Source organism: Paenibacillus hodogayensis (assembly GCF_039536325.1).
Lineage (GTDB): Bacteria > Bacillota > Bacilli > Paenibacillales > NBRC-103111 > Paenibacillus_AB > Paenibacillus_AB hodogayensis.
Map to the genome: position 1 here is coordinate 1 of NZ_BAAAYO010000021.1, position 230,686 is coordinate 230,686.

Annotated in this window: 191 protein-coding genes and 3 pseudogenes; 158 read left to right on the forward strand and 36 right to left on the reverse strand. The window is 51.8% G+C overall.

The window, feature by feature from the left end:
* Positions 1 to 230: 230 nt before the first annotated feature.
* The 19 genes from ABD796_RS33155 to ABD796_RS33240 all read left to right on the forward strand — a co-directional run bounded on the left by ABD796_RS33155 (position 231) and on the right by ABD796_RS33240 (position 27,223).
* Complete coding sequence (locus tag ABD796_RS33155) at positions 231 to 827, forward strand: cupin domain-containing protein (RefSeq protein WP_344916625.1); 597 nt, start codon at positions 231 to 233, stop codon at positions 825 to 827.
* Positions 824 to 1,153 carry a helix-turn-helix domain-containing protein gene (locus tag ABD796_RS35760; protein ID WP_379116014.1) on the forward strand — a complete coding sequence of 110 codons (330 nt, stop codon included), beginning with the start codon at positions 824 to 826 and terminating at the stop codon, positions 1,151 to 1,153. Before ABD796_RS33155 ends, ABD796_RS35760 begins: the two co-directional genes overlap by 4 nt.
* Positions 1,154 to 1,367: 214 nt before the next feature.
* On the forward strand, positions 1,368 to 2,915 hold the full coding sequence (locus ABD796_RS33160; RefSeq protein WP_344916627.1) for an extracellular solute-binding protein: 1,548 nt from the start codon (positions 1,368 to 1,370) through the stop codon (positions 2,913 to 2,915).
* Between the two features lie 3 nt (positions 2,916 to 2,918).
* Positions 2,919 to 5,276 carry a helix-turn-helix domain-containing protein gene (locus ABD796_RS33165; protein WP_344916629.1) on the forward strand — a complete coding sequence of 786 codons (2,358 nt, stop codon included), beginning with the start codon at positions 2,919 to 2,921 and terminating at the stop codon, positions 5,274 to 5,276.
* A gap of 440 nt (positions 5,277 to 5,716) precedes the next feature.
* Positions 5,717 to 6,985, forward strand: a complete 1,269-nt coding sequence (locus ABD796_RS33170; RefSeq protein ID WP_344916630.1) for an ABC transporter substrate-binding protein — start codon at positions 5,717 to 5,719, stop codon at positions 6,983 to 6,985.
* A 33-nt stretch (positions 6,986 to 7,018) separates the two neighbouring features.
* Positions 7,019 to 11,512, forward strand: coding sequence for a CBM96 family carbohydrate-binding protein (locus tag ABD796_RS33175; RefSeq protein WP_344916631.1), 4,494 nt, complete (start codon positions 7,019 to 7,021; stop codon positions 11,510 to 11,512).
* Between the two features lie 496 nt (positions 11,513 to 12,008).
* A complete protein-coding gene (locus ABD796_RS33180; RefSeq protein WP_344916632.1) occupies positions 12,009 to 13,286 on the forward strand; it encodes an ABC transporter substrate-binding protein in 1,278 nt (425 codons plus the stop codon).
* A gap of 110 nt (positions 13,287 to 13,396) precedes the next feature.
* Positions 13,397 to 14,299, forward strand: a complete 903-nt coding sequence (locus ABD796_RS33185; protein ID WP_344916634.1) for a carbohydrate ABC transporter permease — start codon at positions 13,397 to 13,399, stop codon at positions 14,297 to 14,299.
* A gap of 15 nt (positions 14,300 to 14,314) precedes the next feature.
* The gene (locus ABD796_RS33190) at positions 14,315 to 15,139 is read left to right on the forward strand and encodes a carbohydrate ABC transporter permease (RefSeq protein WP_344916636.1); all 825 of its coding nucleotides are present in this window, start codon (positions 14,315 to 14,317) and stop codon (positions 15,137 to 15,139) included.
* Positions 15,140 to 15,256: 117 nt separating this feature from the next.
* Complete coding sequence (gene iolD / locus ABD796_RS33195; RefSeq protein ID WP_344916638.1) at positions 15,257 to 17,137, forward strand: 3D-(3,5/4)-trihydroxycyclohexane-1,2-dione acylhydrolase (decyclizing); 1,881 nt, start codon at positions 15,257 to 15,259, stop codon at positions 17,135 to 17,137.
* Positions 17,131 to 18,042 (forward strand): myo-inosose-2 dehydratase, encoded by a 912-nt coding sequence (iolE, locus tag ABD796_RS33200; RefSeq protein ID WP_379116130.1) that lies wholly within the window; start codon positions 17,131 to 17,133, stop codon positions 18,040 to 18,042. Before iolD ends, iolE begins: the two co-directional genes overlap by 7 nt.
* 6 nt (positions 18,043 to 18,048) lie before the next feature.
* Positions 18,049 to 19,059, forward strand: coding sequence for a 5-dehydro-2-deoxygluconokinase (gene iolC / locus ABD796_RS33205; RefSeq protein ID WP_344916643.1), 1,011 nt, complete (start codon positions 18,049 to 18,051; stop codon positions 19,057 to 19,059).
* Between the two features lie 105 nt (positions 19,060 to 19,164).
* Positions 19,165 to 20,610, forward strand: a complete 1,446-nt coding sequence (locus ABD796_RS33210) for a CoA-acylating methylmalonate-semialdehyde dehydrogenase (RefSeq protein WP_344916645.1) — start codon at positions 19,165 to 19,167, stop codon at positions 20,608 to 20,610.
* A gap of 43 nt (positions 20,611 to 20,653) precedes the next feature.
* Complete coding sequence (gene fba, locus ABD796_RS33215) at positions 20,654 to 21,535, forward strand: class II fructose-1,6-bisphosphate aldolase (protein ID WP_344916647.1); 882 nt, start codon at positions 20,654 to 20,656, stop codon at positions 21,533 to 21,535.
* Positions 21,532 to 22,575 (forward strand): inositol 2-dehydrogenase, encoded by a 1,044-nt coding sequence (gene iolG, locus ABD796_RS33220; protein WP_344916649.1) that lies wholly within the window; start codon positions 21,532 to 21,534, stop codon positions 22,573 to 22,575. The genes fba and iolG overlap by 4 nt, the downstream gene beginning before the upstream one ends.
* Positions 22,576 to 22,611: 36 nt before the next feature.
* Positions 22,612 to 23,421 (forward strand): 5-deoxy-glucuronate isomerase, encoded by an 810-nt coding sequence (iolB, locus tag ABD796_RS33225; protein ID WP_344916652.1) that lies wholly within the window; start codon positions 22,612 to 22,614, stop codon positions 23,419 to 23,421.
* 92 nt (positions 23,422 to 23,513) lie between these two features.
* A complete protein-coding gene (locus ABD796_RS33230) occupies positions 23,514 to 24,527 on the forward strand; it encodes a LacI family DNA-binding transcriptional regulator (RefSeq protein WP_344916654.1) in 1,014 nt (337 codons plus the stop codon).
* 165 nt (positions 24,528 to 24,692) lie between these two features.
* Positions 24,693 to 25,451: an exodeoxyribonuclease III gene (locus ABD796_RS33235; RefSeq protein ID WP_344916656.1), complete on the forward strand. Its 759-nt coding sequence runs from the start codon at positions 24,693 to 24,695 to the stop codon at positions 25,449 to 25,451.
* Positions 25,452 to 25,744: 293 nt separating this feature from the next.
* The gene (locus ABD796_RS33240) at positions 25,745 to 27,223 is read left to right on the forward strand and encodes an Lsa family ABC-F type ribosomal protection protein (protein WP_344916660.1); all 1,479 of its coding nucleotides are present in this window, start codon (positions 25,745 to 25,747) and stop codon (positions 27,221 to 27,223) included.
* An 88-nt stretch (positions 27,224 to 27,311) separates the two neighbouring features.
* Here the strand turns inward: ABD796_RS33240 and ABD796_RS33245 are convergent, their stop codons facing one another.
* On the reverse strand, positions 27,312 to 27,656 hold the full coding sequence (locus ABD796_RS33245) for a winged helix-turn-helix transcriptional regulator (RefSeq protein ID WP_344916662.1): 345 nt from the start codon (positions 27,654 to 27,656) through the stop codon (positions 27,312 to 27,314).
* A 145-nt stretch (positions 27,657 to 27,801) separates the two neighbouring features.
* Between ABD796_RS33245 and ABD796_RS33250 the strand changes: the two genes are divergently transcribed.
* The 17 genes from ABD796_RS33250 (at position 27,802) to ABD796_RS33330 (ending at position 47,561) form a co-directional block, all read left to right on the forward strand.
* Entirely contained in the window at positions 27,802 to 28,548 is a 747-nt protein-coding gene (locus tag ABD796_RS33250) for an NAD(P)-dependent oxidoreductase (RefSeq protein WP_344916664.1), read from the forward strand.
* Positions 28,548 to 29,003, forward strand: a complete 456-nt coding sequence (locus ABD796_RS33255) for a DUF2269 family protein (protein ID WP_344917526.1) — start codon at positions 28,548 to 28,550, stop codon at positions 29,001 to 29,003. The genes ABD796_RS33250 and ABD796_RS33255 overlap by 1 nt, the downstream gene beginning before the upstream one ends.
* A gap of 207 nt (positions 29,004 to 29,210) precedes the next feature.
* Complete coding sequence (locus ABD796_RS33260) at positions 29,211 to 29,579, forward strand: BlaI/MecI/CopY family transcriptional regulator (RefSeq protein ID WP_344916666.1); 369 nt, start codon at positions 29,211 to 29,213, stop codon at positions 29,577 to 29,579.
* 247 nt (positions 29,580 to 29,826) lie between these two features.
* Positions 29,827 to 30,261: a copper amine oxidase N-terminal domain-containing protein gene (locus ABD796_RS33265; RefSeq protein WP_344917528.1), complete on the forward strand. Its 435-nt coding sequence runs from the start codon at positions 29,827 to 29,829 to the stop codon at positions 30,259 to 30,261.
* Positions 30,262 to 30,452: 191 nt separating this feature from the next.
* Entirely contained in the window at positions 30,453 to 30,905 is a 453-nt protein-coding gene (locus ABD796_RS33270) for a MarR family winged helix-turn-helix transcriptional regulator (protein WP_344916668.1), read from the forward strand.
* 27 nt (positions 30,906 to 30,932) lie between these two features.
* Positions 30,933 to 31,394, forward strand: a complete 462-nt coding sequence (locus ABD796_RS33275) for a GNAT family N-acetyltransferase (protein ID WP_344916670.1) — start codon at positions 30,933 to 30,935, stop codon at positions 31,392 to 31,394.
* Positions 31,395 to 31,441: 47 nt separating this feature from the next.
* A complete protein-coding gene (locus tag ABD796_RS33280; protein ID WP_344916672.1) occupies positions 31,442 to 31,975 on the forward strand; it encodes a GNAT family N-acetyltransferase in 534 nt (177 codons plus the stop codon).
* 73 nt (positions 31,976 to 32,048) lie between these two features.
* Positions 32,049 to 32,519, forward strand: coding sequence for a MarR family winged helix-turn-helix transcriptional regulator (locus ABD796_RS33285; protein WP_344916674.1), 471 nt, complete (start codon positions 32,049 to 32,051; stop codon positions 32,517 to 32,519).
* A gap of 166 nt (positions 32,520 to 32,685) precedes the next feature.
* Positions 32,686 to 34,038 carry a serine hydrolase gene (locus ABD796_RS33290; protein ID WP_344916676.1) on the forward strand — a complete coding sequence of 451 codons (1,353 nt, stop codon included), beginning with the start codon at positions 32,686 to 32,688 and terminating at the stop codon, positions 34,036 to 34,038.
* 222 nt (positions 34,039 to 34,260) lie between these two features.
* Entirely contained in the window at positions 34,261 to 35,574 is a 1,314-nt protein-coding gene (locus ABD796_RS33295; RefSeq protein ID WP_344916678.1) for an ABC transporter substrate-binding protein, read from the forward strand.
* Positions 35,575 to 35,852: 278 nt separating this feature from the next.
* Positions 35,853 to 38,231: a glycosyl hydrolase family 28-related protein gene (locus tag ABD796_RS33300; RefSeq protein ID WP_344916680.1), complete on the forward strand. Its 2,379-nt coding sequence runs from the start codon at positions 35,853 to 35,855 to the stop codon at positions 38,229 to 38,231.
* Positions 38,232 to 38,690: 459 nt separating this feature from the next.
* Entirely contained in the window at positions 38,691 to 39,143 is a 453-nt protein-coding gene (locus tag ABD796_RS33305) for a VOC family protein (RefSeq protein ID WP_344916682.1), read from the forward strand.
* Between the two features lie 441 nt (positions 39,144 to 39,584).
* Positions 39,585 to 40,466: a helix-turn-helix domain-containing protein gene (locus ABD796_RS33310; protein WP_344916684.1), complete on the forward strand. Its 882-nt coding sequence runs from the start codon at positions 39,585 to 39,587 to the stop codon at positions 40,464 to 40,466.
* 18 nt (positions 40,467 to 40,484) lie between these two features.
* Complete coding sequence (locus ABD796_RS33315; protein ID WP_344916686.1) at positions 40,485 to 41,804, forward strand: ABC transporter substrate-binding protein; 1,320 nt, start codon at positions 40,485 to 40,487, stop codon at positions 41,802 to 41,804.
* Between the two features lie 37 nt (positions 41,805 to 41,841).
* Positions 41,842 to 44,553 (forward strand): family 78 glycoside hydrolase catalytic domain, encoded by a 2,712-nt coding sequence (locus ABD796_RS33320; RefSeq protein ID WP_344917530.1) that lies wholly within the window; start codon positions 41,842 to 41,844, stop codon positions 44,551 to 44,553.
* A 16-nt stretch (positions 44,554 to 44,569) separates the two neighbouring features.
* Positions 44,570 to 46,402 (forward strand): right-handed parallel beta-helix repeat-containing protein, encoded by a 1,833-nt coding sequence (locus ABD796_RS33325; RefSeq protein ID WP_344916688.1) that lies wholly within the window; start codon positions 44,570 to 44,572, stop codon positions 46,400 to 46,402.
* Positions 46,403 to 46,556: 154 nt separating this feature from the next.
* Complete coding sequence (locus ABD796_RS33330; protein WP_344916690.1) at positions 46,557 to 47,561, forward strand: Gfo/Idh/MocA family protein; 1,005 nt, start codon at positions 46,557 to 46,559, stop codon at positions 47,559 to 47,561.
* Between the two features lie 120 nt (positions 47,562 to 47,681).
* Here ABD796_RS33330 and ABD796_RS33335 read toward each other — a convergent pair whose 3' ends face one another.
* On the reverse strand, positions 47,682 to 48,578 hold the full coding sequence (locus tag ABD796_RS33335; RefSeq protein WP_344916692.1) for an AraC family transcriptional regulator: 897 nt from the start codon (positions 48,576 to 48,578) through the stop codon (positions 47,682 to 47,684).
* A 229-nt stretch (positions 48,579 to 48,807) separates the two neighbouring features.
* Between ABD796_RS33335 and ABD796_RS33340 the strand changes: the two genes are divergently transcribed.
* The 11 genes from ABD796_RS33340 to ABD796_RS33390 all read left to right on the forward strand — a co-directional run bounded on the left by ABD796_RS33340 (position 48,808) and on the right by ABD796_RS33390 (position 62,433).
* Complete coding sequence (locus ABD796_RS33340; RefSeq protein WP_344916694.1) at positions 48,808 to 49,620, forward strand: sugar phosphate isomerase/epimerase family protein; 813 nt, start codon at positions 48,808 to 48,810, stop codon at positions 49,618 to 49,620.
* Between the two features lie 27 nt (positions 49,621 to 49,647).
* Entirely contained in the window at positions 49,648 to 50,598 is a 951-nt protein-coding gene (locus ABD796_RS33345) for a sugar phosphate isomerase family (RefSeq protein ID WP_344916696.1), read from the forward strand.
* 47 nt (positions 50,599 to 50,645) lie between these two features.
* Positions 50,646 to 51,350 (forward strand): PIG-L deacetylase family protein, encoded by a 705-nt coding sequence (locus tag ABD796_RS33350; RefSeq protein WP_344916698.1) that lies wholly within the window; start codon positions 50,646 to 50,648, stop codon positions 51,348 to 51,350.
* 28 nt (positions 51,351 to 51,378) lie between these two features.
* Complete coding sequence (locus ABD796_RS33355; RefSeq protein ID WP_344916700.1) at positions 51,379 to 52,404, forward strand: Gfo/Idh/MocA family protein; 1,026 nt, start codon at positions 51,379 to 51,381, stop codon at positions 52,402 to 52,404.
* Positions 52,405 to 52,686: 282 nt separating this feature from the next.
* On the forward strand, positions 52,687 to 54,141 hold the full coding sequence (locus tag ABD796_RS33360) for a PTS mannitol transporter subunit IIBC (protein WP_344916702.1): 1,455 nt from the start codon (positions 52,687 to 52,689) through the stop codon (positions 54,139 to 54,141).
* 65 nt (positions 54,142 to 54,206) lie between these two features.
* On the forward strand, positions 54,207 to 56,255 hold the full coding sequence (locus ABD796_RS33365; protein ID WP_344916704.1) for a BglG family transcription antiterminator: 2,049 nt from the start codon (positions 54,207 to 54,209) through the stop codon (positions 56,253 to 56,255).
* Between the two features lie 136 nt (positions 56,256 to 56,391).
* Positions 56,392 to 56,826: a PTS mannitol transporter subunit IIA gene (locus tag ABD796_RS33370; RefSeq protein WP_344916706.1), complete on the forward strand. Its 435-nt coding sequence runs from the start codon at positions 56,392 to 56,394 to the stop codon at positions 56,824 to 56,826.
* On the forward strand, positions 56,826 to 57,983 hold the full coding sequence (locus tag ABD796_RS33375; protein WP_344917532.1) for a mannitol-1-phosphate 5-dehydrogenase: 1,158 nt from the start codon (positions 56,826 to 56,828) through the stop codon (positions 57,981 to 57,983). The genes ABD796_RS33370 and ABD796_RS33375 overlap by 1 nt, the downstream gene beginning before the upstream one ends.
* A 15-nt stretch (positions 57,984 to 57,998) precedes the next feature.
* Entirely contained in the window at positions 57,999 to 59,738 is a 1,740-nt protein-coding gene (ptsP, locus tag ABD796_RS33380; RefSeq protein WP_344916708.1) for a phosphoenolpyruvate--protein phosphotransferase, read from the forward strand.
* Positions 59,735 to 59,998 (forward strand): HPr family phosphocarrier protein, encoded by a 264-nt coding sequence (locus ABD796_RS33385; protein ID WP_344916710.1) that lies wholly within the window; start codon positions 59,735 to 59,737, stop codon positions 59,996 to 59,998. The genes ptsP and ABD796_RS33385 overlap by 4 nt, the downstream gene beginning before the upstream one ends.
* Before the next feature lie 248 nt (positions 59,999 to 60,246).
* Positions 60,247 to 62,433, forward strand: a complete 2,187-nt coding sequence (locus ABD796_RS33390) for a Sip1-related alpha-galactosidase (RefSeq protein ID WP_344916712.1) — start codon at positions 60,247 to 60,249, stop codon at positions 62,431 to 62,433.
* 18 nt (positions 62,434 to 62,451) lie between these two features.
* Here the strand turns inward: ABD796_RS33390 and ABD796_RS33395 are convergent, their stop codons facing one another.
* Positions 62,452 to 63,348 (reverse strand): AraC family transcriptional regulator, encoded by an 897-nt coding sequence (locus ABD796_RS33395; RefSeq protein WP_344916714.1) that lies wholly within the window; start codon positions 63,346 to 63,348, stop codon positions 62,452 to 62,454.
* 198 nt (positions 63,349 to 63,546) lie between these two features.
* Here ABD796_RS33395 and ABD796_RS33400 point away from each other — a divergent pair, with 198 nt between their 5' ends.
* The 6 genes from ABD796_RS33400 (at position 63,547) to ABD796_RS33425 (ending at position 69,234) form a co-directional block, all read left to right on the forward strand.
* On the forward strand, positions 63,547 to 64,878 hold the full coding sequence (locus tag ABD796_RS33400; protein ID WP_344916716.1) for an ABC transporter substrate-binding protein: 1,332 nt from the start codon (positions 63,547 to 63,549) through the stop codon (positions 64,876 to 64,878).
* 123 nt (positions 64,879 to 65,001) lie between these two features.
* Positions 65,002 to 66,078 (forward strand): sialidase family protein, encoded by a 1,077-nt coding sequence (locus ABD796_RS33405; RefSeq protein WP_344916718.1) that lies wholly within the window; start codon positions 65,002 to 65,004, stop codon positions 66,076 to 66,078.
* Between the two features lie 68 nt (positions 66,079 to 66,146).
* Positions 66,147 to 67,679 carry an exo-alpha-sialidase gene (locus ABD796_RS33410; protein WP_344916720.1) on the forward strand — a complete coding sequence of 511 codons (1,533 nt, stop codon included), beginning with the start codon at positions 66,147 to 66,149 and terminating at the stop codon, positions 67,677 to 67,679.
* Between the two features lie 26 nt (positions 67,680 to 67,705).
* Complete coding sequence (locus ABD796_RS33415; protein ID WP_344916722.1) at positions 67,706 to 68,869, forward strand: glycosyltransferase WbsX family protein; 1,164 nt, start codon at positions 67,706 to 67,708, stop codon at positions 68,867 to 68,869.
* A gap of 28 nt (positions 68,870 to 68,897) precedes the next feature.
* Positions 68,898 to 69,107, forward strand: a complete 210-nt coding sequence (locus ABD796_RS33420; protein ID WP_344916724.1) for a hypothetical protein — start codon at positions 68,898 to 68,900, stop codon at positions 69,105 to 69,107.
* A gap of 4 nt (positions 69,108 to 69,111) precedes the next feature.
* On the forward strand, positions 69,112 to 69,234 hold the full coding sequence (locus tag ABD796_RS33425) for a hypothetical protein (protein ID WP_344916726.1): 123 nt from the start codon (positions 69,112 to 69,114) through the stop codon (positions 69,232 to 69,234).
* Between the two features lie 117 nt (positions 69,235 to 69,351).
* Here the strand turns inward: ABD796_RS33425 and ABD796_RS33430 are convergent, their stop codons facing one another.
* Complete coding sequence (locus tag ABD796_RS33430; protein ID WP_344916728.1) at positions 69,352 to 70,146, reverse strand: DUF6492 family protein; 795 nt, start codon at positions 70,144 to 70,146, stop codon at positions 69,352 to 69,354.
* Positions 70,147 to 70,482: 336 nt separating this feature from the next.
* Here ABD796_RS33430 and ABD796_RS33435 point away from each other — a divergent pair, with 336 nt between their 5' ends.
* The gene (locus ABD796_RS33435) at positions 70,483 to 71,679 is read left to right on the forward strand and encodes an MFS transporter (RefSeq protein ID WP_344916730.1); all 1,197 of its coding nucleotides are present in this window, start codon (positions 70,483 to 70,485) and stop codon (positions 71,677 to 71,679) included.
* A gap of 104 nt (positions 71,680 to 71,783) precedes the next feature.
* On the opposite strand, the gene ABD796_RS33440 is transcribed toward ABD796_RS33435, so the two are convergent.
* From ABD796_RS33440 to ABD796_RS33450, 3 genes are read right to left on the reverse strand one after another with little or no spacing between them, the layout of a single operon-like run.
* Positions 71,784 to 72,887, reverse strand: a complete 1,104-nt coding sequence (locus ABD796_RS33440; protein ID WP_344916732.1) for a GerAB/ArcD/ProY family transporter — start codon at positions 72,885 to 72,887, stop codon at positions 71,784 to 71,786.
* Positions 72,884 to 74,086: a Ger(x)C family spore germination protein gene (locus tag ABD796_RS33445; protein WP_344916734.1), complete on the reverse strand. Its 1,203-nt coding sequence runs from the start codon at positions 74,084 to 74,086 to the stop codon at positions 72,884 to 72,886. The genes ABD796_RS33440 and ABD796_RS33445 overlap by 4 nt, the downstream gene beginning before the upstream one ends.
* Before the next feature lie 58 nt (positions 74,087 to 74,144).
* The gene (locus ABD796_RS33450) at positions 74,145 to 75,602 is read right to left on the reverse strand and encodes a spore germination protein (protein ID WP_344916736.1); all 1,458 of its coding nucleotides are present in this window, start codon (positions 75,600 to 75,602) and stop codon (positions 74,145 to 74,147) included.
* A gap of 200 nt (positions 75,603 to 75,802) precedes the next feature.
* On the opposite strand from ABD796_RS33450, the gene ABD796_RS33455 reads away from it, so the two are divergent.
* Complete coding sequence (locus ABD796_RS33455; RefSeq protein WP_344916738.1) at positions 75,803 to 76,675, forward strand: LysR family transcriptional regulator; 873 nt, start codon at positions 75,803 to 75,805, stop codon at positions 76,673 to 76,675.
* A gap of 117 nt (positions 76,676 to 76,792) precedes the next feature.
* On the opposite strand, the gene ABD796_RS33460 is transcribed toward ABD796_RS33455, so the two are convergent.
* The gene (locus ABD796_RS33460) at positions 76,793 to 77,452 is read right to left on the reverse strand and encodes a type 1 glutamine amidotransferase domain-containing protein (protein ID WP_344916740.1); all 660 of its coding nucleotides are present in this window, start codon (positions 77,450 to 77,452) and stop codon (positions 76,793 to 76,795) included.
* 184 nt (positions 77,453 to 77,636) lie between these two features.
* On the opposite strand from ABD796_RS33460, the gene ABD796_RS33465 reads away from it, so the two are divergent.
* From ABD796_RS33465 to ABD796_RS33490, 6 genes are all read left to right on the forward strand, one after another.
* Positions 77,637 to 78,569 (forward strand): MORN repeat-containing protein, encoded by a 933-nt coding sequence (locus ABD796_RS33465; protein ID WP_344916742.1) that lies wholly within the window; start codon positions 77,637 to 77,639, stop codon positions 78,567 to 78,569.
* Between the two features lie 2 nt (positions 78,570 to 78,571).
* The gene (locus ABD796_RS33470; protein ID WP_344916744.1) at positions 78,572 to 79,279 is read left to right on the forward strand and encodes a response regulator transcription factor; all 708 of its coding nucleotides are present in this window, start codon (positions 78,572 to 78,574) and stop codon (positions 79,277 to 79,279) included.
* Complete coding sequence (locus ABD796_RS33475) at positions 79,279 to 80,208, forward strand: sensor histidine kinase (RefSeq protein WP_344916746.1); 930 nt, start codon at positions 79,279 to 79,281, stop codon at positions 80,206 to 80,208. The genes ABD796_RS33470 and ABD796_RS33475 overlap by 1 nt, the downstream gene beginning before the upstream one ends.
* Before the next feature lie 119 nt (positions 80,209 to 80,327).
* Entirely contained in the window at positions 80,328 to 81,248 is a 921-nt protein-coding gene (locus ABD796_RS33480) for an ABC transporter ATP-binding protein (protein WP_344916748.1), read from the forward strand.
* Positions 81,241 to 81,999 carry an ABC transporter permease gene (locus ABD796_RS33485; protein WP_344916750.1) on the forward strand — a complete coding sequence of 253 codons (759 nt, stop codon included), beginning with the start codon at positions 81,241 to 81,243 and terminating at the stop codon, positions 81,997 to 81,999. The genes ABD796_RS33480 and ABD796_RS33485 overlap by 8 nt, the downstream gene beginning before the upstream one ends.
* Positions 82,000 to 82,271: 272 nt before the next feature.
* On the forward strand, positions 82,272 to 83,447 hold the full coding sequence (locus ABD796_RS33490; protein WP_344916752.1) for a DUF4272 domain-containing protein: 1,176 nt from the start codon (positions 82,272 to 82,274) through the stop codon (positions 83,445 to 83,447).
* Between the two features lie 273 nt (positions 83,448 to 83,720).
* Here the strand turns inward: ABD796_RS33490 and ABD796_RS33495 are convergent, their stop codons facing one another.
* Together ABD796_RS33495 and ABD796_RS33500 are read right to left on the reverse strand one after the other, a co-directional pair.
* Positions 83,721 to 84,110 (reverse strand): retropepsin-like aspartic protease, encoded by a 390-nt coding sequence (locus tag ABD796_RS33495; RefSeq protein WP_344916754.1) that lies wholly within the window; start codon positions 84,108 to 84,110, stop codon positions 83,721 to 83,723.
* The gene (locus ABD796_RS33500; protein ID WP_344916756.1) at positions 84,107 to 84,367 is read right to left on the reverse strand and encodes a hypothetical protein; all 261 of its coding nucleotides are present in this window, start codon (positions 84,365 to 84,367) and stop codon (positions 84,107 to 84,109) included. Before ABD796_RS33500 ends, ABD796_RS33495 begins: the two co-directional genes overlap by 4 nt.
* Positions 84,368 to 84,675: 308 nt before the next feature.
* Between ABD796_RS33500 and ABD796_RS33505 the strand changes: the two genes are divergently transcribed.
* The 9 genes from ABD796_RS33505 to pcp all read left to right on the forward strand — a co-directional run bounded on the left by ABD796_RS33505 (position 84,676) and on the right by pcp (position 94,016).
* A complete protein-coding gene (locus tag ABD796_RS33505; RefSeq protein WP_344916758.1) occupies positions 84,676 to 86,316 on the forward strand; it encodes a TQXA domain-containing protein in 1,641 nt (546 codons plus the stop codon).
* A gap of 256 nt (positions 86,317 to 86,572) precedes the next feature.
* Positions 86,573 to 87,748, forward strand: a complete 1,176-nt coding sequence (locus ABD796_RS33510) for an ABC transporter substrate-binding protein (protein WP_344916760.1) — start codon at positions 86,573 to 86,575, stop codon at positions 87,746 to 87,748.
* Positions 87,749 to 87,856: 108 nt separating this feature from the next.
* On the forward strand, positions 87,857 to 88,477 hold the full coding sequence (locus ABD796_RS33515; protein ID WP_344917534.1) for a helix-turn-helix transcriptional regulator: 621 nt from the start codon (positions 87,857 to 87,859) through the stop codon (positions 88,475 to 88,477).
* Positions 88,478 to 88,747: 270 nt separating this feature from the next.
* Entirely contained in the window at positions 88,748 to 89,863 is a 1,116-nt protein-coding gene (locus tag ABD796_RS33520) for a kanamycin nucleotidyltransferase C-terminal domain-containing protein (protein WP_344916762.1), read from the forward strand.
* 6 nt (positions 89,864 to 89,869) lie between these two features.
* Positions 89,870 to 90,406, forward strand: coding sequence for a hypothetical protein (locus tag ABD796_RS33525; protein ID WP_344916764.1), 537 nt, complete (start codon positions 89,870 to 89,872; stop codon positions 90,404 to 90,406).
* 339 nt (positions 90,407 to 90,745) lie between these two features.
* Positions 90,746 to 91,150 carry a C1q-like domain-containing protein gene (locus tag ABD796_RS33530; protein WP_344916766.1) on the forward strand — a complete coding sequence of 135 codons (405 nt, stop codon included), beginning with the start codon at positions 90,746 to 90,748 and terminating at the stop codon, positions 91,148 to 91,150.
* Between the two features lie 295 nt (positions 91,151 to 91,445).
* Positions 91,446 to 91,898 (forward strand): GNAT family N-acetyltransferase, encoded by a 453-nt coding sequence (locus ABD796_RS33535; RefSeq protein WP_344916768.1) that lies wholly within the window; start codon positions 91,446 to 91,448, stop codon positions 91,896 to 91,898.
* A 207-nt stretch (positions 91,899 to 92,105) separates the two neighbouring features.
* Positions 92,106 to 93,155, forward strand: a complete 1,050-nt coding sequence (locus ABD796_RS33540; RefSeq protein ID WP_344916770.1) for an LLM class flavin-dependent oxidoreductase — start codon at positions 92,106 to 92,108, stop codon at positions 93,153 to 93,155.
* 213 nt (positions 93,156 to 93,368) lie between these two features.
* A complete protein-coding gene (gene pcp, locus ABD796_RS33545) occupies positions 93,369 to 94,016 on the forward strand; it encodes a pyroglutamyl-peptidase I (protein ID WP_344916771.1) in 648 nt (215 codons plus the stop codon).
* Between the two features lie 458 nt (positions 94,017 to 94,474).
* Here pcp and ABD796_RS33550 read toward each other — a convergent pair whose 3' ends face one another.
* The 5 genes from ABD796_RS33550 to ABD796_RS33570 all read right to left on the reverse strand — a co-directional run bounded on the left by ABD796_RS33550 (position 94,475) and on the right by ABD796_RS33570 (position 99,223).
* Positions 94,475 to 95,218, reverse strand: a complete 744-nt coding sequence (locus ABD796_RS33550; protein WP_344916774.1) for a hypothetical protein — start codon at positions 95,216 to 95,218, stop codon at positions 94,475 to 94,477.
* Between the two features lie 134 nt (positions 95,219 to 95,352).
* Positions 95,353 to 95,943: a glycoside hydrolase family protein gene (locus ABD796_RS33555; protein WP_344916775.1), complete on the reverse strand. Its 591-nt coding sequence runs from the start codon at positions 95,941 to 95,943 to the stop codon at positions 95,353 to 95,355.
* A 19-nt stretch (positions 95,944 to 95,962) separates the two neighbouring features.
* Positions 95,963 to 97,324, reverse strand: a complete 1,362-nt coding sequence (locus tag ABD796_RS33560) for an ABC transporter substrate-binding protein (protein ID WP_344916777.1) — start codon at positions 97,322 to 97,324, stop codon at positions 95,963 to 95,965.
* An 84-nt stretch (positions 97,325 to 97,408) separates the two neighbouring features.
* A complete protein-coding gene (locus ABD796_RS33565; protein WP_344916779.1) occupies positions 97,409 to 98,275 on the reverse strand; it encodes a sugar phosphate isomerase/epimerase family protein in 867 nt (288 codons plus the stop codon).
* Between the two features lie 111 nt (positions 98,276 to 98,386).
* The gene (locus tag ABD796_RS33570; protein ID WP_344916781.1) at positions 98,387 to 99,223 is read right to left on the reverse strand and encodes a helix-turn-helix domain-containing protein; all 837 of its coding nucleotides are present in this window, start codon (positions 99,221 to 99,223) and stop codon (positions 98,387 to 98,389) included.
* Between the two features lie 188 nt (positions 99,224 to 99,411).
* Here ABD796_RS33570 and ABD796_RS33575 point away from each other — a divergent pair, with 188 nt between their 5' ends.
* The 20 genes and pseudogenes from ABD796_RS33575 (at position 99,412) to ABD796_RS33670 (ending at position 118,334) form a co-directional block, all read left to right on the forward strand.
* The gene (locus ABD796_RS33575) at positions 99,412 to 100,293 is read left to right on the forward strand and encodes an NAD-dependent epimerase/dehydratase family protein (protein ID WP_344916783.1); all 882 of its coding nucleotides are present in this window, start codon (positions 99,412 to 99,414) and stop codon (positions 100,291 to 100,293) included.
* Positions 100,294 to 100,592: 299 nt separating this feature from the next.
* Positions 100,593 to 101,165 (forward strand): TetR/AcrR family transcriptional regulator, encoded by a 573-nt coding sequence (locus ABD796_RS33580; protein ID WP_344916785.1) that lies wholly within the window; start codon positions 100,593 to 100,595, stop codon positions 101,163 to 101,165.
* 32 nt (positions 101,166 to 101,197) lie between these two features.
* Positions 101,198 to 101,812 carry a cysteine hydrolase family protein gene (locus tag ABD796_RS33585; protein WP_344916787.1) on the forward strand — a complete coding sequence of 205 codons (615 nt, stop codon included), beginning with the start codon at positions 101,198 to 101,200 and terminating at the stop codon, positions 101,810 to 101,812.
* 48 nt (positions 101,813 to 101,860) lie between these two features.
* Positions 101,861 to 102,820, forward strand: a complete 960-nt coding sequence (locus tag ABD796_RS33590; protein WP_344916789.1) for an aldo/keto reductase — start codon at positions 101,861 to 101,863, stop codon at positions 102,818 to 102,820.
* A gap of 76 nt (positions 102,821 to 102,896) precedes the next feature.
* Positions 102,897 to 103,328 (forward strand): organic hydroperoxide resistance protein, encoded by a 432-nt coding sequence (locus ABD796_RS33595; RefSeq protein WP_344916791.1) that lies wholly within the window; start codon positions 102,897 to 102,899, stop codon positions 103,326 to 103,328.
* A gap of 251 nt (positions 103,329 to 103,579) precedes the next feature.
* Positions 103,580 to 104,194 carry a cysteine hydrolase family protein gene (locus ABD796_RS33600; protein ID WP_344916793.1) on the forward strand — a complete coding sequence of 205 codons (615 nt, stop codon included), beginning with the start codon at positions 103,580 to 103,582 and terminating at the stop codon, positions 104,192 to 104,194.
* A 102-nt stretch (positions 104,195 to 104,296) separates the two neighbouring features.
* The gene (locus tag ABD796_RS33605) at positions 104,297 to 104,845 is read left to right on the forward strand and encodes a hypothetical protein (RefSeq protein WP_344916795.1); all 549 of its coding nucleotides are present in this window, start codon (positions 104,297 to 104,299) and stop codon (positions 104,843 to 104,845) included.
* A 100-nt stretch (positions 104,846 to 104,945) separates the two neighbouring features.
* Positions 104,946 to 105,482 carry a hypothetical protein gene (locus ABD796_RS33610; protein WP_344916797.1) on the forward strand — a complete coding sequence of 179 codons (537 nt, stop codon included), beginning with the start codon at positions 104,946 to 104,948 and terminating at the stop codon, positions 105,480 to 105,482.
* A gap of 844 nt (positions 105,483 to 106,326) precedes the next feature.
* Positions 106,327 to 107,862, forward strand: coding sequence for a spore germination protein (locus ABD796_RS33615; RefSeq protein ID WP_344916798.1), 1,536 nt, complete (start codon positions 106,327 to 106,329; stop codon positions 107,860 to 107,862).
* An 81-nt stretch (positions 107,863 to 107,943) separates the two neighbouring features.
* Complete coding sequence (locus ABD796_RS33620; protein WP_344916800.1) at positions 107,944 to 109,170, forward strand: Ger(x)C family spore germination protein; 1,227 nt, start codon at positions 107,944 to 107,946, stop codon at positions 109,168 to 109,170.
* On the forward strand, positions 109,163 to 110,260 hold the full coding sequence (locus tag ABD796_RS33625; protein WP_344916802.1) for a GerAB/ArcD/ProY family transporter: 1,098 nt from the start codon (positions 109,163 to 109,165) through the stop codon (positions 110,258 to 110,260). The genes ABD796_RS33620 and ABD796_RS33625 overlap by 8 nt, the downstream gene beginning before the upstream one ends.
* Positions 110,261 to 110,751: 491 nt before the next feature.
* A pseudogene (locus ABD796_RS33630) lies at positions 110,752 to 111,212 on the forward strand (IS4 family transposase); the annotation flags it as partial.
* Between the two features lie 305 nt (positions 111,213 to 111,517).
* On the forward strand, positions 111,518 to 112,381 hold the full coding sequence (locus tag ABD796_RS33635; protein ID WP_344916804.1) for an AraC family transcriptional regulator: 864 nt from the start codon (positions 111,518 to 111,520) through the stop codon (positions 112,379 to 112,381).
* Positions 112,382 to 112,402: 21 nt separating this feature from the next.
* Positions 112,403 to 112,933, forward strand: coding sequence for a GyrI-like domain-containing protein (locus tag ABD796_RS33640; protein ID WP_344917536.1), 531 nt, complete (start codon positions 112,403 to 112,405; stop codon positions 112,931 to 112,933).
* A gap of 339 nt (positions 112,934 to 113,272) precedes the next feature.
* Positions 113,273 to 113,755, forward strand: a complete 483-nt coding sequence (locus tag ABD796_RS33645) for a DUF2975 domain-containing protein (protein WP_344916805.1) — start codon at positions 113,273 to 113,275, stop codon at positions 113,753 to 113,755.
* Between the two features lie 10 nt (positions 113,756 to 113,765).
* Entirely contained in the window at positions 113,766 to 113,981 is a 216-nt protein-coding gene (locus ABD796_RS33650; protein ID WP_016114251.1) for a helix-turn-helix domain-containing protein, read from the forward strand.
* An 820-nt stretch (positions 113,982 to 114,801) separates the two neighbouring features.
* The gene (locus ABD796_RS33655) at positions 114,802 to 116,448 is read left to right on the forward strand and encodes a P-loop domain-containing protein (RefSeq protein WP_344916811.1); all 1,647 of its coding nucleotides are present in this window, start codon (positions 114,802 to 114,804) and stop codon (positions 116,446 to 116,448) included.
* 20 nt (positions 116,449 to 116,468) lie between these two features.
* Positions 116,469 to 116,582, forward strand: a pseudogene (locus ABD796_RS33660) (AraC family transcriptional regulator); the annotation flags it as partial.
* A 208-nt stretch (positions 116,583 to 116,790) separates the two neighbouring features.
* Positions 116,791 to 117,393 (forward strand): TetR/AcrR family transcriptional regulator, encoded by a 603-nt coding sequence (locus tag ABD796_RS33665; protein WP_344916813.1) that lies wholly within the window; start codon positions 116,791 to 116,793, stop codon positions 117,391 to 117,393.
* 56 nt (positions 117,394 to 117,449) lie between these two features.
* Positions 117,450 to 118,334, forward strand: coding sequence for a carboxymuconolactone decarboxylase family protein (locus ABD796_RS33670; protein ID WP_344916815.1), 885 nt, complete (start codon positions 117,450 to 117,452; stop codon positions 118,332 to 118,334).
* A gap of 318 nt (positions 118,335 to 118,652) precedes the next feature.
* Here ABD796_RS33670 and ABD796_RS33675 read toward each other — a convergent pair whose 3' ends face one another.
* Complete coding sequence (locus tag ABD796_RS33675; protein ID WP_344916817.1) at positions 118,653 to 119,528, reverse strand: LysR family transcriptional regulator; 876 nt, start codon at positions 119,526 to 119,528, stop codon at positions 118,653 to 118,655.
* Between the two features lie 117 nt (positions 119,529 to 119,645).
* On the opposite strand from ABD796_RS33675, the gene mdcA reads away from it, so the two are divergent.
* From mdcA to ABD796_RS33710, 7 genes are read left to right on the forward strand one after another with little or no spacing between them, the layout of a single operon-like run.
* On the forward strand, positions 119,646 to 121,298 hold the full coding sequence (gene mdcA, locus ABD796_RS33680; protein WP_344916819.1) for a malonate decarboxylase subunit alpha: 1,653 nt from the start codon (positions 119,646 to 119,648) through the stop codon (positions 121,296 to 121,298).
* 5 nt (positions 121,299 to 121,303) lie between these two features.
* A complete protein-coding gene (locus ABD796_RS33685) occupies positions 121,304 to 122,287 on the forward strand; it encodes a triphosphoribosyl-dephospho-CoA synthase (protein ID WP_344916821.1) in 984 nt (327 codons plus the stop codon).
* 15 nt (positions 122,288 to 122,302) lie between these two features.
* On the forward strand, positions 122,303 to 122,596 hold the full coding sequence (locus ABD796_RS33690) for a malonate decarboxylase subunit delta (RefSeq protein ID WP_344916823.1): 294 nt from the start codon (positions 122,303 to 122,305) through the stop codon (positions 122,594 to 122,596).
* Positions 122,593 to 124,299 (forward strand): biotin-independent malonate decarboxylase subunit beta, encoded by a 1,707-nt coding sequence (locus ABD796_RS33695; protein WP_344916826.1) that lies wholly within the window; start codon positions 122,593 to 122,595, stop codon positions 124,297 to 124,299. The genes ABD796_RS33690 and ABD796_RS33695 overlap by 4 nt, the downstream gene beginning before the upstream one ends.
* Positions 124,290 to 124,922, forward strand: coding sequence for a malonate decarboxylase holo-ACP synthase (locus ABD796_RS33700; protein ID WP_344916827.1), 633 nt, complete (start codon positions 124,290 to 124,292; stop codon positions 124,920 to 124,922). Before ABD796_RS33695 ends, ABD796_RS33700 begins: the two co-directional genes overlap by 10 nt.
* Positions 124,923 to 124,937: 15 nt before the next feature.
* On the forward strand, positions 124,938 to 125,861 hold the full coding sequence (locus ABD796_RS33705) for an ACP S-malonyltransferase (protein ID WP_344916829.1): 924 nt from the start codon (positions 124,938 to 124,940) through the stop codon (positions 125,859 to 125,861).
* Between the two features lie 47 nt (positions 125,862 to 125,908).
* Positions 125,909 to 126,748 (forward strand): GDSL-type esterase/lipase family protein, encoded by an 840-nt coding sequence (locus ABD796_RS33710; RefSeq protein WP_344916831.1) that lies wholly within the window; start codon positions 125,909 to 125,911, stop codon positions 126,746 to 126,748.
* A 79-nt stretch (positions 126,749 to 126,827) separates the two neighbouring features.
* On the opposite strand, the gene ABD796_RS33715 is transcribed toward ABD796_RS33710, so the two are convergent.
* Complete coding sequence (locus tag ABD796_RS33715) at positions 126,828 to 128,228, reverse strand: carboxylesterase/lipase family protein (RefSeq protein ID WP_344916833.1); 1,401 nt, start codon at positions 128,226 to 128,228, stop codon at positions 126,828 to 126,830.
* Between the two features lie 142 nt (positions 128,229 to 128,370).
* Here ABD796_RS33715 and ABD796_RS33720 point away from each other — a divergent pair, with 142 nt between their 5' ends.
* The 20 genes and pseudogenes from ABD796_RS33720 to ABD796_RS33805 all read left to right on the forward strand — a co-directional run bounded on the left by ABD796_RS33720 (position 128,371) and on the right by ABD796_RS33805 (position 151,005).
* On the forward strand, positions 128,371 to 129,450 hold the full coding sequence (locus ABD796_RS33720; RefSeq protein WP_344917538.1) for a GntR family transcriptional regulator: 1,080 nt from the start codon (positions 128,371 to 128,373) through the stop codon (positions 129,448 to 129,450).
* 112 nt (positions 129,451 to 129,562) lie between these two features.
* Positions 129,563 to 130,885, forward strand: coding sequence for an ABC transporter substrate-binding protein (locus ABD796_RS33725; protein WP_344916835.1), 1,323 nt, complete (start codon positions 129,563 to 129,565; stop codon positions 130,883 to 130,885).
* A gap of 181 nt (positions 130,886 to 131,066) precedes the next feature.
* The gene (locus tag ABD796_RS33730; protein WP_344916837.1) at positions 131,067 to 133,520 is read left to right on the forward strand and encodes a family 43 glycosylhydrolase; all 2,454 of its coding nucleotides are present in this window, start codon (positions 131,067 to 131,069) and stop codon (positions 133,518 to 133,520) included.
* Between the two features lie 109 nt (positions 133,521 to 133,629).
* On the forward strand, positions 133,630 to 135,654 hold the full coding sequence (locus ABD796_RS33735; protein ID WP_344916839.1) for an alpha-L-arabinofuranosidase C-terminal domain-containing protein: 2,025 nt from the start codon (positions 133,630 to 133,632) through the stop codon (positions 135,652 to 135,654).
* Positions 135,655 to 135,803: 149 nt separating this feature from the next.
* Positions 135,804 to 137,567, forward strand: coding sequence for a glycoside hydrolase family 2 protein (locus ABD796_RS33740; RefSeq protein WP_344916841.1), 1,764 nt, complete (start codon positions 135,804 to 135,806; stop codon positions 137,565 to 137,567).
* A gap of 20 nt (positions 137,568 to 137,587) precedes the next feature.
* Entirely contained in the window at positions 137,588 to 139,126 is a 1,539-nt protein-coding gene (locus ABD796_RS33745) for a sulfatase family protein (RefSeq protein WP_344916843.1), read from the forward strand.
* Between the two features lie 136 nt (positions 139,127 to 139,262).
* On the forward strand, positions 139,263 to 140,345 hold the full coding sequence (locus ABD796_RS33750) for a DUF4037 domain-containing protein (RefSeq protein ID WP_344916844.1): 1,083 nt from the start codon (positions 139,263 to 139,265) through the stop codon (positions 140,343 to 140,345).
* A 253-nt stretch (positions 140,346 to 140,598) separates the two neighbouring features.
* Positions 140,599 to 141,102, forward strand: coding sequence for an RNA polymerase sigma factor (locus ABD796_RS33755; RefSeq protein WP_344916846.1), 504 nt, complete (start codon positions 140,599 to 140,601; stop codon positions 141,100 to 141,102).
* Positions 141,095 to 142,132 (forward strand): hypothetical protein, encoded by a 1,038-nt coding sequence (locus ABD796_RS33760; protein WP_344916849.1) that lies wholly within the window; start codon positions 141,095 to 141,097, stop codon positions 142,130 to 142,132. The genes ABD796_RS33755 and ABD796_RS33760 overlap by 8 nt, the downstream gene beginning before the upstream one ends.
* A 357-nt stretch (positions 142,133 to 142,489) precedes the next feature.
* The gene (locus tag ABD796_RS35765; RefSeq protein ID WP_425566978.1) at positions 142,490 to 142,660 is read left to right on the forward strand and encodes an MFS transporter; all 171 of its coding nucleotides are present in this window, start codon (positions 142,490 to 142,492) and stop codon (positions 142,658 to 142,660) included.
* Positions 142,661 to 142,828: 168 nt separating this feature from the next.
* Positions 142,829 to 143,179, forward strand: a complete 351-nt coding sequence (locus ABD796_RS33765) for a metal-sensitive transcriptional regulator (RefSeq protein ID WP_344916852.1) — start codon at positions 142,829 to 142,831, stop codon at positions 143,177 to 143,179.
* 187 nt (positions 143,180 to 143,366) lie between these two features.
* Positions 143,367 to 144,083: pseudogene (locus ABD796_RS33770) on the forward strand (heavy-metal-associated domain-containing protein); the annotation flags it as partial.
* A gap of 476 nt (positions 144,084 to 144,559) precedes the next feature.
* Entirely contained in the window at positions 144,560 to 145,180 is a 621-nt protein-coding gene (locus tag ABD796_RS33775) for a nitrite reductase (RefSeq protein ID WP_344916854.1), read from the forward strand.
* Between the two features lie 15 nt (positions 145,181 to 145,195).
* Positions 145,196 to 145,450, forward strand: coding sequence for a glutaredoxin family protein (locus ABD796_RS33780; protein WP_344916856.1), 255 nt, complete (start codon positions 145,196 to 145,198; stop codon positions 145,448 to 145,450).
* A gap of 240 nt (positions 145,451 to 145,690) precedes the next feature.
* Positions 145,691 to 146,536 carry a helix-turn-helix domain-containing protein gene (locus ABD796_RS33785; protein ID WP_344916858.1) on the forward strand — a complete coding sequence of 282 codons (846 nt, stop codon included), beginning with the start codon at positions 145,691 to 145,693 and terminating at the stop codon, positions 146,534 to 146,536.
* 260 nt (positions 146,537 to 146,796) lie between these two features.
* Positions 146,797 to 147,951 (forward strand): Gfo/Idh/MocA family protein, encoded by a 1,155-nt coding sequence (locus tag ABD796_RS33790; protein WP_344916860.1) that lies wholly within the window; start codon positions 146,797 to 146,799, stop codon positions 147,949 to 147,951.
* A gap of 75 nt (positions 147,952 to 148,026) precedes the next feature.
* The gene (locus tag ABD796_RS33795; RefSeq protein ID WP_344916862.1) at positions 148,027 to 149,385 is read left to right on the forward strand and encodes an ABC transporter substrate-binding protein; all 1,359 of its coding nucleotides are present in this window, start codon (positions 148,027 to 148,029) and stop codon (positions 149,383 to 149,385) included.
* Positions 149,386 to 149,818: 433 nt separating this feature from the next.
* Positions 149,819 to 150,085, forward strand: a complete 267-nt coding sequence (locus tag ABD796_RS33800) for a CD3324 family protein (protein ID WP_344916864.1) — start codon at positions 149,819 to 149,821, stop codon at positions 150,083 to 150,085.
* Between the two features lie 189 nt (positions 150,086 to 150,274).
* Entirely contained in the window at positions 150,275 to 150,418 is a 144-nt protein-coding gene (locus ABD796_RS35770; RefSeq protein ID WP_379116070.1) for a Stf0 family sulfotransferase, read from the forward strand.
* A complete protein-coding gene (locus ABD796_RS33805) occupies positions 150,382 to 151,005 on the forward strand; it encodes a Stf0 family sulfotransferase (RefSeq protein WP_344916866.1) in 624 nt (207 codons plus the stop codon). The genes ABD796_RS35770 and ABD796_RS33805 overlap by 37 nt, the downstream gene beginning before the upstream one ends.
* Before the next feature lie 123 nt (positions 151,006 to 151,128).
* On the opposite strand, the gene ABD796_RS33810 is transcribed toward ABD796_RS33805, so the two are convergent.
* A complete protein-coding gene (locus tag ABD796_RS33810; protein ID WP_344916868.1) occupies positions 151,129 to 152,034 on the reverse strand; it encodes a helix-turn-helix domain-containing protein in 906 nt (301 codons plus the stop codon).
* Positions 152,035 to 152,187: 153 nt separating this feature from the next.
* On the opposite strand from ABD796_RS33810, the gene ABD796_RS33815 reads away from it, so the two are divergent.
* Both ABD796_RS33815 and ABD796_RS33820 read left to right on the forward strand, forming a co-directional pair.
* Complete coding sequence (locus tag ABD796_RS33815; RefSeq protein ID WP_344916870.1) at positions 152,188 to 152,544, forward strand: cupin domain-containing protein; 357 nt, start codon at positions 152,188 to 152,190, stop codon at positions 152,542 to 152,544.
* 21 nt (positions 152,545 to 152,565) lie between these two features.
* A complete protein-coding gene (locus ABD796_RS33820; RefSeq protein ID WP_344916872.1) occupies positions 152,566 to 153,843 on the forward strand; it encodes a neutral/alkaline non-lysosomal ceramidase N-terminal domain-containing protein in 1,278 nt (425 codons plus the stop codon).
* Positions 153,844 to 153,928: 85 nt separating this feature from the next.
* Here the strand turns inward: ABD796_RS33820 and ABD796_RS33825 are convergent, their stop codons facing one another.
* A complete protein-coding gene (locus tag ABD796_RS33825; protein ID WP_344916874.1) occupies positions 153,929 to 154,717 on the reverse strand; it encodes an IclR family transcriptional regulator in 789 nt (262 codons plus the stop codon).
* A 258-nt stretch (positions 154,718 to 154,975) separates the two neighbouring features.
* Here ABD796_RS33825 and ABD796_RS33830 point away from each other — a divergent pair, with 258 nt between their 5' ends.
* From ABD796_RS33830 to ABD796_RS33855, 6 genes are all read left to right on the forward strand, one after another.
* Positions 154,976 to 156,364, forward strand: coding sequence for an MFS transporter (locus ABD796_RS33830; protein WP_344916876.1), 1,389 nt, complete (start codon positions 154,976 to 154,978; stop codon positions 156,362 to 156,364).
* Positions 156,365 to 156,537: 173 nt separating this feature from the next.
* On the forward strand, positions 156,538 to 157,308 hold the full coding sequence (gene pxpB / locus ABD796_RS33835; RefSeq protein WP_344917540.1) for a 5-oxoprolinase subunit PxpB: 771 nt from the start codon (positions 156,538 to 156,540) through the stop codon (positions 157,306 to 157,308).
* On the forward strand, positions 157,305 to 158,312 hold the full coding sequence (locus ABD796_RS33840; RefSeq protein WP_344916878.1) for a 5-oxoprolinase subunit C family protein: 1,008 nt from the start codon (positions 157,305 to 157,307) through the stop codon (positions 158,310 to 158,312). Before pxpB ends, ABD796_RS33840 begins: the two co-directional genes overlap by 4 nt.
* Before the next feature lie 14 nt (positions 158,313 to 158,326).
* Positions 158,327 to 159,100, forward strand: coding sequence for a LamB/YcsF family protein (locus tag ABD796_RS33845; protein WP_344916880.1), 774 nt, complete (start codon positions 158,327 to 158,329; stop codon positions 159,098 to 159,100).
* 33 nt (positions 159,101 to 159,133) lie between these two features.
* Positions 159,134 to 160,852, forward strand: coding sequence for an FAD-binding protein (locus ABD796_RS33850; protein ID WP_344916882.1), 1,719 nt, complete (start codon positions 159,134 to 159,136; stop codon positions 160,850 to 160,852).
* 24 nt (positions 160,853 to 160,876) lie between these two features.
* Positions 160,877 to 161,194, forward strand: a complete 318-nt coding sequence (locus ABD796_RS33855) for a 2Fe-2S iron-sulfur cluster-binding protein (RefSeq protein WP_344916884.1) — start codon at positions 160,877 to 160,879, stop codon at positions 161,192 to 161,194.
* A 63-nt stretch (positions 161,195 to 161,257) separates the two neighbouring features.
* On the opposite strand, the gene ABD796_RS33860 is transcribed toward ABD796_RS33855, so the two are convergent.
* Positions 161,258 to 162,667 (reverse strand): right-handed parallel beta-helix repeat-containing protein, encoded by a 1,410-nt coding sequence (locus tag ABD796_RS33860; RefSeq protein WP_344916886.1) that lies wholly within the window; start codon positions 162,665 to 162,667, stop codon positions 161,258 to 161,260.
* Between the two features lie 587 nt (positions 162,668 to 163,254).
* Between ABD796_RS33860 and ABD796_RS33865 the strand changes: the two genes are divergently transcribed.
* Positions 163,255 to 164,397, forward strand: coding sequence for an acyltransferase domain-containing protein (locus ABD796_RS33865; RefSeq protein ID WP_344916888.1), 1,143 nt, complete (start codon positions 163,255 to 163,257; stop codon positions 164,395 to 164,397).
* Between the two features lie 73 nt (positions 164,398 to 164,470).
* Here the strand turns inward: ABD796_RS33865 and ABD796_RS33870 are convergent, their stop codons facing one another.
* Positions 164,471 to 165,349: a helix-turn-helix domain-containing protein gene (locus tag ABD796_RS33870; RefSeq protein WP_344916890.1), complete on the reverse strand. Its 879-nt coding sequence runs from the start codon at positions 165,347 to 165,349 to the stop codon at positions 164,471 to 164,473.
* A gap of 175 nt (positions 165,350 to 165,524) precedes the next feature.
* On the opposite strand from ABD796_RS33870, the gene ABD796_RS33875 reads away from it, so the two are divergent.
* Positions 165,525 to 166,868, forward strand: a complete 1,344-nt coding sequence (locus ABD796_RS33875) for an ABC transporter substrate-binding protein (protein ID WP_344916892.1) — start codon at positions 165,525 to 165,527, stop codon at positions 166,866 to 166,868.
* A 116-nt stretch (positions 166,869 to 166,984) separates the two neighbouring features.
* On the opposite strand, the gene ABD796_RS33880 is transcribed toward ABD796_RS33875, so the two are convergent.
* Positions 166,985 to 167,761 (reverse strand): helix-turn-helix domain-containing protein, encoded by a 777-nt coding sequence (locus ABD796_RS33880; protein WP_344916894.1) that lies wholly within the window; start codon positions 167,759 to 167,761, stop codon positions 166,985 to 166,987.
* 306 nt (positions 167,762 to 168,067) lie between these two features.
* On the opposite strand from ABD796_RS33880, the gene ABD796_RS33885 reads away from it, so the two are divergent.
* A complete protein-coding gene (locus ABD796_RS33885) occupies positions 168,068 to 169,150 on the forward strand; it encodes a Gfo/Idh/MocA family protein (RefSeq protein WP_344916896.1) in 1,083 nt (360 codons plus the stop codon).
* The gene (locus ABD796_RS33890) at positions 169,147 to 170,124 is read left to right on the forward strand and encodes a sugar phosphate isomerase/epimerase family protein (RefSeq protein ID WP_344916898.1); all 978 of its coding nucleotides are present in this window, start codon (positions 169,147 to 169,149) and stop codon (positions 170,122 to 170,124) included. Before ABD796_RS33885 ends, ABD796_RS33890 begins: the two co-directional genes overlap by 4 nt.
* A gap of 89 nt (positions 170,125 to 170,213) precedes the next feature.
* Here ABD796_RS33890 and ABD796_RS33895 read toward each other — a convergent pair whose 3' ends face one another.
* Positions 170,214 to 170,807: a CAP domain-containing protein gene (locus tag ABD796_RS33895; RefSeq protein WP_379116077.1), complete on the reverse strand. Its 594-nt coding sequence runs from the start codon at positions 170,805 to 170,807 to the stop codon at positions 170,214 to 170,216.
* A 396-nt stretch (positions 170,808 to 171,203) separates the two neighbouring features.
* On the opposite strand from ABD796_RS33895, the gene ABD796_RS33900 reads away from it, so the two are divergent.
* From ABD796_RS33900 to ABD796_RS33910, 3 genes are all read left to right on the forward strand, one after another.
* Positions 171,204 to 172,028, forward strand: a complete 825-nt coding sequence (locus tag ABD796_RS33900; protein WP_344916900.1) for a MerR family transcriptional regulator — start codon at positions 171,204 to 171,206, stop codon at positions 172,026 to 172,028.
* Positions 172,029 to 172,091: 63 nt separating this feature from the next.
* The gene (locus tag ABD796_RS33905; protein ID WP_344916902.1) at positions 172,092 to 173,114 is read left to right on the forward strand and encodes a serine hydrolase domain-containing protein; all 1,023 of its coding nucleotides are present in this window, start codon (positions 172,092 to 172,094) and stop codon (positions 173,112 to 173,114) included.
* 216 nt (positions 173,115 to 173,330) lie between these two features.
* Positions 173,331 to 174,776, forward strand: a complete 1,446-nt coding sequence (locus ABD796_RS33910) for an MFS transporter (RefSeq protein ID WP_344916904.1) — start codon at positions 173,331 to 173,333, stop codon at positions 174,774 to 174,776.
* On the opposite strand, the gene ABD796_RS33915 is transcribed toward ABD796_RS33910, so the two are convergent.
* Together ABD796_RS33915 and ABD796_RS33920 are read right to left on the reverse strand one after the other, a co-directional pair.
* Positions 174,679 to 175,359, reverse strand: a complete 681-nt coding sequence (locus ABD796_RS33915; protein WP_344916906.1) for a helix-turn-helix transcriptional regulator — start codon at positions 175,357 to 175,359, stop codon at positions 174,679 to 174,681. The two genes, ABD796_RS33910 and ABD796_RS33915, sit on opposite strands and share 98 nt — an antisense overlap.
* A gap of 168 nt (positions 175,360 to 175,527) precedes the next feature.
* The gene (locus ABD796_RS33920; RefSeq protein WP_344916908.1) at positions 175,528 to 175,797 is read right to left on the reverse strand and encodes a hypothetical protein; all 270 of its coding nucleotides are present in this window, start codon (positions 175,795 to 175,797) and stop codon (positions 175,528 to 175,530) included.
* 195 nt (positions 175,798 to 175,992) lie between these two features.
* Between ABD796_RS33920 and ABD796_RS33925 the strand changes: the two genes are divergently transcribed.
* Entirely contained in the window at positions 175,993 to 176,907 is a 915-nt protein-coding gene (locus ABD796_RS33925) for an alpha/beta fold hydrolase (RefSeq protein ID WP_344917544.1), read from the forward strand.
* A gap of 80 nt (positions 176,908 to 176,987) precedes the next feature.
* Positions 176,988 to 177,497 (forward strand): SRPBCC family protein, encoded by a 510-nt coding sequence (locus tag ABD796_RS33930; RefSeq protein ID WP_344916910.1) that lies wholly within the window; start codon positions 176,988 to 176,990, stop codon positions 177,495 to 177,497.
* A gap of 59 nt (positions 177,498 to 177,556) precedes the next feature.
* Here the strand turns inward: ABD796_RS33930 and ABD796_RS33935 are convergent, their stop codons facing one another.
* Both ABD796_RS33935 and ABD796_RS33940 read right to left on the reverse strand, forming a co-directional pair.
* Positions 177,557 to 178,423 (reverse strand): AraC family transcriptional regulator, encoded by an 867-nt coding sequence (locus ABD796_RS33935; protein ID WP_344916912.1) that lies wholly within the window; start codon positions 178,421 to 178,423, stop codon positions 177,557 to 177,559.
* A gap of 40 nt (positions 178,424 to 178,463) precedes the next feature.
* The gene (locus ABD796_RS33940; protein ID WP_344916914.1) at positions 178,464 to 179,660 is read right to left on the reverse strand and encodes an alpha/beta hydrolase family protein; all 1,197 of its coding nucleotides are present in this window, start codon (positions 179,658 to 179,660) and stop codon (positions 178,464 to 178,466) included.
* A 431-nt stretch (positions 179,661 to 180,091) separates the two neighbouring features.
* Between ABD796_RS33940 and ABD796_RS33945 the strand changes: the two genes are divergently transcribed.
* The 15 genes from ABD796_RS33945 (at position 180,092) to ABD796_RS34015 (ending at position 200,644) form a co-directional block, all read left to right on the forward strand.
* Positions 180,092 to 181,405, forward strand: coding sequence for an ABC transporter substrate-binding protein (locus ABD796_RS33945; protein WP_344916916.1), 1,314 nt, complete (start codon positions 180,092 to 180,094; stop codon positions 181,403 to 181,405).
* Between the two features lie 74 nt (positions 181,406 to 181,479).
* Positions 181,480 to 182,529 carry a sialidase family protein gene (locus ABD796_RS33950; protein ID WP_344916918.1) on the forward strand — a complete coding sequence of 350 codons (1,050 nt, stop codon included), beginning with the start codon at positions 181,480 to 181,482 and terminating at the stop codon, positions 182,527 to 182,529.
* Positions 182,530 to 182,560: 31 nt separating this feature from the next.
* A complete protein-coding gene (locus ABD796_RS33955; protein ID WP_344916920.1) occupies positions 182,561 to 184,375 on the forward strand; it encodes a glycosyl hydrolase family 28-related protein in 1,815 nt (604 codons plus the stop codon).
* Positions 184,376 to 184,566: 191 nt separating this feature from the next.
* Positions 184,567 to 185,118, forward strand: coding sequence for a hypothetical protein (locus ABD796_RS33960; protein WP_344916922.1), 552 nt, complete (start codon positions 184,567 to 184,569; stop codon positions 185,116 to 185,118).
* The gene (locus ABD796_RS33965; RefSeq protein WP_344916924.1) at positions 185,115 to 185,534 is read left to right on the forward strand and encodes an immunity 22 family protein; all 420 of its coding nucleotides are present in this window, start codon (positions 185,115 to 185,117) and stop codon (positions 185,532 to 185,534) included. The genes ABD796_RS33960 and ABD796_RS33965 overlap by 4 nt, the downstream gene beginning before the upstream one ends.
* A gap of 201 nt (positions 185,535 to 185,735) precedes the next feature.
* On the forward strand, positions 185,736 to 188,834 hold the full coding sequence (locus ABD796_RS33970; protein ID WP_379116140.1) for an efflux RND transporter permease subunit: 3,099 nt from the start codon (positions 185,736 to 185,738) through the stop codon (positions 188,832 to 188,834).
* 29 nt (positions 188,835 to 188,863) lie between these two features.
* Positions 188,864 to 190,117: an efflux RND transporter periplasmic adaptor subunit gene (locus tag ABD796_RS33975; RefSeq protein WP_344916927.1), complete on the forward strand. Its 1,254-nt coding sequence runs from the start codon at positions 188,864 to 188,866 to the stop codon at positions 190,115 to 190,117.
* A 22-nt stretch (positions 190,118 to 190,139) separates the two neighbouring features.
* Complete coding sequence (locus ABD796_RS33980; RefSeq protein ID WP_344916929.1) at positions 190,140 to 191,861, forward strand: hypothetical protein; 1,722 nt, start codon at positions 190,140 to 190,142, stop codon at positions 191,859 to 191,861.
* Positions 191,862 to 191,997: 136 nt separating this feature from the next.
* Positions 191,998 to 193,131, forward strand: a complete 1,134-nt coding sequence (locus ABD796_RS33985; RefSeq protein WP_344916931.1) for a sensor histidine kinase — start codon at positions 191,998 to 192,000, stop codon at positions 193,129 to 193,131.
* A complete protein-coding gene (locus tag ABD796_RS33990; protein WP_344916933.1) occupies positions 193,128 to 193,727 on the forward strand; it encodes a response regulator in 600 nt (199 codons plus the stop codon). Before ABD796_RS33985 ends, ABD796_RS33990 begins: the two co-directional genes overlap by 4 nt.
* 128 nt (positions 193,728 to 193,855) lie before the next feature.
* A complete protein-coding gene (locus tag ABD796_RS33995; protein WP_344916935.1) occupies positions 193,856 to 194,290 on the forward strand; it encodes an SRPBCC family protein in 435 nt (144 codons plus the stop codon).
* 390 nt (positions 194,291 to 194,680) lie between these two features.
* Positions 194,681 to 196,696 (forward strand): right-handed parallel beta-helix repeat-containing protein, encoded by a 2,016-nt coding sequence (locus ABD796_RS34000; RefSeq protein ID WP_344916939.1) that lies wholly within the window; start codon positions 194,681 to 194,683, stop codon positions 196,694 to 196,696.
* A gap of 45 nt (positions 196,697 to 196,741) precedes the next feature.
* Positions 196,742 to 197,737 carry a hydroxyacid dehydrogenase gene (locus ABD796_RS34005; RefSeq protein WP_344916941.1) on the forward strand — a complete coding sequence of 332 codons (996 nt, stop codon included), beginning with the start codon at positions 196,742 to 196,744 and terminating at the stop codon, positions 197,735 to 197,737.
* A gap of 34 nt (positions 197,738 to 197,771) precedes the next feature.
* Complete coding sequence (locus ABD796_RS34010) at positions 197,772 to 199,097, forward strand: ABC transporter substrate-binding protein (RefSeq protein WP_344916943.1); 1,326 nt, start codon at positions 197,772 to 197,774, stop codon at positions 199,095 to 199,097.
* A 152-nt stretch (positions 199,098 to 199,249) separates the two neighbouring features.
* Positions 199,250 to 200,644: an extracellular solute-binding protein gene (locus ABD796_RS34015; RefSeq protein WP_344916944.1), complete on the forward strand. Its 1,395-nt coding sequence runs from the start codon at positions 199,250 to 199,252 to the stop codon at positions 200,642 to 200,644.
* A gap of 208 nt (positions 200,645 to 200,852) precedes the next feature.
* Here ABD796_RS34015 and ABD796_RS34020 read toward each other — a convergent pair whose 3' ends face one another.
* Positions 200,853 to 202,241, reverse strand: a complete 1,389-nt coding sequence (locus tag ABD796_RS34020; protein ID WP_344916945.1) for a family 4 glycosyl hydrolase — start codon at positions 202,239 to 202,241, stop codon at positions 200,853 to 200,855.
* A 171-nt stretch (positions 202,242 to 202,412) separates the two neighbouring features.
* Between ABD796_RS34020 and ABD796_RS34025 the strand changes: the two genes are divergently transcribed.
* Complete coding sequence (locus ABD796_RS34025) at positions 202,413 to 203,246, forward strand: helix-turn-helix domain-containing protein (RefSeq protein WP_344916946.1); 834 nt, start codon at positions 202,413 to 202,415, stop codon at positions 203,244 to 203,246.
* Between the two features lie 143 nt (positions 203,247 to 203,389).
* Here ABD796_RS34025 and ant(6) read toward each other — a convergent pair whose 3' ends face one another.
* Positions 203,390 to 204,244, reverse strand: a complete 855-nt coding sequence (gene ant(6) / locus ABD796_RS34030) for an aminoglycoside 6-adenylyltransferase (RefSeq protein ID WP_344916948.1) — start codon at positions 204,242 to 204,244, stop codon at positions 203,390 to 203,392.
* A 351-nt stretch (positions 204,245 to 204,595) separates the two neighbouring features.
* On the opposite strand from ant(6), the gene ABD796_RS34035 reads away from it, so the two are divergent.
* The gene (locus ABD796_RS34035) at positions 204,596 to 204,997 is read left to right on the forward strand and encodes a hypothetical protein (RefSeq protein WP_344916950.1); all 402 of its coding nucleotides are present in this window, start codon (positions 204,596 to 204,598) and stop codon (positions 204,995 to 204,997) included.
* A 467-nt stretch (positions 204,998 to 205,464) separates the two neighbouring features.
* On the opposite strand, the gene ABD796_RS34040 is transcribed toward ABD796_RS34035, so the two are convergent.
* Together ABD796_RS34040 and ABD796_RS34045 are read right to left on the reverse strand one after the other, a co-directional pair.
* Positions 205,465 to 206,631, reverse strand: coding sequence for a response regulator (locus ABD796_RS34040; protein WP_344916952.1), 1,167 nt, complete (start codon positions 206,629 to 206,631; stop codon positions 205,465 to 205,467).
* A gap of 26 nt (positions 206,632 to 206,657) precedes the next feature.
* Positions 206,658 to 209,690, reverse strand: coding sequence for an ATP-binding protein (locus ABD796_RS34045; RefSeq protein WP_344916955.1), 3,033 nt, complete (start codon positions 209,688 to 209,690; stop codon positions 206,658 to 206,660).
* A gap of 271 nt (positions 209,691 to 209,961) precedes the next feature.
* Between ABD796_RS34045 and ABD796_RS34050 the strand changes: the two genes are divergently transcribed.
* Positions 209,962 to 214,935 (forward strand): RCC1 domain-containing protein, encoded by a 4,974-nt coding sequence (locus tag ABD796_RS34050; RefSeq protein WP_344916957.1) that lies wholly within the window; start codon positions 209,962 to 209,964, stop codon positions 214,933 to 214,935.
* A gap of 164 nt (positions 214,936 to 215,099) precedes the next feature.
* On the opposite strand, the gene ABD796_RS34055 is transcribed toward ABD796_RS34050, so the two are convergent.
* The 5 genes from ABD796_RS34055 to ABD796_RS34075 all read right to left on the reverse strand — a co-directional run bounded on the left by ABD796_RS34055 (position 215,100) and on the right by ABD796_RS34075 (position 220,676).
* Positions 215,100 to 216,374, reverse strand: a complete 1,275-nt coding sequence (locus ABD796_RS34055) for a nickel pincer cofactor-dependent isomerase, group 22 (protein ID WP_344916959.1) — start codon at positions 216,372 to 216,374, stop codon at positions 215,100 to 215,102.
* Between the two features lie 33 nt (positions 216,375 to 216,407).
* Positions 216,408 to 217,478, reverse strand: coding sequence for a Gfo/Idh/MocA family protein (locus ABD796_RS34060; RefSeq protein ID WP_344916961.1), 1,071 nt, complete (start codon positions 217,476 to 217,478; stop codon positions 216,408 to 216,410).
* A 47-nt stretch (positions 217,479 to 217,525) separates the two neighbouring features.
* Positions 217,526 to 218,365 carry a carbohydrate ABC transporter permease gene (locus ABD796_RS34065; protein ID WP_344916963.1) on the reverse strand — a complete coding sequence of 280 codons (840 nt, stop codon included), beginning with the start codon at positions 218,363 to 218,365 and terminating at the stop codon, positions 217,526 to 217,528.
* A 2-nt stretch (positions 218,366 to 218,367) separates the two neighbouring features.
* Positions 218,368 to 219,264 carry a carbohydrate ABC transporter permease gene (locus tag ABD796_RS34070; RefSeq protein ID WP_344916966.1) on the reverse strand — a complete coding sequence of 299 codons (897 nt, stop codon included), beginning with the start codon at positions 219,262 to 219,264 and terminating at the stop codon, positions 218,368 to 218,370.
* 83 nt (positions 219,265 to 219,347) lie between these two features.
* Positions 219,348 to 220,676, reverse strand: a complete 1,329-nt coding sequence (locus ABD796_RS34075; protein WP_344916968.1) for an ABC transporter substrate-binding protein — start codon at positions 220,674 to 220,676, stop codon at positions 219,348 to 219,350.
* 340 nt (positions 220,677 to 221,016) lie between these two features.
* Here ABD796_RS34075 and ABD796_RS34080 point away from each other — a divergent pair, with 340 nt between their 5' ends.
* The 6 genes from ABD796_RS34080 (at position 221,017) to ABD796_RS34105 (ending at position 230,177) form a co-directional block, all read left to right on the forward strand.
* The gene (locus ABD796_RS34080) at positions 221,017 to 221,793 is read left to right on the forward strand and encodes a response regulator transcription factor (RefSeq protein ID WP_344916970.1); all 777 of its coding nucleotides are present in this window, start codon (positions 221,017 to 221,019) and stop codon (positions 221,791 to 221,793) included.
* Between the two features lie 10 nt (positions 221,794 to 221,803).
* Positions 221,804 to 223,576, forward strand: a complete 1,773-nt coding sequence (locus ABD796_RS34085; RefSeq protein ID WP_344916972.1) for a sensor histidine kinase — start codon at positions 221,804 to 221,806, stop codon at positions 223,574 to 223,576.
* 262 nt (positions 223,577 to 223,838) lie between these two features.
* Positions 223,839 to 224,765, forward strand: a complete 927-nt coding sequence (locus tag ABD796_RS34090) for an ABC transporter ATP-binding protein (RefSeq protein WP_344916974.1) — start codon at positions 223,839 to 223,841, stop codon at positions 224,763 to 224,765.
* A complete protein-coding gene (locus ABD796_RS34095) occupies positions 224,749 to 225,717 on the forward strand; it encodes an ABC transporter permease (protein ID WP_344916976.1) in 969 nt (322 codons plus the stop codon). Before ABD796_RS34090 ends, ABD796_RS34095 begins: the two co-directional genes overlap by 17 nt.
* 352 nt (positions 225,718 to 226,069) lie before the next feature.
* Positions 226,070 to 229,120 carry a hybrid sensor histidine kinase/response regulator gene (locus ABD796_RS34100; protein ID WP_344916978.1) on the forward strand — a complete coding sequence of 1,017 codons (3,051 nt, stop codon included), beginning with the start codon at positions 226,070 to 226,072 and terminating at the stop codon, positions 229,118 to 229,120.
* On the forward strand, positions 229,098 to 230,177 hold the full coding sequence (locus ABD796_RS34105; protein WP_344916980.1) for a response regulator: 1,080 nt from the start codon (positions 229,098 to 229,100) through the stop codon (positions 230,175 to 230,177). The genes ABD796_RS34100 and ABD796_RS34105 overlap by 23 nt, the downstream gene beginning before the upstream one ends.
* The last annotated feature ends 509 nt before the right edge of the window (positions 230,178 to 230,686 follow it).

Here is a 230,686-nt window from a genome sequence, read left to right on the forward strand (position 1 = left end):
CTCATACGAGAAGTTTACCATCTTTTAGCATTAATTTATAGTTTGAAGACACGCTCTAGTTTATTTTTGGTTCAGACAGCCTTTGCAGGCATCTGCTAATCAAAGTTTTCTGAACAAGGGCGGGGTTTCTCCGCCCTTATTCGTGTTGGTTGTCATATTTTCCGGGCAGCGGCATACTGCCGATTATCGCTTTGGTATAATGGAAACATCCTACAGAAGAAGGTGATCGCATGCCGCAGCTGCCTGTTCACAAAGAGCCGTTCCAACGCATGGAGTCGTTCGAAGGAACGCGTTTTCCGTTTCGCTGCACGGATGTAACCAAAACGAGAGACGGCTATCTGGTGTTCCCTCACTGGCACCGGCATATCGAAATCATTCGCGTTCTGCAAGGACCTGTCCAGGTTACCCTTGCAAACAAAATGTTTACTGCATTTGAAAGCGATATCATCTATATCGGCAGCGGACAAGTACACGCTGTCCAGACGACAGCCGGCTCACCAGCCCATATTAGAGGTGTCGTTTTTGACCCGCTGCTTGTCACCAATTTGTCCGAAGGCTTCGACTCCGACTATCATTATTTGCTGTATTCGAATTGGCGGCATACGCCTGACAAATATTCCGACTCCCATCCGTTATGGGAAAAGCTGAACGCTCTGTTGATCAGTTGTCAGCAGGAATACGTCAACCAGGATATAGGCAGCGAGGTGATGATTCGGGCAGCTGTATATCAGATTGCCACGGCCTTGCTAAGAGATTTCCATCAGAACGGCAGGGGACTGCAGAGGGGGGAACTGGCAAAGGCTACCGCGCACATCTGGACGCATTGAAACCGGCTTTAGACTATATCGAGAGCCGCTTCGCCCATTCCATATCCCTTAAGGAGCTGTCCACTCTGTCTAATATCAGTCCGTTCTATTTCAGCCGCTACTTCAAAAAAGCTACCGGCGTAACCTTGACGGGCTACATCCATTCAACAAGAATAAACAAAGCGAAGCAAATGCTGATCAGCGAGCCGTTCACCATAACGGAAATCGCCGAAAAAACGGGCTTTTGCGATGTTCACTACTTTGGACGCGTTTTCAGAGCATGGACCGGAGTAGCCCCGACAACGTATAGAAACGAAATAGCCCGCCATGGAACCGAGCGGCAATAAAGAATCCCTCATCCATATCCCGATACTACTGTTCCGACTCAACCGACGCTATATAACCTCATGTGTAATATTGGTACAGTTTTACCCTGTCGTTGCCGCATTCTTACCTATCACTCGCTAAAAAAAGCGGAAAATAAAGGAATGTCCGTCTTTTTGTAGAAATCTTTTTGTTTAGCGGAAACGACGTTCAAAAATAGACTTTGTAGGGGAGGTTATGATGATCGAAAGAGCCGGCAAGTGGACCGCAGCGCTGTTGACGCTTCTGGCTGCGTTTGGTTTTGTACTGGGAGCATGCGGCGGCTTAGCTGACGAATCCGTCGCTCCGAAGCAGCTCAGCATTTCCATGTTCGACAGGGGACAAGTATCCAGCGATGAAGGAACGTACCGGAACAACCGCTGGGTGCAGTGGATTCGGGAGAAGTCCGGCATATACGTGACCTTCGTGCCGGTTCCGAGAGTCGGGCAGGACAGGCTGAATGTCTTGCTTGCAGCCGGCGAAGCTCCCGATCTGATCTGGGAATACGACCGAAGATACATCGGCATGTTGGCGTCACAGGGCGTCATTCAGCCGGTCGACGGACTGCTGGAGACATACAGTACCGTCTATCGAAACTACTTGAAGGAGCATCCCGAATTGATGCCCTACCTTTCGTTCAACGGGCAAATGTATGCGGTTGCAACGAGGCGGCCAGTAACTTCCGTCGCCAATCACGCCATATGGATCCGGCAAGACTGGCTGGACATCCTGGGACTGCAAACGCCGCGAACGCTTGACGATCTGCTGCATGTGGCCAAAGCGTTTCGGGATCGCGATCCGGACGGCAACGGCCAAGCGGACACGTTGGCATTCGCGGGCAATGAAAAAGCCGACATCATTTCCGCCTTATTCGGCACCCATCGGAACGAATGGTTTTTGGAGGACGGGAAGGTCAAGTACGGACCGACCACAGACCGATATATGGAGGCAATCCGGTTCGAAAAGCAGCTTCATGATGAAGATCTTATCGATAAGGAGGGCAAGGCGGGCCTGCAGGCGTGGGTGGACGGCAAAGCCGGAATATGTTTGTGCCAATGGAGCAGTCCGCTGCTGACGGATCTGATGAACAACGATGCAGACGCCAGACCCGTGCCGCTCGAGCCGGCAGAGACGAGATGGGGTACCTATGGTTTGTATCAGGAGGAGCCGCCGTATATATACGTCGCCTTCAATAAGAAGATGAAGGACCCCGAAACGGCGGTCAAGTACTTGGACTGGATGCTGGAAAAAGGATGGAGCGAGCTCGTGTACGGAACGGAAGGCGAGCATATGAAAACCGTGAACGGTATTCCGCAAATGATTAGCGCCGACAAATACAGGAAAGAGATGCTGTACGCCTACGAATACGCCGTGCTCCGACAGGAAAAAGGGTGGGAAAGCGCTTTGTCCGCCAAGGCTGCTCCCGATCCGTTGTCGCAGCGAGTGGCGCGCCTGCAGGAGGAAGCGCTGCAGGTCGCTTTGAAGCATCCATACCGACGGGATTTTCCGTACCCGCCCAATTTTGTAGAAATGAATGAAACGATTACGTCTATCGGACAGACGTTTGATACGATTAAAGCCAAAGCGGTACGGCTTGGCCCGAACTACTCCCCCGAATGGGCGATGCAGGAAATTAGAAAGGAATGGCGGCGCGCGGGCGGAGAACAAGCGGAAGCGCTTATCCAAGTTTGGTACGATAACAACAAGGCCGGCATGATGGTAATGGCTGAGCGGATAGGAGGATAAACCGTGAACGTTCTTCAGACCCGGCTGACGAAAAAATTGTTTCTCATCCTGCTCGCGCTTTTGCTTGTGGCCGTTTCGTTGACCGCTTTTCTTTCTTACCGGATCGTCACCGGCAGACTTCAGCATGAGATGGCGAACGCGAACATGGAGCTGCTGCGCCAGATCGACGAGAAGCTGAAGCTGGTTTTGAAGGATATCGACCGCAATATGATCCGGCTGTTGAAGAAGGAAGAGGTGCGCAAGTTTTTCGACATCGAAATGGGAGAGGGAGAGCGCAAAGCGAACCAGGCCGCGATCGATAATTTGCTGAACGATATGATTCAAAGAAGCGACGCTTTGTTTTCGGTCGACCTGTACTCGTATGTCAAGCAGCAGAAAAGGTCCGCCACCACCAATACAGATGAAACGGCAGCGGAAAATTACGAGTGGATCGGGCAATTTTACTCGGCGGACGGCTTTCAAAGCTGGCTTCCGACCCGCAAACTGATTTTGGACAATAAAAACTTCCCTTTGTACCAGGATGTGGTGACCTCGGTTCGCACGTATCCTCTGCTGCATTCTCCCGGGTATCGAAGAGGGGCTGCGGCGGTCAGCATCAAGCAAGAGGCGCTGTACAACCTCGTTCAGGATGCGGAGCGATATCCGGGGCCGGAGCTTTCTTTTGTCATCGACCGCACGGGGCAAGTGATTCTTCATCCGGATTTCAAAAAGGTGGGCCAACATGTTGGCGAAATTCCGTACATCGCCAAATTGCTGAAAAACGGCAAGGAAGGCTCTTTTGTCACAGACGTGGACACCGCCCGCAGCTCGGTTTTTTACTTCACAAGCGAATATACCGGCTGGAAGCTCATTCGGATCGTTCCGGTCATGGCGCTCAACAAGCCGCTTGTTCATACCCGAAACACGCTGCTGGCGGTATCGGTCCTGCTGTTTGCCGCCGCCGCGCTCGCTGCCGTTCTGGTAAGCCGCTGGACGTTCAAGCCGATCAACCGGTTTATTTTCAGCATGTCGCGGAAGCTGAGGTTCCATCCTTTGCATGGTAACGAAGGCCGATATTCCGATGAATTCGATCATCTGGAAACGATGATGCAGGATGTATTGATCGACAGCGAGCGGCTGGAGAAGCAGATCAAAGAAAGCAAGCCGTTGATGAGATGGCGTCTGCTGATGAAAATGTTGACGAACGATTCGGGTGGTTTCCGCAATATGAATTCCTATTTGGACTTGGTGGGCGTGCGACTGTATGACGGCTGCTTTGTCGTCATGAGCATTCAGTTCGACAACCGGCACGAGATCGCAAGCGCGCGCGACTTGCATTTATACGCTTATGCGCTGTGCAATATTGCCGAAGAGATCGTGAACGCGGAGCACAAAGGCGCCGCAATGGAATGGGAGGAAGGGCGCTGCGCCGTCATTGTCAGCTTTGAAGACAAAGACAACGAGGAGAGGCTTGCGGTTCGCGCCGTTGCCGTCGCGGATCAGATCAAGCATGGCGTGCACAAATCCTTGAAAAAAACGGTGACGATCGGCGTCGGCGGCATCGTGTACGCCATGCCGGACATCTCCCTCTCCTACAAGCAGTCGATGGAAGCGCTAAAGTACAGATTGATAATCGGCGGCAATATGGTCATCACGGCGGACGAAATCCTCGACTCGCGCAATGGCGAATACAACGGATTGTTCGCGATGATGGACAGCACAATCGATTCGTTGAAGCAGTCCGATGCGGCAAAACTCCAGTCGCAGGTCGCCCACTGGTTTGAGTCGCTGGCCCGCAGCAATGTGCCCCCGGACACGCTTAACCATTTAGTCGTTCAGCTTTTGATGAGGGCGGCCGTGATCGCGGATGAAATCGGCATGAAGCCGGAGGAATCGGACGCGGGGCCGACGATGGAAGAGGTGTTAAGCCGCTGCGAACGGCTGGAGCAAATCCGCGAGTTTACGGACGCAACGCTGTCCGAATATATCCGCCGGATCGCTGCGAGACGCAATAACCGGGATAAGAACGAAAAGATTGAGGAAATGGTCCAATTCATTCAACACAATTACAAGCTCAGCGATTTGTCCTTGCATTATTTATCGGACAAGTTTCAGATTAGCCTCTCGCATCTGAGCCGAATGTTCAAGGAATACACAGGGGACAATTTTATCGACTACTTGACGGAGCTGCGTGTCGCGAAAGCGAAGGAGCTGCTCACCGGCTCCGGCGGGAAAATACGCGATGTTGCCGAAAGGGTAGGGTATACGCACGATACGAGCTTTATCCGGATTTTCAAAAAATTCACCGGACTGACTCCCAGCGAATACCGGGAGCGCGAAGGGGGAAAGCCCAATTCCCCGGCGCTGGCGCAAAAAAAGTAAAAGATGTTGAGTCTCTATCGGCATGCTCCGGCCGATGGGGGCTTTTTTTGCGTGACGGCGACCGGTTTCGGCCTGATTTTAAGCGGAATTTCCGATTAAGCAAGAGAGGAAAGCGAAAGCAAAAAGTGTATGTTTCCCGTCCTGCGGCGCCCGTGCTACTTTAATGCAGGACTGCGCAAGCGCCATTGCGCAGGAGAAGGACGCTTGCGGGGAGGTGAACGTCAATAAGCAGGAGGCGCTCCGTTCATGGTCCGTTGGTGGCGGTGGACGGATGAGTATGGCGAATGGAGAATAGCGGTGTATGGAGAAACGGCCGCATTCCAAACTATCTGAAAGGGGTTACAAACCGGGGTGAACGTGACATGAAGAAGGTTGTCGTCTTTTCCTTGAATCTGGTCTTAAGCGTATCCTTATTGGGTTGTGCGGCAACGGGGGGAGGAATGAAATCCGATGGGAAATCCGAATCGAAGCCCGAGGCGGCGAAGGCGCCGGTTACGTTAACGCTTTACTTGCACGGGGCTGCGTTAACGGACAATGAATTTCAACGTTTTTTCGCCGAACCGGTCAAAAAGAAGTTCCCTCATATTACGCTCGAATTTCTAAAGGATAAGGCAAACGGAGGAACCGATCCGAATGAGTTGATTACCGCGGGAACGTATCCGGATATGTTGTACGGAAGCAATACGGCCGTGTTCGCGCATAAAGACTTGAAGTGGATTGCGGATCTGTCCCCCTATGTGAAGAAGGAGAAGGTCGAGCTGTCGCGGGTCCATCCTGCCATCGTGGAGACGTTGGGGATGTATGCCGATCGTGAAGGGGAAATGATCGGACTTCCGTTCGTGACCAACTATGCGGCATTGTTTTACAACAAAGACATTTTTGACAAATTCGGAGTCGGTTATCCGAAAGATCTGATGACGTGGGATCAAATTATGGGACTTGCGCGGCTATTGACCCGTACGGATGCGGGAACCCCGTACATCGGACTCGATTTCACGGAGCCGGACAGGCCTGGCGGACAGCTATCTCTTCCGTTGGTCGAGCCCAAAACCGGAAACAGCGTCATTACCTCTGATGGCTGGAAAAAAATATTCGGCCTGCTGAAACAAAATTACGACATTCCGGGCTACATCGGTCCGAACAACAAGTGGACGTACGGGCTGAACGCGTTTCTAAAAGATCGGAATTTGGCGATGCTGCCCAATTGGGCGGACGGGGTCATCGGCCCTGCAGAGGAGTTTATGCTAAAGGGACAGCCTTTGAATTACGATATTGCCGCTCTCCCCAATTTCGAGGACGCGCTCGGTACGGGAAGAGAGGTCGATATGCATCTGCTGATGCTGTGCAACCAGAGCAAGCATAAGGATGAAGCTTTTCAGGTCATGAGCTATATGATGTCCGAGGAAATTCAGACGATCGTCGCCAAGGCGGGGCGGTTTCCCGTATTGAACTTACCGGAACTGGAGAAGGGGTTCGGCGCCGATCTCGGCAGCCTCAAGGGCAAAAACACGGCGGGGATTTTCAAAGCGAAGCCTAGAAACATGCATGACAATCCGAACCAATTCGACCGGTCCATCGTGAAGCCCAGATTGAATGATGCGGCGAAAGCGGTTGCTCTCGGTCAGAAGGACATCAATACGGCGCTTCGGGACGCGCAGGAGCTAGCCGACAAGCAGATGGCCGATGCACGGAAAGCCAAAGGCAATTAGGGAGTCGACCACAAGAACGAAGGAGTGACGGTATTGGTCTTTAAGGGAACGTTGAATAAAATAAGTCTGGCGCTCGCCTTTCTCATGCTCGCTTCGCTGCCGTATCCTTGGATCGCCGCCATGGAGCCCGCCGTCCGGCAGGTGCGCGCGGAAGGCGCGCCTGTCGGGCAAGCGACGTATGCCCCGGCCGTTCAGCTTGCTCCGGTTGAAGATACGTATGTCCAAGGCGGGGCGCAGGCGGCCAACAATTTTGGAGCGAGTACCACCCTCGCCGTCAAAACAAGCAGCGCGGGACTGACGCGGCAAGCGCTGATGAAGTTCGATTTGAGCTCGTTTGCCGGTCCGCTCGGCTCGGCCAAATTGAAAGTGTACGGCGCAGTCACGGACGGAGAGGGCTCGGAGGTCGACGTTCAGGTTTACGGCCTGGAGCAGGACGGCTGGAGCGAAGGAACGCTTACCTGGAATACGCGGCCGCAGCCGCAGCATTATTTGGCTTCCGCGCATATGAACAAAACGATGAAATGGCACGAATACGACGTGACTTCGTTCGTGAAGCGTCAGCAAGAGCTGGACCAAACGGCAAGCTTCCTGTTCCTGGAGGAAGCGAATCCCGGCTTGCTCGTCCAGTTGAACAGCAAGGAAAACGCGGCGAACAAGCCTTATCTGGAGCTGTCTGCCGCACGGGTACAGGAAGCCTCGCCGGTCTGGCCGTCAAGCAGCGGCTTGCGGGCTCTAAGAGCAAGCGCGAACAGCGCGCAGCTTAGTTGGACCGCCGCGACGGATGCAGCAGGCGTTTCCGGTTATCGCGTGTATCGCAACGGTACCGTAATCGGCTCGGTGTATGGCCAACAGCAGACGTTCACGGTGAACGGTCTTGCGCCGGGCACACGTCATACGTTCAAGGTAGAAGCCGGGAACGCAGCCGGTCATTGGAGCACGGACGGTCCGTATGTTACGTATGAGGCGAACCAATACGGGCTGGAAGGAGAGGGGGAGTCGTATGTCTCGGCGAACTTTACTCCCAGTATTCAAACGGGAGCCGCCTACAGCGGCGGAAAGTTTTTGTCCCTGTTCTCCGACGTCCCGTCGCCAAATGACGGATACTGGGTGCAGTATGCGGTTTACGCGCCCGTCGCCGGCGCTTACCGGCTCGACGTTGCCTCCTCGCCGATCAATGCGGCATGGGCATCGCCCTACGACCTGAAAATAAACGACGGTCCGTTCGCACCTGTCTCCCATGCAGTGGAATACGGAAAAATCACCGATACGGTGCGCCAGTTTCATCTGCAGAACGTCGTGCTGGAAGCGGGGTTGAATACGCTCTCGTTTCGCGTAAAGGAGCGGCGGACCCAGCCCGATACGAGGTACGCCTTTTTTCTCGACTCGTTCCAGTTGACCTTTGCCCACCATACGGAATATGAGGGAGAGACGGCGTTCTCGACCAATTTCGCTCCGGGCGTGCAGTCGGGGGCCGAATACAGCGGCGGCAGACAGCTAGCCCTGTTCACGGATGCGGCGCCTCCGGCAGGCGGATATGTAGCGGAATACCGCATAGAGGTATCGCAAAAGGGGCTGTATCAGCTCGATGTTGCCGCAACTCCGCATCAGGCGGCCTGGTCCTCTCCCTACGAGATTTCCGTCAACGGCGGCAGCTTCAAGAGGGTGACGGAAGCCGTACAATATGCCACCGTCAACAGCATGGTGTACAAGTATCATCTGGAGCCTCTGACGCTTCAGGCCGGCTCGAATTCGATCGTGTTCCGCGTCACGGAGCCTCGACAGCAGCCGGATGCGAAATATGCGTTCTTCCTGGATTGGTTTCGCGTCGCACCTATCGGCGCATCGGTCCGGTCTTTGACGGCCAGCGCGCCGATGAACGTCTTCCAGTACGGACAACCTGCGAGCTTCCAGGTGCGCTTGAGCAACCAGACGGGCTTGCCGGCCAAGCTTGCCTACAGCATTCGGGACTATTGGGATCAGGAGGTGTCTGCGCAGACGTTGACGCTTCCCGGTGAACAAGACACGGCGGACATATCGCTAAGCGAATTGCCGAAAGGACACTACCGGATCAAGGTGCAATTGGCGGGAGCGGAGGAGAGCCTGACGGAGCTGTTCTCCATCGTTACGTCGCTTGCGGATCGGCCGCAGGTGGACGATTCCCCGTTCGGGCTCGATGCGGCCATGGCCTGGATCGTGCCGAAGAGCAAGCTGGCGGAAGTCGCAACGGTTCTCAAGCTGACCGGAGCGACCTGGATTCGCGACCGGTTCCGCTGGAATGATGCCGTGAACCCGGAGCCCGGAACGTTCAATTTCGCGGCTGACGTCGCCAAGGATGCGATTAGCGCGCTTTCGGACGCCGATCTGCATATATCGGACGTGTACCACAGCGCTCCGAGCTGGACTCGGAACGCGGCCAATGCCAAGCTGCCGGACGACTTGATCGCCGCCTACCAAATGGCCAAACAATCGGCCGACTATTACGGCGATCAGGTCAAAACCTGGGAAGTGTGGAATGAGCCGGATATTACGTATTTCGCAAACCCGGACGAGACGGCGGATAAGTATGCCGCGTTTCTGAAGGCGGCTTCCATCGGATACCGAGATGCCGCTTCCGATCCCCATGTCGCAATAAGCGGATTCGCGTTGCTGCCGGGCGTGTTCGAGCAGGTGGCGATGGAGAATGAGCTGCTGCCCTATTTCGATATATACAATTTTCACCGGCACCAGCGCTACAAGGCCGGTGCGAGTTCGATGCCTTACCCGAGCGGCGTGGAGCTGCATCAGCAATTTCTCGATCAATACGGGGGCGGAGCGAAGCCGATGTGGGTGACCGAGGCGGGCATTTCCTTTGCCGCTGCGGCGCCTGTCGAGCTGACGCATAGACAGCAGGTCGTCCAAGCCCGCTATATGGTGACGTCTACGGTAACTTCGATTGCGCAAGGCACGGATAAGCATTTTGGATTTCTGGCGCTTCCTCTACAGGAGGGCGCTTATTATTGGGGTATGCTGAGCCGGACCTATACGCCTTATGCGGCTTATGCGGCGGAAGCGGTCATGACGGAGGCGCTGGGCCGGGGCGACTATATCGGTCCGCTGAAAGGACTGCCTTCAATCGTGACGGGACACGCTTTCCGTGACGGGTCGGATACGGTGGCGGTACTATGGTCTTCTTCGCCGGAGCAGGTTACCCTGCAGCTGAATGTTCCACAAGTGACATCTACGGATATTATGGGTAAGAAAACGACGATGACGGCCGCAGCAGGAGGGACGTATACCGTTGCAGCCAGTCTCGATCCGGTGTATATCCGCCTGCAAGGCGAACTGCCGCAAGCGCTCGTACAGCCAACCGATCGTCCGATCATCCAGCCGGCGCCGCGCCAGCCGTTGACGACTGCGGAACGGGTCGTTCTGGCACAGCTTTACCCGGCCGAGACAAGGGCGGACAGCAAGGAGAACGGCTACAGTCTGAAGTACGACCAGCCTAACAAGGTTCGGCTCGAAGTAAACAACCTGAATGCGCTGCCGATGCGAGGAACGATCGTCGGTTCCGCCGAGGGCGGTTGGCTGATCGAGGAGCCGGTGCGTTCCATCACCGTGCAGCCGTACTCGAAGACAATCGTCGAGTTCGACGTGGTGGCAGGCTCTGCGGTCGTTGCCAATATCGCGTCGCCTGTCTCCTTCCACGGGGAATTCGGAGGGGAACGGACGACCAAGTCTGTCGCCTATGTACGGACCGTGGCCGATGACCAGATCGGTCAGCTTCTTCCGGGTTCCGGGACACCGGCCCAGTGGCGCCTGGACTTGCCGAATGCGATCGCCGCGATCGGCGCCGGAACGGTCACCGCAGGTCAGGAACCCGGGTCCGTTCAGTTCAAGTATCAGTTCGGCCAAGGGGACAAGTGGGCCTATCCGTTCCTGCTGCTGCCTGAAGCCACGGATTACTCCGAATTCCCGGGCTTTGCCTTCCATCTGTACGCGGATCAGAAAATCAGCGGCACGACACTCCGGCTCTTCGTCAAGGAAAGGTCCGGAGCCCGGTTCATTACATCGGCGGGCTTCACCATCGAGCAGGGGTGGAACCAGATCAAAGTGCCGTTTGGGCTGTTCTCTCATTTTGACGGGGTCGACGCGAACGGCAAGCTCGATACGAACGAAATCGTTAGCGTCCAGATTGGAATCAATACGACGCTGAGCGACGTTCCGCCTTTTACGATCAAAAATTTCGGCGTGTACGGCCATTTCCCGCTTGATCGGACTCCGCCCGTCACGACGGCGACGGTATCGCCCGAAGAACCGGATGGAGAGAACGGGTGGTATTTGCAGCCGGTTACCGTTTCGCTGCATGCAGTCGACAACAAGCCGGGCCTCATATCGACGACGTACAGCCTCGATCAAGGCGCGACATGGACCGTCTATACGGACCCCATTGTCCTGGATCAAAGCGGAACGCATGAGCTGCGGTTCCGTTCGTCCGATGCGGCGGGCAACGTAGAGCCTGTTCAGACGCTGATCTTCAAGATCGTTTAGACCTCTTCATAGAGGCTTAATGATTCGCTTCAATTCCTGTTTCCTCTCTAGTGAGAAAAGGATCGCGGCCGCTGCGGCTTCGGTCCTTTTCCGTTCTTGAACGTGTGTGCGCAGGCAGGGGAACGGGGAAGGCGCTTACAAGGGGTATATAATTCACAGAAAATAAAGGATACTTTCATGACAAATGGGAAAACTCTTTGTAGCGCTATTCCCGGATGAATCTTCGGAAAATAAACTTCAGAAAACAATGCTTGACAACAAGAGGGCGAATAATTACTATGTAGTTAAGCGCTATATCCGCCAAGTATAGCGCTTAACTTAAGGCAGGTTAAGCGCTATACTTGAAAATTTGTATGTGCATCCCAATCAAGTTTTCCGGTCACTTCATTTGATTGAAAGCGATCCCATTTGATAGTTTCCAAATTTCCGGACGGATTCGGAATTTGGTTTCTATAATCAGTCAACGAACATTCATTTATTTGGAGGGGGCTATTCAATGAAAAGGAAATTAGCAGGGGTAGCAATCGCATCGGTGGTCTTATTGGCGGCTTGTTCCAACACCAATGATTCGGGAAACAATAGCCAGAATGCGGAAAACGGATCGAAGAAAAAGGTAGCGATTACTTACGGGATATGGGATAAAAACTACCAGCCGGCCGTTGAAAGCGTTATTAAGAAATTTAATGAAACACATCCAAATATTGAAGTGAACATCGAGCTCACGCCGTGGGATCAATATTGGGCCAAGCTGGAAACGGCTGCAGTAGGAGGCAGCCTGACGGATGTATTTTGGATGAATGGACCGAACGTTATCAAATACGCTTCCAACAAAATGATCAAGCCGCTCGACGATCAGATCGCCAAAAGCAAAGTCGATCTTGGAAACTTCCCGAAAGGTTTGAACGACCTTTATACCATTGGCGGCAAAACGTACGGAATTCCATTCGAGCTTTCGACGGTAGGATTATGGTACAACAAAGAGCTGTTCAAAGCGGCCAACGTGCCGTTCCCCGATGCATCTTGGGACTGGAACAAGGTTCGCGAAGCGGCCAAAAAGCTGACCGATCCGTCGAAGGGCGTATGGGGGATAGCGGCTCCTATGGCCAACCAGCAAGGCTTCTATAATACGATTTTGCAGAGCAAGGGCTACGTCATCTCCGAGGACAAGAAAACATCGGGTTACGACAAGCCGGAAGCGATCGAGGGCCTGAAATTTTGGACGGATCTGATCAAGGACGGCGTATCGCCGACAGCGGCCCAGATGCAGGAAACGCAGCCGGAGAAATTGTTCGAGTCCGGAAAAGTCGCGATGATCTATGACGGATCGTGGATCGTAGGCGAATTTGCCAAAGTCGATTACACCAAAGACAAGGCGGACGTGGCCGTTCTTCCGAAAGGAAAGGCCGACACGAGCGTCATTCACGGCGTGGCTAACGTGATCAATGCGGGGACTAAGCACCCGGATGAAGCCTGGGAATTCATGAATTTCTTGAGCTCCAAGGACGCTGCTCTTATATTCGCCAAATCCGGGGCGGTTATTCCGGCCTTTACCGGTACGCAAGACGATTGGGTAAAATCGGTGCCGAATTTCAACCTGCGCGCCTTTATCGACGTGATTCCGAAAGCGCAAGCGTATCCCGTTTCCAAAAGCACGGCCAAATGGCTGGATGCCGAAAACGAGTTTTTCACGAAAGCTTGGTATGGACAAATGACAATCGAAGAAGCGGCCAAGCAAGCCGCAACGAAAATGAACGGCATATTGGCCCAGGAATAAGCTTCGCGAGCATGGGCTCTATCCGCGGATAGAGCCCCTTTTAAGCTGGATGTCCCCCAGGGCTCGCAGTATCCCGCGCCGTTCGTTCGAGAAGAAGGAGGAAAGCGATAATGAATGTCAAACCGTATCGGAGCCGATACCAAAAAAGCGATGTGACTTGGGCCTTCTTGATGATAGCTCCGAACGTGCTGGGGCTTGCGTTTTTTTACATGTGGCCCATTATTCAGACCGTCTATTTCAGTTTTACGAAATGGGGCGATTTCGGGACGTATCGTTGGGCAGGCTTGACAAACTACAGCAGGATGCTGGACGATCCGACCGTATGGCAGGCGCTGCGGAATACGGCTCAGTATACGTTTATCTCGGTCCCGATCGCCACGGCGCTCTCCATCCTGATCGCGGTGCTTTTGAATCAAAAGATTCGGTTGGTTTCGTTATACCGCACCCTTTACTTTTTGCCGGTCGTCACGATGCCCGCGGCGATCGCTATGGTGTGGCGGTGGTTGTACAGCACGGATTACGGTCTGATCAACCAAACGTTGAAATTGTTTTCCTTTTCGGGCGTAGGCTGGCTAAGCAATCCGGATATTGCTCCCTTTTCGCTTATTCTTGTCGGCATTTGGAGCAGCGTCGGCTATAACATGATCATTTTTTTGGCGGGTTTGCAGGGTATTTCCAAATCTTACTACGAAGCTGCGGAAATTGACGGCGCCAATCGGCTAACCCAATTTTTCAGAATTACTCTTCCGGTTTTAACGCCAACCATCTTCTTTGCGACAATAATCTCGCTGATCAATGCTTTTCAGGTATTCGATCTGATCTGGATGATGATCGGCGAAAAAAATACATCGATTTCGTCCACGCAATCGCTCGTCTATTTGTTCTACAAACAGGCGTTCATTTTGAGCGATAAAGGATATGCCGCGGGAATCGCCGTGCTGCTGTTCATTATTATTTTAGCGGTAACGATAGTCCAGATGAGACTGCAAAAAAAATGGGTGCATTACGAATAGGAGGCGGTCCCGACAATGAGAGAACAGTCAAGATTTTCGAAAACTATCGTCCATCTTCTGCTTATCGCAGGGGCCCTGCTGATGCTGTTCCCCTTCTTGTGGATGATGATCACCTCTCTGAAGACGGTCGGAGAGTCCACGCAAGTGCCCATGGTCTTCTTTCCGAAGACGCCTCATTGGGTGAACTACTCGGAAGTGACGACATTGCTGCCTTTCGGCAAGCTTTATTTCAACACGGTCATCGTCACTTTGCTGAAAGTTGCAGGCCAGCTGCTGTTTTGCTCCTTGGCGGCCTATGCGTTTGCCCGCATCGAGTTTCCGTTCAAGAACACGATTTTCATCTTGTGCCTGTCCGTCTTGATGGTGCCGAGCCAAGTGTATATGCTTCCGCAGTTTTTGATCATGCGCGATTTTGGCTGGCTGAATTCCTTAAAGGCGCTTATCGTTCCCGGGCTGTTCAGCGCGTTCGGCATGTTTTTGCTGCGGCAATTTTTCATGTCGCTTCCGAAGGAGCTGGAAGAAGCCGCGAAGCTGGACGGCTGCAACCATTTTCAAATCTATTACCGGATTTTGCTTCCGTTGACGGGTCCCGGATTGGTTGCGGTAGCCATCTTTACATCCTTGGCCACGTGGAACGAGCTGATGTGGCCGATGATCGTAAACAGCAGTCCGGACAAAATGACGCTGTCGGTCGGCTTGTCTTCTTTGCAGGGCCAGTTCGGCACGAATTTTCCGGTGCTGATGGCAGGGTCTTTGTTGGCGCTATGGCCAATGGTCTTTTTATTCGTCTTTTTGCAAAAGTATTTTGTCGAAGGCATCTCGTTCACGGGGACCAAATAAGCTGGAGGTTCCGGTGCCGGGGGGCGTAATTTCGCCCGCATACACAATCATTTGTTTCATTGTTGCGGATTAAGCGCTTCACCCGCCAATGAACATTTTAAAGGGAGGGGACCCAAGATGAATACGATTCGGCTTACGATGTCTCAGGCGCTGCTGCGTTATTTGGATCGGCAATATATTTCGATAGACGGAATCGAGACGAAATTCGTTCAAGGCGTGATGGGAATATTCGGCCACGGCAATGTGACGGGGATCGGCGAAGCGCTTGAGCGAAGTCCGGGGGACTTGCTTTATATTCAGGGGAAAAACGAGCAGGGGATGGTTCACGCGGCGACCGCTTTCGCCAAACAATCCAACCGGCGGCAAATCTACGCGTGCACCTCGTCCATCGGGCCGGGAGCGCTCAACATGGTCACAGCGGCGGCGACGGCAACCGTTAACCGGATTCCCGTGCTGCTGCTCCCGGGGGATAACTTCGCTTCGCGGCAGCCCGATCCGGTTCTTCAGCAGCTGGAGGTCGTCTCGGATTACAATGTGTCGGCGACGGATGCGTTCAAAAGCGTCAGCAAATATTGGGATCGAATCGTCAGGCCGGAGCAGCTCATGTCCTCGCTCTCGCAGGCGATGCGGGTGCTGACCGATCCGGCGGAGACCGGGGCGGTTACACTGGCTCTGCCCCAGGACGTTCAGGCGGAAGCCTACGATTATCCGCTCGCCTTCTTCGAGAAGAAGGTGCATATAGTCGATCGCCGTCCGCCGTCCTTGCAAGCCGTCCAACGGGCTGCCAGTCTGATCAAGGGCAAAAAACGGCCGTTGCTGATCGCAGGCGGCGGGGTGCTTTATTCGGATGCGGCCAAGGAGCTTGCGGCGTTCGCCGAAGCTTGCGGCATTCCCGTGGCGGAAACCCAGGCAGGCAAAAGCTCCTTGCCATGGAATCACGCCTGGAACGTCGGGGCGATCGGGGTAACCGGCTCGCTTGCCGCCAACCGGCTGGCCAAGGAAGCGGACGTGATCATCGGCGTCGGCACCCGGTATTCCGATTTCACCACATCTTCGAAGTCTGCGTTCGCTCGGCCGGACGTGCAGTTTGTCAACATCAACGTCAGCGGCTTCGATTCGGTCAAAATGGACGGGGAAGCGATTGTGTCGGACGCCAAAGCGGGCTTGAACGCCTTGCTGGAAACGCTCGGCGCGGCGAATTACCGCAGCGGTTACGCATCCGGCGAGATCGCCGAATTGAAGGAGCAGTGGGATAAGGAAGTCGACCGCTTGTACGCAGCGGAGCATGAAGCCGGTTTTGCCCAAACGCGCGCTCTAGGCATCGTCAACGAGGCGATCGATCCGTCCGCCATCGTGACTTGCGCCGCAGGCAGCCTGCCCGGCGACCTGCATAGGCTGTGGAGAGCCGCCGAGCCCAAAACGTATCATATGGAATACGGGTTCTCCTGTATGGGCTATGAAATCGCCGGCGCATTCGGGGCGGCGCTTGCCGAGCCCGACCGCGACGTATATGCAATCGTGGGCGACGGCAGCTATTTGATGCTCCACTCCGAGCTTTTGACCAGCTTGCAGGAAGGCCGGAAAATCACGATTGTGCTGTTCGATAACCACGGCTTCCAATGTATCCATAATTTGCAGCGCGGTCACGGCAGCGACGGCTTCGGCAACGAGTTTCGCCACCGCGACGGCTCCACGGGCAGATTGACCGGCCCCTATATGAAAATCGATTTCGCCGCTCACGCCAGAAGCCTCGGCGCCCAAGCATACCGGGCCGAGACGGCGGAGCAGCTGAAGCAGGCGCTCGTGCAGGCGAAGCTGGAGACGGTCACGACGTTGATCGAGATTCCTGTCGTCCCCGGCACGAATACGGGCGGCTACGAATCCTGGTGGCAGGTAGGCGTTCCGGAAGTTTCGCAGAGCGGCAAAGTGGTAGCCGCCCATCAAGACATGCAATCCCGGATCATGTCGGTCAGAAGCCGAGGAGGAGCGCAATCGTGAACGGAATACCTTTTAAGCTGGGGATTCATCCCATCAACTGGGTCGGCGAAGATGTGAGGGAGCACGGCGCCGATACCCCTTACGAGCAAATCCTCGATGAGATTGCGGCATTGGGCCTGCATGGGACGGAAATGGGGCGCAAATTTCCGACAGACCGCGCCGTGCTCAAGGAGGAGTTGTCCAAGCGGGACATCGGACTGGTCTCGCAATGGAAATCGGTGTTGTTCTCCGACCCTGCCTACCGGGAGTCCGAGCTTGCGGCTTACCGGGAGCATGCCGCTTTTCTGAAAGATATGGGCTCGAAAGTCATATCGACTTGCGAGGTCGGGGGATCGCTCCATTTTGACCCGCGGCGTTCGCCGAATGAGAAGACGATTATTCCGCTGGACGAAGCAGGCTGGCAGAGCGTGGCGGAAGGCTTGAATGCGGCCGGGCAGATTGCCCAAGAATACGGGCTCAAGCTGGCTTACCATCATCATGGCGGCACGGTTATCGAATCCCGGCAAGAAATCGATCGGCTGATGGAGCTGACCGACAGCCGCTATGTGTTCTTGCTGTTCGATACCGGGCATGCCTACTACGGAGGAGCGGACCCGCTCGAGGTGCTCCGAACCCATTACAACCGGATCGCTTACGTCCATCTGAAGGACATTCGTCAGACGGTGCTCGACGAGGCGCGGGCGGACCGGTCCGATTTCGTCACGTGCATCCGTAAAGGCGTATTTACCGTCCCCGGCGACGGCGGGCTCGATTTTGCCCCAATATTCAAAGAGTTGCTGGAGCGGGGATACGACGGATGGGCGATGCTGGAAGGCGAGCAAGATCCCGCCCTGCATCCCGCCTATGCATACGCCAAACGCTCCTTGGCCTATATCGAATCGCTTATTCCACAAGAAAGCAGGTAGCAGCCAATGACTTATGTTACGTTTCCGGATAACAAAGAGTTGGATTTTGTCGCGATCGGCAGGCTTTGCATCGATCTGAATGCCAATGAAATCAACCGGCCGATGGAGCAGACAATGACGTTTACGAAATATGTCGGCGGCTCTCCGGCGAATATTACGATTGGGATGTCCCGATTCGGCCTGAAAACGGCGTTTATCGGTAAAATCGCCGACGATCAGATGGGACGATTTATTGCAGATTATTTGCAGCGCAACGGTATCGACACGAACAACGTGGTTACGGACCGCACGGGTGCGGTGACGGGACTCGCTTTCACCGAAATCAAAAGCCCGACGGACTGCAGCATTCTCATGTATCGGGACAATGTCGCCGATCTGAAGCTGTCGCCCGGGGAAGTGAGCGAAGCGCTTATCGCCAAAACGAAGGTGCTGCTCATCTCCGGCACGGCGCTGGCGCAAAGCCCTTCCCGCGAAGCGGTATTCCAGGCGCTGGAATATGCCAAGAAGCACGGCGCGGTCATCGTATTCGATCTGGATTACCGGCCTTATACGTGGGCGACGCCGGAAGAAGTCGCGGTCTATTACAACTTGGCCGCCGAAAAATGCGATATCATTCTCGGTACCCGCGAAGAGTTTGATATGATGGAACGTTTCGAAACGAATCCGGAGCATAGCGATCAAGTGACCGCGGCGAAATGGTTCGATTATTCGGCCCAAATCGTCATTATCAAGCACGGCAAGGAAGGCTCCATCGCTTATACGCGGGACGGAGCAAGCCATCGCGCCGACAGCTATCCCGCCAAAGTGGTCAAAACGTTCGGAGCCGGGGACTCGTATGCGGCCGGATTTTTGTACGGCGTTATGCAGGGCTGGACGCTCGAGCGTAGCATGGCGTTCGGCAGCGCCTCGGCCTGCATCGTCATCTCCAGCCATAGCTGCTCGGATGCGATGCCGACCTTCGAGCAGGTGAGCGACTATATCGAGCGCTGCGAACGCGGCGAGATCGTTCCGTCTTAACGTTTACAACATGTCTGAGCAGCAAGGCAGTCCTTTTCGGAATGAGACGGCTTCTCAAACATTCGTTCAACTAGAGACACCAACATTCGGGAGGAGAGAAACATCATGACACAAGTGTTGAAAAATTGGATCGGCGGCGAGTGGGTCGATGCCGCATCTGCGCAAACGGAAGCCGTCGTGAATCCGGCGAACGGGGATATATTGGCTTACGTCCCCCTGTCAACGAAGGAAGATGTGGACCGTGCCGTTCGGACCGCCAGCGCGGCGTTTCAAACGTGGAGAACGACGCCGGTTCCTCGCCGGGCGCGAATTTTATTTAAATACCAGCAGCTGCTTGTCGAGCATTGGGAAGAGCTTGCCGCGATCATTACCGAGGAGAACGGCAAAACCTACAGCGATGCTTACGGCGAAGTACAGCGCGGCATCGAATGCGTCGAATTCGCCGCCGGCGCGCCTTCGTTGATGATGGGCCGGCAGCTTCCGGATATTGCGACGAACATCGAATCCGGCATGTACCGGTATCCGATCGGCGTAATAGGAGGCATTACCCCGTTCAATTTTCCGATGATGGTCCCCTGCTGGATGTTTCCTCTCGCGATCGCTTGCGGCAATACGTTCGTGCTGAAGCCGTCGGAGCGCACTCCGCTGTTGGCCAACCGGCTGGCCGAGCTGTTCAAGCAAGCCGGATTGCCCGACGGCGTTCTGAATATCGTGCATGGCGCCCATGATGTCGTGAACGGCATTCTGGAGCATAAAGATATTCGGGCGGTTTCGTTCGTCGGTTCCCAGCCCGTCGCGGAGTACGTGTACAAAACCGGCTCGGCGAACGGCAAGCGGGTACAGGCGCTTGCAGGAGCGAAAAACCATTCGATCGTCATGCCCGACGCCAACCTGGACCTTGCCGTCAAGGAAATTATTAACGCGGCATTCGGTTCGGCAGGGGAGCGCTGCATGGCCTGCGCCGTCGTCGTGGCGGTAGGAAACGTGGCCGACGAGCTGGTAAGCCGGCTGACGGAAGCGGCCGACCGGATCGTGATCGGCAACGGTATGGAAGAAGGGGTGTTCCTCGGACCGGTTATCCGCGAGTCCCATAAAAAACGGACAATCCATTACATTGAAACCGGCGAAAAAGAAGGCGCGCTGCTCGTGCGTGACGGCCGCAAAGATTCCGCCTCCGAAGGCGCAGGCTATTTCGTCGGACCGACGATCTTCGACGGCGTCAAGGCCGGCATGACGATATGGAACGATGAAATTTTCGCGCCGGTATTGTCCATTGTGCGCGCGGAGACGCTGGAGGAGGCCATCTCGATCGCGAATCGTTCGGAGCTGGCAAACGGCGCCTGCTTGTTTACGACGAACGGCAGCTCCGTCCGGCAGTTCCGCGAAACGATCGACGCGGGGATGCTCGGCATTAATCTCGGCGTCCCGGCTCCGATGGCGTTCTTCCCGTTCTCGGGCTGGAAAAACTCGTTCTACGGCGATTTGCATGCAAACGGGACCGATGGCGTGGAGTTTTTCACCCGCAAGAAGATGGTTACCGCCCGCTGGTAAGCGAAGGGTCGAACAAAGCGCAAAAGGAGTTGAACGTCGACGTATGAAACTCGTTTCCATGAAGGACATGCTGCAGACAGCAGTGGACGGCCAATACGCCGTCGGCCAATTCAATCTCAATAACTTGGAATTTACGCAGGCCATTCTCCAGGCGGCGGAAGCAGAGCAGTCACCTGTCATTCTCGGCGTAAGCGAAGCCTATATCACTTATATGGGCGGGCTGCCGCTTATCGTCGGGATGGTGAAAGCCTTGATCGAGCACGACAACATTACGGTGCCGGTAGCTCTGCATCTGGATCACGGCTCGACCTACGAGGTGTGCATCCAGGCTTTGCACGCGGGTTTTACATCGGTCATGATCGATGCGTCGCACCATTCGCTGGAATGCAATATCGATCTTACCGGACGTGTCGCGCAGGCCGCCCATGCGCTGGGAGCCAGCGTCGAAGCGGAGCTTGGCCGCATAACCGGACGCGAGGACGATCTCGTGGTGGACGATGCCGAAGGCATGTATGCCGTAACGGAAGATTGCGTGAGGCTCGTCCGGGAGACGAACATCGATTGCTTGGCGCCGGCGCTCGGTTCCGTACATGGGCCGTACCGCGGCCAGCCGAAGCTCGGCTTCGAGCGAATGGGTGAAATTTCCCGGCTCACCGGATTGCCGCTCGTGCTCCATGGCGGAAGCGGTCTGCCCGACGAGGAAATCGTTCAGGCGATTGCGCAGGGTACGGGCAAAATCAACGTGAACACCGACAACCAGATGGCTTGCACGGCGGCTATCCGCCACTATTTGAACGATCATCCCGACGCCTATGATCCGCGGCATTACTTGATCCCGGCACGCGAAGCGATCAAAGCTTCCGTCAGGGCCAAAATTCGTTTGTTCGGCAGCTCGGGCCATGCAGCAGGAGGGGAACGATCATGAAAACCATAAGGATCGGGATTATAGGAGCCGGGCGAATCGGGAAAATTCATGCGGATAACTTGTTAAGATTGCCGCAAACCGAAATCGTCGCCATCAGCGATTTATTCGCGGGACCGGAGTTGGAAGCTTGGGCAGCGGCGCGAGGCATTCGCCATACGACTAAGCAAACGAACGAAATCATCGCCAATCCGGACATCGACGCCGTATTCATCTGCTCCTCGACGGATACGCATGTGCCGCTGATCATACAGGCCGCCCAGGCGGGCAAACATATTTTTTGCGAGAAGCCGGTCAGCATGGATATTGTCCAGACCGCAGAAGCGATCGAAGCGGTCCGGCAGGCGAGAGTCAAGCTGCAAATCGGCTTCAATCGCCGGTTCGACCATAATTTCAAACGGGTAAGGGAACTCGTGCAGAACGGGACGGTCGGCAGTCCGCATATCGTCAAAATTACGTCCAGGGACCCGAACCCGCCGCATCCCGATTACGTTAAGGTTTCCGGAGGTATCTTCATGGATATGATGATCCATGATTTCGATATGGCGCGTTTCGTGACGGGGAGCGAAGTGGAGGAAGTGTTCGCGCAGGGAGGCGTATTGATCGATCCCGTATTTGCCGACCATGGCGACGTAGACACGGCCATTGTGACGCTGCGGTTTAGCAACGGGGCGCTGGGCGTTATCGACAACAGCCGTAAAGCCGTTTACGGCTACGATCAGCGTGTCGAGGTGTTCGGTTCGAAGGGAAGCGTGGCGATCCATAACGATCACCCCAATACGGCCGAAATCAGCACGGCGGAAGGCATTATGCGCGACAAGCCGATGAACTTTTTTCTCGAGCGCTATAACGACGCTTATATCGAGGAAACGCAGCAGTTCATCGAATCCCTGCTCGAAGACAAGCCGCTGGCCGTCGAAGGGAACGACGGCTTGCAGGCGGAGAAAATCGCTCTGGCGGCAAAATTGTCAAGTCAACTGAACCGGCCGGTGAAGATCGGCGAAATTCCGGAACTGTATAATCAAACGTTGGAATTGGCATAGACACATTCCAGCTTGATCGGGAGGGAACGAACAACGATGTCTAATCTGATCGTAAAACCAACGGCTAGTCCGGACGGCACCGTCCTGACGATTACGCCGCAATCCGCAGGGTGGAGCTACGTGGGATTCCAAGTCATTCGGCTGTCCGAGGGCGACGTCTTCCGGCAGGCCACGGAAACGAATGAAGTGTGCCTGGTGCTGCTTAGCGGCGTTGCCGACATCGCTACCAAGCGGGAAACGTGGACCGGGATCGGCCAAAGAATGAGCGTGTTCGAGAAAATACCGCCGTATTCGGTCTACGTTCCCCATGACGATGAGTACGAGGTGCGCGCCAAGACGGCGCTCGAGCTGGCCGTGTGCAAAGCACCGGGCACAAGCGGCCGCTCGGCGCGCTTGATTGCTCCGGAGCAGGTTGGCGTCGAAATCCGCGGACAAGGTTCTACCGAACGTCAGATCCACAATATATTGCCGGAGCAGGAATCGGCGGACAGCTTGCTGGTCGTGGAAGTGTTTACGCCGGGCGGTCATTGGTCGAGCTACCCGCCGCACAAGCATGACCGCGATGCCCTGCCGGAAGAATCGCTGCTCGAAGAAACGTATTATTACCGCGTCCAGCCCGAGCAAGGCTATGCCATTCAGCGGGTGTATACGGATGACCGTTCGCTCGACGAAATGCTGGTCGTCAAAGATGGGGAAGCCGTTATGGTTCCAAAAGGCTATCATCCCGTTTCCGCTCCACCGGGGTACGAGGTGTATTATTTGAACGTGATGGCCGGTCCGGTCCGCACGTGGAAGTTTCATAACGATCCGGAACATGCGTGGATATTGTCCAAACCGGTCGTCTAATCATGGATGTCTTGCATCCTTCACCGTATCGCTTCATAATGGAAAGTATAAACCAGACCTGATTGATGCGGGAACAGTAAGCGAGGATTATGATGAAAACGACGATCTATGACGTGGCGAGGGAAGCGGGAGTCTCCATCGCTACCGTTTCGCAAGTCATTAATGGAAAAGGGAAAATCAGCGAAGAACGGCGTCAGGAAATCATGCAGATCATGGAACGGCTCAGCTACCAGCCCAGCGTGATCGCCTCCGCATTGACGGGGAAGAAAACGTACACGTTAGGATTGCTCATTCCCGACATCTCCAACCCTTTTTTTGCCGAGGTTGCCCGTTCGGTGGAAGATCAAGGCAATCAACACGGCTACAGCTTGATTATTTGCAGCACCGATAATAAAGACGAACGAGTCGAACGGTATTTGTCCCTGCTTCAGCAAAAAAGCGTCGACGGCATCATTATCGGGACAGGCGTCGAAAATAAGGAAATTTTAAATCCGCTCATGGAATCTTCCATTCCTACCATTCTGATCGCGCGGGATATGGCCGGCCTCGATCTGCAAACCGTACTCGTGGACGACTTTGCCGGAGGCACGATGGCGGCGCAGCATCTACTGGAGCTTGGTCATCAGGCATTGGCGGTTCTTGCGGAGGATCCGAAAGTGAGCAGCAGCCGCGAACGGATTCGCGGGTTTAAGGAGACGCTTGTCGGCAGCGGCATCGATCTGCCGGGACACTGGGTTCAAACCTGCAAAGATGACCTGGTTAAAGAAGGGAAGCTTAAAGCGAAGGCGCTGCTCCAACAGACGCAAAGGCCGACGGCCCTTTTCTGCTGCAACGATCTGCTTGCCATCGGCGCCCTGCAGGCGGCCAAAGAGCTTGGCGTGAAAGTGCCCAGAGACCTGTCCATCGTTGGCTTTGACAATACCATTCTGGCTACGGTGACGGACCCGCCGCTAACGTCCGTGTCACAGCCGACGGAGTCGATGGGGAAACTGGCGGTGGACCTGATCATCGAACAGTTGAAAACCAAAGTCGGCTCTACGCCCAGAAGGGTGCTATCTCCGGAACTTTGCATCAGAGGTTCATCCGCCAAGCCGCAGCAAGGATGAATTTTAGGCGGCATGCTGATTTTGGCGCCCGCTTGAGGAAACATGCCGGACATTAGCAGGCAAGAGACGTGCACTGGATTTCACGGTCGCTGCAAACGACCGGTCCAGTCACGTCTTTATGCATTTTTCGACGGTTTAAAACGAAACAGTTGGGAGAATAAGAGAATGAAGCTGGTATCATGGAACGTCAACGGGCTACGAGCCTGTGTGAACAAAGGATTTATGGACTATTTCAAGACGGTCGACGCGGATCTGTTCTGTATTCAGGAGACCAAGCTGCAGGAAGGCCAGATCGACCTTGAGCAATTTGACGGATATACGGCATATTGGAATTATGCGGAGAAGAAAGGCTACTCCGGGACGGCGGTGTTTTCCAAGCATCAGCCGCTTTCCGTCCGATACGGTCTGGAAGAGGACCGTGAACCGGAAGGCCGGGTCATCACGATGGAATTCGAAGGATTTTATCTCGTCAATGTATATACGCCGAATGCGAGACGCGATCTGTCCAGGCTCGACTACAGGCTGGAATGGGAGGACCGCTTCAAGAGCTACCTGCAAAATCTGGACGCCGTGAAGCCCGTCATCGTCTGCGGCGATTTGAACGTGGCCCACGAGGAAATCGACCTGAAAAATGCGAAGTCCAACCGCAATAATTCGGGCTTTACCCCGGAAGAACGGGGCAAGATGACGGAGCTGCTGGAGAGCGGATTCATCGACAGCTTCCGCCGCTTGTATCCGGAGAAGACCGACGCCTATACGTGGTGGTCGTTCATGCCCAAGGTGCGGGAGCGGAATATCGGATGGCGGATCGACTACTTCCTGATTTCTTCCCGACTGTCTGCCTCGCTGGTAGATTCGGAGATTGCGTGCGAGGTGACGGGCAGCGATCATTGCCCGGTCGTTCTCCGCATGAAAGAGCTGTAAGCCGCTGTTGAAATTCAAAATGAGATATGATAAAATACGCGTAATTGAATCGATTGGGGTGGAAAAGAATAATGTGATTTTTCTTGCTTATATAAAACAATAAAACAAAAATTGCGATTTGCTTTCGCATGTTTTATTTTTTATGGGCAAGAAAGTTACTTTATCTTTTTCACTCAAACCATATCCCCTCATCTGACTCCATTTCATGGGGTTAGGTTTGCCGTATGTATTTGAGCTACAAGAAAAGTAACTTTCTTGTAGCTTTTATATTTTTCCGGCAGGAGGGTAATTTAATGTCATTAATTAATGTAACAAACCTAACGTTTGCTTATGATGGAAGTTACGATAACATATTCGAGAATGCAAGCTTTCAAATCGATACCGATTGGAAATTGGGATTTACGGGAAGAAACGGCAGAGGCAAGACCACGTTCCTCAACTTGCTGCTCGGCAAATACGAGTACGCCGGGCATATTTCGGCGAATGTCGGTTTCGATTATTTCCCTTATCCTGTCCAAAACAAACAAAACCTTACCCTTGATGTGATCGAGGACATTTTTCCGGACTATCAGCATTGGCAATTGATGCGCGAGCTTTCCTTGCTGAAGGTTTCGGAGGACGTGTTGTACCGGCCTTTCGACTCCTTGTCCAACGGAGAGCAGACCAAAGTGCTGCTGGCCGCCTTGTTTCTGAAGGAGAACCGCTTTCTGCTGATCGACGAGCCGACCAATCACCTGGACATGCATGCCCGCAAGCTGGTGAGCGATTATCTCAAGACCAAAAAAGGATTCATTCTCGTGTCGCACGACAGAGCGTTTCTGGATAACTGCGTTGACCATATCCTGTCGATCAATAAAACCGGCCTCGAGATTCAAAAAGGCAATTTTTCCGATTGGTGGGAAAATAAACAGAGACAAGACAACTTCGAGCTGGCCGAGAACGATAAGCTTAAAAAAGACATTAAGCGCTTGTCGGAGGCTTCCAAACGAACCGGCAACTGGTCGCACGAGGTGGAAAAAACAAAAAACGGAACGAGAAATTCCGGCTCCAAGGTGGATAAAGGGTATATCGGCCACAAAGCGGCTAAAATGATGAAGCGCTCGAAATCGATGGAGCACAGGCAGCAGTCCGCTATGGAAGAAAAGTCGAAGCTGCTGAACAATATCGAAAGTTCCGAGAGTTTGAAAATTTCGCAGCTTGCTTTTCATAAAAGCCAGCTTGTCGAGTTGGATCATGTATCCATTTCTTACGGGGATAAGATGGTTTGCGGCGATATCAGCTTTACGATCGAGCAAGGGGATCGGATTGCGCTCTCTGGCAAAAACGGCTCCGGCAAATCCAGCATCATCAAGCTGATTTGCGGCGAAGATCTGAACTATACCGGTACGTTCCGCAAAGGGAGCCAGCTGAAAATATCCTACGTCTCGCAGGACACCTCCAGGCTTCAAGGCAATTTGTCCGACTATGCGGCCGATAACGGGATCGAAGAAAGCCTCTTTAAATCGATTCTTAGAAAGCTCGATTTCTCCAGAGTGCAATTTGAGAAGGATATATCCGCTTACAGCGGCGGCCAGAAAAAGAAGGTGCTGATTGCCAAAAGCCTGTGCGAAAAAGTGCATTTGCATATATGGGATGAACCGCTTAATTTTATCGACGTCATTTCCCGCATGCAGATCGAGGAGCTGCTGCTCGAATATTCGCCGACCATTCTTTTTGTGGAACACGACAGCGAGTTTTGCAACCAGATCGCTACGAAGATCGTGGAGCTGTAACAGGCTCTAGAGGAGACGGTAACTTGTAACCACTCCTGCGTTAAATACACGAAAAAGGCAGCCGGCCAGATCGATCGGCTGCCTTTGTTCACTTAAAGCCGGGGCTCTGCCCGTTATGATTTTCGCCCCACTGGCACATGGCTTCCAAAACCGGGACCAACGTTTTTCCATATTCGCTTAGCATGTATTCCACTTTAGGAGGGACCGAAGGATAAATCGTACGTGTCACCAGCCTGTCGTTCTCCAGCTCCCGAAGATGCTGCACCAGCATCTTCTGGGTTACCTCGGGAATCAGCTTCTCAAGCTCGCTGAACCTTTTGGCGGTGTCCAACAGATGCCATAAGATTAAAGGTTTCCATTTCCCGCCTACGACTTGAATCACCGTCTCGATAGGGCATTTTCTCTCTTCTCCGGCCTCCGCGCGGACAAACATGATATCCCTCCTTGTGCATGCTTACTTTCAAGTAAGTACCCTACATGAAAGTGGGTTCTTAACAAGATTTTAGAGCGATGCTATGCTTGAGTCAATCCAAGGATGAAAATTGCCGGAATCATTTTGAAGGAGGGAAAGGACGACGATGAGAATTATTGTTTTCGGAGCAACGGGAAATACGGGAAGAAGGGTGCTTGCGCAAGGGGTGCGGATGGGACACGAAATGACCGCATTTGTGCGAAACCCCGAGAAGGTTCATGAACAGCAGGGTGAGCCTATCGCACAGCAAGTGAAGGTGATCGTGCGGGATATCATGGACCCGGCAAGTGTCCGTGAGGCGCTCTCGCATCAAGACGCCGCTATTATTGCAGCCGGCCATGCGGGTCAGGGAGAAGAGTTCGTTCGGATCGTCGATAACCTTGTAAGCCAATGTGAAAATCAACCCAGTTTCTCTGGGCGGGTATGGGTAATGGGAGGCGCCGGCTTGCTGGATATCCCATATACCGATCTCATAGGCAACAATTTGCCCGGCTTTCCCCCGATGTATCAAAATCACAACCGGAATTTCGAGCGTTTGCGGCAGACTCAGCTCGATTGGTCCATGATGTGTCCGGGAACGATGGTTGATTCGATGGTGCATCCGGCGCCGGTTTCTCTGCATGTGACAACGGAAACTTTGCCCGTGTCGGTTCCGGAGACGATAAAGGGATTTTCCGAGGCCGACATAGCCGGTTACTTATTCAGCCGATTTCAAGAGCTGGATGTCGCTTATGAGGATGTGGCGAATTGTATGCTGAACCATATCGAGTTAGGAGGGCCATTTCATAAGAAAAGGGTCGGTCTCGCCTACCGAAGCGATATTCCCGGTGCACTGCAGAGGGAGAAGGAGTGATCGGTTTGTTTGGACTGCTGCTCGTTTTGCATATTTTGGCGTCGATTGCCGTAATCGGTCCCGCTTGCCTGGTGCCTGTCATCCGAAGAGCCGCCAGAACCTCAAGCCAACTGCGCTTTGCTTTCGATATAACGGCCAAGCTCGCCATTCTGCCTAAAATTGGCGGAGCCGTACTTGTTGTTACCGGGGGTTGGCTCATGATCATAACCGAGATGGGGCTATCCCAAATGTGGCTGAATTTATCCATTCTTTTGTCGCTGCTCATGATCGTCACGATCGGCGGATTGATCGAGCCGCGCATGAAAAAGATCATGAAGATCGTATATGAAAGTCAAGGCCAAGGGGAAATTCCTGACGAGTTCGCACGAGCGATAGGAAAGATCGCTCCGCTCGAGTTGGCGTCACAGCTGCTGATGATTGCCATAATTGTGCTGATGGTCGTTAAGCCTTTTTAGAGAAGTCATCAAGTATACAACCTGCCCGTCAGCTGTTGCATCTTTAACCTACATCGTGTAGAATGAAATTAAATCTACAATGTGTAGGTTAAAGATGCGGAAGCAATGCCTCATTTGCAGATGGAGAGACAAACGTTTGACAAATAAACCTACATAGTGTAGTTTTGTTTTGGGCTACTTCTTGTAGGTCCAAGAGAGGAGGACGCTATGACGAAAGGACATCGGATGTCTGAGGCGGAGAAACAAATTATGGACATCATTTGGGCAAGCGACCGTCCTGTTACGACGGCGGAGATTTTGACGAAACTTCCCGAACATAAGGCATGGAAACAAAACACGGTCATTACGTTTTTGGCTCGCTTGATGGAGAAAGGAATCGTTTCGGCAACCCGAATAGGCAAGGCGCATCATTATAAGCCTTGCGTCACGGAGCGGGAATATTTGCAGCTTGAAACCAAGCAATTCATCCAGGATGTTCATCGCGGTTCGGTACCCGGCTTGATCAGTGCGCTGTACGATGGCGGGCAATTGACGAAGGAAGACATCGAAAGCCTCAAGAAGCTGCTGGAAGAGTAGGAGGAACGGCGTTTCAGCGTCTCCGACACGACTATGCACACGTCCTGCTGTGAAGCTGTCCTGCGATGAGAAGATTAAAAGATACATACAGCAGGAGCTGATATGATTGTTCAAATCAAAATGGAAGTATGTTGTGCTGAGTTTGCTATGCGCTTTAACGATCGGAAATACGGCGTATGCCGACAGGGATTTCTTTTGGTCGGATTCGCCGCCTTTTCCAACATGCTCGAGTAAATCCGGCGTGAAAATGGGGATCGTGTCGGAGGACAAGAAAATCGAGTTGGAGCTCCCAGCGTGCGAGGAATATTTGAAATATCGCGTGCTGATCGTTGTAAACGGGCTATACTTGCAAATCGACCCCGTAAGCGGAGCGGAGCCCTTTCTCGAGAACGGACGAACGATGGTTCCGCTGCGGGCGTTGGCGGACGCCTTCGGCTTTGAAGTGGGCTGGGAACCAAACGAACAAAAAATTACTCTGACCAAAGAGGCAAAGAGTATCGTCTTGCAGATCGGAAAGCCGGAGATGCTCGTTGACGGCGAAAAGGTACAATTGGAGGAGGCCGTGCCTTTAATTAAGAAAGGAATGACCTTTTTGCCGGTAAGACAGCTTGCCGAATTGCTCGGCATTCAAGTCGAGTGGGACGGAGATATACGAATGGCGACGTTTACCAGTAAGAAATAGTTTTTTGTAATTTCGTATCCAATACACCCGTACACCCAACCACCCAATCTGAAGCAAATCGTCTTATTGCAGCGCTAGCGGCATAAGGCTTTTTGCTTTTTTGGTATTCGTTGCAAGAAGGAATCGGAAGTGTTATGCTGTAAATGCAATATTATTTTGTTGTAATTGCATCATTTGAAAGGGGGGTGAAGATGAAGGAGATTTTGCGTGAAATCGGAATGATAGCAAGAGCTTGCGATTCCATAAGCAATATAGAGTTCAAGGAACTGGATCTTACGAAGGGGCAGTACTTGTATCTTGTCCGGATATGCGAATTTCCGGGAATCATCCAAGAGAAGCTTGCAGAGATGATTAAAGTCGATCGTACGACGGCGGCGCGCGCCGTTAGCAAGCTCGACATGCAAGGCTTCATTGCCAAAGAAAATGATGCGAACAACAAAAAGATCAAAATGTTATATCCTACGGACAAGGGGAAAGAGGCTTATCTCTTTTTGAAAAGAGAAGCGGATTATTCCGATGAGGTGGCGCTGGCCGGTCTTTCCAATAAAGAAAAGGATACGCTCCTGAAGCTTCTTCATAAGGTTAGAACCAATATTGAAGGGGATTGGGAGCTTGTTAAACGAGGCGGCAAACGAAATTACTAACAAATGTTCGTATAAGGAGCGGCCGTAATGGGAGAATTAACGTTACAAACGGTAAAACCGAATCATAACGATTTGATTGCATTGCTATCCAAACTGGATCGGTATTTGTATTCTTTATACCCTGCCGAAGAAGTGTTCGTTATTGACTTGGATGAACCGAAGGCAAACGATGTTGTGTTCGTCATAGCCTATCTGGATAACACCGCTGTCGGCTGCGGGGCATATCGCCCTCTTGACGGACAGTCCTGCGAGCTGAAACGAATATTTGTCGACCCTGCTTATCGGAATAAAGGCATTGCGTCGCGCCTTTTATCCTTTTTGGAGCAAGAGGCCGCGAGGGCGGGATTTACGGCGGCCGTTCTCGAAACGGGGATCATGCAGCCGGAATCGATCGGGCTGTATAAGAAATTCGGATTTGTCGAAATCGAACGTTTCGGGGAGTACGCCGATAGTTTATCCAGTATTTGTATGGGAAAGAAACTGCCCTGATAACGATACAAGCCCGAAGAGGAAAAACCGGCATGGGAGAGATCACTATGGATTGCGGTCAAAGTTGTTCGTACGAAGGGATGCATATTCGCAGGCTCGGCCGCGAGGGGTTGGCCGAAGTTCATGACTTGATGGCAGATGTCGTATCGAGAATTCCCGACAAAGCGCTATTCTACGCAGACGACGACCAATATTTTCATGAGCTGCTCGAGCAGGACGGGGAAATGTACGGAGCATACGATAAAGAAAAGTTGGCCGCCTATTCGATCCTTGCACATCCCGGGCGGGGAGCCAATAATTTGGCACGCCAATTCGGAGTGCCAGACGAAGAGCTTTCCCGAGTCTGGGTACTGGATTCGACGATTGTGCACGAATCGGTCCGCGGCCGCGGACTGCAGCGCTATTTCAACGTTTTGCGCGAAAAACGGGCTGTAGCGTTAGGAGCGAAGTACCTTTATTCAACCGTCCATCCCGACAACGCTGCGAGCCGCCGTAACTTGGAGGCTGCCGGCTTTGTTCTCCAATTCACCGGCCCCCTGTACGGGGCACTGCCGAGGCATTGTTATGCCAAGAGGCTATAAGAACTTTTAAACGGGAGAAGGATCTGTTATAATAATAAAGCAACCTTAACAATGAAGGTGGATTACGTATCGGATGGAATCAATAGCGGACAACGACAAACGGTTTCAATATGTAAAGGAAATGAACGATGCCGAATTTGCGCTTAATAAGCTGCTTCTGCATGAATACAGGGCGTTGCTGGACGACGAGATGACGGCGAAGCAAACCTTGCTGCTGGACATCGTCCATAAGGAAGGACCAATTACCGTTCGGGAAATAGCCGAACGGATGCACGTCACGTCAAGCGCCATTAGCCAAATCGTCGGCAAGCTCGAGAAGAAAACGTACGTGAAGCGGGACATCAACGAACGCAACCGGCGAGAAATACTCGTTCGATTAGGCCCGCAAGGGGATGCTTATTTCGAGAAGCAAGATGAAATAGAGAAAGCGATCGTCGAACGGTTTTACGCCAAGTTGGAGCTGTCGGAAATCAAGCATATGAGGGATTTGATGTTCAAACTTAAAACGGTTGTCGAGGCCGAATTGGTACAAAGTCAGAGCTAATCCTGTGAATTCCGGGAGGCTCGATCCCTTGAGGTACAAGGGATTTTATCCATTCCAAGAATACCGTTCAAGGTCTGGCTTTGTACTGGGCCATACATACTATTTTTTTAAGTATTACGTTAGGTTCCTAAATAATTAATGTAAATTACGAATAGGGGGAAAGAGGATGAAAACAAAGCGCGAGCATTTGGAACGGCTGTTGAACGCCTTGCATGAGAAGGGCGAATTCAACGGAGCTTTGTTGGTGGCGGAAGGCGGAACCATTCTCGCCGAGGCTGCCTTCGGTACGGCGGATTGGGCCAGCGGGCGGAAGCTGACTGTTCAATCCGTCTTCGAGCTGGCTTCCGTTTCGAAGCCGTTTACGGCTGCGGCCATTATGATTTTGGCCGAGCAAGGGAAGCTGCATTACGATGACGGCATCGAACGGTGGTTGCCGGATTTTCCTTATACCGGCATCACGGTCCGCCATCTGCTCACGCATACGTCGGGGCTGCCGGATTATATGGAGCTGTTTCTGAACCATTGGGATTCGCGTCGGATCGCCTGCAACGAAGATGTGCTTCGTCTGCTCGAGACACACAAGCCGGAGCCTTATTTCCTGCCGAACGAGCAGTGGCAGTACAGCAATACCGGGTATGTGCTACTGGCCGTTATCGTGGAGCGGGCCAGCGGCCGGTCGTTTGCCGATTTTATGCGCGATTTTGTCTTTATTCCTCAAGGGATGGACGATTCCCGGGTGTACAACAGACGGTACCGTCCGGAAACGATAGCGGATTATGCGTTCGGTTATGTGTACGATGCGCGTACCGGCGAATACGCGCTTCCGGACGAAATGGCGGAAACGAGCTACGTGCATTATTTGGACGGCATTCAGGGCGACGGAACCGTCAATTCGAATGTGCGGGACTTGTACCGCTTCGACCAGGCTTTGTACGGAGAGGGCCTTGTCGGGCAGGAGAGCCTTCAAGAGGCGTTTGCCCCAGTCCGTCTCAACGACGGGGAAACGTTCGGTTATGGCTTCGGCTGGATTGTGGAGCAGCGGGAGGGCAAAGGCAAAATCGTCTGTCATGGCGGCAGTTGGCCGGGCTATTCCACCTCTTTGATCCGTTACGTCGATAGCGGTAAAACGCTCATTTATTTAAGTAACATGGAGCAAGACTACAATTTTGACCAACAAGTCATCGAAGCGGCGGAACGGATTTTGTTCGACGAGCCGTACGATATTCCGGCGCGTGGGCCGAGGAAACGGGCCGTCGAGATCGATCCCGGCGTGTACGCCAGCTATGCAGGCCGCTATCGCTTTGCGGACGGACCGGGCGCGGCCATTTCGGCGGAAGAGAACCGGCTCTATTTGCAAGTCGATGGGCAAGTGCGGCTGGAGCTGCTGCCTTCTTCCGAGAATACGTTTTTCCTCCGATCGCTGCCTGTCGAAGTTACGTTTATCGTTGAATCGGCCGGCCTGGCCGAAGCCTTCATTTTGAACCAGGATGGGGTCGAGCAGCAGGCGACGAGAGAATAGACGGGCATGGACGCCAACCTTACAAACCGAACGATCGCTTGGAACGGGGCTGTACCTCCACATTCGCCCAGTGTACGGTCTCGAATCATTGTGCAAAAAAAACGAACGGCATCATAAAAGTGATCACAAAAAAAACGATTAAATGCATAAAGCTTTCGGCCCCTTTGCAAGTTATGATGGTTATGAAAACGATTTCGTCACATAAGGAGTGGGGGATAGGCCATGAAAGCGAAACGCGGGTATACGTTCGGCTCTCTCTGCGCGGTCATGACGGTTTGCGCGCTCGCCGGCTGCGGCAGCCAGGGGGTAGAGACGAAGGAGGGCGCTCCGCAAACGAAAGCGGCTGTAGAGAAGCCGCCGGAGCCGGTCAAAATTACGATGTACAACCATTTCAACAACATTTCGGACGAGCGGCTGCAGCAGTTCATTATCGAGCCGCTCAAGCGGAAGCTGCCGTACGTGACGTTCGAGGTCGTCAAGCACGACAAAGGGACGACGATCGAGGAGCTGGTCGCCGCGAACAGCTTCACCGATTTGTATTACGGCAGCAATGTCGGGTTTCCCACCTACAAGAACCTGCAGCTGCAAAAAGACATGAACGATGTGATCAAGCAGCACGGCCTCGATTTGAGCCGCATGGATCAGGCTTATGTGGACGCGGTGAAATCGTTCGGCGAGAACGGCGAAGTGTACGGGGTGCCGTTTTCGGCCAATATGGGCGTCCTGGTGTACAACAAGTCGATATTCGACAAGTTCGCCGTTCCTTACCCGAAGGACGGAATGACCTGGGACGAGGTGATCGAGCTGGGGAAACGGCTCACCCGTTCGGACGGAGGGGTCCAATATATCGGCTTCGATCCGGGCCGGGTCGCCGATGTCGCTTCGGGCTTATCGCTGCCGTATGCCGACGCGAAGACGGCCAAAGCGTTGATCGACAACGACAGCTGGCGCAAAGTGTTCGGCATGTTCAAATCCGCCTACGAAATACCCGGCTACGTCAATGCGGGCAAATACGATTACGGCGCCAACGGCTTTTTCAAAGATAAAAACGTCGCCATGATGCCCGCTTGGGCTCTCCAGCTCGTGAACAGCAAGGCCGATCTCGCCAAAATGGATTGGGATATCGTCTCGCTGCCGAACTTCAAGGAAGATTTGGGCCGCGGACGCCAGGTCGATATTCATATGCTCGCCATCTCGAACGTCAGCAAAAACAGGGACGCCGCATTGGAGGTGCTTAAGATCATTACCTCCGACGAAGTGCAGCGGATGATGAGCGAATACGGAACGCCCAGCGTGCTGAAAAGCGACGACATCAAAAAAGGCTACGGCACCAAGCTGCCCGAATTTCAAGGGAAAAACGTGCAGGCGCTGTTCAAGACGAAGCCCGGTCTCCCGGCCATTACGAAATACGACGGCACCGTGGGCTTTTATGTGGAGGCGGCGAGAAAGGATCTCGCGACGGGCGGCAAAGACGTCAATACGCTCGTTCGGACGATTGAAGAACAGTCAAACCAGAAGCTGTCCACGCAAAAGTAACGCGAGGGTCGCAGCGGAAAATGAAGAGATGCGTCCGGGATTGAGCTGCCGGGCGCTTTTTTTTGTGTTGATACGCCCAGCGAATGTAAGGTTTGACTGCGGGCTCGTACAAAAATGCAAAAAGAGCGGTTTATCCTGCAAAGCAATCCATTGGCGTTGGAGCTATGATAAAGACAAGTTTGGAAGCGGTTACATATGACGGCAAAGCGGTCAGCGGTCCAGCTAGATTCGAGAAGCGGCAGCGGGTCGCCTAACCGGCAGCGGAGGAGGAAAAGGTGATGGAAAGCGGCGGGAATGGAACGGTCAAAGCGGCGGGCAGGCAGGAGGCGGGACAATCGGTCAAGACGGCGAGTTCGGATTCGGATGGAATAGCGGAGCAAAAGTGGACGCGGCGAAGGCTGCTCGCTTCAATCGGCGCGGCGGGGGCGGCTGCGGCCGTTTACGGGGCGACGAGCGGGATCGTCAACGCGGGCGACGGGCGAAGCGTATCGGAAGCCGTCTACGGGGGATGCGGCTGCTCCGGTCCGGCAGGTGCGGGCGGCCTTGTGAAAACGACGATCGCCGGGCTGCGCGCCAACGCGTCGCCGAGCGCCGACGTGCTGTACTACGTAACCGATCCCGGCCTGGAGGGACATTTTTATTACGACGCATCCGACACGGCCACGGCCGACAATACCGGCCTCGTGCTCGTTTCGGCCTCCGGCGCCCGGTTCAAGCGGATTGTTGAAAGCGACCGGTACAGCGTGAAATGGTTCGGAGCGAAGGGCGACGGAGCGACGGACGATATGGATAGCATCCAGGCGGCGATTGACGTGGTGTACGCGCTCGGCGGGGGGACCGTCTTTTTTCCGAAAGGCACGTACAGCGTGTCGCCCCTGCTCAGCACGCGCCGCATCGTGCCGAAATCGAACGTGCATCTGCTCGGGGAAGGGACGAACTCCGTCATCAAGGTAAAGGACGATGCCGGCGACTACTGGACGATTATCGGCAACTTCCAGACTTGGCCGAAGGTGTCCAACGTGTCGATCCGGGGCCTGCGCTTCGACCAGAATCCGTCGGGCAACACGACGTGCAGCATCGATCACAGACGGACGGACTATTACTGGACGCAGTTTTGCATCAGCTTGTTCGATTACGAGAACATCGAGGTATCCGATTGCACGTTCGACCCGATTTGCGGTTGGAATACGGTCGTACTGAACAATCCGCAATCGAAAAACGCCGTTGTCCGCAACTGCACGTTCAACTTCGTCCATGCCCGGGGATTCGACGGGTACGACAATTCCGCCGTTTACATGAACGGCAAATCCCACACCGTCACCAACTGCCGGTTTTACGCCGCTCCGGGGGAAAAGGCGGTCGGAGCGATCGAAACGCATACGGGGCAAAGCGTCGTTTCGAACAATATTAGCGATGGTTATGTGACCGGCGTCCATATTCAAGCGAGCGAAACAAGCGGCGAGCATGCCGATATGACCGTAACCGGCAATACGTTTACGAACGCCGCCCATGCGATTCAGTTTTGGCCGTACAAGGAGCATTCCCTGAAAAACGTGACGGTGGCGGGCAACACGATCAGCCTGGCCAACGCGCAAAAGCAAGGCACCATGATGGTCGGGATCGGGGCGTTTCCCGGTTCTTTACCGCCCGACTTTACGGGGATGTTCGAGAATATTACGATTACCGGCAATACGATTACGTGCGAGGAGGAATTCGTCAAACGGACGAATCTGCTCGAAGGATTTTGTTACGGTATCGGCTTCGTCCGCGATACAAGTGTTAACAACGTCATCATCAGCGACAATATCATTAAAAACGCGCCCGTCGCCGCCATCCATATCGGCAACACCAGCAAGGTCGGGACGATGTCCAACCTGCGCATTACCGGCAACCTGATCGTCAACGCTGGACATTATCCGGCGGCCAACGAAACGTATAAAGCGGCGATCTTGCTTCGATCGACCGTCGCGGGGGCGAAAATCGCCGGGAATACGATCCAGGAAACGTACGGTACGTCGCTCGGACTGTACTCGATCCGGCTTAATGCGGCGGACGGAACGTTTATTAACGTGGAGGTGACGGACAACCTGATCTCCTCGAAGCAGGGGGGACTATGGCTCGATCTGCACGCTTCCGTACGGACGGATGAGGCGAGCGCCCGATTGAAGTTTGCGAGCAGCGCCTTAGACGACCCATTGCTGGAGACCGGAACGACGTATCAGTCCGGAACGATTGTGCTGGCGGCCGGAACGGCGTTCACGCCCGGCGCCTCTCCGGCCGGCTACCGGATCTTGAGTGGAGGCACGTTCGGCGCACTAAGCGGGATTACCGCAACCGGCTCGGCCGGTTCGTACAAGGTAGTTGTTAACGACTCGGCCCTCTTGAAGGTCGGCCAGTGGATCAAGATCGCCGCTGGCGGCCAAGTTCGGCGCATCAACCGGATTGCCGGCAACGAGCTGCGCGTGAACGCGCCTTTGTCCGCGGCGGTTACCGCGCCGAGCGCCGTTACGTATTCTTCTCCGGTTTACGAACCGTTCGGCCGGCTGGGTCGCCTGCCTGCGCTCCCGGATACGTCGGGATTGACGGTCGGGGAACTGGAGGGCGAATTGAACAGCCTGAAGCAGAAGCTGCGCGACTATGGCCTGATTCAGCCTTGAGTGCTTGCCCAACCTTATCGTTCGATTGCCGCTTCGGGACCATCCGGTTCCGAAGCTTTTTTTGTAAAGGGTATGTTAAACTTTGTTGTTGATATTTGATGTGCGATTTGGGAAGTACGCTGTAAAATCCCTTACTGGAGAGGTTAAACGTCAACGTTACCGTTGTAAGTCCTTTAGAAAGCAAGGAATATGAGAATACAGCATCCAATAAGAAAAATATGTTGGTGAAATCATGCTGTTTTCTGTGACCGACACGGGAGTTTAGTTTAATGATCAAAAATAATAAGCAGGAGATAATATCGTAACTCCGAATTGTTAAAGTATAAAAATATTAGGAGTTTAGAAAGAGGGTATCTACGTAATTTAACTGTGACAAGATGTTATTCTTTTGGAATTAATATTATTGTAAATATGAAGATGATCAGGTAACAAATTCGTACACATAAAGGAGATAAAACTATGGCAAAAAACAAATTACTAAGAATGGACAATGTTGGCATCGTTGTAGAATCCCTTGATGACGCAATCTCTTTCTTCGAGGAAATTGGCTTGAAGCTCGAAGGGCGAGCTACTGTCGAAGGTGAATGGGCTGGTCGCGTAACGGGGCTGGGTTCACAGTGTGTAGAGATTGCTATGATGGTTACCCCAGATGGCCACAGCCGACTTGAACTTTCGCGATTTCTCACCCCACCTACTATATCCGATCACCGAACTGCTCCTGTAAATGCCCTCGGTTATCTACGCGTCATGTTCACCGTTGAAGACATTGACGAAATGGTATCCAGACTCACTAAGTATGGTGCTCAGCTCGTTGGCGAAGTGGTTCAGTACGAGGACTCGTATCGGCTCTGCTACATTCGTGGAAAAGAAGGACTTCTAATCGGTTTGGCGGAACAACTCGGTAAAAAATAAGACCCTCGGTCCCGGAAACAAGGAGCGAGGAAGTAATTGCCGGGACACATCCGCACCGACTAACCGCATCGTGGCCGGCAGCAAGCTGCCTTAACTCGGTGGGACTTCGTGATGCATGAACTTTAACGGAAATCAATGCAAAACCCAATTAATGGGACTCAACTAAACGGGTACGATAGCTCAATAAGCCGCCTCTTCAACGAGGCGGTTTTCTTATCGTAAAGATCAACATCAGGATTTAACATAGCCTTGTAAAAAAATGAACGATCATCCACATGTGTCGGATGTCAAAAACATATCCACCTAAACCCATGGCGGAATTGACCATCCTGATGACGGAATGAGCAATGAAACTGATCGATCCGGCCATGTATAATAGAGCTGGAAATAGAATATATCCGATGTCTTGGGGGTGAGAACGAAAAGCAGATGGAGAAGCATTTGAAAAGCAGCAAATTCATGGGGCAAGAGTTTCCTTTCTGGATGAAGCGGGTCGTTCAAAATCGAAACGCGACGCCAATCGAACATAGCCACGAGTTTGTGGAGCTCGTATATGTCGTGAGAGGAGAAGCGCAGCATTGCTTCGAGGGCGAGCGATATGCCATTCGCGCCGGAGATGTATTCATCATCAATCCCGGAGAAGTGCATGCGTACGACTACGAGCAAGAGCAGCAGATCGAAATCATTAACTGCATCTTTATGCCTTCGCTCATCCAGGAAGGATTGCTGCGCGAGCTCGGCATATCGAGATCCATGGACTTTTTCTATGTGCAGCCTTTTCTCGATAAAGAAGAGCGCTTCCATCATCGGCTTAATCTGAGCGGTCCGTACGCGGCGACGTTGCTGGTCATTCTGGAAAGCATGATGGCCGAATTTGACCATCGGAATCCGGGCTTCGATGCGATCATTCGATTAAAGATGATCGAGCTGCAAATTTTTTTATCGCGTAATTATAATCTGCACCAAACGAAAAGACAGAACGTTTATTACGGCGAGCGGGAAGTGACGGCGAGGCGAATACGCGGCTATCTGGAAAGGAATTACGGGGAGAAAATCACGTTGACGTCTTTGGTAGACGTGTTCAACATCAGTGAGCGAAAGCTTAACCGGCTCATGAAGGAGCAAATGGGCATGAGTGTGATCGAGCTGCTCCATCAGATTCGGATCGAGAAGGCGAAGCATCTGCTTGAGGACCAAGAGGAGAAAGTTATTAATGTGGCATCCATGGTCGGATACGAGGACCCGGCTTTTTTTAGCCGCTTGTTCCGTCGTATTGTCGGATGCCCGCCAGGGACGTACAGAAAGACTACTGAAAAATATTGAAGGGGGCGCTTGCCGGATATGAAATTGTTACTCCGTAAAACAATCGCAATGATGGTAATGGTCGGGAGTGTGACCGCTTGCAGTCAAGCCGGAACGCAGAGCGAAGGCAGTCAACAGGAAGACAAACGATCTGACGTTGCGAAAGAACCGGTCGAAATTGTCTTTTATTCGACGAACAATGATTCCGTAGAAGGTTTTGACCAAAGGCTGGGAACTTCTTTACGCAAAAAATTTCCGAATTATACGATCAAGTACATCCAATCGACGAAGGGCAACTCGATGGAGGAGCTTCTGGCGTCGGGGACGCGATTCGACATTTTCTACCAGACGATCGGCAATTATGAAGGGCAGGTTTTCCCGAATCGGATCGAATACGACATGTCGGACTTGATCGCGAAGCATAAGGTGGATCTAAATCGTTTTGAGCCAACCGTCATGGATGCGCTGAAGCAAACGTCCAACGGCAAAATGTATGCGCTTCCGGTCATAACGAACAACTTGCTTTTATATTACAACAAGGATTTGTTCGATAAGTTCGGCGTTCCGTATCCGAAGGACGGGATGACGTGGGAGCAGACAAGCGAGCTGTCGAAGAAACTGTCTCGCACCGACGGGGGGACGCAGTATTTCGGGTTTACGCATTCGCCGCTTCATACGATCCGGATGAACCAGCTCTCCATTCCGAATGCCGACTTGAAGACCAATACGCCAACGATTAATCAGGACAGCCGCTGGAGCAAATTTTTCCAAACGTTATTTCTTGATCCGGTACAGGAGCCAGGGTATGCGCAATATTTGCAGACGACCGGCAAAATTCCGGGCAGCAACGAGTTCGTCAAGTCGAAAAATGTGGCGATGTATGTGTACATTCAAGGGTTGATGGGGGCATGGGGAGATCAGGTGAACTATGACGTCGTGTCGCTCCCGGTGTTCAGCGACCGGCCCGGAATCGGATCGCAATCGTACCCGAGCTATTACGGCATCACGAAAATGGCGAAGGATAAAGATGCGGCCATGGAAGTGTTGAAATATATCGTATCCGACGATTACCAGACCGAGTTGGTGCTGAGAGGCGATATGACCGTTCTGACCGACGAACGCGTACGGAAGCAGCTGGGACAAGGCACGCCATACAAAGATAAGAACTGGCAAGCGGCATACTATAACAAATTTGCGCCCTTCCTTCCGAAAGCCACTTATGATGCCGAGGTGGTTACCATTTACGGGAATATGGGCATTCAACTGCAAACAGGCAAGACCGACATCAATACAGGCTTGAGACAAGCGGCTGAGCAGGCACAGAAGAAGATTGCAGAGATTGCCCAGATGAACAAATAGATAGAGAGACTATTCAAGGGGACAGGGAGTGGAGTGGATGCTGCAAGTAATCGATCTTCGCGTAAATGGCGCTGCCGAGCCGATGTCTGCGAATCCGGGCGACGTGGTGTTCAGCTGGCGATTAACGGGTGAAGGGCGCGCGAATGAATGGACGGCTTTCCAGGTTCAGTTATTCGACAAACAATCATCGGTGCGTGAAGGAGCTGGGGCGGTTTGGGATAGTGGCAAGGTCGAACTTCAAGAGACCTATGCAACCTATTCGGGACCAGCCTTGGAAAGTGCGTCTCTATACTGGTGGCGTGTCAGGGTATGGGAAAAGGAACAAGTGACGGAAAGTGTGCCGGCCCGATTCGGCACCGGCTTGCTAACGCACGAATGGCGGGCTGAATGGATTTGGAGCCATACGGAGGTCAGTTGCAATGACTTCGCCTATTTCCGCAAAGAACTCGACATCCATGGGGCAATTGGCTCGGCCAGATTATTTGTTTCCGCTCATAATGTAGCCAATCTTTATCTCAATGGGAAAAAAATCGGCGGGTATGTCACCCCCGCTCCGACGAACCCGTGGAGACGCAAGTATTACACCGCCTACGATGTGACTCCATTATTGGCGGCAGGCCCAAACTGTATCGCTGTCGTGGCGCACTATTTGGGCGGCAGCGGGCAAAATTACGTGAATGGGCTGCCGGGATTCCGGCTGCAATTGCATGTCGTCTATCGAGATGGAACGACGGAATGCTTCAAAACCGATACGACATGGGAAACGATTCGCGATGTTCCGCATCGGATTGGCACGCCCTACCAGCAAAACAGGCGAATATCCGCGATCGAAGACGTCGATGCCGGGAAGCTGGATCATGGCTGGATGCAGGTGGGTTTCGCGTCAGGCCAGTACGAGAGGGCGGTGTTGGCGGATTCAAGAATCAGAGGCTGGACGATGGTTGGTCAACAATTACCGGAAGGGGAAATCGAGGAACTGATCGTACCCGTCGAACTGTGTTGTGAAACAGTGTCTGGCGAAGCGGATAAACCGGACTCGGAGCAGCGAACGGTTCGCCAAGTGTTCGATGCCGGCAAAATCGTTTCCGGTTGGCCGCGATTGCGTCTTGCGGGAACAGCCGGAGCGACCGTACAGCTTCGGTATGCCGAACAGTTGGACGAGCAAGGCTTCGTTAAGCATCAGGTTTGCAATGAGAAGTCCGACCATTATTACGACCTCTACACAGCTGGGGGAGAAGAACCTCAAGTATGGCAGCCGGATTTGTCTTACAAAGCATTTCGTTTTGTGGAGGTGACGCATCAGACGGACCGGCTTGTTCCAGGCGCCGATCTGTGGATCGCATCTGCGCATACGGCGATGACCGAGCGTGGTTCGTTCCGCTGCTCGAACGAGCTGCTGAACGAGATGGCAGATGCGTGTATTCAAACGCTAAAGAACAATACGCTAGGTCAAGCGACCGATTGCCCCCATCGCGAGCAGGCGCAATATTTAGCGGATGTCGATCTGCAAGCCGAGGCGCTTTTGTACAACTTTGATGCGCGGTCTATTTTGACAAAGACGCTTGATGATTTTACGGACGGACAATTAGAAGATGGGTCGTTCCCATACGTGTATCCGACCAACTTCGATAACCCTGCATTCAACAAGCAAATACCCGAATGGGATTTGCACTATTGTACGCTTTTTCATAAAACATACTATTACTATGGGGATAATCGAATAATTGCTGCTTGTTTTGAGACCGCCAAACGGATGGTCCATCATTATTGGGCTCGATTGGATGAGAAAACGGGACTTGTGCCGGCCGATCGCCCTTGGCACATCAGCGACTGGCCGTATTCAACGGTCCAAAAGACAGCGCCGTTTTTAACCGTTCAGAACATCAAGCTCGTTCAAGCGACAGAGGCGTTGGCGGACATGGCCGCTGTGCTTGGGAAGCAGACAGAAGCACAGTCGTTCGAGCGGATGGCCGGAAAGCTGCGCGTTTCCATCGTGGAGTCTTTATTCGACCGGGAGACCGGCTTGTTCCGCGACGGATTCCAATCTCCTAACTATCATCAAGGGGTAAATGGTTTGGCCATACATGCAGAGCTCGTTCCGGAGGAGGCGGTGAGCAGGGCGCTTACGGCGATAGCCGAGATGAAATGGGAGAGCCGGACCGTGTTGTCACTGCCGCTTCTTCGGGCGTTGTTCGAAGGAGGAAAGCAGGAGAAGGCTTACCAGTTGATCGCCAGCCCGGATTATCCCGGCTGGGGCTATATGATCCGCAGCGGCGCAAAAACGATGTGGGAAGGCTGGGACGACATCAATTCCCATTGTCATGCCTGGAACAGCTATCCGCTGCGGCTGCTGCAGGAATATGTGGCCGGAATCCGGCAGCGTTCGCCAGGTTTTCGCGATGTGGAACTGCGTCCTTATATGCCGGATGATCTTACATTTGCGGAGGCAACCGTTACAACCGTATACGGGGAGCTGTTTATTCGCTGGGAGCGCCAGGGCCCTGATAAGGCACAACTGCGTGTCCATATTTCGATTCCGATTGGCATGTCCGGCAGGCTAATCATCGAGCCGGGCTTAAGCGCCCAAGTCTCGCGAATTGAACAATCGGGCGAAACGATATGGATGTGCGGGCATTCATACGAGGGCATTGAAGGCGTAACGTCCTGCGCATGGAATGGCGGCACGGTCGAGATCGGTTTGAAAGCGGGACATTACGACTTTGCATTCTTACCTTCACCATACGAATAATAGGGAGCTGAAGCTTGTGAAGAAAGAGTCGCTTGACACAGTTAAGGATGAACAGGTTCACGCAACCGGACACAGCCGGTTGACCAGGAGGAAGCTGCTGTCATACTTGGCTGCCGGGGGAGCCGCGACCCTTGCGGGGACAACCTTACTGAATCAGAATGTGGGCTTTGCCGAATGGAGGGGGACGGTCACCGAAAGCGTGTACGGACCCGGATCCATACCGCCTATCGGCAGCTTCATTGTCGATGTGACAGCCGCTCCTTACCATGCTTCCGGCGATGGCGCGACTGACGACACTTCGGCGATTCAAGCCGCTGCGACAGCCGCTGAGAACGGGATACTCGTCATACCGAAACCCGCAGTGAGCTACTTGATTTCGAGTACGATTGAACTGCCATCGAACATCATCGTGATCGGTATCGGCCATGCGACCATATGCTTGAAAGCGAACTCGAACTGCACGATGGTTCAACTCAACGGCAAGCAAAATGTGACCCTTACAGGGTTGACGTTAGACGGGAATCGGGAAAATCAATCGAGCGACAATAGCAATCCATTCGATATGGCCGAAAGCCACCATGCCATTAAAGTGATCAACTCCCGAAACGTGACGATTCGGGGGTGCAAGCTGACAAGCGCAAGCGGGGACGGAGCTGCGGTAGCCGGACAGTTTTATGTAGTAGGCGAGGCCAATCTAAACCGGCAAATTACGATTGTCGACAATGAAGTTCTAAATAACGGACGTAACGGGATTTCGATTATTCACGCCGACGGTGTGTGGATCAAAAATAATGACATTCACGGCCATCATGCATGGGTATCGACATTAGGGGCCGGGATCGATATAGAGCCGAATCGGGGCATCAATCCGGGCGAGCAATGGATCGTAAGAAACGTTGCCGTGGAAAACAACATCCTTCATGATAACAACGTAGGTGGGCAGATCATCGGGTGGGCCAATTCCGCCACTACGATCGTGGAGCACATTGCGTTCCGGCGCAACAGCATTTATCGCAATAATCACCGGACGGCAGCTGCCTCTTCCAAAGGACTGTACGTCAAGGAAATCAATAATTCCGCCGGCGGCAAGTACTCCGATATTGTAATAGCGGAAAACGATGTATACGAGAACGGGTTTGTCGACGGCAATCCCGTATCCAATACGATCGGCATTCATCTCGATAAATGCAATGTGCCCCTGTTTGTCCGGGATAATCGAATTAGCGGTTCGGGAATGGGAATCCAGCTCCACACCACTTCCAATGCAACGGTGCAAAAGAACCATATTTACAAGTTTGGAAATGCTCAGGGCGGAAGCGGAATTACGTTGTACGCAACCGAATCGTCTTACTTGCTGGACAATCGAATCCATTCCCCTACGGCGCTAAACAATTTTTCCAGAGGGATTTCCATAACGGCGTTAACGGTACAGCAAGTGTCCCGCAACCTGATCGTGACGGGCAATATCATTGGCGATTCGTCCAACACGATCAACGCGTCGATCGGGATGACCAGCAATAATGCAGGGTGGCCCGTTTTCTCCGGTTTCGTGCTTGATCGAAACGTCCTGTCGGGTTACGTGAGTCTTCCTGTCAAATGCACGAACTGCTCGCTCCCGGCCATATCGAGTTTTATCGGAAAACAGGTGTTGAACGGGATTCAGTCCCACTATATTGTGGCAAATGACCAGTTTGTTCCTTATTATGCGGAGTCTTCCCTCTATGGCCCTTCGTCGGAGAGACCCGTAACAGGCCGGTACGTTTCGATGTCGTGGTTTGACAGTACGCTCGGCAAACCGATCTGGTGGAACGGCAGTGCTTGGATCGATGCCGCTGGCACTTTGGTTTGATAGGCAAATGCAAAATTTCCGAGAGATTTTCTAAAGCTTTCGATTGCCGGGCTGTATATGATAGGGAGAGCGGACCGGGCAGGCTGGGACGCAAATACCGCAAACGGACAACATGATGCGAAGTCTAGCGATGGGGGAAAGAAAGGTGGAGCGGATGAACGAAAGAAAGATTCGATTTGCGGTTGTCGGCTGCGGGGGCATATCGTTCAGCCATTTTATCGGCATCGAGCGGGCCCTGGAGGCGGAGCTGGCGGCTGTCTGCGACGCAGACGGGAAGCGAGCGGAGGAGTACGGAGCAAAATACGGGGTGACGGCCTACACCGATTACGAAAGGCTGCTCGCCGACCCGGACATCGACGTCGTCTGCCTGTGTACGCCGAGCGGGCTGCACGCGGAGCAAACGATCCGGGCCGCCGAGGCGGGCAAGCATGTCGTAAGCGAAAAACCGCTGGCGATCCGGCTGGAGGACGCTGACCGGATGATTGAAGCCTGCGATATGTTCGGCGTCAAGCTGGCGACGATCTTCCCGCGGCGCATGTCGCCGTCGACGCGTTTCGTGAAGCAGCTATTGGCGGACGGCCGTCTCGGCAAGCTTAGCCTGTGCTCGGGCTATGTCAAATTTTACCGAGACCAAGCGTACTACGACAGCGCCGGCTGGCGCGGGACCTGGGCGGTAGACGGAGGCGGGGCGATGATGAATCAGGGCATCCATACGGTCGATTTGCTCCAGTGGTTTGCCGGTCCCGTACGGTCGCTGCACGGCTATGCCGTGAATGTGCTGCGCGATATCGAGGTGGAGGATACAGCGGTCGTTTCGATGCAGTTCCAGTCCGGCGCGCTCGGATCCATCGAAGCGACGACGACGGCCTATCGGCAGCCGGACCACCGCATCGTGCTGCATGGCGATAAAGGAACGGTCGAGCTGACCGGGGATGCGATCACCGCGCTGGACCTCGTCGGGGATACGCTCGCTATTCCCGAATTCGAGCCGTTTGCCGTCGTGCCGGACGGACACGCCGCGCAGCTTCGCGATATGGCGCTCGCCGTACTGCATGACCGCCAGCCTGCCGTGACCGGAAGGGACGGCAAGCATTCGCTTGAAATCATTTTGGGCACGTACGAATCGCAGCGGAGCCATCGCGAAATTTTGTTTGGGTAAGAACGAGTGTTCTGGAGGAGCTGTCGTCCATTAGCAAGCCTCCGCCTTTCACCGGTTCCGGTGGAGGCGGAGGCTTTTTGCCATGCGCGCGATCGGGCGGCGTTGGCGGCAAAGCGTTTTTTATTTGGTGACGCGCGTGTAGCCGCCGGAAAGCGTTTTCGCATATTCCGAAGGAGTCATGTCGATCGTCTTTTTGAAGTGACGGGAGAAGTAGTGGACGCTGCTGTAGCCGAGCAGCTCCGAAATTTCGGTCAAGTTGTAGACGTCCTCGCGGATCAATTGCTTGGCCCGGTCGATTTTCAGCCGGTTCATATATTCGATTACCCCGCAGCCGACGCGTTTCTTGAACATGATACTGAGCTGCGTCCTTCCGATGGCGAAATGATCGCACAAGTCGTCGAGCGTCAAGTTGTCCCCCAGATGCTCGTTCATGTAGCTGATCACCGGGTCGGCGGTTTCGCTTTCCCGGTTCATCCGGGGTATGGGAGGGGTGGACGTTTTATCGGTATCGTGCCCGGAGCGGATCAGGTGGATCAGCAGCGTCTCCAGGTGCGCCTTGAACAGCTGCTCGCTGCCGAATGGCGCGCCCTCCCGCGGGTACAAGATGCGGCCGCTGTTGATCGGGCTCGGTCCGAAGGCGTTCCAGCCCTCCTCCATCAGCAGGGCGAGCACTGTTTTTTCTTTCTCGCGCAATCGAAACAGCTTGTTGCTCAGGAAAAACGCCATCGGCTCCGACTCGCATTCGAAGGTGACGATGAAGATGTTCGGCGATATTTTCCCGTTGCTCTTGGGACTGTGAAATTCGTTCGGCTCATGGAACAGCAGGTCGCCCTGCTTGAGGTTGAAATGACCGTAGTCGGTGTCGATCTCGATCTCGCCTTTGTCCACGTAGAGGATTTCCCAGAAATCGTGTTTCTCGCCCGCATACTTGTACGTTTTGGACAGCTCGAAATAATAGCACGAGATTAGCTTGCGAATGTGGATGTCTTCGCGGATTTCATAACGCGGGAATCGCATGGTCGGGAATCCCCTCTCTGTTCGAAAACTTATTTGTTCATTTCAACGCAAAGGGAGAAATTCCTTTCTCTCGACGTCCCGTAATCACGTTAAGGCGGAAAATGCAAATTTTTCGAACGATTTTGCAAATGGGGATGCAAAAAAGACGTGTCATCGTCTAAAGATCGGCCGCCCGTTCCACGTTATGATTACGTTGCTTGCAGTTACTCGAAGAAACGGAGGCGTAACGATGGAGATCGGCGTCGTCAATCTATTGAAAAATAACGGCCATTGCTTCGAGCATGTCAGCAGCTTCGGCTTGAACGTTTGCCAGCTGATCGGCTGGAACCCGGAGCTGTGCACGCAGGCAATCGCGGACAATGTCCTTCGCGAAACGCAAAATCACGGTGTCCGCCTGAGCGCCATGTGGGGCTGGGTAGCCGGACCCGGCCAATGGAATTTCACAGAAGGACCGCTAACGCTCGGTCTCGTGCCGGAGGCATACCGCGAGGAACGGGTGGAGACTTTGAAACGCTGGGCGGATTTTGCCAAACAAGTGAAGGCTCCCGCGCTTGTGACGCATTGCGGGTTCATTCCGGAAAATATGACCGATCCGAACTATTCGGGTGTCGTGGACGCGATCCGCGAAGTCGCGCAATATTGCGAAGCACTCGGACTCGGCTTCTGGTTCGAGACCGGGCAGGAAACGCCAGTTGTGCTGCTGCGGACGATCGAACGCGTCGGCACGTCCAATCTGGGCATCAATCTCGACCCGGCCAATCTGATCCTGTACGGGAAAGGCAATCCGATCGATGCGCTGGACGTCATCGGCCCTTACGTCCGCAACGTGCATGTGAAGGATGGGCTGTACCCGACGAACGGCGAGCTGCTCGGCAAAGAGACGCTGGTCGGCACCGGCAAGGTGAATTTCCCCGCCTTTCTGGCCAGGCTGCGCGAAATCGGCTATGAGGGCGAGCTGATTATCGAGCGGGAAATCGCCGGCGAGGAGCAGGCGCGGGATATTCGCATGACGATCGACAATTTGAAGCGCTGGTTGGCTTGACCGGCCGGTTGAAGGAGGAGGGGCAGAATGAATCTGCTTACGACGCTTGAAGGCTCGCTGATGGAACGCTTTTTTCCGGCCGGCTGGGATTTGGCGAAAATCGATCGCTGCGCGGGTTTGCCGCCGCAGGAAGCGCTGAAGCGCGAGCCGCATTGGCACGAAAGTTTCCAGTCGGTGTCGTGTACGAGCTTGGAGCAGTTCGACACGTTCATGGGGCATGAAATCGCCCTGCTGATCAAGAACACGCGGGAGCGGGGCGAGAAGCTGGCGCTTATTTTGCCGGTAGGGCCGATGGGGATGTACAAATGGACGGTCTTCTTCCTGAAAGCCTGGAACGTCGACGCCTCCCATGTGTACGGGTTCAATATGGACGAATGGAGCGATGCCGAAGGCAACACGCTGCCGGCCTCGAATCCCGGGGCGTTTCAATACGCGATGGAGCACAGCTTCTACGACTTGCTCGGCGAGCTGACCGTCCCCGAATCGCAGCGCAACTTTGCGACCAAGGCGAATTTGCCGTCCTATGCCGACAAAATTGCCCGGCTGAAAAGCGAAGGGGCCAAGCTTGCCGTCGTGTACGGCATCGGCCGCGTGTTCCATATCGCTTTCTGGGAGCCGCATTTTGCCGGCGAGTACGATAGCGAAGCGCAGTGGAGTGCTGCCACGCACCGGATCGGGGCCAGATTGCACCCGCTTACGATCGAGCAGAACGCGATCACGAGCTTCAAGAGCCGGACGACGCTTGTGCCGTGCTACGCCAACACCGTCGGTCCCGGACTGTTCCTGCAAGCCGACTATGCGATCGGCGGGGCGGACGGAGCGCTCGGCCGCGGCATGATGTGGCAAGGGATGTCGCTGCTCGTAACGCTGAAGTATGGTCCCGACCCGTGGGTGCCGTCGAGCTTCATGCCGACCCTTCCCGGGAAGCTGTTTTTCCTGAACGAGCTGGCCGGACCGCTCGAGCCCGAACTGAACTGAAGCATGCGGAATACGAGCGGCACATTGCGAAGAGAGGGAGAATACGCATGAATATTTTAGCGGTGGGCGCCCATCCCGACGATATCGAAATATCCTGCGCGGGAACGCTGTCCAAGCTGAAGCAAGCCGGCCATCATATCGTGCTGTGCCACGCCTGCAAAGGCGATAAGGGGCATTATACGATACCGCCCGAGGAGCTGACGGACATTCGCCGCAACGAGGCGCAGGCGGCCGGGGCGGTCATCGGCTGCGAGGTCGTATCGCTCGGCTTCGGCGACGGGGAGATCATCGCGGAAAACCAGGAGAACCGGATGGCGTTTATCGACCTCGTCCGTTACGCCAAGCCGGACATTGTTATTACGCATGCGCCGAACGACTATATGCCGGATCATATCGCGGTCAGTCAGCTCGTGTTTCATGCGACGTTTTTCGCTACGCTGCCGTGGTTCAAGACGAGCAACCCGGCTGCCGATCGGGTGCCCGCTCTTTACTACATGGACAATTTGTCCGGTCTCGGCTTCGAGCCGACGTTTTACGTCGACGTAACCGACCACTTGGAGACGAAGCTGGACATGCTGAGCAAGCATCAAAGCCAGCTTGTCTGGCTGAAGGAGCACGACGGCGTCGATATCGTCGACTTTGTCCGAACGCTCGGCAAGACGCGAGGCATTCAAGCCGGCTGCGCAATAGCGGAAGGGTTCGTTCAGCATCTCGTCTGGACGAGGCCGAACGCGATCCGTTTCCCGGTTTAGACGAGAACCGATACGAGGAGAGAACAGTATGCTGAAGGTAGGCTTGGTCGGGCTCGGCTTTATGGGCCGAACGCATCTGACGAATTACAAACGGCTGGAGGCGGAAGGGTTCCCGCTCCGCTTGACCGCCATTTGCGATACGGACAAGAACAAGTTTCAGGGCGTTTTCGTCGAAGGCAATATCCCGGTTGCGGGCGAAGGGCCGGACTTGTCCGGGTACCGCCACTATACCGACTTCGAGCAGATGCTGGCGGAGGAGGAGCTCGATTTCATCGATATCGCGATGCCGACTTACCTGCACGCGGACATGACGGTCAAGGCGTTCGAAAAAGGGCTTCACGTCCTGTGCGAGAAGCCGATGGCGCTCGGTACCGAGGAAGCCCGCCGTATGGTGGAGGCGCAGCAGCGGAGCGGCAAGAAGCTGATGATTGCCCATGTGCTGCGGTTTTGGCCCGAATACGAATATTTGCGGGACACGGTTGCCAGCGGCCGCTACGGCAACGTCTTGTCCGCTCATTTTTTTCGCGGCGGCCATCCGCCGAAATGGACGCATAACGACTGGATGGTGCGCAAGGAAACGAGCGGCGGCGGGTTATTCGACCTGCATATCCACGATATCGACATGATCAACTGGCTGTTCGGCAAGCCGGATGCGGTGTCGGCGTTCGCGCGGGACGTGCTGCCGGGAAGCTCGTTCGACATCATTTCCGCGAATTACGTGTATCCGGACCGGAAAATCGTCAGCTCGCAATGCGATCGGTCGCTGACCGGGGAGTTCGGCTTCGAGATGGCGTTCCGGGTCAATTTCGAAGGAGGCAACCTCGTGTACGAGAAACGCGTGCTGCGCGACAATCCGCGGGACGGCAAAGGCTTCTCCCCGCAGCTTCCCGAAGATTCCGGCTATTATCGAGAAATCAAATATTGCGCCGAAGCGATCCTGCATGACCGGCCGATTGAGCGGGTCACTCCGCTGGAGGCGCTGACGACGCTGGCGATTGCCGAAGCGGAGGGGCGGTCGGCCGAAGCGGGCGGAACGCTCGTGGACATCGCTTAAGCGAGCGATGGAGTTTCGCTTTAGTAGATAAGTCGCTGCCCAGTGTGGACAAGAATGCACCCTTTAGAACGGATATCGGAAACCTCTTATGGTTCATCCGATAAGTTCTATGGGGTGCTTTTTAATTTCGTTTGAAGGAAGCGCTACCAACCGTTATTGGAGTAGGAGAAAAAAATGTTGTCAACAATATTGATGACGAAAAGCGATTTTGAGTCGATTGATGGTGAAAGCGTTATTGCCTTACGATAGAAACATGAAACGATACAAAGGAGGTCATTCTAAATGAATACAGCTGCTACACAGAAACCAACTTCTGCGGCCGGAGTGAAGGTTAACGTACAACGCTTCGGACGTTTTTTAAGCGGCATGGTCATGCCCAATATCGGCGCTTTTATCGCCTGGGGGCTCATTACGGCCCTGTTTATCCCGACCGGCTGGATTCCGAATGAGCAGCTGGCTAAGCTCGTCGATCCGATTATTACGTACCTGCTTCCGGTGCTGATCGGCTATACGGGCGGGACGATGATTCACGGCACCCGCGGAGGCGTTATCGCGGCGGTCATGACAATGGGCGTCATCGTCGGAACGGATATCCCGATGTTCCTTGGCGCCATGATCGTGGGTCCGTTTGCGGCATGGGTGCTGAAGAAATTCGACAAGCTGGTGGAAGGCAAGGTTAAATCAGGTTTTGAAATGCTTGTCAATAATTTCTCCTCGGGGATAATAGGCGGCCTTCTGGCAGTCGTCGCCTATACCGTGGTCGGTCCCGCGGTTCAAGTCGTCAGCAAGGCGCTTGCAGCAGGCGTGCAGGTGTTCGTGAATGCCGGGCTGCTGCCGCTTGCGAACATCCTTATCGAGCCTGGAAAAATTTTGTTCCTGAACAATGCAATCAATCACGGGGTACTCAGTCCGATTGCGCTGGATCAGGCGTCCAAGACAGGAAAATCGATTCTGTTCATGCTGGAATCGAACCCGGGCCCCGGACTCGGCGTACTGCTCGCTTACTGGCTCGTCGGCCGCGGCTCGGCGAAGCTGTCCGCTCCTGGCGCAGCTATTATTCACTTCTTCGGCGGAATTCATGAAATTTATTTCCCCTATATTCTGATGAATCCGCGCCTCATTCTCGCCGTGATCGCGGGCGGCGTGACGGGGACGTTCACTTTTTCCCTGTTCCAGGCCGGATTGGTGGCATCCCCCTCGCCGGGCAGCATCTTCGCTTATATGGCGATGGCGCCTAAGGGCGGAATGCTATCGATCTTTACCGGAGTCATTTCCGCCACGATCGCGTCCTTCCTCGTTGCAGCGCTGCTGCTGAAGACGAGCAAGCAGGCCGAGGAGACCGGAGATCTGGAGGCGGCCGCAGTCCGGATGAAGCAGATGAAGGAAGCGCCGATGCAAGTCCCTGCCGCTAGTGCAGTGGAAGCGATGAGTGCGTTGGCGGTACATCCAGTCCAAACCGCTTCCCGGGTAGAGAAGATCGTCTTCTCCTGCGATGCCGGGATGGGTTCGAGTGCGATGGGCGCTTCGATTTTGCGGAAGAAAATGAAAGAAGCCGGCGTCGGCGTCACCGTAGTCAATACTGCGATCAGCGAGATTCCCGGTGATGCCGATATCGTCATCACGCATAAATCGCTGACCGACCGGGCGCGCGCTCAGGCTCCTCAAGCCGAGCATATCTCGATCGATAATTTCATGAAGAGCCCGGAATATGACGCCTTGGTAAAGCGCTTGAGCTGACTTATCCGCGATGACGCTGGCGCACTGCCGCGTCATCTCCATTTTGGTTATAAGGAGTAAAGTGCATGAGCCTGACCCACAGGCAGCGTCAAATTCTGGAGTTGCTGCTCGGTCGCCCGGAGGAAGATGTCACGGCAGGTCAAATAGCGGAAGAAATCAGCGTCAGCACGCGAACGGTCCACCGGGAGCTGACGGAGCTGGAGACGACTCTGTCAGGATCGGGGCTGACGCTTCAGAAGAAATCGGGCAAGGGCATTCATCTGGAAGGCCCGGCAGATCGGCTGGAAGCGTTCCGATTCATGCTCCGGGGAATTACGGCAGTCGAATATTCCGCAGAGGAGCGGAGGGTACTCATCCTCTGCATGCTGCTGGAGAAGGAGGAGCCGATCAAGCTGTTCGCCTTGGGGCATGAGCTTCAGGTAACGATTCCGACCATCACGCACGATCTGGACGATCTGGAGCCGGCTGTGCGCCGTTCCGATCTGATTCTGGTCCGACGCCGCGGCTACGGCGTAGGTCTGAACGGCAGCGAAGCCAATAAGCGAAAGCTGATCTCCGCACTTGCCCGCGAAGGGCTGGACGAATCAGAATTATTTGGCAAATCGGATGGGGTACGGTCGCTTGTAACGGCGAAGCTGCTGGAACTGAGCGGCAAAGCGTATTTCCACGAAGTGGAGGACGTCCTCTGGCAGGCAGAGGAAGCCGGGCTGAAGGAGCTGTCCGACAAGGCTTACACCGACCTGCTCCTGGATATCTCGATCGCTGTGGCTCGTTTCCTGCTGGGTCGGCGAATTGAATTACGCGCGGTCAATGGCGGCGCCGTCCGGCAGAGCGAGCTGTTAACCGGCATCGCTGTCCAGCTATCCCGGCGGCTTCCATGGGAACTGCCGGCGGCGGAGCTGGCGCATATCGCCGGTCTGCTGGAAGCGGGCGCAGGAGCCGATCCGAATCAGCTGCTGCCGCTCGAGGAACTGGAGTATATGGACATTGCGTGGCGGCTGATCCGGCAGATGGAAGCACGGTGCGGCAGCGGCTTTACCGAGGATCGCTCTCTGCGGGACGGACTGCTGGCGCATCTCGAGTCGGCGTTGAAGCGGCTGCAAAGCGGCTTGACTATCCGCAATCCGCTGCTGGCGCAAATTCGCAAAGATTACGACACGCTGTTTGAAGACGTACGTCTCGCCGTTAATGAAACGATCACGGATCTAGCGATACCGGACGAAGAGATCGGCTTTCTCGTCATGCATTTCGGAGCTTCGATGGAACGGCAAAAGCAGTTCCGCCGCAACGTGCGGGCGATTCTCGTCTGTACTAGCGGGATCGGCACGTCCAAGATGCTGGCGGTCCGCTTGACCAAAGAGCTGCCTCAAATCGACATCGTCGGGAACGCCTCTTGGTTCGAAGCTTCCCGGATTCCGCCAACGGAATATGATCTCATCATCTCCACGGTGGAACTGCCCCTGAGCGTGGACAAATATATCAAGCTGAGCCCGCTACTGACCAAGGAAGAGGCCGAACGACTGAGGCTGTTTATCCAGAATGTCACGCTCGGTCAGGAGGAGACGGAGTCTGAAGGACAAGAGCCGCCGGAAGAGCCTGCTGCTGCGAGCCGATTGCACCGAATCCGGCTGTATGTGAACGAAATCGTCTCCATCCTCGATCACTTCGCCGTATACCGGCTGGACGAGCGTTTTGACCATTTGGAGGACGCGCTCCATGCTTTCTGCCGCTGTATAGCGCCTACGGGAACGATCGAAGCGGCGGAGCCCATCGTGCGTCTGCTGCAGGAGCGGGAGCGGCAGAGCAGCCAAATTATCCCGGATACGGACTTGGCGCTCTTTCATATTCGTAGCGGAGAGGTGCGTCGCCCCTCGATCACGTTGTTCCGGCTGTCCGTTGATTTGCCGCTCGACCGTTCTGCGCCATCCGGCGTCCGGCAGGTGCTGCTGATGCTGGGTCCGAAGCAGCTGTCGAAGGAGAGCCTAGAGGTGCTTAGCGAGATCAGCTCCTTCCTCCTGCTGCCCGAGATGATCCGGCTTTTGCGCGAAGGCAGCCAGGAGCAGATTAAGCAATTTTTGTCCCAAGAGCTGGCTGCGTTCCTGGAAGACCGGTAGCCTGCAGCCGCACGTTGTCAAGGATTTGCGTATTTCAGAATAGGTATTTCAATAAAGCCCTTTCCGCATGGTTTAAGCTGGGGCGCAATCTTGCGGAAGAGTAACATACAAATCGGAAAATAGGGAGAGGAACCATATGAGTATCCTATCTGCGAATAAAGTGAAGCTGCATGCACAACCGAAGGATAAATTCGAAGCGATCCGGCTGGCCGGCCAATTGCTTGTCGACGCGGGCCATGCAGCGCCCGGCTACATCGATAAAATGATCGAGCGCGAGCAAACGTTGTCCACTTACATGGGCAACGGTCTGGCGATTCCGCACGGGACGCAGGACTCCAAGCCGTTGATCGTCTCCACTGGTCTGTCTGTCGTACAAATTCCGGGCGGCGTCGACTTCGGAGATGACGAGAAAGCGCAGATTGTGATCGGGATTGCAGCGGCGGGCAGTGAGCATCTGGACATACTGACCCAGGTGGCGATGTTCTTCTCCGAGGACGAAAACATCGATCGGATCATGGGCGCTTCCACACCCGAAGAGCTGGTGGATATTCTCCAAGGAGGAATGGAATGATGAGATCGCTGCACTTCGGCGCAGGGAATATCGGGCGCGGTTTCATCGGGCTGATATTGTCGCAGGCGGGCTACGAGGTCTGTTTTTCCGACGTAAACAGCGATTTGGTTCGCCTGCTGCAGGAGAAGCGGGCCTACACGGTACGGTTGGCGAATGCGGAGCAGCAGACGTTCCGGGTGGAGCATGTGACGGCGATCCACGGCAATCAGCTGGAGGCCGTTGCCGAGGCGGTGGCGCAGGCGGATATCGTGACGACGGCTGTCGGTGTGGGCGTTCTCAAGCATATCGCCGAAGGGATCGCCCGGGGGCTGGAGCTTCGTCTGGAACGCGGCGGCGCTCCGCTGCAGCTGATTGCCTGCGAGAATGCGATCGGCGGCAGCACGCAGCTGAAGGAGCGGGTGTTCGCTCATCTGAGCGGGGAGACGCTGGAGCGGGTAAACCGGATGGCGGTCTTTCCCGATGCCGCCGTCGACCGGATCGTACCGATCCAGCACAACGAGGATCCGCTGGAGGTTCGGGTGGAGCCGTTCTACGAATGGGTCGTAGACGAATCGCAACTGTTTCCCGGCTTCCGCCGTATCGAGGGAATCCACTATGTCGACCGACTCGAGCCTTATATCGAACGGAAGCTGTTCACCGTCAATACGGGACATTGCGCGGCCGCTTATTTCGGCTACCTCCGTGGCATAGCCACGATTCAGGAAACGTTGGCGGATGCGGAGTTGCGTCGTCGGGTGCGTGGCGTCATGGAGGAGACCGGCGCGTTGCTCATCGACAAATACGGCTTCGATGCCGCGGAGCATGCCCGGTATATCGATAAGATTTTGGAACGTTTCGTGAATCCGTACCTCACGGACGAAGTGGCCCGCGTGGGCCGTTCGCCGATCCGCAAGCTGTCGGCGGACGATCGGCTCGTCCGTCCCGCGCTGCAAGCGTTCGAACGGGGCCTTCCGGTAGAAGGACTCGTTTGGGCGATGGCGGCTGCGCTGCATTTTGACCATGCATCCGATCCTGAGGCGGCGAACATCCAGGCGGATTTGGCGAATCTGGGACTTAGCCGGACCATTGCCAACTATACGTCGATCGAGCCCTCGCATCCGCTGCACGAGGCAATCCGGCAAGCTTACGAGGCGATTACGGCCGCCGCTTCATCTTGAGAAGGAGGGATTCCTATGGCTAGCATGGCAGCCTGGCAGTTAGCCGGCATTGGCGCTTCGCCCGGCATTGCGATCGCCAAAGCGTGTCGCTTGCAAGAAGAACATTACGTGCCCGCTCCTGATAAGGCGGCAGACGCTTCGATCGAATCCGCACGCTTCCGGCAAGCGGTAGAGGAAGCGCGGACCGAACTCGAGCGGATTCGGCGGCAAACCGAGGAGCGGATGGGCGCGGCGAAGGCTGAAATATTCGAAGCGCATCTACTGCTGCTGGACGATCCGGATCTAATAGATGCCGTTATCGATAAAATCGAACAGGAAGGTGTGACGGCGTCCTTCGCGCTTTACGAGGTATCCCATTTTTTCATCGAGGCGTTGAACGCAATGGACGACGAGCTCCTGAGGGAGCGGGCGTCCGACGTCCGCGATGTGGCCGGCCGCATCATGAGCCGTTTGCGTGGAGTCTCCTATGCCGCCGTGTCCGCGATTACCGAGCCCTGTGTGCTGATTGCCCGCGACTTAACGCCGTCGGATACCGCTCAACTGCAACCGGGTATCGTACTCGGCTTCGTCACAGAGGTCGGCAGCCGTACCTCCCATTCGGCAATCATGGCGCGCTCGCTGGAGTTGCCGGCCATCGTCGGCGTCGGCGAAGCGCTGGCGAACGTGAATACAGGCTCGTGGATCGTTATGGATGCTTCCGAAGGCGTCGTCCTCGTCGATCCGTCGGAGGCGGAGCTTGCCTTGTATCAGGCGCGCAAGGCGGCCTACGAGCAGCGCCGGGCCGAGCTGCGCCGGCTGATCGACCAGCCGACTTATTCGCGCGACGGCCACCGCGTGGAACTGGCTGCGAATATCGGCAGCGTTGAGGATCTGCAGAAGGTACTTGAGAATGGTGCCGAAGGCGTCGGTCTGTTTCGCACCGAGTTTCTGTACATGGGACGCAACACGCTCCCGAGTGAAGAGGAGCAGTTCCGCGTGTATAAACATGTGCTGGAGCGGATGAACGACAAGCCTGTCGTCATACGTACGCTCGACATCGGCGGAGACAAAGAATTGCCGTACATGAAGCTGCCGTCCGAAAGCAATCCGTTTCTCGGCCTGCGGGCCGTACGGCTCTGCCTCAGCCAGCCGGAATTGTTCCGCACTCAGCTGCGGGCGCTGCTGCGGGCGAGCGTGTTCGGTCAGTTGAAGATCATGTTCCCGATGATCGCGGTAGTCGAAGAGCTGCGGGAAGCGAAGCGTCTGCTCGAAGAAGAGAAGGCGAAGCTCGCGGGGGAACAGATCGCCGTGTCGGATCGGATCGAGATCGGCATCATGATCGAGGTGCCCGCCGCCGCGCTCGCGGCCGACGAGCTGGCGAAGGAAGCGGACTTTTTCAGCATCGGTACCAATGATCTTATCCAATATACGATGGCGGCCGACCGGATGAACGAAAACGTGTCCTACTTGTACCAGCCGTGTCACCCGTCGATTCTTCGGCTCGTACGCATGGTCATTCAGGCTGCGGAACGGGAAGGCAGATGGGTCGGCATGTGCGGCGAGATGGCTGGCGACGAGACGGCGATTCCGCTGCTGCTCGGTCTGGGCCTGCATGAATTCAGCATGAGCGCGGGCTCGATCTTGCCGGCGCGGGCACTGATCCAGCGGCTGTCGCGCCGCGAATGGATCGACTTTGCGGATCAAGCACTGTCTCTCGGCAGCCATCAACGCATTCGGGAGTTCGTACAACAGAAGACAGGGAGCGAAGAGACATGATAACAGAAACCTATACGGTATCCAATCCGTCTGGCTTTCACGCGCGTCCGACCAAGGTGTTCGTACAGACGGCGAGCGCCTTCCCGGCGAAAATTCAAGTGAGCAAGGGCGGCAAGAAAGTGAACGGGAAAAGCTCGCTCAGCATGCTGACCCTCGGCATACAGAAAAATGACGAAGTGACGCTGGAGATAGACGGCGAGCAGGAGGAGCAGGCGCTTCAGGCGCTCGGCGAGCTGCTGACGAAGATTTTTGAGGAGTAAGCATGGATTTTTCAGGTTATAGCTTAGAAAAGATCGCTTCTCTCATCCGGCTCTCTTGGCCGGGAGATTGGCGATCTTTTCTTATGTTCTGACAGGTGGCGGCGAGCAGCAAAATAGTTCAATCGGAACGAAACATCGTACTATTGTACGTTTCCCTCATAGCGGATAAGGTTAAGTTGTCGACGATTCACACCGCAATTGCGTGAAACTAATAAGATTTTTTGAGGCAAAAGGGAGACTACACCGACATGTTCGTTTTCGATCAAGAAACATCGTCCATCCGGTTCGACGGCGATCCGTCCATCGTATTGCGCAGTATCCGCATCCGTGCGGAATTGGCAGGCGAAGGCGAAATCGAGCTTTTGCCGATCCGCACGGATCCGCACCACACGGAAGACGGGAACGGGAGAGGAGCATTGTCTTCCGAATTCCGGATCCGCTACGGGGATAAGCACGGCACGCTTTTCGCTTCGCTGCTTCTGGAACGGCGGGGGAAGTTCCTGTCGGTGCGCGTGAAAGCCGAAATCCCCAACGCTACGGCGTATCATGCCCAGCGGACTTTTGCCGCAGACGGAGCGATTCGAATCGGAATCGGTCGGCTCGACGGGCTGCAGGGCGTGCTGGCATCGTCCAGACACAAGGAATGGTGGACGCGTCCGCATTTCGATCCGGATTTGCGCCGTCTGCCGCCCCGGACCCAGTCGCTTTTGTGGAAAACGGACAGCGGGTACGGCTATATGCTTCCCCTTTGCGACGAACGGTTTCGGACCGATCTGAGCGGGTCGGAGGATGGGTTGGCCGTGCTCGTTTCTCCCGGAGAAACCGGGCACGAACGCATCGATACGGTCGCTTTCGTTTTAGGCGCGGACACCGACCCGTATCGGCTCGCGGAGGAGAGCGCCGTTGAAGGATTCGCTTCGCGGGGGGCCGGCGGAAGCGCCAGGGAGGGCAAAGCTTACCCGGCCTTATTGGACTATGCAGGCTGGTGCAGCTGGGACGCCTTCTATGCGGACGTGGATGAGCAAGGACTTCTAGACAAGGCCGATGAGCTGAACCGGCTGGGACTTCCCGTCCGCTGGTTCATGATCGACGACGGCTGGTCAGACGTCCGGGAGCGGAAGCTTTACGGCTTCGGAGCGGACAAGGAGAAATTCCCCGGAGGGCTGGCAGGCGCCGTCCGCCGCTTGAAGGAGGAGCACGGCATTCGCTGGGTAGGGGCGTGGCACAATATGGCCGGCTATTGGGGCGGAATCGATCCGGAGGGAGAAGCTTTCGCCGAGACGCGGCAGTACGTGCACCGGACGCGAAGCGGTAGATGGCTGCCTCATCCCGATCCGGGGCTGAACTTCGGCTTTTGGCAGACGTGGCATTCTTCTTTGAGGCGGCAAGGAATCGATTTCGTCAAGGTGGACAATCAAAGCTCGCTGTATGCGTATTTCGGCGGGGAGCAGTCGATCGCCCGCATAGCCCATTCCGCGCATGCCGGACTCGAAGCGTCGGTCGCCTTGCATTTTGACGGCTGCATGATCAACTGCATGGGCATGGCGTCGGAAAACGTATGGCATCGACCGCTGTCTTCCGTTTCCCGCAGCAGCAACGACTTTTTGCCCAAAATCCATGACGGCTTCAAGGAGCATGCGCTGCAAAACGCCTACAATTCCGTGTACCACGGCGCTTTTTATTGGGGCGATTGGGATATGTTCTGGACCGGACATCACGATGCGATGCCCCATATGACGCTGCGCGCGGTCAGCGGGGGACCCCTCTATTTCAGCGACGGCTTGGGGCGCACCAACCCGGACATCATCCGGCCGCTTATATACAGCGACGGCAAAATCGTTCGTTGCCGGACAATCGGACGACCGACGGAGGAATGGCTTACCGTCAATCCGCATAAGACGGCACGGGCATTCAAAGTATGGAACCAGGCGGGCGAGGCCGGGGTTGTCGCCGCATTCCATGCCTATGACGGCGATGAGGACGTGGAGGGGTGTATAGGTCCGGGCGACGTGCCGTACTTGAGCGGCAAGGCCTTCATCGCGTACGATTCGTTCCGTAAGAAAGCGTACCGTCTGCGAACGGACGAAACCGTTCCCCTTCGGCTTTCGCGATTCGAAGCGGCTTTGTTCCTGATTGTGCCCGCAACCAGGCCGTTTACCGCTATCGGGCTTACCGACAAGCTTGTCGCTTCCGATGCCGTACTGGAGACGGAACATGGGGGAAGCGCGGTTAAGGTGCTTCTCAAGGATGGCGGCGTCTTCTCGTTCGTCTCCGAGCGGAAGCCGACCCAAGCATTCGTGGACGAACTGCCCGCAGCTGTCGAAGAAGCGGACGGTGAGGTCGGCTTATATACGGTCGTTTGCCCGGTGAAAACGTCGGAGGCGGCCAAAGACAACCCGGTAACGATGGTAACGGAAGTTCGGATCGAGTTTTGAGGGACGACGCTCGGGACCCTACTTCTCGATCCGCAAGGAATGCGTCGAAGCGGCGCTGCAGCTCTGGCGGTATTCGTTGGGCGTCATGCCGACAAGCAGCTTGAATACGCGAATGAAATAGCTGCTTCCTTCGAAGCCGGTATCGCGGGCGATCGTCTCGATTGTTTTGCGGGTTTGGCTGAGCAGGGCGGACGCTTTCTCAATGCGGACTTTGCGCAAATATTGCATCGGCTGCAGGCCGGTTTTCATATGAAACGTGCGGCAGAAATGATACCGGGACATGCCGGCGCTGGCGGCCAATTCTTCCAGCGTGAGCGGCAGGGCGTATTGGGACTGCATCAGTTGGATGGATCGGCGGATCGGCTCGGGCGTATGTTCCATCTGGACGACCTTGCGTCCTTCGGCGATTCGCTGCATTTCCATGACGAACCGGTACAGCTCCGACGAGATGGCGAATTTGTCGAAGTCCCGATTATTGTAAATATGGGCGTACAGTCTGCTTATGCATAACATCGGTTCGGGGTGGTCCTGGAACGAAATGACGGGTCCAAACAGCTGGATGAGCGAGTTCCAGTGGCGAATCGCATCCTCGCCCTGAACGGCGATGAATAGAAACTCCCAGTTTCCGTCATTCTCGTCGAAGTAGTAGACGTGATCGCCCGGAACGGTGCATAGAAAACCGCAATCTTTCGGTACGACGTACTCCCGGTTCCGATAACGGATGACGCCTTGGCCGGACAAGGTGAATTGAAAAACGGCTCCGTCTTCGGCCTGCCGCTTCAAGCCGTCCCACCGGTACGAGGAAGAATCGACGTACTCCCAGCCGATGGCGATCAGGCGAAGGCTGTCCGACATCGGGGTCAAATACCGTGTATAGAACGACTGACGTTCCAACGGTTCATGAGGGAAGCGCAAAATAATGCACCCTTTTCGAAATTTCGTTGTATTGTTAAGAACCATTGTAACGGATATTCTGGATATAGCAATGATAATCTCCACAAAATGAAACCGCTTCCTTGATGCGGAGGCGCAAACGGTTCAAGAAACGGCAAAATAGTGTTATTGCATGAGACAATACCGCAACGAATATCGGGGGCAACTAGGAAAGGTAGGATGAATATGAACAAAAAAAGCTCGATAATGCTGATCGCCGGCTCGCTGCTGCTGGCCGCATGCTCGGACGGAGGAGGGCAGGCCCAAGTCGGCAACAAGGCGGGGACGGACGAGAATAAAGAAACGGTCGTCAGTAAGGAACCGGTCGAGCTAGTGTTTTACGACGGGGTATCGGACTACACGGAAGAGCGGTTTATGAAGGAGATCGGCGAGCCGATCAAGAAGAAATTCCCGAACGTAACGCCGAAATTTTCTCCGTACACGAAGCTTACGCAAGTGCAGGACTTGATCTCGGCAGGCCAGGCGCCCGATATTATTTTCGCATCGAGCGGAATGTTTAACGACGTTATCAACAAGTACAGCATGCAAACCGATATTATGCCGCTCGTTCAAAAGTACAAATACGATTTGACCAAAATCGATCCGGTGTCGGTCGACATGATGAAGGAAATTTCCAAAGGAGGGATGTATGCGCTTCCGACCCTGATGTCGCCGTCGCCGATTTACTACAACAAAGACATTTTCGACAAGTTCGGGGTGCCTTACCCGAAAGACAACATGACATGGGACGACTTGTATGACCTCGCGAAGAAGGTGACCCGCAAGGACGGCAATCAGCAATATTACGGCTTTATGGTATCGTTCCAGCATTTGATGGTGCGTAACCAATTCTCGCTCAATATGGTCGATCCGGCGACGGAGACGTCGTCGTTTGCTGACGCGAAGTGGAATAAGATGACGTCGAACATTTCCCGCTTCTACGAGCTGGACGGCGTTCAGCCGAATCAGCAGAAGCTGGGAGCCGCCCAGCAGCGAGTCATGTTTACGAAGGAAAAGTCGCTGGCCATGTGGATGCCCGTCAGCACGCTGCTGACCGGACAGGAACTGGAAGGCATGAATTGGGACATGGCGCAATTCCCCGAATTCAAAGAGCTGCCGGGGGTAGGTCCGCAGCCGTACCCGATTTCCTTCTACATCACGACGACGAACAAGCATCGGGACCAATCGTTCGAGGTAATCGCTTATTTGGCTTCCGAGGAGTACCAGCTGCCGATGGTGAAGCAGGGCCAGTTCCCGACCGCGTTGACGAACGAGACGCTGCGCAATTCGTTCGGACAGGAGACCGCCATGTATAAAGGGAAAAACGTTAAAGCAATGCTGCCCGGCAAATACGCGAAGGCGTCCGCGTTCACGAAGTTCAACAACTTGGCGCGCAACCAGCTGCAAGGGGCGCTGGAAGCAAATGTCCTGCAGAAGCAGGATTTGAACACAGCGCTGCGCGAAGCGGAGGAGAAGGCGAATAACGCGATCAAAGCGGAGAAGGCCAAGTAGATCAGCAGACCAGGCAGACCAGGCAGACCGAGTAAAGTCCTGTTCGCGTTTACGTCAATGCGCGGGCCTTATCGGCCCCGGTCTGGCGCGAAGCACAACGCAGGTTGAAGAGGAGCGGCACTTATGACCATTAAACCAATCCGACATATTGTCGTGTACAAGGATGAGCAGTACAATACGTTTCCGAGTGTCGTGCAAAACAAAGACGGCGGGTTCGTCGCCGCATTCCGGCAAGCGCCCGACCGTCTCGATACGTATGGACTCGAGCACATCGACCCGTCGTCCAAAGCGGCGATTGTCGTATCCCGGGACGGAACCGGATGGAGCGGCCAACCTTCCGTGCTGTACGACGATTTTTTTTGCGGCGTGCAGGATCCTTGCTTGAACGTTCTTCGGGATGGCACGTTATTGGCAACGCTGTTCATGTGGAAAGTCGCGGACCGTGCCGATGCGGAGGATCGAGCCGATTATACCCATCCGGTCTTCGACAAGTGGATAGCCAAACCGGTGGGCAGTTATACGGTGCGTTCGACAGACGGGGGGCAAACCTGGGACCGTCCGGTTGCCGTCGGAATCGAGAACGTATTTATTCGCGGCAACTGCGTCGAGACGGATGACGGAGCCTTGCTGGCTCCGTTCTACGGTCATGCGGACGGCTTATGGCGCGTTGTGGTAGGGAGAACGGACGATCTCGGCAAAACATGGTCGGTACATGCCGAGATCGCTCCCGAGGAAGGCTACGGTTTTTTCGAACCGAACTTATACCGCACGCCGTCCGGTAAGCTGGTCCTGTTCACCCGCTGCCACAAAAGCAAGCCCGAGCCGGGGGACGGTCAAGCGGCTTTTCCGCTCGTGACGGCCGAATCGGCTGACGGAGGGCTTACTTGGAGCCGCCCGGTCCGGCATCCGATTTATTCGCCGAGCCCTTTTCATGCGCTCCGGCTTGCGGACGGGAGGGTGCTTCTTAGCTACGGCTACCGGTTCCGCCCATTCGGCATCCGGGCTCTCGTCCTGAATGCCGAATGCGAGGGGGTGGAGCAGGCGGAAGAGGTGGTGCTTCGCGAGGACGGACACGGCTCGGATATCGGCTACACGAGCGCCGTTCAACTGGAAGACGGCCGCGTGCTCGTCATGTACTACTATTCCGAGCCGGGCGAACGGCACCGGTATATCGCGGGAACGATTCTGGAAGTTCAATGAATAAGCTCGAACCGTACGCTCATGTATTGACCGGGTATCTAAATCGGAATAAACGAGGAGGAATCGGAATGAAGGCGGCTTTCATGCAACGGGTTTCGTTTGTCGCGGCTGCGGTTTCGTTATGGTTATTCGTTGTTCTTCTTACTCCCGCAGGTACGGCGCTCGCCGAGGTGCGGCATACGAACTTATCCGACGTTACGGTAGCGGGGGCCTCGGGCAGCCTCCAGCCGTATTTTCCCGATATCGTCAAAGCGGGCAACGGCGATCTGCTCGTCGTCTACTACTGGTCCGACAGCCATGTCGGCGGCAACGGCAAAATCATGATGAAGCGGAGCACGGACGGTGGAGCTACTTGGGGCGCGGCGCAAACGGTAATTGACACAACCTACGACGACCGCGATCCTTCGATTGCCGCTTTGGCGGACGGGACGCTTCTCGTCTCGTGGTTCACCTACAACGGGGGACCGATCGATGTCCGGGTTATCCGCAGTACGGATAACGGAGCCACTTGGGGGAGTACGGTCACGGTAGGGACGAACATGCCGTGGGCGGCGACTTCGTCCAAAATCATCGAGCTGTCGAACGGCGATCTGCTTATCCCGCTATACGGCCCCGGCTCCGGCAATCAGCAAGCTACCGTCGTGCGGAGCACCGATCAAGGGGCGACATGGCCGTCCTCGTCGGAAACGGTCATGGGCTATTCGTACGGCAGCCATCTGGTGGAACAGGCGATCGCCGAACTGGAGAACGGACACATTCGCGGGCTCATTCGGGCATCATCCGCGGACAATCTGGCTTACGAAGCGAATTCTTACGATTATGGCGTCTCGTGGGATCCTCCCGTCAAGCTGGATGTCAAAATGCACGCCCCGGAGCTGTTCCGTATTCCCGGAGACGATCGAATATTCCAAGCGTGGAGCGAATATCAGCACCCGATCGGCGGCCGTCCGGTCGTGGTTAGGATGGGTCATCTGGGAGAAGCTTGGAACGCTTCGCAAAGCCGGCTGTTGTACTCGAACAAGCAAACGTCCGATATGGGCTATTCATCCACCGTTTTGTTGGAGGACGACGTTTTGTTTACCGTCTATTACGATTCGCAGAAGCAGACGATTGGCGGCACGTATTCCAAGATCGGCGATTTCGAAGGGGATTTCGGCGTCAAGATGGATTTGGCGGGAATGGTCCGGTCTTCCGCGATTACGGTGACGACGGATATGCAATATACGGACCCGAACAATCCGGCGACCGGTCCGCAAGGAGCGCTGGACGGGAACATCGCGTACGGCAGCTCGGCATTCAAAAATGCGGCGGCGACAGCCGGTTCCCCATCGACGTACAAGATCGATTTGCAGGGCAGCCATACGATCCGCGCTTTAGGCGTTTTGCTGAAGGTAGGCTATGCGGAAACCGCGGACGTGAAAGTGTCGCCGGATGGAATCCACTGGGAAACCGTACAAACGTATGCGAACGCGAACATGAGTCACGTCGATTATAAATATTTCGATTCCGGCATTCCGATCCGGTATGTTCAAGTAACGGTAACGGCGTCGTCGGGATGGGCCGGACTAAACGAAATCCAACTGTTTGAGCTTGTTCCTTGAGAACGGCAGGAAGGCGGACGCAATCCATGAAACCACGCAGCAGCATCCAAGTAGCGGCTTACTACTTCCCGAATTATCATCCCGACCCGAGAAACGCAAAGTGGCATGGAGCCGGTTGGACCGAATGGGAGCTCGTCCGAAAGGCGACTCCCCGTTTCCCCGGACACGTTCAGCCGAAAGAGCCGCTCTGGGGGTATGAGGACGAATCCGACCCGCTCGTAATGGGCAACAAGATCGATGCCGCCGCAAGCCATGGAATCGATGCGTTCCTATTCGACTGGTATTGGTATGAGGACGGTCCATTCTTGCAGCGGGCCCTGGAACAAGGCTTTCTGAAGGCGGCCAATAACGATAAGCTGAAGTTCGCCCTGATGTGGGCGAATCACGATTGGCAGGACATTCACCCGGCTACACGGAGCCGGCCGTATAAGACGCTTGCGTCGGGAGCGGTTTCGAAGAATGCGTTTCTCGCGGCATGCGAGCACATCGTCCACACCTATTTCAGCCACCCGTCTTACCTTCGGGTGGACGGGAAGCTGTACTTTTCCGTCTACGAGCTGATGAGTTTGGTTGCCGGTCTTGGATCGATCGACGAGACGAGGGAGGCACTCGGGCAATTCCGGGACATGGTGCGCCAGGCGGGACTCGGCGAGCTTCATTTGAACGCGGTCGTTTGGGGTGTGCAGCTATTGCCCGGCGAGAAGGAAGTGACGAACCCGGCCCATATGCTCCGCACGCTCGGCTTTGATTCGGTTGCCTCCTACGTATGGATTCATCATCATAAGCTGGAGACATTTCCGGAAACGCGTTATGCGACCATTCGCGAAAAATCGAAGCAAACGATGGAAACGTTATCCGGTCAATACGATCTCCCTTATTATCCGAACGTAACGATGGGGTGGGATAGTTCCCCGAGGACCATTCAGTCGGACCGATTCGATAACTTGGGGTATCCGTATATGCCTCTGCTAGGCGACAATACTCCTGAGCAATTCGAGCTGGCGCTTCGGGAAGCGAAGGCGTTTCTGGAGCGGAGAAACGATGCCGGCACGGTGCTATGCACGATCAACGCCTGGAACGAATGGACGGAAGGCAGCTATCTGGAGCCGGATACCGTGCATGGCACGGCTTACTTGCAAGCGGTAAGGAACGTATTCGGAACGGAACGGAGCGGTTGCGGCATTTATTAGCATTGAGGACTATGGAGCCGATATTCTGTTGTCCGGCAGCAGGGCGGATTCCATCCGTATAGACCGGTCGAGATTTCTGAGCGGAGGGCAGAAGAAGGACGGCTCTTTGCTGGCCAACATCCATCTCGGAACGACCGGCGACCATGTGTCGATCACCGGCAGCGAGTTCGAGCCGCACGGCAATCCCGCCGTAAGCCGGAACGTGTTCGGGGGCGCGGAGCTGTCAAAGGTAGCGTAAGCGGATGCCATTTCGGAGGGAGCACGCTGCCATCGATTGCCGTTGGTCCGGCAACACATGGGCCAAAGGAGCTACGCTGACCGCCCCCGGCACGCCCGATACGTGGGCCAGCGAAGGGGATTTGTAGCAGCGAGCAGCATATTCGAAATAGAACAATCCCGTCACCGCGATTGCCGTGGTGACGGGATTTTTATAATGTTAAGAAGCCCGGTCAGGTTTGTTTGGAGAGGCTTTTCCGCTTTGCTTAATTCCCGCCGTTCCGGATATAGCCTTTTCGCTTATGAAAAGAAAGCGAACGGTAGCTGAGCCCCAGCTTCCGAACCTTCGAATCGGACAAAGCGGCCGGACTGGTAAACAGGCTTTTATTCAGCGCGCTCTTCAAGCGGACTTTACCGGGACTGCCCGAGTATACATAATTGCCGTAAGTCTCGAATTCCGAAAATCCGAATTGTTTTTTTCGGTTTATGCTTTGGATGATCGCGTGGTACCACTTCGTTCCATGCCGGGCTTCGATCTTCTGTTTGAGCGACTGGAGCTTCGTCTTGTCGAACAACATGTAGTGCGTCACGAAGGAACGGGGGCGAGGAGCTTTTTTGCCAAGCAGCTTGCGGTATGTGGCGAAATACTCCGGCTGACTCCAGTTTCGGCAATAAAACACGTGTTTGCCGTCCTCGACGAACCGGTGAGGGCGGATGAGCACCGTGTCGGCATCCATGACCAGATAACGGCGCTGCCCTACGATGGAGCTGCTCCCCAGCTTCAGCAGCTGCTGGTACAACCAACCGGATCTTTCCCATCTCTTGGAGCGGTAGACGATATGCTGTTTGCGCAGAGGGAGGATGCTGCCTTCGTGGACGAACGTACAGCCTTTGCGTTTGCAGACCGCTTTAATTTTCTCGTCACCGGGTGCCACTACGAAGATGCGGCCGATCGGGTGCATCACATGCTTCCTTACACCGTCGATCACGTGGGGAAGTGTACCCAAGTCTTTGGCGATAGCCGGAATGACTACGTCGATTTTGACTCCATCGGTTGGCACCTGTAAATCCGCTCCTTTTTATTAGACGAATGATTCCCTATGATATGCAGATGGGATAAACTTTGATACGGCTAGCTTTATTAACAGCGCCGTTCCTAGACTGTGCCCGAATCGGAAGGCGGGGGAGCGAGCGGAAGGAACGCTACATCCCAAGCTGCGACTCAATTCCTGGATTATGGAGATGATATGGATGTGTCTGTTGTGAAGTGGTGATCTCGTTTATATAAAATCATAAATTTATTTATATATTTCTTTAAAATAACTAATTTGTTTTATAGATAATGCGAGCTTAGAATAACCTAGAGATCACAATAATAAACCAGGGGGTTGCTTATCTTGTCATCAACGGTTTCTACAAAGAAAAGTGGAAATGCTGCATTATATGCACTGACAATTGGAGCATTTGCTATTGGATTAACTGAGTTTATCATAATGGGCTTGCTCCCGGAGGTTGCTTCCGACTTACAAATATCTATTTCTTCGGCCGGATTGCTTGTTACGGGTTACGCGTTAGCTGTTGCGATAAGCGCTCCATTTATTACAGTAGCAACGAGTAAAATGAAACGGAAAGAGCTGTTAATTATATTAATGGTTCTTTTTATAGTGGGAAATGCAATTTCAGCTCTTTCTCAAAATTACTCGGTACTCATGATTTCACGTATTTTAGCAGCTTTAACTCATGGCTCATTCTTTGGTGTTGGTTCTGTTATTGCTGCCGATATTGTACCGAAAGAAAAGCGTGCGGGTGCAATAGCCATTATGTTTGTAGGACTAACCTTAGCGAATGTACTGGGCGTCCCGATTGGAACCTTCATAGGTCAAGCCTTTGGATGGAGATCGACTTTTTGGACCATTACAGGTATAGGTATTATTGCATTAATCGGTATTTTGTTATTAGTACCGAAAGTTAAATCCTCCCAGACCAGTTTAAAACAAGAACTAAGCGTTTTAAGAAAACCTAGGGTTCATGTAGCACTCTTGATGACCGTATTTGGATTTGGCGGCGTGTTTACAGCATTCACTTATGTTGCACCGATATTGGTGGATGTAACTGGCTTTTCATCAAATGCGGTTCCTTATATTTTGGTACTATTCGGTATTGGAACTGCAGTCGGAAATATCGTTGGAGGGAAGCTTGCGGATAAGTATTTGATGGGATCACTTACCGGTATCCTCATAATATTAGCACTGGTATTAGCGTTATTTACGTGGACTGACCAGTTTAAAGTCCTTTCGTTAGTAACCATACTGGTTCTGGGGATAGCTGGATTTGCAACTGTACCTGGACTGCAATTGAATATTTTGAATACGGCCAAAGAAGCTCCTACACTGGCTTCAACATTAAATATTGCGGCGTTCAACTTAGGGAATGCATTAGGTGCATATATTGGCGGACTTGTGATTGAAGAAAAAATTGGGGGAGGTCTTGTAGCAGTTCCTTGGGTGGCCGCGATTGTTACCGCTTTTGGAATATTGTTTACCTGGATTTCTTGGAGGGGTCAAAACCGACGACTCGCACGTTCAACACAATAAATTTAAGTACACCACAAAATAAATAAGCCATTCAGATCGATTCGATCGGATGGCTTATTTATATGGGCTCCCTTTTCCCAGAGCGTTCCGTTGGCATCGGGTCCCTATCGATTTATTGAAAAACGTTGACGAGCAGTTCCAACTATCCACAACAACAAAGGGATACCAATCAACACGGTTGGCAGCATATATCGGACACCCAGTTGGAGCTGGATTTGGAAAGCGAACAGCCCGGTATAGGGAAGCATCCACGCGAGAAGAAACACGACCGGTGCAATCACCCAGATTGAACGCGTCCAAGGTTTCAACCCTAACCATTGGGAAATCCCGTAGCTTGCCGTGAATAAATAGACGCTCAATTTGATAAACACGCTGAAGAACCATATAACGGACGAGAAGATTTCGATGTTTTGGATGAATTCCAATAAGGAGACATACCGCATCATCTCAAAAGTCGGAAACAGCATTTTGGAAGCCAACGAAGGACCGAAGATCGACAGAGCCGTCAAGGTCAGCGCAAAGCATAGGACAGAACCGGTCGCAACGGACCACAATGTGATTTTTGTTCCTTGTCTCGGATTGTCCATGAAGCTCGTCAATACCAGAAGGAATAGGGTGTCTCCTAGTACCGAGGCAGGCGCAAGGCTTCCCTGAATAATGGCCTTGATCCCCGAATCTGTATAAAGGGGGAGGAGTTGATCGAATTCGAAATTTTTGTAGCTCAAACAAATAGTCATAATAATGATAGCCATGATGACGGGACCAAGCAATTGGCTGCAGCGCCCAATCGCTTCGATTCCTCCCGCCCCAACCAAGACTACCACAATAACCATCATCATAAGCATCAGTACAATTGTAGGGGTTCGGTCATACATGATCATCTGGAAAAAATCAGAGAACTGGCGAAGAATGGTACTCGAGACAAAGATCCACGCAACAAAAAAGGGTACGACCACCACTTTTCCGAACCACTTGCCGAGAATCGTTCTGCTGAATTCCACGAGTGTCTGTGCGGGATATAGACGGGTCACCGTCACTATTAGAAAAGTAATTCCGCAAGCGATAAGGCCCCCAATCAGAAAAGACATCCAGGCGTCTTGCTTTGTCATTTGGATGACACGGGATTGGGTTGCGAACAAAGTCATTGCAATCTCATTCGAGAACGTCATCCAAAACAGTTGACTAGTAGAGATTTTGGGTGTGTTCATGGGGTCGTTTCCTCCTCCCGCCAATGCAAGCCGGGGCCCACTAGTCCTATTTGGGATATCGTCAAGTTCGCTCTCACGTCGAATTCGGCTTCTGCAAAATGGTCATTCCAGTTCGATTTCCATTTTTTCCATTCTGAAGGTTCTTTTCGATGCAGGATTTCACCGAATCCAAAAATATCCTCGCGGTATATGTTCTGCATTTTGGCAATGATCTGTTCCGCTGTATTTGCCGCTTCTGATTCCAGTGTTTGCTTGACTAGCTTGACGTTAACGGGATCGCGAAGATCCAACCGGGTTTGGTTCTCGCGAATGACTCCTTTACCGGACAGCAGGACGTGAAAGGTAAGTTTACCGTCTTTGACTTCCGGCTGTATTTTGCGTCCTATTCGCGAGAGATGCAGGCTGACATTCCCTTGAGGTTTTGGAACGAGCGCCGTAACCGTTGTGCGGCTCAACATACCCGTTATCCAATTCACATTCATGGCTTCTTCTGAACGGATAAACCCTTTTAGCCTCAAATTTTCATCATCAAAAATGGCCAAACCGTCTATCTGAAATGTTTGTTTACTCGTTGACCCCAGTTTTCCATCGTCTGTCTCGTCAATCGAAATGACGGGCAATACCGGGCTGATGCCATCGCTGCTAGCGGCTCTCAGAAATCTCATGAACGTCATCTGTTTCATGCCACTGGCATGCTCCAATTCCTTAAAAGCTCCAATAGAAGGGACCTTTTCCAACGGGTACTCTAATTGAAGGAGTTGCCCGGCTGTATTTCCTTTTACGACGAAGATATCCGTGCGCAATCTGACTTCCGGATTTCGGAAGTGCTCGTCCAACATATCGGCGGCGCCTTCCTTCGCGAATTGCTCCCCGAGAACAATCACCCTGCGATGGCCGGGAAACACCTGCCGGGAAAGTTTTCCCTGAAAATTGGCAGCGGCTTGACTAACATTTTTACCCTTTCCCGAAACGACAAAATAGCCCGTTTTGCCGGGGGAACTGTCGCTTCCTGCCCCTCCGCCGGCTCCCCCCTGGTGGCCGGGAATCAGAATTTGACCGCTTAGCACGATATCTCCGTTCTCGTTCCGGTCAATGCCGGAGCCCATCCAGATGGCACGGTCGTTCAGCTCAAGCTGATCCCAGCATGCGGTCGTGAATAGCTGCAAGATCGCTAGGACTATTCCGAATTTTCGATACAAGAGCTGTCACCTTTTCTTGGAAAAGTAGGCTGCAGAACATCAGGGGATACGATGGTCGTCAAGCTCTGTCGCGTTTTTCGGGGCGACGATACAAGCTCGATCTCGGTGCACGAAGGAGCAGATCTTTGAAATAGCCTGTTTTTTTGTGTGTGACGGGCGTGAGATAGGGTACGCCGAATGAACGCAAGCAAGACAAATGAATGAGGATCACAGTTAAACCGATCAGAATGCCGTAAATCCCTATAAATCCTGCCAACAATAACATGGGAAAACGGAGAATCCTAAACGCGGTACCCAGATTGTAGCGAGGTATACCGAAGGAAGCAATGCCCGTCGTAGCCACTACAATGACCATTGGAGCTGAGATGATGCCCGCTGCTACAGCGGATTGACCGATGACCAAAGCGCCAACAATACTGACCGCAGACCCAATCATCTTTGGTAGCCGAATGCCGGCTTCACGTAAGGCCTCGAACATCAATTCGATCATGAGCGCTTCCACGACGGCAGGGAAGGGCACGCCTTCTCTTGCTGTCGCAATGCTGATCAGGAGGACCGTAGGAATGATCTGCGGATGAAATGTGGTCAGCGCGACGTAAATGGACGGAAGCAATAGGGCGATCAGGAACATGAAGTACCTGACCCATCTCACTAGCGTTGTGAAAATGGCTCGCTCGTAGTAATCTTCCGAAGCTTGAAGGCCGGACCAAAAGGTCATAGGCACGATGAGTACAAAAGGCGTATTCGCTGTGACGATGGCCACTTTGCCTTCCAAAAGCGCACCGCAGACCACATCCGGACGTTCCGTATTCTGAATCTGGGGAAAGGGAGAATACGGTGTGTCTTCGATCAGTTCCTCAACATATCCCGACTCCAGTATTCCATCAACACGGATATGACCGATACGTCGAATGACTTCTTCAACGATGGAAGGTTTTGCAACCCCGTCTATGTATAAAATTTCTACTTTTGTACCGGTTTTCTCTCCAATTTGAAACGACTTATTGACCAAGTTGGGGGTGCAGAGCCGCCTTCGGATCAAGCTCGTATTCACTCGCAAAGATTCGGTAAAGCCGTCTCGCGGACCTCGCACGACAGATTCTGAAGCGGGCTCTTCGACACCGCGCTGTTGGTAGTGTTGGAAGTCAGCAAGCAGTGCTTCGGATTCTCCTTCGGCAAGAAGGGCTACATGGCCCGTCAGAACTTTCTCGACAACTTCATTTGCTTTCCCGGCCGAAGATACTCTCAATACCGGAAGCAACAACCGATTAAATGTCCGAGCAAGGGAAGATCCATCGCGGCAATCGTCCGGAAATCCTTGGTATAAAAGAGGTTTCAAAATAATTTGTTCCACCAGATTCGTATCACATAAGCCTTCCACGTATACGAACAGTAGGGATTGACCGTCCACTTGAAGTTTCCGAAACACCATGTCAGACGAATCATGGAGTAAATCCCGAACAATCGACTCATTCACTGCAAGATCCGATGAAAGAACCTTCTCCTCCGCACGCATTAAACTACCCTCCAGTTCCTCCTTAATATGCCCGCTGGAAAGTTGTGTATGCAAATGATTTGGACTTTGAGTGCAGATCAAACGCGCAGCCTGCTGGTCAACCGTTGAATTAACGGCTCGCATTGGGGTAGGATGAATAAAGAGAACGCGTTTAACGGGTTACTTATAGATCACATGGTAGGAGTAAGGGGTTGCTTCCTATGATAGATTTTGAGTGGTATCGAAGTTTTATTTATATTTATAAATACAATTCCGTTTCTGAAGCTGCGAAGACAAGGATCATGACGCAACCTGCCATGAGTCAGCATCTGGCTGCGTTAGAAGCGGAGGTGGGAGAACCATTGTTTACAAGAACTGCCCGAAAAATGATCCCGACAGAAAGGGGAAAGGAATTATACTCTCAATTGGCTCCTCTTATAGAATCTTTAGAAGAGGCAACAATTAGTTTTAAAACGGCGACTTCACCTACACTTTCCATATTAAGAATCGGTTCGGCTATTGAATACTACTATGAGAATATTCTCAATCATTTACAAGATTATAAAACCTGCACAGTAACTCATTTTGGAACTGCAGATGAACTTTTAGAGTTCCTGAAGGAAGGGAAGGTTGATATCGTCATTACTTCAAAAAAGTATACGTCACCAGGAATCGAATATGTGAAATTATGCGAAGAGGCATTTGTTATTGTGGCTCCGAGACATCTGCAATTGCCAGAGACCCAAACATTAATGGGAATTGAGAATTGGTTAATAGCGCAAAACTGGATAAGCTACGGGGTAGACTTACCCATTATCAGAAGGTTTTGGAGAGAGTACTTCAAAAAACGCCCTGTCATCAAACCCATTCATATTATTCCTAATTTGCATTTAATTCTAAAGGCAATTGAAAACGGTGTAGGAGTTAGTATGCTTCCAACATATTTAGTAACGAATTCGATGAACGAATCGAAGGCAAAAGTTATTTGGGGGGATTATACAGTTAAAAATGAGCTGTTTTTTGCCTATCAAGCAAAAAATAAATATTTGCCTGATGTTATTCATTTTATGAATTTGCTAAAGGGAGCCCAATAAATGGCACAGTACCAAGTCAGAGCTGATTCTGTGTATTTGGAAAGGCCCTACCTCTTGCTGAGCAAGAGATTGGGCCATTTCACGTATACAGTTTAGATCTGATTTATGAAAGTTCATTCACCCACTAATCTTCCGAATAACAGCCTCAGCCACAGCGACCGTAGATTGGGGGTTTTGACCCGTAATCAAGTTGCCATCCATTTCAACGTGACTCGACCAATTCGGAGCTGCGACATAAATCGCTCCTAGTTCGCGAATTTTGCTTTCCAGCAAAAACGGCAAATCTGCTCCAAGCGATGTCAATTCTTCTTCCAGATTCGTAAAGGCGTTAACTCTTTTTCCTGCGATCAACGGTTGACCGTTCGACAAGTTTACCCCGACCAACCCGGCAGGACCGTGGCAAACGGCGGCAATTGTTTTGTGGTTTTCATAGAATTGACGCAAAAGCTGTTGCAGCTTTGTGCTATTCGGCAAATCAAACATTGTGCCGTGTCCGCCCGGAAGGAAAATGGCGTCGAACTGGTTTTCGGATACCGAGTCTAACGCAACTGTGTATTCAAGATGTTTTTGTGCTTCCAACATGTGATTTGGCGTATGGGGATCGACACTGCCCGGATCAACCGGGGCTTTTCCTCCGAGGGGGCTGGCGACAACAATCTCATAACCTTGGCTTTCAAATGCTGCATAGGCTTCGGCAAATTCCGATAACCAAATCCCTGTCGCTCTGCCTACTTTGATTTCGGAATGATTCGTGACAACGATCAATATTTTAGCCATTTTGTCGGCCTCCTTAGGTTGTGGGGTTCGGTTTTAGTTTAATACGCATGGCAAGGAAATAAAAATAATAAAATCTAGATTAAACTATAAAAATTATTATATATAATTCTATTAAAGATAAATATTATGATCAATAACGAATGTGAGATCATTTGAGCAGATCGATCTTCAGGAGGTAATGCAATTGAATTTTAAAGCGTTTGAAGAAGAATTGCCGGACATTTACATCCTTGCCGATCAGGCGGATCGAGTAATAGGCGAGGACTATGTTATCGCTTTGGAGCATTTGAAAGAAATTGCAAGATTGCTCGTCAGAAAGATTCTGATAAATGAACGGGCGGAAATCGATAGTACAGACTCGTTATTGAATCTTGAAGCAATCCTAAATATCGAAATATTGCCAAATTACTTGGAGTACATGTTGAAACAACTGGAATATGCAGATTCGAGAGAAAGCGCTCTGTTTATTGACGCAAGTCAAATCGAAAAGCTGATGATGAACATTCATGACTTTATGTCCTGGTATATGAAAACCTACGTGAACGACCAATTTAATTCAGGACCTCTAGTGCTTAAACCTCAAACTACAATGGTAAATTCGTTGTCCGATCGCGAAGATCAAACGAAGGAAACTAAATCCATCCTTCATATCGATAATAAGATTACGGAAGGGAACTGGATCGATAAGGAGGAGGAAGCATTTTACATTGAATTGGACGCAGATGAGACTTATAAAGGACAATTTCGTAATGGAATGAAATCAGGGAAAGGGGTCTACCGTTGGTCAGACGGGACCAAATATGAAGGTCAATGGTACAAGGATCGTGAACACGGTTTTGGTATAAAGGAGTATGCAAACGGCGACCGTTATCGCGGAGAATGGAGAGACGGGCTGTTTGAGGGAAAAGGGGTTTACGAATGGAACGACGGAACAACATTTGAAGGCAATTGGCAGGACAATCTTCAGCATGGATACGGTGTCAAGACCAATTCCGACGGAACGACGCAAAGGGGCTTTTGGACATTGGGCGAGTTCGTTTTTACGGAGAGCAATGAACTTTCCGCAAGTGCAAAAACACGATATGATAGCTGTATCCGTTCTTGTGCCGAGGAGTGAGTATGATCGCATCACACATTCTTATTACCGAAGATGACTTGGAAGTTCACGACCTGTTGGTCGATTTTTTACGTAAAGAAGGTTATGAAACGACATCCGCGTATACGGGGGAGGAGGCGATCCGTTTAATCAGGCAAATTCCTTTCCAATTCCTGATTTTGGATCTGATGCTGCCTGAGATTGACGGTTACGAGGTGCTCCGCCGCGTGCGCGAAACGCATAACATGCCGGTGCTCATCTTATCCGCCAAAGGGCAAGAGGTGGATAAGATCATCGGTCTAGGACTCGGGGCGGACGATTATTTAACGAAACCTTTCGGCCTCGGTGAATTGTCCGCCAGAGTCAAGGCCATGCTTCGGCGCTACGTTTACTTCAACAATCATCCGAACGATCATTCTCCTTCCGTGCTGACCCATGGCGAGCTTGCGATCGACCTGCACACCTACGAAGTCTCTTCCCGAACCGGCAAAAAGACGCTGACAGCCAAAGAGTTCGATATTTTAAAGCTGTTTCTGAGCTATCCTTCCAGGGTGTTCACGAAGTCGCAAATATTCCAGGCCGTCTGGAAGGAGGATCCGATTTCCGACGAGAATACCGTCATGGTCCACATCCGACGACTTCGCACGAAAATCGAGCCGGATGCGTCAAATCCAATCTATATTCAAACCGTGTGGGGAATCGGGTACAAGCTTGGGGAGGCGACGAGCTGATGCCGGGGTACATCCTGATTCTCGTTTTCCTGCTGGCGGTAAGCAGCTTGCTTGTTTACCGGCAGTGCCACATGAAGCGACAATTGACGCGGATGACCGCGCGTATCGAAGAGATACGTGCGGGCGCCATTAATCAAAGAGTGCGCCTCCCCGGCGCGATACCTGCTTTGAACGAGCTCGGGGGCAGCATAAACCGGCTCATTGACGACTTACAGCAAAGCATGGGGAAACTTAACCTGCTGGAAGCCGAACGTAAAAAGATGATTACCCATCTCTCCCATGATTTGCGAACCCCGCTGACGGCAATCATGGGATATGTGGAAGTTATGCAGCGAGATCAGTCTTTGACGGAAACCGCACGGCAACAGTATTTCCGAATTATCGCAAACAAGGGGAACAAGCTGGACGCTTTGATTCGGGATTTCTTCGAGCTGTCCAAATTAGAAGCCGACGACGACGCGCCGGAGTCCGAGAGAATTCAGATTGTCGAGCGAATCCAGGAGGCTGTCCTCTCCTTCTACCACCAGTTTCAACTCAAGCAGCTCACGCCGCAGCTGGAATTTCCGCAGCAGGACGTTTACGTTTGGGGAAACAGGCAGAGCATCGAGAGAATCATGAACAACCTGCTGACCAATTCCCTTCGTTACGGAGCGGACGGCGGGACGATCGGCATCCGGGTCCGGGAGGCGGAAGACCGGGTATGGGTCGACGTATGGGATTGCGGGCAAGGAATTTCGGAAACCGATTTGCCCCATATCTTCGAGCGTCTATATACCGGCAAAGCTTCCCGCAACGCGGCTCAGCAAGGCAACGGACTGGGCCTGACGATCGTTAAGAAATTAGTCGAGAAGCAGTCCGGCGAAATCCATGCGAGCAGTATTCCGGACGAGCTGACCGTCTTCTCCTTTTACTTGCCCAAAGCAACTTAAGAAACTTGTAAGAAATAGTTCAATCCGATGTAAACCCCCTGTCGTATAATCAATCCAACCCATGCGAATGGTCACGAAGCATCTGTGCTTCCCAAAAGCTCTAAGGAGGTTGGAACCAAGTGGAGTACATCTTGAGAACAAGCGGCCTTACCAAAAAGTACAAGACGCATACAGCCGTCGACGGGATCAGCCTCTCTTTGAAAAAAGGGGAAATTTACGGCTTCCTCGGGCAGAATGGAGCCGGTAAGACGACAACGATCCGCATGATCATGGGCTTGATCAAGCCCACGTCCGGTGAAATCGAATTGTTCGGGAAGAACGCGGAAACGAGCAGAAAAGCCGCTTTTGAACGCATCGGATCCATGATCGAAATTCCCGGTTTTTACCCGAATTTGACCGCTGCCGAGAATCTGGACATCCATAGACGGATGATGGGAATGGGGAACAAGGAGAGCATTGAGGAATCGCTGGAACAAGCCGGCTTGCTGGATGCCCGCAACAAAAGAGTGAAAAATTTTTCGCTAGGCATGAAGCAGCGTCTTGGTATCGCCCGCGCCATGCTTCATCATCCGGAATTGCTTATTCTCGACGAGCCGACGAATGGGCTGGACCCAGCCGGAATCAAAGAAGTGCGTCAGCTAATTATTGACTTGGCTTCAATGCGGAATATTGCCGTGCTAGTATCGAGTCACATCTTAAGCGAAGTCCAGCAGATGGCGACGAAGCTGGGTATCGTTCATCGCGGAAGATTGGTCGAGGAGATCGAGCAGCAGGTGCTGCAAATGAAAAACAGGCATTGCGTCGAGTTTAAAGTGAGCAACGATCGCCAAGCGGTCATGCTGCTGGAGCAAAATTTGACCATTCTCGATTACTCCGTTCCCGAACCGGGTATCGTACGGGTGTTTGAGCAATTGTCGGAGTCGGCCGCCATCAATCGGATGCTGGTAGAGAACGGTATCGAGGTGGCGGAAATTACGATGCTGCGCGAAACCTTGGAAGATTATTTCCTCAGCCTGACGGGAGGCGATCTCCATGCTTAACGTTTTTTACGCCGAGCTATTGAAATTGAAGCGAACCAGACTCCTATGGCTAACGATCTTCGGCGGCTCGCTGCCGGCCATTTTGGCGATTTTCGGGCAGTCCAAGAACATGAATTGGAACGAACTGCTGATTAACAATTCTTTGTTTCTCAATATCATGATTGCGCCGATGCTGCTTTCACTGCTTGCAGGTTTTGTTGTCGTCCGGGAATTTGGCGATAATACGATCAACCAGCTTTTCGTATACCCTCATCACCGCGTCAAGATCCTGATCGGAAAGATGATCGTCATCCTGCTCCTATCGACAGCCATCTTTGCGTTGAATTATGTTTTGATCTGGGCTGCGGGCAGCGTTATGAGCGATCAGGTGATTCCGGAAGAACTCTTCTGGAGGTTTACCCGCGCACATGTGTGGATGTTGGCGCTGCAAGCGCTGCTCATTCCGGCTACAATGACGGTAGGGATCATGGGTAAAAGCTTCATTCCTCCGGTTGTACTCGGAATCGTTGCGATTCTTATCAATATGATGGGGTTGCAAGGAGTTGAAGACCATATTGGAGGGCGCGTTACGTTTGTCAGCTTTATCCCTTTCGGTTCCATGATCGTACACTTACTGGACATCATGAAATCGAATGTCGACGACGGGATATTTCGCATCCATGCTTTGTATCCTCAGGCAGCCGTCTTTCTGTTGTTTTTCCTCTTCAATATGTTCTACTACGCCAAATCCGAGGTACATAGCGGCTCTTGAGCGTTGCTGCTCCTATCCTGATTATTAACAAAGTCGCCTGTGGCGGCTTTTTTTAATGATCCGTTTTGCGGAGAGCCCTCCTGTTCCAGGCTTTCTTCAACCTCATGAAGAGAGGCGCCTAAAACGGGAAAAAGTTGACGTTATTGGGGTGTTTCGTTAAGATAGTAACGTTTGCTTGCCGATTCTATCTATAGAACGATGAAAAGGAAGGGGGGATATGCAGCCAGTTAGCATAGATAGACTACGACTACATTGGTTGAGGGGGAAAGAGGTTGAAGCATTTCACCATATTCGTTTCCAAGAACGACATGGACGATATTGAAAGCAAGATATCGGATGTCTTTGCAAAAGTCTATGCCATCAAGAAAAACGAAAATGAGTACAGTATCAAATCCAAAAAGCTGTTCAATAACCATAAAATAACGATAAGAGTCGCTTCCGAGGATACGAATCCCGATTATTTCGAGACAAATATCCCGGGGATGATGGGGTTTTACGATCGCATTCCATTTGAGGACGAGAATCGGAAAGGATTGGTCATGACGCAAATATCCGTCTTGAATACGATGATTGCCATCGAAACGGAGAAGGATATGACGGATGGACAGATGCAATTATTTACGAAGCTGCTGTCGCAAATAGGCGGAATCGGCTTTTTGCCGAATGGGATTTTGCTGGATCAAGAAGGAATTGTCATTATTTATCCCGACGGCCGATCGGGCCCGTCTGCCTTCAAGCCTCATGCTTGCACAAGAAAGGTGCTCGGTCCGGAGGTGACATCCGAGGAAGGCGAACGAAGAAGAAACAAGAGCATCGCCTTTTTAACGGAGACCGGCATTCCGTTTCTGAAGGGGCTTCCGCAGCTCCCGCCATCCGGACAATGTTCCTTTCAGACACAAGAAGCGATAGCCAGAAGAGCCGTCTCCTTATTGATCGTCATCCAATACGCCTGCGACGTGGCGCAAGGAAAACAGTTCGATGAATCCAAACACTTTTTCATAGGCATGCTGCAGCGGTTTGGCGTAGAAGAGTACCTGACTGAAAACGAGCGTCAATTTTTGCAGGAGGAAGAACCGAACAGGAAAGAAGCGATCTCTATTTCCTGGCAATACGAAGCGTATTGGACATTGATTTGGGCGCTCGGTTTTGTGGAGACGCTCAATTTTCCCGATCAAGTATGCGACTGCGAGTATGCGATTCAAGTCGTCTCCAGCTGCGAAACGTTCGAGCAGTTTTATATCCAAACCGCGATGCGCAACAAGGAAGAGATTATGGATGAGGCCGACAAAACGTATCGGCTTCACTGGGCATGCGTGAACAGCCGAATCCAAGGAGAAGACGCTCCCGCTGGCCTGGATGAAAGCATCGTCATGGAAAGACGCCGGGGATTGTTCTGGATGATAGGTCACCGGGATGAGGAATGGGATACGATTTCGATGGATACGTAGAAATAGGTGCTGGTGTAGAAAGCCCATGACAGGCAAAGGGTCAATGGAAGGGGATTTTGCTTGAAGCATGGCAAAATGCAATGAACGAGGATGATTCACGAATAACTATACACTCTTGTATCAGGAGCCCAAAGGTTTACAACGAATCAATTGTTTGAACGAGCGACGTATGTCGGCAAGAGTGAATAAGCATACGCATAAAAAGGGTGGAATGACCCTTTCTGCAAAAACAGACCAAGCGATTGTTGTCCATTAATGGATGGCATGCTTGGTCTAATTTTCAAATTCGATATTCATGGTTTCGAAATTCACCTTACATTTGGCCCTCATCATAAAATCAATGCCAAGTATGGCATCAAATCCGTATGGCTCTTGAATAGATCCAAGTTGGATTGGAAAATCATTCAAAGCAATACCTTCGATTTGAAGCTCAGGTATGATCTGCTCATAGCAGATTTCACTCGTTCCCCCGACCCCATACATTCGCTTGGCTCTCCCATTAATAAAATCTATGTGGATGTCTATTACAGCTAATGCTTCGGTGTCAAACACTGTTGCCGCACAACCCGTGTCAAATAGAACATTGTGTAAAACGATGGATTGGTCATTTCGAGTTAAGGTCAAGGAAACGATAGGCAAGCCGTGCTGGAGTTGTATATTCATGTCCGCTGCCTTACTCCTGAGAAAAATTCCTCCACGACCATTACATCCTTTCTGCTCGTGTGGAACACATATAGCTCGCGCGTCGGATGAAGCTTATGCAGCTCTTTATAGCCGCTCCAGGCTTCCTGCGGGTTATTGTAGTCCTGAATGACTGCCATATCTTCTAATTGGCGCACAAGGTTGTTGGAGCTTGCTTTGATTGCCTCGACCAGCACAAAACGATCTGGATGTAATTCGATAATCTCTCCCCATTTCATTGGCTTCACCTCGCTTGGATTGTAGTATTTCAATTATAGCATAGTTGCCCCAAAGGGATGGAAGTGGGTGCGGGGATTTATCCAAACCGCGATGCGCAGCAAGGAATCATACTCTGAACTTTGAATTTTGGAATAACGAAGAAGGCGGAATTCACATCAAACCATTGATTGTTAATTATTTCCGATAAAAATATTCAAAATACGACATCGATAACCGATGATATAAGTAGTAACAGAACACACTCGAGAAGTGTTCTGTTATTTACTACGATCATAGAAGGGAGACATGTCAACTGAATAACATAAGAGTGAAGATAGCCGTATTTCTGATTATTCTGCTAGGTTCAACTCCATTTCAATTTATCCAAGCAGCTCCTACAGTTGTTGACAAGTTTGAGGTCGTAGATCATTGGTTTCCTGGTGTGCCAATGTATCCTATTCATGTTTTAGCTGAATATAATAACGGAGTTTATGAACGAACGCCGAACGGAGCAGGTCTTCCTGATGGCATTTTAGCGTATTGCTTTGATAGGTCTAGACAATATCCACTTACGAAATATCTTGCCGGTTATCGTACGGGTGAAGAGTTCTATTCACCACTTAAAGAAATGAACAACTACCTTATTAAAGGAAAAGTGATTAATGGGGATATGTTAAGAGCGGTTCTGCTCAATGGTTTTCCGACGAAAAGTGTTGCAGACATACAAGCGGCCACTGGTATTACAGGTTTGGACGAAGACATGACTCTTTGGGCTACGCAATTTGCCATTTGGCATTACACTAATGGAGCGACTTTGGCTGACTGGCGTAATCAGTATTATCCGCCAACACCAGCGGGAGAGGATTTGTTTAATTACTTCATCAATTTAAATCCTATCGGGCCAACGTATACAGAAACGGATGTGGATGTATTTGATCAGCAGTTATCATTTGATGCGAATGATAACCTTGTTGTATCGGTTACCTATAAAGCAACAGAAAAGAACTATGATGGAACGATCGTTTTACCATCAGTCCAGCTTGACAGTGCTACGAAGGCTAGATATCCAAATGCGACTGTAGTTGAATCAACTTACACCAATGTAGGACTTGAAAGTAGGACGATCACGATTACAGTCGCTAACGGCGATTATGATAAAACGGCTTCGGATGTAGATATTGGACTCCAATTTATGCTGCGTCAATCTGTCAAAGACGTGTTCATCACTTCGTCAGTGAGATATGTCAGTGATACTCAAGATTTAGGTGCGGTCGCAGTCAAAGTATTGGATGTGCAAAGAAATGTGCTATTGAACTTTAAGATTCCGCCGACGCCAACAACGCCGACGCCGACAACGCCGACGCCAACAACGCCGACGCCAACAACGCCAACAACGCCGACGCCAACAACGCCGACGCCAACAACGCCGACGCCGACAACGCCGACGCCAACAACGCCGACGCCAACAACGCCGACGCCAACAACGCCGACGCCGACAGAGCCGACGCCGACAGAGCCGACGCCAACAACGCCGACGCCAACAACGCCGACGCCGACAACGCCGACGCCGACAGAGCCGACGCCAACAACGCCGACGCCGACAACGCCGACGCCGACAGAGCCGACGCCAACAACGCCGGCGCCGACAACGCCGACGCCGACAGAGCCGACGCCAACAACGCCGACGCCGACAGAGCCGACGCCAACAACGCCGACGCCGACAGAGCCGACGCCAACAACGCCGACGCCGACAGAGCCGACGCCAACAACGCCGACGCCGACAACACCGACGCCGACAACGCCGACAACACCGACGCCGACAGAAGAGCCAATACCAACACCACTTGTACCAGTCCTTCCTGAAACGGGTGAGGAAAGTAAAGCTTTATTTTATGTTACAGGAGCTGTATTTATTGTCGCCGCTTTGTGGCTATTAAGAAGAGATAGCGTAAGTAGAGGAGGTAAATGAAAAATCGAGCTAAGCAGCACACCTTGAAAGCACGAGCGACCGTACTCGAGGCGGTTGTCAGTCAAGGTGAAGGCAATGAAACTATTCAGGGATCAGGAGCTTTGCGGAGTTGCAGATTCGGGAATCCGTTGTCTACGGGGACGTAATTCGTCCCCTTTTTTTACGTCAATTTATCGCTTTCGTCGGACACGATATGTCCGACCGCCTCCGGTATACTGAGGCTGCAAGTCAAATCATACAGAGGAGGCGGTACGACATGCAGCTTCGCATTGCGACGCATGATGATCAGCGGATGGCGGTCATTCAGGAGGCGGCGCGGCAGTTTCGCAAGGACCATCCGGGCGTCACGATTGTGTTGGAGTTGGTGCCGGATAGAAAGACGATGCGGCGGCAGGTGGCGGAAGGAAACGGGGCCGACATTGTCGAGTGGGAAGGGGCGAACATGGGGCAATGTCTGGACGGCGGGCTGTTGTCGGATTTGTCCGATCTGATCGCGCGCGACGGCCTCGACATGGGCGACTACTATCCGAGCGTTCATGCGGCGGTACATTCGGACAAAAGGATTGGAGCGATCCCGGTGATGGCCGATACGCTCGGCGTCTTTTACAACCGGGACCATTTCGACCAGGCGGGGATCCCTTATCCTCGGGAAAACTGGACGTGGGAGGAGTTCGTGAACGCGGCGGAGCGTTTGACGCTTCGCGATGAGCGGGAGGACATCCGGCGCTATGGCGTGTTCGCCAGCTTTGGTTACATGATTTACGTCGAGCCGGTCGTCTGGAATGGCGGCGGAACGTTTTTGTCGGAAGACGGGACGACGTTGGACGGCTACTTGAACAGCGAAGCTACGATTGAAGGGGTTCGCCGTTATTTGCGGTTGATCGACGAAGGGTTGTCCCCCCGCATGGAACTCGGCCGCGATTCGTGGATCGACTGCTTTATTCACGGCAAGATGTCGATGTATATCGATGCGAACTGGGCGATCCGGCCGATGAAGGCGGAGCAAAAGGCGAAATTCGGCGTTGCCGGGTTTCCGCGCGATCCGGGGAAGCCGAATTTGTTTGAAGTGTACGGCTACGGCATTTCGCCGTCATGCTCGAAGCGGGAGCTGGCGTGGGCGTTTTTGCGCAAGCTGACTGCGCCCGGCGGAGAAATTGGCAAGCTGTGGTCGGTGCTCAAGCTGGCCGTCTCGCAAACGGCGGCGGAGCAAAGCGGGCAGGCAGCGGACACGTTGTACGCTCCGTTTTTGCGGGAGCTGCGCTCCGCTCAACTGAGCGCGTATCAGTGGCCGAATATGATTCCGGCGTTTCATCATCACGACACGTTCCGCACGATGGTGCATGCCGAAGATGTCGAACAGGTGCTGCAAACCGCTGCCCGCCGGACACCGACGCTGCCCGCCTTCGATCCGGTCCGGTTCGAGTGGTGGTAGCGTGCCGGGCGCTCATGTTTGGGGAAGGCGCACGGGGGACCGGTCGCGGTCGCGTAATCGGAAGCGTGACTCTTATCTCGGAAAGGAGGGCATGCGGCCGTGAGCAATATGCATCGCATCCTGTGGTTCGATGAGCAAATTCGCGCGTCTCGCTTCCCGAATGCGAAAGCGTTGGCGGAGCATTTCGAAATATCGGTGCGGCAGGCGGGGCGGGATATCGAATATATGCAGGACTCGCTGCACGCGCCGATGAGCTACAACGCCAAGCGCCGCGGCTACGCATACAACGATGCGGCATACATTTTGCCCTCTGTATTTTTGACGGAGACGGATATTCGGATCGTAAACTTTCTCATCTACAAATACGAGGAAGCGGTCAAATCGATAGGGTACGTGGAAGGGTTGGACCGGGTCGTGCAGACGCTCAAACGATTCGTCCCGTACCAGCCGGAGGACAGCGAGTTGCCTGCGTTTATCGTGGACTCCAGGACGGCGCAGCATAAGCATGACATCGATAGGGCGATTGAACGCGGCCACAAACTGTGCATCGTTTACGCCGACAACGCGGGCGAGCATGAAGTTGACATTCACCCGTACCGGACGTATTCCCAGACAGCTCCGGCGCATGTGACCGTGATCGCCTGGTGCGAGCAATCGGGCGAGGTGGAGTATTTCCGCCTCGACCGGATCGAATCGATCCGATGCAGCGGACAGTCGTATTTGCGCTGAGCGGACGGGGAGACCTATCCAAGCTGATTTGTCCGGCTAGCAGAGCAGGCGGATTGGTTGCATCCCAATTCACAAACGCAAGGACCTCAAATGCCACTATAAAATGGAGGCTGAGGTCCTTTTCGTAATCTTCCGTTATATATGAACGTTATTTCGTAAAATGCGGAAGAATCAAGTATGATCGAGTCATAATTCAATAGTGGCGTACATATCGATGACTTGTTCGTATATCAGTCAATGTAAGCCAGTATATACTAGGGGGGAGAAGGGTTGAACGTATTTGATGTTTCGGAAACAATCGTCAATCATATCCGATCCGCCTATCCGGAAGACATTGCAATTGTCGCCTATTACGGGTCCTATGCGCAAGGAACCGCAACAAAGCGTTCTGACTTGGATTTCTTTTTCATTCCTGCTACGTCTAATGGTTACCGTGCAAGCGTCCAATTTATTATTGACGATATCGGTTTTGATTTTTGGCCTATTAGTTGGGAGCGCGCGGAAAGAATGGCCTCGTTTAAAGAGCCGCAAACCACGATTATCGCGGATTGCAAATTGCTGTATGTTCGCTCGGACGAAGACTGTGAACGATTTATGAAGCTGCGTAATACGATCTCCACTCTTCAGGAGCCGAAAAATACTCTAAAACTGGTGGAGGAGGCAGAATCGGAACTGCGTAATGTTTACGTCCACCTGTATAAGCTGAGCCGCGCTGGCGATTCCGAAACTATTACATTTTACAAAACAGAAGCTCACGGGGTTTTAACGAAAGTGTTACAATGTCTTGCGTTGTTGAATCGGACTTATTTCACCAAAGGATTTGGAAAAAACAAGGAGCAAATTGTACAGCTTCCATTGAAGCCGGCTAACTTGGAGTCGTATATGAATACGATTATGCACGGCAGCTTGATAACGGACATCGTCCAGGCTTGCGAGCAGCTCACCGCCGATACCCTTGAATTGGTGGTAGCTCAAAAAGGTAAGCATTCCGGCGCGCCTTCTTACTCGGATCGGATGAAAGGCTTTTACGAAGAGGAGAAAGCGGTTTTGGACAAAATCATGACGGCCTGTGAAATGAACGATTACGAGACTGCTTTTTTCTATTCCATTCATACGCAGGATGAAGTCGCGCGCTTTTTATTTTTCGCCGAAACGGGACATTGGCCCTGCTGCTTGACGGCTAACTCTACTTATCAGGATGTGTACAAGCGGGCGGGGCTTCCGGAACTTGTCCCTCTTCTCGGTTCACGCGATTTATCGCAGCTCCAAGCTGCCGTGCAACGGTTGAGTTATCTTTTGGAAAAGTACCTTCAATCCAAAGGAGTCGTTATTAATCGGTTTCAAAGCATAGAGCAATTTGAAGCTTTTCTTAAGAAGCAGAGGTGACGCGAAATGACTGTGCTATTTCGGCCCTACGCCGACGAAGCAGATTATACGGCTCTTCGCAATTTGATCATGCAGAAATTTTCAGACCCTGAGCGGCGATTTTATCCTAGTCTCGGTGATCTGGATTACAATCGTTCTTTCGGAGGAAATGCTTTTCTGGGAAAATTGACTATATGCACTGTTCAAGATGGTACAGTCATCGGTGCTATTTGGCCCGGACATTATAGAATCCTTTATTGTGTGATGGGTAAGGACTACGCGGATTTTGAAGACGAAATATTAGACTGGGCAGAGCGGAAATACTGCGGACCGTCACTCCAAGACCGCACAGGACAAGAAGTATACATATGGGGTTATCCGGAGGATCAATTACGTTCAAGACTTTTGATAGACAGGGGATATACTCAGCATACATGGTATATGTATTCCGGAGTGATTGACCTAGAATCCGTAATTCCAAAACCACAATTTCCCGAAGGCTACACTGTACGACCTATTCAGTTGGAGGATGTGCCGCAAAAAGTGATCATTATGACTGGATAAGTATGAACCGGTTGAAGAATATGGGAGTAAATAAGCTCTATATCAATCATGGGGGATTATGGACGGTAGATCCTGAACCGGATGATGCTATGCGTGTTTATCAGAAGGTTGGATTTCAGGAGTTGGGAAAAATGTTTGTTTGGTGTAAGCCGTGCTGATCTGAATGTTCTTTTTAAAAAAGAGGTAAATTATGCGGCGACCAGCTCTCGAAATGCCACGGGAGTTTGGTCTTTTATTTTTGCTGTGAAACCCTATCATTTCTCCTAAATGTACATATGATATCATGTTAGATCCAGAACAATAGGATCTAAACATAATAAGGAGAGAAGGAGATTTCAAATGGCTATTTTCTCAAGGACAAGCTTATTGGGACTTTTGGCAAATGTTTTTATCCCTATAGCTCTTGCAAATGAATATGATACAACTACGTCAATATTTACACCAAAAGTACAAGGTATATATTCTATTATCGGTATTGTTGATTTTGTTCCTAGTATTCCCAATTCCACATATACAAACACAATATCGATTTTCGTGAACGGTGGTTTGGCAGTAGCTTATGATGTTGATTTCATGGGAACGACGGCTTTTGTAAACGTAGTTAACGTTAATGCTATTCTCCAATTAAATGCAGGAGATCAAGTCCATATTTCTGTAGCCCCTCAAGTAGCCGGAAGTGTTCGAAGTCGTGGGTCTGATGGCTCGACAGGAACTAGCTTTCAAGTAGCAAGGTTCCCCTATTAATAGAAGAAAGCAAGTCCCTGCTGGGTCCATGATATCATGGACTTTTTTTAATTACTGTCTACCACCGAACTTCGGCCGCTTTACTTGAAAAACAGCGAATAATGAAATTCCGGCAAATCGCTGATGGAAGAGCGGTCAGCGCCGGCACGAAGCTGGTCCACTGTTGAGTTAAAAGCGTTTGAAGGACAGATAGGATCGTGGTAGACTTTTCATGGAGTCATCATCTTTCTACCATTATTCAACAGGCCTGATTTCAGATGTTTATCATCATATAACGAATAGAGGATTTCAAAAAATGGAGAAAAAGAACATTAGGGAAATCAGAGTGACCGACTATCGTAATATTTACTTATTAAACCTAGACTTTAACCCGAATTTCAGCTCATTTTCGGAAGAAAAAGTAAAAGAGAAGATTGCTATCATCACAGAGAAAACCAAAGATATTATTTTTGTTTATGAGGAAAACAACGAAGTTATCGGATATATCCATGGAAGTCCGTACGAGCTGCTCTTTTCGGAGTCGTTGGTAAACGTCCTGGGATTTGTCGTGAAAGAAACGTATAGAAAACAAGGTATAGGAAGCTTACTCATTGAACGACTGGAACAGTGGGGAGAGGACAATGGATTTTCCGGGATGAAATTGTTATCCCATCCGAGTCGAATACACGCTCACAGGTTCTACGAACAACGCGGATATAGGTTTACAAAGGATCAAAAAAACTTTATAAAAAGGTTCGATTCATGTTAGAACACTAATCGTAAACCGCACCATGTGCGGTTTTTTTGCATTTTATGAGAAAAAGGCGGTCGGCAAGAACTTTGAAGTCCGTTGCAGCAAATTTGCAGCAAATTTGGAGCATTCGAGCAAGTTGCGGATTATGATATGGCGAGAGATCCCGCAGGCATTCGGATTCGATTCATACTTGAACGAAGTGACAAATGAGGAGAGAACAGCATGGAAATAGGGATTTATACGTTAGCCGATCTGTGCCGGAATCCGCATACGGGGGAAATGATCAGCGCGAGACAGCGTATTCGTGAAATCGTGGATGCTGCGAAGCTGGCGGATGAGGCGGGGCTGGATCTTTTCGGCGTCGGGGAGCACCATCGGTCGGAGTATGCGGTATCGGCTCCGGCGGTCGTCCTGTCTTCGATCGCGCAAGTAACGAAGCGCATCAAATTGACATCGGCCACATCCGTACTAAATACGCTTGATCCGGTGCGGCTCTTCGAAGATTTTGCTACACTCGATCTCCTGTCGGATGGTCGGGCGGAAATCATAGCGGGTCGCGGATCTTTTATGGAATCGTTCTCCTTATTCGGGTATGATGTAAACCAGTACGATGAATTGTTTGAGGAGCATTTGGAGCTGTTTCTGAAACTGAACGCTGCCGATAAGGTAACCTGGAGCGGGCGACATCGTCCTGCACTGCGACATGCCGATATTGCGCCGCGGCCTGTTCAAGCCGACATCCCGGTTTGGGTCGGCGTCGGGAACACAACGGACAGCGCGGCGCGGGCTGGCCGATTCGGAACCCATCTTGCTATCGCGATACTCGGCGGCGATCCGTACCGATTTAAGCCGTTTGTCGAGGTGTATCGCGAAGCCGCGAAGCAGGCCGGACATCTGCAGGAGAAATTGAAGGTCGGAGTAACCGGACATATGTACGTTGCCAAGACGACCAAACAGGCCAGAAGGGAATACGCCCCCTATTATATGAACTATTGGAGGGAGATCAGCCGGCAGCGCGGTTCGGACTCCCATCTGACCCGAGCGGATTACGAATGGATGTCGGCCCCGGACACCGCCTTGTTTGTTGGAAGCTCCCAGCAGATCGTCGAGAAAATATTGCATCAGCATGAACTATTCGGTCACCAGCGATTTATCGCCCAAGTGGATATCGGCGGAATCCCTTTCAGCAAGGTGGCCGATAACATTGAACGACTGGCTACCGAGGTAGCGCCTGCCGTACGGCGAGCTACGAGGAAGGAACAGCCCTGTTAGGTTGAACGGGATCTTGGGCATATCCGGCGAGTGACATCGCGATTCCGACGCTCGCGACGGGAATGTGACGCGCCGGCCGCTCGCGGACTGATTGGCCTGACAAGCGGATGGCCAAGCGCCGCGTTTCGCAATTCGAACGCAGCGGGCGGGAGCCGGTTTGGCGCTGTTTTGTACAATACAACAACAATAACGGAGAGAGACAGGGGAAAGCGAATGAGTAAAGTGTTAGTTACAGGCTTCGAGCCGTTTGGCGGCGATCGGACGAATGCTGCGTGGGAGGCAGTCAAGCGCCTTTCTGACTTCAAACCGATAGGAGCGGAGATTACGGTTATGCAAATTCCGACCGTGTTCGGGCGGTCGGTAGAGGCGCTCAAGCAAGCCATCCGCGATCATCGGCCGGATGTCGTGATCTGTATCGGACAAGCCAGCGGCCGTAAAGAAATAACGCCGGAGCGAGTGGCGATCAACATCGACGACGCGAGAATACCCGACAATGACGGACAATCGCCGATCGACGAACCAATCGTTCCCGAGGGTCCTGCCGCCTACTGGTCCACGCTGCCCATCAAAGCAGTCGTGAGAGAGATGCGAGCTTCCGGCATTGCCGCAGCCGTTTCGAACTCGGCTGGCACTTTTGTATGCAACCATGTTTTTTACGGCTTGGCCCATCTCATTGCGACTGAATGTCCTCGCATGCGAGGCGGGTTCATTCATGTTCCCTTAATTCCGGAGCAGGCAGAAGCCGGCAGGGACTTGCCAAACATGCCGCTCGAAAGCATCGTCAGGGGACTTGCCATCGCGATCGAGACGACCGTTAACGTGGAACGGGATATCGCGGAAACGGGCGGGCGGGAATGTTAAGGCTCGCATGACAACCCGTCGAATGAAAAGCCTAGGCTCGTACTCAACGGAATGCCCACTCACTACGGAATACTCCTTCTCTTGAGCGATACTGCCGTCGTGGTATCGCTCTTAATTTTTTCCTCAGAAATATTTCCTCAAAGCAACGGTTTCTAACTCGCTAATTCCAAACAAAGTAATGGAAGCGGGGGGAATGGTGTTTTTAACAAATTAGCTTGCCGATTTTCTTGGGCAATGCGGCTTCAATTGCTTGAAGATATGGATTCGGTACAGTATCGCCAACGTTATATGTAAGAAAAAAGCCATGGCGACAGGTATTGAATCCGGTAGTGGGCACATACAACTGAATGACTATCCAGATAATTTGAAGAAAGACACGACCGGCGAGTCGCGCCAACTCATGGAAGGAGGCTGCTTGCTCTTCGTATGACCAGCAAGCAGCCTGGGAAGAACATATTCTATGAATGAATGGTAAAGGAGAATAACCCCATATTTTGAAGTTTGAATCTTACGTAGACCGGTTTACCGACAAGCGGACTCAGATCGGAATTGCCGTTCCAGGTTACTGTCCTTTGCGTGTCCGCTCCCTTTATTAGGTCGCAATCGTCCAATGTATATCCTTCTATCGCTTGTACAGAACCTGAATGTCCGCCCAACGGGGGATGGCTGACAATTTCGACTTTCATCCCTTGCTCCTTGTACGGCATATTATTCATCACCACATTGACGCTCAGCCGCCGACCCTCCAGTATAAATTCCTTCGTCAACAAATATCCCGGTTCCTCGCCGGCCCTTTGCTCAACGAATCGGTCAGCCTTTACCACGCTCAACCCGATCCCGCCCATCGATCCTTGGGCAAGCATATGCTGGGGATTTACCGTACCGCTGTAATATTGGTACAAATCCTCGCCTACCCGGACGGGAGGACACGCTCCGAATACTTGCCCTCCGTTCCATTCCCCCTGGCCGCCTCTGCCCAGATAAGGCTCCCGGGTGTAAAATCGGGTCCAATGAAGCCCGTCGGGACTCGAGGCAAATCGAATTTCGTTCGATCCGTCATGATCTCCGTCCATAGCGGAATACAGCATGATCCAATGACTCCCGTACCGAAATACTACACATTGATCATAGTCGATATCCCGTTCATCGGGGTACATGACCGTTCGCGGATAAGACCAGCGCACCAGGTCTGTGCTCGACATGACCGCCACTCTTCTTACTTTGTGCCGCACATCCCAGTGACTTGTACTTGACTTCGGTTTCAATGCGGCATGAATATGGATCGGGCGGCAGTACATTAGCCATCTCCCATGCCGATCGTCATACACCAGATGATTCACGCAATCGCTATGGTAATCGAGGATCGGCTCCCGGTCCGATAGCTTCCACGACAGACCGTCCGGGGAATACGCCAAGCAAACCGCGTTGACATAGAGCCATTGCGCGGAACTCCTTCTAAGCAGACCATCATATAGTTTTTGCCCGGGTCGGACGTCTTCCCGTTTTTTATTATCTGCACACCCTGCACCCGGTTTCGATGAGTTCCGCAGTACACCACATTGGTTTTCTCATAGCCGGGAAAAGGGCATACATCCAGTAACGGTTTGATCCAATGAATCCCGTCTTCGCTTTCCGCATAACACATCCAATAGATGGGGTCGTTGCCCCGCTTCCAATAATGGGAGAGGGAAAAGCACTCATACCACATGCGAAACAATCGCAAGTCGTCATCCCAGATGACCCAGGGGGAGAAAGCCATATCTCCTTCCCAAGGCTTGTCTCTGCAAAGGATCGGGTTTTTGACGAAATTTGTCGGACGATGCAGGACTCTGTTCAATTTCCATCGGTCTTCAATCAGGCTGTCATCCAGCAACAATTGCGGACCTTCCCCCAACCGAAGCGGATCCCCTTCGAAATAGCTTGTCATGCGATATGTAGCCTCCCTTTTAGTTAGCTCCCGGCGCAGTCAAAGTCGGTCTGAGGTCGGCGAGAGCCTTGGTCGCTTCTTCTCCGGCAGTGCGCAGCGCCGTATTCAAATCCATTCTTTTGCTTATCATTTCATTTGCATATTTTTCGTAGATGGAGTTTATCGTTCGAGGGCCCCCGCCATAATTATTCACAGCCGCCTGCTTGTGGTAGTAAGCCGCTTGCCAATTTTTATTTTTAAACGAAGTGCCTTGGCCGAAAGCTTTCAGAATCGTTTTATCGCTGGAAACGGGGCCCGCCCCGATCATGGCAAACGATCGTTGGGCTTCTTCCGAGGTGGCCAGAAAGCGGATCATATCAAAAGCCAAATCTTTGTTTTCGGATAATTTATTGATTCCAAAGTTAACGCTGTACGGCTGCGCTCCTACGCCCGGATAATCTTTAAGCGTAGGAATGGCTACAAAATCCCAATTTAATGCCTGATAGATGTTTTTCCGTTCCTCGGCGACAATCGGCAAATAGACCATCATCGCTTGCGTGCCTTTTTCGAAATTCGTAAGCACGTCTATCGCTTTCAAAGAAAGCGGGTTTGTCCCGTTCCACATGGAGGAATGGAGATCGAACATTTGAGCGAAGTAGGTTTGCCAAAGCGAATTGGAGGCAATGGTGGGCGTCATCGTTTTCCGGTCAAGCGAAGGCAATGACATCTGGTTGTTCATGATCAGCTGCCCGATGAATGGAGCATAGCCTACATACTGCACGCCGCCTTCATAGCGGGTCATCCGTTCAGCCAACTTGAAAAATTCATCCCATGTCATATCGTTATGCGGGAAGGGGACTCCGAATTTTTCGAATAGATCCTTATTGTAATAGGTCACTTGAACGTCGGCATGCACGGGAAAAAGATAAGTTCTCCCTTCAAAAGCTTCGCCGGACACAACATTCTTAAAAGCGCTGTCGAATTTGTTCAAGTCTACATTATTTTTCTTTATTAAAGGAGTCAGGTCGTAAGCAAAATCATACGTAAAGGCGGATGTCTCGTAAGTGCCGCTTGTGGCCCAATAAATATCGAATTTGGTTTTGTCCGTCATCATTTTGGCAACGCTGCCACCGGAGGAGCCGTTTAGAAATTTGATCGTATGCTGAGGAAATTTGGCACGGAGCAAATTCCCGTAACGTAAATTAAAGGAGTCCTCATCACTGGTGTGGGAGGTGTAAACGACGATTTCCGTAGGGGGAATTTGCGCTGGCGCCGGTTGATTCTCCCCGGCATCATTTTTGGGCGATGGGGATGCTGGCCGTTCCTTGCTTTCGCAAGCGGCGGCAAAAACCAGGCATAGTACACAAGAAAGCGACACAACCGACCTCATATTTTTGCTCATAAATGGTATTAACCCCTTTCCAAAGTTGTGAAAAAAATCACAATTGCGACTTGCTGTCAGCCGGGGAAAAAGGCGTCTTGGCCATTAACGGACGTCGTCCAGCCGGATTCCGTCAGGCAGCGTCCAGCCGCACGATTGCAGGTGACGCAGGCCGTTGAAATACTCCTTCATAATCTGGGGGAGGCCCATATCCCGGTACTCAAAATCCAGAAACACCTCGCCCTGATACCGGTACCGATCCAGAATTTCGGCCATTTGCGCGAAGTCTACGGTCCCCGTGCCTGGCGTCAGCTCCAGCTTCTGAAGGAAATCGCCGGTGTCGGCTCCCCTCGAATCCCGCAGATGGATATGCCAGAGACGGGAACCAAGGGCGGAAACAAACCGGTCCAGATCGTATCCGATAATTCCCCAGTGACTGCTGTCGATGAGGGCGCCTACGTTCTCGCTGGTGAGCCGGTCAAATACGTCCAGCACCATTTCCGGACGGTTCATGATGCCATAGAGATGGGGGACCTCCAACAGCATGCGCACGCCGTAGTCCTTGGCGATTTCTCCCATCAGAGAGAAGGCTTTGGCAGCGTTTTCAATTTGCAGCTGCTGGTCGCTGCGGTCGTTGCGGATTCCAAAGGACATCGTCATCATCCGGATGCCAACCGTGGACAGCTGCTCCAGCTTGCGGCGCCAGTCTTGCACAAAAGATTGGATCTCCAAAGCTTCCCAGGCGTTGTAGGAGCGGGAATAGTAATTGAGTGAAACCGCTTCGAGTCCCAGCTCGTCCAGCATCGCTTTGAGCTCCTCCGGGGAGGGACTGCCGTAGTTGAAGTGAAAGCAATAGCTGTTGAAGCTGGAAATTTCCACCTTTCGAAAACCGATGGACGCTAACCGGGGCAGTGCTTCGTAGAGGGTGTAGTGGGAAAATCCGAGTGACGCTGCTCCAGTGATTTGCGGCATCGTGATCACACCTTTCCTTGTTTGTTAGTATTGAATAGTTTGAGTATACCCGGGGGAGTCTGTCGGTGTAAATGACCGCAAAGGACAAGTTGCTTGCTGAAGCGGCCGAATCTATAAAGTCCGATCCCGGGAGGGGGAATGGCCAAAATGGCGCTTGTAGGCCGAAGAAAAGGACGACAAGGAGGAATAGCCCAACTGTTCCGCCAGAAGCCCCATGGGGATTCGCGTATGCTTGAGACGGTGAGCGGCGATTTCCATGCGCGTATGCAGCATAAGCTTTCGCAGTGGCTTATTGAAGTCTTTGGCGCATATGCGGCGCAGCTGGCGGGCGCTAAGGTGAAGGCTGTCGGCCAGCGCCTGGCAGCCTCCTTGGGAAGCCGCGTAGCGGGAGGCGACGTGCGCTTCGATCCGCTCGACCCAATTTTCTTCCGACGGCAATGCCGGGCGGCTCTCGTGACCGATGCTGCGGGCGATGTCGGACATCAAACACAACAGCTCTCCGCAAATTTTCTCGTAGTAGCCGATTCCTCGCTCGATCAATTCGCTACGGATCGCCATAAGCCGGGATATTCCGCCAAAATCGTCATCCACTAGGACGGGAGCGGTCAAGGGCAGGAAAGTGGAGTCCAGGGAGCCTTGGGGACCGTTCCCGGCCGGTTCCATAGAAAAGGTAAAGGAAAAGGTATGAACCTCCGTATTTTTCAACGATAAGGCTTTGTGCCGCACATGGGGCGGAATGACGACGATAGTGCCGGCGGAGCAAGGATAAGCTCCCGAATCAAACACGAAAGAGCACTGCCCGGCCGCAATCGCGTGAATCTCAAACTTTGGGTGGCTATGGAAATAGGGCTCCAGGGTAAAGCTATTTTCCGTAAAATCATGGGCTAGCGTGACCTTCAGTGTGCACTTCGCGACGCGCAACGATAGGTTGAGCTCGACATAGCTCATGACAGCACCTCTTTCTTGTTTGTTTCCAATAGAATAGATCAACAACCCGATTCGAATCAATATCGCGGCGTTCTTATTTCCCGAATCATTTTACGTTCCGTAAACGATAGATACTTCTGCTATAATATGGCTACGGTACCGAGAACGCGGGAAATGGCCATCACTTTTTTTAAGAAAGGAGATCCACTATGAAAATTCTAATTACCGGCTCGACTGGTCGAGTGGGTCGTGCCATCTATATTAGGCTCTGCAAAAAGCATCCTGTTGCAGGGTTAGATCGAGCACCGTCTTCGACGGCTGATTTTGTAGGTGACATTGGGGACGAAACGTTACTTGCCCGGGCGTTAAAAGGAGTGGACGCTGTTGTTCATACTGCGGCTTTGCACGCGCCGCATGTTGGAATATTGCCTGACGCCGAGTTTGAGCGGATCAACATTCACGCCACCAGGCGGCTCTTGGAACTCGCGGTTGACGCGGGCGTGTCCCGTTTCGTTCTGACCAGCACAACAGCACTTTACGGGGACGCTGCCACCCCGGCCAATCAGGCGGGATGGGTGGATGAGGAGATGGTTCCGATCCCGAGAACCATTTACCACCGGACTAAGCTGGCCGCGGAAGAGGAAGTCAAACAAGCAGCAGCATGCGGGAGGCTCTCGGCAACAGTGATACGAATGTCGCGATGCTTTCCAGAGCAAGCATCTCTGATGAGCGTGTACAGACTGCATCGAGGCATAGATGCCAGAGATGTTGCAAGTGCCCACGACCTGGCCCTCCATTTGAACGAGCCCGGATTTCGCATTTTTGTCGCGTCAGGGGTAACCCCTTTCGAACCGTCCGACTGTCAACAGTTAGCGGTCGATGCCGTCAGCGTGCTTCGACGCAGAGCGCCTTCTTTGGTTACGGAATTTGAACACAGGGGGTGGGCGCTTCCTACGAAGATTGACCGGGTTTATTCGCCAAGAGCGCTTTGCGCGCTTGGCTGGGCACCTAGATACAGTTACGCCGAAGTGCTGCGATTGCTCGAACAAGAATCGGCTGAGGTATTACCTGAAGAACATTATTCAATTTAGAGCTAACGCCAAAGAAGATCAAAAGCTATTCTTAAACAACAAACAATAACTATGGAGACAAGGGGATCTATTCATGAAATACTATTTATCGTCATTTAACGAATCACTGATATTAGAACAGAGGGTTTGAACTCCCTCTATTGAATTTAAGAACGACCGTTCAAATCTATTCTTGACCGATCGTTCTCAAAGTGCTAAATTTATTATTGTAAGGACACACATTTAAGAACGGTCGTTCCAGATTATTCTTGACCGATCGTTCTTTATTCGCTGAATTTGCTTTGAAAGGAGAGTTATGGATGGCTAGGACAAAGGAGTTTGATCACGATGCCGTTTTGCTTAAAGGCATGCGGTTATTCTGGGAACAAGGGTATGAGAAAACCTCCATTCAGGAACTAGTATCACATATGGGGGTTCATAAAGGGAGCATGTATGATACCTTTGGCGATAAGAAATCCTTGTATATCAAAGCATTGAAACACTATAGTGAAAAGCTAGAGAAATCGTATAAGCTTCGTATAGCTAGCCTTTCTGCCAAAGAAGCAATCCGAATGCTGTTTGAAAGGGCAATTCATCCGGGGGAGGAGTCTCCTGTGGGCTGCTTCATAGTGAATACGGCGGTTGAGTTGGCCAAACATGATTCAGAGGCAAGAGATTGTGTTCATCAGTTCTGGGACTATACGGAACAATTAATACGTGACCTTATCATAGAAGGTCAACAATCGGGGGAACTCTCCGAGACGCTCAACGCGGAATGGCTTTCTCAATATTTTAACAATGCGCTGATCGGACTTCGCGTTATGGTTAAAACTATAACAGACAGGGAAAAATTACGCCAAATTATTGAAATGAATATGTCAGTATTAAAATGATGATATTTTTATGCTGAAGGGAATGAATATCCATGACGAAGATATACCATCAAACAACAACAGGGCTGCTTTTGGTTGACCCTTACAATGATTTCTTATCACCAGAAGGCAAGAGTTTCTCTCGTGCTAAAGAAGTTGCAGACTCCGTAAACTTGCTTGAACATTTAAAAGAAATCCTTAATGCTGTTCGGGAAGCTGGCATTCAAGTTTTTTTTGTTCCTCATCATAGATCTGAACCAGATGATTTCCAAAACTGGATGCACCCAACTCCGTATCAGCTTCTTACGAAACAAAGACAGGTATTTGCTAAAGATTCATGGGGTGGAGAATTTCACCCGGATTTTCGACCTCAGAAGAACGATGTGATTATTAAAGAGCATTGGGGAAGCAGCGGGTTCGCGAACACTGACTTGGATCATCAGCTTAAAATGCATGGTGTACAAAAGATTATTGTTGTTGGTATGTTGGCCAATACGTGCATCGAAGCGACTGCACGCTTCGGCATGGAACTTGGTTACCATGTCACCCTGGTTAAAGATGCAACAGCTGCTTTCAGTAAAGAGGCCATGCATGCGGCGCATGAAATTAACGGCCCTACCTTTGCACATGCCATTTTAACAACAGAAGAACTTCTTGCAGCCATATAAGCTATATAAGAGCCTATGGAGACCTTACTTTAAAAGGAGAGATGTACCATGAAAATAGTTCCGCTAAAAAACACCCCTATCCCGCCTGTTGCTCTCGGAACCTGGTCATGGGGAACCGGCGCCAACGGAGGGGATGCGGTATTTGGAAATAATCTGATGTCCGAGGATTTAAAGCCCATATTCAATGCGGCAATGGACGCAGGATTGAACTTTTGGGACACGGCCGCGGTTTACGGCATGGGCGCTTCGGAAGCAATTCTAGGAAAGTTCATTCAAGGAAGAAACGACGTCCTGATCTCAACGAAATTCACGCCTCGCAGCGAGCAGTCAGACGATGCTATGGAAGAATTCCTCGCCGGAAGCTTACAGCGGCTTGGAACGGATTATGTCGATATGTATTGGATCCACAATCCGAAAGATGTTCGGCGCTGGACTTCGAAACTGATCCCGTTAATGAAAAGCGAAAAAGTCAAATACGTAGGCGTTTCTAATCACAATTTGGAGGAGATTAAGCTCGCGGTGGATATATTGGCACAAGAGGGGCTCCAGCTCTCTGCCGTTCAAAACCATTACAGCCTACTCTACCGTTCCTCAGAGGAAGCTGGCATAATTGAGTATTGCAAGGCCAACGACTTGATCTTCTTCTCCTATATGGTACTGGAGCAAGGAGCATTAACTGGTAAGTATCATGCTCAGAATCCCTTTAAGGCGGGATCTCGAAGAGGAGACGCATTCCATAAAGAGGTATTTGTCAAAATTGAAGATCTGTTAGAGCTGATGAGAGAAATCGGTATCCGGCATCATGTCGCTCCTGCTGAAATCGCTATTGCCTGGGCAATCAACAAGGGAACGGTACCGATTATCGGCGTGACAAAACCATCGCATATTGCCAGTGCTATTTCTGCCATTGACGTCAAATTGACGAATAAGGAAATTGAAGAACTGGAACGAACAGCGAAGTCGTCAGGTGTAAAAATTCGAGGTGCATGGGAGAATGACATGATCTAGAAGTTCGTTGCATAGGAAACAAGGTTTTGTCCGAATATAATTTATGGGTTCTATATTGTAAAGGAGAGACTCGAAAATGGATAAAATGGAAAAGAAATTGTACACAGCTACCGTAACAGTAGAAGGCGGAAGGGCTGGCAAAGCGGTATCCAGCGATGGTGTCCTTGATATGGAGCTGAAAGTTCCCAAGGAATTAGGAGGACCCGGTGGACACGGAACCAACCCGGAGCAGCTGTTCGCAGCCGGATTTGCCGCATGCTTTGAAGGTGCGATGGGGGTTGTTCTGAGAAAAAAGAAAATCAAATCGGAAGGCACTAAAATAACGTCGCGTGTTACGATTGGCAAGGATGTAAACGACGGCTTTGTCTTGTCAGTATTTATGGATATCTCTATTAAGGGTGTAGAAACGAGCGTCGCGAAACAAATCGTCGAGGAAGCTCACGATGTTTGCCCTTATTCCCGAGCAACCCGCGGTAATATCGAAGTCATCACAAACGTAGTGGATTAATCTGTGCATAGATTGCAGAGCTTGCAAAATCGTTTACAGATTGAATTTTATTAATTTAAGAACGAACGTTCAAAAATAATATTTGAACGTTCGTTCAATCCCAAAGAAACGATAGCTAGATGTAGCGCGACCCCAGAATCCTGAATCCGCTTCAGCGGGCGACTCCTTTCCTAATAAAGCATAAAGTATGGTCAATTGACGAAACCTATAGCGAAATTTACTTCCAACAGGAAAGTGAGGAGTGTTGGCTAATGACAAAAACCTACGATAAAGGAATTACGGGCTTATTATTGGTTGACCCTTATAATGATTTCTTATCTCCGGAAGGTAAAGCTTATCCTCGTCACAAAGAAATATCGGAATCCGTAAACCTGCACGAACATCTAAAAGAGATCGTCGATAAGGTCCGAAAAGTCGGTATCCGTGTATTCTATGTTCCCCATCACCGATCTGAACCGGATGATTTCGATACTTGGCTGTATCCAAATCCCAATCAGGTCAGGGCCAAGAAATCACAAATATTTGCAAAAGGTACTTGGGGTGGGGAGTTTCATCCGGATTTTCAACCTCAAAAGGGCGACGTGATTATAAAAGAGCATTGGGCTAGCAGCGGATTTGCGAACACGGACTTGGATCATCAACTGAAAATGCATGGCTTACAAAAGGTTATCATTATCGGCTTGTTAGCCAATACATGTATTGAAGCGACCGCACGCTTCGGATCGGAGTTGGGTTACCATGTTACTCTGGTTAAAGATGCTACAGCGGCTTATAGTCAAGAAGCTATGCACTCGGCGCATGAGGTTAATGGGCCTACGTTTGCCCACGCTATTGTAACAACGAAAGAACTTCTTGCTCAACTGTAAAAGATTCGACGAATTACTGCGTTTCACATAATGAAGCTTCTGGCTAATGAACGAGTTAACGGGCGAAATCATTACTTTAAAGTAGGAGGCTGGGGCTTACTTATGTCCAAGATTCGCGAAGACCTAACTCTCGCAAAATCGAGCTTTAGTCACATTATCGACGTTCCGGTGGAAAAAGTCGATATCGGACAATGGATATTTTCGCTTTCCGAAGCCGAATATCAACGTTGCTGTCCGCCGGACCATATTGCGGTAGGGACAACCAAGACGGAAGACGGACGTCCAATGTCGATAAACGTGGAGAAAATCGGAACCAGTCTCTCGATCCAGCATTATGTCGGAGAGGTCGTCGAAAAACACAAATGCCGGATGGTCTCCACGACCGATATCTTTATTTCGAACGAGCAACGAACCCAAATGAAAGTGATTTGGGAGCTTAGCGTAAAACCCGTCAGCGCCGCTCAATCCGAATTTACGAATTCCGTGGTAACCCATCCGTCAGAGCATTTATTGAGTATTTTCGAGAATCAGGGACTCACGTTTGAGCAGGCGTCCGCGTCCCGACAAAAAATATCGGAAGATCACAACAGACGAGAGGCACCTCTTTTCGCAGAAAGTATCGCACGCGCTGCACGTGGGGAAGTACATTAGATTAGGAGTCTTGTCATTTGTGACGAGCTTTATAACTGGTCTTGAATAAACTCACCTAAGTAGCCTCATAATAACGAAATTAAAGACGGAGGTTTTTCAAATGTCCGGGATACGCCAAGACCTTACACTAACTCAATCAGTTTGCAGCCATGTTATCGACGTTCCTGTTGAGAAAGTCGATATTGGGAAATGGTTATTTTCGCTTTCCGATGCTGAATATCAACGTTGCTGTACCCCTGACCATATTGCGGTAGGCGCTACCAAAACGGACGACGGTCGTCCAATGTCCATCAACGTAGAGACAATCGGCACCAGTCTCGCAGTACAGCATTATGTCGGAGAAGTCGTCAATAAAGATTTTTGCCGGATGGTCTCTCTATCCGACATCTTCCTTACAAACGGAAGAACACAAATGCAAGTCATATGGGAGCTTAGCGTAAAGCCCGTCAACAACAATCAGACAGAATATACGAATTCTGTAAGATCACATCCTACCGATGATTTTTTGAAAATCATCGAGAGTCAGGGACTAACGTTCGAACAGGTCGCCAAGGACAGACAAAAGATCGTAGAAGATCACAACGGACGCGAAACGCCGCTTTTTGCGGAAAGCATCGCACGTGCTGCTCGGGGATAAACGCCCCTAGAATAGGCATTGGAAAAACCCCTTGGTTATTCCGATGAAATCTAGGGGGCCGTTAAAAAACTATATGTTTTTTCAGGAGATCGACGATTTTTATATGTGATATCAATTAAAAATGAAAAATTCGTTTAAAGCCCATCTCACAGGCTAAAAACGGATTTTTTGTGCACTAAAAAGCCTTTTTAATTCATAGTAAAGAGTTTTTTATTGGATGACCCAATATTTAGTAAATTTTCCACAAAAAATCAAGTGCTAAGTGTCACGCAGTTAGGGTGTTGGGCTCATGCAAAGCGGAAATATCACGAGGCCCTTCAAGCGTTACCTGCAGGTCAGCGTTCCATCACAGCGGGGCGGTAGGATTGGTGTTCTGCAACGTTCACTTTGAGATGGAACGCAAGTTGAAAGATTCGGCACCCGAGCAACGTCCTCTTCAACCGCTACCGAAACCTGGAGAATCGGATGAGATTTTTAGTTGAAATATACGAAGGCATGCGAAAAGCACTTGGAGCAAGTTTCCCAATAGGACTTAAATTAAACTCCTCCGATTTCAAAGAAGTTGTGAAAAAAGTGTTTTATAGTTACGATAATCCAAAATGTTCTCAGGTACTGGCAAAGGAACTTATAAACCGTCACCGTTACATAAAAATCCCCTCCATAGAATCGATAACAAAAAGGTCTCACCTAGCGTTACAACTCCTATTTTCGTCCAATCCACTCTTACTTATCATTTATCGTACCTACTACGCTCACACTCATTCTTCTACACTGCGAATATAATTTCATGCAAAATGTACATAATAACCAGAAACTAAATCTAAATAGTCAAAGGGACATCCTCATGCTAAAGTCGCTATTCAACAACAGTAACAATCATAATAAATGCAGGCCTCCGTATACCGATGAGCAGGATACCTCCGATACCTCCCTAAGCGCCATTCTGAGAGGTGATTTTGAAGCGGATTGCTCGTACTTCCGAGATCTCTTCGACCGTTCAAAAGACATTGTCTTCAACGAGCTGTTGATCTGCGGCAAATATCGCGGAATGATTATTTTTGTAGACGGGTTTGTGGACATATCGCTGATTAATATGTTTGTGATCGAGCCGTTGCTCAATAAAGAGCAACAGTTTGAGCAAGAGCTGAACGAGAATGCCGAACACCATGACATACTGGCTGTCTTGCAAAAAAGTATAGTCTCCACGTGCACAACCAAGCTGGAAAAGGCGATGGATCCAATTGCAGCGGCCGTTGCCGCCGGAGAAACCGTCTTGCTTCTAGAGGGGGCCTCCCAGGCGCTTATCATCAGCATGAAAGTCCGGGAATCCAGGGCTGTTGAAGAAGCTCCGTCCGAACCGACTGTCCGCGGGCCGCGGGAAGGCTTTACAGAGAAACTCTGCACCAATACAAGCATGCTCCGCAACAGGCTTAAGACAACCAAGCTGAAGATGGAGTCACAAACGATCGGCGATATCTCCAATACCGAAATCGTTCTGACGTACCTGGAGGGAGTTGTAAAGACGGAACTGCTGGACGAGGTTCGGACAAGACTGCGGCGGATCAAAATCGACGGGGTGCTGGAGAGCGGGTATATCGAGGAACTGATTGAGGATAACAATCACTCCCCTTTTCCACAGATGCTCAACACGGAACGCCCCGATCGGGTGGCCGCCGCCCTGCTGGAGGGAAAAGTCGGCATTCTGATCGATAATACTCCCTTCGCACTTGTGCTGCCTGTGACCTTCCTCGGATTGCTGCAATCGCCGGAAGATTATTATCAGCGTTATATGATCTCGACCGTCACCCGGTGGCTTCGCTATTGGCTGGCGTTTGCTGCTCTGGTTTTTCCCTCGTTTTATGTTGCCGTCATTACCTTCCACCAGGAGATGGTGCCGGCCAACCTGCTGCTCAGCATTGCCTCGTCGCGGGAAGCCGTACCTTTTCCGGCCATTATTGAATTGCTTCTTATGGAGATCACCTTTGAAGGCTTGCGGGAAGCCGGCATTCGCATGCCGCGTCCAGTAGGTCAGGCGGTAAGCATCGTTGGCGCGCTGGTAATCGGGCAAGCTGCCGTACAGGCTGGCATTGTCTCGGCCATACTCGTGATTATTGTATCGTTCACGGGGATTGCCTCCTTTATTTTTCCCTCCTATGGTCTGGGGATTTCCGCACGGCTGCTCCGGTTCCCGTTGATGTTCCTCGCCGGTACCCTTGGGCTATACGGGGTTTTTCTCGGGCTGCTGGTCATTTGCATTCACATGCTGCGGCTCCGTTCTTTCGGCATTCCGTATTTGTCTCCTGTATCGCCGCTCTCCTGGAACAACCTCAAGGACACGATTGTTCGGGTGTCTTGGCGGAGCATGATCCGTCGTCGGTAGCGGATTGTCAGTCGAGCTCCATTAGTGCGAACAAAGCATTCACGAACTTTAGTGCAGCGGTAAGAAAACGAGGTGAACAAGATGCAAGCGAGAACGGCAACCCTGTTCATGATAGGATGTCTAATCATTTTTATGCTGACGGGCTGCTGGAGCAAGGTGGAGGTTAATAAAGTTGCCATTGTCACCGCCGTAGGTCTTGACCAGACAGAGCAAGGCAAGATTCAACTGTCGCTGGAACTGGCAATTCCCAAAATGCTGGGGGGACCGAATCAGTCGGGAGGCGAGAAGCAAGGGGGGAAGGCAGGCTGGATTCTCTCGGCCGAGGGGAATACGATCATGGAGGCTTACGCTCTCATCCAACAGAAGGTGCCTCGAAAAATTGTTTTTTATCACAATAGAGTCATTGTCATCAGCGAAAGACTGGCACGAAGCGGCGTCCTTCCGGTCCTTGATTTTTTTGAGCGGTACAAGCAATCGCAGATTAGAAACCATATTCTGTTTACCAGAAATGATGCGAAGGAAATATTGGAGTTCAAACCTGCATTTGGCAAATTGTCTTCCGAGATCCTGCGCGACGAAGCCAAGTCCAAACGTAATGTAGGCGTCCGGCTGCTGCATTTCGTGGATATGATGACCGCACCGGGAGATGCCCCAATGACTGCACAGGTTTGGCTTGCTCCGGCTCAGGCGGGCAAAAACGGAACGGCGAAATCGGGCAACATTACAAACAAGAGTTTGTCACTGAGCGGAGCTGCCGTGTTCCGAAAGGACAAGCTGATCGGCTGGCTGAATGAAACAGAGACCACAGGCGCTATGTGGCTGAAGAATCGGATGCAGGACGCCGTGACCACTATCCATGTTCCGGACGCCCAAGGCGGCGGACGGTTCAGTGTACAAATTGTACAGTCGAATACAAAATATAAAACCCTCCTCAACCATAAGGGGGTTCTAATACAGGTGGATATCCAAGCCAACATATCGATTTACGAGAACTCTTCCAAGCTGAATATGAGTGATCCGAAAGGTTTGAATTACGCCGAGGGACTGGTCCGAGATAACGTTAAGGCCACAATCGAAGAAGTCTGTAAAAAAGCACAACAGGAGTACAAAAGCGATATTCTCGGACTAGGACATGTCGTCTACCGCCAGCACCCTAAGCAATGGAATTCGATGTATAGGTTAAAATGGGACGAACGATTTCCCGAAGTCTCTGTATCCGTTGCCCCGCACATTAGCGTCAGCCAGATAGGGCTGACCAACAAATCTATTGAGATGGAAGAAGAGCGAAAGAAGGAGCCGCATGATTAAAGTATCTGGGTATCAGCTGTTTGCCGCTACAGTCTTTTTCCAATTGGGAACAACGGTCGTATTCGGGTTCGCTTCGGATGCTGGCCGGGATGCCTGGATTGCGATTCTGCTATCCGCTTCAATCGGGATGCTTGTGATTTTGGGCTACACGGTTCTAGCCAATATGATGCCCGGTCTGACACTGGTCGAGTGGTTCCCCAAACAGTTTGGTCCCTGGTTGGGCATTCCGATTGCCTGGCTTTATCCGTTGTTATTTATTTACGACGCTGCCCGGGGAATTAGCGATCTGGAGGGGTTGGTTCCCGTCACCCTGCTGCCGGGCACGCCTACGTGGGTTATTCTGGGCTGTATGATGCTTGTGATCGTCTATTTGCTGTTCAGCGGAGTCGAGGTTATTTTCAGGCTTGCGGGACTGCTGCTGCCGATTATTCTTCTCTCTTTCTTGCTCGAACTGCTGCTACTGTTAAGCTCCCAAAGCATAATCCTTTCTAATATTTTCCCCATTCTGGGCGAGGGCTGGGGGAGAGTATGGAAATCGGTCTGGCCCTTTGGCATTTTACAAACCTTCGGTGAAACAATTGAATTTGCGATGCTGTGGACCTTTTTGAAGCAGGACGGGAAGCTGACCCGGATCAATTTGATCGCCGTGATGGTATCTGGAATAACGATTACCGTATTCGACATGTTCGCGATCATGGTGCTGGGCGAAAGCGTGTTTCAGCGGAACGTCTATCCTTTGCTCGTGCTGTTGAAGCAGCTCAGCATCAGTGACTTTCTCGATAATCTGGACGCACTGGGCGTCATGCACTTTATGACTACCACTTTATTGAAAATAACGCTCCACCTGATAACAGCGGTTCTGGCTATCCGTAAACTCACCCGCTCTCAAGGCTATCGCCTGCCGATCCTTATTGCCGCAGCGGTCACCTTGTGGACCGGGAGCAATATGGCTCAAAGCGTGGCCGACCATCTTTTTGTAGGAACTCGAATTCTTCCTTACAACCTGTGGATTCCGCTGTTCTTGGTGATTCCGGGGATTCTCCTGACCGTTGCCTGGATCCGCAAACAACAGGAGCCGGGCTATGAGTGAATTTATCTGGCCTTGGCAATCCCATGTGATGATGTCACACCCTTGGGCAATATGTGTACTATTTGCCGGTTTGGCGCTGCTGTTGTCCATGATTACATGGTTCAAGAAGAAATGAAGGAGGGCTAGCGGTGAAAATCCGGAGACGCAGGCTACCGTCTGTCGTTTTATAACAAATAATGTTGGAAATTGCTCGAAGAGCATTTAAATTCTTATGATAATATCCCATGTTGGTTAAATTGTCATTTAAGTCACCAAGAGATCTTAACCGATAGAAGATACGTCATGAACGATACTTGCAAGAACTGAACTGTATCCAGATGCTGGTCCCATGTACTATCTCAACTTTCGCTGAGCGAAAATCAGCTTAATCGCATAGACAGCAAGGCTTGAGATAAATTCAATAGTGGGTTTGACGAAATAGAAAAACACCGCTTCGTTTGGTAAAGTGAAGGGGCGACCAATCACTACCACACAGAAGAGGTGTCTTCTCTATGATGGATCAAAAAGGGGTACTTGATCAACTACCGAATGAAATTAAACCGGCTTTTGAGGAACTGAATGTGCTGAAACACTTGCGTGACGCGGGTTTCAAAAAGAAATTCGGCTTGACCTGCGCCTATTTATTTCGCCTTGTGTTTGTCCTGCTCTTTCACCAGAAGAACTGGTTTCGACTCTTGGAGAGTTCCATAGGCGAGCGTTTCCCGGGAAAGATACCGTCTATCGTTTTTTGAATCATGGCGGCTATGTCTGGCGGCGGTTCTTGCTTTCGCTCAGTGGCGAAACGATCGCACGGATGGAGCCACTGGCCTAGACGATACGGGAAACCGCGTTCATTGTGGACGGCTTCATGTTCGAACGCAACCGGAGCAAAGCCGTCGAGATGTTGGCGCGCTTTAAAGATCACGCGACTGGCACCTTCTACAAAGGCTTCCGTATGTTGACCATGGGCTGGCGAACAAATAGAGTCATAGCATCCCTCCGAGTCGTAGTCGATAAGGTTTTTACCCATTTTTCCAACTACATTCTCGGATGGGGCACTAGTAAGGAGATATAATATCGATTATTAAATATTGGATGATGCATAAAGGTAAAGACCCAATCTATCAAAATTTGGGAATTTCTGATTTTAGGAATGAGATATAATTACTGTCCTAAGTGCGGTGGAAGCCCTACATTTTCTTTTGCATATTTTGTACATCAACTGCAAAGCGGCAGTTTAATTTTCTGCTAGACTTTTATAGGAAAGGAGGACCATTCGTGGATTGGCTTGATCGAATGCATGCTGCCATTGATTATATTGAGGACAACCTGACAGGTGAAATTGATTATAAGCAAGCTGCAAAAGCCGCTTGTTGCCCGGAATATCATTTCCAACGAATGTTTGCGTTTATTTCAGACGTGACGCTTTCTGAATATATCAGAAGAAGACGCCTGACACTTGCTGCTTTTGAACTGCAACAAAGCAACAAAAGTGTGATTGAAGTAGCCCAAACCTATGGGTATAAATCGCATGCGTCTTTTACGCGAGCATTCCGTGAACTGCACGGGACTTCACCAATAACAACTCGTCAATCAGGTGCAAAGTTGAAGGCTTATCCTCGCATGTCTTTCCAGATTTCGATTACGGGGAGGACAGAAATGATCTATAGAATTGAAAAAAAACCGGGATTTACAGCTGCAGGTTTCAAAAATTGCGTGAATATGGATCATGCATTCAATTTCATACCGAAAATTTGGCAAGAAGCAAGGCAGAACGGCATTGGGGAAAAATTATTTGGGTTATTGGATAGACATCCAGAACAAGCACCGAAAGCGATACTAGGCATTTTATCTGGAGGTAATTGGGGTAGAAAAGATACATTTTTCTACTATTTGGCTGTTCCCTATGAACAAGAAACACCTGCAGATATGGAAAAGCTGACGATTCCTGAATGCCAATGGGTCGTATTTGAACCTCAAAATCTTGCCGACTTCACAAACACTTGGAAGAGTTTGTATACGGATTGGCTTCCTACATCAGATTATGTTCTGGCAGACTTACCAGCAGTTGAATGTTATTATCCTTCAGAACACTACCCTCAAAATGAGCTTTGGATTCCGATTAATACGAAAGGAAGATAAGAATGGCAGAACTGAAAAAAAATCGAATTTGTTGACTTTGGACCTTACAAGATGGTTGGAAAAGAAATTAGAACGAAGATTGAAAACGTAAATCCTATATTTCCATCCAAATTTCCAACGATTCCTTCGTTGTGGAAACAATGCTTCTCAGACGGGACATTTGATACGCTGGCAAATATGACGGAATATTGTCCTGACGAAACGCCGAATGGTTATGAGGGGTACATGAGGGATTTTAATCAAGAGGATGGGACATTTACTTACGTTGCGGGTTTTTTGATGAAAACGAAAATACCTGTTCTTGATGGATTTACAGCCTATGATATACCAACCTGTTCTCTTGCAATAGCATGGATTGAGGGGGAAGAGCATGATATTTACCCGAATGCACATCAACTGACGGTTGAAGCCATTCATCAAAATGGATATAAAGTGGATTGGGAAAATTACTTTTCATGTGAAGTGTATACGGATCAAAGATTTGGAATCCCCCAAAAACGTGGACAAAAAGTACTGATACTTGATTATTATATGCCAGTTAAGCAAAAGTAAGCTTAATTTGTGATCTTTGATTTTTCGCTAAGCTCCCATGAAAATTAAATCCGCAGCCGCAGAAAAAGGCTGCACTAAAGAAGACGCAGTTCATTCCGATGGGATATTGAAATGGTTTCGAATTAGGAATTAATAGCAATTGTCACGGAGTAATCTAAGCACTCCAGTCTTCGAACGGCATACTTTACAATAGATTGTTGTTGTTGCCTATCAAAATAGTCTTCACCTAATCCTCGTCCCATTTTCATCATCTGTGGTGCGGCGCGATATTAATTTATTGTAAAACGATAAATTATGCGGTAAAGTAAAAACTGACATTATATAAGTGAGGTGCAGTTTATGAAACGAGGAACCACACTCTTTTTGAAGACGGCTGTTATTCTTATTGGAATCCCAATTCTCGCTTTGTGCATATTTTTAGTGCCTAAGATTGGGAATTTTGCTGGAGAATTGTATCCAGAAATGGCTTATATGCAACCCCTCGTATTAATCGATATGTACACAGCAGCGATTCCTTTTTACTTTGCTTTGTATCAAGCTTTTAAACTTTTAAGCTACATTGATAAGAACCAAGCGTTCTCGGAATTATCGGTAAAAGCTTTAAAGAATATAAAATACTGTGCCATCATAATCAGTACCTTATACCTGCTAGGCATGCCACTCTACTATCTCATGGGGAAGAAAGTTGACCCTCCAAGCTTCATACCAATGGGATTGGTCATTATTTTCGCCTCTGCGGTGATCGCCGTTTTTGCCGCTGTTCTCCAAAGACTTTTAAAAGAAGCTATTCATATAAAATCAGAAAATGATTTAACGGTCTGAGGTGGAGCATATGGCAATTATTATTAATATTGATGTGATGTTAGCAAAACGAAAAATGAGTGTAACGGAGCTTTCGGAGAGGGTTGGAATTACCATGGCGAATCTTTCCATTCTGAAAAATGGGAAAGCAAAAGCGGTTCGTTTTTCAACATTAGAAGCGATATGCAAGACTTTGGATTGTCAGCCAGGTGATATTTTAGAGTACAAGAGCGACGAAGACACTTAATAAAAACAGTTAACAAATTTATTGCGTAAGCTTCGCAGACCACATCAAACAGCTTGGTATAATACTCTTCGGAGCCTTCTAGAACCGAAACTGTGACTGAATCATTCAGTTTGAATGCATCGCAGTGGTCCACGCTTAAGGCTCGAGAGACGACGTCAGTCTCGCGAGTACACACTGGGGGTATCTTTTACCTATTTCAGGGCTAATTATAATTAATCTTTCCCTATATTGTGGATGAGCTTAATGTTATAGTTGTGTTGCTGTAAAAATAAATCGTAACGAGGTGAGGACAATGAAAACAAAAAAATATACGTCTTATCCTCATGTTGTTTTTTAGTTGTTTTTTACGAATACACTAGGCTCTGAGGGTAGGATTCACTCTCAGGGCTTTTATATTTAGGCAGAAGGAACGTTTAAGCTTCCTTGCTGGTCTATGACAGCCACTTACGGAGTGGCTGTTATTTTTTTTGGACAAAAGGGTTGGTCAAGGCATAGTGGTTTTATTTTGAGTTGATTAGGATTTAATCGGTTGGGGGAATATGTTTTGAATTTGAGTTACTTAGGATGGAATTCATTCTTCTCGGAAAAGTTCAAACAGTGCCGGTTTATGTTTGAGCAGGCTCAAACCTTGAAATTAGGGGTCGATCCGTTTCGTCGTTACCTTGTTCCAAAGGATAAGGGGCCCCCTTCTTGAGATATCATTTCAACTTTGGCATCGTTTCCCGTTATTCACCGCTTCCCCAATATGAAAGGATGATGCTTTATTAAAAGACTCGCTCAATATTTTCGCTCCTTACAATCCGGACAGTCATCTTACAGTATGATTTATGAACCTGATCCAACCTATTGGAATAATGATGTTGCTTATTGCATTGAACGGACACATAAACTCACACTGGATAAACCATGTATTACCATAAAAATACCTTTTGATCGTCTCGGCTTAGATGAAAATAGGGATCAAGTTGTTCTCTCCGATTTTGCATTAAGAGAATGGGTTGATCATATCGAGGCATTAAATGAATGGATTGATAACCGGTCACGTTCTGATAAAGAAAATGGTGCTTTTTATTGTTTTCGTCCCACCAATGTGGTATTGCAACGTAATGCATCCTTTGTCGAAATCGTCTCGGAAAAATGGTATCTATGCTTAATGATTACAGTTCAACTTCCATTCAAGAATAATGATAAAGCTATGCGCATGCTCTGCAAAATGCTTCCAAAAGAAGTGGAGAAGTTTATTGCCAAGTTTGATCTCATCAAATTAAATGCTGCCTATGAATTGGTAAAAAAACAAAATAGGATTCGCGAATGGCTGAAATCCAACGATTATTGTGCGTTTATTGCGAATGGCAGCATGTTGCCAAGAAATAAAGACAACAGCGGGCCGCTGGAAGATGCCTTGCCTTTTACATCCCCGGAAGATGTTGAAGTTGAAATTTGTGGTTTGCGGGGAATGGGAATACAACAGGGTGTGACGGTCATCACCGGCGGTGGTTATTCGGGTAAAAGCACATTGCTGGATGCACTAAATTCGGGGATTTACAATCACATCATAGGCGACGGACGAGAATTTGTGATTACTGATCAAAGTGCAATGGAAGTATCTGCAGAGGAAGGCCGTTCCATAAGAAATATCAATATTACGCCTTTCATAAAATGGATACCCAATAGATCGGCTGAACAGTTTTCGACTGACTACGCCTCAGGCTCCACATCTCAAGCCGCAAATATTATGGAGGCCATTAATGTCGGGTGTAAGCTTCTTCTTATTGATGAAGACAGAAGTGCGACGAATTTTATGATTCAAGACAGCAAAATGCGTTCATTAATCAAGCATGAACCCATTACACCTTTTACGGAACGTGTCAGGGAGCTTTATGAGGCTGCCCACGTATCTTCCGTTCTTGTTATTGGAGGTAGCGGTGAATTTCTATCCGTTGCCGATCAAATCATCCTGATGGACAATTTTGTGCCAAAAAACGTAACCCAGGAAGCAAAAAAATTATGTGAACACGACAAACCACGCGAACGCATCCCCTTTACAAATTGGGAGATTGAAAGAAAAATAACCACCGATCACTTTTCGAGCTATCCGCAGGGCAGTGGCAGAGAAAAGCTGCTGGTTTCAACCATGGGATACATGATGATAGGCGATGAACAAATTGATATCAGAGGGCTTTACAATATCACATCACACGCCCAGCTTGCAGCTATTGCCTTTTTAATTCGAAAAATCGCTATAAGCAATCAGGATCGCCTCATCTGTCTTCATGAAAAGATCAAAAATGCTCTCGAAGATATGGAGAGAGAAGGAGTGGATATTGTATTTTCTTCCTTTTTTCCTGGTTTCGAAAGATGGCTTGAATTGCCAAGAATGAATGAAGTACTATCTGTCATAAACCGAATGAAACATTTGAATTTTATTCAGCTTGAGCCCTCTGAACATCCAATAGACCGCCACTAATTTTTTAATTCATGGGTAGTTCTGCCCATATGGCATTTCGAGTAGGGTATGAAAGTTCCTTACAATTTAGCAGCGAGTATTCACGAATTTTTGGCTTCCCGCCTAGACAGGATGTAAAGCACCTGAAGGCTTAAAGGAGAATACGATGATGCATTTAAGTCGTTCAAGCCATAGTTAACAAGGTTAATCATTAATATAGTTAAACAAATAACACCTATAAGTGGATAAAAACACTTGACCACTTTGGTCATTCGAAGTATATTGGAAATGACCAAAGTGGTCATAGCGTAATCCATACTGATCAGGAAAGGAGTGGACTTCATTTATACAAAGTTTTATTCCTTGGAACAAAAGAAACAGGAACGCATTATTAACGAGGCGATGAAAGAGTTTGCGCGAAGCGGTTACGACAGGGCATCCACAAATGAGATCATCAAAGAAGCAAATATAGCAAAGGGCTCCTTATTCGTCTACTTTAACAATAAAAAGGAACTGTATCTGTTTTTGCTTGATTACATCAGTGAGGCCGTGAGTAAAATCTACGACGAGGTGGATTGGACTGAAACCGATATCCTGAAAAGAATTTGGGATGTAGGCCTCATTAAGTTAAAGTTTTATAAAAAGTACCCGCAGGCGTTTGATTTTCTGAAGGCGGCTAGTCATGAGAACGCCTCTGAGGTAAAATCCGAAATCGACAAAATGAGCAAGGCTAACTTTGAGATCGCATTCAAACGCTTTTACAAGGATACGGATCTGGCGAAATTCAGTGACGATATCGATATTGAAACGGCAATCAGCGTTATTAATTGGACCATGACGGGTTTTGCACAGCAGCAGGCGGATCGGCTGAACTCCTCGGACGAAATCAGCATGGATGTGCTCGGGGAATGGCAAAAGTATTTGGCTTTCTTAAAGCAGTGCTTCTATAAAAAGGAGGAAAAATAATAAAAAATCCAATAAAGGATAAGATTGAGCGACCGACAGAGGCCCGCATACCGCAGATGGCAGTATCCGAGCTGCCGGAGGAACTGCGCGCGGTGGCCGGCATCGGCGCGTCGAACGTGCTTTTGACGCTGGCGCACCGCGGAGATTTGATGTCCGCCTGGCTTGAGTTCGGAATGCACTTCATTAGCGGGGGGCGAGTGTCCATGCGGACGCGAGAACTGCTGATTTTACGCGTCGGGCTCCGGACATCGTGCGCGTACGAGTGGGGCAACCACGTTCCCGGAGCCCTCAGCACGGGCGTGACTGCCGACGAGATTGCCGCCCTCGCGGACGGGGCGGGCTCCTGGTCCGCCGCCGAAGCAGCGGTGCTGGGCCTGGTCGACGATCTCTGTACGGACAACTGTGCCTCGGAGGAGACATGGAAGGCACTGACGGCGGCGTATACCGAGGGTGAAATCATAGAGCTGGTGATGCTGATCGGGTTTTACCAGATGAACGCCGGATTCTTGAATTCGCTGGGAGTACAGATCGAGCCTGGCCGCCCGGGGCTGGGACAAGGCATGGCCTACGAGGCCCCTGCGGTTCCGGTCAGGACAACCGGCTCCTCAGTGGCAGAAGCACAGACAGAGTCTACTGTAGACGGGACGTGGCAGCTGAAATTTTACCATCCCGCCGCGACGCAGGAGCTCCGACTCGAGGCTGTGTCAGAAGTGGGGGCGCTGTCCGGCTCGATCACCAATGAGGCGGCGGGTATCACCGTTCCTGTCTCGGAGGGGGCGGTACGCGGAAACCGCGTGACGTTCACAACCGTCATGACGAAACCGTTCCCTGCTACCATCACATGGGACGGGACAATCGACAGCGATTTCGTCTCGGGCACAGTCAATATCAAAGGTGTGGGCTCTTTCCCGTTTGACGGCACAAGGTCCGGGCAGAAGTGACAGAAAGTTGCTGACCTCAGAGTAGCATTGATCATTGTGTTAACGGGTACGATTGCGGAGGAGCTTGCCATGAGGCAGCTCCTCCTTCATTTGTTGAAGTAACGATCAGGGTAGTTCCAATGATCAGGGTAGTTCCAATATCGTGTTTGATTTTTTGCAGTGTACGAGCATTGGGCAGTTTATCTTGAGCCAAAGCAAAATAGAGGCCAGCGACAAAAGGGCCGCAAATGTGCAGGTTAGTTTATCATAACGATGCCAGTCTACGATAATGTTTCAACTTATTGAAGAGGTATTCTACGAGATGGCGGCCACCACACACTAAGACACGAACTCATTAAAATACCGGACTGCGAACTCCTTAAACAGCTCGGTGGATCGTGACACATACCGGTTGGTATTCCAAACCATGCCAATAGTCCGCTTGCACACTGGCTCTTCAATGGGCAGCAGTACGGACGAGCTGCCGATCGAGCCGCCCCATGTAACGGCAGGGAATAAAGCGACGCCCTGACCCTCTCCTATAAGCCCACGGACGATGGACGGATTGTCGCTCTCGAACACAATGTTCGGAGCAAAGCCTGCCAGCCTGCACAAATGCTCCGTCAACTCCCGCAAGTTGGATCCCCTTCGCAATGAAATAAACTCTTCGCCAGCCGCCTCCTCCAATCGGATGCTCGTTCGCTTCGCGAGCGGATGGTCGCACGGGATTGCCAAAAAAATGTCCTCGGTCAGCAGCGGCACGGTTGCCGTTTCTGAAGAAGATTGATAAGGCAACGAAGTAATAAGCAGATCAAAATCCGGTTGCCCGAAGCTGGGAACATTTTGCTGCAGCCGAAAGGTGATACGCGGATGCTTCTTCCGAAAAGCGGACAATAGCGCAGGAATCACATAGGAGGCGACTGTAAACGTCAACGAGATCGGCTCCGCCGGTTCTCCTTCCAAATCGCGTAATTCCCGCTCAGCGTTATCAAGAATAGTCAAGGCTTGCTCCACATTTTTCAGAAACGACCTTCCATGCGCGTTGAGTTTAATATATTTGCTTGTTCGCTCGAAAAGTTGTACACCGACGCTTTGCTCTAGCGTGGCGATTGTGCGGCTTAAGGCAGGCTGAGAAATGCGCAGTTGTTCCGCGGCTCGCGTCATATGTTCATGACGAGCTACGGTAATGAAATATTTTAATTGCAGCAGCTCCATAATAGCCTCCATTGATATATTTGAGTATATAAATAACATGACTATTTATATATTATTATATTTTAAAGTGACATGATACACTCGTTTTATCACCTATCGCCCGGGAGGATACAATCTATGCAAACGTCATTACGAATGAAACGTTCCTGGACATCCCGACGCGACGAGAAAAGCCGAAGGATGCAGGCGGCTCAGTGCTATATGAAGGGGAAGCTGGTGGACGACCAATCGATCGTGAAGGTGCTGGAGTTGCTGCTTATGCCAGGCGATCGCGTCGTACTGGAAGGAAATAATCAGAAGCACGCCTCTTTTTTGTCGGAAGCGCTTTCCAGTCTAGATCCGGAGAAAGTGCATGGGCTGCATATGCTCATTTCAAGTATTTCCAGACCCGAGCATCTTGACATTTTCGAGAAAGGGATCGCTCGCAGGCTGGATTTCTCCTTTGCCGGTCCGCAAAGCTTGCGCATGGCTCAAATGGTCGAGGATGGCAAGGTGGAGATCGGCTCCATTCATACGTACCTGGAGTTGTACGCGCGCATGGTTATCGATTTAATTCCCCGGGTCGCGCTTGTTGCGGCGGATCAGGCCGATCGGGAGGGGAACTTGTATACCGGCGCCAATACGGAGGAAACGCCAACGCTTGTTGAAGCCGCTGCATTTCATGACGGTATTGTCATCGTTCAGGTCAATGAGATTGTGGAGGAGCTCCCGCGCATTGACATTCCGGCCTCCTGGATCGACGTGATCGTTGAAACGGCTGAGCCGTACCAACTGGAGCCGTTGTTTACACGCGATCCGAGACATATAACCGATATCCAGATTTTGATGGGCATGATTGCGATTCGGGGCGTATATGAACGCCATCAAGTCCAATCTCTCAATCACGGAATCGGTTTTAATACGGCTGCGGTGGAACTGCTGCTGCCGACTTACGGAGAACAGCTTGGGCTGAAAGGGAAAATTGCCAAGCATTGGGCTTTAAATCCGCATCCGACTTTAATTCCGGCTATAGAATCCGGCTGGGTGGAGAGCGTCCATTCCTTCGGCGGCGAGGTCGGCATGGAGCTTTATACGGCTGCCAGGCCTGATGTGTTTTTCACCGGAAAAGACGGCAGCCTGCGGTCTAATCGTACGTTGTGCCAAATGGCCGGCCAGTATGGAGTAGATATGTTTATCGGATCGACGCTGCAAATGGATGCGGAGGCAAATTCCTCTACAGTAACAGCAGGCCGTCTTGCAGGCTTCGGAGGGGCTCCCAATATGGGGCACGATCCGCGGGGAAGACGCCATGCAACGCCGGCGTGGTTGAACATGAAAGTCGGTAACGATCCGCTTGTTCAAGGCAAGAAGCTGGTCGTCCAAATGGTGGAAACGTTCCAAGGGCGCGACAAGCCAACTTTCGTGGACACGTTGGATGCCGTCAAGGTTGGCAAGGAGGCAGGTTTGGCTACTGCGCCTGTGATGATTTACGGGGATGATGTCACCCACGTTGTGACAGAAGAAGGGGTCGCTTACTTGTATAAAGCGCGCAATCCGGAGGAGAAGAGAGCTGCTCTTGCTGCGATTGCCGGCGTGACGCCGCTTGGCTGCGGGCACGACCTTTCCATCAATGACAGATTGAGAAAAGAGGGGTTAGTTGCTTTCCCCGAGGATTTGGGTGTTCGCCGTTCGGCTGCAAAGCGATCGCTCTTGGCAGCTGCAAGCATTGAAGATTTAATCGAATGGTCGGGGGGGTTATACAAACCGCCCGCAAAGTTCAGAAGCTGGTGAGGCTGATGCTCAAATTGATGAATGCCCAGGCATGTATGGAACAGCTGTCCGCTTATGCTTCAAGCGCTTTAATCGACGAGGCAGAGCTAACTCCGAAGCCGGGATTGGTTGATTTGCAATCAAACGGGGCGCATGACGATTTGAATGTTGAGCTGATGCGGCGTTCTGCCTTCGCGTTGCAGCCGACTTTTGCGAAGATGGCGGAGGCTGCTTATGGAAGCAAGCCCTCGATGCAGCTTCGGGAGCGTCTTGCGGCCATAGGCCGTGACGGAGAGCGGATCATGCTGGAGGCAACCGGCGGCGTGAACACGCATCGCGGAGCGATCTGGGCGCTCGGATTGCTGACTGCTGCTGCGGCTATTGCCGAGTGTGGCGATCCCGATTTTTTAATCGGGTTCAACCCCCCGCCTCTACAAGCGGGCTTTCAATCAGGTGGAGTGGAGACTCCGCCTGATTCCCCGATGTTCAGCCATGCTGAACGAGTTCGCTGTCCTGCAGACATCGCCCGCATTGCCGGTGCAATTGCCTGTTATCCCGATCGGTTCGCTCCGGCGTCGAACACGCACGGACAGCAGGTGCAGCGGCAATTCGGCGCAGCCGGCGCGCGAGGAGAGGCGTGCCAAGGGTTTCCTCATGTGCTCAGGCTGGGGCTTCCCGCGCTGCTTGACGCACGCAGCCGCGGCTTGTCCGAGACGTGCGCGCGATTGGATTCGCTGATGCATATGATGTCCCATTTAGAAGATACATGCCTGCTATATCGCGGCGGTAGGTATGCCTTGCATACCGCGAGGCAGGGCGCACGCAACGTTGTGTCGTTAGGCGGAACTTCGGTAAAGGAAGGCTGGCAAGCGTTGGAGCAGCTGGATCGGGACCTTCTGGCTCAGCATGCTTCGCCAGGTGGGAGCGCCGATCTGCTGGCTGCCGTATTGTTTTTGGACCGGATAAAGGGTGGAAGCCGCCTTAGCACGAGACAGTCCGGTAAAGGATGACAGGAGGGGTGTTTCATGGAATCGTTATATTTCGAATATGCGGCTAGCGGAAAAATTGCGAAACGGTCGCATGTCGGCGTTGCGGGCTCCGGCGACCTGGAAATATTGCTGGAGCCTTCTCCGGACGAGTGTGCCCGAGTTTCCATCCGCACGAGTGCCGAAGGGTTTTCCAAACGCTGGCAAGCTTTATTCGATCGTTTCTTCGCTACGCACGATTATGCCGTTGCGGTTCATATTAACGATTTTGGAGCAACGCCGGGTGTCGTTTCCTTGCGCCTGGCGCAAGCTGTGGAGGTGGCGCAGACATGATCGGCAGTCGCGGCAGTTTTATCGAAGGAAGTGCCAGAGAGCGAGCTTCGGCGATTTTGGATTCGGGTACATTTCGCGAACTGCTGGATCCCTTCGAACGAATGGAGTCCCCGCATCTTGCGCGTCTTGGTATCGTACCCCAAAGCGATGATGGCGCAGTTATTGCGCGCGGCGCGATCGACGGGCTGTCGGCAGTCGTTATCGCCATAGAAGGGAAATTCCAGGGCGGAGGAATCGGGGAAGTATCCGGCGCCAAAATTGCCGGTGCGTTGGAGCAGGCGCTCAGCGATAACCGCGAAGGTATTGCGACTCAAGCTGTGCTTGTGCTCGAAACGGGCGGCGTCAGGCTGCAGGAGGGCAACTACGGGTTGCTTGCCATCGCCGAAATACAAGCAGCCATTGTCGCTTTACGTCAATATGTTCCGGTCGTATGCGTCATTGCAGGGATGATCGGCTGCTTTGGCGGCATGTCGATTACGGCTGGGCTGTGCAGCACAATCATTATGACTCGCCAGGCGCGTCTTGGTCTGAACGGACCGGAAGTGATCGAGCAGGAAGCCGGCATTCTGGAATTCGATTCGCGCAATCGCCCTATGGTGTGGTCCATTACGGGCGGGGAACAGCGCGTAGAGACGGGACTTGCGGATGTGCTTGAAGAGGACGAGGCGGAGCGTATCCGGCACGCCGTCATAGCATCGCTTCGCCAGGGGGTGCCCGCCAAGCACAGAAGCTCGCAAGTGGCTCGGTTTCTGGCCCGGCTCGGCGCGATCGACCCGCATGAGCGGATAAACGCGCAGGAGCTGCGCCGTTTATGGTCCCGCGATATCGATAGCGAGTTCCTGAATGGCGCAGCGCCTGTGAAACTGGAAGATGGGCAGGAGCCGGCGAAATCTGCCGTGACAAGCCGGGGACGCATTTGGTTTGATGCGCTCAAGGGGGAAGCGCTGCGCCAAACTGGCGAATTCCCTTCTGTATTATGCGCAGATGTTCATTACGAAGGGCAGATCATTCGTTATTTGGCAGTCGTTCCCGATCCGGATAACCGATTCCCGCGCGCGACCCGGGGAGAAGTGGGTTTGAACGAAGGCTGGACACTGGCGCGTTATGTGAACGAAGCGGTTGAAGCAGACCGAGACGGGAGCAGGCGGGCGATTGTCGCTATCGTCGATGTGCCCAGTCAAGCTTATGGATATCAGGAGGAGATGCTTGGCATTTTCCAGTCATGCGCGGCAGCTGTGGACGCCTACGCAACAGCCCGGCTCGCGGGACATCCGGTCGTCGCGTTGCTGGTCGGGAATGCAATCTCCGGCGCTTTTCTTGCCCACGGGCTGCAAGCGAACCGCATGCTGGCGTTCGATGATCCGGATGTCGCTGTACAAGTCATGTCGAAAGCTTCCGCCGCGAGGGTAACCAAGAGCAGCATAGAGGAGCTGGAGCATAATGCGCGACACATGGCCGCCGCTGCACACGACATTCGTTCGTATGCGAAGTTGGGCGCCTTGCACGAGTTGATCGAAGGGGTCAACCCCGATGTCCCTTCTGCAGCGGACATCGCGTGCGTGAGAGACAGGCTGTTTGAAGCTGTGGAATCAGCTCGGGGCTCTGCTGCCGACCTGGGCCATCGGCTGGCGTCTGAAGAAGCCGCTTCAAGCCGAAGCGCCTCCATCGCCGTTCGAGAACGGATGCGGCGGCAATGGAAGTAAACGTTCACGATTTGCTCCGGCTGAAGGAGCCCGATCAACTTGTCCTGGCGGAAGCAGCGCCGGAATGGCTGCGGGCTTCGGTTGAACGGGCGCCATGGGTTGTTGTGCGCCGTGCTGCGCGTTCAGGTCCGCTGATTCCGGTTGGCGTGCGCGGATTTACCCGCGGCGAGCGTTTTGCCGCGTGGGTTTCTGCCGAGCACATCGCCGAATGCGTATCGCCGGAGCAACTGGCAGAGCGTATCGACTGGAAGCAGGCAGTTCGTTCAGAGCAAATCCGCTTGTTCCGGGCCATGAATGAATTATCCGGGATCTATGAACATTATTCGTTGACATGGGGACCTGCAGGGAGCATCGGCTTTGAACTGGCGAGCGGGGTGCAGACGATAAGCCCGACAAGCGACCTGGATTTGATCATCAGAGTCGCGCTCCCGCTTGATCCCTTGCTGGCGGCCAGGCTGCATCAGTTGCATAAGCAGCAGTCGATCCGCGTCGATGCGTTGATCGAGACCCCGTTCGGGGCGGTGGCGCTTGCGGAATATGTCGAGCGGGAGACGTTCGCTCCTGTACTGCTTCGTACAAGCGCCGGCCCTGTTTTTGTGCGCAATCCTTGGTCGTCGGAATAAGGATGGTGGGAAAACGTGAGCGTTGCATTTCTGTTTCCGGGTCAAGGCTCGCAGTCGCCGGGGATGCTTTCCGCCTTGCCGGCCCATCGCGCCGCTCAGGACGTATTGGCTGAAGCAAGCGATGTACTGCAACAGGATATACACTCGCTGGAAACGGCTGAAGCATTGTCCTCGACGATTGCGGTCCAACTGGCAACATTCATTGCCGGCGTGGCCACCGCTACAGCGCTGGAACACGAAGGCATGACGCCCAAATTGGTTGCGGGCCATTCCGTTGGGGCTTTTGCCGCCGCCGTTGTCGCGAAAACGTTGAAGTTTGCCGATGCGCTGCTGCTTGTGAAACGGCGCGCCGAATGGATGGAGCAAGCTTTTCCACACGGATATGGCATGGGGGTTGTGGTGGGACTAGACGAAGAGCGGTTGTCCGCGATCGTCCGGAAGGTACACGCCGTCACCCGACCGGTCTATATCGCCAACAAAAATGCTTTGCGGCAATTTACGGTGGCCGGGCACGAAGCCGCCCTGGAGATGGTGCTGGACGGGGCTCGAAAAGCGGGGGCCTGCAAGGCGGTGCGCCTCCCTGTACGGGTGCCTTCCCACTGCGAGCTTATGGCGCCGATCGAAGCAAAGCTGAAGGAAGCGCTGGATCGGGTTGCGATGACGGATGCCACGGTGTTGTTTGCAGCTAATGTAAACGCCCGTGCTATTCGAGCCGCAGTCCTCATTCGCACCGATCTTCACGCCAGCTTGTCCAGACCTGTCATGTGGTACGAGGCTATGGTCATGCTCTACGAGCGAGGGGTTCGTTTATTCGTGGAAATGCTGCCGGGCCGTGTGCTGACATCTATTGCAGAAGCTGCTTTCCCTTCTGCAAGAGCGGTTTCTGTAAACGTTTCGAGATTGGAAGCTGTGAAAAGCTTGTACTCTCACACTATTTAGGCGGACATTCGGAATAGCGTCCAAGCGACAGAGGGGAGTGTTAATACTTGCGGAATAAAATAGGGGTACCTTTTCTGGCGACACTGATCGTATTCGGGATTACAGCTTGCGGAATGACTTCACAGGAAGATAAGCAGCAATCTGCCGGCAATCCGGAACCGACGAAACAGGGGGCGGCGATACCGGTGACGACAAAACCGGAGCAGGCAACACCGGCAGCGTCTAATGCTAACGATGATTCCATCTCCCCGGTTCAAAAGAAGAAAAATGAGAAAGTACAACAATATAAAGAAATGAACAGGCGTGCAGAAAAAGGGGAAACGGTATTTGTCGGCTCTTCGTTGATGGAGCAGTTCCCGATTGTGAAATTGATGCTGAAATACGATAAAGACTACCGCGTATATAATCGTGGGATCAGCAATTATGTGACAGCAGATTTATTAGCAACCATGGAAGAATGCGTGTTTGAGCTGGAACCGGCAAAAATTTTTATTAATATCGGAACCAATGATATCGCTTCATCCACATATAGACAAGAAGACTTGCTTGCCAATTATGATTTAATTTTAACGCGAATAAAAGAAAGATTGCCACAAAGCAAGGTGTTTGTTATGGCGTATTATCCGGTTAATGCCAAGGCCGATTTTCCAGGGATCGATCAAACCCAGAAAGAACAGCTGTTCAAGACAAGAACCAATCAAGCGATTCAGGATGCTAATCAGGCGATTGAGCAATTGGCCAAAAAACATAAGGTTGAATTTATTGATGTGAATCAAGGATTAATGGATGCGGAAGGGAATTTAAAGCAAGAGTATTCTAAAGATGGCTTGCATATGGTCGAGAAAGGCTATAATGTAGTGTTTGAAAATTTAAAAAAATACTTATGACTTCGCGTTTAGGCAACAAATCCCTCGTGCTGTATTAGCGCGAGGGATTGCTTTTTTCCTAAACCGCTTGGCTTTGAGTTTAGAGCTGTATGACCTGCATGGGGAAATGGTTCTCGCTCAAGTCGGCTTCTTGTTCCAGCCTACACTCCTCATCCAGAATCATCATCGAACGTTCGGACAAGTTGAACTTAAGCCATTCGGGCAGCCCCTCTGCTTCAGGCTTGCCTGAACGAATAAAAGCAGCCCATGCCGCATGCATCCGACCTGCAAGCCCCATTCCTGCCGTTGTGTGATCATCGTTGACATATGGACTTTCCGCCCCGTGAACCGCCCCATGTGTACCCGCATACTCGAAACGGTAAAGCCAGACAGCTTGCCCCTGCTGCGCCGCCATCTCCGCAAGACGAACTGTCGCAATACGATAGAAGCAGTCCGTCAGCGTGTCTTTCCATGCTTCTTCGGCAGGCTTCTGGAGAGCGGCTTTGCGATATGCATCCAAGACGAGTCCGTTGTTGTTTCCGAATAAGGATTGCAGCTTCTCTTCGTTCCGCGCTTCCAGTCCTGGCGAGTCCGAGATGAATGACACGGCTTCATCTTTATTCGTCCCTATAAGCAACGGAATCTTGCTGTTAAGCTTGCCGAGAACCTCGGAAACAGGTTCCTTCGGAATCGTGATCCCGTCGCGTACAGGACCAAAAGTATGGAGGCTGTTATCTTGAGCTTCCATAATCGCTTGTGCAGGAAGGGTCAGCAACCGGTGCGCTTCCTTATGCGGAATGCCCAGCTTATCCAGAAGTCTGAGAGAAATCCGGGTCGCGGTTTGTGTATCACGGATTGCTTGCGTTGCGCCGCTTCGGGCTATGATCTGGTGAAATAATCGTTGCGCAGCAGGTACGGTCAAGAGTGTGCTTGCGCATTTGGCTCCGGCCGACGCGCCCGAAACGGTGATGCGGTTGGGGTCGCCTCCAAAGTATGCTATATTTTCTTTGACCCACGTCAGCGCAGCGATGATATCCAGTATCCCGTTGTTTCCGGAGGTCTGATAAGCATCGCCCAACAAATCGCCCAAATACAGAAAGCCGAGCGCCCCCAGTCTGTAGTTAAGGGACACGCATACGATGTTATCCCGCTTGGCAAATGTTATGCCGGCAAAATCAGCGCCGGCTCCATTCACGAATCCGCCTCCATGGATGTTGACCAGTACGGGACGGTTCGCTTGCTCTACGCCAGACGTCCAGATGTTGAGACTTAAGCAATCCTCGGATTGTTCTTTGAGAATCACGTTTGGATCCTTGACGGGCTGGTACGACTTGGAACCGAACCGGTTAGCCTCATATATTCCATCCCAAGGCAGTTTGGGAAGCGGCGGCAAAAATCGGCGTTCTGCGATTGGCGCCTCGGCATATGGAATTCCGCGAAAAATATAAAGGTTGCCTTCCCGTACGCCTCGTACCCTGCCAGCATTGGTATGAATAATCAACCGAAAAGCCTCCCGTCTACGTTGTTTAGACTATCCTATCACTTTTCATACTGCCACAGATAAGTTATACTTAATTTATTATAAATAATATAACAATATCGTCAATAGTATATAAACTAAGGATGTGTATTCCGTGCCTAGCATGCCATTATACAAACAAATACAAAATGATATCAAGAAAATGTATGCGGAAGGGAAACTTCGCGACGGCGACCGCATCCCTTCCGAGAAGGAACTGGCCGATCAATACAAGGTAAGCCAGATTACGAGCAAGAACGCCTTGATCGGTCTTATGGAGGAAGGCTTTGTCGTGCGCGTCAAAGGAAAGGGTACTTTCATAAAGGGCGGAGCATATCAGCAGAAATTGCTCCCGGGCTACAGCGCCGGGCAAACGCAGGGAAGAGGAACCATAGGACTCATCATGCCGTTGCTGAGCAACAGAGTGGAGCTGCAGTTTGCGAATTGGATCGAATACTATTCAAACGAGGCAGGCTACGACCTCATGTTAAGAATTACGAGGGAGTCCGCGGAAGAAGAGACGAAAGCGATTGAGGCTTTCTTGGGCAAAGGGGTTCAAGGCATGATCATCTTCCCCGTGGAACAGGAAAACTATAACGAGTCGATTTTGCGGTTATCGCTGGAGAAGAAGCCGCTGGTGCTGCTGGATCGGTATTTGAAAGAAATTCGCACGTACAGCGTAAGTTCGGATAATGTTAACGGCGCCTGTACCGCTGTAGATGAACTATTGGAAGAAGGACATCAAGCAATCGCCTATATGACATTGGAAAATACGAACAGCGCGACGGATGAAAGAGCGCAAGGATTTGAGAAAGCGTTCCAGCAGAGGGGCATCCCGATTCATAAAAATTTATGGTGCGTCATTCCTCTCCGAACGTTCTATTCAGAAGGAACCTACGAACAAATTTTTGAATTTTTACAACAAAATCCCGAAATTACCGCCGTGTTTACCGTCAATAGCGTGCTTGCGCAGCTTGCGTACAAGGCGCTAAACCGGCTGGGGCGGACCATTCCGGATCACATTAAACTGGTCACGTTCGATTTCCCCGATCTGGAACACGTTTCCTGGATCCAACAAAATGAAAAGGAGATGTGCAGACAAACGATTCATCTTCTACTGGAACAAATGGAGGGCGTCTATGAACCGAGAAGAGAAGTCGTGCCGGTTAACCTGATCAAGGAACACAATCATCATCCAAATTAGTATTTATACCAAATTAATCATTTATACTAAATTAAGTATATTAATATATAATGGTATATTGTATAATTTGTCATGAAACAGACTAACCAATATTTAAGGGAGGGTCATGAATATGAAACAGTTCCCGGTCAAGAAACGATCTAGGAAGCATCTGTTGGTTTATCCTTTGTTGCTGTCGCTCGCGGCAGGTTGTTCAAGCGGTGGAGGCCAGCCGTCTGCAGCAGACCCGGCAAAAGACAATAAGCCAAAAGCTCCGGTCACGCTGAAAGTACTTTTCGCGAACCCAGGGATGACAAAGGAGATTTTTCAGGAACTTATCGCTGGGCCAGTAAAGAAGCTGCATCCGCATATCTCTTTTGATATGGTCGAATTTCAAACGACCTACGGGCTAAAGGAAATGATAGCCGCCGGAGATATTCCCGACTTCATTTATACCACTCCGTATATTCAGGACATGCTCGATAGCGATATTGCGCTTGATCTGACAGAACAGTTGAAGAAGCATCAAATTGATACCGCCCGATTTAATCCGGTTGTTATGAATGCGATCAAAAGCTTCGGTACGAAAGGAGAAATTTATTCCCTTCCGTATATGAGCCAATCGTTCGCGATGTGGTACAACAAAAGTCTTTTTGATCGATTTGGTAGCGCTTACCCGACAGACGGCATGAACTGGGATCAGGCGATTGAGCTGAGCAAAAAGCTGGCCCGGCAGGAAAACGGCGTGCAGTATCGCGGCTTGGTTGCTACCCACGGCGGAATTTCGACCTTTGCCTCTTCACTGTCCCTCGAACTTGTCGATTCGAAATCATTAACCGCGCTTATTTCGGACAAATGGAATGCGGTTTTCGCGAAGGGGAAAGCGCTTTACGATATTGTCGATAATCGCCCGGTCAAGTTGAATGCGAGCAATGTACAACTGTTCGTAAGGGACCAGACACTTGCTATGGCGCCGTATTGGACCGGCGGCATGCTTGGATACTTAAAAGATGCGAAGGACCTGAATTGGGATGTTGTGCAAGTACCCTATTTTGCAGAAGCGCCTAATAAATATTATCAGGTCGATTACCATCAATTTGTCGTCAGCAAAACAACCAAACATCTCGATGATGTCATGGAAGTGTTGAAGGTGACCGTGTCGGACGAAGTTCAGGCGAAGGCTGCCCGGCAGGGGAAAGAAACCGTACTCGCGAATCAGAGCATCGTCGATCAGTTCGCGCAAGATCTTGATTTTGTCAAAGGCAAAAACCTGAAAGGTATATTTAAAGGTCAGGCTTCCAACATGATTTTCCAATCCAAATATAATGGTGCGGTTTCGACTGCGATTAACGCAGCGTTTAATGATGTATTCGAAGGCAAATCGGATATCAATACAGCATTGCGGAAAGCCAAAGAAGAAGCAGACAAAAAAATCGCCGAGTTGAAACAACAATAAGCGGATCGGCACGAGTGATCCTGCTTCCGGGATCATGCTGATGTGGCAAGGGGCTATTCGAGTGAATAAAGCTCGCTTTGTATGGATTGGTTTATCGATTTCAGTCCTTATCGTTATTGTTTATGCGGTGTTGTTTCGAGAGACGAACGATAGGGGGGCCATCAATATGGAGGGAACCGGTATGACACAGAAATGGCAAGACCGGGAAATCTATAAAAACTGGATGAGTTTGACCGTGGAGAAAAAAGCAGGGTACGAGAACGACGCTCTCAATGGAAAAAATTATCCAGGTGGCGATCCATTCGTCATGAAACATAACGGTATTTATTATTTATATCCGAGTACGCATTTCAATTTATCCGACATCCGGGCGTGGAGCTCGGAGGATTTGATTCATTGGAACTATGAAGGTATCGTAGCGCAGGACGATCGTTTGAAGATGGCCTACGCCCCTGAGGTTACTTATTGGAACGGTTATTTTTATATGGTTACCTCACCGGGAGGAAACGGACATTATGTTTTGAAAAGCGATCGTCCCACAGGTCCCTTCACCGTGGAGACAGCTAACGTTGGCATGAGTATCGACGGTTCCATTTTTATCGATGATGACGGCAAATGGTACTTTTATTATGCGGGTCAGAACGGCATTCGCGGGCGGGAAATGCCTACCCCGCTAACGTTCGGAACCGAACGCATTTTGCCGGGAACAAGCATGAATCATTGGACAGAAGGGCCTTTCCTGCTCAAAAGAAACGGTACTTATTTCATGACGCAAACCGGTAATCATCTGATGAGCGCAGGATACCGGATCAATTATTCCGTATCGAAGGATGGACCGCTCGGCAAATTCGTCACGCCTTACAATAATCCGATGATCATCAACACGGATAACGGGTTTCACGGCTTAGGGCATAGCTCCACCGTATTGGGTCCCGATCTGGACTCGTATTACATCGTGTACCACAACAACAAAAATCCCGTATCGCCGGGAATCGGTCATGACCGATATTTTAATATCGACAAGCTCGTGTTTAACGGGGATAAAATGGACGTTCTCGGGCCAACAAACTCCCCGCAAGTTGCGCCGAACCGGGCATCCTTTTATACGTGGATCCAACGGGACGGGGTTGAACGGCATTTTGACAAGCTGGCACAAGGAAAATCGACTAGGATCGTCAGCAAAACGGAAACGCAGGAAAGCTATACGGCAGAGTTCAACTTTAAGGCGGCTTGGGAATCCAAGCCCAATGAGGGTGGGAAACCGCTTGCGGGCGTATTCTTTTCTTATGAGAATAACTCCCATTATGGCGTGGTCTCCGTCCATGTGCTCGAAAAGAAGCTGGAGCTTGCAAGCGTAAGCCATAACGAAAGTCGTTCCATTGCCTTCGCATCGTTGCCTGAAGATATGGACTTGACCAAGCTGCATACCATTCGGATTGAAAAGGATCGTCAGAAGGTGACCGTTTATTTTGACGGCATGCACAAATTGGATGCCGAAATGAGCGACTTGGCGGCAGGCCGTATCGGATATGTTTACGAAGATTGCGATTTAATGCCGGACTATACCGCATTCAGCGATGAGGTAAACGGTTCAAGCGATTTCGATGCCTATAAGCCTGTTCCGGGAAGCATCGAGGCGGTCCATTATTTGAAAGGCAACGGGCGCGGCTACTCCGCTAAAGAGAAACCGGAAGCTGAAAATCCTTTCCGTCCTGAAGATGGCATCAGGATCGATCAAACGGATGGCAACAGCTACCTGGTTCATCTGAATCACAAAGGAGATTGGCTCCAATACAACATCAACGTCAAAGAAGAGGCGACATACGGGATCGATTTAAGAGTCAGAGGTCAGAAGAAAGCCGCGGAATTGGAAGTGTATGCGGATGATAAGCGGATCACCACGATTGCGGTACCTGCAACTGAAGATGATCCGCGTAACGGCTGGGTGAAAGTGAAAGGAATCGGAAGCGTTCCTCTTCAGGCTGACTTGCACACCTTGAAGTTTAAGGTGAAGAGCGGCGAAATCCAATTATTGGATTTTAACATTTATAAGTTGGGCATGGAGGGGCTGAATCGTTCTGTCGAACTGACCAAGACCGGGGATCGCGCAGACGGGTTGTATAGCGATTGGACTTATATCGGCAAGTGGTCCATATCGAATCAAGGCTTAACCTCCGCCCCCGGCGTTAACAGTATGGCATTCACAGGAGAAACGTCCTGGAGCGATTATACCGTCGAGGCGGATCTGATCGTATCCAAAGCCTCCTCGCAGGACGATGCCGGTATTGTAATCCGCGCTTCCAACGAATCGACGCATAAAGACCAAGTGTCCGATGCCTTAATGGGATATTATATCTCATTTGCATCCGGCTCGGTTGCTCTGAAGAAATTAAACTATAACGCTATAGTGCTTGAACGAGCCAATTTCAGCTTTCCAAAAGATCAAAGGATCCACGTCAAGATTCAAGCGGAAGGAAGCACGATTCGGGTTTATCTCGAAAACAACCCGAAACCTATCCTTCAGTATACGGACAGCGATGCGTTTACTACCGGTAAAGTCGGCGTCAGATCGACGGCGAATGCCACAACGGTTTTCGAGAGGTTCATTATTAAGTCCTCATCCGTAAAACCGTGAGCTTACCGGAAATCGAGCTATCGGTGGAGAAGCGAATAACGAATTTTACTGGGGCTGCACGCAGGCCCCAATTTTATGGAGTGGGAACGCTTCCGGAAAAGAAAGGATCGTGATTGCGACGACATCATCCAGGGCGAAGGTGCAAGTAAAAACGGAGCGAGTGGGCAAAGGCAAAATACAACCTTATTTGTTTGGACATTTTGTAGAAGACATCCGCGACCATATGTCTGCGATGTTAGCCTATCCTCTGGCGGATATGGATTTTGAAAGCATGGACCATACGTATCGCGGGCTTTCCGGAAGCTGGCGGCCTTATACGAACGGGAAAAGCACGACTTACGCCCTAGAGCCTGCGGCGGCGAGACACTCGGGACATAGCCAGTTGGTGCGGATCGCAAGCGATGACGGAGCCTATGCAGGTATAAGTCAAGCCATTGCCGTAAAGCGGGACCAGATCGGTTATAATTTGAAGCTATACGCGAGAGCTTCGGTTGAAATCAAGTTTGTTTTTGCTGAAATTGTTGATCGCAGGAGGAACGAGGTGCTCGGTTCTACAAGGATCGACCTGGTCAGCCATAACTGGAGGCAATACGAGTCTCGTTTTGTCCTGCAACGGGATTGTGAGGAGGCGGAGTTCCGAATATACGTGCCTTCCGAGCATGAGCGCTGGCTGGATCATGTATCTACGGGGATGCTTTGGCTGGACCATATTTCCTTGCTGCCCTCGGATAGCGCGGGCAATGTCCGCAAAGAAGTCATGGATCTGACCAAAGACTTAAACGCCGGTATGATGCGGCTGGCGGGAAATTATATCAGCGCCTACCATTGGAAGCAAGCTATCGGACCCGTTCTGGAGCGGCCCTGCATCATCAATGAAGCATGGGGCGGATGGACGAGCAAATATTTCGGCACGGACGAATATATTCAATTTTGCCGCGAGCTGCAGGTGGAGCCGCTGATTTGTGTCAACGACGGCTCGGGAACGCCGGAGGAGGCCGCCGAGTGGGTGGAATATTGCAACGGCGATGCGAATACGCCGATGGGCAGACTGCGGGCCGCGAACGGGCATGTCGAGCCCTATAACGTAAAGTACTGGGAGATCGGCAACGAGGTTTGGGGGCCGTGGCAGGTCGGCCATTGCAGCGCCGAGCAATTCGCGGAACGTTATATCCGATTCGCCCAAGCGATGAAGCGTACCGATCCCGGTATTGTGCTGCTTGCATGCGGGGACACCCGTATGGAATGGAACGAAGCGTTGCTGGAGCGAGCCGCCGAACATATCGATTACGTAACCTTGCACCTGTATCACGGCTATGCCCGCTTTGGCATGAACCGTCAGACGCCGAAAGAAGAACGGTTTAAAGCGATTGTCTCTTACCCGGAATGGACGAGAAAATCGATCGGTCAGATGAGGGAGCTATTCGGCTCATCCGAGCGTTACGCCCACCTGAAGCTGGCCGTTACGGAGTACAACACGATGTACTTCCCGAATACGATCCGCAAGGGGCTTCCTAACGAGCATACCCTGGAAGCGGCTGTCGCGAATGCAGCAAACTTAAACGAATTTATGCGGAATTGCGATTTGCTCGAAATCGGCAGTTTCTCCGATCTTGTCAACGGCTGGCTCGGCGGGTGTATCCGGGTAGGGGATTTCCTTGCGGATCAGTTTCGCGGCTTAGTCCCGGGCGGGAGCGGCAGCTCCTTAACGGTTTACGGTACGCCTTCCTATCACGTTATGAAGCTGTATGCGAACAAAGACTTGCGTTATGTAGTGGAAAGTCTTACGGAGTGCGGCAGCTTCTCGGTCAACAGTCCGATGCCCGATGCGCCGCAGCTGAATGACCTGCCTAATCTGGACGTCGTCGCTTGTCTGAACGCCGATAGGAATACATTGACACTGTTTATCGTGAACCGGAGCCTGGAAGCAACGGAAATCGAGATCCATCTGGGCGGCTTCGCCGTGACGGGGACCGCTCGGTTGCAGGAAATTACGGCGGACCATATGGAGTGCATCAATACCGCCAAACATCCGAATGACGTCGGGTGCGAAATCCGCATGCTTTCGTTTTCAGACAGTCTTGTGACCGGTCATCTGCAAGCATCGTCCATTTACGCATTAGAAATCAGCCGCTGACAAGGACAAGACGCTCCTTATAAGCTGGACGGACTCGAACGCTTTTCTGCTTGGCCGCGTTGGATTGCGAGGCACATCGGCGGCTTGGACGATTTCGCCCTTTACGGCTGCAGCCAAAAAATACAGCATGAAATAGGAGTGGGAACCGGATGACAACTATGAAATATATAAAAAACTACCCGAGACCGCAGTTTGTGAGAGACCACTGGGTTGATTTGAACGGAGAGTGGGGCTTCGCTTTCGACGATGCCAACGTCGGAGAAGCAGCGGGATGGCAGCGAAGCTTTAAAGGAGACCAGACCATTGTCGTTCCCTTTACTTATGAAACGAAGATGAGCGGGATCGGCGAGGAATCTCACCATCCATGCGTTTGGTATAACCGAAAGCTGGACATTCCCGCGGAAGCCCGGGGCAAGCGTGTTCTTCTGCATTTTCAAGCGGTCGACTATATCGCGAAGGTATGGATCAACGGCGAATATGTCGGAAGCCATCAGGGCGGCTATTCTGCTTTTTCGTTCGATATTGCGCCTTACGTACGGCTCGAGTCCGCGAACGAGCTTACCGTTAAAGTGATCGACAGTAAAGACGCTACGCAGCCGCGCGGCAAGCAGCGCTGGGTAGACGACAACTTCGAATGCTTCTATGTGCAGACGACAGGCATTTGGCAGTCCGTGTGGCTCGAATATGTCGAGCGGGACTATGTGGACGCCGTCAAAGTAACGCCGGACCTCGATGCCTCGACCGTTCGCTTTGAATACCAGGTTAAAGGCGAGATTAACGCGGACAGCAATCTTCGTCTGGAGACGATCATTACGATGAAGGGCCGTCAGGTCAAGCAGACGAGTCTGAAGATCGACCGCCCTTGGCTGCGGCTCGAAGTAGATCTCGTTCACGAAATGAACGGACCGTGGAAGCGCCGCTACTGGGCGCCTAGACACCCGAACCTTTACGATGTGGAATTTAGGTTGTACCGTGACGATGTCTTGATCGATCAGGTGTACTCCTACTTCGGCATGAGAAAAATTTCGATCGAGAAAGACCAAGTGCTGCTTAACAATATGCCGATCTACCAGCGTTTGATCCTGGATCAAGGCTATTGGCCGGATAGCCATTTGACTCCTCCTTCGGAGGAAGCGCTGATCGAGGATATCGATCTGCTGATGCAGATGGGTTATAACGGCGTGCGGAAGCATATGAAGATTGAGGACGCACGATTTCTGTATTGGTGCGATGTAAAAGGCGTGCTCGTCTGGTCCGAAATGGCGGCTACCTTCGAGTTCAATGATCAGGCGATCCAACAATTCACAGTGGAATGGATGGAGATTGTTCGCCAGCAGTATAATCATCCTTCCATCATTACGTGGGTGCCGTTCAACGAATCGTGGGGCCTTATGAATATTTTCAAGGACGGCCGGCAGCAGCAATGGACCGAATCGATCTATCATTTGACGAAGGCGTTCGATCCGAATCGTCCGGTCGTGACGAACGACGGCTGGGAGCATACGGTGTCCGATATTTTGACGCTGCACGATTATGCCGAGACGAAGGATGTGCTTCTCAAGCACTTTGCCAGCAAGGACGAAATCGTAAACAACGAGAAGGCGTTCAACGAGCGGAAATATGGGTTCGCCGACGGCTATGGCTACAAAGGACAACCGATCATCGTGAGCGAGTTTGGCGGCATCGCCTTCGAGTCCGAAAAAGGCTGGGGTTACGGTACGCAAGTCGCCTCGGAGCAAGATTTCTTGGAACGGTTTCGCGGTATCCATGAAGCGATCAAGCAGACCGGGTACATCGTAGGGTATTGCTACACGCAGCTAACGGACGTTCAGCAAGAGGTGAACGGTCTGTTGACCGAGGAGCGAAAACCGAAGGTGCCAATCTCGAACATTCAGGAGGTTAATCTGGGATAAAAGGTCTGGAGGCGAGACTAGTGCCGAACAAAAAGCCGAATATTTTGATCATTACGACCGATCAGCAGCATTTTAATACGATTCATGCTCTTGGCAACGAAACGATCCGCACTCCCAATCTCGATAAAATCGTGCAGGACGGCATCGCCTTCGAACGGGCATATGTCGCAAATCCGGTGTGCTCGCCCAGCCGATCGACGATCATCACCGGGGAGTATCCCTCCCGGCACGGCTGCTGGAATATCGGGGTTGCCCTCGACCAAAATCGTACGACAATAGGCCAGTTGCTGAAGGAGCAGGGATATGCAACAGGGCTGTTCGGGAAGGCGCATTTCCAGCCGGTCTTGAATAGCGGGAGCTTCGAGGCGCCGCCTCATATTCATAATCGCGAGTTTTGGCGAGAGTGGAGTGGTCCATACTACGGCTTCGATCAGGTTGCGATGGTGCACGGGCACGCCGACGAGGATTCCTCCCACGGCATGCATTACGGAGCGTGGCTTGTCGATCAGGGGATTGATCCGGCCCAATATTTCGGCCCGAAAGGCGGACATCGCGAAGGCTCGTGGGATTTGCCCGAGCATCTGCATTATACGCGGTGGACTGCCGATCGCACGATCGATTTTTTCGAGGCCGCAGCGAAAGGCGGGCGTGATTCGCAAGAGAAGGACCAGCCGTTTTTGGCCTGGTGCAGCTTTCAGGACCCGCACAATGCCTTTTTATGCCCTGAGCCATGGAATAGCATGTATGATCCCGCCGGTATGCCTCCCTTCCACGAGCGCGAAGGCGAAATGGCCGACAAGCCCCGCATTCATCAGTGCTTGATCGAGGACCGGATGAAGGAGCTGGGTGTTAACGTAACGGCAGACCCGGGCCATGATACGGGCGGCATTCAATGTCTCGGCCTTACGAATGAAAAGATCGGCCGGGAGCGGGCGCGCAAATGGCTAGCCTCCTACTATGCGATGGTCAGCCTCATCGACCACCATATCGGACGTATGATGGAAAAGCTTGAGCAATTGGATATCGCCGACGACACCTTGATTATCTTCACTTCGGATCACGGCGACTATGCGGGGAATCATGGGTTATGGCTGAAAGGTCCTATCCACTATGAAGACATTATACGCGTGCCTTTTCTCGTTCGCTGGAAGGGAACGCTGCCGGCAGGGGTCAAGACGAATTCGTTAATGAGTCTCGTCGATCTTGCTCCGACCATCCTGGAGGCGTGCGGAATCGAGGCCCCTGGGTCGATGCAGGGCGTAAGCCAATGGGCGACCTTGCAACAACCGCATTTGTCCAAACGGGATTGGTGCCTTGTGGAAAACAGGGCGGAGCCGACCTTTTATGTGAAGACGCTGATTACGGATCGCTATAAATTGAATTATTTCCTTGGCCGTCATGAAGGCGAGCTGTACGATTTGGCGGAAGATCCGCATGAATTTGTCAATCTTTACGACCATCCGGAATATGCGTGCTTGAAAACCGAGCTGCTGATGAAGCTGGTTGACGTGTATGGTGATCTGGAGCGGCCGTATCCTCCCCGTCAAAGCTTTGCGTAATATGAGAGGGCCCATGTGCTTGCACATGGGCCTGCTCCTTTCCTAATCGGAAATCTTATTCAGCGAGCTATACGATTCTATGAATCCTTGGGATTAGAACTTGCCCACACCCATTGAGTTTGTTTAGAATAATTAGATGAAATGGGGTGATTTAGTGGTCTTTATCCAAGGGATAGAACTATGCAAGAGATTTCAATTCGAGTTTGTAGAACCTATAATTGCAAACCATTTCCCTAATTTAAGCTACACCTCGGCGCTGATCGGTCCTGGAAGCGAAGTGCTTGGATATGATACGGAGATGTCAACGGATCATGATTGGGGCCCGCGCGTCATTTTACTACTTCAGGGAAATGATATGTACTTAATAAAAGATATCCTCCAGATCTTGCATATCAATCGTCCACAACAATTTTATGGGTATCCGGTAGATTTGAACCAGACTGTTATTACGTCATTAGCACAGTTTCTTGTATCTAAGCTAGCAATAGATATCGATAAAGGAATTGAGCTACTAGACTGGCTTACGTTCCCATCACAGATCTTGGCTGAGATCATTGGTGGAGAAGTTTTCCGTGATGATACGGGGCATCTTACAGCGATCCGCAAGCAGCTACAGTTCTATCCACATGACATATGGCTATATACAATGGCTTCAATCTGGAATCGGATCGGGCAAGAAGAACATTTGGTATTGCGCGCCGGGTATGTGGGAGATGAGCTAGGATCGTCCATCATCGGATCAAGAATTGTTAGAGATATTATGAACCTATGTTTTCTAATGGAGCGAAAATATGCACCGTACCCTAAATGGTTTGGAACTGCATTTAAGAAGTTAGACTGTGCGAATGAGTTGCTGCCGGTGCTGATTAAAGTTCAGTCATCCGGAACATGGAGAGAACGTGAAGACGCCTTATGTAGAGCATACGAGTTATTGGCACAAATGCATAATCGTTTAGGAATTACCGAAGTCATGACAGAACAGGTTTCACCATTTTTCGACCGTCCCTACAAGGTTATCCAGGGAGGTGCATTTGCCAATGCAATCGTAAGGCAAATCATCGATCCGATCATTCGCAAATTATCCCAGATACGTCTTATTGGCGGAATTGATCAAATATCCGATAATACTGATTTCAAATCTATAAATCAATGGAGCTCCGTTGAACAGTCGGAGGGAAGAAATATCGCTCGTGCTCTCTACAACAAGATCCTGGAATAGTTATCCTGAATTTCGAAAGCGCATAGAATGTTGTTGTGGTAAACACCATTCTACCAAAGATTCGGAGCACTTTTTTGTAGTCAGTAGCTGCATTTACCTGTAAAAGTAAGCGTCACATTTCACGCTTATGACAACCGTTAAAGCATGCGATAATCTTCCTTAGAATGATAAGAGGAAGATTTTTTTCATTTCTATTATCGGATAATGGGATATTTTCAAGTCATTGATCGTGTTGTATGTAGGAGGCGAAAAAATGGAGAGCAATTCTTTATTGCGTTCGGATAAAGAATTGGCCGAACTATATCAACGGCATGCAGATCTGATTTACAGGCTGAGCTACATCTATTTGAAAAATCCCGTTGATGCAGAAGACGCTGTTCAATCTGTATTTCTAAAACTGATAAAATCTCAAATGGTCTTCAATGACCACGAACATGAAAAAGCATGGTTGACAGTGACCGCCAGAAATTACTGTAAAGACGTTCTTAAAAATTGGTGGAAAATTCGTCGCGTGGCTTTAGACGCTTTACCGGAAGTTCCTTCTTGGACAGGCGATGAGCCATCGGGGAAGGTGTTTGCAAGATTGCTTTCACTTCCTACAAAATACAAAACGGTTTTATATCTGTACTATTTCGAGGAGTACTCGGTAAAAGAGATATCGGGGCTGTTAGGACACAAAGAGAGCACGATCCAAACGCAACTATCCAGAGGCCGCAAACGCCTAAAAGTTGACTTGGGAGGGAATTGTCTTGAGTAATAAAAATATTAATCGGCTTTTTGAAGCTCTTACGCCAACAACCGAACAAAAAGAAAAGATGTTTCATAACATTTTAGTGCAAAGCAAGGATGAAAATAACAGGCACAGGGAATATACTCTTTCGAAACGCTTTAGACCCGTAGTATTGGCTTCCGTGCTGATATTATTTTTAGCCACAACCGCTTTTGCAGCGGCATATGCGGGATTGGATGAAACGTTTATGAAATTTCTTAATCCGGTAAATCATGAGCAAGCCGAACATTTATCGAACGGGGCCTATGTGATTGATAAACAGATGAAGAACGAGAAAGGGACTCTTAATATTAAGCAAGTAATCGGCGATAGTAATCTGACCTATATTTTAATGGACTTTACTGCCCGGGAAGGCACAGTTTTAAATGCGGCGAGATACCGTTTTGAGGATGTCACGATGAATACGGATCAGCAGTTTCAAAGTACAGGATTTAAGGTGCTAGACGATGGAAGTCCGAATGACAATAAAATAAGCCTGATCATGAATATCATGACCAAAAACTCAATAGCTGGCAAAGCGGTTCAGCTCAAATTAAAGGGTCTGCAAGCAGCCGATCCGCTTCCGGGGATATTTGAAACGGTCATACCGGGTACTTGGGAAACGAATATTAAGCTGGATTTCAAGGATTACTCTACCCTTTACCCAGTCGAACAAGACATTAATATGTTTGGCTATAAGGCAGTATTAAAAACGATTTCCGCCTCGCCAATTTCGATCACATTAAAGATTGAAAGTGAATCATTGAAAGAGATTAACAAAGCCGCCGGAGAACAAAAGGAAATTGATAAAAATGAATATTTGGATAGCTGCCCGGTCACGATAAAATTTAAAGACGGCACCTCCGAGACGACTACCATTTTTAACGGATTGTCTTCGAGTGACTTTATAAATGAGCAAATGGTTACGATCAAAACATTTGAAAATGTTATTAATGATAAGGAAATCGTATCAATCGTATTTTTTGATAAAGAGATTCCGATTAAAAAGTCCTATTAGAATCGATTATTAAACATTTTTCGCAATTCGAAAAATAGAGTTGAATATTAAAGTATCGATGTTCTGGAGGGCAGCAGCTCATTCCCCAAGAATGGATAGCCGCATCGACAAGTCCTCAACTAGGCAATTACGGTTTCTTGTGGTGGATTGACAAGGACGGGTTTTCTGCATGATTTGTGTATAGAATTTTAACCTCGTAATGGAAAATGATTAACGGCAAGCTTTCTGCATTACGTTGGGTACTTTGGGATGCTTGGGTTAAATCAACCCGGGTTCTTGACAATATAGGGTAGGGGGGTACACTATAATTACGGCGACACAAAAAATAATAATCCATTACATAAGGAGGAGGCCATTATCGGCGTTGCACTGCCAGCCATTAAAGAAGCGCTCGGCTATACGCAGGCAAGTCTGCAGTGGGTATTCAACGCGTATGTCATTTTCTTTGGCGGGTTATTGTTACTCGGTGGTCGAATGTCCGATCTATTTGGTCAGCGGCGCATATTCATGTGGGGATTTCCATTCTAACGTTAGCTTCCTTGCTGGCAGGACTCGCTTGGAACGAGGAAGCGCTTAATGTTGGTCGCGCCCTGCAAGGATTCGGTTCCGCATTAATAGCCCCATCGAATTAACAAATTTATTTTATTCATATAGGGGTAGGGGGTATGTTATACTGATAAGAAAGGAGGGATTCCCATGAGCGAAAAAACGATACGCTTGGAGCAAGCGATAGAGCAAGATCCGGGCTCCTGCTCTCATGGAGAAGGTGGGCGCAAGAGCCATCATTCCGATAAAGCCAAGAGCGGTCTGCTCAACCGTTTGAGCCGAATCGAGGGACAGGTTCGCGGCATTAAAGGGATGATTGAGAAAGATATTTACTGTGACGATGTGTTGAATCAGATCGCTTCGGTGCAAGCTTCATTGAACGGTGTCGGGAAGCTGCTGCTTGAATATCATATGGAAAGTTGTGTCATCGAACGGATTCAAGAAGGGGATACTGAAGTAATAACGGAATTAATGACGACGATCAATAAACTGATGAAATAAAGGTCAAGCCGCATTCAAGCAGCAATGATGCTGCTTTTTATATCAACTTGAATATAGGGTACCAGGGTACTCTATAAATTATACGGCATGCTAGAAACCATGAACAAATTAATCCGCTAAAAAAGAAAGAACATGTCAAAACAAACGTTGTTTAATCAACCCCAGGCGAGATAAGGAGTGAACACCGATGGCAACAGCAATCGCAGCAAACCATCAAACTACCTTGCAGCTCACGGGCATGACCTGTGCAGCCTGCGCGAATAAGATTGAGAAGGGTCTTGGCAAACTCGAAGGCGTGGCAAGCGCGAACGTAAACTTCGCTTTGGAAAAGGCGAGCGTAACGTATGACCCGGCGAAGGTCGATGTCCAGCGGTTGGAGGAAACCATCAAAAAACTCGGCTACGGCACGGCAAAAGAAGTGGTCGATTTCAAATTGGAAGGCATGACGTGCGCGGCTTGCGCGACCAAGATTGAAAAGGGTCTCGGCAAATTGTCCGGCGTTACGAACGCTTCCGTTAACTTTGCGATGGAAACCGCACGGGTCGAATATAACGCGGCGGATGTATCTATCGCTGACATGCAACAGCGCGTGGAGAAGTTAGGCTATAAAGCGATTGCGAAGCATGACGAAGCCAATCCTTCGGAGCATCGCGAGAAAGCCATTTCCCAACAAAAGCGCAAATTGCTCATCTCAGCTGTACTTTCCCTGCCGCTGCTCTGGTCGATGGTCGGTCATTTCTCGTTCTTATCCTGGATCTGGATGCCGGATCTATTCATGAATCCATGGTTTCAGATGACAATGGCAACACCGGTTCAATTTTACATTGGCAAGCAGTTCTACGTGGGCGCCTTCAAAGCGCTGCGGAACAAAAGCGCGAATATGGACACTTCGTTCCCGGCTGGCGGTGATTACAAGGTATTTGCAGACTTTATCCCGACTGGCGGCGCCAATACAACGCTCAGCGAGTGGGTAAAGGTAGAAGGTAAGGAAGGCAAGCATGCCGCGATTGCAGTTGACACGAAATTAGTAAAAGAAGTTGATGGCAAGGAAATCGAGTTGATCATGAGCGCCGCCAAGCCGAAAGAAGACGTGACCTTGACCTTCAACATTCGCGATGCGAAGACGAAGAAGGGGATCGATAACCTGCAGCCTTATTTGGGCGCGGTCGGTCATGTCGTGATTCTTTCGGAAGATGCGAATCAGTATCTTCATGTCCATCCGATCGATGAGAAGGCGACCGGACCGGATGCAAAATTCGCGACTTCTTTTCCGCAAAGCGGGACGCACAAAATCTGGGGACAATTTCAGCAGGCGGCGAAGTATTCACCGTGCCGTTCGTCGTCAATGTAAAATAACGAAAGCGCAAAGGGAGAATGATCATGGGAGAAAAGACAAAACTAGCGGTATCGCCTGCCCTTCAAGTCGGGGGAAGCCTGTTCACGCCGGAGCAGCTTGCCAAGATTGGTACGGTTGCAGGTTCAGACGCCAAAATTGAAATGACCTCCTTCAAGCAGCTTTACGTGGAAGTGCCTCTTGATGAGAGAGCATCCATCCAGCAAGAACTGGAGCGAGCCGGTCTGGAAGTGTATCCGGCCGGGTTTGCGACCAAGAGTTTGATTGCCTGCAACTTCTGCAAAGGCGCAGAAGAAGCCGGTCTGGAGACGGCGCGTATCTTGAATCGTGCGATTGCCGGCATCAAGACACCCACGCCATTGAAGATTGGTTACGCAGGCTGCGCGCTGGGTACGAGTGAACCATTGCTGAAAGATATCGGTGTCGTTAAAATGCGAGACACGTTCGATATTTACGTTGGAGGAGAGCCCAAAGGAATCAAGGCCGCGATGGGCCGGCTGCTGATCTCCGGCATAACGGAAGATCGGCTTGTACCTGTCGTATCCAAGCTAATCGATTTCTACAAGGAGCAGTCGAAAGGGAAAGAGAAATTCAGCAAATTCGTGGATCGAATCTCGATGGAGCAGTTGAAACAAATCGTCGCTTAAAGGAGGAGAACATCCATGTCAGAAATCAATCTGACAGAACCGATCCAGATTTACACGATTCCGACCTGCAGTGACTGCCATTTTGCCAAGCGCTACTTCAATGAGCAACAGATACCTTTTATCGAATACAACTGCGAAGAAGATATGAAATATGCGACAGAAGTGCTGGAGCTGACCGGAAAGCAGATCGTACCGACCATTGTCATTCAAGACAAGGTGTTCGTTGGTTTCGCTGAAAACTTGAACGAGATAGACAAGCTCCTGCCATAAACTTATGACCCGGTCAATCGACCGGGATTTTGTTTTTTTATTTGGAAGGTTAAAGCCGCTCCCCGGCTTGACCAATAACACTTTAGGGCATAACATATTGCCGCAACAGAGAGCAATATTAGTCAAATGAGAAGGAAACAATTCACAATCACAATCAAGTATATATAAACGATATATGATACAGTATACTCGAATGCCGATTGTCTAAAATTACCATACCGCATAAGGGAGTGATCGTCCATGAAGCACGCCCATCAGCACTTTCCATTTGTCCTGTACGACTATAAAAGCAGCACCCCATGCGTTACTCCCCATGATTGCACCCAGTACCATTTTTACTATATTCACAGCGGCCAATGCGACTACAAGCAGGGCGATAAGACCGTACACTGGAAGGCGGGCGACATGATCATTACAAACGGCATTACTCCGTATAGTCCGCAAGCGGAATCGGATTGGAATTGTATACAAACCCGTTTTTCGTTCGATCCGCAGCTTGCTCACGTGTTCGACCCTTACTTCTGTACGGATTCCCCCCTCAAGGCGTTCATCGAATTGCGCAATTTCCAGATTGGTCTGAATGAGGAGCAGATTGCGGACTGCGACAATATTTTGCTGCGGATCAATCGGTTTTACGAGGAAGACGAGAAGGCGTATTACAATCGTTTTCTGATGGCTTTCTACGACTTGCTCATGTTCATCAGTAATTTGTGCAAAGAGGAGATGGACAACAACCAGAAGGTGTCGGCGGAAAAAGAGCGAAACGTACAGAACATTATCGCATTTATTGAAAACTATTACATGGAGAACGTCACGCTGGAGCAGATGGAAGCCGAGCTTCATATGAGCAAATATTATTTGACTCGAATATTCCGCGAAATGACGGGTATGACGATATTTGATTTTTTGCGCCACCGGAGAATCAAGCAGGCGAAGCTGTTATTCTATTATCGGAAAGACAGCTCAGTAACGGATGTTTGCTATCAAGTCGGCTATAACAACTTGGCTCATTTCAGCCGGGTATTCAAAAAACAGGTCGGCATCTCCCCGGATCAATACCGCAAAGAGCAAAGCTCCACCTCCTGAACGGAGAAGGCAACATCCGTCAATATTTTGAAGAAAAAGCTGCAATATAGATCATATCGGGAAAACGAAGGTGTGGTACGCTACTCATATGGTTCAGCATACAAAATTCAGTTCCGTCCGCTGAAAGAAAGGGGTGTTCAAATAACCATTAATGAGTCAGGATGGGATAACAGCACCTTAAAAATGTAAGCGTATTCGTTATGCAAAGAGCGGATCGCGCCTATCGGAGTTGATTCTTACACCAGACAGGAGCAGCAGCATTGACGTTAAAGATAGGAATTGCCGGTGACAGAGGCTTAGGCATGATGCTCGGGTTTTGTTCGATTCCGGGAGTCGAGGTCGTCGCTCTATGCGACATGCATGAAGGATTATTGATGGAACGGGCAGCGCAGCTGAGAATTCCGAAAACGTACCGAATCTACGAAGAAATGATCGAATCGGACATAGACGCCGTCCTGATCTCGACGCCCATGCAGCTGCACGTCCAACAAACGATTCAGGCGCTGGAGGCTGGGAAGCACGTGTTGTGTGAAGTGACTGCCGGGGTAACCATGGATGAGCTGTGGTGGCTGAAGGAAGCGGTAGAGAAGCATGGCAAAGTGTACATGATGGCTGAAAATTATTGTTACATCCCGCAAAACCAACTGATCGGCAGCATGATTAACCAAGGCATGTTCGGCGATATTTATTACGCTGAAGGAGAATATGTGCACAACATTCGTCATCTCGCTTACGGGCACAACCGCCGGATGCCGAGCGCTCGGAAAGCAAAGCGAACCTCGTGGCGCAGCTATTGGCAATACGGCAGGCGGGGAAACTTTTATCCGACGCACAGCCTCGGCCCGATTATGCAGTGGTTTCGCGGCGACCGTATCAAAAGCGTTGCTTGTTTCGGCACTGGCTGGCATACGGCGCCGCAGTTCCGGCAGGAAGACACCTCCATCACGATGTGTCAGTTGGAGAGCGGCAAGCTTATCCGTCTGCGTCTCGACTGTATATCGAACCGGCCAACCAACAGCAGTTACTATACCGTACAGGGAACGAAAGGTTGTTACGAGGCTCCGAGAGGAATGGGCGATCAACATAAAGTATATTTTTGTAACGAAGAGAAGCGGACGGGCAACGCCGTGTGGAGCCCGCTGGCCGACTATAACGATTTGATGCCGGAACGGTACCGCAACGCCACCGCCGAGCAGAAAAGAGCGGGTTATATGGGCGCAGATTATTTCATCGTTCATGATTTTATCGAGGCGATCCAACATAAGATCCCGTCCGCTATCGATGTATACGATGCCTGCGAATGGACGGCGGTGGGCCTGCTGTCCGAGCTGTCCGTCATGAATGGAGGCCGGGTCATGGAGATGCCGGATTTCCGCAACGCTTCTTCGCGAAACGATCAAGTGACCAAGCTTTAATGATGGTAACATAGGACGCTAAAAGCGAGAGCTGAAGCGTTTCAAATACGTGCAAAGAAGAAAGGGGTATTTTCAATGAGAACAAAACGGGCAACCTTCGTAATAAGCACGATTGCTGTGTTAGCGCTTACCGGATGCAGCAGCGGGAATGGCACGGGGAGGGAGGCAACGGGACAGGGAGATGGAGTTGCGCCCGCGAAGAACGATATTGCAGCCCAAATCGCGGCAGCAACCTCCAAGCCGGTCGTGATCAATGTGTTCGAGAACTCCGCAACCTATACCCAAGAGCAATTCATGGAGCTGTACGGCAGCAAAATCCAAAAAAAATATCCTAATCTATCATTCAAGCTGTACTCCGCCAACAAAAATAACGGGGGAGGATCCATATCCGAATTGATCGCGCAGGGTGTTCCGATCGACTTGGTCAAAGTAAGCGGCGCGAGCTTTTACTCGCTAATGGCAGACAACAAACTGGAGAACGACGTTTCCGATTTGATCAAATTATACGGATACGATTTGAACAAATTATACCCGGCTGTACTGGACCAAATGAAGATGTTTGGCAGCAAAGGGGAAATATACGGTATTCCGAATGCGACCGTCTCTACGGCGTTGTTTTACAACAAAGATATTTTCGATCAGTTTGGGGTCTCTTATCCTAAAGACGGCATGACGTGGGATGAAGTTTATGATTTGGCCACCAAACTGACGAGGCAAGACGGCAGTCGCCAATATATGGGCTTTCAGGAAGGGTACGGCCATCTATTCCCGGTCAACCAGCTGTCTCAAGGCTACATCGATACGAAGACGAATAAGGCGACGCTCAACAACGACACGTGGAAAAAGATCATCGATAATTTTGCGCGGTTCCATCTTATTAACGGAAATGCATTCGTCCCGAGTTATGTAGACCCTTTCTGGAAGGACGGCAACGTGGCGATGGTAGCCGCGCAAAGCGCCGGCACCTGGGATTTTGCCAATACGACGACGATCAACTGGGATCTCGTCGAGCTTCCGAGGTTCAAAGAAGCTCCGAAGGCGGGCCCCGGCCTGCAGCTCCCGTTCTATGCCATCGCCAGCACGAGTAAAAACCGAGATCAAGCGTTTCTCGCAGCCGCGTATATCGGTTCCGAGGAATTCCAGAAAGACTTTGCCAAGCTCGGGTACGTACCGCCGATCAAGATTGACAATTTGATGGATGTGCTTGGCAAAGACGTGCCTAAGCTGGCGGGAAAAAATCTGAAAGCGGCTGTACCGCTCGAATTCGCCGCTGCTCCTTATCCGTTCAACTCGTATTTCAGTCAAGTGCCGGGATTCCTGAATACGGCGTATACGTCTGTCGTCGCAGGGGAAAAAGACGTAAATACAGCCTTGAGAGAAGCCGAAGAGGCGGCCAACAAAAAAATTCAAGAAGTATTGGAGAGCAAAAAATAAGGTTGTACATGCAAAAGCTTCTGTCTCTTACAGCTTACGTATAGGCTGTGGGGGCAGGAGTTTTTGTTAATCCTAAAGCTTTGGACAGGGTACGCAAATTGATTGTGGAAATGTTTTCCTGGGAAATATTTTATGCTATACTTGAACGATCCTATATAAGGCATTGAACGAATGATTGAAGCCCGTTGCAATCCGAAAAGGATGGCCTTGCTGCTTTAATCATCTTCGTTCAACTTATACAGTAGAAGGAGGTCAAGAATGCAATGTATGATGAGATGAAAGAGAATAAGCTCTATGCAAAGTCTACATTATAAACAACGGCGGTTGTTTGTATAGAGCTGAATAAAGGGAAACCGCCTAAACTGGTAAAATCAGTTTATAATGAGGACTTTGCTACCTTGAAATCAAAAATATTTTAAGGGGTAGAGTGACCATGAAATATGTCAAGGCTGACATTTTACCAGAGAAGTTGTTAAAGGAAGTACAAAAGTATGTTAATGGTGCCATGGTTTACGTTCCTAAACCGGAAGGAGTTCGTAAGGGGTGGGGTGTGGATTCCGGCAGCAGAAACTATATAAGTGAAAGAAACGATGAAATTCGCCATAGATTCTCTCAAGGTGCCGCTATTGCTCAGCTTTCGGAACAATACTTTCTTTCCTGCGATAGTATTAAAAAGATTGTATATTCCAAGTTAAGATAGCTTGTTATGTCAACCAAGCCACATCGGATTGATTTCTGATGCGGCTTTTTGTGTATAGAATTATTCCTACTTGTTTATGGCCTATCATCCGACGATTCAAGTTGTTACAATCATTTTCATCAGCATGAATAAATTTCAGAAGATGATTTCAAGGAGTGCAACGTCAGAATGAAGGAGTCTTTATGACATATGACAAAACCTAAACGAAGCTATACGATTTGGTTTTCCCAGCGGACGGGAAGCACGCTGCTCAATTATGCGCTGGCTTCGACCGGGGTGGCGGGCGATCCCTGTGAATGGCTGCATTCCAGTACAAGGACCCTGCTACGCTGAAGCGAGAAGATCTTGAACAGATATGGCAATCCGGAACGACACCCAACGGTATATTCGGGTTGAAAACTAGTTTTAAGCAGAGATGGATCGACGCGTTCCGCACAATGTTCGAGCTTCCCCAGGATGCTTCGCGTGCGGAGGTATGGAGTGAAGCATTTCCGAATTGCTCCAAGCATATTTACATGACGCGCCGTAACAAAGTGAGATTGGCTGTCTCCTGGTGGCGTGCGATCGTTTCCGGCGAATGGCATCGAAATTTCGGGGAAAAGCCCATGGAACATGATATTGCCGATAAGTACAATTACGAGGCCATTCATCATCTGATCTTCCAAAGCACGATGTGCGAAGCAGCAATAGAGGATTTCTTCTCCGAATCGGATATCGTCCCCCTGACGATAGTCTACGAAGATTTTATTCAAGATTATGAGGGAACCGTCATGAAAGTATTGGAGTTTTTGGATATTCCGACGGATCACGTTAACGTAGCCCCGCCAGCATTGGAACGGTTGGCAGATGATGTTGCGGAGCAATGGGTGCAACGGTTTCGGGAAGAAAGCCAGAAGGAATGGGAGAACATAAGATGGTAATCGTTCTCTGGGCGAAGGATACCTGAAGTTTAACAACATGTCTGAGCAGCAAGGCAGTCCTTTTCGGAATGAAATGGGCTTTCCAACATTCGTTCAACTTATATAGGCGGCTGACAGCAATAGTCAGCCGCCTTTTTTTGTTAGGCCGAGGCTCTTCTTATTCGTTTTTCGATACGTGTGCGGGGTTATCCCGGTCCTCTTCTTGAACGTCTTAGTAAAAAACGAGGGCGATGCGAAACCAAGCTGTTCCGCGATGAGGGAGATGGGGAGATCGGTATTCACAAGCCGCTCCTGTGCCGCTTCGATCCGGATGTCCGCCAATTTCTCGCTGAACGTCTTTTTGTACATATGCTGCAAGACCCGATTCGTCTGGCGCGTGCTGAGATGCAGCTGGGCGGCCAAATGCTCCAAGGTCAAATGAGAGGAATAGTGGTCGAAATACGCATCGATCAGGTGGCTGCGCACATCATCTGTTCCTCGAGTCGGGAGAGGATCGAAGCGATCCGTCCGGGTGGTCATGGCCCGTATCAGATCGATCAGAATCTCATTGAAGGCATTCTGAACCTTGGTGTAATAGCCAAGTCGGCGTTCTTCCAGTTCCCGGGCGATTTGTTGAAGCCGTTCGAGAAAGCCCGATTGATTCGGGATGCAGCGGTAATCCGTCGGAGGAAACACGGCTTTCAACGCCTCGATCTCGCCAGGCGGGCAATCGAAGTCGTCCTGAAGCTCGATATACTCGAAACGGAACGTGTATTTGCGCAAGGGCGTCCGCTTATCCGTCAAAATGGCATGGTAAAGGCCCGGAGGAATCAGGTAGGCGTGGTGGGGGACAAGCGGCACCTCTAGTCCATTCAACGCCAGACGCCCCGAACCGGAGGCGACGAAATGCAGCTCCGTCATGGCGTGATTGTGCCGATTCCTCATCGCCGGCGCGTCGGCCGAAAGGAATGAAGTGTCCAAGTGAATGTCGAACATCAAGTTCCCGATCCGGGCGCGGATGCTAAAGCTCATCGTCTCTTGTAATTCCATACCACATTCACACCCTCCGTCGACGGACGTAATGATACTAAAGTGACATGTTTCCGCAAAAGATGGCGGCTGGACGGCTACTTTCGCCTGTTTCCCCGCGCTATACTCTTGGTGCAGTCCATAAAATCTTACTATAAACGGAGGAAACAAGCCATGCCGCAGCCGTTCGTCAAAACACTTTCCCAGCTCCCGGGCTATGAGGGAGAAGGCGTCACTTTCCTGGAAGAGCACGAGGCCGAAACGATCTCCAGCAGCTATGTGCGATTGGCCAAAGGACAGAGCACCACGATCGGCAATCACGATGACGAAGAGGAGATTTATATTATTATGGGAGGTCGGGCCAGCCTCAGACTGAACCAGACCGTCCATGAAGTCGGGTTCGGCGACGTCGTCTACATCCCGCGCGATGTGGAGCACCAGGCGACCTGCGTCTCCGATGAGGATTTCGAATATATTTGCGTCGCGAACTGGCCGGATCGGATTCCGGGGCAGCCCGTACACCACAAGTAAAGACAAGGGCAGGGGAGACGTATGCGATTTGGGGTTGCCAAAGATCTGATCACGCCGGATCAGCCCGCTTACATGGGAGGGTATGCCTCCTTCTTCAATCAACAATTTCAAGGGATTCATGACGATTTGTATGTGCGCACGCTTCTCGTGGAGGATGGAGGGACGAAGCTGGTCTTCGTGTCGCTCGATCTGTTGTTCCATGACTTCGCCTTGACGGAAGAGCTGCAGCGGTGGGTCGAGACGGCCTACGGCATCCCCGGCCGCCATTTCTTTCTCGCCTACAGCCATACGCATGGCGGTCCCGCCTTGGTCGGCTATGACGATGCCAGTCAGCATTCGCCGGCGTATGAACGGTTCCTAATCGACCGTATTCAAAGCTGCGTGTCCCGGGCGATGGTCAATCTGTTCGAGGGTACGCTGGAGGCTGGAGGCGTCGACGGGGACTGGAATATGAACCGAAGGCGCCTGGTGGACGGGAAGATGCAGAACAAGCCGAATCCGGAAGGAGCGAAGGACGATCGCTTGCACGTGTTGCGGGTTCTGGATGCGAACGGGCGGACGAAGGTCGTCTTGTTCAATTACGCCTGTCATCCCGTCACGGTCCGGGACACCCCGTATTTGTCCGGGGACTACCCCGGCCGGGCTTGCCACCTGATCGAGGCCGAATATTACGGCGCGACAGGGATCTTTTTCCAGGGGGCAGGAGGGAACAGCCGGCCGAAGGCTACGGCGTACAAAGGCTCGTTCATCACGTGCACGTATGACGAAGTGAATGAGATGGCGGCTTCGATCGTACAGGCGATCAAGCGTCTCTTCGCCAATCCAAAGGCGATGGCGCCGGTTCAGCCGAAGCTGGCCGCATGTCAGTTCCGGATTCGCTTGGAATTGGAGCCGTATCCTAAGCGCCATTTTGCGGATATCGCCAATGACCCGGACTCTTGGCCCGGACTCGTCGGCATGGCGAATCGCGTGTTCGACGGGTACGAGTCTCAGCCGGATTTTATGCTGCTGCCGGCCGGGCTGATTCGCTTGAGCGCCGATCTTTATATCGCCTATATGGGCGGCGAGCCCTGCTATGAAGTGAAGCAGAAGCTGGAGCGGCTGTTCCCGGACGTCACGCTGCTGTTCTGGGGCTATGCCGATGCTGCCGCTTACATTCCCGACGATCGGATTCTAGCCGAGGGCGGATATGAGGCGGAAGGGTCTGTCGTGGAATATGGATTGAAGGGACCGTTTCGTCCCGGCATCGACGCGCGGATGGCGGAAGCGTTCACGACGGCGTTTCGGGCTTTGCAGTGAGCGCGCAATGCAGCCGCCTTTTTCAAGCTGACGAGCGAATGCTCGCCGCCTTATCATCCTATCACCTATCAAAACCACCAGAGAGTCACATCTCCGGTGGTTTTTGTGTGTAAAAGGGCCGGCTTGTGTAGCCTAGCTTAACCGAAATGTCATGCGCCGCATGTTGGACCTTTTGGATCAGGTCAGGCATTTGTTCGTCTCCAAACTGGACGTCGAGTCCGGCAATGCTGAGCGCCGCGATCGTTTGACCCGTATGATCCATAATAGGGGCGCCAAGTTCAGCCGTGTAGTTTTCAAGCTCGGATCGGCTGAAGCTGTAACCGGTCTTTTGCGACTGCACCAATGCTTCGCGCAATTGCTGCTTGTCAATGATGGTCCCGGAGCAGAGCGGCTTCAATTCCACCTCGTTCAAATAATTTTCCCTATCGGCATCGGGCATAAAGGCCAGTATAATCCGCGAGGAGGCGCCTGCGTATAGAGGCGCTTTTTTGCCAATCTTGGTGAAAAGCCGGACCGGGTGGTCGGTATCGAGTTTTTCTATGTACATGGTGGAATGGTCGTCTCGTACGGCGAGGTGAACCGCCCGGTTGACGTCGTCGCGCAAATGCTGCATGGCTTCGAGTGCGATATGCCGAATATTGAGGCGCTCCGCTACCAAATTCCCGAATTGCAAAAATAATAGACCGAGCGTGTAGTAGCCGTCGGCTTGCTTGGTCAAAAACCCCATTTCTTCAAGTGATCCGATCATGCGGTGAACGGAAGTTTTCGGTATATGGGATAGTTCGACCATGTCAGTAATGGTAAGTTTGGTATGCGTTAAAAAAAGCTGAAGAAGGTCCATCGAGCGTACGACCGTTTTATTTTTGTTTTGCACGGTTTGCCTCCAGTTTGTTCAAATCCTGCATGGACATCATCTGTAATCGAATGCCGTTGCCATCTACCAGTATACAACGAATGCCGAATGAATCCCAATAAACGGCATTTGGTTCGGATCCATCAAAAATATTTCTTGCATTTTGGGTAATACCCACTATAATGATCGTATATATAGGGATTGAATTTCGGATTTTAAATACCGAAATTCGGAATTATATGTTGCGGAGAGGAAAATCTATGAGGAGGCAATAGTAGAATGGGCACACAAGTTTTGGAGGTCAGGAGCCGGCGGGATATAATCGATTTTGTGAATAACAATCCGGTTAGCCGATCGGGATTTAAAATTATTTTGCTGGCGCTGGCCGGCGTGTTCGTCGACGCCTACGACTTTACGAGCATCGGGATCGGAACGGCGCAATTGCAAGAGCAGTTTCATCTATCTTCCGTGGAGCTCGGAAGCTTGACGGCCATTATGGCGGTAGGTTCTTTGTTGGGCGCTGTTTTTGGCGGCTACTACACGGATAAGTTCGGCCGGAACAAAATGTTTATGATCGATTTGTTTTTAATGGTGTTCGCCGCATTCGGCGCTGCTCTGTCGCCGAACTATACTTGCCTTGTCATTTTTCGTTTTCTGATGGGGATTGGCGTCGGGCTGGACATTCCGATCGCGTTAAGCTTTATCGCCGAGTACAGCAACAGGAAGAAAAAAGGCTCGAATGTTACGTTGTGGTGCCCGCTATGGTTTTGCGCTGCCTCGGCTACCGGTTTAATCGCGCTGCCGTTTTATTTGCTGGACCAGCACGAGTACATTTGGAGATGGTCTGTCGGTCTTGGCGGCGTGTTTGCCCTCATTGTTTTGTTCTTGCGTTATTTCTTTATGAGCGAGAGTCCTCTCTGGGCTGCAAACTACTTATCGTTGGACGAAAGTGCGAAGGTCATTCGCAAGACTTATCATATTGAAGTGATCGTCCACCCGGAGGCAAAAGGGCAGGCGCTTGCCGAGAAGAAGAAAAAGGTGCCGTATACGGCGATTTTCCGCGGCAAATACAAGATGCGCACCTTGCTCGCCTCGATCATTACGTTTACGCAAAGCATGGAGTACTTTGCCGTCGGATTTTACATTCCGACCATTTCAACCATTCTCTTCGGCAAAGGCGTCATCTACGCCATTACCGGCACGATCGTCTTTAATCTGTTCGGAGCGCTCGGGGGCTTCCTGGGCTCCTCGCTCAATACCCGCTGGGGTGTGAGGAAGCTGTCGATTATCGGCTACATCGTAGCTGTGCTTGGTCTGCTCTGCATGGGACTGCTCGGCAATACGTATATCGGCATCTCCGTTGTTCTGCTCGCCGCATTTATATTCGGCCATGCGTTCGGTCCGGGTTCGCAAGGAATGACGATGGCTACATTGTCTTATCCAACCGAATTGCGCGGAATAGGAGCAGGTTTCGGGCAAGGAGCGACGCGTGTCGGCAGCATTCTCGGCTTCTTCTTGTTCCCGGTCGTACTGGCGGCCGCAGGTTTGCACAATACCTTGTTATTGCTCGCCATTGTTCCGTTTCTCGGCTTGATCGCCACACTGCTCATCAAGTGGGAGCCGGTCGGTCACGATGTAGAGAACGAGGAAATTGAAGCGACGGCATAATCTTGTTCAGCAGCCCTTTGCATAATTCGCAAACTTGACTATAATGATCGCATACCTATTTATCCGTAATTCGGTGTTAACATACCGAATTACGGAATTTATTGTTTTTGTCCGAATCCCATGAGATCGGGATCGACCGGGCTCGTTTCTATCATTGCGAGGTGCTGAGCTGCATGATTGACGTTGAGGACTACTTGAAATGGAAGCTGCCGGAGGGGGTTCGGATTGTTCCGCTAGGCGATAGCGCCCTTGTCATCCAATGGGGCGATGCCATCACACCGGAGACGCATCAACGGATCAGACAATTAACGGCTTATTTGGAAGTCGAGCCATTCGTCGGGATGATCGAGTGCGTGCCCGCATTTACGACCGTCACGGTGTATTACGATGCATTAATCATGATCGAGGAGCATGGAGATCTGCTTGCGTCGGAGGACAGCGATTTCCCATTTGCTATTGCCGCGACGCTAATGCGAGGCATCCTGAACAGACTGGAGAAAGCAACGGTTCATCCTACAAGAGTGGTGGACATCCCCGTTTGTTACGGGGGAGAGCTGGGGCCCGATCTGGAGGCGGTAGCGGAGCATAACGAATTGGGCGTGGAAGAGGTTATCGCCATTCATACCTCTGCCGATTATCTCGTTTACATGCTCGGCTTTGCGCCGGGGTTTGCTTATTTGGGCGGCATGTCCGGCCGGATCGCCACGCCGCGCCGCCCATCGCCGCGGCTGTCGATACCGGCGGGTTCGGTCGGCATTGCCGGCAACCAGACCGGCGTCTATCCGATCAAAACGCCCGGCGGCTGGCAGTTGATCGGGAAAACGCCGATTCCGTTGTTTCTTCCCCGACAGACGCCGCCTACCTTGCTGCAAGCAGGAGATGTCGTCCGCTTCTACCGCATTTCCCGGAAGGAGTTCGACCAGTGGGAGGGGATGCAACGATGAGTTTGCTGCTGTCAAGACCTGGACTGCTGACGACCGTGCAAGATTTGGGGCGGTTTGGCGCGCAAAAATACGGTGTCATCGTTAGCGGCGCCGTCGACCGGCAGGCATTGCGTATTGCGAATCTGCTCGTTGGCAACGAAGAGGGGGAAGCGGGCCTGGAGATGACGATTATCGGGCCTGAGCTCGTATTCGAGCGCACCGTGCTGATCTCGATTTGCGGCGCCGATTTGTCTCCTACGCTGGACGGCAAGCCTGTCCCTTTATGGAAAACGATTCTGGCTCCGCAAGGAAGCTGCCTGAAGTTCGGCAAAATTCGGCAGGGCTGCCGCGCTTATTTGGCTGTCGGCGGCGGACTGGATGTCCCGGCGGAATTGAATAGCCGGTCGACTTATTTGCGCGCGCAGATTGGCGGGTTCCTCGGGAGGGCGCTGGTAGAAGGCGATCGAATCCCCATTGGAGCGCCTTCCTCTTCTGCCAAGCGGCTGCTCCTGCTCCTGAATAAACAAACGGATGAGGACGGATTTGCGGTAAGCCCGTGGTCGGTTACGTACGATCTGATCCCGCGGTATTGTCCCGACCCGACCGTGCAGGTCATCGCCGGGCAAGAATATGATCTGTTCGACGAGGAGAGCATTTACCGTTTTTTTCATGATCCCTTTACCGTCTTGCCGCAGTCTGACCGGATGGGGTACCGGTTCAAGGGCAGCTCTCTCGCGTTAAAAGAGAAGCAGGAAATGATCTCCTCCGCCGTGACCTTCGGGACCGTTCAAGTGCCTGCTGACGGCAATCCGATCGTATTGATGGCGGATCATCAGACGACGGGCGGCTATCCCAAACTAGCGCAGGTGATCTCGACCGATTTGCCGCTGCTGGCCCAAGTGAACTTGGGCGGCAAAGTTCGCTTCCAGCTCGTCTCGCTGCGGGCAGCACAGCGCAAATATGTCGCGCAGCAATTGGCGATGCGAACGCTCCGTCGCGGCTTGGAGCAGATGAATTCGATATAGAAAGGAAGAGGAGCATGCACGTTGTAGATTTGAACTGCGATATGGGAGAAAGCTTTGGAGCTTATAAGATGGGGAGCGACGCCGAGGTTTTGCAATATGTAACGTCCGCCAATATAGCTTGCGGCTTTCATGCGGGCGATCCTGCCACGATGCGCCGTACGGTCAAGCTCGCGCTTGAGCACGGGGTGGCGTTGGGCGCGCATCCGGGCTTGCAGGACTTGATCGGATTCGGCCGCCGGGACATGGATCTTTCTCCCGAGGAAGCTTACGATCTCGTCGTCTACCAGATTGGCGCTTTGCTTGGATTTGTAAAGGCGGAAGGAGCCCGATTGCAGCATGTCAAAGCGCACGGCTCGTTGTACAATATGGCCGCCCGCCATGCCGGACTGGCGGAAGCGATCGCGGAGGCGGTGTATCGCGTCGATCCGGAGCTCGTATTGTTCGGGCTGGCGGGGAGCGAGCTGATCCGGGCGGGGCAAAAGGCGGGACTGCAGACGGCGAGCGAAGTGTTCTCCGACCGGACGTATCAGGCAGACGGGTCGCTAACCTCCCGCAGACTGCCCGATGCGCTCATTACGGATGATCGGCAATCGGTGGATCAAGTGATCCGGATGGTCAAAGAAGGCAAGGTGCTTTCCCAGCAGCAAGTCGACGTTCCGATTCAAGCCGATACGATCTGTATTCATGGAGACGGGATTCATGCGGTTGCTTTTGCCGAGCGTATCCGGCGCTCCTTAACGGAAGCGGGCGTATTGGTGCAGGCGGTCGGTGCTGCAAAGAGCGAATAAAGCGAAGACAGACAGCGGGGAGGCAAAGAACGCATGGAAGCCTTACAAGTACAAACCGATGTGCTTATTATCGGCTCTGGCGCGGCAGGCATGATGGCGGCAAGAGCCGCTGCCGATGAGGGAGCCCGGGTGCTGCTTATCGACAAAAGCTTGATCGGACGCGGCGGCGCGACCATTTTAGCCCAGATGACTGTAGCGGTTGCCCTTGGCGAAGCCGATGACGACGATACGGATATCCATTATGAGGACACGATGAAAGGAAGCCGCGGTCTGGCCGATCCGGCGATCGTACGGGCCATTGTGGATCGGGGACCGGAGGTCGTTCTCGAAGCCGAGCGGTATGGCGTGAACTGGGCGCGGACAGCGGAAGGGAAACGGTCGCAGGCGTTTGCTCCGGGGCATTCGAAATCGCGCTGTGTCTATGTAGATATATTGAATACGGGCGGCGCGACTTCGGCCGGGTTGAAAAAAGCGATCTGGAAAGACGACAAGATCACGCGCTGCAAAAATGTGATGATCACGAAAATCGTCGTGGATCAGAGAAGGGCGGTTGGAGCGGCCGGATTCGACATGGAAACGTGCCAAGCGGTTTGCATTGCGGCTTCTGCGGTCATATTGGCTACAGGCGGTTTGACGGAAGTGTATGCGCGGAACAGCGCCTCCGCCAATATGACCGGAGACGGCTTCGTCCTGGCTGCTGAAGCGGGCGCGGAGCTGCGCGATATGGAGATGGTGCAGTTTTTCCCGATTGCTCACTTGTTTCCGCCGTTGGTGGGTATCGATCCGATTATGTGGGACCCGTTCCGCTACAAGCTGGGCGGGCGTCTCCTGAACGGCAACGAAGAAGAATTTATGGACCTGTACAACGGGGAAGTGTCTGGGAGCTATACGGCGACGCGCGACCAGACGACGCTTGCCATTTTCCGCGAGGTGGAAGAAGGGCGCGGCACTCCGCATGGCGGAGCTTATCTGGATTTCCGGATGGTGCCGGAACAGCAGTTAAAAGAGGCGTTCGGCCCGGTCATCGATATTTTGCGCAACCAGAATGTCGATCTGACCAAAGATATGGTCGAAGTGGCTCCGATGGCGCATTTTATGCTGGGCGGGGTCCGTGTCGATAAGGACATGCGCACTCGGGTGCCGGGACTGTTCGCTGCGGGTGAATTGATCTACGGGATGCACGGAGCCAACCGATTGTCCGGAAATGCCATTACGGAAGCGCTGGTCACCGGACGTATAGCCGGAGAAACGGCGGCACGCGAAAGGGCGACACATGCAGAAGCAGAAGCGGATGCACAAACGGCAGCGGTTCATCGTGCGCTGGAAGCGGAAATAGAGCGGCTGGAACAGTTCTGGCATCCGGAACCGGTCGAACGGGATACGATGTCCTTGCAAGCATTCAAGCGCAAGTTCCAGCAGGCGATGTGGAAAGGGGCCGGCCCGCTGCGGACGGAAGACGGCTTGCTGGAGGCGCTGGAGGCGATTCGCGCGCTTCGCGAGGAACTGAAGCTTATTTCTCTTACGAGACCGGACAAGTTTGCGCTGACGCTGGTCGAGAAACTGGAAGCCGCCCATATGCTTCAGGTCGGCGAAGCGATCGTGCTGGGCGCGCTGGAGCGAAAGGAATCGCGCGGAGCGCATGTCCGGCTGGATTGCGAAGATACTCGCGAACAGGCGATCAGCTATCGTTATACATGGAATGAGGAACGGCAATGGGACATTGAGTCGGTTTCGCTGCCGGTTCAACCCTAGATGAGCGCGGAGGAGGAAATGAACATGACATCATCGACTGTATCCCTGCAAGTCGTTCGCGGCGACCAGCAGAGCGGACCGGTGCTGGAGCGTTACGAGGTTCCTTACCGGGAAGGAATGAGTGTGCTGGACGCGATCTTCTGGATACGGGAGCATCGCGATCCCGCCCTGTCCGTCCGGTATTCGTGCCGTTCTGCCAACGCCTGCAAGGAATGCTCCGCCATTGTGAACGGCAAGGCCGGCTATATGTGCAGCATCCGCGCCGTGCCGGGAACTGAAATGAAGATCGAGCCGCTGAAAGCGCGGGCGTGGATCAAAGATCTCGTCACCTCGCTCGACTGACAATGGGAAGATTCCCGAAATGAAAAGGACCGTCAGGGAGTGTTCCCTGACGGCTTCTTTATATTACGGGACTTTGACAATCGAGTTGTTGCTCGTCCAAATGTTATAATTGGACGGCTGAATATTGATGCCGAGATTCCCTACAGTGCCCCTGTTGCCGGACACCAAAATGTCATGTTGAACCATCCCGCTTACATAGGTCGCCACTACGATCCCGTTGCCATTCGGATGGGGGGCCGTTATTTGATTGTCTGCAATAAGTCCGGAGTCGGCATTTTGCCATGTCCAGATGCTGTTGATAAAATGATTCACCTTATTCGAAGAAATGGTGAAATTGGAGACGTAGCCTATCCGTATACCCGAGGTGCCGTTTACATTACTGTACACATCGTTCGATACGGAATTGTTCGCGATCGTCGTATTATGAATAACGCCGCTAGCAGACAATTCGATACCGGCGTAATAAGAGCCGATGCCGGCGATGGTATTGTTCGTTACCGTCGTGTTGTTTCCGTACACGCTGATTCCCGAGTACATGTCGGAGGCTAACACGCCGTTATTGGCAATCAGGTAATAGTTGTTGTTCCGGTAGCTGTTGATGATCGTATTGCTATCGACCGTTATGCCGTTAGCTTGTAATTTGACAGCTCGCTTTGCGGTATTGTCGAACGTGTTGTTATATATGAGTCCGTGCACGTCGTAATTGTTCGTCGTTAGCCAATCGCCGATTTGATAGAAAATGCCGTCTGCATCGTCAGCCGGAGAAATGTGATGAATGTGATTATTGGTAATGGCCACATAACGACCTAACGCTTCGTTCGAGTTGTATGTAACCGTCACATATACGCCTCTTGAAATTGCCGATCCGTTCCCGTGCAGGGCACTAATATTTCGAATTGTGGAATGGTCAATCGTAATATATTCGGTATTGCCATAAATCATTACACCGACGACAATTTGCTTGTAATAGGGGCTATTCGAATCATTGGGCTGGGAAGCATTTTCCACGATCGAATGAAGGATGGACGTATGGCTGGAGCCGGGCTGAATGGCCAGCACACGATTGACCGCATTGTTCCCGTCGAATCGGATGCCGGTTATCGTCGTGTTGTTCCCGTAAATATCGGCCAATGTCCAACCGAATAAAGACGGATTCGCCTGGATCGTGGCCCCGTCCGAACCAACGACGTATGTATTTGCCCGGATTTTCAACCCTTTTGTTTGATCGACCAAGTACGTTCCGCCATGCAAGTGCACCTCTACAATGCCTTCATAGCCGGAAACGGCTTGGAACGCCGCGTTCAATGCGTCCGTATCGTCATGTATGCCATCCCCGATTGCACCGAAATCAGCGACGTACAATTGGGTTGTCGTCCCTGTTGAAGTCGCTCGCGCTTCGCGTACTCCGGAACATACGGAAAACAGCAGTGCAATCGTCAGCAGCAGCAGTGGAGTGCGTCCCCTTCTTGCCATGCGTAACACCCTCTCCCTATTTGTTTTGGACATGCGGTTGGTACCGCTTTCAAATCCCTCCTTTATATAGAAATATATCTCCAATCTATGAAAACTACCATATATGAATTTGCTCTCTATTTCACACCCTTGCAAAATTTGTTCTCCATCCAATGAAGTAGTCCTTGATTTGCCACTGCAAAATATGCAGAGATATGTCATTTTAGGCAAATGAATGTATGGATATTGTCATGAGTGGACGATATACTGAACAATGTTTATTTCAAACTGGCTGCTCAGCGTGTAAATGCTGCTTTTCTTGCTCTCCCCCCAATAGGCTAAGTAAACAGCGCTTGAAGGCTCACTGCTGTGTTAACTTAGTCTATTTGGCGTACAACATGTCTGAGCAGCAAGGCAGTCCTTTTCAGAATGAAAAGGGCCTCCCCAAGTTCAACTTATCTAGTTCCGGTAATGACAAGAATAACAAAATTTGAAGAGTCTGTTGAAAATGAACAAATGAATGTATGGATGTTGTCATGCAAGAGGCGATATACTAGAGCCGGGTCATCGTTTATGACTTATTTCCATTGTGCTAGGAGGGGAGAACATTGGTTAACAAGGCGGATTTCCTTCTGGAGCAATCCGCGATTGTTTCCTATTGCGAGACATTGCGGCTGCCCGTTGAGATTACGGAAGCGATTGGCGAGGCGTCGTCGTCGATTCGCCGCGATGCGAGGCTGCTAGAAGCGATCGCCAACTGTTGCCGGCTGCTATTCCAAGCAGACGGCGGCTGGAAGGGGCGGGAAGCTGCGATTCGGCAATATAACGAACTGCTGCGATCCAGCGAGGAAAAACTCGCCGCGATGCTGGCTCCTGTCATTATGATCTCCGGCCTGCCGTATACAACGGAGCTGTACAGGAGTCGCGGGATTCCCGATGCCGTGCTGCTCGAAACGCTTGGCGATCTGCAACTGCGGATGCAGCTTTATCGCGACAAGCATGGTAGATGGGGGACAGACAGCTTCGCTTGGCTGTGCCATCAGTTTACCGGCGGTATGTTCCGACTGGGGCGATTACAGTTCCATCTGGTGCAGTTCCCGTATCCGATGCACGTTTTCCGGAGAGCAGGGACGCGTGAAGTCGCCATTTTTCCGGAAAGCGGCATATCGTTCCGAGCAGACGGCTGTATCAACGGCACGAACGGAATCGATGCTCCGACCTGGACATCCCGGCTGGAAATAACGGGTCGGTACTTTGCCGGAAATCGGATCGACAGCGACGGATTTGGCCATCCGGACACGACTTTGTTGGCAGCGGAGGAATGGGAGCATGTGCTAAAGCCGAAGGATACGATTATTAAAATTCACATTCCCCAGGACGGCAAGATGTCGCGCGCAGCTTGCCGGCAATCGTATGCGAGAGCCGTTCCTTTTTTCGAAAAGCATTTCCCGGAAACGCCGTTTGCGGCTATGTACTGCGCCACCTGGCTGCTCAGCCCGCAGTGGCAGCAACTGCTGCCGGCCGAGTCCAATATCGCCCAATTCCGGCACGACTATCATCCGTTTCCGCTCGAAGGCGACGACGGTCAAATGTTCGAGCGTGTTTTCGGCGCGAAACCGGCCGACCTTGCCATTGCCCCGCGAGATACGTTACTGCGGCGCGTCGTTCTCGACCGTCTCTCCGCAGGCGGCGTCATTCATAGCGGAGCCGGTATTATATTGAAGGAAGAAGCGAACGGGTACTTCGAGTAGGAGGTAGGCATCGCTAAGATTGCCTCCATTACACTAGACCGCCGTTCCTCTTGTTTATGAAAAACATAAACAGTCATGTTCGAATCCGTTGCATCTTGCGGTACTGCATCGGAGACAAATGAACGCTCTGTTTGAATACGCGTCCAAAATTGGCGACGCTTTCAAAGCCGACCAGCTCGGCGATCTGTACGATAGGCAAGTCGGAATCATGCAACAGCGACTGCGCTTCCTTGATCCGGATGTAATTCAAGTATTCGATGAATGAAAATCCGGATATTTCTTTGAATACGCGGCTCAAGTAATAGGTACTCATATAAAACTGTTTCGATAGCTCCGACAGCGTTAGCGGATTTTTATAATTTTGGCGAATAAAAGTCGAAATTTCCGCGACTTTTCGCTGTAAAGGCGTTTCGAAGTCAAACACGCTCTCCGTCTCCTGCTCCGCACAGCGGGAGACGAGAACAAGCAGCTCCAACACCAAAGCCTTTACGTACAATTGAAATCCGGGGCGCTTGTTGCCCATTTCCCGGATGATTTTGTAAAACAAGGCTTCCGCTTCGCTGCGATCATCCTTGGGCAGCCGCAGCACCGGTACGGTTCTTTGAAATGGTTGCAGTACATAGTTCTTGAGCTGTTCATCCTCCCCGGTTTCATGGTCCAGAAACGAGTCCTTGAAATAAAGCAGCATCCGCTCATGAAACGGACCGGCGTCCAAAGTGCGATGCAGATCGTATTTGGGGATAAACACCAAATCTCCCTTTTCAATTCGATAGACGCGATCCCGGATGAAATATTGGCGTTGTCCGGACAACAAATAGTACAGCTCGTAGTTATCGTGAAAATGGCTGGTGGAGCCGTCGACGGTCCCGTGCCGCATCGCGTAATGGACCAGAAATGCCTCTTCCGTGTAGCCGCACGTTCCGTTAGAACCGTTTTTTTTCTCGTTGGCCATGAGCTTCCCTCCTATACGGCTAGTATATCGCGTATGCGCGTAAAGTTGGAGCAAAATATGCAGAGGTATGGCATATAAGGCAAATGAATGTATGGAAATTGTCATGATCGGGCGATATACTGAACCCTGTTATGGACCGATCAACAACTATTATCCACAGAGGGGGAAGGCAAGTTTGAAAAATAAAAAGATCGCAATGCGTTTGGCCGGCTTGACAACGTTCGTCATGCTTGCGGCCTGCAGTCAGAACGGGGGCGGCGGAGCGGGAAAAGCGCCCGACGAGAGCGGGAAGGAAGCCGCACCGGCAGCGCCGGCGGCATCGACCCAACCGGCGGAGGTCGTCTTTTATTCGGACAACGGAGACTCGGCGGCAAGCTTCGATGCCCGATTCGGGGAATCGCTGCGCAAGAAGTTTCCGAACTATACGATCCGCTACATTCAGCGAACCGGTACCGGTACATACTTGCCCGATCTGATCGCCAGTAAAACGAGATTCGACATTTTCTTTACAACCATTGGCAACTTTGAAGCAAGAGTGTTTCCAAACGGCATCGAGTACGACATGACGGAACTGATTAAGAAACATCAAGTGGATCTCAACCGTCTGGATCAATCTGTGGTCAACGCGGTTAAGCAGGCATCCGGCGGTAAACTATACGGTCTGCCTATCTTTACGTCCAATCTCGTTCTCTACTATAACAAAGATTTGTTCGACAAGTACGGGGTTCCTTATCCGAAGGATGGCATGATCTGGGAGGACATGATGGCTGCGGCGCAGAAGCTGACTCGCGTCGAAGGCGATAAACAGGATTATGGGTTTAGTCATTCTCCATCCCATTCGTTCCGGTTAAATCCGTTGTCGATCCCGAATAGCGATCTGCAAACTGATAAGCCGACCATCAACCAGGATGAGCGTTGGAAAACGTATTTCGATATGTTCTATATGCAGCCGAAACAATTACCGGGATATTTGGAAGCGGTTAAAGCACTGGGGAAATTGCCCAGTTCGTTTGTGGGGGAGAAAAATTTGGCGATGTATGCTTACTTGTCCAGCGAAATCAACGTTTGGGGCGACCAGCTGCAAGGGGTGAATTGGGATATCGTTTCCTTGCCTACGACGAAGGAGCGACAAGGTATTGGATCGCAATCGTATCCCGCTTATTTTGGGATCACCAAGATGGCAGAAAATAAAGATGCGGTTATGGAAGTTTTGAAGTATATGCTCTCTGACGAATTTCAGACGGAGATTGCCCGTAAAGGAGTCATTCCCGTGCTGGATAATGCACAGATTAAGAAAGAACTTGGTCAAGGTTCGCAGTATAAAGACAAAAACTGGAGTGCGGTCTTTTATAACAAGTTTGCGCCGATCCCGCCAAAAACGTTGTATGATGCAAATCTAGTCGATATTTACACCTCCTACGGCAATCAAATCGCGCTAGATAAGGTGGATTTAAACACCGCGCTGCGTATGGCGGAAGAGGAGGCGACGAAGAAGATTCAAACGATCCAAGGCAAGTAAGGAAAACGGAGAGCGCTACAAAGGCATGCACGGTTTTGACAACATTTCGGATTTACGCCAACCTAAAGGACCGTCAGAGGATATTCTCTGACGGTTTTTCTTAAAGTCGGCAGTCCCTAACGGTTCAACATCATTTTTCTATAATGCCCCGGACTATTGCCGTACATCGATTTGAAAAAGCGGATAAAGGGAAACGTGCTTTCGTAGCCGACCAAGTTCGCAATTTCCCCTATCGTCAAATCGGAAGCGGCCAATAAATGCTGAGCTTTCTTGAATCGCTGCGCTTGGATGTACTGCATCGGGGATAAATCGAACGCCTCTTGAAATTGTTTGTAGAAATACGAGGTTGAAACGAACAGAAGCCCGGCCAATTGGGAAACTTTGATTTTCTCGGCAAGATGTTCTTCGATATATTTCAAAACCGGTTGAAACGTTTCGAACTTATTCATTTTTTCTAAACTCCCCGCTTTATAACGGGATACGGACAGAACGGTATCCAGCACGGCAAATAGGCGCTGCTTGACCTTCACCGCATTGAACAAAGCCATCGGATTACCGGTATGTTTCGCGTGCAGGAGATCGAAAATTTCGGCTTGCAGCTGCCCAATCTCGTTGCCGACGGCAACCGAAGTCGTATAGGGGACTTCCAATAGGTCCAGGAGAGGGAAGTGTTCGAATAACATAAAATTCACGTTCAACCAATGCGTAACGGCCGTATGCTCCACCAAATGAATGGTATATTTGACGTTGGCCGGAATGATAAGAGCTTGCCCCGGCTCCACTCGATAGGTAGCATCGTCAATGCCAACAAGAATAGGCCCGTCGGTAATCTGGGTTACGAGTGCGGTTGGCTGCATATGAGTGGACGCAAAATAGTGCTCATGCGTTTCCATGCTTAGGGTTGTTGTTCCGCATAGGAAATCGTTTAACTGAAGCGAGCTTAATACATGTAATAAAAATGGCGAGTCTCGCATTGGGAAGGCCCCTTTGCCCGGAAATTTGCAATGATGGGGATCAAGTTCATTATAGGGTATTGCGGCATGCAGTCAATTAAACAAATCGAACGATACAAGAAGTGTGCATATTCGTAGACAATAGGTGATTTTTTGCAGGATGGCCCTGTGGGATAATGACGTTGCATTTCTCTCTTGGACGCAAAGCGCGACAAGCCAAACGACAAAGAAGATGGGAGCTTGGATATGACAAACAAGCTGAAAATCGGCATTTTAGGCGGAGGCGGCATTTTAAATGCTCACGCTCCGGGTTTTCTCCGTTTGAAAGACAAGTGCGAAACGGTTATCGCAGAACCGAATCCGGCGAAGCATGCGCATATTCGCAAACTGCTCGGCGACGAGGTGACCATCTATGGGGACTATACGGAAGTGCTGGCGCTTCCTGACGTTCATGCCGTAGACATCTTGCTGCCGCATTACCTGCACGAACAAGTAACGGTTGCCGCGGCGAAAGTCGGCAAACATGTGCTGGTGGAGAAAGTGATGGCGCGGAACGTAGAAGAGTGCGACCGGATGATCGAGGCTTGCCAAGCTGCGGGAGTCACGTTAACGGTATGCCACGACAGACGATACGACAGCGATTGGCAAGCGTTGAAACAGATTGTCGATTCGGGCGATCTCGGCGAAATCTTGTTCTGGAAGCTGGAGCATAACCAAAATGTTGTCGCTCCGCCGGATTCGTGGATTCGCTCCAAGGAAATGCTTGGCGGCGGCGCCATCATGAGCTGCTTAACCCACCAAATCGACGCTCTTCGTTGGTATGGCGGCGAGGTTCAGTCGGTAACGTCGATGTCGAAGGTCGAACCGAACCGAATGGAAGGCGAGAGCATCGGGGCGGTTATTGCGAGGATGGAGTCTGGAGCGTTGGCGCTGCTCTCGATCAATTGGTATACGCAATCCCATAGCGCCCCGGACGGTTTGTGGTACGAGTTCAACCATGTCACCGGCACGAAAGGCGAAGCTTACTTTATGAGCGGCAAAGGAACGTTCGTCAAGCTTCATGGCGGCAAGGCCGATTACTTCGAATACGACATGAGAGCCAAAGAAGGATTCCAAAAGGTTGAGACGACTAAACCGATGTCCGGTCATCAGAGCTGTATCGACGAATGGGTAAAGCAATTGCTCGGTGAGCACGCCGATGTTGTGACAGATGGAACAGACAGCCGCAAGACGGTCGAAGTCGCGGAGGCGGCTTACCGGTCGGAACAGCAAGGCAAAGTGATAAGCTTGCCGATATTTTCTCGGCAGTTAGAGGTGGAAAAGAGATGAAAGTAGGAATCGATAGTTTTACGATCAGGGAGCTGCGCCTGGATGCTTACCGTATAATCGATTTTGTCAAAAGCCGGGGGTTTGACGGCGTCCAATTGGGCTATGGCGATTTTGAGCGTCCGAACGATAAAGCGCTTTATAAAGATGTACGTCAATACGCAGATGAGCACGGCATCATCACTTCCATGTCCGTCAGTCCCTGCAACCCGCTCATCGTCAAGCAAGCGGAGACCGATTACATCCGGGAAGTGGCGCAGCAAATCGAGGCGTGCGCTTCAGCCGGTTGGCACGAGCTTAGAGCGGTGATTAGCGACTATAATGAGCGATATGTTCATCCGACGCCTTGGAACGTTCATCTGGAAAAGTCCGCAGCCTTCCTCTCGGCCTTGCGACCCACGCTCGAACGATGCGGCAGCCGCATTAACATTGAAAACCATGGGGAGACGACATTCGAAGTGCTAAGAGTCGTCGAGCAGGCGGGTACAGATATTTGCGGCGTCTGCTTCGATACGGCGAATACGCTCGTCAATGCCGAAGATCCGCTGCTTGCCGCACAAAGGGTTGCGCCCTATACGCACATGACGCATCTGAAGGACGCCATTATCAGCTTTACGGACCGGGGCGTAAGGAGGCAGGGGAAAGCGCCCGGACAAGGCATTATTGATTACAGAGCGGTCGTTGCCGAACTGGGTAAATATTCGCCGGATTTGATGCTCTGCATCGAGGATCATAAATGGCTGTTTGAATTCGATCTATTCGAGCGGGAGTGGATCGACCGAAATCCCGATCTTACGCCATATGAGATGGGGCAGTACATGAAGCTTGCGGTGATGACAGAGCGGAAGATTGCCGACGGCAGCATGCCCGACATCGACGAATATGAAGCGATTCCTTATATGGAGCAGATGGAAGAACGGTTAGCGTTTGGAGCGGCTTATATGAGGGGTATTTTGAAGGAATTGCGGCGCGACTGATCGCCCGTTCCAGGGAGCGACGATCACATAAAGAAGAACGATAAAAGAGGAGCTTGCCACTGGCGGCTCCTCTTGATGTTCGCATGAAATCAGCCGGTAAATTCTTGAACCCACTCGCTGTTATAATAAGCTATTCCAATTTGCGTGAAGCTAGTGTTCAGGATGTTGGCGCGGTGCCCGGGACTGTTCATCCACTGGTTCATCACTTCCGTCGGGCTTGTCTGGCCTTTGGCGATGTTTTCTCCTGCAGAGTTATAGGTAACCCCGAATTTATTCATCATATCAAACGGAGATCCGTATGTCGGGGACTGGTGATCAAAATAATTGTTATTGTACATATCCTGCGCTTTGGCCATGGCTACTTTCGTGAGTTTACTATCCATACTAAGGGGCTGCAGGCCGGCCTTCGTTCTTTCTTGATTCACCAGTTCCAGTACTTGCTGTGCAAATTGGGACGAATCTGCCGAAGGCTGCGGGTTTTCGGACGGATTCACCGACGGATTTCCGGGATTTGCAGATGGATATCCGGGCGGATTCATGGACGGATTTCCGGGATTTGCAGATGGATTTCCGGGATTCATGGACGGATTTCCGGGATTTACAGATGGATATCCGGGCGGATTCATGGACGGGTTCGCGGATGGATTCGCTGGCGTTTTTACCGGTTCGGCAATGCGATTCAATTCATCCAACCAATTCGAAATGTCATTGGGTACTTGATTAATCCTTGAAGTTCCTGCACCCGTTGTAGATATGGACGACGATTGTGTTAAGCTTGACGGAGCAGCATAATGCGATGGAGTTTCGGACTTCGTCGGATTTGGGGCAGATTGCTTGCTTGTTATGTTTTTACTCGAACAGCCTGCAGCGGCTAATAGCGCTGCGAATACGATAACCTTTTTAATAAAAATCCCTCCTAGGAATCATCAGATCAGCGACGGTTTCGAACATAATTTTTGCAAAGCGACTTGGATTTATGCATGTCGGTGCCTTTTCATTTGCAGTTGACTTTGCCCTTAGGGGAAGGCGCATAGTTGAATGGAAAGGTTCGATTTTGCAGGAAGAATGGAGGTGAGCGCTTGCTAACGATCGGAGAATTCTCCAAAATATGCGAAGTATCTACTAAAACGCTCCGGTATTACGATGAAATCGGATTAATCAATCCGGATGAGATTAATCCTGAGAATGGTTATAGGTATTATTCCATCAAGCAGCTAAAGAAGATGCTCTTGATTAACCGCCTGAAGTCGTACCATTTTTCTTTGGAAGAGATCAAAGCGATACTGGACCTGGAAGAGGATCAATTCGAAGAGAAGTTTGGTGCTGCGCTTTTTCGCAAGCGAAGGGAAATACAGGAGAACATAAACGCACTTGAATACACTCTAAAACAAATCAATCGCGACATATTAAATGTTGGCAAAGGCATACCGGTCATGTCGTACCTTGACCAAATAGACGTGCAGCTTGTTGAAACCCGGCCAAAGAATATTCTGTATAGGCGCCAGATGATGAGCCGTGAAGACTATGCGGCAGGATATGGATCCTTTTTCAGCAGGCTTTATGAGAAGATTGCGACTGAAAAACTCACCTTGCTTGGTACGCCAATGACGATTTATCACAGCCCCGAATACAATCCTTCCGGCAATGATACGGAATTTGCCGTTCCGATCGAAGAGGTGGTAAAGGGAACGAGAGATTTGCCTGGGGGGCTTTGTGCGAAGTCTGTCTTGAAGGGGCCCTATTCCGAATTGACTTCGGTATATGCCAAGCTGCGGGAATGGGTGGAACAACAAGGATATGAAGTAGTGAAATCGCCATACGAAGTATATATAACCGATGCCAATCATGCCGCCGTTCCCGAGGATATCGTTACCGAGGTGTATTTTCCTGTAAAGAAGAGATAGCGGAAGTCTTGACTTTTCCTTAACGCTCGGAACAAAAAATTCGTCTTTTGGAGAGGTAATAGGATGAAAAGAAACGACTGGCCCACTACAGAATGGCAAGCCGCAGACCCGGCGACCTTGAGAATGGACACGGAGAAGCTCTCCGAGCTTGTGCCTGCGATACAAGCCGAATACAGCAATATAAGCAGTATTGTGATTGCGAGAAATGGATATATAGCCTATGAAACCTATTTGAAGGGCTACAGCCCGGACGATACGCACCATGTGGCGTCAGTCACGAAAAGCATACTATCTGCCCTCATCGGCATCGCCATCGATGCAGGATTTATTCAACATGTCGACCAGAAGGTGCTGGATTTTTTCCCCGACTATGTTCCCGATGCCGCTGACAGGCAGAAACAAGAGATTACCCTTCGCCATCTGCTTACGATGACGGCCCCTTATCCGTTTCCGGACTGGCAGGAACCGCTGGACCAAATGTGTATGCAACCCGACTGGGTGAAGTATACCCTGGATATGCTAGGCCAGAATGGAACTATCGGAGCATTTAAGTATTCCACAGCGGGAGCGCACTTGCTTTCGGCGATCATTACCCGTACAACGGGACAAAGCGCCCGTGCGTTTGCCAACGAACGCTTATTTCGACCCATTGGCATGAAAGAGATCCCGGATTATGAAATGAAAACATTCGGATTTGAAGAGTTGTTCGGAAAACATGTAAAAGGGTGGGTCGAAGATCCAAGCCGCAACTCCACGGGAGGCTGGGGGCTTACGCTAACTCCAAGAGATATGGCGCGATTTGGGTTACTCTATCTGAACGGTGGCACTTGGGACGACCAGCCGATCGTTTCGAAGACATGGGTTGACGAATCGACAGCGATGAATCCTAATCATTACGGCTATCTTTGGTGGCTGCGCGAAGAGGATGGCGTTTTCGCATACTCGGCAATGGGCGATGGCGGCAATGTGATTTGCTGCATTCCAGGTAAAGATTTGGTTGTTGCCATCGCATCGGAATTCATCATGAATCCTCGCGATCGGTGGACATTGATTAAGGAACGTATTCTACCTGCAGTAAGGGACTGAACTTGAAAGGGAGAAAGCATCGGGAGGTCGCAAAGTCTTCAAGGACTTTGTGAGCCTCCTTTTTTGATCCCTTAATAAGGAGAGAGTCTCCCGGAATAGGTAGAGATTAAACGCAACTTCGTTGATAATTAATATCGTTGATAACCATTATCAATGGAATTTTGGAAATTCATGAAGCGGATTTGCGCAAATTTGAAGTTGGAGGAGGTAATCCGTATGCTCGATCATCAGCCAACAGCAGATAAATGGCAGCAAGTTGATCCGCGCCGATGGTATGTACTGGCAGTCATTCTTCTCCCCATCCTGCTTAATTCTTTGAATACTTACATGATCCAGGTTGCTCTTCCTTTCATACAGACTAGTCTGAACGCCAGTTTTTCCGATGCCCAGCTTATGGTAACCTGCTTTTCTCTCAGTTTAGCCGTAGCGCTTATTGTCAGCGGAAAGCTTGGCGACATATACGGCAGAAAACGGCTGCTGTTAATCGGAGTGAGCGGGTTCACGCTTATGGCCGTGCTGGGAGGTTTGACTACGAGTCCGACTCTCCTGATTGTCATTCGGATTATGCAAGGGCTTGCCGCAGCGCTCATACAGCCCCAGGTATTATCCATGATGCAGCTCCATTTTCTACCGCGTGAAAAAGGACTTGTTTTCAGTATTTACGGAGCATTGCTCGGATTCGGATTCGCATTCGGTCTCATTCTGGGAGGAATTCTTGTCGATTGGAACGTGTTTGATTGGGGTTGGCGAACCGTATTTTTTTTCAATGTTCCCTTTGGGATCTTTGTTCTTCTATGTGTGCCGCTGCTTCCGGAATCGCGCGGCAATCGGACACAGAGGATCGATTGGGGCGGTGCCTTCTTCATCATGAGCGGGCTGTTTCTGCTCGTTTATCCATTGTCTGAGGGGCAAAAACAGGGATGGCCGCAATGGATTTGGGGGTGTCTGTTCCTATCGCTTCTGCTGCTGGTTGCTTTTATTGCATTCGAAATTCGAAAGCAAAAACGTGATGGGGCACCGCTAGTCGATTTGACCATTTTCAAACAGCGTTTATTAGGTGTGGGGATGGCTTCCGTTTTTTTGATCTATCTCAGCATGTTCTCTTTCTTTTTTCTCTTGACTTATTATTTGCAGTTCGGCTTGCATTTCGATGCTCAAGCGACAAGTCTCGCTTTTCTGCCTCTGGGCAGCGGTTTCTTCCTAACTTCTTTGGTCTCGTCTCGAATCGTCGGCAGATGGGGGATGGTTGTGCCGAAAATTGGTTCTTTGGTAACGGCGACCTGCAGTCTCTTATTCATTTTGTTGTTGCATATAGATGCGACGCATTTGCTGCGTCTGCCATACTTGGCTCTTCTGCTGGTCTATGGGTTGGGGCTCGGATTGGTCACAACGCCGCTCACCCGTGTCGTGATGGGGACAATCCCGGTGAAGGATGCAGGTTCAGGTTCGGGCTTGTTTAATACCGTCATGTATGTGGCCAATTCGTTAGGAGTAGCGTTGATCAGTATTTTGTTTTCCGCTGCACTGCGGAAATCTTTGGCAAGTGCTGTCCTATCCGACTATGTCAGGGCATTTTCCGCTTCTTTGGCCGCATGTGCTGGACTGTCTCTGATTGCCTTTGTTTGCCTTTGTTTCTTGTCTGTCCGTCAAGAAAAAGTTTAGAGTTTTTAGCTAAAGAATACCTTCTTTTGTCTGTTCTGCTCCAAATTAAGCTGGCTAATACGTTTGACATAATCGCTTGGATTGCAGCCATAATGCTTACGAAAATTCGTCGTGAAATTGCTGACGTTGCTATAGCCGACCGAAAGGCGGTTTCACCGACGTTCAAACGCTCTACTTCCATATACCAAAGAGCTTTCTCCATTCTTATTTGACGCACAAGCTCGAAGATAGTCATGTCAAACAATTCGCGGAATCCTTTTTTTAGCTTGAATTCATTCAAGCCGACCCGCTTGGACAACTCGCGAATAGACAATGGTTGTTCGAAATGCTTTTGAACTAACTCACGAGCTTGCTGCAGCTTGGAAATATCGCTATGGCGAAGCATCACGCTTCCGCCAACAGAGCCGTATCCGTCCGACTCGCCAAACAACGCTATAAATTCGAGTGCCTTACTTTCCATATATAACCGTTTCATGGTTCCCAGATGCGTACAATGGATCATTTCGGAGATACATCTTTGGATGGCCGGGGTATTCGGGAATGGATCAATATTTCCATGGTGATGTTTAAGCCAGGTTTCCATTTTCCGTGTTTCTGTTACATCCTCGGCATAACGCAGCAGTTCATTAGGTGTAAACCTTATTTCAAGAAGCTGGTTTCGGATGCCCGCCTTTTTCTCCTCGCAGACCCGAACATCCTCAAGATAGAGGACATTGCCTGTTTGTGAAACGGTATGGCTTTTTTTACCATTTCACTCGCAATGAATTTCGCCACTGACACAATAACTCAATTCGAATAACTGGCACGATTCCTGGATCTGGAGTTTCATATCTTGTTCGAAAGTGATACCCGTCATCATAATTTCCATGCCGGAACGAATACGTGTTCGTGTTACATTTCCCTTGCCTATATGAGAAGGAATGGTAAGCCGCTGCTCCCAGTTTCTTTGTTGAATGTGCCCGTCTACCAATCTCGTAAATTGATCGAACAAATCATGAATTTTGGCAACGTGTAAAGTCATCGTCCATATCTCCTTTGAACTCATACCTAATGACAGTGTACTTGATCGCAAGCCTTATTAGTAAATTAAATAATTGGATTCCTGCTTAATGTTGTAAACTGAAAGGAGCGCTTTTGCCAATATGTGTTGATAAGGGCTGGTCTGAAAAATATGAAAAGAGCAATCCGAAGAAGAAGAGTAAAACTATTGATTACGATGTTGATTGTTTTGATACTACTGGTTGTCGGCGGTATTTGGCAAAACATCATGCTGAAGAGAGAAGCGAACCTATTTTTGCAGCGAGGAGACATTTATCGCGTAAACTCCCATGACATACATATGTATGGTGTTGGTGAAGGTAAACCGACCATTGTTTTTGTAGCAGGCTCGGGAACGCCAAGTGCTTTCACCGATTTTTATTTTTTGCAAAGCGAACTGCAGCAATATGCAAGGAGCGTAAGCTACGACCATGCGGGGTATGGCTGGAGTGAACGGACAAATATCCCAAGAACCATCGACACCGTGGTGGAAGAACTGCACGAGCTGCTTCAGACAGCGAAGGAAGCATCGCCTTACCTGTTAGTCGGACATTCTCTAGCTGCATTGGAAGTCATTCATTATGCTCAAAAATATCCAAATGAAGTCAAAGGAATTTTGTTGCTGGATGGCGGTAGTCCGGAATTTTATGCTAAAAAAAATTTGGAAATCAGTTCATATCTAATCAATAGAGTTACGGCAGGATTGAGAGTGACCGGGGTGGCTAGAGCATTGGGGAATATCGGGTTGTTGCTTCCTTTTGCAGGTGAAAACATACGGTATAAGGGGCTTCCGAATAAAATAAAAGAGATAGACATCGCTATGTATTACAATCACCTTGGAGATAATAGTAATGTCAATTCGATAAGAACTATGAACGAAAATGCTCAATTAGTCATTGATGGAGGTTATTTAAAGGATATTCCTTTGCACATTGTATCATCGGACAGTGGCGGTAATTGGGAAAAGGTGCAACAACAGCTATTGCATTGGTCCAACGAGAGTCATCAGGAAACCATAGCCAATTCTAAACACTATATCCATTGGTCTAACAAAGAAGCGGTGCTTACCAAAATTTTAAATATGCTGAACTAGCTTGGAATTAAATATTCCTTGACTGGAATATTCCTTTTCGGATATATTTTAATAAATACAAAGGTAATGGAGGAATGGATATGACGTCGAACTCAGAAAGCAAGGAGCTAGTCATCACTCGTGAATTTAAGGCACCGCGCGACCTTGTTTTCAAAGCATGGTCTGAGGCAGAGCACCTGAAGCACTGGTGGGGACCGAAAGGATTTGAAATAACGGTAAAGGGTTTGGATTTTCGGCCCAACGGTTTTTTCCATTACAGCATGCAATCTCCTGATGGCGGGCAAATGTGGGGGAAATTTGTGTATCGGGAAATCCAGCCTAACGAGAAGATTGTCTGGCTCAACTGTTTTTCGGATGAGGAGGGCAACATTGTCAGAGCTCCATTCAGTGATTTGATCCCGCTGGAAATACACAACGAGGTAACCTTTAGTGAAACGAACAGTATAACGACCATAACTCTTCGCAGCCGTCCGAACAACGCTACCAAAGAAGAACAAAGCTTTTTTGAGGGCATGTTCGAGTCCATGGAGCAGGGCTTCGGAGGAACTTTCGATCAGCTTGAACAATATTTGGAGGAGCGAAGGAGCTAAACGAGCTAGGGCGTCCACTAGGACGCCCTTTTTTACCATATGCAGCAGCAATGAGCGGTTTACTCCGCTTCCTGGGCTTGCCGCCAACGGCTTGGACTCATGCCGTACCGCTTCTTGAATTGGCGGCTGAAGTAATGGATACTGGGAAAGCCGTTCGTCTCGGCAATGTCTTTGACCGTCATGCTCGTGTTGGTCAAATAGCTTTTCGCCGCATTCATCCGCAATTCCTGCAAATATTGGTAGGGAGTTGTCCCCGTGTGCGTCTTGAAGAGGCGAATCAAATAAGAAGAGGCCAAATGAGCCCGCGAGGCAAGCATTTGCAGCTTGACTTCGTGCAAATAAGCGTTTTCCATATAGTGCATCAAATCTTGAACAAGCTGTTTGTTCGGATCCTCTTCCGCCAGCTCGGGAGTTGCGGTATCCAACTGGCGGTGCTGCTGGAGCGCCGCGGTAATTTGGAGGAAAAGCTTGTTTACATCGAGCAGAACGATCCGCTCGCGCAATTCGCTTTGGCGGGAAAGGCTATCGTTGCTCATAGCGGCCGCGATGGAATCGACCGTCGAGCCGATCAGCCCGGCCAGCCCGGGCATGGTTGAGGACAACGCTTCGTCGCCGCTTTGTATGCGGTTCCATGCTATCGCATCGCTGACGGAGAGGAAGGAGGCGACCTCCGTAAGGGAGCCCGCCCCTTTCTCCAGCTCCAAGTACCAGTATGCGGCCGAATCGGACTGCTTGTAGAGCTGGTGCGGGATATTGTCCGGAATTAGAAACAGCGTGCGGCTTACGGAGCGGAACGATTCGTTCATGAATTCGAGCGTCACTTCTCCCGAGGTAATGCACAATATTTCGTAGAACGGATGAGTACCGCCGCCCACACTGTTTTTCTTTTTGTTGTCCACTACATTCTGATAAGTGCGAATGATCATCGTATCCCATCCGTTCCCGTCAACAGTCGTCATACCCTTACTATAAGGTACCGGAATCGGCGTGTAAACGGGGTGACCGCACGATGACAGGGGTACTGCTCGTATGGCCGCGCGAATCACGAACGTTAATGAAGAAAGCTTTGGCGTCCTGCGGAAGGCGAATCGAGACGCGGTTGTCCGAGCGGTTCAACGTACAATCGGCAGTTGCCCACTCGCATAGCTGCCAGTTGTCGCAATTGGCTGTATAGTACAGCTCGGCATGAAGCGGTTCATTGCCTTCGGCGGAAGAGTAGTCCACGAAAGCTGCTCCATCCTTCTCCGAAGGTTCGCCGAGGCGCAGCAAAGGTTTGCCGCCGCGGACGATACTATCCGCGAACGCATAAATTTCGTCCGGTTTCCAGCCCAGTGGATGAGAATGGCCGAGTCGGGGGTAAATGCATAGGCCCGACTGTTCGATTCCATTTTTGGCGAGGGTATACGATTTACTGAAAATATTCATGCCGAAATGCGGATCGCAGAGCCAATTTACCCATAGCATCGGCATCGTGACGCGGGACAAATACGCGGAGGGCTCGGTCAACCGTTTGACGGATTCGGCACTTGCTTCCCCCATATCCACGAACCGCTGCCCCCATTCATTGTGGGCTTCGTACAGAAAACCGCAGCCGTAGACGGGAATGCCGAAGGCGAAGCGGTTATCGATGCCGGCAACAAGACTGGCGACGATGCCTCCCCATGATATCCCCGTTATTCCGATCCGCTGCGGGTCTACGGACGGCATGCTGCGCAGGAGAGAATGGGCCAGCATGACATTGGCGGCTGCATGATACATCCACTGCTCCTCGACAGGCTCATCGCAATCCACAAAGATGCCCTCTCTTGAAGGACCCGGCATCGTATGAACGAGCCGCTTCGTCGTTCCTTCCGACTTGTCGGGAATGTGTCCCTCCAAATCCATGGCAATTGCGGCATAGCCCCGACTTGTCCATAAACTCACCCATTCTTCATAGGCGGTGCCCCCGCCTCCATGAACGAGGACGATGGCCGGCACTTTCTCATGGACTGCCGCTTCCGGCAATCCGTAATGGGCAAAGATACGCGTTGCTTTTCCTTGGAAAGGCAGCCCTTCATAAAAAATCGAATGGATGCCGCTTGCGGCGTTAACGTCGGACGGGTATATTCGCGGGGAACGATGCAATTGCTCCATGTTCCACGGCGACAAAAACGGTTTGTTCATTCCGATGCCACCTCTCTTGTACGATCATTAGGAAAGACTGTCCTTTCCTTTGTTACTAATTTATCAAAAGACAAGCCCTATTGTATTTGGTTTTTATTCGGCGATCGAAAGCCCGTAAACATCGGCAGCCCAGTCCCATTTGCACATAATTGACCTTTACCCTCGCGGAGAGGGCGCCCGGTCTTTTTCAAAGGGGAGCGGCAAGTTGTTTTTGTACAAATAGAGGCGGAAAGCGCGACGTTCATGCCGCCGAATTGCTGAATTTATACCAAATACAGATTCGGTTCGATACAGTAATCTAATTGTGCAAGCGCTTAACCAAAGTGCAGGCGGGGGTTGCACGATAAGATAAAGGGGGTGCGGGAAAGGGAAATGCTCGCTGCAGGCTTGTGGAACAATACAAAAACATAGCGGTTACGGGAGGTTCAACGATGAACAAAACAAAACGAACGACGCTTCTCACCACGATCCTATTGTCGGTTGGCACGGTATTGGCAGGCTGCAGCGGCGGGGAGGCCAAGGAAGCTGCGCCGCCGCAGATTGTGGAAACCAATAAACCGGTTACGATTACGGTATTTAATCCATCCAACTATTCGGAGTATTTGTGGAATAACTTGTGGGTGGAGCCGATCAAGAAGAAATATCCGCACATTACACTCGTCCATATCAAAAATGAGAAAGGGTCGAGCTTGGCCGATCTCGTAACGGCGAACCGGGTGCCGGACATCATTCAAGGATCGGGGGTCAAATCGACGTTCGAGTATAACGATCTGGGCATTCTCGAGGACATGACGCCGCTGATGAAGGCGAACGGCTTCGATCCCGGCGGGATCGATCCTATAAGCATAGACAGCTTGAAGATCGATAAAAAAGACGCCAAACTTTACGGTCTTCCCGTAGGACAAGGCCACGCCGCCTTATACTACAACAAAGACCTGTTCAACAAGTTCGGGGTGGCTTACCCGAAGGACGGGATGAACTGGGATGAAGTGTATGACTTGACCGTGAAAATGACCCGTACGGATGGCGGCGTCCAATACCGCGGGTTCGATTTTGTCGCAGATTTCCAAATCCCGTACAATCAATTGTCTTTGCCGTTCATCGACAATAAGACCGACAAGGCGAACGTCCAGACGGACGGCTGGAAGACGCTGTTTGCTGCTATGAAGAAGTTTTACGATATCAACGGCAACAATCCGGGGGCGCTGCCGAACGTGTTTAATCCTTTCTTGAAAGATAAGACGGTGGCGATGTTCGCCGTACCCAATATATTGAGTCCTTTGATCGAATCGACCCAGAATGGCTACGATTGGGATATGGTCACCTTGCCAACGTTCGCAGAGGGGCCAAAGACGGGAATACAACCGGTTGTATCGGGGCTGTACGTCACCAAGACGAGCCAAAACAAAAATGAAGCGTTCAAGGTCGTGGCGCATCTGTTGTCCGAAGAAATCCAAACCGAGCGCTCTCGGATCGGCGAGCCGTCCATCTTGAAAAAAACCGAAATCAAGAAATCGTTCGCTTCGGAGATGCCGCATACGAAAGGAAGAAACGTTGCCGCCTTCGTGTCCGGTATGCCAGCCCCTTCGCCGAGCTCGGTAACGAGATACGATGCCTTAGCCGGTACGGAGATGGTGAAGAAATTCAAGGAAGTCGCCTTTAATGGAAAAGACATCAATACAGCGTTAAGAGAAGCGGAAGAAATCATTAACAAGAAGATCGACGAGGAAAAGGCGAAGAAGTAGAGAACGGCGTGAGCTGGAACGAAATGCCGCCGGTCATCGCATCGTATCGTTCAGACTAAACAGAGGTGATAAGCATGGGTTACGAAATAAAGCTTCAAGAGTATGTTTTCGCGGACGACATTTCATTTGAGAGCTGTCATGCGTCTACCTTGATTGCGCTCCCGAACGGCGATCTTGTAGCGGCATGGTTTGCCGGCACGCGCGAGGGGGCGGACGATGTGGCGATCTGGTCGTCCCGCCGCACGGATGGAGGCTGGACGCCTCCTGTCAAGGTAGCGGATGAAGAAGGGGAGCCTCATTGGAATCCGGTATTATTCCGAGAAGCGGACGGAAAAGTATGGCTGTTCTATAAAGTGGGAAAAGCGATCAGAAGCTGGAGAACGATGTACCTCCTATCCGAGGATGACGGCATCACATGGAGCGTCCCCCACATATTGGTCGAAGGCGACTCCGGCGGAAGAGGGCCGGTCAAAAACAAACCGATTGTTTTGCAGGACGGCACTTGGGTAGCCCCGGCATCTCTCGAGCTGGACATATGGGAAGCATTCGCCGATTTGTCGCACGATAACGGGATGACGTGGGCGGCCAGCGAGAGGATATCGCTGCAGCAGTCTGAAGCAGAAGCTTCGGATGTTCCGGTGAAACCGGTCGAGCCTGTCGTTTCGGAAAGTCCCTTATCCCTTGTGGCGGAAACGTCCCTCCAAGGAAAAGGAGTCATACAGCCGACCTTATGGGAGTCGGAGCCAGGAAAAGTACACATGCTCTTGCGAAGCTCCACCGGCCTCATATGCCGCAGCGATTCGGCGGACAGCGGGAAAACTTGGTCCGCTGCTTATACAACCGGGCTTCCGAACAACAATAGCGGAATTGATCTTGTCCGGATGGACGGCGGTGCATTGGCTCTCGTGTACAACCCGGTCGGCCAGAATTGGGGGAAAAGGACGCCCATCGTCATCAGCCTATCCCGCGACAACGGCGTGACTTGGGGAGAAACGCTTGTGCTGGAAGACGCTCCGGGGGAGTATTCGTATCCGGCAATCGTATCGGTCGGCAATGACGTGTTCGTTAGCTATACGTGGAGAAGAAGCAGAATCGTCGTGTGGCAATTGAGTTTGACAGCTTGACGCGATCGCGATCGTATAAGGGAGGATCCAGATGAACGAGAGGAAGCCAAACGCGGAAGAGATTGCAAACGAGGCCCATGACGGCATGCAACGACTGCAAGCCGAACTGCCGGCATCCGGCGGGAAAATAAGCCGGAGAGCGATGCTGACAACAATCGGTGCGGCTGGTGTCGCAGTCGTATCGGGAGGATTGCTTCATAAAGTGAATGGGGCATCCAGCGTTACAGCCTCGGTTTACGGCGGAGAGGTGTCGGACGCCGACTCCGTAACCTACAAGTATGGTCCGGCGCAGTTGGAGCGAACCGTCGGCAGTAAATTGCGCGAATCGGTCAGCGTGAAAGATTTTGGAGCAGTCGGCGACGGGATTGCGGACGATACGGCGAACATTCAGGCGGCGGCCAACAGCTTGACGAAGGGCGGCATCTTGTTCTTCCCGGCCGGAACATACACCATCAGCGACACCTTACAGTTCCCCCAAGGTACGATTATTCAGGGCGCGGGCTTGCATAGCGTTATCATCAACATGACCGATTCTACGAAATTCGCGATCAATTTGTTTACGCCCGGAACGAGGTATGAGTTTTTCAGTGTCAGCGGCTTTACGCTGAACGCCAAATACGGAATTACGAATCGTTGGAATTTGGGAACGGACTATTCGAATACGGCGAATCCGACACGAACGGTGAAAATAACCGATATTAAATTCCAAGGGACCTATGATGCGCTTCATGACCCGGAAGCCCAATCCGCCCTAGTCCCCGCAAGGGGAGATTTGGAGTCGCTTGGCGTTGGGCTGCATCTCGTGATGGTTTACGGTGCGGAAGTCAAGAGCTGCCTGTTTGACAATTTTGGAATCGCCTTTGAGAATATCGGGTGCACCTTGGCTAAGGCGGAACGAAACCGGTTCAACCGCAATGCTCGGCACATTCATGACGAACGGGTGGCGTGGTATTTTTCGTCCTTCGGGATGGGGGCGGATAACGTCTATGAGCAGAACGATTTGCTGGATGCAACCCGAATCGGCGGGATTACGCTGTGGCGCTCGTACGGTACGGAGCTGCGGCATAATTACAGCGAGCAATTGGAACGGAACGGGGTGAAGTCGGCGCCCGAAATGTACTACCTGTATAACCCGGATTCGTGCAAGATCCATATGAACCATCTGAACGTTTCCCTTTCTGTCGCCTTGCACAGACCTTATGTCAAAATCGTATACAACGGAGATTATATAGGCTGCGCTTCCGGCAACGTGATTAGCTTGAATTCACCTACGCCCTTTAACGGCGTTCTGGACAACCTCCTGGAGATCGTTACGACAAAGTGGGACAGGCGCTACCCTTGGAATACGCAGCTGTATTACCAGGAATTGTCGCCCATTAAACGTTTGCCGTATGTCATAAGCGGCATACAGCCGGAACTGAACGTGATGGAATTCGACAATGTGTTTCCCCAGATGAACATTTCGGGGACGCTTGCGAATCTGGATCTGCCCTTTATCGAAAACGGGAGCAACAAGGCGTGGCATCTGAAATCGGGTGAAAACAAAAACTTTCGCTTTAAGCTGTACGTGAAAAATCCAAAGCTGGCAGCCGCTTTCGAATTGCAAATTACGGCAGAGGGCAATCCCGATACGGCCGCGGGTAACGGAAGAGCGCATACGGTTGTGAGAGATCCAAGCGGAGCCGTCCTTTTCAATAACTATGCTTTTACTAATCTGACCAACTTGACGACTATGGTGATACCGCTGCAAGTAACGGCACCCGAATCGCTGCACATATTCGATATCGATTTTACCAACTTGTCATTCAGCAAAATTTATCGTGCGGCCGTCGTACCGCTGTCATAGAGGAATTTATAGAAAGAACACGACATCTGAAGCTGCAAGACCGTTTATGGCCTGTCCGAGGGCTGTAAGCGGTTTTTCTTTGTTACATTCAACTTCTACATATTTGAATTGGAGTATCAGTATGGGGTAAAGTTCATTAAGGAGAACAGAACGTCTTTAAGGAACTTCGGGAGATGGGCGGAGGTTGTATTTTGAGATATCTCAAATCTAATCGACAATCGCGGATGAGCATCTGGCATTTTGAAATCGATGCGGATGGCACGGCCTTTAGACAGATCGCCACCCTGGAGGATGGCAGTTGTATTACTTCAAATCGAAAGCATGAGCCCTATCATTTCATGCTATCGGAACACCCTCTTGATCCTGCCGAAACTTATTACGAAGACATCAGCCAGGCGGAATTCGAGGCGCTTTGGTACGAACAGCTTCAAGTCAGCATGGAGCACTGGCATCGGACCCAAAGTCTTTTTCCTGTCGGAGTTAGAGTAGAAGGATTCATCGAAGCCTTTTTTCCTCAAGGTACATTGATCAACCTGTTGGAGCCGCTTGCAGTGGGCATAACGGATACGTTCGCTCTGGAAGCGGTCACGCCTTCCGAGTGGATGTGTCCTCGCTATCGTGTTATCGCCATGGTATCCGGCTACGATGAGGTAAATCAATGGGTGCTGCTTGCCAATGCTGAAGTTTTGGGAAGTCGGTATGAATATATGAATAGTGAAAGTAGAGTAGGGGAGTACAGATGAAACATATCGTCATGATATGGGGGGCCAACATTTCTTCCTCAGAAGAACTGGAAGCTTTTGTAGAGAGCGTTTACGACGATGACGGAGATGCACTACCATCCGCTTTTCTGGCAAGCATTGGACGTTCCTGGATCGATGGGGATTTTCTCGAGCTGCATGTTGTGGGCAATGAGGAAGAGCGTATAGCTTTTATCGAGTATTTGCGGTTGGAATATTCGCCACATGAGCCGTTCGTCGAACAACTGCCGGCTGCGCTCGATGAGACCGTCCAAGCTTATAATGCGGTCATTCTCCTGTATGGGAACGATTCGCCGTACGGAGCAGTAAACGAAGAGATGTTTCAGTGGGCCGAAGAGGGTTTTCCTGCAGCGTCTTCGGTCGTTCTTCTTGCAAGCGTCCAGTACGAAAGCCGTTAGAGCTGCCATTTACGTGTCGAATCCGCGCATATCGCGGATTTTTTATTTTATCGAGACTTGTATCGTTAGCCGCGGCCGATCGCGCAATATGATATTTATCATATACAATTCCTTACGTTTGCTACTTAAACGATAATTCTCCGCTTACTACAATAAGGAGAGGACGTTTGCCAGCCATCGTAACGGAGGATTAGAGAAATGATGAACAAGTTAACGAGCTTTTCCATGAAAAACGTGGCGGCGATTCTGATCATCTGCGCGATATTGTTCGGGGCAGGCGGCCTTTCCGCCGTTTCTCTGAAGCAGGAGACGATGCCGGATATTTCGCTGCCGCTGGTGTTTGTCACCACGGTGTATACGGCGCCTCCGCGCGATGTCATGGAGGATGTCAGCAAGCCGCTCGAGAAAGCGATCGCGGGAGCGGAGGGCGTCAAAAAAATCCATTCGACCTCCTCGGACAATTTCTCGATGATTCAAATCGAGCTGGCGAACGGACGCAAGCCGGAAGACGCCAAGCAGGACATTGAAAGCCTGCTCGCCAACGTCAAGCTGCCGCAAAAGGCGGAGAAGCCGCAGGTGTTGACGTTCGGCTTCGGCTCGATACCGGTCTACAATTTGGCGATCAGCGGTAAAAACGGCATGAGCCAGGAAGAGCTGGACCGGATTTTCAACGATATTTTCGAGCCGACGCTCGGCACGCTCAGCGGTCTCGACCATGTCGATGCGATCGGCAACCAGGAAGCGCTTCTGAAGCTGAAGCTTGATCTGAACGCCATCTTGAACTACGGCTTGACGCCGAATCAAGTATCCCAAAGCATTCAGGCGTCGATCGTCTCCAGCCCTGCGGGCAGCGTCAAGTTCGGGGGCAACAACCAGATGGTTCGGATCAATAGCGACCTGGACAGCCTGTACGGTCTGGAAAATATGAAATTGACCACGCCTACGGGCGATACGGTGCTGCTGAAGCAGATCGCCAAGGTCGAAGCGATCTCCGAATCGACCTTCTTGTCCCGGCTGAATGGCGAACCGGCCATCGCGGTGTCGCTGTTCAAAACGAAAGAAGCCAATACCGTCCAATTTTCCGCCCAAATCGACAAACTGGTCGAACAGTGGAAGGCGGAGTACCCGGACGTTTCGTTTACGACGATCATGAATCAGGCGGTGGAGGTCAAAAAATCGATCAACGGCATGCTGAAAGAAGGGGCCATAGGGGCTTTTCTCGCTGCGGCAATGATCCTGCTGTTTTTGCGGAACATGCGCATGACGCTGATCGTGCTCGTCTCCATCCCGTTGTCGGTGCTGCTCACGCTGCTCGTCATGAACGGGCTTGACATCTCGCTCAATATTATGACGCTCGGCGGCTTGACGATCGCGATCGGGCGCGTCGTGGACGACAGTATCGTCGTCATCGAGAATATTTACAGCGAGCTGCAAAAAAGCCAGAACCGCAACGAATCGGTCATCAAGCTGGCTACGGCCAGAGTGGCATCCGCCATTACCTCTTCGACGATTACGACGGTGGGCGTGTTTGCGCCGATCTCGTTCGTCGGCGGCATTCTCGGAGACATTTTCCGGCCGTTCGCGATTACGCTCGTCGTGTCCCTGCTGGCGTCCCTGCTGGTCGCCTTGACCGTCATTCCGATGCTGGCCAAGCTGCTGGTGCTCAATAGCGACAACGTCAAGCACCACGAGTCGGCCGACGGCAAATTCATGAGCGCGTACAAGCGCCTCATCGGCTGGGCGCTTGCCAACCCGAAGAAAACCGTCCTGACGTCCGTCCTGCTGCTGGTCGTCACCGTGGGCGGCACAGTGCCGTTCCTCGGAAGCGAGTTTATACCGGAAAGCTTGAACGGCAAAGACATGCAGTTCAGCATCCGCATGCAACGCGAGACGTCCTTCGAAACGATGGACGCCAAGGTCAAGGAAATCGAGGCGCTGCTCGCCGAACAGAAGGACCCGAAGGGCGAAGCGGCCTTCACGTACATCGAATCGATGGTCGGCTACGACAACAGTGACGATCGCGTGCCGTACAAAAGCGTCGTTTTGGCGTCCTCCTCGGAGGCTTCGAACCCGACCGAGCTCGTGAAAGAGACCGAAGCGAAAATAGCCGCCCTGCTGCCGAGCGGCTCCGAGGTAACCGGCAACTTGACGGCAACCGCAGGCATGGGAACCGGCGAAGACTTCGCCTACCTGCTCAAAGGCGACGACTTGCTTCAGCTGGAAGCGGGGGCGGCCTTGATTAAAGAAAAAATGCGGGAATTCCCCGAGCTCTCGGACATTAAAGACAGTCTCAGCGAGAAAAAGACCGAGGTGGAGGTCAAGGTCGATCAGAACAAGGCGCGTCTGTACGGCTTGACCGCGGCTCAAGTGCTCGAAAGCGTATCGAGCTGGCTGTCCGAAGTGAAGTTCGGGGAGTACCGGTTCGATAATACCGTCTTCCGGGTAACGATAATGCTGGACGATCGGTTTAAGGACTCTCTGCTGAAGCTGGGTCAATTCCAAATTCGCACGCCGACGAATATGATCGTCAACCTGACCGACGTCGCCCAAGTGCGGCAAACCGACGCTCCGTCCAGCATTACGCGGGAAAACCAGGAACAGTACGTCAAGATCAGCGCTTCTATCGACAGCCGGAACAAAGGTGGGGTCAGCAATCAGGTGAGTGAGGCGCTGAAGTCGGTCAGCTTGCCGAACGGCATCCGCACCGAAACGCAAGGCGTCAACGACGACATTCAATCGAGCATTCAGCAGATGATGCTCGCCATGGCCGCGGCGATCTGCATCGTCTACCTCGTCATGGTACTTGCTTTCGGCAACGCGAGCGCGCCGTTCGTCATTCTGTTCTCGCTGCCGCTGGCGGCGATCGGCGGATTTCTCGGCCTGTTCCTTACCGGGCAAACGATCAACGTCACTTCCCTGATCGGCTTCCTGATGCTGATCGGAGTCGTCGTGACGAACGCCATAGTGCTGATCGATCGCGTGCAGCAGAACGAGGAAGCCGGCATGGATACGCGGGAAGCGTTGATCGAGGCCGGGATGAGCCGGTTTCGTCCGATAATTATGACGGCGGGAGCGACGATCGTCGCCATGCTGCCGATGGCTTTGGGCTTCTCCGAAGGCGCTCTGATCTCCAAGGGACTGTCGGTCGTCGTAATCGGCGGACTGACAACGTCGACGGTATTGACGCTGGTCGTCGTCCCCGTTATGTACGAGCTGATTACCAACATCAAGAAACGTCTGACGCGCAAGCGGAGAACGAAGCCGGGCGTGCCGAGCGGCCCCGCCGCGCCAACTCATTGAGTCATCGACCGAAAAGGAGAACTGACTGTATGAAACAACCATTCCGAATGGCAACCAAGAACAAGGCCGCCGCCGGAGCCCTCCTGCTCGGAGTCGCTCTGCTCGCAGGCTGCAACGCCACGCCCGAGGCCAAGCCGATTGCGGCCGCGGAGCAGTCGCAGGTCAAGACGGTGAAGACGGCCAAAATCGAGAAGCGTTCGATCGACGATCCGGCGCAGCATGTCGCGGACGTCGTGCCGTCCACCCGCATGACAGTGGCGACCAAGGCGGGCGGCGAGGTGCTCGAAGTGCTGAAGAAACGCGGCGATACCGTCGAGAAGGACGAGCTGCTGTTCCGGATCGATCCGAAGGACGTCTTGCTGCAAAAGGAAAAGGCGCAGGTGTCGATCAGCGGAACGCGGCAGCAGCTGAACAAAGCGACCCAGGACTTGGCCGACGGCAAGCGGGACCTTCAGAACGGGATCGCCAAGCTGGAGCAATCCGTCCGGGATGTCGAAAAAACCTACAATAAAATGAGAAACGACTACGACCAGGGGCTGGCGTCCAAAATCCAGCTGGAGCAGCTGGAAACGCAGCTCAACGGGCTGAGGCTGGATCTGGATAGCAGCCGGGGCAAATTGAAAACGATGGAATCGACCAATTCCCTTTCTCAATTGGAGCAGGGGTTGCAAACCGCTCAGCTGTCCGTTCAGGAGATTGACCGCGCGCTGGAAAACCTTGAGGTGCGGGCGCCGATCGCCGGCGTTTTGACCGATTTTGGCGTCGAAGCTGGCATGACGGTTCCCGCGGGTTTCTCGGCTGGCGATATTCAGCGGCTCGATCCCGTCAAGGTGAAGGCGGAATTGACCGAAGACGCCGCCAAGCTGATCCGTGGCAAGCAGCAACTCCGTCTCCTCGTACCGGGGTCGACCGAACGGCTGACCGGCACGGTGACCTATCTCGCCGACGTGATGAGCGCGCAGACGAAGGCGTACTCGCTCGAGCTGGAGGTCCAGAATCCCGACCGCAAGCTGAAGCCGGGCATGAAGGTGCAAATATTGCTGAACGAGGAAGCGGATCAGGTCGTCGTCACGGTTCCGACCACCAGCGTTGTCCGCGAAGGCGGCGACACGTACGTCTACTTGCTGAACGGCGGCGTCGCGGAAAAACGGAAGGTGGAGCTGGGCCGTTTGAAGGACACGTATCAAGAAGCAATCTCGGGTGTAAAGGAAGGCGAACAAGTGATCGTATCCGGCCAAAATCTGTTGAAGGACAAAGAACCCGTACAGCAGGCGAACCCATAACCCAACGATGGAGGCGAGTCTTTTGAAAAAAACGTTTCGGATGACAGTGGCAACTTCCCTGATCTCGGTCATGTTAGGCGTTCCGGGCGCGGCGGTCTTCGCCGCCTCGGATGTCGGGGCTACCAGCGTATCCGCACCGCAGGCCGCGGTTTACGCGCTGTCGGAGCAGCTGAAGGTGGAGATGAAAAGCGTTCTGAACGAACGGCAAAGCGGAGGGAGCCGGGTCGGCGTCGTGCTTAGGCTGAGCAATACCGGCAGCGCGGCGACGCGTCTTGCGGACTATGAGCTGCTTGTCCGCACGCGGGACGGGGCCGAGTACGCCTTGGAACCGAGCGCGGCGAACGCCAAATCGGTCCAGCCGAAGACAAGCGCGGAATTGAGCTTTTTGGCCGAGATTGACCGGACGGACGGCGTAGAGCTGGCGGAAGTGCTGCTGAAGGAAGTCGACTACTACGTCTACCCGAAAAAAGAAACGCTGCTGCTGTCCATCCCTGTCGTCTCCCGTCCCTGGAACGGCAGCGAGGGTGTCGCGGCAGCCGATCCGTCGGTTACGCAAGCATGGGGAGAGTCGTTCTCGTTCCCGACCCAGCAGTCTCCGATTACTTACAAGCCCGTTAGCGTTCGGAAGGATGCGACGGACAAAGGCGCTGTGTACGTCGTCCAACTGCTTGCCTCCAATCCGACGGATCGTCGCGAGCCCGTCCCGGATTTTGCCGTCGACGGCCGAAGCGCGAACAAGGTATTCGCCGGAAGCCGGGTGGAGCAAGGGCCGCTCGCTTTGGAGGCGAAGGAAGATACTTACATTCATTATGCCATACCGACCGATACGGACACGATCTTGACCGGCTTCAACGTGCTGACCGCCGAGACGTTCCTGGGAGCGGCGGGAAGCGCTCCGGTCAGCTATAAGGTCGGGCGGCTGCGCATCGATTGGTCCCCGGGGTCGGAATCGGGCTCTTATCCGGCGTATACGTTCGGGAACGTCATCGAAACGGATGCCAACAATACGCTCATTCATCCCGATCTGCGGCTCTCGCTCGTCGAGCTGCCGATCAGCGACAACGCGGAGGAAGGAAGCAGGACGGTCACGGCTACATTCGTGCTGACCAACAACGGCGACAGCCCGATCCCGATTCCGGTATTCCAGACAAGTCTGCTGAGCTCGGGCGGCTACCGCTACGACGGCAGCCGACAAACGGCAGGCGGGGCGCCGTTATTGCCGAAGGAAAGCGTGCCGATCCACTATGCGTTCACCTTGCCGGTCGCAGAGACCGGACAAGGGCTAGTGCTGAAAATCGAGGACGCCGTGACGGCGGCGCCTTACAAGACGACCATTGCCGGCTATCGTTTGGATGCCGTGCCTTACGAGAAGCGGGATCAGTTCGCCGTCTATCCGTTCCGGCTGGGCGTCCGCACCACCAGCACCAACTTTGTCTTCAATCCGCAAACGATGGAGTATGCCTATATCGGCAATTACGATTTGTCGATCGAGCGCGAGCCCGGCGTCCGCGTCGACGCCGCATTCCCTTCGCTGCTGTTCGAGCTGTATGACGGCTCCGACCGGCTGGTCGCGAGCAGCACGAACCCGCTGGCCGGGGCGGGACGCCTCGTAGCGGGCAGCAATAAAATCCGCTTCGCCGGCACGACCCAAAACTTCGATTATCCTTTAACGCTAAAAATATACGAGACATTCCCTACGGAAGCGGGCCAGAGCAAGCGGCTGCTGACGCAGATGGAGCAATAAGCGTCGAAGCGTTGGCGTATGAGCGTCATATGCAAGGATGGTCTTATCCCTCGGGTAGGCCATCCTTTGTTAACATGGACGGGCCGGCATGGTATGATAAGTCCAATCACGGTTATCCGGACAGGACGAGGTACGTATGGAGAAGAAATGGCTTTACATTTTCCAGCTTTCCTGGGGGATGATGCCCTATATCATGGTCATCTCCTTCATCGTTCCGTTTTACTTCATCGTAACGGCTCCGACGTCGGAGCAGATTACGATTGGCGTTGTTCTGCTGCTGCTCTTTTTTGCGATCAATCTCGGCTCTTACCGGGCGAAAGACCGCATGCGCATCGTGCTGACCGTCGTGCAGATGGCCACGTCCGTGGTCATTATGCTCGTCTACGGATACGTCTATTTGGCGCTTCCGGTCGCCTTCTATCTAGGAAATATAAAGAGCAAGCTGCCGTTCCGGATTTTGTATTCCCTGCATGTGGTCATCACGTTCTTGGCGATCAATTACGGCTTTCATACGAGAGACGTGTTTTTCATGATCCAGTTTCCGTTCGTGATCCTATGTCTGATCGGGGTGGTTCTCATTCCGTTCAACCAGCATTCGCAGCAGAGCCGCGATCAGCTGCAGCACCAATTGGCAGACGCGCAGCAACGGATCGCCGAGCTGATCAAGCAGGAGGAGCGGGAGCGGATTTCGCGCGATCTCCACGATACGCTGGGGCAGAAGCTGTCGCTGATCGGATTGAAGAGCGAGCTGGCGTCCAAGCTGCTCGAGAAGCGTCCGGAGCAGGCGAAGAACGAATTGAACGACATCCATCACACCGCGCGAACCGCGTTGAAGGAAGTGCGGGAGCTCGTCTCGAACATGCGCGGGATGAAGGTGGAGGAGGAGCTTGTACGGGTCAAGCAAATTTTGGCCGCGGCTCATATCCGTTTCGCCTTCGCGGGCGATGCCGCATTGCCCCATGTGTCGGCCTATGTGCAAAACGTGCTCAGCATGTGCATCAAGGAAGCGGTCAACAATGTCGTCAACCATAGCCGGAGCGAGGAATGCGTTGTGCAGATCGAGCAATCCGCCACCGATACGGTCATTACGATTCGCGATAACGGCGCGGGCATTCCGGAGGGACGCAGGGAGGGCAACGGCATCAAGGGCATGCGGGAGCGCATGGAATTCGTCAATGGAAGCCTGGATATTGACTCCAGCAGCGGAACCCGAGTGGTGTTGACCGTTCCGAACGTCATCAAACAACTGGAAGAGGAGAAGGGCGTATGATTCGAATCGTCATAGCGGAAGATCAGCGATTGCTTCTCGGCGCTCTTGGAGCGTTGCTGGATCTGGAGGACGATCTGGAAGTGGTCGGCAAGGCGAGCAACGGGGTAGAAGCAGTCGAGCTGATCGTTCGCCTGAAGCCGGACGTCTGCATACTGGACATCGAGATGCCCGGCAAGACCGGTTTGGACGTCGCGGAGGAACTGCAGGGCAAAGGCTGCAAGTTTATTATCCTGACGACGTTTGCCCGCAGCGGATACTTCGAGCGGGCGGTAAAAGCGGGGGTAAGCGGTTATATGCTGAAGGACAGCCCAATCGAGGAACTGGCCGGCTCTGTCCGCAGCGTCATGACCGGGAAGCGCATCTACGCCTCCGAGCTGATCGTCGATCTGTACAACGAGGAAAATCCTTTGACCTACCGGGAGAAGGAAATATTGCAAAGGTTGGCCGCCGGGAAGACGACCAAGGAGACGGCGGAGGAGCTGTTTCTGACGACGGGCACGGTGCGCAACTATATTTCCGGTATATTGGACAAGCTTGAGGTCGGCAACCGGATTGAAGCGATTACGTTGTCGAAGGAAAAGGGATGGATGGATTGAGGCGGCAAGTGACGGACGGCGTGGCGTATTGAAAATGTTAAATTTGTATACTAGCAATCGAAAAGAAATCTAGCTGCCGCTTCATGCTATAATAGGTGTTGTATCTTAGCCACCTAGGAGATTATGTAATGGGAACAGGCAGTCCGGTAACGATAACAATCGAGACGATCGTTCATTCTCCCGTCGAAAGCGTGTGGGCCTATTGGACGGAACCGAAGCACATCACGCAATGGAGTTTCGCATCCGATGATTGGCATACGCCATACGCCGAGAATGATCTGAAGGTCGGCGGTAAATTCGTTTCGAGAATGGAAGCGAAGGACGGCAGCTTCGGATTTGATTTCGGCGGCGTATACGACGAGGTGAGCCTTAACGAGAGTATCACTTATACGATCGCCGACGGCAGACAAGTGAAGATCGCGTTTATTCGCCAAGACAACGACACGAAAATTATTGAATCGTTCGATGCAGAAGAAACCAACGCCGTCGAGATGCAGCAGGCCGGGTGGCAGGCGATTTTAAACAATTTCAAAAAATATGCGGAAGCCGCGAAAGAGGAATAAGCAGCTCCCGCAGCCTATAAAGCGCATGCCGACTCCGGCATGCGCTTTGCTATGTGTACGACAGATAAATTTCACTGGGACTTCTGGCGCAAAACGTAACCTAAAACGCTTCGCTATTTTCCCGGTATTTTACCAATCCCATTGGTGCAGCAAATTGACCACTTCAATCATTATCTGGTTTACTAATAAATAATAAAAATTATAAATCAATTAAGATATTTTTCGAGGTTGAATATTTGAATCATTATTTTTCTTTGAATACATTGACAAAAGGAAAGGATCGACCTATGATTGATTACGAAAAGGGAAATAATGTAAATCACAATTTATTTAAAATTATAAACCAGATAAGGCATATTCCCTTTTCATTTTGAGACGGAGGGCGAAGCGATGAGCGACGATTGGCAAATCAACCGAAGGAAATTGCTTGCGGCAATCGGAACGACAGGAAGCGCAGCCTTGTTATTTCAAGCTCTTCATGGCGGCGGGAGCGGGTTCGGAAGTGTAGTTCAAGCGGTTTACGGGGGAGGAGGCGGTGCAGGTTTGGAAGCGCAAATCGGAGTAGACTCGATAGAAGCATTGCGTGAGGTCGACCGTACGAAAGTGACGAAAGCGTATTCATCCGGTTACTACATACCGGGGGATGGCGGCGGCGGGCTGTACGCTCTGGATACGGGGGACATGGCAAGTTCGGACAACGGCGGAACCGTGATCGTAGCCGCGGACGGAGGACGATGGAAATTGTGCGCGACCGGAATCGTTTCTGTCAAGCAATTCGGGGCAATCGGCAACGGAACCTCGGATGACGGAGCTTGCATCCAAGCCGCTGTCGACGCTCTGGTCGGAAAGCGATTGTTTTTTCCGAAAGGGGTATACATCGCGGCTGCGATTACGATCGCAAGCTCGATCGAATGGAGCGGGGAAGGCCCGGAATCGGTGATCAAGCAAAAGGAGCTGTCCAACCGGAATTTTATTCAAGTAGGTGGGGTAGGGACGCAAGTCTCCCTGTTCGATTTGACGATCGACCAGAACAACCAAAATCAAACGTACGGGCAAGGGAAGTTTGCGCTCAACTGTACGGCAGTCGGTCTGGGAATATCGCGTCCAGCCATCCTGCATACGGAACGCGTCCACATGACGAATACTTGCGAAGGCGCGATTCGTTTTCTGGGCGACAGAACGGAAACGAACAGGGAAATGCTTCGCGTGGTTCGCTGCCGGTTTACGAACGGTTCGGAAAGCCGGTCGAGTCCGGCGTACAACACGTTCACCCTCTATATAGCCGATGCCGCCACGGCCGCGATCGAAGGCTGCCACTTTGAGCATACGCCCTCGGAATCGGGCGAAGGCATCCCGGCCATATCGGTTGCCGGAACGAACGTTTCGTCTGTCGAATACTCGAAGCTCTCCATTACCGATAATTATTTCAGCGGATATGGCCGGTTTACGAACGGCAGCGGTATTGGCGTTATCGATTTGTATATTTGGTCCCGCAATGTCGTCGTGACCGGCAACCGGCTGGAAAACAGTCACGTAGCTCCGATTCGGGGCAAGGTGAACGCCGATAATTTGATCGTCTCCGGCAATGTGATCCATGGCGTGACCCAGCATATTCCGTCAAGCGCTTCCGGCATCAGTCTGGTGCCTGCGACGGTCGGACCGGTCGCGGGGCGTTATGTGATTACGGACAACATTGTCAAAGGCAGCGGATTTAGAGGCATCGAGATTACAGGGACGGCGGACAACAAGCCCGATTTGGTGGAAGTGTCGGGCAATATGATCGACTCCGCGGCGGACATCGGTATTTATGTGGGGAATGTCAAGCATTTCACGATCGCGAACAATATGATCTCCGATACGGGCGGCAGCGGCATTACTTACACACTGTGCGAAGGGAACGGCATTATCGCCGACAATTTGATCAAATCTGCCGGAAGCACGGGGATCGGGTACGTAGGCGTGCAAAAGAACTTGTGCTTGTCCATTACGGGGAATATGCTCGACTCGCCCTCCAGTCAAGGAATCGCCGCCGAAAATATCGGCGAGCTGCTTCTGCATGGCAATATCGTGAAAAACGTGGTGAGCGTAAACGGCACCCAGAGAGCTTTCCGCATCGGGGGAACGTCCGCAGTGGATATCGCCAGCATCAAAAACAATGTCGTGAGCGGAGCGGTCGCAAGCGGACCCGTAACGTACACAGGTGCGGGCGTTACGGCGCTTCAAGAAGACGGGAACAGTTGGAACGGCGCCGTGACGCATCGCTCTGCCGCGCCGACGACGGGGGCGTATGCGCGAGGGGATATCGTGTACAATACGACGCCAATTCCGGGAGGCGGCATCGGTTGGGTTTGTACGTCGGCGGGCTCGCCGGGAGCATGGAAAGCATTCGGAACGATAGAAGCATGACCAAGCTATTTCATTCGTACAGGAAAACGATTCGGGGGAGAAACCGTGGAGAGAAAAATAGCTTTATTGATGGATCAGGAAAATTTGGATTCACTTTTTGACGCAGCTCACAGAAAACGGCTAACCCGTCTCGGAAACGTCGTAACGGTAACGAAACCGGGAGCGCTTACACCGGAACGGAGCGCGGCTCTTATCGAGGGTGCCGACATCGCCGTTACTTCATGGGGCTGTCCGCCGCTGGACCAAGCGATTTTGGAGCAGGCTCCCGGATTGCGGCTCATTATGCATGCGGCGGGAACGGTGAAGCGGATCGTGACGCCAGAGGTGGTCAACCGGGGAATACGAGTCAGCAGCGCGAATACTGCTTTGGGCCAAAGGGTCGCCGAAACCGCGCTTGGGCTGACGATCGTATCGCTGAAAAACATTTGGCAGCTTGCGCGAGATACCCGCGAAGGCGAATGGGGGCGCAACCGGCCGAAGGTAAAGGAATTGTACGGCATTACGGTCGGCGTCATCGGCGCGGGCCAATCGGGCGGATACTACATCGAGCTCATGCGCCGCTTCCAGGTTCGCCTTCTTGTTTGCGATCCGGCGCTGACCGAAGAACAGATTCGGGAGATGGGGGCGGTCAAGACGGACCTGGAGCAGTTGATGCGGGAGTCGGACGTCGTATCCGTCCATGCACCGGCGATTCCGGCCACAGACAAAATGATCAACGGCCCGCTTCTGCAGCAGATGAAGGACGACGCGATCCTGATCAACACGGCCCGCGGGTCGCTCATTGACGAAGAGGCTCTGGTCGCGGAGCTGGGCAAAGGACGGCTCTGGGCTTGTCTGGATGTGACGAATCCGGAGCCCCCAGCCCCCGACCATCCGTTCCGCACATTGCCCAATGTTACCTTGATTCCGCATATCGCCGGCGTGGTGACGAACGGCCTGCGCAGCTTGGGGGAGTTTACGGTCACCGAATTGGAAGCGTTCTCCGAAGGCCGCCCGCTCAACGGGACGGTACAGCTCGCTCGATTGGACACGTTGGCCTGAGGCTATTTCAATATCGAACATGGGAGGGTCCCCAATGAAAAAAAGAAGCCTATTCGCGATTGTCCCGGCTTGTCTTCTCGGGCTTGCGATTACGGCGTGCGGCGGAAACGAAACGGCCGTCTCCATAGAGAAAGCGGAAACGAAGCCCGCCGAACCGAAGAAAGAGCCGTTTACGCTGACGATTTTTACAGAAGGGGTCAAGCCGGAAGAGTTTGACGCCAGATTCAGGGGGCGGCTGGAGAAGAAATTTCCCCATATAACGTTTCAATACCAAATGTCGGGTACGGGAGCTACGATCAACGATTTGGTGGCACAGAAGAAAATACCGGATATTATGCGGATCGACGTTCCCGGCATGAAGGCCAAATATTTGGATTTGGGGCTTGCTTATGGTTTGGATTCGCTCGTGAAAACAAGCAAGTACGATTTGAAGCGATTCGAACCCGTGTTCATTCAGGAGATGGTGAACGCGGGTCGTACGGGCGAGCTTTACGGACTACCGGTCCCCCCATATTTTCCGCTGGTGCTGTATTACAACAAAACGTTGTTCGATCAGTTCGGGGTGCCCTATCCGAAAGACGGCATGAGCTGGGACGACATCTACGAGCTGGCGAAAAAAATGACCCGCACCGAAGGCGGCGTGGTATACCGGGGGTTCAGCGCCAGCGTCACGGCAATGCTCCGCGACAACCCGTATTCGCTGCCCATCCTCGATCCGGCGAGCGATCAACTGGCCGATCCGGAGAAATGGAGGACGCTCTTTCAAAATTTGAAACGGTTCTATGATATTCCGAACAATACGATGGAGAAAAACGCTAACGAAGAAATCAACGCCTTCGGCAAAGGGAAAGTGGCGATGATGGGCAACCAGCACAATATTTATTTGACAATTCCTCCGGAAATCGACTGGGATATCGTTTCTTATCCGATGCTGGAGGGCGCCCCCAAGCTGATGGGGCAGCGCGGTCCCGCATACTGGGCCATCACGCAGCAGAGCGAGCATAAGGAAGAAGCGTTCCAAGTCATTTCCGAGATGCTGGCCGACGAAGTTCAGCTGGCCGATTCGAAGAACGGAATTCCGACGACGCTGGTCGACCCCGAGATCAAGAAAGCGCTCGGTCAAACGCATCCGTTGTACAGCCAGAAAAACATGAAGACGGTCCATACTTACCCGCCGACCGCTCCCACTCCTAAGCGGAAGGCTGAATTGACCGACGTTTTGGGCAGGACGCAGGAAGCGATCATTTTCGAGGCGTTCCAGAAGCTGACGAACAATGAAGCGGATCTCAATACGGCGCTGCGGCAGGCGGACGAACGGTTGAAGCAGGAAATCGCTCTGGAGAAAAGCAAAGGCAAGTAAAGCGGACTTGCACCGGACGATGCGCCAAAGACCGTGACGGAGCTGAAGGGATAGAGGCCGGACTTGGCCTGCGCGCAGATGCTTCTCTTGTCATAGCGGCGCTCATCGTGTATTTTGATTGTATCGAATTCATACGAAGTGGGGGAGGTTGGATGGAGGAGCAGTCAGGCCGGAAACATTTCCGCGAACGGATGGAGAACATGGTTCGTACGATTCGGGAGGAAATCGCGACCGGGAAGCTGAAAGACGGACAGTTTCTGCCTTCGGAGAAGGCGTACGCCAAGGCGTACAAGCTGAGCAACAAATCGGTGCGCCAGGGGCTCGATATCCTTGTCTCCGAACGACTGGTGGAGAAAATTCCGCGAGTCGGCAACAAGGTCGTCCGCAGAGCGGCCAATGTCCAATCTACGTTAAAGTTCGGCTATTATCCGTCACTGCTCGGGCAAGCCGCTCTCGAAACGTTGATCGAGCAATTCCATAATCGTCATCCGGACATACAAGTCCAGCTTGTTCCGCTGCCTTCCTCCCATACGTCACAAGCTTTGAAGCCGTTATTGGCCGACGGCGGCATCGACCTGCTTACAATGAGCGCCTCCGGCTTCGCCGACTTTGCGGAGAATGGCGATATGGAGGAGTTCGAGACGCTGGAGCCGGTGCCTCACATTTATCGTTTTTTGACGGAGGCGATGAGCCATAATGGGCGGCTGAAAATGCAGCCGTTCATTTTCTCGCCGTTGATCCTATGCTACAACCGCAGTCATTTCCGGAAAAAGGACGTGCCGGAGCCGGATAGCAGCTGGCGCTGGGATGATTTGTTCGAATATGCCGCCATGCTGAGCGAGGAGAAGGAGAGGGTCGGTTTTTATTTTCACTTCCCGTCGTACAATCGTTGGCCGGTGTTTTTGCTGCAAAGCGGCATGACGTTCCGGCGGGACGAGGAAGGAAGCATGAAGCTGACGGGTACTTCGCTCTTGGACGGCTTGCGGCTGTGTCAGCGATTGATGGCCAGCCAGAACCATTTCCCGCTGCTATTGTCAGAAAAGGAGGCGGACGCGGAGAAGCTGTTTTTCGCTGGAAAAGTGTCGATGATTATGACCACCTACTTCAGCCTCGATGCTTACCGGCATCATCCGGCGGTGAAATATGATATCGCCCCGCTGCCTTACGGCAACGAAAATCGGACTTTGCTTCTCTCCATCGGTCTGGCTGTCAGCCGCAGATCCGAACGAAAGGATAGCGCGAGGCTGCTGCTGGATTTCCTTGTCTGCTACCGCTCGCAGCTGACGATCCGGCAAAACACGCTCAGCATCCCCAGTCTGAAACCGGCCGCGGAATGGTCGGGTGCAGAGAGCATGTATCGGCCTTCGCGGTTTCATCTGTATCGCGAGATCATCCCTACCTTTGCCCTGCATAGCTCCCTAAAGCTGAGCATAGACGAGCTGCAGATGTTCCAGAGCGAAGCGAGGCTGTACTGGTCAGGATTGGAAGCGGAGGAAGTGCTCCTGGAGCGGCTGGAACGTGTGCTGTCGCGGACGGTGAGCGTCTGAGCGACGGCCGGGGCTTGGGCTGGATTTCGCGGTAGAGAAGGCGCTCGCGAGACACATCCAATCGGCTAAACGCCACGCGAAGAAGCAAGCCGCTGCTCCATTGGGAACAGCGGCTTGCGGTGCCGCAGTATACGGCGGTGGAGATTCCGCTGGCGATGCGACGCATCGCGCCCCCCTGCCGCCGGTTGTCCCGCGGCGAGTACGGACTTTAAAACCAGTGCGCCGGAAGGACGTCGCGCTCCAACTCCAGCAGTTCGGCAATGATCCGGTCGGCATCTCCGATCGAATGGACCAGCGGGTCGGTCAGCATGGCGCGTCTCAGCTTCTCGCGGCTGCCTTCCACAACAGCTTCCACGGTCAATTCGTGCGTGTCCAGGACGAGCTCCTGCATCCCCCTCAGCCCGCGCGGCATGTCGCCAACGGGCAGCGGCCGAATCCCCTCGGTCGTCACCTCGCACAAAAGTTCCAGAAACGCATCGTCGTTCATATTGGAGACGGCTCCGTCGTTGCGTGTGTTCACATAAAACGTCTTGCCCAAGCCCGCGACCATGCTCTCGATAATGTCGGTTGCATGATCCGGTCCGAAGGCGGCTTTGTACGACTCGATGGGAAGGCGGCCGCTGATGTAATCGTCGACCTGCTTCCACATCGCATCATGCCGGAGGTAGCGGTCCTCCGTTTCCCAGATGGAGAGCGGGGGGATGGCCTCCTGCGTTTTGCCGAGCCCTTGCCAGAAGCGGACGTATTCCTTCGTATGCGCGGTGCAAGTGGGTACATAACCGAAAATGCCGTACAGGATGTAGCTCATCGCGTCGTTGTGTTTCGCTTTCGCGCCAACGTCTCCGCCGACCGTCTCGGTTTCCGCGGAACGGCGCAGCGACTCCGCGATCTTCGGCATGACGTCCTCGCCGTCGAATGCGGCTTTCAGCATCCAGGTGAAATGGTTGACGCCGGTGATCCGCAGGTCGAATTGCCGGTCGATGGCTGCGTTATATTCGTTCGCATGGTGAATAATCCCCGCCCGCTGGGCGTAATTGATCTTCTTCCAGGGCATATGATGGCCGTCGCACAGCGCGAAGCTTTTCAGCTTCGGCGCGTACCGGCTGAGCGCGATTCCGTGGACGGCGGACGGATTGATATAATTGATGACCCATGCATCGGGACAGAGCGCTTCGATGTCGCGAGCGCACTCCATGATGACCGGCAGTTCCCGCATCGCCCGGAAGATGCCGCCGGGACCGATCGTATCCCCCGAGCACATCCGGATGCCGTACTTCTCCGAAACCGCGCAATCGATCCCTCTGTAGCGGACCGTATCTTCCGCGAAGCTCAGTACGACGTAATCCGCGCCTGGCAGCGCGTCCCGCCGATCGGTGGAGCCTTCGACCCGCAAAGATACGCCGGCCGCCGCCGCAACCATGCGGGCGAGCGTCACCATTTGCTCCAGCCGGACCGGATTCGTATCCACGAGAGAGAGCGTGCCTTGATTCAAATGCTCGGAATGCACCATTTGCCAGATCGATTGCCGTCCGAAAAACAGGCTGCCCGCTCCGATGACGACGACCTTCGGTTTTTGTACTGCGTCGTTGTTGCCCATACAACCATCTCCTCCATATGCGTTATGCTTTTATTATATAAGGAGGGCATGCCGTTAACATGCAGGATAGTTCCGGTTCCATGTCAAATAGTACGAATTACGGACGCGGTACCGTTTATGTGCTATCATGCATAGCGAAAGCCATGCCGCATAGTAAGGAGGCAGGCGCATATGGACCCCGCGCAATTGTTCAACGATCTGTCCGAGCACATCACGCTCAGAATCAGCTCGTACAACTCTATTCTGCAGCCGGCGGGCTGGATCGAGAGCAAATCCCACTATAATTACGACCTGTGGCTCATCCAGGAGGGACGGATCGAGATCAGCGCCGGAAGCGAGCGGCAAGTCGCCGCCGCCGGGGATCTCGTGTTTTTTTATCCGAAGGTGCCGTATACGGCGACGAACGGCGAGGAGGCTTGCCGGTTCGTGTACCTGCACTTTGAACTGGGCTTGGGGGCGAGGCAGCAAATTCTCGACGCGTTTCCGCTCTGCGGCGTCATTCCAGGCGCACTCGTCCGGGAGGAGGCGGAGCGGCTGCAGGAGGTTGCCGTCCACGACGAGCGTCGGGAAAGGCTGACGGGCATTCGCTTAAAAGGGTGTCTGATGATTTTGCTGGCGCGTATTCTGGAGAGCTACCGTTCGAACGACTACCGCGGGCGGTTTATGAACGAGCTTGCCCGTCCCGACAGCGCCCGCAATCTGGTGAACCTGCAGGACGTATTCGCCTATATCCAGACGCACCTGGAGCGCCCGATCCGCATAGCGGAGCTGGCCGGGACGGCGGGGATGTCCGAGAAATATTTCATCCGCTACTTCAAGCTGGCTCTGGGCGTAACGCCAGGTCAATACATCACCCAGCTGCGAATGAACCGCGCGCGGGACCTGCTCGCCCAAAACCGCTACTCGATCCAGCAGATTGCCGCCATGCTGGGCTACCCGGACCCGTACACGTTCTCGAAAGCGTTCAAAAAACATTACAAGGTCGCGCCATCCCAATTTCTCTAGGAGTGAAACCCCTAGTACAAAGTCAGAGCTATTCCTGTGTATTCGGGAAGACTCGATCCCTTGCGGTGCAAGGGATGCGTCCATTCCACGAATACGGTTTAAGGTCTGACTTTGTACTGGTGACGGGCGATCCTTTACTCGGTTCACGTCAAGGATTGGCTAATGCTCTCCGTATACGCCGTGATGGCTTCATCGTAATCCGGGTACCGGTAGCCATGGCTTGTTGCCACCGTTTTCGAATATTTTCTAAATAACTCGTAACACGTATATAGCGCCCGCCACATTTGCGGATAGCCGCTCTCGGAAAAGGTCGATAGCAATGTTTCCCAATCTTCATCGGGAAGGTAGCGATCGATAAATTTGTAGTTTTTCCCCACGCTAAAGGTATACCCTTGCTCGAACCCGATTTGCCAAGCCATCATTCTCAACAAATTCGGTCGTACAACTTCGTTTAAATGGTCAATGGCAAAAAGGATTTCTTTCCTCGCCAAGCCTTTTACTACATAGGTCGAAGTATTCCAGAATTCATTGCAGCAATCGTCAAATTCCCTCTCCGTCGGTTTCTTGATCCAATACGCACGGTCGCTGGCCACGACTTCATTTCGGATAAGCGTATCCTTATCCAGCAAGACTTCAACCAAACCGTCGCTATTGGCAAAGTAATCGTCCACCTCTTCAATCGGAATAAGCGTCAGGTCTACTTTATTGCCATCTTCAAAAAGAATGATATAAGAAAACCAATTGCCCAACTCGGGCGGGAACAACTCCATATCTTCGGGCTTCTGCATCATCCTGCGCGTACCAAAAATATGAAGCCATTCCTCATTTTCTTTGAAGGATTCCATATCTGTCACAAAATAAGAAATATCGAAATCCTGGAACCGGTCGGGGGCAATGGACGGATTCGTGCGGGAGCCTTCCAAAGTAACCAGGCGAATTCGGCTATCGTTTTGGGCAAAGCCGACAAGCATATCCATCATGTCTTGCTCGCTTCTCATGGGTATAGTCCTCCGTTCGAAAAAAAAGATACAGTCAAAGGCGTACCGAGATTATATTCGGTGTTGAGGCGAGCCAATCCTTTCGGTTTTCCTGCACGGTGCCAATCCTGAGAAAATTGTTACGATTCGGGGGACAGGATATATGCTGGTTGCCATTGGTGCGTTGCAAGCGCGAACTTAAAGTTTTCTTTAAGTTTCATATATAAAACAATCTCTCATGATAAATTAGAAGTAATGTTTGTAGGTTTTTGTCGAAGAAAAGCTAGCGTCAGGGGAGATGGGATATGCAGCCGGATACTTAGATCAAGGTATCGTGGCATGTGATGAAATTTGTAATTAGGGGGGAATGGAGTGAATGTAAAATCCGTGCAGCCGGTCAGTGATTATTTCAAAGCGATGCAGCCATGCAAGGAAGCACGCGCGACGAAGGATCAGTCGCGATTGGCATCTATTCGAAATATACTCATGCTGGGCAAGAAACTACGCACCGACGAAATGGACTACTTACAGCGACATGATCCCAATCTACATGATCAAGCAATGAGCCTCTCGATGGAACGCCAAGCGTATGGGGATGCATTGCAGCATAGCCGTAGCAAAGCGGATGCGAACTATTACAACACGTTCAAGCTGATGCAGATTGCCGGGCAACTGAAGCAAGGTGGTTCCGAGGAGCTGCTGATGCGGGCGAACGCGATTCAGGAAACCCATCGCGAGTTCGTGCGATCGAGCAAGTATGCCTCACTGAGGTAGGATGGATACGCACCCCGTAAATTACGATGATGAAACCATAGCAAATTTATGTTGAAGCAGAAATTAACATGATATATATCGAAGAGCAAGCTTTATGAGCAATATATCAAGACAGCAGCAACCGGGATTGTGAATGTTTTGAAATCTGAATGATAGAAGCAGAGTCGGGCGCTTTTGATGGCATGTTTTATAACAAGCGGGATTTGCTCGTCTCTTTTTTTCGGGACAAGTCACCTTTTGTTACACAGCACACAGAAATAAGTCGTAAAACATGTTAAGATTCATCTGCGTCGTCAAAGTCGCTATTCCCTGCTTACGGAGGATGAAGGATGGACACCAGCAGGCGATCGGAATCTGAAATGAAAGGACCTCGATTTCCACAGTAAAGTGGAGAAAGAGGTCCTCTTTTTATTCCGTAATCGTTTTGCGAAGGTAAAAGAGGACGTTCCCGAACGGATCGCAGCCTGTTAACCCTCCGGTTCCTGCCGTTCCGTACCCGGAGTCGCGATTAGCTCGTACAACTGGCGAGTGAGCGCAGACGGCTGAATTTGCAGCTCGCCGAGCCGCTCCTTCAACTCCTGGTATGTGCGGAGCACATGATCGTGCTTGCCCATCATCAGGTAAGCCTGCATGGCCAGGCGATACGCTTCTTCCTCGTAAGGGGAGAGGTCCATCGCGCGTTCCGCCGCCTCGGCCGCTTTCTTGCCGCTCTGCTCCGCCAAATAAAGCTGGGACAGCTTCAACAGTCCGACCACGGCCGTTTTTTCGAGCTGATGAGACAGTTCGACGGCCCAGGGGTAGTCTTCTTTGCCAAGCAAATCCCCCCGATACAGCTCGAGCGATTGCTCCAGACCCGCGATCGGCGTGCTTCCCCCGACATGCCCCGCCTGGAATCCTGCTTCGAACCGATGAACGTCCGAACGAATTTGATCCGGATCCAGCACGTAACACTCCTTCTCAAAACCGAGTATTTTGGCAAAGCCGATTTGCCGCAAATTTTTTCGCAGCAGGCTGATGCAGGTATGCAAATAGATTTTCGCTTTTTCGTACGGTTCGTCGGGCCACAGCCGCTCGATGATCCGGTCGCGGTGAACCTCGTTCGCATTAGGGAGATGCAGCAGCAAGTAGGCGAACAGTTCTTTGACCTTGGCTGTCCGCCAGGCGATGCCGCTCCCGCTCGAGGAAGCGACGCGAAATGTTCCGAGCATGTACACATCCAGCGTTTCCCGCTGCGGCGGCTCCGGAACCGTCTTGGCGGCGCTTTGTCTCCATTCGATTTCCTTCTCCAGCCGGTCGACCGTACGCGACAGGCGTCCCATCTCCACAGGCTTCAGCAAATAATCGATCGCCGCCAGCTCGAAGGCCGCAATCGCATACTGATCGTAGGCGGTCGTAAACACGATGGCGGCGCTCGGATCGGCCTGCTGGATGTGCTCCGCCAGCTCCAAACCGTTCATTCCCGGCATTTCGATGTCCAAAAACCACACCTGCGGCCGCATAAGCCGAAGCGCCTCCAGCGCCTCGAAGCCGTTGCCCGAGCGTCCCGCGATGACGACCTTTCCCGTCCGAACGAGAAACATGTCCAGCATATTCAGCGTATGAAGCTCGTCGTCCACCAGATAAGCGTGCAGCAACGGTTGTCCCCTCCTTGATCGTCCGATTATTGATAAGGAAATTGAATCGTAATGGTAGTGCCTTCATCAGGCACGCTCTCGATTACCGGCGCTTGCCCGTTCAGATGCTTCAGCCGCCGCACCATGTTTCGCAGGCCGATGCCTTGCCCCGGAACACCGGGCTCGAATAAGGACCGCACCTGCTGAGGCGTCATACCGACTCCGTCATCTTTGACGACCACCTTCACCAGCTCTTCATGCCGGACAATCGTCAGACGCACGGTGCCGCCGCTTATTTTCCGCGAGACGCCGTGGCGAATCGCATTTTCCACCAGCGGTTCGATGAGGAGAGGAAGCACCCGGCAGCGATAGAGCGATCGGTCGATGTCGAATTCCACGTTCAGGCGGGGGCCGAACCGTTCCCGCTCAATCTCTGCGTAAGCCTGCACCAACTCCATTTCTTTGCTTAGCGGGATGGTGGCCTCCGTATTGTCCAGATGGAATAAAATGCGCAAATAGCGGCTGAACGTCCCGAGCAGCTCGCCCGCTCGCGGTCCGTCCGTATAGCAAAGCGACATGATGGTGCCGAGCGCATTGTACAGAAAATGCGGCTTGATCTGCGATCGCAGGAAGGCCATTTCGTTGTCCGCCGCTTCCTTGACCAGCCGCTTCATGCCGAGCAGCGTGTGGACGCGCACGAGAATTTCTCCGGCATCGAGCGGACGGGCGATGAAGTCGTTGCCTCCCGCCGCAATGCTGGCCTCGACATCCGCCGGCGTGCTGCGCGAGTGGATCAGCAGAATGGGAAGCTCCGCTTGGCTGAACTCGCGCCGAATTTGCTTGCACAACGCATAGCCGGTTGCGGCCGGCAGCAGCACGTCAAGGATCAGCAGGTCGGGCCGATCCCGCCCTGCCAGGGCAGACTTCACTGCGGCATCGGAGCCGGCGAACGTTACATGAAACCCTTCCGTGGAAAGCAGGCTGCTCATGTGCTCCATGTCGACCAGGTCGGTCGTCGCGAGCATAATCGTCGCCGCAGGTTTGCCGGTTTCGCCCATCCGAGGCGTCGGTGCGCTTTCCCGGCTCGTATCGGCGAGGACAACAACGCCTGCAGCGGTTTCCTCGGCGGCTACCGGGGCGGACGGCAGCACGATTTCCAGCGTTGATTCGGCTTCGCGGACCGCAAGCTCTCCTCCCATAAACCGGACCAGTTCGGCGGCAAGGCTCAAGCCCGCCCCAAGTCCTCCCATAGGTTCGGCGGGCTCGTCTTTCGCAGTCGCCGCCGTCCCGGACGAGCAGCCTTCGTGCCGGATCGCAATCCGGACCGTGTCCCCGTGCCGTCGGCTTTCGAACCGGATCTCGCCGCCGCTTTGCAGGCCGATCCTGTCATAGACAAGGCTATACAGCACTTGCAGCAGCCGGCTTTCGTCGGCAAGAACGTAGCGCGCCTCCGGCTCCGTTATGCGGGTCATTTCAATGCCCTTGCCGGCGGCCAGAAAGCCGAACACCTCGACCACTGCAGACAGACAGGACGCGATATCGACCGGACCTTGCGCGACCTTCAGATTGCCGTCCTTGAACCGCGAGACGTCGATCAGATCGTTCACGAGGTTGGACATCCGGTACGCCGTGTTGCGGATCAGCTGCAGTTTCTCGCGCATGTCGGCTTCGTTCGTTCGGCGCACGGGCGCTGCGAGCAGAGAGCGCGAAAGATGAATGATGCTGTGCAGCGGTGAATTGAGCTCATGAGACGTATGGCGCAGGAAGTCGTCCTTCATCCGGTCGGCCGTTTGCAGCTTGTGGGCAAACCGCTGCATCGAATCGTAGGCGCGCACATATTGGTACACGAGCAGCCAGGCGAAGGCGAGCAGCAGTACGAGCGTCGTCCCGTTAAGCAGCGTTTGGCTTACTTGTCCCCATGTGTTCAGAATGGACAGGATGCTGTTCAGAAACATGATCCAGACGGACGTCAGGAGCAGTTGAAACGGCGGCTTGTCGATTTTGCCGTACCTGCCTCGGACGTACTGGCGGAGAAGCACGGAGGAGACGGTCGCGTAGCCGAGCAGCATCATGACGTAAAACAGTTCCTGCACCGCGGAATAGATTCGAAACGGAGCCGCGACGACGAGCAAGGCGTACAGCAGCATGATCGCGCTTGTCGCCTGAAGGGCGATGCGGGTTTTGCGTCCGGCCGCGATCTTGACCACGATCAGAAACGCAAGAACCGGAACCGCATAGACGGAAACGTATTTAATCTTGAAAGCGAGCTCGAACGGCAGCTCCGGAAACAGCTGCAGCAGCAGCCGTTCTCCGTTCGTGAACACGACCATCGCGAAACCGAGAAAGAAGAAGGCATACAGCAGTTGAAGCCCGTCCCGGTGCAGACGAAAAAACAAATACAAAAACAGCAGCCCGAAAAGAAGCAGAATGCCGATGGTCACCAGTTCAAGACCGGTCTGAAGCATCGTCTGGGTATCCATCGGCCGTTTCGGACCGAACAGAATCGAGTTGTAAATGCCGCCGCTGCGAAAATCGAAATTCGCCGCCTGCAGCACGATGTCGATGTCGGAGCCGTCCGACCGGAAATGGACCGTATAGGGGACATTGCGCGGCACGTACGTTTCGCGGGAAATGCCCGGCATGCCGGAGCTTTCCATCAGATGGCCGTTCACAAAAATGGTGTCGGCAAACCGGACGTACCTTTTAGAGATGGCCAGTGCAACACCTTCCGGCACGTTTCGGATGACGAGCCGGTACGTGCCGTACCCTTGGCCCGGCATATCGATCCCGTTATTGACCCGCTTGTCGTCCCAATTGCCCGGGACACGAATCGGGACGGGCTTGGCGCCGGAATTCGCGATTTCAGCGGGAGTCAGCAGACGGTTCGGGTAAAATTCCCATTCCCCATCAAGCGAGAAAAGCCCTCTTTTCGCCAAATCCCATCCCTTCAAGTCCAGGACGCCCTGCTCCGCGTTAGGAGCATGCCGCTCGGAGACTGCTTGATGCAGCACAAACAGCACGATAACCAGCGTCAACGCGAAAAACGCTTGCAGAAAACGATCATGCCGGATGAAGGACAATGGAGAACCCTCTCTTCTTTGGGTGAGCCTAACCACACTTTGCCATGTTGGGGTGAATCGGAGCTATTTTAACGCATTTCATCCGTATTGAGCAACAACCGATTTTCCAAAAGCGACAGCGGTTCGTTGTTAAGCGTTTTTTAAGAGCTGAACGTTAAGCTGGTGAAGGAATCGATTGAAAAGTCGATGCTCGTCAAGGAGGTGGGGGAGAGACAGCAACGAGCTACATAACCAAAGAGCCCTGAAACAGGCAAAAATAGGAGGATGGAAGTTGAAGCAGTTGTGCTGTCAAAACGTAACCCGCATATGGATCAGTTTCATATTGATTGTCGGTTTGCTGACCTTTGGCTGGCAGGCGCAGAACGCGCAAGCCGCGGCGGCGGTAACCTTCAAAAGCGTTGTCGGGGGAGGCTCCTTCACGCTTGCCCTGCAAACCGACGGAACCGTCTGGTCGCTCGGCTATAACGCGCAAGGGCAGCTCGGGGACGGAACGACGACCGACAGGAATTACATCAAGGCCGTTCCCGGCTTAACCAACGTTAAATCCATTGCCGCGGGCGGCGGCCACGCCGTTGCGCTGAAAAACGACGGGACCGTATGGACGTGGGGGCTGAACGACAAAGGCCAGCTCGGCAACGGCACACAGACGAATAGTTCCGTACCGGTGAAGGTTAACAGCTTGTCCTCGATCACAGAGATCGTCGCAGGCGACTACCATACGCTCGCGCTGAAGTCGGACGGAACCGTCTGGGCATGGGGCAAAAATGACTTCGGGCAGCTCGGCAATAACACGACGATTTCCGACACTTCTCCGACGCAGCAGTCTACGCCGGTTCAGGTGAGCGGCTTGACGAATGTGAAGTCGATCGCGGCCGGACGGTCGTTCTCGCTCGCGCTCAAAACGGAAGGGTCGGTATGGGGATGGGGGTCCAACTTTTTTTATCCATTGGGCGGTACTTCCTATAACCATACGACACCCGTACTGATTGCAGGCTTGCCTATCAATGTCACCGCCATTTCCGGGCATAACATGTCCCATCATTCGCTTGCGTTAACGGCGAACGGAGAAGTGTGGGCATGGGGCTACAACTCCTACGGCCAGCTCGGCGACGGAGTAGCCAGCGCGTACGACAATAACCGCAAGGACAACATGCCAAAGAAGGTCAAGGACTCGGCAGGCAGCGGGACGTTGTCGAGCATTACCGCGATCGAATCCGGAATGAGCACGTCTTACGCGCTCGATTCGAACGGTGCGGTATGGGCGTGGGGCAGCAACAATGCGGGAGCGATGGGGGCCGGCAACTACTCGTATATGAGCTCCAAGCCGAATAAGATTTTCGGGAACACTCTGCCGTCCGACATAACCGCGATCGGCGCCGCCACCAGCGGCGGCATGGCGATTACCTCCGACGGCAAGCTGTGGGGGTGGGGGATGATTACACAACAAAATCCTCCCCAGTATACGCCTGGGCCCATAAAGGGCGAGCCGCAGAAGACGGTGGAAGCGACAGCGAGCTCTTCTGCGCCGGTCGCGGGTGACGGAGTGAACATAACCTTGACGGTCAAGGACGGTTTGGGCAACACGGACACTACCTTCACCGGAGCGAAAAACGTAACCGTCTCCGGGGTAACGGCGGCTCCAAACGCCAGCTACGGCTCGTTTAACGGCACGACGCTGACCTCCGGTAGCCAGACGGTGTCGGTCTCCTTTTCGAATGGAGTCGCCACGGCCGCGCTCAAATTGAACCATGCCAGCACGCAGTCCGTCGTCTTCAGCGTGGCCACGGTCGACACGCCGGCTGCGAGCGCACTGAGCATGACGCCTGTTGCCGCCGCAGCGGCCAGCTTGACCGTTACGACGCAGCCGGTACCCGGCACAGTTAGCGCACAAGCTTTTGCCACCCAGCCGAAAGTGACGCTGAAGGATGCTTACGGCAACGTCTGCGCGACGGGAACGTCCGCCACCGCCACCGTGACCGCAAGCGCCAAAGCGGGGACGGGCTCCTGGACGATCGGGGGGACGACATCCCGGACGGCAGTAGCGGGGGTTGTGACGTTCACGGATTTGACGAGCACCCACGACAGCGACGGCAACGGCTCGATTTTGTTCACAGCCGGTACATTGACCGTTACCAGCTCGCAATTTACAATTCCGAATCCGCCGGTCAAGACGCTTACCGCCGTTACGACGGACAATGATGTCGATCACGACATTGTTATCACGTTCGATGCGGATGCGGACTTCGAAGCGGCCGTAACCGGAGTTAAATTCGGAGGAACCGCTCTCGTGCGGAATACGGATTATACGATCGGCAGCGGAACGATTACGTTGAAGCCATCTGGCGGAAATACGGCGCTTCGTACGCCGAAAACCGCTCTTGTCGAGGTGGCGGCAACCGGATACGGCAACTCGAAAGTGTCGCAAACGATCACGGCGGGCAAAGCGACCCATTTGAACGTAACGACGCAGCCGGTGCCGGGGACGGTCAGCGGACAAGCGTTTGCCACCCAGCCGGTTATTAAACTAGTGGATCAATACGGCAACACCGCTTCCAACGGGCCTTCGGCCTCCGATGCGGTGACGGCGTCCGCAAAGGCAGGCACAGGCTCTTGGACGCTCGGAGGGACCGCAACGGCGACGGCGGTCAACGGCATCGTCAGCTTCACCGATTTGACGCTTGCCCTTGTCTCGTACGGCAACGGCCAAATGGTGTTCGGCAGCGGCACCTTGCAAACCGAAAGCAGCGTGTTCGCCATTCCGCCGGACATTCCGACGGTACCGGTTATCGTAACGGTCCGGGGCGGGGACTCCCATGCGGTCGTCCGCTGGAACAGCGTCCCGGAAGCGACCGGGTACCAAGTGTACTGGAGCACCGTCTCCGGAGTACGTACCGGCTTGCCGGCCATTGTGGCAGGGACGGAGAACAGCTATGAGATCAGCGGTCTGACCAATGGGACGACTTACTACGTTTCCGTTGCGGCGACCAATGTAGCCGGCGTGAGCGCATCTTCCCCGGAAGCGAGCGTAACCCCTCAGGTAGCTCCTCCTGGCGTCCCAGTTATCCAATCTGTAACCGCCGGAGACGCGCGCGTAAAGCTGACTTGGGGTCGCGTGGAAGGAGCGACCGGATATAACGTATACATCAGCACGGCATCCGGCTCGTATTCCGCACCGGTCGCTACCGTATCCGCCTCCGTCTATACGGAATACAGCTATGAGGCGTCTGCGCTTGTGAACGGCACGACATATTACTTTGTCGTTCAAGCAACAAACCCGGGAGGCGATAGCGGAAATTCAAGCGAAGTCACCGCTACCCCGCAGGTTCCCGCTCCGGGGGCGCCGTCCGATCTTCGCGCGACGGCAGGTTTCGAGACGATCCGGCTCGAATGGAGCGGCATGCTGGGAGCGGCCGGATACAAAGTTTACAAAGGCACGGTTTCCGGTCAGTACGAATCGGAAATCGCTACCGTAGCCGGAGCCGTTTACGGCACGGTCACCGGAAATGTGTACGGCTATGACGTGACGGGACTGACCGATAGAACGCGATACTACTTTGTCGTAAGGGCCATGAATCCCGGGGGAATGAGCGGCAACTCCAACGAGGCGAACGCTTCCGCACTTACGGTTCCGGGTGCGCCGACAGACGTAACGGCGACGGCCGGAAACGGACAGGCGACCGTCAGCTTCAACCCTCCCGTCAACAACGGGGGAAGCGCCCTTACTCGTTTCGTCGTCACATCGGCCCCCGGCGGCATAACCGCCTCTGGTGTGGAAACTTCAATACTAGTAACGGGACTTTCCAACGGAACGGCCTATACGTTTACAGTCAGAGCGGAAAACGAGTTCGGCATTGGTCCTGCCTCCCAAGCATCGGCCCCAGTGACCCCGAAAGCACCGGAGGAAAGCGGCGGCCCCGGACCGGTCGACACCGGCAGCGGCGATCCGTCGCCTTCATCGCCTTCGTCGCCCGGAGGAGCACCTGCACCCACACCCGCATCGGGCGTAGAGATTTGGATTAATGGCAAGGTCGAAACCGCGGGAACCGCCGTCTCGTCGAAGCTCGGCGACAAATCGGTGACAACCGTCATCGTGGATGAAAAGAAGCTCAACGACAAGCTGCAAAACGAAGGCTCGGCTCCAGTCGTGACGATCCCGCTGCCCGCTTCCGATATTGCGATCGGTCAGCTGAACGGTCAGATCGTCAAAGCGATGGAAGGCAAAGAAGGCGTGTTCAAGGTGCAGACGGATTCGGCGACTTATGTCCTGCCTGCGCTGCAAATCCGGATGGACAGCCTTTCGGAGCAATTGGGTACGGGTATTGCGCTCAAAGACATAACCGTCCAAATCGTTATTTCCAAAGCGTCCGAGTCCGTGTCGCATTCGCTGGAAAAAGCCGCGAAGGACGGAAATTACTCCGTCGTGGCCGAGCCGCTGGATTTTACGGTTAAGGCCAGCTATGGCGATAAAACGGTGGAGATTCATACCTTTGACGCTTACGTGGAACGGACGGTGGCGCTTGCGCCGAATACGGATCCGAACAAGATTACAACCGGCGTTGTCGTGGAGCCAAACGGAGCCGTACGCCATGTGCCGACCCAGGTCGTCCGGCAGGGCGAGACGTATCATGCCCGGATTCGCAGCTTGACGAACAGCTCGTATGCGGTCATCTGGAATCCGGTGACGTTTCGGGATACGGCCGGCCATTGGGCCGAAGAAGTCATTCAAGACATGGGTTCGAGAATGGTGGTTGGCGGTACCGGGGATAGTCGCTTCGATCCGGACAGGAATATGACACGGGCGGAATTTGCGGCCATCGTCGTCAGAGCGTTGGGACTGGCGCCGGAGACGAACAGTCGGACGTTTGCGGACATCGGTCCAGCCGTATGGTATCGCGGCTACGTTGCAGCGGCGTACGCTCACGGAATTGTCACGGGCTATGACGACAACCGGTATGGTCCCGACGAAACGATTACCCGCGAACAAGCGGTGACGATGCTGTCCAGAGCGATGATGCTCACGGGGCTCAAGACCGGAGTTGCTGCAAACTCGGCGGGCAGCTTGCTGGCCGGCTACGAGGATGGAGGCAGCGTCAGCGATTATGCGAAGCTGCCGATGGCGCTAGTCGTTCAGGCCGGAATCGTTTCCGGCCGAAGCGAGACGCTTCTTGCCCCGCAAGCGAGCGTAACCCGGGCGGAGGTTGCCGTCATCGTGTGCCGTCTGCTGCAAGCATCCGACTTGATTTAAATCGACAGTTCGAAGAAGACAGGATGTTTTTCCCGAGGCGCGAGCCTAAGCTCGTAAGAGGGGAGAGCGTCTTGGGGAGCACCTAGAGCATAGCAACGTTCCGATCGTATTCGGGACGTTGCTGTGCTTTTTATTATATATTCCTGAACCATTGCTCAGGACCGTCACCACAAATTTCCGTTCTCATCAAACGGCATCTTTTGCAGCTCGCCGACGATTTCCAGATTCGGGTGTCGGGCCGCCTCTTCCATCAGCGCTTCGGACACGTATATATATTCCATATGGAGCGAATCCGCGATGCGAATCACCCTTGGCCGGCGAATGTCGATTTCATTGCTGGCCCGGATGCAGGCGGCGATGGCGGCGAGGTCGCTTTTTAAAATCATCGGAATGCGCACCACGTCAAAAACGGTGGAGGTCAGGGCGTTGATATAGGAAGCTTCCAAGTCCGCCTTGTCGAACAACCGCCGGGTCGTGGCATGGGCCATGCCGGCGCCGATGATGACGCCGTGGCTTTCGTCCGTCACGTCGAGCACGGCCACCTTCTGCGACTTTAGCCCGCCGCTCGCATAGGGCGTGGCGAACGTGCCGGTAATATTCGGGTCCATGCCGTCGCCGCTAATGTTTTTGCCGATTTTATCGACAATGAGCACATCCGTTTCCTCGATCCATAGTCGCGGCATCAGCGCTTTGGCTTGCACGAGCAGCTCCGGTTCCCGCTCGGCAATCTGTTCTTTTCGAACCGCTTCCAGCATACAGGTTTCGTCGAATGCATTTTCGATAATGGCGACGGCAAACAGGATATTGGCGTTCTGTAAAATCGTATTCCCGAAAAGCGGGATCAAGCGGCGCATATGTTTCCAGCCTGCGGCGTGGCAGGCGTTGGCTCCTTCCCGCTTGCCCAAGCCGATGGCCATCATCTTCATCAGGCCGCTTTCGTACTCTCCCCGAAAGGCGGTATGCGGCTTCACGCGTCCGACAACGATGATGCCGTCCGCCTCTGCGGCGTAGCGGTCAATGACGACAGCATGGCCTTCTGACGTCGTGCCGACCTGCACCGTGTCCATCGTCGCCCGGATCGGGCAGCCGCAGTAGGCTTCCGTCACGCCGAAGTCCTCGATGATTTTTTGCTGGTTTTCCGCGATGCCGCCGCCGTGGCTGCCCATAGCCGGAACGATGAAGGGGAGGGCGCCCTTGTCTTGGAGCGCCCTGACCAGTTCCTTTGTAATGCGCGCAATATTGCGGATGCCCCTGCTGCCGACCGTAATGGCGATTCGCATGCCGGGAACGACGAGATCCGCGATGCCGGCTTGCGCCAGCGTGTCATCCATCTTGTGCGGAATATCGTCCGGCGCAATCGAGGGACGCGGGAATTTCTGTCTGACCTTGACCATCTTGGGCATAGGCACCTCGTGCAGCAAATCGTAAAATACGCTCACCGGTCCGTCACTCTCCTTCGTCCATCGCTACCGTTACAAGGTGATGATTTGCCCTGTCTCTACGCTCTGATGCACCGCTTCGCACATGCGGGTGGAGACAAGCGCTTCTTCGCCGTTCGGATAAGCGCCTTCCAGCTGTTCCAGTTTCATGCCGTTCTTCAGCAGACCGACCAGCTTCGTAAAGTACAGCATCGATTCGAAGGTATACCCTTGCGGAGCGAGGCCATAGAACGGGCGTTCCACCTCAAGCGCGGCAAACGGATTCAATACGATCGCGGTCGGCTCGCTCTCGAAAGCGCTCAGCATGCCGCGATCTTGGCTGTCGACTTCCGATATGCCGTCTGAGCCGACGAGGCGAATGCCTTGGTTGACGATAGAAGGGAAGCCGTCCGGCAAAATCCAGGAAGAATCCATCGAGAATTGCGTACCGTTCTCGAACTCGAACTTGGCTTGAATCGAGTCGTACGTATCGATGCCCATGCCGATCAGCTTGTCCTTCGTCGCGGTGGCGTATACGCGCGTCGGCTTGGACTCCAGCAGCCAATAGATCAGATCATAGAAGTGAATGCCCAGGAACCAGGCGGGCGAGCTGTGCTGCGCCCAGTTTTTGAACCAGACGGAGGGAACGACGATCTGATCTTCCATAAACGCGTAGCCGTATTGAATCTTGCCCAGCTTGCCGCGCTTGATGTCGTTCTTGAGCTGCATATGCCCGGGATCGAATCGTTTGTGGAAATCGACGAACAGCATAATGTTGTTTTGCCGCGCCGCTTGGATCATATCCAGACCGCCCTCGGTGCTTGTATCCAGCGGCTTCTGAACGAGCACATGGACGCCGTGCTGAGCTGCTTCCAGCGTAATTTCCCGGTGCAGGAAGTCTGGCGTCACGATAGCGACCGCATCAAGCTTCTCCTGCCGAAGCATCTCTTTATAATCCAAGTATCCTTTGATGCCGAACGCCTTCGCTTGCTGCTGCACAACTTCTTCCTTCAAGTCCGCCAAGGCGACCAGTTCGATGTCGCCCATTTTCGCCGCAAACGAGAAAGCCTTCAATATTTTCGTTCCATAAATTCCTGCGCCAATGACACCAATACGAGCTTTCATGCCAAATGTCCTCCCTTATTTGTCTACTTCGGACTTTCATTGAATTGTTACCCTTTCAAACCGGTAGTCGCAATGCCTTCTACAAAGTACTTTTGCGAAAAGAAGAACAGGACGATACTGGGCACAATGGTTAAAATCGCCATAGCCATCACCTGATCCCAGTTCACGGCCGCTTGCGCGTCCAACGACATGCGAAGGCCAAGCATGAGCGTATATTTCTTAATGCTGTTAATAAAGATCAAGGAGTTGAAGAAGTCGTTCCACGTCCAGATAAACTGGAACAGCGCGACCGAGAATACCGCCGGCTTGCATAGAGGCAGCAAGATTCTCGTCAAGATGGAGAACGAATTGCAGCCGTCCAGACGAGCGGACTCGTCCAGCTCCTTGGGCAGTCCCCGGAAAAATTGCACCATCAAAAAGACGAAGAACGGGTAGCAGGCGAAAATCGCCGGGACAATGAACGGGTAGTAGCTATCCAGCCAGCCCAGATGCTTGAACAGAATGTATCTCGGGATAATAATGACCGCATTCGGCAGCATGAGCGTCGAGATCATGATCGAGAACAATAGATTTTGCATAGGGAACTTGAATCGGGCGAAGCCATAGCCGACGAGAATACTGGAGGCAACGGTAAAGATCACCGTGGGAATGACCAGTTTGAACGTATTGATAAAAAAGTCGCCGTACGTAAACTGGCCGCTCCCTTTCCACCCGGCCGCATACGCTTTCCAGGAAAAATTCGCCGGCAGAATATTGTTCGCTACGCCGAAAATTTCATCGTTCGTTTTGAACGAGGCCAGAAACAGCCAAATGAGCGGATACACGATAATGATGCCGAATACAACCAGCAGAGCATATTGAATCAAGCGATTTCTTCTTGCTATCACTGTCAACGACCTCCGTCCTCATAGTGCACCCAATGTTTCGATGATCGGAACAGCAGGAACGTCACCACCAAAATCAAAACAAACAGGACCCACGAAAGGGCGGAAGCGTAGCCCATTTTAAAATTGGAAAAAGCTTCCTCATACAGCTTCATGCCGTACAAATAAGTGCCTTTCATCGGAGCGCCGTTCGTGACGACAAAGGCGGAGGTGAACTCCTGCAAAGCCCCGATCAACTGCATGACCAGGTTGAAGAAAAGAATCGGCGTCAGCATCGGCAAGGTGATCATAAAAAACGTTCTCAGCTTGGAGGCGCCGTCCATACCGGCGGCTTCGTACAGCTCTTGCGGAATTTGCTTCAAGCCTGCCAGGAACAGAACCATGGAGGAACCGAATTGCCAGACCGTCAATAAACTCAATGTGAACAACGCCATATACGTGCTTCCGAACCAATCCACCGCAGGGATGTGAAAGAAGGCGAGCACATGGTTCACCAAGCCGTCCTTGAGAAACACCGCTCTCCACAAAATAGCGATGGCAACGCTTCCACCGAGGATGGAAGGAATGTAGTAGACGGTTCGGAAGAAGTTGACGAATTTCAGCTTCAGATTCAAGATGACCGCGACGAGAAGGGCAAAGATCAGCTTTAACGGTACGGCCATCAAGACGTAGACGATCGTCACTTTTAAAGACAGCAGAAAGTTCGGATCGATGGTAAACATATCGACGTAGTTTTTCAGACCGATCCATCTCGCTTCCCGCGCCATGGAGTAATCCGTGAACGAGTAGTAGAAGGAGGAGATAATCGGGTAAAACTGAAACACCAGAAAACCGATGATCCATGGCGATATATACAGCAAACCTGTGTAATCTTTTAATTTCATTCTATCCGTTACTTTCATTCTATCAGCCAGCTTTCGCGTAAAGTAAGAAGGGGGGGAAGGAAGGCGGTGGCCGTTCCTTTCCCGTCACAGTCGATTCGTACTTATTTGGCAGCCGCCTTCAATTCGGCCAGCTTGGACTGGAACTGCTTGATCATCTCGTCTGCCGCCGCCTCCGGCGTCGATTTGCCGAATCCGACCTTTTCCACCGTATCGATCATGATGTTCTGGAGCTGGATATTGAGCGAGAGCACGTTGTCGGGCATGCCTTGTTTCTTGGAAGCCTGCTCGATGGATTTGAGGATCAGCGGGTCGATCAGGTTCTTCTCCGAGCTGACTTGGCGGCCGACTTCGGTCGGAGGGACCGAGCGGGTATCCTTCAGGATGGCAAGCGCTTCCTTATCGTTGAAGAAGAAGTTCAGGAACTTCGCGGCCTCTTCCTTGTTGGGCGATTTGCTGTTGATGCTAAGCATATTGGCGGGTCTTACAATCACGCCTGTATCTTTGGCGTCCTTGGCAACCGGAAGAAGGGTGACATCCGCCGAGCCTTTGAACGGCTCCATGCGGGGACCGATCGCCGCAATCCATTCGATCGTCGCTCCGGCTTGCTTGTTCGCCCAGACCGGATTCTCGAAATATTTGGCCTTGAACATATATTGCTGGGCGGCAGGCTCCACCACCTTGTTGTCGAACAGCTTCTTCAAGTAGGTGAAGGCGTCCACAAGATCGTCTCTTGTAAACCCGAGCGTATAATCGTCCTTGACGATCTGGTTGCCGGTTTTTTGCTTCAGATAAGGAGGCAAAATTTGGATGACGGTGGCGAATTGATCAGTCACCAGGAAATACGATTTGGGATCGGCCTTGTTCACTTTGGCCCCTTCGGTCAGAAGCGTATCCCAGTCCCAGACGGTATTCGGATCGATGCCGGCCTTCGCCAGCACGTCCTTGTTAAGGAGCATCGTAATGCCGCTAATCCCGGTCGGAAGACCGACCAGCTTGCCGTCGACGACGCCGTAGTTTTTCACGAAAGCTTGATCGAAGCCTTTCGTATCGAGGCTTTGCATTTGATTCAAGTCCGCAAAGGAATTGAACTGCTTCGTAAAGTCCGCGAGCCATGGCGGGTCGATCTGCATAATATCCGGGGCGGAGCCTCCGGCCAGCTGCGTCATCAGCTTCTCTTTGTAGCCGTCCGACCCCATGTATTCGCCTTCGATTTTCACGTTCGGATTTTTCGATTCATACAGGGCGATAACGTCCAGCGTAGCTTTATGGCGCGGGTCAGAGCCCCACCAGGAAAAACGCATCGTGACAGGCTTGTTTCCGGATATCTTGCCACCGTCCTTGGACGGCTCGCTGCTCCCGCATCCTGCAACCGCCAAAGCCAGCAAGGGGATGGTGCATGCTGCACGAACTGTTTTCGAAAGCCCTTTCATACTTTGACCTCCTCGTGTGCTCTATGTCGGTGATCGATCGACCTTGTGTCTTAGTATAGCAGGTGACATCGGTTTCAATAACGCACCTCGGTTCACCAAAGGTATCGTTAATTAGCCAGTTCAAGAAGCTTCCAGATGCAAAAGGGATCATAAAACGATATTATAGCCTCATGGATGAATATTATCCGACCCAAAAGAGAGATTTCCGTATCATAAAGCGCTTTCATGAAACGCTTACAGCCTCATCTGCAATCGATTCACCCCTAAAAATGAACTTGACGACCGGCATCGGGACGGATACGATGAAAAGCACAAGCTGATACCGCCAGGAGGAGTGAGCATGTACAAGCTTCTTTTTGTGGACGACGAATATGAAATCAGATCGGGTCTATGCCGGTTTTTTCCTTGGGATGAAGTCGGTTTTGAGATTGCGGGACAAGCGGAAAACGGCAAACAGGCATTGGAGTTTCTCCAAAACCATACCGTAGACGTTATCCTTTGCGACATAAAAATGCCTGTGATGAACGGAATCGAGTTGGCCGAAGAACTGTATAAGCAAAAATCGAAGATCAAAATTATTTTTTTCAGCGGACACCGGGAGTTCGAATACGCGCAAAAAGCGTTGTCGTTCGGAGTCAAAAGCTATGTCGTCAAATCCACCAAATTCAGCGAGCTGGTTCATGTATTTGAAAAGGTGAAAGACGAGCTCGATCAAGAAACGTATGCGATGGAAGCTCCCGACAAGGAACCGGCTGCGGAGGATTCGGAAGAAGTCCAAAACTTTTATGATCGGGTCATACTCACCATCAAGAGCCATATCAAAGGACATTATCGCGATGTCGAACTGGACGATGTGGCCAGGCTTGTGCATATGCATCCGAATTATGTCAGCAAGCTGTTCAAGAAACAGACCGGACAAAACTTTTCCGACTATTTGCTGGCCGTTCGTATGGAAAAAGCGGTTGAACTGTTAAAGGATGTGCGATACAGGACCTTGGATGTAAGCGCTCTACTTGGGTATACTAACGTGAAAAACTTCACCAGAAGATTTAAAAGCTATTACGGCAAAAGTCCGCGAGCTTTCCGAACGAACGAAAGCGTCACGCGGGGAGAGTAGGGCGGGAATAATGGGACAGTCCTTGAAAAAACGTTTCTTTTTAAAAAACTTAGCCCTGTTCCTGATCCTCTTGTTGATTCCGTTAATTGTCTATGGCGCATCGTCCATCGTGCTGACCCAGAACGAGCTTAAAAACAATATCAATACAAATAGCGCCAGCATCTTGAAACAAACGAAGGAAACCATCGAGCTTGTCTTAAACGAAATCGATCAGTTGAGCTTGGTATACGATACAAACGCCGACATCGGCTTTGAAATGGATGCGATCCTGCAAAGCAATTCGGCCACATACGAAAGAAACGCCGTTACCAAAGTCATCAAAGGATTTATGAACGCCGACCCGAGCGCAAGACCGTATATTTATTCCATCTACGTTTATTATGACAGCGCCGGCAGCCGGTTTTTCTCCTCCAGCGAAGGAATTGCCAATCTGAATCAGGTGTCGGACAACGCTTGGTATGCCAGCTACCGGAATCAGGCCGCAGACAAGACGTTCTGGACGGAAGCGCGGGAAATCAAGCGAGCTTCGTTTGACGAGAAGCCTTTGCAGCTCTTGACGATCTATCATCGCATGTCGTCCCGCAACGGGGTTATTGTTCTAAACATCTTGCCGCATTATATCGAAAATATATTGACGAGCATTACGCCGCTGTCCGACCAAAGCTTGCTCATCATGAATGCGGACGACCAAGTCATCTTTCAAAATTCGAATACCGCTTTGCTGCAGGATATAGATTTGAATCGGATTAGTAAATCGCCGCTGGACTTTTTTACGATGACGTTTGCAAGCGGTTCTTACATCATTTCCAAACACGAGTCCGATCGATACGGCTGGAAATACTTCTCCATCGTTCCGCAGCATACGCTTTACGAATTTCCGTCCAAGCTCGGCAAGCTTATGCTGATGCTCCTTGCGGCGGCCTATGTGATAGGCCTGGGGTTGGCTTACTTCATTACGCGGCGCAACTACAGACAAATCTCCAGAATCGTGCGCATTCTGGATTTGGCCGAGAACGGGGGACCGTTTCCGCAGATGACGACCCGCATTAAGGACGAGTACAGCTACATCATCAACAATATATTGAAAACGTTCATCGAGCACAGCTTCCTGAAGATCGCATTGTCCGAAAAGAAGTTCAGAATGCAGGCGATGGAGCTTACGGCCTTGCAGGCGCAAATCAACCCTCATTTTTTGTTCAATACGCTACGGACCATTTATTGGAAATCATACGGACTCTCGGGAAAACGGAACGAGGTCAGCGACATGATCGAGAATTTGTCCGATCTGCTGGACTATTCGCTGAGCAAGCCCGAAGAACGGGTCACCTTGGAGGAGGAGATCCGCCGAACGATCAGTTATACGGATATTCAGCAAATTCGCTACAAGGACCAATTCGATCTCGTCTGGGATATCGATGACGACGTGAATCGTTATACGGTCATCAAGCTGATTCTGCAGCCGATTATCGAGAACAGCATCTACCACGGCATTCGGGAAAAAGAAGGGAAAAGTCTGATTAAAGTGAAGGCCTTTGCCGTGAAGGACCGGCTCCACATCTCTATCATCGACAATGGCGCAGGCATCGCGCCCGAAAACATGAAAATCATCAGGGAAAAGCTGAAGGACTCGGAGGAGGATTCCGAGCATATCGGGCTATTCAACACGGATAAGCGATTGAAGCTGAACTATGGCGAGGAGTATGGACTGCAGATCAGAAGCAAGCCCGGTTGGGGGACAGCCGTTTCCATGGTGATTCCCTCGACGCCGATGAGGAAGGCATGACGGCATAACGGTTTAAAATGGTTGCCTCAAACGAAAACCGAGAGCCCCATAGGCCTCGGTTTTTTTCCGTTTTCGGCGGAAGGAACGGCGGCGGGCTCGGGTTTTCATTTGAGTTTTTCGGTTCGAAATCAAACGCATCTTGCCGGGCTGCAAGATGCAGCGGTTTGGACTTTAGTCCAGTGCCCAGCCGAACCTGAGACTATTCGACAAAATGCCCGGGTCCGCTATACTAAACCCAAAAGCGCAAGGAGGCTATTTGGGAATGAGCAAAGAAGCGGTTTTGCAGCTTCGCAATGTAACGAAAAAAATCGGCGGGCGCACGATTGTCGACAACTTGACGTTTGATGTGCCGAAGGGGGAAGTGTTCGGCTTCCTGGGTCCGAACGGTGCGGGCAAAACGACGACCATTCGCATGATCGTCGGACTAATCTCGATGACGAAGGGGGAAGTGCTCGTCAAAGGGATTTCGGTGCGGAGTCATTTTGAAATGGCGATGACGCATATCGGGGCAATTGTGGAAAATCCGGAAATGTATAAATTTTTGACCGGATACCAAAATCTGGTCTTATTTGCGAGACGGCATATCGGCGTAACGAAAGAACGGATTAATGAAGTGGTCAAGCTGGTCGGTTTGCAAACTCGCATTCACGAAAAAGTAAAGCGCTACTCGCTCGGCATGAGACAGCGGCTCGGCGTGGCGCAAGCGCTGCTGCATAAGCCTTCCGTCCTTATTTTCGACGAGCCGACGAATGGACTCGATCCGGCCGGCATTCGCGAGCTGCGCGATTATTTGCGTGCACTGGCGCAGCAGGAAGGCATCGCGATCATCGTATCGTCGCATTTGCTGTCGGAGATGGAGCTGATGTGCGATAGAATCGCCATCATTCAAGCCGGCAAGCTCATCGACGTGCGGAGCATGAGCGAGTTGAAGCGCTCTGCCGGCAGACAACAGGTCGAAATCGAGGTCGACGATCCGGAGCGGACGATGGAATATCTCGCCGCCATGCTGCCCGATCTGAACGTAGGGGTTCGGAACGGGGTACTGGCGGTGACCGCCGAGCGCGGGCAAATTCCGGAGCTGAACCGCAAGCTCGTAATGGCGGATATCGAAGTGTACGGCATCCGGACAGTGGACGTTTCGCTTGAGGATCAATTTTTGGAACTGACGAGAGGTGAGCAGGTTGTCTGATTTCGGCATGCTGGTACGAAACGAAAATACGAAAATATATCGAAGGACGCGCACTTGGGTGTTGGTCGGCATTTTGTTAGCCGCGCTTGCGTTCGTAGCCGGGCTTATGAAATGGGAGGAGCAGAAGCGCGAAGGGAATGCCGACTGGAAGCAGCAAGTCCTTCTTCAGAACGAGCAGATGAAGCAAACCATGTCCGAGAAGGAAAGCGAGGTCAGCCCCGCAACGAAAAGCAGGATGGAACAGAGCGTCAAATTGAACGAATATTACATCGAGCGCGACATCAATCCTTATGAAAATTCGCTGTGGACTTTCGTCAATATATCGTCCACGCTGATCGTTCTCGTCACTTTGTTGACGGTCGTCGTAGCCGCAGACATGGTCGCGGCCGAGTTTTCATGGGGGACGATCAAGCTGCTGCTTGTCGGCCCGGCGTCAAGAACGAAAGTGCTGCTGAGCAAGTACGCGGCAACTATGCTGTTCGCCTTGTTCCTGCTCGTACTATCCTTCGCCGTCGCCTTCGCGCTGGGTGCGATTCTCGAAGGATTCGACGGCTTAACGCGGCCGCTCGTAACGATCGGCGCGGACGGCAACGTACACGAAGGGTCGATGCTGCTGAACGTTTTACAGAACTATGGCTTCGGCGTCGTCGAACTGGTCATGTACGTAACGATGGCGTTCATGATTTCCGCATCGTTCCGCAGCTCATCCATGGCGATCGCCTTCTCGCTGCTGTTCATCCTGATGGGGAACACGCTGGTCAACCTATTGTCAAATTATGAGTGGGTCAAATATTTGCTCTTTGCCAATGTCAACTTGAGCCAATATGTGAACGGTACGCCGCTCCGGCCGGATATGACGTTGATCTTCTCCATAGCCGTATTGGCCGGGTATTACTTGCTGTTCCAGCTTATTGCCTGGCTCATGTTCTCCAAACGGGATGTGGCGGGGTAAAGCGTACACGGCAAATAAAGCTTTCGATGAAAAGTATACCCGGCTTATACCTTGCAACAGTCGCTCCAAGCCCCTGAACTCAAACAAGATCAAAAGCTGCCGGAGACATCGATCAAGTTTTTGAGCAAGGCCAATCGCATTTACTACACGGCCTCAATACGGGGCGTCCTGTTGTTTGCTCTAATGATTATCAAGCCATAAGGATGGCTAAGCCTCCAAAAACGGCTGTATCGAATCCGCGTATTTTCGCGGATTTTTTATTATTTTCGACAAAAGGGATGCTATACTTATATTTGCGTGTGCCAAAATCTTGGAACGTCAAGTACGCAGATAGGACGGTAGACGGGCTCAAATGAGAAAACAGCTGGCGGTACTGATTGGCATGATTAGCGTATTTGCCGTCGTTACGGCTATATTCATCTATGAATGGTTGCATCCTACTTTCCAATACCCGGAGGCGCGGGATGGCGTGCTGGATGCAAGACAATGGGATTTTGCGCAGCAAGGAATCATCCCGCTGCGGGGCGAATGGGAATTTTACGAGAATGCGCTGTTAACGCCGCTGCAATTTCGTTCAGGCGGGACGGCGCTAGAAGAGGAACGGCGAATCATTCGGGTTCCCGGAGGCTGGAAGGACATCGTTGCATCCGGCAGCGGATACGGCGCGGGTACGTATCGTTTGCAGGTACAGGTAGGAGACCCGGATTTGTATAGCCTTAGAGGAAAAAAGATTCGTATGTCCAGCCACATCTATATGGGGGGAGCGGACCTCGGAGGTACCGGAAGCCCGGATCTGCAGAGCGATCGGTTTGTCCCCAGCAATCTCCCTTTTTTCGGAACGGTCAAGGCGGAGACGAATACGATCGAGATCCTTATCCAAGTGGCGAGCTATCGGTACATGGAGGGCGGTTTGGTACAAGCGCCGGAATTCGGTTTAATGGGAGACGTAATGGCCAGGCGCGATAACGCGCGTCTCGCGGATATGATTGTCATTACGACGCTGCTCGTATTCGGTATTTATTTCGCCGGAATGTTCAAGCAATGGCGCAGGGAGCCTTATTTATTGTTTTTTAGTTTGTTTTGTTTGACGATGGGGCTGTTTTTCAGCATAGACAACGAAATCATAATGGCAACGATGCTTCCGTCGATCTCTTTCCCGCTGCTGCAGAAAATGCTCTTTATTCTCCCTTACTACTCGATCTTGTTTTTTATCCACTACGTCCGCTTATATTTGAGCGATCGGGTAGGAGCGGGATTTAGGCTGCTCTCGCGGTTTTCCTACGGGTATCTTTTGATATTGGTTGCGATTCCGAACGATTTCTTGGTCGTTCTCTTATGGCCGGGGATCGTGTTGCAAGTCGTCGCTTTTGCTTTCATTTTTGTTTGGATTTTTCGCAACCGGAATCGCGGGGTGCATGTCTATTATATTTTGCTCGGCGTGTTCTTCCTTCTGATTAGCTGGGTTTATGCACAGACGCGATACCAGCTCGCATTGGACAACCCGTTTTATATGATCGTAACGCCGCTGCTTCTCGTTCTGTCGCAATCGTTTCTGATGTCCGAACGGGCTCGGGAGGCCTTCCTGCAAAGCGAGCGATTAGCCGAGCAACTGATCGTGTACGATCGTCAAAAGGACGAGTTTTTGGCCAAAACGTCGCACGAGCTTCGCACCCCGCTGCACGGAATCATTAATTTGTCGCAGGCGCTGCTCGACAACAAGGAGAGGCCGCTATCTCCGGAACATCGCGAAAATATACGGCTGCTCCATCTGATCGGGCGAAGGCTGGCCGGATTGGTGCACAATATTATGGATATGAACCGGATTCGGCACGGTCAGCTCTCCATCCAGCCGAAGCCCGTGGACTTGAACATGTCCACTCGTTTCGTTATCGAGACTTTATCGATTGCGCCCGTCAATCGCGAAGTCCGGCTGCTCAACGAGCTGCCTTCTACACTTCCCTTTGTTCTGGCCGATGAAAATCGTCTGCGTCAAATTTTACATAATCTGTTGGAGAATGGGCTCAAATATACCGATCGCGGTACGGTGTCCATCTCGTCTGAAATACGGGGAGCGATGCTGGCCGTCTCGATTGCAGATACGGGGAGGGGCATACCCCCGCACGTGATGGGCAGTTTGTTCCAGCCTTACTTCCAATACGACAAGGATTGCGCCGATTCGCGCGACGGCATAGGGCTTGGACTCAGCATCTCGAAGCAATTGGTCGAATTGCAAGGCGGCCATATGGAAGTGCAGTCCGAAACGGGCCGGGGGTCCCGCTTTACGTTCACCTTGCCGATTGCTCCAAATAGATCCGATGAGGTTGCCGCCGCGGCCAATGATCGGAGGAAGGAGCCGGCCGCGCTTTCACCAGCCGTCACGGCGCAGATCGGTCCGGAGACGGAGTTCCACATTCTGATCGTCGACGACGAGCCTTCCAATTTGAAAGTGGCCATGGATGCGATCGGTTCCATGAAGCATGCCTATACGGCAGTCGGCGGCGGCGAGGAAGCGCTGGCAGTCTTGCGTCGCAAGAAGCCGGACCTCGTCCTGTTGGACTTGATGATGCCGGGCGTTTCGGGCTTGGACGTATGTCGGGAAATTCGCCTGCTGCATGGGCTCGCCGAGCTTCCGGTGCTGATGCTGACCGCTTCGGGGCAAACGGGGGACATCGTAGCCGCCTTTGCGGCCGGGGCCAACGATATTTTGCAGAAACCGTTCGAATTGGCGGAACTGAAAGCGCGCGTACAGTCGCTGCTGGCGATGAAAAGCTCTTCCGAACAGGCGGTTCGCAGGGAAATGGATTTCCTGCAGGCGCAAATCACTCCACATTTTTTGTATAACAGTCTGAATGCCTTGATAGGTCTTAGTTACAAGGATGTGAATAAGCTTCGGGAAACGATTCATCACTTGACCGTCTACCTTCGCGCCAAGTTCACCTTTGTCTTCCAAAGCGCGACGGTTCCGTTGGATCGCGAATTGGAGCTGGTTCGCGCCTATCTTGCGATCGAACAGCTTCGTTTCGGCCAGCGTCTAAAAGTCGAATACAGTATCGATGAAAAAGCTCGATGCCTGCTGCCTCCGCTCATTCTGCAGCCCATCGTCGAAAATGCGGTTCGTCACGGTATAGGGCAGAAGCCTGAAGGAGGAACCGTACATCTCGTCGTTCGTCGCAGCGACGGCGGCGTGGAAATTACCGTCGAGGACGATGGCGTCGGCATGGATGAACATAAACTGGCTATGCTCGAAAAAAGGCATACAACCGGAATCGGGATCGACAACGTCAACCGCCGGCTGCAAATGAAGTATGGGCGGAAACTGAACATAAACAGCCAAACGGGCTTGGGAACCCGAATTACGATTTATCTTACGGAGGTTTCCGATGTGGAAAGCAATTCTGATTGACGATGAAGAAATAGCATTGGACGTTCTGGACATTGAACTGATGGAGATTGGCGGCGTCGAGGTTGTGGGCAAATTCCAGCTCGTTACCGAAGCGCTTGAACCGTGCGCTCGGCTGCAGCCCGATTTGATTTTTCTGGATATCGAGATGCCGGGAACCAATGGTATTGCAGCGGCGGAAATGCTGTTCGCCCGTTGTCCCGACGCCGAAATTATATATGTGACCGCACACCATCAATATGCGATCGACGCTTTCGATACGAATGCGATCGGATATCTGCTCAAACCCGTTGCCAAGGAACGGCTGATCAAGGCGTTAGCGCGATTTGCGGATTTGCATGAAAGAAAAACGAAACGTATCGGTAACGGTTTAGTCCCCCCATCGGCCGAACAAACCGGCGGGAGAGAGGAATCGCCGTTATCGCTCAAGGTACTCGGGAGCATGGAGCTTTACGCTGCCGACGGGCGGTTGATGACGTGGCGGACGAAAAAAACGAAGGAGCTTTTCGCTCTCCTCTGGCATTATCAAGGCCAGCCGGTGTACAAATATGTCATCTTGGAGGAGCTATGGCCAGAGTATCCGGTAGAGCGAAGCCAACGGCTGTTCCATACGTCTCTCTATTATTTGCGCAGCATGTTCAAGTCGGAAGGGTATCCCGATATGGTGATGTACGGCGACGAACGGTATTGGATCCATAGCTCGATCATCCAAAGCGATATCGACCGGCTATCGGACCATTTGCAGGCCAGCCTTTCCGGAAAGGAATGGAGAGAAACGCTGCCGCTTTACACCGGGGATTATTTCGAGACCGAGCATTATCAATGGGCGAACGCCCGCAGAATGGAGCTGCGCTTGACATGGATATCCAGCATGGTCCAAGCACTGGATAACGCCGAGGACGATGTGCAGTCCATGATTCTTCGCCAACTGATCCGGCTCGAGCCGAACCGGGAAGAGTACTATGACATGCTGTTCGACTGCTTGAACCGAGCCGGCGACCAAGCCGGAGCCCGACAGACGAAAGCGATGAAGGAGCGAATGCTGCTGGAAGAGGCATAAGGCTAAGATGCTGTCAGCAGCCGTTATTTTGTCGAATCAAGGTGATATATGTTGGTTGTTGTAAAAATGTTGAGTGCCTGTTTGTTATGTTGGGTAATAAGTCCTATCATCCAATTTAACAACGAGGTGAATTGAAGCAAAATGATGTACGCAAAATCAAAACCTATCTGGCGAATATGGCTCTTTTCGCTGCTCAGTATCTTGCTGCTATGGAGCACCATCCAGCCTACTATCGGGCATGCAGAGCCCCAAAGCGGTCCCGGATGGACCTCCATTGACGGCGGAGGATTCACTTCTAATCCCCCATCTTCTATGAAATACACAAGTACTCCGAAAGCCGCCATGTTTAACAATCAATTGTATGTGATTTTCCAAGAGCAGGATATGATGTCCTCTGTTACGATTCGAGTGATGAAAATGGAGGACGGGCAATGGGTCTCCGCAGACGGCGGAACACCGTTGAATGTGAATCACAATAAAGTCGGATCCGCCCCATTCTTGGCTGTCTA

Coding starts and splice junctions, on each gene's coding strand:
- ABD796_RS33155 (WP_344916625.1), top strand. CDS start 231: ATGCCGCAGCTGCCTGTTCACAAAGAGCCGTTCCAACGCATGGAGTCG.
- ABD796_RS33160 (WP_344916627.1), top strand. CDS start 1,368: ATGATGATCGAAAGAGCCGGCAAGTGGACCGCAGCGCTGTTGACGCTT.
- ABD796_RS33170 (WP_344916630.1), top strand. CDS start 5,717: ATGAAATCCGATGGGAAATCCGAATCGAAGCCCGAGGCGGCGAAGGCG.
- ABD796_RS33180 (WP_344916632.1), top strand. CDS start 12,009: ATGAAAAGGAAATTAGCAGGGGTAGCAATCGCATCGGTGGTCTTATTG.
- ABD796_RS33185 (WP_344916634.1), top strand. CDS start 13,397: ATGAATGTCAAACCGTATCGGAGCCGATACCAAAAAAGCGATGTGACT.
- ABD796_RS33190 (WP_344916636.1), top strand. CDS start 14,315: ATGAGAGAACAGTCAAGATTTTCGAAAACTATCGTCCATCTTCTGCTT.
- iolD (WP_344916638.1), top strand. CDS start 15,257: ATGAATACGATTCGGCTTACGATGTCTCAGGCGCTGCTGCGTTATTTG.
- iolC (WP_344916643.1), top strand. CDS start 18,049: ATGACTTATGTTACGTTTCCGGATAACAAAGAGTTGGATTTTGTCGCG.
- ABD796_RS33210 (WP_344916645.1), top strand. CDS start 19,165: ATGACACAAGTGTTGAAAAATTGGATCGGCGGCGAGTGGGTCGATGCC.
- fba (WP_344916647.1), top strand. CDS start 20,654: ATGAAACTCGTTTCCATGAAGGACATGCTGCAGACAGCAGTGGACGGC.
- iolG (WP_344916649.1), top strand. CDS start 21,532: ATGAAAACCATAAGGATCGGGATTATAGGAGCCGGGCGAATCGGGAAA.
- iolB (WP_344916652.1), top strand. CDS start 22,612: ATGTCTAATCTGATCGTAAAACCAACGGCTAGTCCGGACGGCACCGTC.
- ABD796_RS33230 (WP_344916654.1), top strand. CDS start 23,514: ATGAAAACGACGATCTATGACGTGGCGAGGGAAGCGGGAGTCTCCATC.
- ABD796_RS33235 (WP_344916656.1), top strand. CDS start 24,693: ATGAAGCTGGTATCATGGAACGTCAACGGGCTACGAGCCTGTGTGAAC.
- ABD796_RS33240 (WP_344916660.1), top strand. CDS start 25,745: ATGTCATTAATTAATGTAACAAACCTAACGTTTGCTTATGATGGAAGT.
- ABD796_RS33245 (WP_344916662.1), bottom strand. CDS start 27,656: ATGTTTGTCCGCGCGGAGGCCGGAGAAGAGAGAAAATGCCCTATCGAG.
- ABD796_RS33250 (WP_344916664.1), top strand. CDS start 27,802: ATGAGAATTATTGTTTTCGGAGCAACGGGAAATACGGGAAGAAGGGTG.
- ABD796_RS33260 (WP_344916666.1), top strand. CDS start 29,211: ATGACGAAAGGACATCGGATGTCTGAGGCGGAGAAACAAATTATGGAC.
- ABD796_RS33265 (WP_344917528.1), top strand. CDS start 29,827: ATGGGGATCGTGTCGGAGGACAAGAAAATCGAGTTGGAGCTCCCAGCG.
- ABD796_RS33270 (WP_344916668.1), top strand. CDS start 30,453: ATGAAGGAGATTTTGCGTGAAATCGGAATGATAGCAAGAGCTTGCGAT.
- ABD796_RS33275 (WP_344916670.1), top strand. CDS start 30,933: ATGGGAGAATTAACGTTACAAACGGTAAAACCGAATCATAACGATTTG.
- ABD796_RS33280 (WP_344916672.1), top strand. CDS start 31,442: ATGGATTGCGGTCAAAGTTGTTCGTACGAAGGGATGCATATTCGCAGG.
- ABD796_RS33285 (WP_344916674.1), top strand. CDS start 32,049: ATGGAATCAATAGCGGACAACGACAAACGGTTTCAATATGTAAAGGAA.
- ABD796_RS33290 (WP_344916676.1), top strand. CDS start 32,686: ATGAAAACAAAGCGCGAGCATTTGGAACGGCTGTTGAACGCCTTGCAT.
- ABD796_RS33295 (WP_344916678.1), top strand. CDS start 34,261: ATGAAAGCGAAACGCGGGTATACGTTCGGCTCTCTCTGCGCGGTCATG.
- ABD796_RS33300 (WP_344916680.1), top strand. CDS start 35,853: ATGGAAAGCGGCGGGAATGGAACGGTCAAAGCGGCGGGCAGGCAGGAG.
- ABD796_RS33305 (WP_344916682.1), top strand. CDS start 38,691: ATGGCAAAAAACAAATTACTAAGAATGGACAATGTTGGCATCGTTGTA.
- ABD796_RS33315 (WP_344916686.1), top strand. CDS start 40,485: ATGAAATTGTTACTCCGTAAAACAATCGCAATGATGGTAATGGTCGGG.
- ABD796_RS33320 (WP_344917530.1), top strand. CDS start 41,842: ATGCTGCAAGTAATCGATCTTCGCGTAAATGGCGCTGCCGAGCCGATG.
- ABD796_RS33330 (WP_344916690.1), top strand. CDS start 46,557: ATGAACGAAAGAAAGATTCGATTTGCGGTTGTCGGCTGCGGGGGCATA.
- ABD796_RS33335 (WP_344916692.1), bottom strand. CDS start 48,578: ATGCGATTCCCGCGTTATGAAATCCGCGAAGACATCCACATTCGCAAG.
- ABD796_RS33340 (WP_344916694.1), top strand. CDS start 48,808: ATGGAGATCGGCGTCGTCAATCTATTGAAAAATAACGGCCATTGCTTC.
- ABD796_RS33345 (WP_344916696.1), top strand. CDS start 49,648: ATGAATCTGCTTACGACGCTTGAAGGCTCGCTGATGGAACGCTTTTTT.
- ABD796_RS33350 (WP_344916698.1), top strand. CDS start 50,646: ATGAATATTTTAGCGGTGGGCGCCCATCCCGACGATATCGAAATATCC.
- ABD796_RS33355 (WP_344916700.1), top strand. CDS start 51,379: ATGCTGAAGGTAGGCTTGGTCGGGCTCGGCTTTATGGGCCGAACGCAT.
- ABD796_RS33360 (WP_344916702.1), top strand. CDS start 52,687: ATGAATACAGCTGCTACACAGAAACCAACTTCTGCGGCCGGAGTGAAG.
- ABD796_RS33365 (WP_344916704.1), top strand. CDS start 54,207: ATGAGCCTGACCCACAGGCAGCGTCAAATTCTGGAGTTGCTGCTCGGT.
- ABD796_RS33370 (WP_344916706.1), top strand. CDS start 56,392: ATGAGTATCCTATCTGCGAATAAAGTGAAGCTGCATGCACAACCGAAG.
- ABD796_RS33375 (WP_344917532.1), top strand. CDS start 56,826: ATGAGATCGCTGCACTTCGGCGCAGGGAATATCGGGCGCGGTTTCATC.
- ptsP (WP_344916708.1), top strand. CDS start 57,999: ATGGCTAGCATGGCAGCCTGGCAGTTAGCCGGCATTGGCGCTTCGCCC.
- ABD796_RS33385 (WP_344916710.1), top strand. CDS start 59,735: ATGATAACAGAAACCTATACGGTATCCAATCCGTCTGGCTTTCACGCG.
- ABD796_RS33390 (WP_344916712.1), top strand. CDS start 60,247: ATGTTCGTTTTCGATCAAGAAACATCGTCCATCCGGTTCGACGGCGAT.
- ABD796_RS33400 (WP_344916716.1), top strand. CDS start 63,547: ATGAATATGAACAAAAAAAGCTCGATAATGCTGATCGCCGGCTCGCTG.
- ABD796_RS33405 (WP_344916718.1), top strand. CDS start 65,002: ATGACCATTAAACCAATCCGACATATTGTCGTGTACAAGGATGAGCAG.
- ABD796_RS33410 (WP_344916720.1), top strand. CDS start 66,147: ATGAAGGCGGCTTTCATGCAACGGGTTTCGTTTGTCGCGGCTGCGGTT.
- ABD796_RS33415 (WP_344916722.1), top strand. CDS start 67,706: ATGAAACCACGCAGCAGCATCCAAGTAGCGGCTTACTACTTCCCGAAT.
- ABD796_RS33425 (WP_344916726.1), top strand. CDS start 69,112: ATGCCATTTCGGAGGGAGCACGCTGCCATCGATTGCCGTTGGTCCGGC.
- ABD796_RS33440 (WP_344916732.1), bottom strand. CDS start 72,887: ATGAACACACCCAAAATCTCTACTAGTCAACTGTTTTGGATGACGTTC.
- ABD796_RS33450 (WP_344916736.1), bottom strand. CDS start 75,602: ATGCGTGCGGAGGAGAAGGTTCTTTCATCGGATCTTGCAGTGAATGAG.
- ABD796_RS33455 (WP_344916738.1), top strand. CDS start 75,803: ATGATAGATTTTGAGTGGTATCGAAGTTTTATTTATATTTATAAATAC.
- ABD796_RS33460 (WP_344916740.1), bottom strand. CDS start 77,452: ATGGCTAAAATATTGATCGTTGTCACGAATCATTCCGAAATCAAAGTA.
- ABD796_RS33470 (WP_344916744.1), top strand. CDS start 78,572: ATGATCGCATCACACATTCTTATTACCGAAGATGACTTGGAAGTTCAC.
- ABD796_RS33475 (WP_344916746.1), top strand. CDS start 79,279: ATGCCGGGGTACATCCTGATTCTCGTTTTCCTGCTGGCGGTAAGCAGC.
- ABD796_RS33485 (WP_344916750.1), top strand. CDS start 81,241: ATGCTTAACGTTTTTTACGCCGAGCTATTGAAATTGAAGCGAACCAGA.
- ABD796_RS33495 (WP_344916754.1), bottom strand. CDS start 84,110: ATGAATATACAACTCCAGCACGGCTTGCCTATCGTTTCCTTGACCTTA.
- ABD796_RS33500 (WP_344916756.1), bottom strand. CDS start 84,367: ATGAAATGGGGAGAGATTATCGAATTACATCCAGATCGTTTTGTGCTG.
- ABD796_RS33510 (WP_344916760.1), top strand. CDS start 86,573: ATGCAGCTTCGCATTGCGACGCATGATGATCAGCGGATGGCGGTCATT.
- ABD796_RS33515 (WP_344917534.1), top strand. CDS start 87,857: ATGCATCGCATCCTGTGGTTCGATGAGCAAATTCGCGCGTCTCGCTTC.
- ABD796_RS33525 (WP_344916764.1), top strand. CDS start 89,870: ATGACTGTGCTATTTCGGCCCTACGCCGACGAAGCAGATTATACGGCT.
- ABD796_RS33530 (WP_344916766.1), top strand. CDS start 90,746: ATGGCTATTTTCTCAAGGACAAGCTTATTGGGACTTTTGGCAAATGTT.
- ABD796_RS33535 (WP_344916768.1), top strand. CDS start 91,446: ATGGAGAAAAAGAACATTAGGGAAATCAGAGTGACCGACTATCGTAAT.
- ABD796_RS33540 (WP_344916770.1), top strand. CDS start 92,106: ATGGAAATAGGGATTTATACGTTAGCCGATCTGTGCCGGAATCCGCAT.
- pcp (WP_344916771.1), top strand. CDS start 93,369: ATGAGTAAAGTGTTAGTTACAGGCTTCGAGCCGTTTGGCGGCGATCGG.
- ABD796_RS33550 (WP_344916774.1), bottom strand. CDS start 95,218: ATGTCGAGCACAGACCTGGTGCGCTGGTCTTATCCGCGAACGGTCATG.
- ABD796_RS33555 (WP_344916775.1), bottom strand. CDS start 95,943: ATGACAAGCTATTTCGAAGGGGATCCGCTTCGGTTGGGGGAAGGTCCG.
- ABD796_RS33560 (WP_344916777.1), bottom strand. CDS start 97,324: ATGAGCAAAAATATGAGGTCGGTTGTGTCGCTTTCTTGTGTACTATGC.
- ABD796_RS33565 (WP_344916779.1), bottom strand. CDS start 98,275: ATGCCGCAAATCACTGGAGCAGCGTCACTCGGATTTTCCCACTACACC.
- ABD796_RS33570 (WP_344916781.1), bottom strand. CDS start 99,223: ATGAGCTATGTCGAGCTCAACCTATCGTTGCGCGTCGCGAAGTGCACA.
- ABD796_RS33575 (WP_344916783.1), top strand. CDS start 99,412: ATGAAAATTCTAATTACCGGCTCGACTGGTCGAGTGGGTCGTGCCATC.
- ABD796_RS33580 (WP_344916785.1), top strand. CDS start 100,593: ATGGCTAGGACAAAGGAGTTTGATCACGATGCCGTTTTGCTTAAAGGC.
- ABD796_RS33585 (WP_344916787.1), top strand. CDS start 101,198: ATGACGAAGATATACCATCAAACAACAACAGGGCTGCTTTTGGTTGAC.
- ABD796_RS33590 (WP_344916789.1), top strand. CDS start 101,861: ATGAAAATAGTTCCGCTAAAAAACACCCCTATCCCGCCTGTTGCTCTC.
- ABD796_RS33595 (WP_344916791.1), top strand. CDS start 102,897: ATGGATAAAATGGAAAAGAAATTGTACACAGCTACCGTAACAGTAGAA.
- ABD796_RS33600 (WP_344916793.1), top strand. CDS start 103,580: ATGACAAAAACCTACGATAAAGGAATTACGGGCTTATTATTGGTTGAC.
- ABD796_RS33605 (WP_344916795.1), top strand. CDS start 104,297: ATGTCCAAGATTCGCGAAGACCTAACTCTCGCAAAATCGAGCTTTAGT.
- ABD796_RS33610 (WP_344916797.1), top strand. CDS start 104,946: ATGTCCGGGATACGCCAAGACCTTACACTAACTCAATCAGTTTGCAGC.
- ABD796_RS33615 (WP_344916798.1), top strand. CDS start 106,327: ATGCTAAAGTCGCTATTCAACAACAGTAACAATCATAATAAATGCAGG.
- ABD796_RS33620 (WP_344916800.1), top strand. CDS start 107,944: ATGCAAGCGAGAACGGCAACCCTGTTCATGATAGGATGTCTAATCATT.
- ABD796_RS33625 (WP_344916802.1), top strand. CDS start 109,163: ATGATTAAAGTATCTGGGTATCAGCTGTTTGCCGCTACAGTCTTTTTC.
- ABD796_RS33645 (WP_344916805.1), top strand. CDS start 113,273: ATGAAACGAGGAACCACACTCTTTTTGAAGACGGCTGTTATTCTTATT.
- ABD796_RS33650 (WP_016114251.1), top strand. CDS start 113,766: ATGGCAATTATTATTAATATTGATGTGATGTTAGCAAAACGAAAAATG.
- ABD796_RS33655 (WP_344916811.1), top strand. CDS start 114,802: ATGATTTATGAACCTGATCCAACCTATTGGAATAATGATGTTGCTTAT.
- ABD796_RS33670 (WP_344916815.1), top strand. CDS start 117,450: ATGGCAGTATCCGAGCTGCCGGAGGAACTGCGCGCGGTGGCCGGCATC.
- ABD796_RS33675 (WP_344916817.1), bottom strand. CDS start 119,528: ATGGAGCTGCTGCAATTAAAATATTTCATTACCGTAGCTCGTCATGAA.
- mdcA (WP_344916819.1), top strand. CDS start 119,646: ATGCAAACGTCATTACGAATGAAACGTTCCTGGACATCCCGACGCGAC.
- ABD796_RS33685 (WP_344916821.1), top strand. CDS start 121,304: ATGCTCAAATTGATGAATGCCCAGGCATGTATGGAACAGCTGTCCGCT.
- ABD796_RS33690 (WP_344916823.1), top strand. CDS start 122,303: ATGGAATCGTTATATTTCGAATATGCGGCTAGCGGAAAAATTGCGAAA.
- ABD796_RS33695 (WP_344916826.1), top strand. CDS start 122,593: ATGATCGGCAGTCGCGGCAGTTTTATCGAAGGAAGTGCCAGAGAGCGA.
- ABD796_RS33700 (WP_344916827.1), top strand. CDS start 124,290: ATGGAAGTAAACGTTCACGATTTGCTCCGGCTGAAGGAGCCCGATCAA.
- ABD796_RS33720 (WP_344917538.1), top strand. CDS start 128,371: ATGCCATTATACAAACAAATACAAAATGATATCAAGAAAATGTATGCG.
- ABD796_RS33725 (WP_344916835.1), top strand. CDS start 129,563: ATGAAACAGTTCCCGGTCAAGAAACGATCTAGGAAGCATCTGTTGGTT.
- ABD796_RS33730 (WP_344916837.1), top strand. CDS start 131,067: ATGACACAGAAATGGCAAGACCGGGAAATCTATAAAAACTGGATGAGT.
- ABD796_RS33740 (WP_344916841.1), top strand. CDS start 135,804: ATGACAACTATGAAATATATAAAAAACTACCCGAGACCGCAGTTTGTG.
- ABD796_RS33750 (WP_344916844.1), top strand. CDS start 139,263: ATGAAATGGGGTGATTTAGTGGTCTTTATCCAAGGGATAGAACTATGC.
- ABD796_RS33755 (WP_344916846.1), top strand. CDS start 140,599: ATGGAGAGCAATTCTTTATTGCGTTCGGATAAAGAATTGGCCGAACTA.
- ABD796_RS33765 (WP_344916852.1), top strand. CDS start 142,829: ATGAGCGAAAAAACGATACGCTTGGAGCAAGCGATAGAGCAAGATCCG.
- ABD796_RS33775 (WP_344916854.1), top strand. CDS start 144,560: ATGGGAGAAAAGACAAAACTAGCGGTATCGCCTGCCCTTCAAGTCGGG.
- ABD796_RS33780 (WP_344916856.1), top strand. CDS start 145,196: ATGTCAGAAATCAATCTGACAGAACCGATCCAGATTTACACGATTCCG.
- ABD796_RS33785 (WP_344916858.1), top strand. CDS start 145,691: ATGAAGCACGCCCATCAGCACTTTCCATTTGTCCTGTACGACTATAAA.
- ABD796_RS33795 (WP_344916862.1), top strand. CDS start 148,027: ATGAGAACAAAACGGGCAACCTTCGTAATAAGCACGATTGCTGTGTTA.
- ABD796_RS33800 (WP_344916864.1), top strand. CDS start 149,819: ATGAAATATGTCAAGGCTGACATTTTACCAGAGAAGTTGTTAAAGGAA.
- ABD796_RS35770 (WP_379116070.1), top strand. CDS start 150,275: ATGACAAAACCTAAACGAAGCTATACGATTTGGTTTTCCCAGCGGACG.
- ABD796_RS33805 (WP_344916866.1), top strand. CDS start 150,382: ATGGCTGCATTCCAGTACAAGGACCCTGCTACGCTGAAGCGAGAAGAT.
- ABD796_RS33810 (WP_344916868.1), bottom strand. CDS start 152,034: ATGGAATTACAAGAGACGATGAGCTTTAGCATCCGCGCCCGGATCGGG.
- ABD796_RS33815 (WP_344916870.1), top strand. CDS start 152,188: ATGCCGCAGCCGTTCGTCAAAACACTTTCCCAGCTCCCGGGCTATGAG.
- ABD796_RS33820 (WP_344916872.1), top strand. CDS start 152,566: ATGCGATTTGGGGTTGCCAAAGATCTGATCACGCCGGATCAGCCCGCT.
- ABD796_RS33830 (WP_344916876.1), top strand. CDS start 154,976: ATGGGCACACAAGTTTTGGAGGTCAGGAGCCGGCGGGATATAATCGAT.
- pxpB (WP_344917540.1), top strand. CDS start 156,538: ATGATTGACGTTGAGGACTACTTGAAATGGAAGCTGCCGGAGGGGGTT.
- ABD796_RS33840 (WP_344916878.1), top strand. CDS start 157,305: ATGAGTTTGCTGCTGTCAAGACCTGGACTGCTGACGACCGTGCAAGAT.
- ABD796_RS33845 (WP_344916880.1), top strand. CDS start 158,327: ATGCACGTTGTAGATTTGAACTGCGATATGGGAGAAAGCTTTGGAGCT.
- ABD796_RS33850 (WP_344916882.1), top strand. CDS start 159,134: ATGGAAGCCTTACAAGTACAAACCGATGTGCTTATTATCGGCTCTGGC.
- ABD796_RS33855 (WP_344916884.1), top strand. CDS start 160,877: ATGACATCATCGACTGTATCCCTGCAAGTCGTTCGCGGCGACCAGCAG.
- ABD796_RS33860 (WP_344916886.1), bottom strand. CDS start 162,667: ATGGCAAGAAGGGGACGCACTCCACTGCTGCTGCTGACGATTGCACTG.
- ABD796_RS33870 (WP_344916890.1), bottom strand. CDS start 165,349: ATGGCCAACGAGAAAAAAAACGGTTCTAACGGAACGTGCGGCTACACG.
- ABD796_RS33880 (WP_344916894.1), bottom strand. CDS start 167,761: ATGGAAACGCATGAGCACTATTTTGCGTCCACTCATATGCAGCCAACC.
- ABD796_RS33885 (WP_344916896.1), top strand. CDS start 168,068: ATGACAAACAAGCTGAAAATCGGCATTTTAGGCGGAGGCGGCATTTTA.
- ABD796_RS33890 (WP_344916898.1), top strand. CDS start 169,147: ATGAAAGTAGGAATCGATAGTTTTACGATCAGGGAGCTGCGCCTGGAT.
- ABD796_RS33905 (WP_344916902.1), top strand. CDS start 172,092: ATGAAAAGAAACGACTGGCCCACTACAGAATGGCAAGCCGCAGACCCG.
- ABD796_RS33910 (WP_344916904.1), top strand. CDS start 173,331: ATGCTCGATCATCAGCCAACAGCAGATAAATGGCAGCAAGTTGATCCG.
- ABD796_RS33915 (WP_344916906.1), bottom strand. CDS start 175,359: ATGGAAACCTGGCTTAAACATCACCATGGAAATATTGATCCATTCCCG.
- ABD796_RS33920 (WP_344916908.1), bottom strand. CDS start 175,797: ATGACTTTACACGTTGCCAAAATTCATGATTTGTTCGATCAATTTACG.
- ABD796_RS33925 (WP_344917544.1), top strand. CDS start 175,993: ATGTTGATTGTTTTGATACTACTGGTTGTCGGCGGTATTTGGCAAAAC.
- ABD796_RS33930 (WP_344916910.1), top strand. CDS start 176,988: ATGACGTCGAACTCAGAAAGCAAGGAGCTAGTCATCACTCGTGAATTT.
- ABD796_RS33935 (WP_344916912.1), bottom strand. CDS start 178,423: ATGATCATTCGCACTTATCAGAATGTAGTGGACAACAAAAAGAAAAAC.
- ABD796_RS33940 (WP_344916914.1), bottom strand. CDS start 179,660: ATGAACAAACCGTTTTTGTCGCCGTGGAACATGGAGCAATTGCATCGT.
- ABD796_RS33945 (WP_344916916.1), top strand. CDS start 180,092: ATGAACAAAACAAAACGAACGACGCTTCTCACCACGATCCTATTGTCG.
- ABD796_RS33950 (WP_344916918.1), top strand. CDS start 181,480: ATGGGTTACGAAATAAAGCTTCAAGAGTATGTTTTCGCGGACGACATT.
- ABD796_RS33955 (WP_344916920.1), top strand. CDS start 182,561: ATGAACGAGAGGAAGCCAAACGCGGAAGAGATTGCAAACGAGGCCCAT.
- ABD796_RS33965 (WP_344916924.1), top strand. CDS start 185,115: ATGAAACATATCGTCATGATATGGGGGGCCAACATTTCTTCCTCAGAA.
- ABD796_RS33970 (WP_379116140.1), top strand. CDS start 185,736: ATGAACAAGTTAACGAGCTTTTCCATGAAAAACGTGGCGGCGATTCTG.
- ABD796_RS33975 (WP_344916927.1), top strand. CDS start 188,864: ATGAAACAACCATTCCGAATGGCAACCAAGAACAAGGCCGCCGCCGGA.
- ABD796_RS33985 (WP_344916931.1), top strand. CDS start 191,998: ATGGAGAAGAAATGGCTTTACATTTTCCAGCTTTCCTGGGGGATGATG.
- ABD796_RS33990 (WP_344916933.1), top strand. CDS start 193,128: ATGATTCGAATCGTCATAGCGGAAGATCAGCGATTGCTTCTCGGCGCT.
- ABD796_RS33995 (WP_344916935.1), top strand. CDS start 193,856: ATGGGAACAGGCAGTCCGGTAACGATAACAATCGAGACGATCGTTCAT.
- ABD796_RS34000 (WP_344916939.1), top strand. CDS start 194,681: ATGAGCGACGATTGGCAAATCAACCGAAGGAAATTGCTTGCGGCAATC.
- ABD796_RS34010 (WP_344916943.1), top strand. CDS start 197,772: ATGAAAAAAAGAAGCCTATTCGCGATTGTCCCGGCTTGTCTTCTCGGG.
- ABD796_RS34015 (WP_344916944.1), top strand. CDS start 199,250: ATGGAGGAGCAGTCAGGCCGGAAACATTTCCGCGAACGGATGGAGAAC.
- ABD796_RS34020 (WP_344916945.1), bottom strand. CDS start 202,241: ATGGGCAACAACGACGCAGTACAAAAACCGAAGGTCGTCGTCATCGGA.
- ABD796_RS34025 (WP_344916946.1), top strand. CDS start 202,413: ATGGACCCCGCGCAATTGTTCAACGATCTGTCCGAGCACATCACGCTC.
- ABD796_RS34060 (WP_344916961.1), bottom strand. CDS start 217,478: ATGAAAGCTCGTATTGGTGTCATTGGCGCAGGAATTTATGGAACGAAA.
- ABD796_RS34070 (WP_344916966.1), bottom strand. CDS start 219,264: ATGAAAGTAACGGATAGAATGAAATTAAAAGATTACACAGGTTTGCTG.
- ABD796_RS34075 (WP_344916968.1), bottom strand. CDS start 220,676: ATGAAAGGGCTTTCGAAAACAGTTCGTGCAGCATGCACCATCCCCTTG.
- ABD796_RS34080 (WP_344916970.1), top strand. CDS start 221,017: ATGTACAAGCTTCTTTTTGTGGACGACGAATATGAAATCAGATCGGGT.
- ABD796_RS34085 (WP_344916972.1), top strand. CDS start 221,804: ATGGGACAGTCCTTGAAAAAACGTTTCTTTTTAAAAAACTTAGCCCTG.
- ABD796_RS34090 (WP_344916974.1), top strand. CDS start 223,839: ATGAGCAAAGAAGCGGTTTTGCAGCTTCGCAATGTAACGAAAAAAATC.
- ABD796_RS34100 (WP_344916978.1), top strand. CDS start 226,070: ATGAGAAAACAGCTGGCGGTACTGATTGGCATGATTAGCGTATTTGCC.
- ABD796_RS34105 (WP_344916980.1), top strand. CDS start 229,098: ATGTGGAAAGCAATTCTGATTGACGATGAAGAAATAGCATTGGACGTT.